We start from the raw sequence: 181,485 nt of genomic DNA on the forward strand, positions 1-181,485 counted from the left end.
GCTGAGAACAATTTTAGAGATGAAGATCATTCTTTTAAGAATAATATTCAATGTCTTTTGTCTTGATACGATTCCTGTCTCCGCACTCTATTTACGCCGCATCCAACCTTTAAGTTGGTCTTGATACCATTCAGCTTTAGCCGACTTTTCCTACAACTCCCAGCGTCCATTCACATCCCCCCAAACCTTGCATTGCAGCCCCCACGACGCTACCGTGCTCCAGTCGCGGCCAACTCCGCGACCGGGTTTGGCGACCCGAACGAAAAGGCGCATCGGCGCCCCCGACCACGATTGCAGGCGCTTTTTTTGCGTCCGCAGTTTCGTGTAATGGCGGCTGTGCGTGGGAGACCTTCGGGTCTGCCGAGTTCCTTTTCCTCGGTTCGCCAACCTGCGTACAGCTGCCACCCTAATCGTTTGGCGACGGTCAGCGTGGTGCTTCAATCGAAAAGGACCGCATGCATGCTCATCTCAAGTCCATCCAGGATCCTCGCATCCGTTCTCCTCCGCCGTTCCGCAACGGCCCTCAGCTACTTCACTCTTAGCAACCCCCGCTTCGTCTCCACCCAATCGGAGGCCCTCCATGTCTGACCAAGAACGCCTCTCGACCATCCAAAGCTACGCCTGGACCCTGGAACTGCTAGGCGAGGCCCTCGTCCAGCACGACGAAATGCTCGAGTGCGAACACAACCCGCGGCTGAGCTTTCGCAACACGGCCGGTATCCATCAGGCGATCCGGATCATCAGCCGGTTGGCCAGCGAGCAGTGTGGGAAGGTAATGGAACGAAGCGAGCAGGATCTGCAGCGTTAGGCCAGTTCGTTGCTCGAGGGTGGGGCCAGATTGGGGCTGCTGCGCAGCCCCCGTTGACTCGAGTTCAACCTATGGTGATGGCCGCGTTCAGCAGCAACACCACGATCAAGCCAACCACCGCCACGATAGACTGCACCACCGAGATGGTCTTGGTGGCTTCGCCCATGGTCATGCCAAAGGATTCTTTCACCATCCAGAAGCCTGCATGGTTCGCATAGTTGAAGAACAGCGAACCGCAGCCGATGGACAAGGCCAGCAAAGGCAGGTTGAGGCTGGGGGCTGCACCTGCCAGCGGTGCCAGCAAGCCGGCAGCACCCACGATGCCGACGGTGGCAGAGCCGGTAGACACCGAGAGCAGCATCGCGATCAGCCACCCCAGAATCAGGGGAGGGAAGGCAGATTGCTGGGTCAGGTGCACAATGGCATCGCCAACCTTGGCGCTGGTCAGCATTTCCTGAAAGGCACCGCCACCGGCAATGATCATGATGATCGAGGCGATTGGCTTGAGGCTTTTGCCCAGCGCATCGCGCAGCTGTTCGGCGTCGCCGCCGCGGGCAAGCACCAGGCTGGCGCCGGCGAACAGCACGCCCAGCAGCATGGCGATCAGCGGGTTGCCCAGGAAACTGGCCATCTCCAGCAGCGCATTGCCTTTGGGCAGCAGCATCTCGGCAACGGCATGCACCAGCATCAGGATGGCCGGCAGCAATGCGGCCAGCATGCCGACCATTACCCCGGGGCGGGGTTGGCCATTGGCTTTTTCAGCCAGTGTGAACTGGTCCAGCAAGGCCTGATCGGGCCGCGTGCTCATGCGCGGTGAAATGAACATGCCGTACAGCGGGCCGCCCAGGATCATTGCCGGAATGGCGGCCAGGAAGCCATAGAGCATGGTGGGCCCAACCGAGGTCTTGAGCACGGCGATGGCGGTCAGGGGGCCTGGGTGCGGCGGTACCATGCCGTGCATGGCGGCAAGCGCCGAAATGACCGGCACACCTACATACACATACGCCGAGCCTTTGAAGCGCGCCTTGCTTTCCAGTTTGCGCGCCACGCTGAATATCAGCGGCAGCATGATCACCAGGCCGACTTCGAAAAACATGGGGATGCCAATGACGAAGGCAACCAGCATCATGGCCCAAGGGATCATGCGGTCGGAGGTGCGCTTGAGGATGACATCCGCGACCTGTTCCGTGACGCCAGCGTCAGCCAGGATCTTGCCGAGCATCGCACCCAGCGCAATCACCACCCCCACTGCGCCCAGTGTCTTGCCGGCGCCGGTGAGCAGGTGGGAGACGATGCTGCCTGGCGCCATATGCGTCGCGAAGCCCACACCAATGGACACCACCAGCAAGGCCAACAGCGGGTGCATTTTCAGGCGCGAAACGATGAGCGCCACCAGCACCAGAACACTGGCCAGTGCTGTCAGTAATAGCTGTATATCTAAGGGAGTCATTCAAGGAGTCTCGGTTGGGCTGGCGCTCGGCTGCACTCAGGGTTTGAAGGCGTGACGGGCGTTTCCACGGGGCATGCCAGGTGGCTGCCGTTGCGGCTGCTGCTGCGGTTTCGAGGAAGGGAACGCGGCTTTGCGCTAGCTGCCGCTTACAGGCGGCCGCCTGGCAACGGAAGATGGGCAGCAGGGAGGCGCGGCGCTGAGGCCGGCGGGTGGTGGTGTGGCGACGGGGCACTCGGGCAGCATGTTCATTGTTTGATTCACCTTGTTGTATGGTCATCTATATGAATCTGGCCAAAGTATTTGCGCTGCCGTGGAATACTGTCAAGTGAAGGTAGTCGCATCATCTTGGGTGGCCATTTGGCCCCGGCAGGCAATACTTCTCTCTATACGCAGGCGTGTTCCTGGTGGCGCGCGCCGCTGGGAGGTGTCTGGTGAACAAATTAACGATTGTGGGTGCCGGCCTGGTCGGCGAGGCGGCGGCGCAGATCATCGCCCGGGATGAGTTGTGCCGTGAGCTGGTGTTGATGGACGTGCAGGGTGAACTGGCGCAGGGCAAGGCGCTGGACGTTTGGCAGGCGGCTGTGGATTCAGGGTCCGATACCCATGTTCACGGCGGGGCCAAAGCCGAGATGCTGGAGGGGTCCGAGCTGGTGGTGATCACGGCGGGCGTGCCGCGCAAGCCCGGCCAGTCGCGCCAGGATGTATTGAGTACCAACCTGCCAATCCTCGACAGCATCATGGCGGATATCAAGCACCACGCGCCGACAGCGACGGTGCTGGTGGTGTCCAACCCGGTCGATGTGCTCACCTACCGCGCCTGGAGCGTCAGCGGGCAGGGGCGCGACAAGGTGTTCGGGCAGGCGGGGGTGCTGGATACCGCGCGCATGAAGTGCTTCATCGCCGAGCAAACCGGGTTTTCTGCACGGGATATCACGGCGCTGGTGCTGGGCGGGCATGGCGACAGCATGGTGCCGCTGATGCGCTACTGCCAGATCGGCTCGGTGCCGCTGTCGCACTTCCTGTCCAGCGAGCAGATCGAACAGATTGTCGAGCGCACCCGTAAGGGCGGCGGCGAGATTCTGGGGTTGAAGAAGACGGGGAGCGCCTGCGATGCACCGGGCGTGGCCATTGCGCAGATGGTCGATGCGATCGCCAACGGGCGGAACCGTATTTTGCCGGCGGTGGCGATTCTCGAGGGCGAGTATGGGCGAACGGATATCGCCATGGGTGTGCCCTGCGTACTGGCAGAGAAGGGGCTTGCGCGGGTGATCGAGTTGCCGCTGGATGCGCAGGAACAGGCGATGTTCGACCACTCTGCCGACCAGGTGGCGCGGGATATTGCCGAGATGAAAGCCTTGTGAGCGGCAAAGCAGCTTCAGTTGACGCGCTCGATGCAGGAGCGCCCTGGTGGCGCTCCTGCACGTCGTGCCTGCATAGATGATTCTGCAAGGGCCGTGTGGCAGCCCTCAGCGCTGATAAGCCTTGCCAAAATGCCGTTCCAGGCGCGCCTGCAGCAGTTCCAGCAGTATCGACAGCACCCAGTAGATCACTGCGGCGGTGGTCAGCATTTCCAGGTAGCGATAGCTCGAACGCCCATACGACTGCGCCAGAAACATCACCTCCCAAACCCCCATCACGGAAATCAGCGACGAGTCCTTGAGCATCGAGATGAACTGGTTGGCGGTGGGCGGAATGATCACCCGCATGGCCTGGGGCAGGATGATGTGGCAGAAGATCTGCGGCGTGCGCATGCCCAGCGCCAATGCTGCTTCACGTTGCCCACGGGCCACGCCGAGGATGCCGGCGCGGAAGATCTCGCTCAGGTAGGCCCCGTAGTTCAGCGACAAGGCAATGATGCCGGCGCTGATGGCGCCGGGTACCAGGCCCACCTGCGGCAGCCCCAGGTAGATCAGCAGAATCTGGATCAGCAGCGGTGTGCCACGGAAGAACGAGGTGTAGAAGCTGGCCACACCTACCAGCACCGCGCTGTTGGATAACCGTGCCAGCGCGGCGGCAAAGCCGAGCAGCACGGATACCACCATCGAGCACAGGCACAGGAACAGGGTCAGTGCGGCGCCTTGCAGAAAACCATTGGGCCCCAGCTTGAAACCGGCCAGGTTGGGAAACTTCTCCAGAATGATGGCGAACTTCAGGTCAAAGCTGAGGAAGAAGGCGACAAACAGCCCGAACAGCGCCAGCCAGGTCAGCAGTAACCGGGTGCGAAAGCCGAACAGGCCGGTGCCCGCAGGCTTTGCCACGGGCTTGGGGGAGGGGGGGAAGGTGCTCATTTGCTGATGTCGGCGCCAATCCATTTCTGCGACAGCTTGGCCAGGGTGCCATCAGCCTTCAGCTCGGCGAACACCTGGCGTACCTTGGCATCCCACTCGGGGTCGCCTTTTTCGATGGCCACCGCGTTGGGCTCTTCATACAGCGGCGCGCCGGCCAGCTTGAAGCGCTTGTCTTGCTGCAGGCGCGGCTGCGCGGTCACCAGGTTCGTAATAATGGCGTCCAGGCGCACGCCAGTGCCCAGGCCCAAGTCCTGGAAGGCGACGTTTTCAGTGTCGTAGGGCGCAGCCTGCACGAAGTCGAACGGGTAGTCGATCTTCTGGTCTTCCTTGCCTTCAATGACCAGGTTCTTGTTCAGGTAGCTTTCGTAGCTCGATGCACTGATCGAACCCACCTTGCGGCCTTCCAGGTCTTTGGCGCCATGGATGCGCTCATCCGAGGCATTGACCACGATCACGGCGGGCGATGCGTAGTACTCCACGGGGAAGTCGAACACTTCGGCGCGCGCCTTGCTCGGGGTCATCGAGCAAATGCAGATGTCGTAGCGCCCGCTCCAGCGGCCAGCGGCAATCACGTCCCAGGACGGTGTTTCCAGACGCAGTTTGACGCCGAGCTTGTCGGCCACTGCCTTGGCCACGTCCACGTCGTAACCGTCGAGCTGGTTATGGTCATTGAGGAAGGAAAACGGCGGGTAGCTTTCCATCAGCACGTTGACCATTTCCTTGCGCGATTCAACCCGCTCCAACGTGGCGCCAGCAAAGGCTTGGGTGGCAGTTGCGAGCAGTACAAGGCCCGCACCCAGCAGAGAAGAAAATCGCATGTACATACCTGATATGTTGGGCAAATGGGTGATAGGGTATTTAATAGTTATAACCCTAATCCCCATAATGAATTTTATTCATAAGAACCTTCAGAGAAGTTATATGGCAGAGCGAACGATGGTAATTCTGGACGGTGGCATGGGCCGAGAGCTGCAGCGCAGCGGTGCACCGTTTCGCCAGCCCGAGTGGTCGGCGCTGGCGCTGAGCGAGGCGCCGGAGGCGGTCGTGGGCGTGCATGCAGCCTTCATCGATGCGGGTGCGCAGGTCATCACCAGCAACAGCTATGCAGTAGTGCCGTTCCACATCGGTGAAGAACGCTTTGCCGCCGAAGGGCGACAGCTGGCCCATATCGCAGGCCAGCTTGCGCGGCACGCGGCAGATAGCGGCGCGCACCCGGTCAGGGTGGCAGGTTCGTTGCCGCCGCTGTTCGGGTCCTACCGCCCCGACCTGTTCCAGTCCGAGCGTGTGGCAGAGGTGCTGACCCCGCTGCTCCAGGGCCTGGCCCCGCATGTTGACCTGTGGCTGGCCGAAACCCAGAGTTCCGTGGCCGAAGTGCGGGCCATTCATAGCCATTTGCCGGCAGATGGCAGGCCGTTCTGGGTGTCCTTCACCCTGCAGGACGAGGACGTCGACGAGGTTCCGCGCCTGCGTTCCGGTGAACCGGTGGCCGAAGCCATCGAGGCCGCAGTCAGCCTGGGCGTGGCTGCGGTGTTGTTCAACTGCAGCCAGCCGGAGGTGATCGGCGCCGCCATTGATGTCGCGCGCTCGGTCATCGAGCGACACAACGCCGAGATTGCCATCGGTGCCTATGCCAACGCCTTCCCGCCGCAACCCAAAGAAGCCACTGCCAACGATGGCCTGGACGAACTGCGCGAAGACCTCGATCCGCCGGGTTACCTGGCATGGGCCAAGGACTGGCGTGCGCGGGGTGCCAGCATGGTCGGCGGTTGCTGTGGCATCGGCCCGGAGCACATCGCCGAGCTGAAGCGCAACCTGGCCTAAGCGCCCACGTGACCGGGCGGCTTTTGCAGCGCCCGGTCCGCAGCCATTAAAAAAAACGCCAGTCAGACCCGGATTCCATCGTTTTTCAGGCCCCCGCCATCTCCCTATAGTCCGCTGAAGGCCGATGCTGCATCGGTGTACACAACTCAGCTGGGCGGGAAGCGGATATGAACAACAACGAAAAATTCGAGGGCAATGCTGCGGCCGGTGTGGGGACGCGGGTCGTGTGGAGCGGGGAGCAGGTACAGCACCCGTACAACGCCACGCAGACCCCGATCGTGGTCAGCGCCGCTTATGGCTACAACGATATCGATGCCTGGTACGACGTGGCGCAGGGCAAGCAGCCTGGCTTCATCTACAGCCGCATGAGCAACCCCACGGTCGCCACGCTGGAAGCAAAACTGGCCGAGCTGGAGCAAGCCGAGTCGGCAGTCGCCTTCAGCAGCGGCATGGCGGCCATCAGTGCCGTGCTGCACACCTTCCTGTCCAACGGCAAACGCGTGGTGTCGACCCGCGACAGCTATGGCGGCACCAACAAGATCTTCGAAGAGTTCCTGCCGCGCATGGGGGTGCAAGTGTGCCTGTGCGATACCTTGGACACTGAAGCGCTGGAGCGCGAGATTGCCGCCGGTTGCGACCTGCTGTACCTGGAAACCCCCACCAACCCGACGCTGAAGGTGCTGGACATTCGTCGGCTGAGCGCCGCTGCGCACAAGGTGGGGGCGCTGGTGGTGGCCGACAACACCTTTGCCACGCCACTGAACCAGAACCCGCTGGCGCTGGGCGTTGATGTAGTGGTGCACAGCGCAACCAAGTTTCTGTCCGGGCATGGTGACGTGCTGGGTGGGGTGGTGTGCGGTGCGGAGGCGTTGATGGCCCAGGTGCGGCACTACCGGGAAATCAACGGTGCGGCGCTGGACCCGTTCTCGGCCTACCTGATCATCCGCGGTATCAAGACCCTGGCAGTGCGCCTGCGCCAGCAGCAAGCCAGTGCCATGGCGTTGGCCCTTTACCTGAGCACCGAGCCGCTGGTTGAAGCGGTGAACTACCCAGGTTTGCCGGCGCATGCCGGGCATGCCATTGCCAAGGCGCAAATGCGCGGGTTTGGCGCCATTGTCAGCTTCGTGCTGAAGGGCGGCATGCCGACCGTGGCCCGTTTGCTGCCGCGGCTGAAGTATGCCCATCGGGCCGGTAACCTCGGCGCGGTAGAGACCATCTATGGCCCGGCGCGCACCACCAGCCATGTCGAGAACACTTTGGAAGAGCGCCTGGCGCTGGGCATTTCCGAAGGGCTGGTGCGCATTTCAGTGGGCATCGAGGAAACCGATGACCTGCTGGCGGACCTGGCACAGGCCTGTGCATCGGTGCGTGAGGAACTGGCCGTCGCAAAGGAATTGCACGCTGACGCAGACGCCTGCCAGAGCCCGGTGCAGGCCTGAGGCTGGCGCGTAGCACCCACCCGTGTGGTGGGTGCCACTTCATGAAGTCGAACAAAAACAATATGCAAGGCAACTCGATTCGCTCTGCCAAGACGAGGTCGTTGCTACGTCCTTGCCCGCCAACTTTCATGAGTAACCCACAATGTCCGTGCAGACAACCACAACTAGAAATGCCTCGGCGCATACCTTCAAGCAGGATATGCAAACCCGCCACATCGTCATGCTGGCACTGGGCGGTGTGATAGGCACCGGCCTGTTTCTCACGTCGGGCTACACCGTTAACCAGGCCGGCCCGTTGGGCGCGGTCATCGCCTACATACTCGGCGCAATCATGGTGTACCTGGTCATGATGTGCCTGGGTGAGCTGGCGGTACACATGCCGGAAGTCGGCTCGTTCAGCAGTTACGCCACGCGTTACCTCGGCCCGGGCACCGGTTACATGGTGGCCTGGATGTACTGGCTGACCTGGACGGTGGCCATCGGCTCCGAATTCACCGCCGCGGGCATCCTGATGGTGCGCTGGTTCCCCGACACGCCGGTATGGATGTGGAGTGCGCTGTTCGGCGCCGCGGTGTTCATCAGCAATATCATTTCGGTGCGATCGTTCGCCGAAACCGAATTCTGGTTGTCACTGGTCAAGGTGTTGGCCGTCATCGCCTTTCTGGTGGTGGGCGGCGGGGCCATTCTGGGTGGCTTCGAGATCCAGCAGGCGCACAGTGCAGGGCTGGGCAATTTCACCCGTGAAGGGTTGTTCCCCACCGGTTTCTGGTCAATTGCCATGACCCTGCTGGCAGTGGCCTTCGCGTTCTCGGGTACCGAGCTGATCGGCATCGCTGCCGGCGAAACCAAAGACCCGGAAAAGAACGTGCCCAAGGCCATTCGCACCACGGTGCTGCGCCTGGCGCTGTTCTTCATCGGCACCATCTTTGTGCTGGCCACCTTGCTGCCGCGTGAACAGGCCGGGGTTATTGAAAGCCCGTTCGTGATGGTCTTTGCGATGATTGGTATCCCGTATGCGGCCGATATCATGAACTTCGTCATCATCACCGCGCTGCTGTCTGCTGCCAACTCCGGCCTCTACGCCGCTTCGCGCATGCTCTGGACCCTCAGCGACCAAGGCAACATGCCCCGCCGTTACGCCACGCTGTCGCGCCGCGGCACACCCTTCAATGCGATTGTGCTGAGCATGGCTGGCGGCATGGCTTCGCTGTTGAGCAGTGTGTTTGCCCCCGACACCATCTACCTGGCGCTGGTGTCGATTTCAGGGTTGGCCGTGGTGGTGGTGTGGATCAGCATCGCGGCCAGCCAAATCGCATTCCGCCGTCATTACATCGCCAGCGGCGGCAAGCTCGAGGACCTCAAGTTCCGGGTGCGTGGCTACCCGTTCGTACCACTGGGGGCCATATTCTGCTGCGTACTGGCCTGCGTCGGCATTGCCTTCGACCCTGCTCAGCGTGTTGCCCTGTACTTCGGCTTGCCCTTCATTGCCTGGTGCTACCTGGCCTATTGGCTGACGTGCAAGTACCGCAGCCGCCGTACGGGCCCGGTGGAAATTGTCGCCCCAGGTTCCGAGGCCGCCTGAGCAGGTGATACTAGGCCACCGGAACCTAGCCACGAGAAGCCGCCGATGACCCAGAAAACTTTGCCCCCCCTGAACTGGCTGAGAGCCTTCGAAGTGTCGGCGCGTTACTTGAACTTCACCCATGCGGCAGAAGAGCTGCACCTTACCCAAGGGGCGGTGAGCCAACAGATTCGTCACCTGGAAAGCCAATTGGGTGTGGCGCTGTTCAAGCGCCTGCCGCGCGGGCTGGGGCTGACCGAAGAAGGGCAGTCCTACCTGCCGGTGGTGCAGGACGCCATCAGCCGCCTTGCGGTAGGCACCAATGAAATCTTCGGGCAACGCCAGCGTCGGCCCCTGAAGGTACGGGGCAGCCTGTCGTTTTTGCACTTCTGGCTGGCCCCCCGGCTGGCCGACTTTCGGCGTTCGCACCCGCAGGTGGACATCCGCTACATCAGCAACCTGTGGGTCAAGGAGCTGGATGCCGAAGATGATCTGGAAATCCGCTGGGGCAGCGGGCAGTGGGCCGGGGTGGAGGCGCAGCGCCTGACCCGCGACGTGCTGGTGCCGGTGTGCGCCCCCGCGCTGCTGGCCAGCTGCCCGCTGCGCGACCCGCGCGACCTGGCCCGTGTGCCGTTGCTGCATGTGCTGGGTTACGAGGAGGGGTGGGGCTACTGGCTGGAGCGGGTCGGCGCCGATCAGGTTGACTCTTCCAGTGGCCTGCAGTTCGACACGCTGGTGTCGACCCTGCGCATGGCGGAGCTGGGGCTGGGCGTGGCGCTGGCACGCTCGTCGCTGGTAGAGGACCTGCTGCAGGAGGGGCGGCTGGTCGCTCCTTTTGCCCAGCGTATCGAGGCAAGCGAGTCGTTTTTCCTGGTACGCGGCCTGGGTGAAGCGTTGTCCCCCGATGCCCAGGCGTTCAGCCATTGGCTGGTGGCCATGGCGCATCGTTAATTTACGTAGCTATCTGGAGCACCGATGCAGTACACATCCACGCGCGGCAACGAGACACGGGTCGATTTCCGCACGGCATTGCTTTCTGGCCTGGCCGATGATGGTGGGCTTTATGTGCCCACCTCGGTGCCGGTGTTCAGCCCACAGGAAATTGCCAGCTGGTCGTGGTTGCCCTTCGACGAACTGGCCTGGCGGGTAATGGCACCGTTTGTCGGCGATACCCTCGACGAGCCTACCCTCAGGGCGCTGGTCAGCGACAGCTATCGCGGGTTCCGCCACCGCGGTATTGCGCCGTTGCAGCAGCTTGGTCATAACGAATGGATCCTGCAGCTTTTCCATGGGCCTACCCGGTCCTCCAAGGACTTTGCCGCGCAGTTGCAGGCGCGCTTTGTCCGGCACTTTCTGGGGGCGGAGTGCGAGCGGGTCATGCTGGTCGGTGCCAGCAACGGCGATACTGCAGTAGCGGCTATCGAAGCGTTGCGGCATTGCCCTGCAGCAGGCTTGCTGGCGCTATACCCCAGCGCAGGCACGCCCGCCGACCGCGCGGCAGTGATGCGCAGCGCCGCGTCTGACAGCGTGAGCTGCGTGGCCGTGGATGGCAGCTTTGACGACTGCCAGTCGCTGGTGTCGGCGCTGCTGCGTGACTGGCCATGCCCCGGGCTGATTCCGGTCAGCTTCAACTCCACCAACTGGGTCGGTGTGCTGGCGCAGATCGTGTTCTATTTCCATGCGGCGCTGCAGTTGGGTGGCGGGATACGCCCGGTCGGGTTCAGCATCCCCACGGCCAGTTTTGCCGAGATCTACGCGGGGTTCATTGCCCAGAAAATGGGCCTGCCGATCAACCAGATCATCGTCTCCACCAACCGCAACGATGCCTTGCACCGGTTCATCCACTGCAACCGGTACAGCCGTGGCTCAACCAGCCAGACCTTGTCACCGGTCATGGACTTTTCGCTGTTCTCCAACCTGGAGCGCTTCGTCTGGGAACTGTATGACCGCGATGGTGGGGCGACCCGGGCACTGATGGAGCACTTCGAGGCGTGCGGCGAGCTGAGCATCGGCAACCGCCAGTGGTTGCATGCGCGCATGCTGTTCGACTCCTATGCCGTGGACGACGTGCTGATTCGCGAAGAAATTGTCACGCTGTTCCATGAAACGGGCAGCGCAGTAGACCCCCATGCCGCGACAGGGGTATTCGCCGGGCGCCTGCACCGGCGCAACATCGGTGCGCCCATCGTCACGCTGGGGCAGTTTGCCCCCGAAAAGTCTGCCGGGCTGCTGGCGGAGCTGGGGGCCTGGCACGGTGAGGTGCCCGCCGGCGCGGTCGGCACAGCGGGCGATGGGCCGCTGTTGGCACCTGACGACCTGGCCGGTGTTCATGCCTTGTTGGCCCGGTTGCAGGCTGGGCGATGAAGCGCATCCTCGACCCCCTGGACGAGCGCATTCTCGCCGAGCTCACCGCCAATGCGCGTATTGCCCACGCCGAGTTGGGGTTGAAGGTGAACCTGTCGCGCAATGCGGTACGCCAGCGCATCGAGCGCCTGGAGCGCGACGGCGCCATTCAGGGTTATACCCTGCGCATCGGTGAGGGCAGACGGCCGGCGTCGTTGATCAACGCGGTGATCTTCGTCTACCGCTATGACCGCATGCGCGGTGACGCGGTACTCGATGCGCTGCGCCAGATCCCCGAGGTGATCCAGTGTGAAGTGCTCAGCGGCGAGTTCGACCTGATGTTGCGCGTCGAGGCCTCCAGCCCGGAGCGGGTGCACCATGTGTGGAAGGAAATCGCTGCCATGCCCGGGGTGGAGAACACGGTGACTTCGTTCGTCCTGGCCGCGGTGGTCTGAACCGCGTCTTTGCATTGGCTAGCACAACGCCGCCTGGGTTCGCGCCCTGGCGGCGTTGTGCGTTTTGCCCTGGCGCAGGTGCGCGCTTTGCACTGGCCAGATTGGCCAATAAATACAGCGGATTGCCATATTCAACTGGCAGTGCACGGCTCTTACGCTAGTCCTCATCGACCCACTGCCTGGACAGGACAGCAAACCATGACCGAATACAAAATTGCACTCGTTGGCTTTGGTGGCGTTAACCGCGCTCTTGCCCAACTGATCGCCGAACGCAATGCGCGCTGGCAGCAAGAGTTGGGCTTTGGCCTGAAAATCGTTGGTGTCACCGACTTGTTCCTGGGGTCGGTGATCGACCGCGACGGCCTGGATGCCGCCATGCTGGCCGCGCTGCCGGCCCAGAAGGGCGCGCTGGCGCAAATCCCTCAAGGTTCGGCCGAGGCGTTCAATGAGGCGGTGATCAAGCAATCAGGCGCCGACATCATCGCCGAGGCCACATTCACCAACCCCAAGGACGGTGAGCCGGCGGCAACCTTCTGCCGCTGGGCGCTGGAGGCGGGCAAGCACGTGGTCACCACCAACAAGGGGCCGATTGCCTTGCATGCCCAGGCGCTCAAGGCCTTGGCCAAGGCCAACGATGTGTCGTTCGAATACGAAGGCGCCGTGATGAGCGGCACACCGGTGCTGCGCATGGCGCGCCAAACCCTGGCGGGCGCGGGCCTGGTAGGTTTCGAGGGCATTCTCAACGGTACCTCTAACTATGTGCTCACGCGCATGGAGGAAGGGCTGGGCTTCAACGAGGCGGTGGCCCAGGCACAAGCGCTTGGCTTTGCCGAGGCTGACCCGACCGCCGATGTGGAAGGCCATGACGTACGCCTGAAGGTGGTGATCCTCGCCAATGAGTTGCTCGGCGCCTGTCTGCAGGTGGGTGATGTGGCCTGCAGCGGTATCAGTGCCATCGACAGCGCGGCTATCGAGCGGGCACAGGCGGCGGGCGAGCGTTGGAAGCTGATCGGCAGTGCCCGCCGTGAAGCCGATGGCTCGGTGCGAGCCAGCGTCGAAGCGAAGCTGCTGCCTGGCCATCACCCCTTGGCAGGTATTTCAGGCGCCACCAATGCGCTGGCGTTCGACACCGAGTTGCTGGGGGCTGTAACCGTGTCCGGCCCGGGGGCGGGGCGCATCGAAACGGCTTTTGCCTTGCTGTCGGACATTGTCGCCATTCACGCGGCCGGCCATTCGGCCTGAGGAGCAACGTTCATGAGCCTGACTTCCGTATCCCGGGCGCTTGTTCAGCAACCCGCCTTGATCGATGTGTACAACCCCTTCGATGGCAGCCTGGTTGGCAGCGTCGACAACCTCGGCGCAGAAGCGGTGCCTGCCTTGCTCGCCCGTGCCCGTCAGGGTGTGCGTGAAAGCGCGGCGCTGCCCCGGCACCGCCGGGCGCACATTCTTGAACACGCCGCTCAACTCATTGAACGGGATGCGGCAGACTTTGCCGGCCTGATCGTCGATGAAGCGGGCAAGACCCTGCGCCAGGCCGAGAAAGAGGTCAAACGCTGCATCAACACGCTCAAGCTGTCTGCCGAAGAGGCACGGCGCAACGCCGGTGAGGTGGTGCCTTTCGATGCCTATGAAGGCTCCGAATCGCGTCAGGGCTGGTTCACCCGCGAGCCGTTGGGGTTGATCCTGGCCATTACCCCGTACAACGACCCGCTCAACCTGGTGGCGCACAAGCTGGGGCCAGCACTTGCAGGGGGCAATGCGGTCATTCTGAAACCCTCGGAACTGGCCCCTCTTTCTGCCCTGAAACTGGTGCAGTATCTGGTGGATGCAGGGTTGCCGGAGGCCGTTGTCACTGTAGCCACAGGGGGCGCCGAACTGGGCAAGGCGCTGGTGGCTGTGCGTGAGGTGCGGATGGTTTCCTTTACGGGTGGTTTCGCGACGGGCGAAAAGATTGCGCACGGGGCTGGTTTGAAAAAGCTTGCCATGGACCTTGGCGGCAATGCCCCGGTGCTGGTGCTCAAGGACTGCGACCTTGAGGCCACGGTCGAGTCGTGTGTGTCGGGCGCGTTCTGGGCGGCCGGGCAGAACTGCATCGGCACCCAGCGCATTCTCGTAGATGCCTCGATCTATGAGGCGTTCCGCGAACGCTTCGTGGCATTGACCCAGGCGATGGTCTGGGGCGATCCGGGCCGGCGCGAAACGGATATGGGGCCGATGATCACCGAAGCGGCTGCCCGACAGATCGAAGAACGCGTCAACCAGGCGCTTGAGGGCGGTGCCCGCCTGCTCTGCGGCCACCAGCGTCAGGGGGCGATCTATGCGCCGACAGTGCTCGAAAGCGTGGACCACGTCAGCCGGCTGTGGCTTGAGGAGGTTTTTGCACCGGTGGTGATGCTGGCGCCCTTCGAGACTGTCGAGCAGGCGATAGCGCTGGCCAATGCCCCGGAGTACAGCTTGCATGCCGGTGTGTTCACCCGCGACCTGTCGCTGGCGTTGAGCCTGGCCCGGCGTATCGAGGCCGGCGGTGTAATGATCAACGACTCTTCCGACTACCGCTTCGATGCCATGCCATTTGGTGGGGCCAAGTATGGGAGTCTTGGGCGTGAGGGAGTGCGGTTCGCCTACGAGGACATGACCCAACCCAAAGTCGTCTGCTTCAACCAGATGGGTTGAGGGGGAGGGTACCTCGATGATCACTCGCTACGGATCAAGCGCGCGGATGTCACTGGCGGTCAGTTACAGGGGCCTGTTTGAAACGGCAGGCATCGTGGCCGACGACCTGCAACAGGATGTGCAGGGGCAGTTACGTCAGGCGCTGAGCGTGATCGACGGCCTGATGGGGCAGGCCAACGTCGGCAAGGCGCAGCTGACGCGGGTTCAGATGTGGCTGGCCGACTACCGCCACTTCGACCTGGTCAACGAAGTGTACGACGCCTGGTTGCAAGGCTGTGCAAAACCGGTGCGGGCCTGCGTGGGCGCCGACCTGGGGGCTGGCTACCTGGTAGAGGTGCAGGTGTTTGCTGTGTGCCCCGAATAGTTTTTTTTCTATGACGAGTGCCACGGGTCAGTGCACAAACCGTGGTACCGCCCGTACATAGATCAGTTCGCTCACCAGCTCTACCAGGGTTTGCGTGATCACGGCTGCCGCCGCCAACCCGCGCATCTCTTCTGGCAACGCCAGCGCCAGCGGCAGCACCACCAGCGAGTTGCGCGTGGCTGCACTGAACGTCACCGAGCGTGCCTCGCTGGCCGGCAGGCGCAGCAGGCGCGCACAGATGAAGCCGAGCACCGGGGCCAGCAGCATGAAGCCGATGTATACCGGAACCACCGGCAGCAGACGGTCGAAATCACGCAGTACCACGACAATCTGCGAAGCGATCACCACCATCAGCACCAAGGCCATGGCCGGCACCGGCAACCACGCCCAGGCGTCGTTCCAGGTCGCGACTGCGCGCGAGCGCCGGGCACCGGCGCTGGTGAGTACCGCGAGGGCCATCGGCACCACGATCAACAGCACGAAAGCTTCCACGAACGGTGTGATGGAGATTGCCACCTGGCTGCCACCACCCAGCATCAGGGCCAGGTACACCGGCAGCAGCACCAGTTGCGCCAGCAATAACACGGGGGTTGCGGCCAGGGTCAGGCGTGAGTCGCCTTTGCCAATGTGGGTGAACACCACCACGTAGTCGATGCAGGGCGTGAGCAACACCAGCAAGGCCCCGACGAGGATCGCCGGGTGTTCCACCAGCCCACGGGTGATGGCCCAGACAAGCAGCGGAACGAGAATGAAATTGGCCAGTAGCAGGGCCGTGATGAAGCGGCGGTTACCCAGGCCCTGGCGCAGGTCGAGGAAGGGTATTTGCAGGAACATCGCGTACATCAGCACGGCGATGGCGGGGGTGATCAGGGCTTCAAGCTGGCGCGCAGTGTCGCTGGCCAGCAGGCCGAAGACGATAGCGGCCAGTACGGCGGCGAAGTAGATGGGGATCTGCCGGGTTTCGAGTTGCTCTCTGGTCAAGGTGTGGCCTGTGGTTGGTGGTGTCAAACAGGGTAATACGTGATGGCACGTGGCTGCTCGAAATCATTCCCTGTGGGAGCGGGCGTGCCCGCGAACACCGGCGCAGCCGGTGCCATCCACCGCGTAGCCTTCTTCGCGGGCACGCCCGCTCCCACAGGATGTGTATCAGGCCTGCGAACGTGTTTCATGGTCCGTTCACGAAAAAGCCCGGCACTGGGCCGGGCTTTTTCACTTCAGGCAAGCACCAATCAGTTGCCGTAAACCGGCAGCTTCTTGCAGATGGCCTTGACCTTCTCACGCACGGCGTCGATCACCGCTTCGTTGTTCAGGTCGGCCAGGATGTCGCAGATCCAGCTTGCCAGTTCCTTGCACTCGGCTTCCTTGAAACCACGGGTGGTAACGGCTGGGGTGCCGAAACGCAGGCCCGAAGTGACGAACGGCGAACGCGGGTCGTTCGGTACCGAGTTCTTGTTGACGGTGATGAAGGCTTTGCCCAGGGCGGCGTCAGCATCCTTACCGGAGATTTCCTGCTTGATCAGCGACAGCAGGAACAGGTGGTTCTGGGTGCCACCGGAAACCACGTCGAAACCGCGCTCGATGAACACGCTGGCCATGGCCTGGGCGTTCTTCACGACTTGCTGCTGGTAAGCCTTGAACTCTGGCTGCAGGGCTTCCTTGAAGCAGATGGCCTTGGCCGCGATGACGTGCTCCAGCGGGCCGCCCTGGGCGCCCGGGAAGACGGCGGAGTTCAGCTTCTTCTCGATGTCGGCGTTGGCACGGGCCAGGATCAGGCCGCCGCGCGGGCCGCGCAGGGTCTTGTGGGTGGTGGTGGTGACCACGTCGGCGAACGGAACAGGGTTCGGGTACACGCCAGCGGCAACCAGGCCGGCAACGTGGGCCATGTCGACGAACAGGTAGGCACCGACCTTGTCGGCGATGGCGCGGAAGCGGGCGAAGTCCAGAACCTGCGAGTAGGCCGAGAAGCCGGCAACGATCATCTTGGGCTTGTGCTCGACAGCCAGGCGCTCGACTTCGTCGTAGTCGATCAGGCCATTGCCGTCGATGCCGTACTGGATGGCGTTGTACAGCTTGCCCGAGGAGCTTACCGAAGCACCGTGGGTCAGGTGGCCACCGTGGGCCAGGCTCATGCCCAGGATGGTGTCACCGGCAGACAGCAGGGCCAGGTAGACGGCAGCGTTGGCCTGGGAGCCAGCGTGCGGCTGTACGTTGGCGTAGTCGGCGCCGAACAGCTCCTTGGCACGGTCGATGGCCAGTTGCTCGACGACGTCGACGTACTCGCAACCGCCGTAGTAGCGCTTGCCTGGGTAGCCTTCGGCGTACTTGTTGGTCAGGACCGAGCCCTGGGCTTCCATGACTGCCGGGCTGGTGTAGTTTTCCGAAGCGATCAGCTCGATATGCTCTTCCTGGCGCAGAGCTTCTTGCTGCATGGCTTCGAAGAGCTCGGCGTCGTACTTGGCAATGGTCAAATCACGGCTGAACATGGCGGTCCTCAAGGATCGGGGTAATTTGGGTGTGCATTCTAACCGATTGATTCGCGGCTGGCATATGAAGTGGCGTCAAGTCGCAGACCAATGGGCTTCATCTTGCATCCCGCGCCGTTTCTGGGCTGGGCGGGGGCAGGAGTTGACCTGGAAGTCCGCTTTTTATGCAGGATTGTGTCGCGACACCGTACTTGTAGGCGCGGGTTTACCCGCGAAGAAGGCGGCGCGGTGCATGGCACCGGCTTTGCCGGTGTTCGCGGGTAAACCCGCTCCTACGGGGGACCTTGCGAGCAGGCAGCGTGCGGGTCAATGGAACATGAACAAGGTCTCGTTGGAGAATTGCGCCTCGAACTGATGCGCCGGCATCGGCCGCCCGAACAGGTAGCCTTGCACCTCGTCGCAACCATGCTCGCGCAGAAACTCCAGCTGTTCGTGGGTTTCCACGCCCTCGGCGATGACTGCCAGGTTGAGGCTGTGGGCCATGGCGATGATCGCCCGGGCAATCTGCGCGTCTTGCTCGCCTTCGGGCAGGCCGTCGACGAAGGTCCGGTCGATCTTCAGGACGTCGATAGGGAACTGCTTGAGGTAGTTGAGCGACGAGTAGCCAGTGCCGAAGTCGTCTACCGCAATGCTCAGGCCGAGGTTCTTCAGGCTGGCAAGAATCTGCAGCGCCTCGTTCACCTCGCGCATCAGGATGCTTTCGGTCAACTCCAGTTCCAGGCATGCCGGCGGCAGGCCGCTTTCTTCCAGGATGTTGGCAATCCGAGTGCCTAGCTGGCCGTCGGAGAACTGCCGCGCCGAAATATTCACCGACACTTTCGGCACCCGCACCTTGGCCTTGTGCCAGGCCTTGAGCTGGCGGCTGGCCTCGCGCAGCACCCAGTCGCCCACGTCCACCACCAGGCCCAGTTCTTCGATCACCGGGATGAAGTCACCCGGCGGCACCAGGCCACGGGTCGGGTGACGCCAGCGCAGCAGCGCTTCGGCGCCGGTCAGGCGCTTGCCGTCGCCACTGAACTGCGGCTGGTAGTAGAGGATGAACTCGTTCTGCTCCATGGCATGGCGCAGGTCGCTTTCCAGCTCCAGGCGCTCCAGGGCGCTGGCGTTCATTTCGGCCTGGTAGAACTGGAAGTTGTTCTTGCCGCGCTCCTTGGCGTGGTACATGGCGGTGTCGGCGTTCTTCATCAGCTGGCTCAGCTCACTGCCATCCTGCGGGCTGAGGGCGATGCCGATGCTGGCGGTGACGAAGAACTCGCGGTTTTCCAGCACGAACGGCCGCACCAGGCTGCCGAGGATGTTCTCGGCCACGTGGATGGCGCGGTTCAGGGCCATTTCGCGGGTGGGGCGCGGTTGCAGCAGCAGGGTGAACTCGTCGCCGCCCATGCGTGCCACCGTGTCGTCGTCATCCACGCAGGCCAGCAGGCGCAGGGCCATGTCCTTGAGCATGCGGTCGCCGGCCGCATGGCCGAGGGAGTCGTTGATCGGTTTGAAGCGGTCGAGGTCGAGGAACATCAGCACCACCCAGGCCTTCTGCCGCTCGGCCTGCTGCAGGGCGTTGTACAAACGGTCCTGGAACAGTGTGCGGTTGGGCAGGTGGGTAAGGGCGTCGTAGTAGGCCAGGCGGTGAATGCGCTGTTCGCTGGCCTTGCGTTCGCTGATGTCGGTGAAGAAGCACACGTAGCTGGCCAGGTCGCCTTCGTCGTCCAGTACCGCGGTGATGCCGACCCAGGCCGGGTAATGGTCGCCGTCACGGCGCTTGAGCCACACTTCACCTTCCCAGCTGCCGCGCTGGTGCAGTTGCTTGACCACATAGCGCAGGTGGCCTTCCTGCTGTTCGTCGACAGTGAGCATGCCCGGCAATTGGTCGAGCACTTCACTGACGGCGTAACCGCTGACGCGGCTGAACGCCTCGTTGGCCTGGACGATATAGCCGGCCGGGTCGGTGATGAGGATCGCCGAGGTGGAGTGTTCGAATACGGTCGCGGCCATGCGCAGGTCTTTTTCGGCACGACGTTGCTGGCTGATGTCGCGGCCCACCCCGAGTACGCCTTCGAAGCGCTGGTCATCGTCCCACACCAGCACCAGGCGCAGCTCGATCGGGATCTTGCGGCCATCGGCACGCAGGCAGTCGAACAGGAACAGTTGGGTGGGTAACTGGCTGCACAGTTGCGCCATCTGCGCCGGATCGCCCATGGCCTTGCTGACACGCTCCATCAGGCTGTAGATGCCGGTGAGCTGGGCCGGGTTGGCGACGATCGACTGCCAGCCGTTGGCGAAGATCCAGTCGGCCTGGTAGCCCAGCACGCTCTGTACCGAGGGGCTGACATAGTTGAGCTTGAGCTGGTTGTCGGTGGAAAAGATCACGTCACTGATGCTTTCGGCGAGCATGCGGTAGCGTTGCTCGCTGTCACGTAGCGACTGGCTGGCCTCGATCTGAACGGTCACATCCTTGCCCACACCGATGATGCGCGTCACCAGGCCTTCGGCGTTGCGGCTCAGCACCTGCTCGCGGATGTCGTAGCAGCGCCAGCTTCCGTCGCGGTGGCGGAAGCGCAGCTGGCAGTGCAGCGGTTGGTCATGACCGCTGTCGCGCTGTTGCTGGCGCAGTGCCTGGTAGTGTGCGGCGTCCTCGGGGTGCAGCAGCAGTTCCCAGAAGCGGTCGCCCATCTGTGCCAGCTCGGTGCGGTCGTAGCCCAGGGTCTGGCCGAGGTGGCGGTTGCTGAAGATCATCCGCTGGCTCGGCACATCCTGCACATACAACTGGTCGGGTACTGTGCGTACCACGTCCGACCAGAAGCTTTCGCGTTCCAGTAGCGACAGCTCCACCTGTTTGCGGCTGGTGATATCGCTGATGCTGAGGATCACCGCCTGATAATCACGACGCTGCAGCGGCAGCCGGGCCATCAGCCACAGGTGCAGCTCGGTGCCCTGCGGTGTCGGCAGACGCACTTCCAGCTCCAGCAACGGGCGTTGTTCGATCAGTGCGTCGATCAGTTGCATGCCGACGCTGTCTCGGCTGTCGCCAGTGCCATCGATCAGCCGCTGCCAGGCACCTTCGTGACAGTCGATGTTCAGCAGCTGGCGCGCCACCTGGTTGACCTCGGTGATCTTCAGCTCCAGCAGCAGCGAGCGGCGCAGGTTCGGGTCCAGCGCCAGGCTGTGCTTGAGTGCGGCCCGGTTACGCAGGTGGTAGCGGTCGAGCTGGCCGGGCAGGCTGGACAGGTCGAGCACGCACAGGGCAACGCCGGTGCCTTCAAAAATTTCCTGATAGCGCCGGCGGTCTTCCTGCAACGCCCGCTGGCGGCGACGCATGTTGATCAGCGCCAGCACCGGCAGCAGGGCGCAGAACAGCACCAGCAGGCACTTGCCGATCAGCGCCGGCAATAATTTTTGCTGGGCCAGTTTGGCGTCGAACAGACCGCGTAGCTGCCAGGTGCTGTTTTCGATAAAGGCCAGCATCACGCTTTGCAGCGGTTCGTCGCTGGTGTCGGCTGCGGCATGGCGCTGCAGCACCTCGCCGCTGCGGCTGTTCTCCAGCAGCCACTGCGGGTGGCCACTGCCCTCTAGGTGGAGGGTGAGCTCGCGGTAATAGTCCGGTGACAGGCGCAGTAGCCAGTAGCCGCTACCCTGTGAGGCATCCTGGCGCAGCAACAGGTACAGGATGTGGTTGTCGGCCGAATTGGTGAAGAAGTACGGGCGTCCCTGGCTCAGCACGAGCAACTCGTCAAGCGACTGGCGGTCGGGGCTGCCGGCCAGGCTGTCGGCGCGTAGCTGCCCGGTGTTGTCCAGCCAGGCCACGCTCTGCAGGGCGGGGAGGCGCTCGCGCAGGGTGCCGAGCAGGCTAGGCAGGGCGGCAGGTGTTGGTGCATCAAGGTAGGGTTGCACCACGTTCACGGCCTGTTGCGCCTTGAGCGCCATGTTCAGGCTCAGGTGGTCGGCCAGTTCCGCGGAGGCGTCCAGGCTCTGTTTGCGCAATTCGGCCTGGGTATGGTTGAACTGGGCGAACAGCTGCCACAGCAGCAGGCCCAGCAGGATCAGGGCCAGCAGCGCCAGCGCACCCTTGATCGACCCGCGCAGGATAGTTGCGGGTGCTTGTGGGGCGGAACGCAATGACGACGGATGAGTAAGGTTGGTCAAGCGTTGATCCTGCGATTGGGCTGGCGATGGCAGGGAATGATCGTGCACGGTGCGTGCCGGCGCCGGGCTTGCGCACCGCGGTGGCGCACTATAAGGCCGGATACCCGAAACCGGCTAGCATGCCTCGGATTATGGCAAAGTGCCAGCCATGCTGACCGATGGTGGCTGCCTGGTGGTTCGGCAAGCCCCTGTAACCTGTGCGAGAATAGCGCCCGCTATACATGACAACGCATCGGAGATGTTCGGTTTTGGTTACTCACTTTTCCTCCAATGGCCTCGATTCCGCCTGCGGGCGCAGCAGTCAGACCCTTGTCAGCACTGCCGTGACCGAGGACGTATCCTGCAAGTCTTGCCAGCGCTCGCTGGGCAAACCCGAGGCGGCCGCTGCCGCAAAAAGCAAGGCCCCATCGCTGGCTGAACTGCGCAAGACCGCCAAGGTGGCAGCAGAGCCGGCTGTTGCCGTGGCGGCGGCCAAGCCGGCAGCCAAGGTGGTCAGCACTGCGCCTGCACCGGCCAAACCGGCCAAGGCGGCCGAGCAGCAACCTGCCCGCAGCGGCAGCTTCAGCGTGAAGTCCGCCTGGGCCGCGCGCCTGGCCGAGCAGGGCGACCGTTGCCGCTTGCCGCGGGGCAAGGCCAAACAGCGTCACGTCTGAGTCTCTTCGGCTGCTGTGCCGGCCCTTTCGCGGGCTCGCCCGCTCCCACAGGAATCGCGGATTCTTCAGACTCTGTGGTGACGCTGTGGGAGCGGGCATGCCCGCGAAGAGGCCGGCACAGGCAATGAATTCATCCCAGTGACCGCACTGATCACACCCCACCATCGGCCCCTCCTATGCAACGCCGCGCGTTGGCGTAGAATGGTCGACTTTGTTCAATGACACCCCGTAAACACATCCCACTGGCCACCGCGTGCCGGGGCGATCGGCGATGTCTTTACCTATCTGATTAGAGGGCTTGGTTTTGGCTCAATACGTCTACACCATGCATCGGCTGAGCAAGGTCGTGCCGCCGAAGCGGGAAATTCTCAAGAACATTTCCCTGTCGTTCTTCCCAGGCGCCAAGATTGGCGTACTTGGCCTGAACGGCGCCGGTAAATCGACCCTGCTGCGGATCATGGCGGGCGTCGACAAGGAATTCGACGGCGAAGCCCGTCCGATGCCCGACATCAACGTGGGTTACCTGCCACAGGAACCGCAACTGGACCCAACCAAGACCGTGCGTGAAGTGGTCGAGGAAGCGGTCAGCGTAATCAAGGACGCCCAGGCCCGCCTGGACGAGGTCTACGCGGCCTACGCCGAGCCGGATGCCGACTTCGACAAGCTGGCCGCCGAGCAGGCCAAGCTGGAAGCCATCCTGCAGGCCGCTGATGGCCACAACCTGGAGCGCCAGCTGGACGTCGCTGCCGACGCCTTGCGCCTGCCCGCCTGGGATGCGCGCATCGAACACCTGTCCGGTGGTGAGAAGCGCCGTGTAGCCCTGTGCCGCCTGCTGCTCTCGGCACCCGACATGCTGCTGCTCGACGAACCCACCAACCACCTGGACGCCGACTCGGTGGCCTGGCTGGAGCGCTTCCTGCACGACTTCCCGGGCACCGTGGTAGCCATTACCCACGACCGTTACTTCCTCGACAACGTCGCCGGCTGGATCCTGGAGCTGGACCGCGGCGCCGGCATCCCGTACGAAGGCAACTACTCGGGCTGGCTGGAAGCCAAGTCGGAGCGTCTGGCGCAGGAATCCAAGCAGCAGAGCGCCCACGAGAAGGCCATGAAAGAGGAACTGGAGTGGGTGCGCAAAGGCGCCAAAGCCCGCCAGTCCAAGTCCAAGGCCCGTCTGCAGCGCTTTGAAGAAATGCAGTCGCAGGAATTCCAGAAGCGCAGCGAAACCAACGAAATCTACATTCCGGCCGGTCCGCGCCTGGGTGACAAGGTTATCGAGTTCAAGAACGTCACCAAGGGCTACGGCGACCGTGTGCTGATCGACAACCTGTCGTTCTCCATGCCCAAAGGCGCCATCGTTGGCGTGATCGGTGGTAACGGTGCCGGTAAGTCGACCCTGTTCCGCATGTTGATGGGCAAGGAGCAGCCGGACTCGGGCAGCATCGAGATCGGTGAAACCGTGCAGTTGGCCTGTGTGGACCAGAGCCGCGAGGACCTGGACGGCGCCAAGACCGTGTTCCAGCAGATCTCCGACGGTTCCGACCAGATCCGCATCGGCAACTACGAGATCCCTTCGCGTACCTACGTTGGCCGCTTCAACTTCAAAGGTGGCGATCAGCAGAAGTTCGTCAAGGACCTGTCCGGTGGTGAGCGTGGCCGCCTGCACCTGGCCCTGACCCTGAAGGAAGGCGGTAACGTTCTGCTGCTCGACGAACCGTCCAACGACCTCGACGTCGAAACCTTGCGTTCGCTGGAAGAAGCCCTGCTGGACTTCCCGGGCGCCGCGATCGTGATTTCCCACGACCGTTGGTTCCTGGACCGTGTGGCTACTCACATCCTGGCGTACGAAGACGACTCGAACGTGGTGTTCTTCGAGGGTAACTACACCGAGTACGAAGCCGACCGCAAGAAGCGTCTGGGTGATGCTGCTGCCCAGCCGCACCGTGTACGGCACAAGAAACTGGCCCAGTAAGCCGGTTTTCTGATGCACAAGAATGGGGCCCAAGAGGCCCCATTTTTGTGCCTGGCGGACCGCTATAAATGGCGAAGCGTAGGTGTATTTTGTATACACTTACATAAAACGCACCAAATAATTTCAAAAAAACGACATTTCGCCCTATTCCGGTGCGATTGCTTCTTGGTACATTTCTGAAAAAAACCAATAAGTCCAATCCTCTTGGTGAGATGTCTACCATGATCGAATCTGTCGACAATTTCCTTGCACGCCTAAAGCAGCGTGACCCAGGCCAGCCGGAATTCCACCAGGCGGTGGAAGAGGTGCTGCGCACCCTGTGGCCATTCCTTGAAGCCAACCCCCACTATCTGCAGTCCGGCATCCTCGAGCGCATGGTCGAGCCCGAGCGCGCCGTACTGTTCCGCGTCTCCTGGGTCGATGACCAGGGCAAGGTGCAGGTCAACCGCGGTTACCGCATTCAGATGAGCAGTGCCATTGGCCCGTACAAGGGCGGGCTGCGCTTCCACCCGTCGGTCAACCTCAGCGTGCTGAAGTTCCTGGCGTTCGAGCAGGTGTTCAAGAACTCGCTGACCTCGCTGCCCATGGGCGGCGGCAAGGGCGGCTCGGACTTTGACCCGAAAGGCAAGAGCGACGCCGAAGTGATGCGCTTCTGCCAGGCGTTCATGAGCGAGCTGTATCGCCACATCGGCGCCGACTGCGACGTACCGGCCGGTGACATCGGCGTGGGTGCCCGCGAAATCGGCTTCATGTTCGGCCAGTACAAGCGTCTGGCCAACCAGTTCACCTCGGTGTTGACCGGCAAGGGCATGACCTATGGCGGCAGCCTGATCCGCCCGGAAGCCACCGGCTATGGCTGCGTTTACTTCGCCGAAGAAATGCTCAAGCGTCAGGACAAGCGTATCGACGGCCGCCGCGTGGCGGTGTCCGGTTCGGGCAACGTCGCCCAGTATGCTGCGCGTAAGGTCATGGACCTGGGCGGCAAGGTGATCTCGCTGTCTGACTCTGAAGGTACCTTGTATGCAGAAGCCGGCCTGACCGACGCCCAGTGGGACGCCTTGATGGAGCTGAAAAACGTCAAGCGCGGACGTATCAGCGAGCTGGCCGGGCAATTCGGCCTGGAGTTCCGCAAGGGCCAGACCCCGTGGAGCCTGCCGTGCGACATCGCCCTGCCATGCGCCACGCAGAACGAGCTGAGCGCCGAAGATGCCCGCACCTTGCTGCGTAACGGCTGTATCTGTGTGGCCGAAGGCGCCAACATGCCGACTACCCTCGAGGCTGTGGATATCTTCCTGGACGCCGGCATTCTGTATGCCCCGGGCAAAGCCTCCAATGCGGGCGGCGTAGCTGTGTCGGGCCTGGAAATGTCGCAGAATGCCATGCGCCTGCTGTGGACGGCCGGTGAAGTGGACAGCAAGCTGCACAACATCATGCAGTCGATTCACCATGCATGCGTGCACTACGGTGAAGAGGCTGATGGCCGGATCAACTACGTCAAGGGGGCGAACATCGCGGGCTTCGTGAAAGTGGCCGATGCGATGCTGGCTCAGGGCGTGGTCTGATCTGAGACGGTAATGGGCCGCTTTGCGGCCCATCGCGACGCAAGGCCGCTCCCATAGGCTCTCACAGGCTACCAAGGGTTGGATTGGTGTCCAATTTCTCGGGGGCAGTCCAGCTTGTGGGAGCGGCCTTGCGTCGCGATGGGCTGCAAAGCAGCCCCAGGGCCTCAACCCTCACCCAGAATCTCAACCACCTCTATCACCTGTTCCCCCACCGGCCGCTGCCAGACCACCTCATCACCCGGCCCAGCCCCGAGCAACGCTCGCCCCAATGGCGAACCCCAGTTGATCAAGCCCCGCCCGGCATCCGCCTCATCCTCGCCCACCAGCTGCACCAACTGCTCCTGGTCCTGCGCATCGACAAACCGCACCCGGCTACCAATCTGTACCTTGCTATGCGAAGTCGCCGCCGGTACCACCTGGGCGCTTTGCACCCGCGCGCTGAAGTAGCGCAGATCCCGCTCGGTATCGGCCAGCCGTTGTTTGTCACCCCGTTCGCCCTGCGCCTGCAATTCGCTGCGCAAGGCATTCAGCTCGGCCACCCGCGTCTGCAGCTGGCGCAGGCCGCTGGCCGTCACGTAGTTGGGCTGTTCACTGATGCGCCGCTCGACCGGCTGGTCGGCCTGGTCGGCGGCTTGGTCTTCGTTGACGAATGCTCGGCTCATGCAGGGCCTCCTTGTGCATGAGACCATCATGGCAGGCCGCCGGTTTAAAGGGATGTCCGTTTGCGACTCAATTGTGGCGATAGGCCTTGGCAGCGCCGCGGTCCTTTTCCTGCTCCCACTCGCGGTCACGCTGGTCCCAGAAGCGCTCGTGGTATTGGCGCTGTTCTGCGCTGTTCTGCATGGCATGACATTGGCGGAAGCCATCGTCCCAGCCGGTTTCGTACTGACGCTCGTGCAGGTAGCGCGGTACGTTCTTGCGGAAGTTGCCCACCATTAGCCCGGCAGCCTGGCGGCCACTGCTGCAGCCGTCCTGGAAGCCATCCGCATAGGCAGGAGGGTAACCGTGGTTGACCATCTGCTCGTGGGTGGTTTCGCAACCTGACAGCGACACCGCAATGCACACGCCGAACCAGTACCGCGACATAGCCACAAAGCCCTCCAGTTGATGGTGGAGAGTCTAGGTGGCGATTTGTCGGGTAGGTGTCAAAACAGTGTCAAAGAGTTGGTTCAGTCACACTGCTTTACTAGCCTGACTGGCCAATTCGCGGGCAAGCCCGCTCTGACAGGTACTTGCACAGGCCTCGGATCGTGTGGGGACCCTTTGGGAGCGGGCGTGCCCGCGAAAGGCTGCAAAGCGGCCTCAGTAGTGATACCACTTCAGCTCCAGCATCACCTCGTTTTGCGCCGTAGCCAAGTGGCTGAATTCCCGCGAGGCACTCAACCGAAGCCCAAGGTTCTGGCTGATCTCCCACTGCTGGTTCAGGCTTACACTGCGACGCACTTCGCCGTTGGTGAAGTAATCGCCCTTGGCCTCCAGTGTCATGTTGCCCAGCCCATTGCGCCACAGCAGCCCGCCATTGAAGCCAGCCGCCGGGGCAATGAATTGAGCGAAGTCGTTGTGATGCTCGACCCGCACCGTGCCCAAGGCAAACCCCAGCAAACCGTCGGCCAGCTGCCAGGTGCCGCCAGCGCCGCCATTCACATGGCTCACCAGCACTTCGTCATCATGCTTGCCCGGCACCCGCTCCAGCCCCCCAGCCACTTGCCATGACCAAGGCTTGAGCAGCTCGTTTCGGGGTGTCAGTGAACGGATGGTGGCCAGGTCCAGGCGCTGCACCTGCCAATCGTTGCCTTCGTACTGGCGCAGCTTCAATTGCAGGATTTCGATCTGTGCGCCCAGCGGGAAGCCATAGGCGTTGTCATTCAGGTCGTGGTAGGCCATGCGCAAGCCATATTCGGCGTAGGCGCGGTCTTCACGGGTGCCTACGCCCAACTGCCAGGTGCGCGAGTCATGGCCATCCTCGGGCAGGCCGGGGCGCTCGATCTGCAGGGGCGGCGGCGGGTTGCTGTTGATCGCCCGCAGCAACTCGAAGCTTCGTTTGGCCTGCCCTGGGTCGCGTTCCTGGCCATTGGCCCGATAGCGCTCAAGGCGATACGCGGCATCTTGCACCAACGCTTGGCGTTCGCGAGGCAGGGCCTGGAATTCTGGGCTTTGCAATTGCGCAGTGTCGGCGCTTACAGCCAGCACCTGGCGCTTTTCGTCGTGGTCGAGTGGCTCGGCCCTGGCCAGCAATTCACGTTCGCGAGAGGGGCGGTAAGTTTCGCTGGCGACCAGGCCGGAATGCTTCACGGCTTTCACCGTGTCGGTGGGAATGGCGGTCAGCGGGAACTGAGACGTCAGGTCCAGGCTCGGCCGGGCCACTTGCAGCAGCTCCAGCAGGCGATACGAGCAGTTTTCGTCGAAGAAGAAGTAGTCGAACTGGATCTGCTTCAGCTCCCAAACATGCTCGACCATACGTCCGGTTTCTTCGGGGGTCAGGTCCAGCTGGTATTCCCACAGGTCGCGGTTTTCCAGGCTGCGGTATTCGGACAGTTTTTCCTGGTAGGGCATCAGCGCAAACAGCCCCGGGTAGCCGCCCATCAGGCCTTTCCAGGCGTACAGGATGCTGTTGTCGCTGCCTTCGATATAGGCACCGAAGTTGATGGCGTAGCTCAGCAGCGTGGTGTCGTCGCTGCGAGTGTTGGACTGGTCGATGCGCAGCAGGGTGTGCCCGAACATCGACGACGGGCTGTTCAGGTAGGCTGCCGGGAAGATCAACGCGGCGCTGTGCGGGTCGATCGACTGGTACCAGGTCTTGAATTCCTGGCAGTCCGGTTGTGGCAAGTCTTGCAGGTCGAGCTGTTCGCGCAGCCAGCGGGTGCGCGCGGGGAATACGCACTGGGCGTGCTTGTCACCGAGGCTGGCCGGGGCATACAGCGCAGCGACCGTAGCCTTGAGTTCCTGGTCCGGATGGTGCGCGCCATCTTCGGCGAGGAAGAACGCATCATCATCCACATAGCTGCGCCAGCCGCCGAGCTTGGCGGTTTCGTAATGTCCAATGGCGAGCCAGTAGGGGGTATTGGCCAATTGCTGGATACGGCCTGGATCCAGCATGGGGGCGGCATGAACAGGGGCGCAGGCACACAGCGCCAGGGCAGCGAGGCGTTTGAGCATATCGGGCAACTACTTCTTGACGATGCCGAAAAAGGCGAAACCCGCCCCGGGTGGGGCGGGAGCAGCTGTGCTTAGGCCTCGGTAGCGTATTTGGCCAGGCGTGGGTCGCTCTTCAGAACGGCCAGGGTGTTGCTGTGGACAGTTTCGGCAGTGACGTCGGCGCTGCTGAAGATCTGGTTGAAGTGCTGGTGGGTGACCGAGTTGAAGTAGCTGCGGTCCTCCGGTGCTACGCCGAGAACGACGGCATAGGTGGTCAGTGCTTCGCCCTGGCCCATGGCCATGTCTTCGGAAAGCTCGTTCATCATGCCGTTCATGGCGAACCAGGACTTGCCGCCGTAGGTCAGCGAAGCCTTGGTCGAGCAGCCGTTGGTGCCGGAGGTCATGCCGAAGGTGGCGTTACCGGAGGTGCCGTTGGTGGTAGAAGCCAGGAAGTGTGCCGGCGTGCCGCGCTGGCCTTCGAACAGCATGTTGCCCCAGCCGCAGTTCGGGCCGCCTGGCGCTTCGGCCATGGCGTTCAGCGAGACCACGGTGAACAGAGTACCCAGAAGAATCCGTTTCATAGCATTTGTTCTCTTTGTCTTAACCAAGGGTCAGGGTTTCTGGCAACTCGGTTGCCAGGTCGGGAAAGCTTTTCACCCACCCGCGCAGCTTGGAGTTTAGGCACGATCTAAAGGTTGCGTTGTTGATTGCGAAAAATTTGCTGTCACAAGACTGCACCGGCTGCGACATAAAGTCCCGTGGAGCCTTGCAAGGCGCGCGCGGGCAGCGCCAGAATGCTGCGTATCTGCCCCGCCGAAGTAAGGAAACCCAATGCCCGATCCTGTCGCTGCGCGCCTGCGTCTTGCGCCTGAAGCCCTGACCCGGCGTTTCTCCCCCGAGCAGTTTGCTTTTACCCATACCGACGATCTGGAGCCGTTTCGCGGAGTTCTGGGCCAGGAACGTGCTGTCGAGGCCCTGCAGTTTGGCGTGGCCATGCCGCGTCCTGGTTACAATGTGTATGTGATGGGCGAGCCCGGCACCGGGCGCTTCTCGTTCGTCAAGCGCTACCTCAAGGCCGAGGGCAAGCGCCAGCAGACCCCGGCCGACTGGGTCTACGTCAACCACTTCGACGACACCCGTGAACCACGCGCACTGGAGCTGCCGTCCGGAAGCGCCGCCGAGTTCATCAGCGACATGGGCGGATTGATCGACAACCTGCTGTCGACGTTTCCGGCGGTGTTCGAACACCCGTCCTACCAGCAGAAGAAGGGCGCCATCGACCGCGCTTTCAACCAGCGTTATGACCGCGCTCTGGATGTGATCGAGCGCGCATCGCTGGAAAAGGACGTTGCCTTGTACCGCGATGCCAGCAACGTCGCCTTCACGCCGATGGCTGATGGCAAAGCGCTGGATGAAGCTGAGTTTGCCCAATTGCCGGAGGAGGTGCGCGAGCAGTTCCACGAGGACATTGCCCTGCTTGAGGAGCGCCTTAACGAAGAGCTGGCCAGCCTGCCGCAATGGAAGCGCGAATCGAACAACCAGCTGCGCCAGCTCAACGAAGAAACCATCACGCTGGCGCTGCAGCCGTTGTTGGCGCCGCTGTCGGAAAAGTACGCCGAAAATGCGGCCGTGTGCGCCTACCTGCAATCGGTGCAGTTGAACCTGTTGCGGACGTTGGTCGAGCAACTGGTCGATGACAGCAAGTCCGACGCCGTGGCCCGCAAGCTGCTCGAAGAGCAGTACGCGCCCAGCCTGGTCGTGGGCCATCATGCTGACGGTGGCGCGCCGGTGGTGTTCGAGCCGCACCCGACCTACGACAATCTGTTTGGCCGTATCGAATACAGCACCGACCAAGGTGCGCTGTATACCTCCTATCGCCAACTGCGCCCAGGCGCGCTGCACCGTGCCAACGGCGGCTTCCTGATTCTGGAAGCCGAGAAAATGCTGGGCGAGCCGTTCGTATGGGACGCGCTCAAGCGTGCGCTGCAGTCGCGCAAGCTGAAGATGGAGTCGCCGATCGGTGAGCTGGGCCGTGTTGCCACTGTCAGCCTGCAGCCGCAGGTGATTCCGCTGAACGTCAAGCTGGTGATCATCGGCTCGCGTCAGCTGTACTACGCACTACAGGACCACGACCCGGACTTCCAGGAGATGTTCCGCGTGCTTGTGGACTTCGATGAAGACATGCCGATGGTCGACGAGAACCTGGAGCAGTTCGCCCAGCTGTTGCGCACCCGCACCAACGAAGAGGGCATGGCGCCGCTGACCAGTGACGCGGTGGCGCGTCTGGCCACCTACAGTGCTCGTCTGGCTGAAAACCAGTCGCGCCTGTCGGCGCGTATCGGCGACCTGTTCCAGCTGGTCAGCGAGGCTGACTTCATTCGCCAGCTGGCCAGTGACGAAATGACCGACGCAGGCCACATCGAGCGTGCACTCAAGGCCAAGGCCACTCGTACCGGCCGTGTGTCGCAACGGGTGCTGGACGACATGCTCGCCGGCATCATCCTGATTGACACAGAAGGCGCGGCCATTGGCAAGTGCAACGGGTTGACCGTGCTGGAAGTGGGGGACTCGGCGTTCGGCATGCCCGCGCGTATTTCGGCCACCGTCTACCCCGGCGGCAGCGGTATTGTCGATATCGAGCGTGAGGTCAACCTTGGCCAGCCGATCCACTCCAAAGGGGTGATGATCCTCACCGGTTACCTGGGCAGCCGCTATGCCCAGGAGTTCCCGCTGGCGATCTCCGCAAGCATCGCCCTGGAGCAGTCCTACGGCTACGTGGACGGCGACAGCGCCTCGCTGGGCGAAGCCTGCACGCTGATCTCGGCCTTGTCGCGCACGCCGCTCAAGCAGTGCTTCGCCATCACAGGCTCCATCAACCAGTTTGGTGAAGTGCAGGCGGTGGGTGGGGTGAACGAGAAGATCGAGGGCTTCTTCCGCCTCTGCGAGGCGCGTGGCCTGACCGGCGAGCAGGGGGTGATCATTCCGCGTGCCAACGTCGCCACCCTGATGCTTGACGAGCGCGTGTTGCAGGCGGTGGAGAACGGCATGTTCCACGTCTACGCGGTCAGCCAGGCTGATGAGGCGCTGAGCCTGCTGGTGGGCGAGGAGGCCGGGGTACTCGACGACAAGGGGCTGTTTACCGAGGGCAGCGTCAATGCCCGGGTGGTGGAGCGCCTGCGTGAAATTGCCGAGATGATCAGCGAGGAAGACATCGAGAAGGCAGAAAAGGAACGCCTGGAAGAGGTGATTGCCCAGGCCAAACCCGCCTGAGTCAATAAACTGGCGCTAGCGGCGATGTGCTACCGTTCAGCGCCAGTTTTCCATCTTTCTGAGCGGTTCCTCTATGCTGGAACTTAAGGACGGTACAGCGTTCAGGATGGAAACAGCCTGAGGGTTTCGGGCTGAACAAGGCTCATTGGAGGGGACGCGGCCATGCGCAACCTCAGCCTCACACGCCAGTGCCTGGGCCTGGTGACCCGTATCGAATGCAGCATTCGTCCACTGGCCGGGGATAACGGCATGTGGACCCTGCTGTTCGCCGCCGGCATGGCCGGTGAACAACCCTCCGCGATCAAGGCGCAGGGCCCGTTTCATGGGCCACTGGTGGCCGAATCGGTGCTCAATGCCATCGTCGACAGCCTGACCATGCATGGTTATCAGGTGGCCGATGACCCGCAGATCTGGTGTCTGCATTTGCAGGCGCAGTTGCGGCGGATCAATGGTGAGCGGTGTCGCAACCTGGGGGATTACCAGTTTCATCCTGAGACCTGAAGAATGCCGAGGCCGCTTTGCGGCCCATCGCGACACAAGGCCGCTCCCACAGGTACAGCATCGGCTTGCTGTGGGAGTGTGGCCTTGTGTCGCGATCAGGCTGCGGAGCAGCCCCCGGGCTTTTGCTGTAACAGGTGGCTGGCTATACTCGCCGTCGCTTTTTTAGTCACCTGATGAGTCCTGAACTTCATGGAACGTATCCTCGAAAACGCGATGTATGCCTCGCGCTGGCTGCTCGCACCGATCTACTTCGGCTTGTCCCTCGGCCTGCTGGCCTTGGCGCTGAAATTTTTCCAGGAAGTGGTCCACGTCCTGCCCAATGTCTTTGCGTTGAGCGAAGCTGACCTGATCCTGGTCATCCTGTCACTGATCGACATGTCGCTGGTTGGTGGCCTGCTGGTGATGGTGATGATTTCCGGCTACGAGAACTTCGTCTCGCAACTGGACATCGATGAAAGCAAGGAAAAGCTCAACTGGCTGGGTAAGATGGACTCTTCGTCGCTGAAGATGAAGGTTGCCGCGTCGATCGTGGCGATTTCCTCCATTCACCTGCTGCGGGTGTTCATGGATGCGCAGAACATCTCCACCGATTACCTGATGTGGTACGTGATCATCCACATGACCTTCGTGGTCTCGGCGTTCTGCATGGGTTACCTGGACAAGCTGACCAAGCACTGAGTCCGCCAGGCCTCACTGCAACTCCTGTGGGAGCGGGCATGCCCGCGAACACCGGCAAAGCCGGTGCCAGCCACCGCGTGGCCTGCTTCGCGGGCACGCCCGCTCACACAGAGATCGAGGTTCAACTGACGAGTGGCGTCAGTCATGCCTTGCGCATTCTCCCTTCCTGTACAAAAAATGAGCTCTCATGCGTGGTTCCCATCGCGAGGTGCTCTCATGAACCTGCATCAGCTCAATACCGAGGCCAGGGCTGGCCATGTCGACGAACTGAACCTGATCGCCATCGAAGGCGGTGACTACCTGCTCGAGGCCCGGGTCAAAGGCCATCCTCACCCCCTGTCCGATACCCGCGGTGAACGCTTGCGCGTGCACTCGGTGGAGGATGCGCGCAAGTTGCTGCAAACCATCCCTATGGTCTCGATGAACCTGGTGCACTGGTCGGTGCAGGACGAAATGTGCGGCATGGGTACGCACCCGGAAGAAGACCTGAAGGTGCCGATTTCCCAGCGTTCGGCCTGGTAGCTGCTCGCAGCGCCCCAGTGTGCTAGGCTGCTCGCCCTTTTTATCAAGGGCGCGGCTGCATTGCGCCCTGCAGTGGAGCACGACAATGTCCGAACTCAACCTGTCTACCGACGAAACGCGCGTCAGCTACGGTATCGGCCGTCAGCTGGGCGGCCAGCTGCGCGACAACCCGCCACCAGGCGTTAGCCTGGAAGCCATCCTGGCCGGCCTGACCGACGCCTTCAACGGTGCCGACAGCCGCGTCAGCGAAGCCGACCTGTCGGCCAGCTTCAAGGTCATCCGCGAGGTGATGCAAGCCGAAGCTGCAGCCAAGGCCGAAGCCGCTGCTGCTGCTGGCAAGGAGTTCCTGGTCGAGAACGCCAAGCGTGAAGGCATCACCACGCTGGCTTCGGGCCTGCAGTTCGAAGTGCTGACCGCTGGCGAAGGCGCCAAGCCGACCCGCGAAGACAATGTGCGTACGCACTACCACGGCACCCTGATCGACGGCACCGTGTTCGACAGCTCCTACGAGCGCGGCCAGCCGGCTGAATTCCCGGTAGGCGGCGTGATCGCTGGCTGGACCGAAGCCCTGCAACTGATGAACGCTGGCAGCAAATGGCGCCTGTACGTGCCAAGCGAGCTGGCTTACGGCGCCCAAGGCGTTGGCAGCATCCCGCCGCACAGCGTTCTGGTGTTCGACGTCGAGCTGCTCGACGTTCTGTAATGCCCTGGAGGCCGGCCCTGCCGGCCTCAATTCCAGTCTGTCCCCCCAGGGCGCAACGCCCGCGCATAGCAGAACAGAAACAGATTCCGTACCAGTTCCTTGAGCACCCCCGGCTCACTCGAATTCAGCCCGCTCATGTCCAGGTCACCCTGGTCACGCAGTTCGTCGAGGGCTTCTTCTTCAAGCACCGCGCACACTTCGCCGGTTTCCCGATGAAGAATGCGCAAGTAGGGGTGAGGGCGTTCCAGCCAGGCGTCGATCAGATAAGTCATGGCTATTCTCCTTGGATAGCAAGTCCAATGAGAATAATTCTTATTAGCAGAATAGCAAGCACCAATTGGCGGTTTTTTGCCTGATCAGACTTTGCGGACGAACTCGGACTTCAGCTTCATGGCGCCGATGCCGTCGATTTTGCAGTCGATGTCGTGGTCGCCGTCGCACAGGCGGATGTTCTTGACCTTGGTGCCAACCTTGACCACCAGGGACGAACCCTTGACCTTGAGGTCCTTGATCACGGTGACGGTGTCACCGTCTTGCAGGATGTTGCCGACCGAATCTTTCTTCACCACATCGTCGCTGGCCGCCTCGGCATCGCCGCTGGCCGACCACTCATGGGCGCATTCAGGGCAGATAAGCTGAGTGCCATCCTCATAGGTGTATTCGGAGTTGCATTTTGGGCAGGGTGGCAGAGTGCTCACTTCGGTTCCTCAAACAAACAGACGGGCGGTTAAAAGCCCACATTGTAAAAGGTATTTTTCCGGAAGTGATTATGTCCGGACAAAAAGCACCACGGGCAAGCCCACTCCCCACAAATGGTGCAGGAGCGGGCTTGCCCGCGAATGAAGACGACTCGGTCTGTCAGTGCGTACGCGCGACCGCAAACTCGCTCAGTTCAACCAGCGCATCCCGGTACTCACTGGCAGGCAGCACTTCGAGGCAGGCGATGGCGCGTTTCACGTAATCGCGCGCCAGCTCGGCGGTGTATTTCAGTGCGCCCGATTCTTCGACCGCAACGCGAATCTGTTCCAGATCCTCCAGGCCACCTTTCTGGATCGCCTGGCGTACCAGCGCCGCCTGCTCGGTAGTGCCTTCGCGCATGGTGTAGATCAGCGGCAGGGTAGGCTTGCCCTCGGCCAGGTCGTCACCGACGTTCTTGCCCAAGGTCTGCGAGTCACCCTTGTAGTCCAGCAGGTCGTCGACCAGCTGGAAGGCCACGCCCAGATGGTCGCCAAAGGTACGCAGGGCTTCGCGCTGCTCGTCGGTGGCCTGGGCCAGCGCCGCAGCACTGTGGGTAGAGGCTTCGAACAGCATCGCCGTCTTGCCGCGAATGACCTCCATGTAGACTTCCTCGGTGGTGCTGGCGTCGCGTACGCGCGACAGTTGCAGCACTTCACCTTCGGCAATCACCCGGGTGGCCTTGGACAGGATCTGCATGACCGGCATCGAGCCCAGCTCGACCATCATTTCGAACGAGCGCGAATAAAGGAAGTCGCCCACCAGTACGCTCGGCGCGTTGCCCCACAGGGCATTGGCGGTAGAGCGGCCACGGCGCATGCCGGACATGTCGACCACGTCGTCGTGCAGCAGGGTGGCGGTGTGCAGGAATTCGATGGTGGCGGCCAGCAGGCGCAGGTCGTCGCCTTCGCGGCCCAGGGCCTTGCCACACAGCAGTACCAGCAGGGGACGCAGGCGCTTGCCACCGGCGGACGTGATATAGTCGCCGATCTTCGATACCAGCGGCACGCGCGAGGTCAGCTGCTTCTTGATGATCTCGTCGACGGCGCTGAAATCATCAGCCACCGCGCGGTAGAAGGTTTGGGGTTGCATCGGCTGCTCCAGTGAGGTTGCGCGGCATGCTAGGTCGCGGGTCCCGGTGTGTCAAGGCGCGGTGCCAGCTGGCCGGGGGCGGTACTTGCAAGCAAAACCGCGGTTGCGTACAATCGCGCACCCTAACTTCCTGGGCAGCACCTGCCTTACGCAATTGCGCCGGGCCGTTCCAGCCCTGTGCAGCCATGCCAGCCAATACTCATCATATAAAGCGCTGGGTGAGCAGGATTATCGGAGAAATACCATGTCTTACGCAGTAATCGTTACCGGCGGCAAGCAGTACAAAGTCGCTGAAGGTGAATTCCTCAAGATCGAAAAACTGGAAGTCGCCACTGGCGAATCCGTGACCTTCGATCGCGTTCTGCTGGTCGCCAACGGTGAAGAAGTCACCATCGGTGCTCCAGTTGTTGCTGGCGCTAAAGTAGTGGCCGAAGTCGTTTCGCAAGGCCGCCACGACAAGGTTCGCATCATCAAGTTCCGTCGTCGTAAGCACCACATGAAGCGTATGGGCCACCGCCAGTGGTTCACCGAGATCAAAATCACCGGCATCCAGGCTTAATCCCCTAGATCCCCTGAATTTATTTGGAGAATTGAACCATGGCTCACAAGAAGGCTGGTGGTAGTACTCGTAACGGTCGCGACTCAGAATCGAAACGCCTTGGCGTGAAGATGTATGGCGGCCAGGTTATCAAGCCAGGCAACATCATCGTCCGTCAGCGCGGTACCGAATTCCACGCTGGCTACGGCGTTGGCATGGGCAAGGACCACACCTTGTTCGCCAAGATCGAAGGCGTGATCAAGTTCGAGAAGAAAGGCGAGTTCATGCGCCGTTACGTGAGCATCGTCGCCGCTTAATCGCGACGTCGCTCCAGAAGCCCCGTCATGCGACGGGGCTTTTTCGTTTGTGGTGAGCCTCTTGCAAAGCTGTTTGTCTGGGTTGCCGGCGTTGGTTTCTACGGTCGTACGGGGCCGCCGCGCTCATTTTTGCAAGAGCCTCATGTTTTTGAGTCATTCAGCTCGTCTACCGACGAGAGGCGGTTTTAATGAAGTTTGTTGACGAAGTATCCATTCGGGTCAAGGCCGGTGACGGTGGCAACGGTTGCATGAGCTTCCGTCGCGAGAAGTTCATCGAGAACGGCGGCCCTAACGGCGGAGACGGCGGTGACGGTGGCTCGGTGTACATGATTGCCGACGAAAACCTGAACACCCTGGTCGACTACCGCTACACCCGTCACCATGAAGCCCAGCGTGGCTCCAACGGCGGGAGCACCGACTGCACCGGCAAGAAGGGTGAAGACCTGTTCCTGCGTGTGCCGGTCGGCACCACCGTGATCGATGCTTCCACACAGGAAGTGATCGGTGACCTGGTTACCCCCGGCCAGAAGCTGATGGTCGCGCAAGGTGGCTGGCACGGGCTGGGCAACACCCGTTTCAAGTCGAGCACCAACCGTGCGCCGCGCCAGACCACCCCAGGCAAACCGGGTGAGCAGCGTGACCTGAAGATGGAAATGAAGGTGTTGGCCGACGTCGGCCTGCTGGGCTTGCCGAACGCCGGCAAGAGTACCTTCATCCGTTCGGTCTCGGCTGCCAAGCCGAAAGTTGCCGACTACCCGTTCACTACTCTGGTGCCAAACCTGGGTGTGGTCAGCGTTGACCGCTGGAAGAGCTTTGTCATCGCCGACATCCCCGGCCTGATCGAAGGCGCCTCTGAAGGTGCCGGTCTGGGTATCCGCTTCCTCAAGCACCTGGCGCGTACGCGCGTGCTGCTGCACCTGGTGGACATCGCGCCGCTGGACGAAAGCAGCCCGGCCGATGCCGCCGAAGTCATCGTCAACGAGCTGACCCGCTTCAGCCCGTCGCTGGCCGAGCGTGAGCGCTGGCTGGTGCTGAACAAGGCCGATATGGTCATGGACGACGAGCGTGACGAGCGTGTGCAGGAAGTGATCGATCGTCTGGAGTGGGAAGGCCCGGTCTACGTGATCTCGGCTATTTCCAAGCAGGGCACCGACAAGCTCAGCCACGACCTGATGCGCTACCTCGAAGACCGCGCCGACCGCCTGGCCAACGACCCGGCCTACGCCGAAGAGCTGGCCGACCTCGACCAGCGCATCGAAGACGAAGCCCGTGCCCAGCTGCAGGCCCTGGACGACGCCCGTACCCTGCGTCGTACCGGCGTCAAGAGCGTGCATGACATCGGCGACGATGACGGTTGGGACGATGATTTCGAGGACGACGAAGACGGTCCGGAAATCATTTACGTGCGCGACTGATCGGTTGCAGTACACTAAACGCCGCTCTCTGGAGCGGCGTTTTTGTATCCACGGTATCTACAGATTCGACATAGGTTGGAAGAAGATGCGAAGCAAGGTGACGGGCGCCAAGCGCTGGGTCGTTAAGATTGGCAGTGCTCTGCTGACCGCCGATGGCAAGGGCCTCGACCGCGGTGCAATGGCCGTTTGGGTCGAGCAGATGGTCGCGCTGCGTGAGGCAGGCGTGGAGTTGGTACTGGTCTCCTCCGGGGCCGTGGCTGCCGGCATGAGCCAGCTGGGCTGGACCAAGCGACCGAGCGCGATGAACGAGCTGCAGGCGGCTGCCTCGCTCGGCCAGATGCGCCTGGTGCAGGCCTGGGAGTCGAGCTTTGGGGAGCACGGGAAGCACACCGCGCAGATCCTGCTGACCCATGACGACCTGTCCGACCGCAAGCGTTACCTGAATGCCCGCAGCACCCTGCGCACCTTGGTCGATCTGGGCGTGGTGCCGGTGATCAACGAAAACGACACCGTGGTCACCGACGAGATCCGCTTCGGCGACAATGACACCCTGGCGGCGCTGGTGGCCAACCTGGTCGAGGCCGACCTGCTGGTGATCCTCACCGACCGCGATGGTATGTTCGATGCCGACCCGCGCAACAACCCCGAAGCGCAGTTGATCTACGAAGCCCGCGCCGACGACCCTTCACTGGATGCCGTGGCCGGTGGTACCGGTGGTGCCCTGGGCCGTGGCGGCATGCAGACCAAGCTGCGTGCGGCGCGCCTGGCTGCCCGTTCCGGTGCCCACACCATCATTATCGGTGGCCGCATCGAGCGCGTGCTGGACCGCCTGAAGGCGGGTGAGCGCCTGGGCACCTTGCTGTCCCCTGAGCGCGGCATGATCGCTGCGCGCAAGCAGTGGCTGGCCGGTCACCTGCAAACCCGTGGCACCCTGGTGCTGGATGCCGGTGCCGTGCAAGCGCTGCGTCAGGCCAACAAGAGCTTGCTGCCAGTTGGCGTGAAGACAGTGCAGGGCAGCTTCCGTCGTGGCGAGATGGTGGTGTGCGTCGGCCCGGACGGTGTTGAAGTGGCTCGCGGCCTGGCCAACTACAGCGCCCTGGAGGCGCAGAAGATCATTGGTCAGTCGTCCGAAGCCATCGAGTCGATCCTTGGCTACAGCGCCGAGCCGGAACTTGTACACCGCGACAACCTGGTGCTGGTATGAGCCTGCTGAAGAACGTAATCGCTGTGGCAGCGTGCGTGCTGCCGATGTTGGCCGGCGCCGAAGAGGTCGGCCAGGTGTCCACCGTGTTCAAGTTCGTCGGGCCGAACGACCGCATTGTGGTCGAGGCCTTCGACGACCCTAAGGTAGAGGGCGTGACGTGCTACCTGTCCCGGGCCAAGACTGGCGGGGTGAAGGGGGGCTTGGGGCTGGCCGAGGACCGGGCGGAGGCATCGATTGCCTGTCGTCAGGTCGGGCCGATCAACTTCAAGGGTGAGCTCAAAGATGGCGAGGAAGTGTTCAAGGAACGCACCTCGCTGGTGTTCAAGACCATGCAGGTGGTGCGCTTTCTCGACAAGAAGCGCAATACGCTGGTGTACCTGGTGTACAGCGACCGCATGATCGAAGGCAGCCCGCAGAATGCGGTGACTGCCATTCCGATCCTGCCTTGGGCTCATTGATAGCCTGCCCGGCCTCCATTCGCGGCTTATACGGTCTTGGTAGGAGCGGTTCACCCGCGAAAGGGCCGGCCCTGCTGGCCAATCTCCACCCGCCGTTCACCGTTGCCACCACCACCGTATTCGCGGGTAAACCCGCTCCTACACGGTGGTGGACACGCCTCGGGGGTTGGACACAGGCCGCCGTAGGAGCGGGTTTACCCGCGAATGGGCCGCAAAGCGGCCCCATCTACCTCAGGCCAATTCCTCGGCCTGATCATCACGCACAACCGCCTTCACTTCATCCAGCCGGCTGATGAACTTCCAGTCCGCCTCGTCGATGTAGATGCCGTTCGGCCCGCTGCCACCTTCCAGGTCGATCGCAACGTGCGCCGATACCTGTGGTTTCACACTCGCCAGGATCGGTACGAAGCCCAGCTGCTGGCTGGTCTCCAGCAGTGCCGCCTGGTTGCGTTCGTCGATGTCTGCCGCTTCGTCCAGGTAGTACGGCAGGCGAATGCGCCCGGCCAGGTCACGGTCCATCAGGTGCAGCAACAGGTACATGTTGGTCAGCGCCTTGATGGTCATGGTGGTGCCGTTGGACGCCGCACCGTCGATGTCGGCGTGGATGATCGGCTGGCCATTGACCTTGGTGATCTCGAACGCCAGCTCGAACAGGTCCTTCAGGCCCAGCTGGTTGTGGTTGGCCGCCACCAGCCGTGCCAGGTACTCCTTGGCCTCTTCGTTCTTGTTGTCCTGATCGGCACTCTGGGTCAGGTCGAAGACCGACAGGGTTTCGCCTTCTTCGTACTGGCCGGCACTGTGGATAATCTGGTCGATGTGCTTGAGCGCTTCCTTGTTCGGCGCCAGTACCACGCGGAAGCTTTCCAGGTTGGACACCTGGCGCTTGTTGATCTCGCGGTTGAACAGGGCCAGCTGGTGCTCGAGGCTGTCGTAGTCGCTGCGGATGTTGCGCAGGGTTCGGGCGATGTCGGTGACCGCAGCGCGGCGTGCCTTGGCCAAGGTCAGGGCTTCGTCGGTACGGTGCGCGTAGGCGTTTACCAGCAGTTGCAGGCGACGTTCCATGTCGTCTTCGCTGTCGAACTTGGCAACGCCTTTGAGGCGCACCTGGGCGTACAGCGCCTCGATCTGGTTGTCCACCCGCTGCAGGCCTTGCCAGCTGTCCTGGTAGTCATTGAGCAGCGGCAGCAGGTTGTCCATCGAGTCGTCGATGGCTTCCATGTAAGGCGTGCCGTAGGGCAGGTCGGCCGGCAGCAGCTGGCGACGGCGCAGGGCGTCTTCCAGGGTGCGCTGCTTGGACTCGAGGTCGCCGAGCTGGCGGCCGACCAGTTGCAACTTGGCTGACAGCTGCTGGACGCGCTCAGTGAAGGCGTCGCTGGAGCGCTTGAGTTCGTCCTGGGCCGCTTCCAGCTGCGAGAGCTGTTCCAGCTTCTCGGGTTCTTCGGCGGCGAGGGTTTGGCTACGGCGGAAGTCTTCCAGCGCCTTCTGCGCGTCCAGCACTTCCTGGTACAGGGTTTCGGTCTGCGCTTTGGACGCGGAGCGGTCGGCGGCCACGGCCTGCTGGGTCTTGAGCTGCTTGAGTTCTTTTTCCAGGCGCTCTTTCTGGTCGCGCAGGGCGGCGCGGTCGGCCAGGGCCTGCAGGGCCGGTGGGTCGATGTGGGTCAGGTCGATGGCCAGGCCTGGGGCCTCGAAGCGCTCGCCCTTGAAGCCGTCGAGCACCGCTTCCAGCGATTTTACCCACAGGTCGCTGTCGTCCAGCTCGATGCCGCGCTCGCCCAGCGGCAGGCTGAACAGCGCACCGTTGAACAGGCGCATCAGGCGGTCGACGTCCTGCTGCGAGAACTCTTCGCGCAGGCGGGCATAGCTGTTGTTGTCAGCGTGATCCAGCTGCTGCTTGACCTGCTTCAGGCGTTTTTCCAGGTCGCGTACGCGCTCGTCGAGGTCTTCGGCACTGAACTGCCGTGACTGGGCCAGCGCGCCGGCCAGCTCGTCGTGGGCGTCTTTGGCCGCCAGCAGTTGCTGCTCCAGTACCTTGACGTCATCGACCAGCGCAAAGCGGTGCTTGAGCACCGAAAGCTCGCCTAGCCAGCGCTGGATACCGGTAATTTCACGCTCCAGGCGCATCAGCTCCTGGGTGCCGCCACGCTGGTCGTTCTGCAGGCGGTCCTGCTCGCCACGGTAATGCTCGGACTGGATGACCAGCTCTTCCTTGCGCGCCATGGCGTATTCCTGCCAGGTGCCCAGCAGGGTGTCGAGCACAGGCGAAATGCGGTGCAGCTTGCCACGCAGGATGTCGCGCTGGGCCACGCCACCAGCCAGGGCCTCGACCAGCGGGCCGGCAGCGACCAGGGCGTTGTAGTCCTGCTCCATGCGGCGTACGTCGCGGAAGGCTTCCTCGCACGCAGCGATGTAGTCGACGCTGCCCGAGCGCAGGCTGTGCTCGAAGGCGTCGAGGAACAGCTGCTTGAGCTTGGCGGCGGTGATCTCACGCATGTGCAGCAGGTTGATGAACAGCGCGCGGAAGGTTTTCAGGCTTTGCTCGCTGGTGGAGCGCAGCGGGATCATGGTCAGGTCCAGCGGCACCGAAGTGTGTCCGCCCACCAGCAGCCGGCGCAGTTCGTCCGGCTTCAGCTCGTAAGCCTTGATCCCCAGGCGCTCAAGGTTGGTGAACAGCTCTTTCTGACGCAGGCAGGTGTCGTTCTTCTGGTAGTGGGCCAGGTCCAGTTCGCCTTTGTAGGCGAAGAACTGGTGGCCGAAACCGCCACCCGGGCCGCGTCCGACCACACCGATCACGTGCGGGCCGTGGGGCAGGCTCAGTTCGCAAAGAATGTACGACGTGTCGCTGGCGAAGTAGAAGCGGCGCGACTGCTCAAGGCTGTACTTGCCGAAGCTCATGTCCGACATGCGTGCCAGGATCGGGAACTGCAGGGCGTTGATCGACGCCGATTTACCCAGGTTGTTGGCGCCGTATACCGACAGCGGGTGCTCCAGCGGGAACAGGCCAAGGCTGTAGCCGGCGGTGTTGAGCAGTGCGAAGCGGCGGATGCCGTAGCGTTCCTGGCTCATGCGTCAATCTCCTGTTGCTCTTCGCGGATGGCCCGGGCCAGGGCGTCCTCTTCGCTTTCCTCGCCCTGGAAAGGCGTGAGGTCGAGCGGGTCGTCGGTACGGTTGAGTTCTTCGGCGCTTTCTTCCTCGACCAGTACCGGGGTCGGCAGCGGCAGGGCGCTGTGCAGGGTGGCGGCCAGGTCGCGGTCCTGCTGCACCGACAGGCACACATCGAGGAAGCGGTGCATGGGTGGCAGGAAGCGGTAGATGCCACCTTCCTCATGGGCGAAGCCGAGCTGGGTCATGCGCCGCAGGATTTTTTCTTCCAGCTCGTCCACGGTCTGTACTTCGGCCTGCAGGAACAGGTCGCGGTACTTGTCCAGCAGCGAGGGCAGTTCGTCGCGGCCGATGCTGCCGCCGTCGAGCACGGCCATCGGGTCGCGGCCCTGGTCGGCAAGGTGCTCGACCAGGATGAAGGTGAACAGCGACAGGCGCTGTGCGGTCTTGTTGACCTGCGCGGCGGTCATGTCCGGGACGAAGTAGTAGAAACCACGGGTATCGCACACCAGTTCGAAGCCCAAGGCCTTGAACAGGGTGCGGTACTGGTCCTGGAAGTTCGACAGCTGGGCGTACAGCTCAGGGTCGCGCCGGCTGACGTGGAAGCCTTTGAACAGCTCGCGGAAGATCGGCGCGAGCTGGGACAGTTCGGAAAGATCAAGATGCATGGGCTGGGCTCGCGTTGGGTTCGGTAGGCGCGCTAGGGGCGTCTTCGCGGCTGGAGGTCAGGGCGAACGAATGCAGGCTGACCAAGTGTTCCTGAGTGGTGTATTCGCGGCGGTCGAGGCGTTCGCGCTTGAAGCGCTTTTCCCGCGACAGGCGCGAGAACCAGTACAACAGCTCGTCGGTGGCGCCTTCGGGCTCCTGCTCCAGCAGCCAGACCATCAAGTCGGGCAGTGGCAGGGCCTGTTCGCAGCGTTCGGCCATTTCCTTGACCGTGCGCGGGGCACGGGGCAGGGCGCCGGACTGGGTCTTGTGGGCTTTGGGGAAGCGCGCCGGTTTGGGCTCGAAGCGGGCCAGTGCGTAAACGTAGGCCTCGACCTGGCTGGCACTGCCAAGGAAGGTGCTTTGCGGGCGGGTGAACATCGGCATGGCCGCCTGCGGTACGGCATCGATGCCCTTGCGCCGGATCACCGACAGGGCCAGTGCGGCGCCGCGGGTCACGGCGTTGTGCCGGCGGGCTTCTTCGCGCAGCGGTAGCAGCAGTTCGCGGGCGTGGCGCAGGGTCAACTGGGCGCTGGTCTGCATTTCCAGAATGCGCGCGTGGGTGCGCAGCAGCATGTCGTCGTCGACCAGGTGGCCCAGGCGCGCTTGTTCGCCCAGCAGTTTCAGCAACACGGTCTCGACCTTGCGTACACCCTGCTCGAAGGCGCCGTCGGCGTTGACCAGCTGAATCATCGGCTCGACGTATTCGTCCCAGGTGGCCAGCACTTCGGCATAACGCTGGCGCAGCGGAATCTGGCGATTGCTGGTCTTGGCCCGTTCGGCCACGGCCACCAGTGCCTGCTCGTCGTTGTCGAGCTTTTTCAGCACATCGCGCACGCGCATGTCGAGCAGGCGCAACTGGCGTGCCAGGTCGTCGCTGTCGCGGTTGTCGAAGGCATCCTGGATGTGCCCGGCCAGGCGCTCCAGGTGGCGCAAGTAGGCTTCGATCTCCAGGCACAGGCCCAGCCGGTGTTCGCGGCGCAGGTAGGCGAGGAAGTCGTGGATCTGTGCGTTGAGCTCGAAACGGTTCGGGCTCTTGGCCACCGGCACCAGGATATCCAGGCGGATCCACACGTCGAGTAGCTGGGTGATGTCCTGCGGGGTGCTTTCGAGCTGCTGGCGGGCCACATGCTGGCGCAGTTCGACCAGGCTCAGGGTGCCCTGGTCGAAACGCTCGCACAGCGGCTCGATCAGGGCCCAGTGTTCGGCTAGGGCGCGCAGGACGCGCTTGGGTTCGATCATTGGCTTCGACTCGTTGCCAAGAAAAAGGGGGCGATTGTACTGCATTCGCGGGGGTGGTTTTTACCCCTTGGTCTGTAATGAGAGATAACCATGGGATGTGCAGGTGCAGGGCGTTGTTCATGTGACGGCGCTCGGTCTGATAGGCGCTGCAAAAACCACGGCGTACACGTTAGAATGCCCAATTGCGTTCACCCCCTCGGATATCCGCCCCTTGCTGACCGAACCCCGTCGCCGCGCCTACCTTTCCGCCATGCAAGTGGTGCACTGGCTGCCGCGCGCCGAGCTGCCGTTCGCCGCACCGTCACGGCCCGAGCTGCTGCTGCCGGTGGCGCCGGTCGAGGACATCGATTTCGAGGTCAGGCCGGCATCGGCAGCCAACGAAACGCCCGTCACCCCCCAGGCCCGCTCCGGCGAGCGGCCAAAAATCGAGATCCCGCGCCCGGGCAGTGTGCCTAAACCCGCCGTCAAGCCCGCCGAGGCACAAGAGCAGCTCGCTGCTCCGCGCCCGGCGCCGGTGCCGCCACCGCGCTTCTCGCTGCAGTTGTTGCGCGCCGGCAGTTGCCTGCTGCTGGTTGAGCTGGCCACCGGTCAGCCGTTCCAGAGCCGCGATCCCTCCTATCTGCTACTCAAGGACATGCTGCGCGCTGCCGGCCTGCCCGACGCCCCGCAGATCATCGGCGAGCCGGTACGCTGGCCACTGCTGGTGCGCGGCAACATGGACCAGGGGCCGGAGGCTGCGCGCGATTTCGTCCAGGGCTTCGTTCAGGCGCGCCTGGAAGACGCACCGTGTACCTGTCTGTGGCTGGTCGGCCTGCCGGCACTGCGTTTTGCCGCCAATGCCGATGCCGACGCCTATTACCAAACCCTGACGCTCGACGGCCTGGGCGACGCCTGGGCATTGCCGGGCCTTGAACTGTTGATGGACGAGCCGCAACGCAAGGCGGACGTCTGGAAAGCCATGCGCCAGCTGATGGCGCGCTGGAAGAGCGTTGAATGAGTGACTCGATCAGCTTCCGCCCGATGACCGAGGCGGATCTGGATGCCGTACTTAAGATCGAATATGCCGCATTCAGTCACCCCTGGACCCGTGGAATCTTTCAGGATGCGCTCAAGTCGTACGAAGTCTGGCTGATGTTCGATGGCCAGCAGCAAGTGGGCCATGGGGTGATCAACGTGATCATCGATGAAGCGCACCTGCTCAACATCACCGTAAAGCCGGAAAACCAAGGCTGCGGCCTGGGATTGCGGCTGCTCCAACACCTGATGGCCCGGGCCTATCAGCTCAATGGCCGCGAATGCTTTCTGGAAGTGCGCGCCAGCAACCAGTCGGCCTATCGTTTATATGAACGTTACGGTTTCAACGAAATTGGCCGCCGCCGCGACTATTATCCGATCGCCGGCGGCCGTGAAGACGCCCTGGTGATGGCCTGTACCCTGTTCGAAGACTGACTATGCAGGGGCGTACCCGGGCGCGCAGGCTTTGTTCTCGGCAGGGACGGATAAAGAATGAGAAAACTGCTTTTGGCAGCGAGCCTGTGTAGCGCAAGCGCTGCTCACGCTGACGAGCGTGACGTGTGGATGTTCGCCCAGTGGGCGGGTGATCATCAAACCCGCCCCTTCCGTGAAATGCTGGTAGATGCCCGGCTTTACGGTGTAGTGCCAATTCACCAGTTGCTGCGCTCGGCATCGGACTGGAAACTGTGCAATGCATCGCCTTTCGCCGTACCGCCCCCCGGCAATTGGGCCGCTGTGCGCTCGACCCTCGCGTTGATCAAGGCACTCGACGATCAAGGCATCCTGCGCCAGTTCGAGGTGGTTTCGGCTTACCGTGAGCCGCGCCTGAACGCCTGCGCGGGCGGGGCGGCCAACAGTGCGCATACCCGCGCGTTCGCCGTCGATATACTGCTGCCGGCCTGGGCCGACCCCAATCCGCTGTGCCGTTTCTGGCAGCAGCACGGCCAAGCCTGGAACATGGGGCTGGGCCGCTACCCATCAGGCCGTATCCATTTGGATACCGCCGGTTATCGCACCTGGGGTGGTGATGGCGGTGCGGGGGCGTCGTTCTGTATCAACCCCAAATGAGCCAGGCACTCCCGGCATTCGTCCATTATCCACCCGGCGAAGCGCTGGCGCTTGCCGCTGTCGGCCAGAGGCTGCGGGCTGAGCAGGTGGTAGGCCGAGCCATCGCGCACAAAACCGAACGGCGCCTGCAGCTGCCCGCTGTCGAGTTCGTCGCGCACCATCAGGGCTGAGGCAATGGCCAGGCCCAGTCCGGCGCTGGCGGCCTGAATCGACAGGTAGAAATGTTCGTAGTCGCTGCGTTCGCAGTGCCGCGCCTGCTGGCCGCTCAGGCGCAGCCAGGTGGGCCAGGCAGCAGGCCGGGTGGCGCTGTGCAGCAGCCGTTGGCCATCGAGTCTGGCGCTGGCGGCGGGGTGGCACACCGGGCCGATCCATTCATCGCAGATTTTCTGGCTGTACAGCTGGTTGTCCCAGTGGAAGTCGTCGCGGCGAATTGCCAGGTCGACACCGCTGCGGGCGAAGTCCAGCGGGCCGCCTGCGGCTACCAGGTGCAACTGAAGGTCGGGGTGGGTGGCATGGAAGCGCGGCAGGCGCGGTATCAGCCAGCGCATGGCAATGGTCGGCTCGCAAGACAGCACCAGCACATTGTCGCGAGCTTGTTGCTGCAGGCGCTGCACAGCGCCTTCGAGTTGTTCGAAGATCGCCTGGGTGGTGCTTTGCAGGGCACGACCGGCGGGGGTGAGGAAAATGGCCCGGTTGCGGCGCTCGAACAGTTCCACGCCAAGGCTTTCTTCCAGCAGGCGTATTTGGCGGCTGACCGCGCCGTGAGTGACGTGCAAATGTTCGGCGGCACGCACGAAGCTTTCGGTCTGGGCGGCAATGTCGAAGTAGCGGAAGGCGTTGAGTGGCGGCAGTTTCATGATATCCCTGTTCAGCTGTGCCGGCCTCTTCGCGGGTAAACCCGCTCCTACATGGCCACATATTTCCCTGTAGGAGCGGGTTTACCCGCGAAGAGGCCAAGGCAGGCTGTACATATCTGTGAGTAAAACTATCAGATTCATCTCAGCATAAATCGATTTTTCCGCATCTGTAAGCGCTTGATAATCGGCGGTCTGTGCATTTCCATCGCCTATCGAGAGCCCTCAGCATGACCGAACTCATCGCCGTCGCCCTGTTCACCCTGCTCGCCGTCATCAGCCCCGGCGCGGACTTCGCCATGGTCACCCGCAGCAGTTATGCGCAGGGGCGCAAGGCCGGGCTGGCTGCTGCTGTGGGCATCGCCCTGGGGGTGCAGGTGCATGTGTTGTACACGGTGTTGGGCATTGCCGTGATCATCAGCCAGAGCCCGACGCTGTTCTTCGTCATGAAGGTGCTGGGTGCGGGCTACCTGATCTACCTCGGGTACAAGTCATTGACCAACACCCGACGCATCAGCCTGGACGGGGTTGGCCAGTCTGCTGCCAGCGTACTGCAAGCGCTGCGCACCGGCTTTTTGACCAACGCCCTAAACCCCAAGACCATGTTGTTTGTCATCAGTGCCTTCACCCAGGTGGTGCAGCCTGGCAGCCCGCTGGCGCTGAACTTCGCCTACGGTGCGTTCATGTCCGTTGCCCATTGGCTATGGTTCAGCCTGGTGGCGGTATTTTTCTCCAGTACGGCATTGCGCAGGGCGATGATCGAGCGGCAAGTGCTGGTGGACCGGGCCATTGGTCTGGCATTGATCGGGCTTGGCCTGGCTGTGGCGGTGACCGGAATACGTTGAGGCGACGATAGCTGCGCCGAAACCTGTGATTCGGCGCCCGGCTGCTGCGGGATTGGTTGGCGCGGGCATCAGCAACTTTTTCGCAGGCAAAGAAAAAGGGCTTACCTTGCGGTAAGCCCTTTGTCTTGTTTGGTGGCTACACAGGGACTTGAACCCCGGACCCCAGCATTATGAATGCTATGCTCTAACCAACTGAGCTATGTAGCCGATGGCGCGCATTATTCTCTTGAACGCCCCCTCTGTCAACACTCATTTCAAAAAAAATTTGCACGCTTTCAAAAACTTAGCGGCCAGCCCCGGTTTCAGCGCACCACAAGCCAGTGCCCGAGCACGCCCAGCAACTGCAACTGCTGGGCTGCAGCCAAGGATTGCAGGCTTTGGCCAGGCTGGTCGAGGTTGAAGTCGCCGCTTACACGGCGATGAGCCACTTGTTCATCCATCATCCACAGACGCTGCCCTTGGTAACCGGCAAGGCGCTCCAGCACCTGCCTCAATGGCATGTCTGTGGCTTTCAGGCGGCCATTGCGCCAACTGTCAGCGGTTTTCAGATCAGCCTTACGCACCGGGTCGATGCGTGTGTCATCGAAGGTTACCCGCTCACCCGCCGAGACCATCCGCTGCTCACCCCCCTGGGTGACCATGGCCTTGCCACTGAATACCACGAGTTCGTCGCGCCCTGCATGGCGGGCTATCTGCAAGCGAGTGCCGTATACCTGGATGCGTGCGTTGCCCACTTCCACGTCCATGGCGCGCCCGTCGAGCACGACTTCCAGATGCACCTGGCCCTGCACCAGGTGCAGTTGGCGGGTGCGGCCGCGCAGGTCGACGTTCATCGCGCTGGCGCTGTCCAGGTTCAATGTCGTGCCATCCGCCAAGCGTATGCTGCGGCGCTCTCCCACATCGGTGTGCAGCTCGCTGGCCAGACGCTGCATCAGCGGCCAGTACAGGTAAGCAGCAGCACCCAACCCTAGCAAAAACGCAAGCGCCAACCATTTACCCAGGTGACTGCGACGGACAGTGACATGCCGTGGGCGAGGGCGGGCAGGTGCGGGTTGCAGCTGTTGCCAGAACGTCTCCAGCTCGGCGTAGGCGTGGGCGTTCTCTTGTACCTGACACCAGGCCGCAAATGCCTGGCGCTGGGTTTCGTCGCAACCGGGCTGGCGCAGCAACGAAAACCACGCCAGCGCTTCCTGTTGCGGATCGGGCTGCAGCTGCTTGGCGGACATCGGGCTCATGGGGGCGGTCTGCTCACGATAGGGGCCGTTTGGCCTAACGATGACGGGAGTCATTGGCAGAAGATGCTAATTATATTGAGAACCATTTTCAAGTACGCGGCGACAGGGGGATAAAAAAGGTAGCTATGTATCTATTTGATTCCTGATAATCGGATCCCAAACCAGAGGACGGAGATTTAGGCAAATGGCCACCAGTAGTGCCTCCACCGCATCCAACCCGGCAGCGGCAAGCCAAGCCTCGCCGATGGTTATGCGTATCATCGGTTTCTGCGCCTTGGCGCACTTGATCAACGACCTGATCCAGTCGGTGCTGCCGGCGATTTACCCGATGCTCAAGGCTAACTACGACCTGAGCTTCGCCCAGATCGGCATGATCACGCTCACGTTCCAGATCACCGCCTCGCTGTTGCAGCCGTGGGTTGGCTTCTTCACCGACCGCCGGCCCACGCCAAATCTGTTGCCGCTAGGCACCCTGTGCACATTGGTGGGGATTGTGATGCTGGCCTTCGTTGGCAGTTTCCCGATGATCCTGCTGGCGTCGGCGCTGGTGGGCATTGGCTCGTCGACCTTCCACCCGGAAACCTCGCGTATTGCACGGCTGGCCTCGGGCGGGCGCTTCGGCCTGGCCCAATCGACCTTCCAGGTCGGTGGCAACACCGGTTCCGCTCTGGGCCCGCTGCTGGCAGCGGCCATCGTCATACCGTTCGGTCAGACCCATGTGGCCTGGTTCGGCCTGGCCGGGCTGTTCTTCCTCGGCGTTACCCTGATGCTGCGCGGCTGGTACAAGGAACACCTCAATCAGGCCAAGGCGCGCAAGGCAGTTCAGGCCACCCACGGCATTTCGCGCAATCGGGTAATCGCGGCGCTGATCGTGCTGGGCTTGCTGGTGTTCTCCAAGTACTTCTACATGGCCAGCTTCACCAGCTACTTTACCTTCTACCTGATCGAGAAGTTCGGTGTGTCGGTGGCCAGCTCGCAGCTGCACCTGTTCCTGTTCCTCGGCGCGGTGGCGGCGGGCACCTTTTTTGGCGGGCCGATCGGTGACCGTATCGGACGCAAGGCTGTTATCTGGTTTTCGATACTGGGCGTGGCGCCGTTCACGCTGGCGCTGCCGTATGCCGACTTGTTCTGGACCACGGTGCTGAGCGTGGTGATCGGCTTTATCCTGGCTTCGGCGTTTTCCGCGATCGTTGTGTATGCGCAGGAACTGGTGCCGGGCAGCGTGGGCATGATTGCCGGGATCTTCTTCGGCCTGATGTTCGGTTTTGGCGGCATTGGCGCTGCGCTGTTGGGGTACGTAGCGGACCTGCGTGGTATCGAATATGTGTATGGGTTGTGTTCGTTCCTGCCATTGTTCGGGTTGTTGGCGGTGTTCCTGCCAAGTACAGGTAAACGCTGAACGCGCCGGGGGCCTGACAGCGGCCCCCGGGCAATTGACTAGCCCCCTGGAGGTGGCTAGAGTGCCGCCTCTTTTTTCAATCACCTGCGTAGTAGCCAAAGCAATGCGCCGTACCCAGTCCCTCCCACACGCCCGCCAGCCTGCCCTTCAGGCGCTGCGTCGTGCATGGCCGAGTGACACGGTGCTCAAGCGCCGCCGCAGCGTGCTGTTTGCCTTCACCTTCTCGCCACACCTCGCCTGAACTGATCTGCGCTTTAGCGTCGCTCGCCGTTCCGGCGTGCGCGTCTGTTTCTGCACGTCTTTTCGGTTTGCCAGGAGTGGTACATGAACATGCGTTTATTGGCGGGCCTGTTGTTCGCCGTTTCTGTCGTGGGTTTCAGTTTGGGGGCCAGCTTGCCGCTGGTGTCGTTGCGCCTGCATGAAGCGGGGGCGAGCACCCTGGAAATCGGCATCATCTCGGCCATCCCTGCCGCCGGCATGATGCTCTCGGCTTTTCTGGTCGACGTCTGCTGCCGCCATCTCACCCGGCGTACTATCTATCTGCTGTGTTTCAGCCTGTGCACGGTCAGCATCGCCTTGCTCGAGTCCGCGTTCGGCTCGTTGTGGCTGCTGGCGTTGCTGCGCCTGGGCCTGGGGCTTGGCATGGGGATCGCCATCATCCTCGGCGAGTCGTGGGTCAACGAACTGTGCCCCGAACATAACCGCGGCAAGATCATGGCCCTGTACGCCACCAGCTTTACGGGCTTTCAGGTGCTGGGCCCGGCCATGCTGGCAGTGCTGGGCGCCGATAGCCCGTGGATCACGGGTGTTGTCACGGTCTGTTATGGGCTGGCGTTGCTGTGCATTGTGCTGACTGTGCCCAACGACCATGTCGAGCACGAAGAGGGCGAAAAAAGCTTCGGCCTGGCCGGGTTCTTCCGGGTGGCACCGGCGTTGTGCATGGCGGTGCTGTTCTTCTCGTTCTTCGATGCCGTGGTGCTGTCGCTGCTGCCGGTGTACGCCACCAGCCATGGCTTTGCCGTTGGCGTGGCGGCGTTGATGGTGACGGTGGTGTTTGCCGGCGACATGCTTTTCCAGCTGCCGCTGGGCTGGTTGGCCGATCGGGTTGAGCGCACAGGGCTGCACCTGGCGTGCGGGCTGGTGGCGATGGTGATCGGCATCGGTTTGCCTTGGCTGCTGAATCTGACCTGGCTGCTGTGGCCGCTGCTGGTGGTACTGGGCGCGGTGGCGGGGGGGATCTATACCTTGGCGCTGGTGCTGATCGGGCAGCGCTTCAAGGGCCAGGACCTGGTCACTGCCAACGCCAGCGTGGGCTTGCTCTGGGGCGTAGGCAGCCTGGTCGGGCCGTTGGTCAGTGGGGCGGCCATGAATGTCGCGCCGCATGGTTTGCCCATGGCGCTGGCACTGATGGCCGGGCTGTTCGTGTGCTTTGCCAGGCAGTCATACCGGCGCCGTGGGCGGATGCGGGCTGTGGCGCAGTGATATCCTTTTACGCTGCGCCGATGCTTACCCAATAGCGCGTCCTGTACTCGACCCGCACGGGCAGGCTGCGGGTGAGCAGTTGCAGGATTTGCCCGGTGTCAGCCAACTGATAGGTGCCGGAAACCTTCAAGCCCGCCACTTCTGGAGCGCAGCGCAACAGGCCCGGTCGGTAGCGGCCGAGTTCGCTGGCAAACTCGGCAAGCGGCATCTGCTGCACGCTGAGTACACCTTCGGTCCAACCCCAGGGGTCGTTGTGCAGTGCTCTGGCCTGAATGCTGCCTTCGGCTGTGATTTGCAAGGTTTCACCGGGCAGCACCTGCCTCGCTGACGCCGAGGCAGGGAACAGCGTGACTTCACCACGCCGCACCGACAGCAGCAGGCCCTGGCTGTTTTCGCGCAGCAACAGCTGGCCATCGAAGGTGGTCAGCGGGCCGACAGGGGTGGCGACGTGGAATGGGCGGTTGTCGTTGGGGTTGCTGTCCAGGCTGACCTCGCCATGGATCAGTTTCAGCTGGCGTTGTTCCGCGCTGTAGTGCAAGTCGATGGCACTGGCAGTGTTGAGCTGCAGACGACTGCCGTCACTGCCTTGCCATTGACGCCGTTCGCCTGTGGCAGTGCTGGTGTCGGCCAGCAGTTGTGGCAGGCCCAGCGGTTCGCGCGCGGCCCAGCCCAGGCTGCCGCCGACGGCCAACAGCCCCAGCAACTTCAGGTGGTCCCTGCGGCTGGCTTTTGGGTGCTGGCTAGCGTCCAGGGTGCGCCGGCTCAGGTCCTTGGGCAGCCCGGCCAGTTCATCACCCAGATTACTGACCCGCTGCCAGGCCAGGCGGTTGTGTGGGTGGCTGGCCAGCCAGTGTTGAAACTGCTGCTCGGTGCGCGGGCTGGGGGTATCGAAACGCAGCTTCACCAGCCAGTCGATGGCCTGATCGACCTGCGCCTGTGCGGGCGTACCATCAGGCATCGGCATAGCGCAACCGGTAGCAGGCGCCCAGGGCTTTGGCCAGGTCGCGCTCAACAGTGGCCCTGGACACTCCTAGACGTTGGGCAACCTGCACGATGCTCAAACCGTCTAGCTGGGCCAGCAGGAACGCTTGGCGGACGCGCGGTTTCAACTGCTGCAAGGCGCGGTCGAGGCGTTCCAGGCTATCGAGGAGGACAAGCTTATCCTCTTCGCTGGGCACTTCTGCTTCGGGCAGGTGAGCCAGGCTCTCCTGATAGGCCCGCTCCAGCGCGCGGCGTCGGAACTGGTCGATCATCAAGCCACGGGCGATGCTGCTGAGGTAGGCACGGGGTTCTTTGAGCGGTGACACCTGGCGGGCGCGCAACAACCGCACGAAGGTATCCTGGGCCAGGTCTGCGGCATGTTCACTGCAACCGACCCGGCTGCGTAACCAGCCACGCAACCAGGCATGGTGAGACTGGTAGAGCAGAGCGACCTCGGTGGGCTTGAGCGTGTCGTTGATCTGCATCGTAGAGAAGGCCCAGTCCAGTGATGTGTGCGATTGTGAATAGTTCTCAATTCTATGCGGGGAAGATGGCGCGGAGCAATGGCATGCCAAAGATTAGCTGCGCAAGAACCGGCGTTTGCCCGATGAACGGCTGCGCTAAGCTGGAACTGCAATCGACTTGATGGAGGTGCCATGATGCTGGCCGACCTTTCGCCTGAGGCCTATCGCGAGGCCGCGCAACACCTGGCGGCACTTGACCCGGACTGGTCACGGCATATCGCAGCGATCGGGCCCTGCCTGCACCAGGCTACCCCGGGACGGGAGCCTTATGAGGCGTTGGTGCGGGCGATTGCCTATCAGCAACTGCACGCCCGTGCCGCCGAGGCGATCCTGGGGCGTTTGCTGGCACTGTTCCCGGCAGATGATTTTCCGCAGCCAGAGCAGTTGTTGGCGGTAACCCCGGAAACCCTGCGTGCCTGCGGCTTTTCGGCGAGCAAGCTGGTGACGGTCCAGGGCATTGCTCAAGCCACCTTGGAGGGCTTGGTACCGACGCGGGAGCAGGCGTTAACCATGGCTGACGAGGCGTTGATCGAACGCCTGGTGGCGCTGCGTGGGGTAGGGCGGTGGACGGTGGAGATGCTGCTGATCTATAGCCTGGGGCGTTCTGACATTCTGCCGGTGGACGATTTTGGCGTGCGCGAGGGGTATCGGCGGCTCAAAGGGCTGGAGACGGCGCCGACACCGGCGCAAATGCGTTCGCTGGGCGGCGCTTGGCGGCCGTTTCGTACCGTGGCGGCCTGGTACCTGTGGCGGGCCTGAGGTTTTTGCATCGCCCGTACAGGCAACAACATATCCGGGAATCGAAGATGAACCCCTACACCACCCCCGACCAACGCTGGCAAGCCGTAGAGTCCCGCGACACTGCCGCCACGGGCCACTTTGTCTACGCCGTACGTACCACTGGCGTCTACTGCCACCCCGGCTGCAAATCACGCCAGGCCAAGCGCATGAACGTCGAGTTCTACGACACTGCCGCGGCTGCCGAGGCTGCCGGCTACCGTGCTTGCAAACGCTGTATCAGCAAGGCCAGCGCCACCCGCCACAGCCAGCTGGTTACCCACGCCTGCCGCTTGATCGAAACCAGCGACCCCGCGCCAAGCCTCGGCCAACTCAGTGCACGGCTGGCCGTCAGCCCCTTCCACCTGCATCGGCTGTTCAAGGCCGAAACCGGGGTTACCCCCAAAGCCTACGCCATGGCCTTCCGTGCCCGGCGCCTGCGTGCGCACCTGGAAGGCGGCCAGCACTCAGTCACCGATGCTATCTACAACGCCGGCTACAACTCCAACAGCCGCTTCTACGAAAGCGCCGACCAGCGCCTGGGCATGCGCCCCCGGCAATACCGCGCCGGCGGTGCCGGGGCAACCATTCACTTCGCCCTTGGGCAGTGCTCGCTGGGTGCAATACTGGTCGCCCAGAGCGACAAGGGCATCTGCGCGATTCTGCTGGGCGACGACCCCGAGGGCTTGTTACACGAGCTGCAGGATCAGTTCCCCAAGGCCCACCTGATTGGCGGCGATACCGCCTACGAAAACATGGTTGCCGAAGTGATCGGTTTCGTCGAAGCGCCAGCCTTGGGCCTCGCCCTGCCGCTGGATGTGCAAGGCACCGCGTTTCAGGAGCGGGTGTGGCAGGCGCTGCGTGAGGTGCCGGCCGGAAGCCGGGTTAGCTACACCGACATCGCCGAGCGCATTGGCGCCCCCAAAGCCGTGCGGGCGGTAGCCATGGCCTGCGCGGCCAACCGTATTGCCGTGGCCATCCCTTGCCACCGCGTGGTGCGCCGGGATGGCGACATCAGCGGTTACCGCTGGGGCGTGGAGCGCAAACAGCAATTGCTGAAGCGAGAAACGGCACTCTCCTGACCGCCCGAAGCCGCGTAGAATCTCCCGCCAAATCGAATTGCAAAGAGGAATATTCGATGAGGCGTGTCAGCCTTGCCCGTTATTGCCCAGGTGTGATTGCCCTGCTGGCCCTGATGCTGTTGTTTGTCAGCCCGACCTGGTCGGCCCCGGCCACGCCATTGTCCAACCTGGCGGCTGCCGAGGCGCCCGCACTGGACGAAAACGCCAGCCTCGAACAGCTGAGCGACCGCTTGGACCTCATCCGGCAAGGCGTCACCAGCGAGGCCAACGACGACGTGCTGTCGCAACTGCGCCTGGGCGCGATGCAGGTTCAGCGTCAAGCTGATGCATTGAGTGCGCTGCGCACTGCCGATGTGGGAAAACTCGACGATCAGCTGAAGGTCATCGGCCCGGCCCAGCCGGACGAGGCCGCTACCCTGACGCAGCAGCGCAAAGCGCTGGAGGCCGAGAAAAAGGCGCTGGTAGCCCAGCAGGATCAGGCCACCAAGCTGACCCAGTCGGCCCGTGACCTGTCCACGCAAATCGTCAACCTGCGCCGCAGCCAGTTCAACTCGCAAATCACCAGCCGTGCAGCCTCGCCGCTGAGCCCGGCGTTCTGGCAGAGCATCATCCGCCCCACCCAGGACGACGTGGCGCGCCTGCGTGATCTGCGCGGCGAGGCGGCCGATGCCATCAGCAGCGCCTTCAGCGCCGAAAACCGCTGGCAGTTCGTTGCCAGCCTGGTGGCGGCAATTCTGGTGTGGACGTTGGTAAGGCGCGTGCTTGAACGCTTGCTGGCCAGTGCCATGATCCGTTGGTTACCGGAGGGCCGCCTGCGCCGCAGCGCCTTGGCTCTGGGCGTTAGCCTGGCAACCCTGGGCACCATCGCCGGCTCGGTGTCGTTGCTGCGCTGGGGGCTGGAAAGCAATGCAAGATTGGGTTCGGATATCGCCAGCCTGACCAATCACATTCTCACTCTGGTGGTGTTCAGTGCCTTCATCACAGGCCTGGGTCGCGCCATGCTGATGCTGCAGCGTCCGTCCTGGCGGCTGCCGGCGATCCACGACGAAGTCGCCAGTGCGCTGGGCTGGTTCCCGAAGGTGCTGGCATTGGCACTGATGGTCATGATGACCATGGAGCGCATGAACAGCGTGATCGGCGCCAGCCTGGCGCTGACGGTGGCTGTCAACGGGCTGACCGCGCTGGTGGTGGCGCTCACCTTTGCAGGCGCGCTGCTGTGTTACCGCCGCACCCTGCGCAAGCATGACCTGGAGCGCCCGACGGGCCTGGCCGGGCTCATCCCGTTCGTGATGGTCATCTGGCTGACGTTGATCCTGCTGGCCCTGCTCACCGGCTACCTGACACTCGCCTATTTCCTCACCGCCAAGCTGTTGTGGGTCAGCCTGGTGATCACCTGCGCCTACTTGCTGACCACCTTCTTCGGCGACCTGTGCGAAACCCTGCTGTCGCCCCGCCAGCCCGGTGGCCTGGCACTGGCGTCGACCCTGGGTCTGGCGCCTCGCCACCAGGCCCAGGCCAGTACCATACTGGCCGGCATCGGCCGCACTGTCGTGCTGTTCCTGGCACTGCTGCTGGTGTTGATGCCGTCGGGCACCAGCCCTAGCGAATTGCTGTTGAGTCTGGGCGACTGGGATGGGACCGGCGGCAAGGTGCTCGGCAACCTGAACATCGTGCCGCAGGACATCATGCTGGCCTTGGCGATCTTCCTCGGCGGCCTGTTCGCCATCCGTGTGGTCAAGCGCTGGCTGAGCGACCGCCTGCTGCCGGAAACCGAGATGGACGCCGGTATGCGGGCCTCGCTGGTGACCTTGGTGGGTTACCTGGGTTTCCTGTTCCTGGCCATGCTGGTGATGTCGACCTTGCGTATCAACCTCACCAGCCTGACCTGGGTGGTCAGTGCCCTGTCGGTCGGTATCGGTTTCGGTTTGCAGCAGATCGTGCAGAACTTCATTTCCGGCCTGATCCTGCTGACCGAGCGCCCGGTGAAGGTCGGCGACTGGGTCAGCCTGGCGGGTGTCGAGGGTGATATCCGCCGCATCAATGTCCGCGCCACCGAGATCCAGATGTCTGACCGCTCCACGGTGATCGTGCCCAACTCGCAGTTCATCTCGCAGAACGTGCGCAACGTGACCATGGGCAACGCGCTGGGCGTGGTCAGCATTACCCTGACACTGCCGCTGGAGACCGATGCCAACCGTGTGCGTGAGCTGCTGCTGGCGGCTTACCATGAGCATGAGGCGATTCTGGATGCGCCAGCTACCTCGGTGTCGTTCAAGGACCTGACGGCCAGCGGCATGGTGATTGGTGTGAGTGGCTATGTGGCCGGGCCGCGGCAGGTATCGGGAGCCCGCAGCGACCTGCTGTTCACCATTCTTGGCCGATTGCGTGATGAAGGCATTCCACTGTCTTCGCCGCAGAGCATGGTGCTGGTGCAGGAGGGGGCGCGGCCGGCTGACGAGTCGGTGTAGGCATCGGGTGGGCTGTCCAGCTGGCAGGAGCGGGTTTACCCGCGAAAGGGCCGGCCCTGCTGGCCAATTTCCACCCGCCGTTCACTGTTGCCGCCGCTACCGTATTCGCGGGTAAACCCGCTCCTACACAGATTGGTGGTGGACACACCTCTGGGGTTGGACACAGGCCGCCGTGTAGGAGCGGGTTTACCCGCGAAAGGGCCGGCCCTGCTGGCCAATTTCCACCCGCCGTTCACTGTTGCCGCCGCTACCGTATTCGCGGGTAAACCCGCTCCTACACAGATTGGTGGTGGACACACCTCTGGGGTTGGACACAGGCCGCCGTGTAGGAGCGGGTTTACCCGCGAAAGGGCCGGCCCTGCTGGCCAATTTCCACCCGCCGTTCACTGTTGCCGCCGCTACCGTATTTGCGGGTAAACCCGCTCCTACGCAGATTGGTGGTGGACACACCTCTGGGGTTGGACACAGGCCGTCGTGTAGGAGCGGGTTTACCCGCGAAAGGGCCGGCCCTGCTGGCCAATTTCCACCCGCCGTTCACCGTTGCCGCCACCACCGTATTCGCGGGTAAACCCGCTCCTACGCAGATTGGTGGTGGACACACGTCGAGGGTTGGACACAGGCCGTCGTGTAGGAGCGGGTTTACCCGCGAACACCGGCAGGGCCGGTGCCATAACGCGGCTCCTTGCGATATCAGCCCAGGCAGCGGGTTACATGCTTGACCGACTGATAGGCTGACAACCCCCAAGGCCCCAGCTCACGGCCGATCCCGCTGCCCTTGGTGCCCCCCCATGACGTTTCGACGAACACCGCCTGCACCGAGTTGATCCACACATGACCAACCTCCAGCGCATCGGCCACGCGCTCGGCGCGCTCCAAGTCGGCGGAGCACACCGTGGCTACCAACCCGAAGCGGCTGTCATTGGCTTCGGCAATGGCCTGTTCCTCGCTGGCAAAGCGCCGTGCACAGAGCACCGGGCCAAAGATTTCCTCGGTCCACAGGCGGCTGTCCTTCGGCACATCGGTATACAGCGTCGGGCTGACGAACCAGCCTTCACGGTCCAGTGCATGGCCGCCAGCCAGGCACTGCAAACCTTCTTCCCGCGCCGTGGCAAAGTAGCTGGCTACTTTCAGCCATTGTGCCTGGCTGGTCAGCGGACCCATGTCGACCTCTTCGGTCAAAGGATTACCCACCCGCAGGTTTTCCAGTGCCGCCTGCAAGCGCGGCAGCAGTGCATCGGCAATGCCGTCCTGCACCAGCAGCCGCGATGTGGCCGAACACATCTGGCCGGCGTTCCAGGTGATGCCGGCAACAATCCATTCCACCGCTTGGTCGACATCGCAATCATCGAACACCACGATGGCCGACTTGCCGCCCAGTTCCAGTGTCACCGGCCGGCACTGCGCCGACGCGCTGCGCATCACTTGGCTGCCGACGCTGTTGCTACCGGTGAAGGACAGCTTGTCCAGGCCGTTGTGATTGCTCAGCGCGGCGCCGGTCTCGGCCTTGCCGTTGACGATGTTCAGCACCCCGGCGGGTAGGCCCAGGGCGTCGGCGATCTGGCCGTAGGCCTGTTCGATCAGCGGGGTGACCTCTGAAGGCTTGAGCACCACGGTGCAACCGGCGGCCAGGGCCGGGGCAAGTTTCCAGGCGCTGGTCACCAACGGGAAGTTCCACGGCACGATCAGGCCGACCACGCCCACCGGTTCAAGGCGGGTGCGGGCGGTGAAACCCGGCGCGGCCAGCGGCACAGTGCGGTTTTTCGATGGCAGCTGCTCGGCCAGCTCGGCGTAATAGCCAAAGGTGGCGATGGCGTCATCCAGGTCAATTTCCGCTTCGTGACGCGGTTTGCCGTTATTGCGCATCTGCAGGGTGACAAGCGCTTCACGGCGTTGCCCGAGCTGTTCGGCAAAACCACGCAGGAAGGCGGCACGTTCACTGGCGCAGGTGCTTTTCCAGGCGGGCAGGGCGCTGCGGGCAGCGGCGACGGCCTGGTCGACCTGGCTCACGCTTGCGGCCATCAGCTCGGCGAACGGTTGCCCCAGCGCAGGGTCGGTGACACTGATGCAGTCGCTGCCTTGGCCTTCGACCCAATGGCCGGCGATATAGTGGGAAGTGGTCATGGTCGGTTTCCAGTCAGGCCATTTCGGCGGTGGTCACAGGCGTATGCGCGGTGCTTTTGCAACGCACCCATCGCGGGCCCAGGGGGCCATAAACGCCAGCAGGTTCAGGGAACAGGTTGAGCAACAGCAGGTACAGCACGCCAGCCAGCCCCAGCGTGACCGGCAGGCTCAGGTCGATGCCGCCCGCCAGGTCGCCCAGTGGGCCGACGAACTGCCCCGGCAGGTTGACGAAGCACAGGCCAACCGCCGCGCTGGGGATCCACGCCCCCATGCCGCGCCAGTTCCAGCCGTGCAGGAACCAGTAGTGGCCACCACGCTGGCCGCGGGTGAATACCTGCAGGTCGTCGGCGTGGTAGAAGCCGCGGCGGGTAATCAGGCCAAGGATCATGATCACCATCCACGGGCTAGTGCAGGTAATGATCAGCACGGCAAAGGTCGATACGCTCTGCACGAGGTTGAAGGTGAAGCGGCCAATGAAGATGAAGCCGATCGCCAACACGCCGATCAGCAGGGTGGCGCCGGCTCGGCTTAGCAAGCGTGGGAACACGCTGGACATGTCCAGGCCGGTGCCATACAGCGCGGTGGTGCCGGTGGACATGCCGCCGATCACCGCAATCAGGCACACCGGCAGGAAGAACCAGCTTGGCGCTACCGCCAGCAGGCCGCCGACATAGTTGTTGGCGGCAATGTAGTCCGGCGCCTGGGTGGCGACCAGGGTGGCCGTACACAGGCCGAACAGGAACGGAATCAGCGTCGCCCCCTGTGCCGCGATCACTGCCAGCATGATGCGTGCCTTGGGGGTTTCGCGTGGAATGTAGCGTGACCAGTCACCCAGGAAGGCGCCAAACGACACCGGGTTGCTCATGGCAAGGATCGCCGCGCCGACGAACGCAGCCCAAAAGCCTGCCTGGCCGAGGTTGACGCTGCCTGCGTAGCCGGCATCGAAGGGCCCGGCAAAGGCGACGATGCCCAGCAGGAACAGCAGGCTCGAGGCCCAAACGGCAATCTTGTTGACCCACAGCATGAAGCGGAAGCCAAAGATGCATACCACCAGGACCAGCACCGCGAACACACCGTAGGCCAGGCCCAGGGTCAGGTCGGTCTCTGGCAGGCCGGCCAGGCGCTTGGCACCACCGACCAATGCATCGCCCGAGCTCCATACCGAAAGCGAGAAAAACGCCACCGCCGTGAGCAGCGACAGGAACGAGCCGACGATGCGCCCGTGTACGCCAAAGTGCGCGCCCGAGGAAACGGCGTTGTTGGTGCCGTTAAGCGCGCCGAACAGCCCCATCGGTGCAAGGATCAGCGCGCCGATGCCAACGCCAAGCAGAATCGCCCACACACCCGCCTGGAAAGACAACCCGAAAAGCACCGGGAAGCTGCCCAGTACGGCGGTAGCGAAGGTATTGGCACCGCCGAAGATCAGGCGGAACAGGTCTAGCGGGGAGGCGTCGCGTTGATCGGCGGGGATCTGTTCGACGCCGTTGGTCTCGATACCGGTCGAGTGGCTCATGGTGGTGCTCCAGCGCGGTTGTTGTAGCCAGCGCAGTGCGCGGGCCTTTTTGTGGGTGCGATGGCAGGGCGGCAGTGCCGCGTAAAGGGTGATCAGGCCGGTGTTACGACCGACAGGTGCTCGTGGCAGGCCAGCCACTGGTCACCATGGCGACGGAAGACGATGGTCTCGCGCTCGCTCAACGGGTGCTCTTCACCGCCGATGCGGATACGCGTGGCCACATCGTGCATGAACACAGCCACGTCGCCTTGCAGGCTTACATGGGCGTTGCCCGATTCGCAGGCAAGCACGGTAAAGCCCTCGGCCTGCCACTGGGCCCAGAGCTCTTCATAGGCGCGACGCGACAACAGCGGATACGGCAAGGTGTGGAACAGAAAGGTGGCGTCTTCGCTGAAGCAAGCGAAATAGCGGGCGGTGTCGTTGCTGGCGAACGCCGCGACGAGGTCGGCGGCGGCTTGCCGCACTTGAAGTGTCTGGTCCACGGGAGTGGCCTCACGGTTTATTGTGATTGTGGTGAAGCGATTCTGGTGGCGGTGGGCGAGGGGAAAAATCGCTGGCGGCAAATAATCAGTTCAGGAATTTGTGAAGTGATGGGGGACGCCAGAACAGGCAAGCCGACTGACGGTCTCTCCCACCCCCCATCCTTGCCTACGCTGATACTCCCAACCCGCTGAAGCAAGGAGATCCACCGTGGCCTTCCAATACAAGCGTCTGGACAAGAACAACGCAGCCGTACTGCTGGTCGACCATCAGACCGGTTTGCTCTCGCTGGTAAGGGACATCGACCCCGACCGCTTCAAGAACAACGTGTTGGCCCTATCCGACCTGGCCAAATACTTCAAGCTGCCGACCATCCTCACCACCAGTTTCGAGACGGGGCCCAACGGCCCGCTGGTGCCGGAACTGAAAGAGCAGTTCCCTGATGCCCCCTACATTGCACGTCCGGGCAACATCAACGCCTGGGACAACGAAGATTTCGTCAAAGCGGTAAAAGCCACCGGCAAGAAGCAGCTGCTGATTGCTGGTGTGGTCACTGAAGTATGCGTGGCCTTCCCGGCCCTGTCGGCATTGGAGGAGGGCTTCGAGGTATTCGTCGTCACCGACGCCTCTGGCACGTTCAACGAACTGACCCGTGATTCGGCCTGGCGACGCATGGAGGCTGCCGGGGCGCAGCTGATGACCTGGTTCGGCGTGGCCTGCGAACTGCACCGTGACTGGCGCAACGACATCGAAGGGCTGGGTACCCTGTTCTCCAACCATATCCCGGACTACCGCAACCTGATGACCAGTTACAACAAGCTGGCCAAATAGTGCCTCCCGGGGGCTGCACGACAGCCCCCACATCAATCTGCAAGCGAAGCGGCAAACTGGCATTAATCGACCATACTCACTCTTCATTCGCCTTCAGGAGCGTGTCATGTCGAAGCCGTCCAGCAAGCCCCCCCTAAAACAGCCAGAAAAGCTGGGCGGCAAGGCCTACGAAAAAGCGCTCAAGAACCTGCATGTAGAGCTGGTGAAGCTACAGGAGTGGGTGGTCGCCAAGGGCCTGAAGGTATGCATTGTCTTCGAAGGCCGCGATGGCGCCGGCAAGGGCGGCACCATCAAGGCCATTACCGAGCGTGTCAGCCCACGGGTGTTCCGTGTGGTGGCGCTGCCCGCACCGACCGAGCGGGAAAAGACCCAAATGTACCTGCAGCGCTACCTGGGCCATCTGCCAGCGGCGGGCGAAGTGGTGATCTTTGATCGCAGTTGGTACAACCGAGCGGGCGTTGAGCGGGTAATGGGCTTTTGCTCTGGTGAGCAAGTGGACAAGTTTCTGGCCGGTGTACCTGTGTTCGAAAGGGTCATGGTCGATTCGGGGATCATCCTCATCAAGTACTGGCTTGAAGTCAGCGCCGATGAGCAGACCCGGCGCCTGCAGGACCGCATCAACGACGGCCGCAAGCTGTGGAAGTTATCGCCGATGGACCTCAAGTCGTATACCCGCTGGGATGACTACACCCAAGCGCGTGACGACATGTTCCAGGCGTCGGATACCGCCTGGGCACCGTGGTTCATGGCCAATTCCAACGACAAACGTCGCGCGCGACTGAATATCATCAGCCACCTGCTCAGCCGTATTCCCTACAAGGACATAACCCGCGACCAGCAGGTGAAGCTGCCCAAACGCGGCAAGATCGGCAAGTACAAGGCGGTCGCCTACCCGTTCAAGTTCGTCGAAGAACGTTTCTGAATCCCTCCCAGCAGGGAGCTGCGAAGGTACGAGCTCATGCCACATGACGGCAGCCTGTTGCAGGCGACGGTGGTATTCCTTTTGGCGGTGGTACTTCTGGTACCGCTGGCGCAGCGTTTGAAAATGGGCGCAGTACCGGGATACCTGTTGGCGGGTATCCTGATTGGTCCGTCGGTGTTTGGCCTGCTCGGCAACCCGGACAACGTGGCGCGGCTGTCGGAAATGGGCGTGGTCATGCTGTTGTTCGTGATTGGCCTGGAGCTGTCCCCAAAGCGTCTGTGGACCATGCGCCGGGCGCTATTTGGCGTCGGCAGCTTGCAAGTGGGGCTGACCGCTGTGCTGCTTGGGCTACTGGCATTCTGGCTGTTCGACCAATCGAAACCTGCCGCCATCGTGCTGGGCCTGGGCCTGGCGCTGTCGTCCACCGCCTTTGGCCTGCAGGTACTGGCCGAGCGCAAGGACCTGGGCAAACCTCATGGCCGCCTGGCCGTGGCCATCCTGCTGTTCCAGGACATTGCCGCCATTCCCTTGATTGCCGTGGTGCCGCTGCTCGGTGGCGATGTCAGCACTGCTGACGAAGGTGCCTGGCCCTTGCTGGCTGTGGTTGTCGGCATTGGTGTGCTGATTGTTTTTGGCCGTTATCTGCTGACCCCGATATTCAAGTGGACGGTGGGTTCGGGCCTGCCTGAACTGTCGACCGCCACGGCCTTGCTGGTCGTGCTGGGCACCGCTTGGTTGATGGAGCATGTGGGTGTGTCGATGGCGCTGGGGGCCTTCCTGGCCGGTGTGCTGATGGCCGAGTCGCCGTTTCGCCACGAACTGGAAACCCAGATCGAACCGATCAAAGGCCTGCTGCTGGGACTGTTCTTCGTTGGCGTAGGTATGAGTGCCGACCTGCGCCTGCTGTTCGGCATGCCGCTGATGGTGCTGGGCCTGACTGTGCTGCTGGTGGTGATCAAGCTGCCCTTGCTGTATGGCCTGGGGCATACGGTCGGTGGGCTCAACCAGGCCCAGGCGCTATGCCTGGGCGTGGTGCTGGCTTCGGGTGGCGAGTTCGCCTTCGTGGTGTTCAAGCTGGCGCTGGAGCACCAGGTACTCACCCAGCAGGTACACGACCTGCTGGTGCTGGCCATCACCTTGTCGATGGCGGTGGTGCCCTTGGTCATGATGGCCTTGGCGCGGCAGCTGCGCGATGACAGCCCTGTGCAGGCATCCCCTTAAACGGGGCAGTGAGTTGCGCCGTGCTGGTGCATTGAATATCGGGAGATGAATCATGCAGTCGAGTTTCAAGTTGGACAGCGCCCTTTCGCGGGGCTTGCTCGATGTGCTCATCAAGGCCGGTCTGGTGGCAGCCTTGGTGATCTTCGCCTTCCAGGTGTTCCAGCCGTTCCTGGAGTTGATGCTGTGGGCGGTGATTCTGGCGGTCACCTTGTACCCATTGCATTGCCGCATCCAGCGCCGCACCGGGCTCAAGCAAGGCTATGCGGCGACGCTGGTGGTGCTATTGGTTCTGGTGCTGCTGCTGGTGCCTATCTACCTGGTGGTGATGTCCATCGGCGAATCGGTGGACAGCCTGGTGACGCTACTCAAGAGCGGCGCCTGGAGCGTGCCGGTCCCGCCTGATTCCGTGGCGGCCTGGCCACTGATCGGGCCGAAGGTGTACGCGCTGTGGTTGGCGGCCTCCGAAAACATGGCCAGTGTACTGAATCAGTGGATGCCCCAGATCAAGGGGGCCGGGCTAACGGTGCTGGGCGCTGCGGCCAGCGCCGGCGGGGCCTTCCTTCTGTTCATCGGCGCAATCATCATTTCCGGGGTCATCATGGCCTTCGGTGAACGAGGTGAAATCGCTACCCAACGCATCGCCATGCGGGTTTCAGGCGCAGAGCGCGGTAAACCCTTGGCCACGCTGTGCACGGCCACCATTCGCGCGGTGGCACAAGGGGTGATCGGCATTGCCTTCATCCAGATGCTGCTGATCGGTGTCGGTTTTGTCGTCAAAGGGGTTCCCGGTGCCGGGATGCTGGCCATCGTCATCCTCATGCTGGGCATTGCCCAGGCCCCGGCGACGCTGGTGACCTTGCCGGTGATCATTTATGTGTTCAACGCCGAAGGCTTCACGGTGGCGACCATCATTTTTGCCATCTACACCTTCGTCGCCGGCCTTGCCGACAACGTGCTCAAGCCGCTGCTGCTGGGGCGCGGAGTTGATGTACCGATGCCGGTGGTACTGATCGGGGCATTGGGCGGCATGGTGGTCAAAGGCATCATCGGTTTGTTCATCGGCCCGGTAATCCTCGGCGTGACGTACGTGCTGTTCTGGCAATGGGTTGCGCTGCAGGTGCCGGAGCAACCGGCACCACCTGCCGCCTGAGCCATGCCCAAGCGCTGCTATGGCCTGGGGCTGCTGATGGTGCTGGCCGGTTGCACTCAGGTTGGTCCGGATTTCGAGAAGCCCCAAGTGCCGTGGCTGGACGGCTGGAGCACGCCAATGCTGGAGCAGGCCGGGCGCAGCGCGGCTGCGCCCGGCCTGCGCCAGTGGTGGGCGGTGTTTGCCGACCCGACGCTGGACGCGCTGATAGCCGAGGCCGACGCCAACAACACCAACCTGCGCGTGGCTGGCCTGCGTATCGCTGAAGCCCGTGCCCAGTTGGCCATCGTGCAGACCGGGCGTTATCCGCAGCTGCAGCAACTGAGTGCGCAAAGCCTGTACCTGAAGCAGGATCAGTCTGGTACGCCTTCGGCCCGTGATTCGGTGTTCTGGCAATCCAGCGTGGGCTTCGACATCGGCTGGGAAATTGACTTCTGGGGCCGCTTCAGTCGTGCCATCGAAAGCGCCGATGCCGTCTACTTCGCCTCCCAGGCCAACTACGCCGATGCCATGCTGCTGCTGCGTGCGCAAGTGGCCGACACCTACTTTGCCCTGCGTACCGCCGAGGCGCGGCTGGCGATCGCACAAGAGAACGCCAAGCGCCAGGCGCGTAGCCTGGAGATTACCGAGCGGTTGTTCCGCCACGGCGAAAATGACGAGCTCGACTGGCAGCAGGCGCGTACTCAATATCTGGCGACCCTGGCCACCATTCCCGAATTCGAGAACCAGCTCAATGCCCTGCGCAACGTACTGTGCTCGCTGCTCGGCCGCCCACCCGGGCCGCTGCCGCAGTTGGAGGCCGGGCATGGCCAACTGCCCTTGCCCAACCGGGCAGTGTTGCAGGATGTACCTGCCAGCCTGCTGCAGCGCCGCCCGGACATCCGCGCCGCCGAGCAGGCAGTGGCGGCGCAGTCGGCGCTGGTCGGGGTGGCCGAGGCCGATCTTTATCCACAGCTGAGCTTGCTCGGCAGTATCGGCTGGACCTTCCTATCGGCCAATCATCTGCCCGACACCTTCGACCTGGCGGCTGGCCCAAGCCTGATCTGGAACCCGTTCGACTATGGCCGGCGCAAGAACACCGTACGCGTGGAAGATGCCCGGTTGCAGCAACTGATCGAGTTGTACCAGCAGGGCGTGCGCGAAGCCGCCCGTGAGGCCGACGATGCTGCCAGCGGGCTGGTGCGCTCGCTGCAGAGTGCAACCATTCGCGACCAGGCCTCTCAGGCTGCACAGCGCTCGCTGAATCTGGCCAGCTCGCAGTACCGTGAAGGCTTCGCCGATTTTCAGCGGGTGCTCGATGCTCAGCAACTGCTGTTGCAGCAACAGGACGGTTACCTGGTCAGCCGTGGCAACGCGGTCAGCAGCCTGGTGACGTTGTACAAGGCCATGGGTGGTGGTTGGGACGCCAGCCGCGCGCCGATCGACCCGGCCACCCGCCAGCAAATGCAGCAACGCACCGACTGGGGCGAGTTGCTCGACGAGCCAGCCCCCACCGCGCATGCACAAGGTGAAACCGAATGAGCGACGCCACGCCAACGCCGCCCCCGTCAGCCCCGGATCGCGGCATGCGCTGGGTGCTGCTGCTGATTGCCGTCAGCCTGCTCTGGTACTTGCTGGCTGACCGCTATACGCCGTACACCCAGCAAGCGCGCCTGCAGGCTTACGTGGTCCCGGTGGCCGCCGAAGTGGCCGGGCAGATCAAGCGTGTGGCCGTAGGCAACAACCAGGAGGTGCGCCAGGGCGATGTGCTGTTCGAACTCGATCAGGAGCAGTACCGCATTGCCCTGGCCCGCGCCGAAGCCGACCTTGATACCGTGCGCCGGCAGATCGGCGCCAGTACCGCCGGCATCGATTCGGCGCAGGCAGCGCTGGTGGCAGCCCAGGCCAACGAACGCAAGGCGCGGCAGGACGCCGAGCGCCTCAAACGGCTGATTGACGAAGACCCTGGTACGGTGTCGGTGCGCCGCCTGGAAGGCGCCCAGGCCACTCGTGACCAGGCCATCAGCCAAGTGGCGGCAGCCCGCGCCGAAGTGGAGCGCGCCCGTGAGCAGCAGGGCGGGGCACAGGAAGACAACGCCCAACTGCGCAGTGCTGCGGCCAATGTGGAAAAGGCCCGCCTGGACCTTGCCCGCACCGTGGTGCGTGCCGACGCGAACGGGCTGATCACCGACCTGCGCACAGACGTTGGCCACTATGTCGGGGCAGGTAGCCCGATGATGACCCTGATCAGTATCCATGACGTGTGGATAAGTGCCGACATGACCGAGAACAACCTCGGTCGTTTGCGCCCTGAAACCCCGGTGCTGGTGGTGCTCGATGCGCTACCGGGCACCGTGTTGAAAGGGCGTATACGCAGCATTGGCTATGGCGTGAGCGTGGGCCAGAGCACGCCGCCGGGTACGCTGCCGACCGTGCAGAATAGCCGCGAGTGGCTGCGTTCAGCGCAGCGCTTTCCGGTGATTGTCGAGCTGGAGCGCGACCAGCTTCAGGACAAGACCGTGCTGCGGGTCGGTGGCCAGGCCGAGGTCATGGCCCTGCCCAGCGAAGGCAACCCACTGAACCTGCTGGGCCGGTTGTTCATGTGGCTGATGGGCTGGCTGTCGTATGCCTATTGAATTGCGCCGCCTGCGCGCACTGCGCCTGGCCTGGGGCGGGGCGCTGTGCCTGGCAGTGAGCTTCGGTCTAGGCTTGCCGGTGCCGATTCTGGCGCCGGTGTTTGCGGTGCTGTTGCTGGCCATGCGCAGTCAGCCATTGCCCCTGCGTGCAGCACCGGTCCTGGCGCTACTGGTGCTGCTCGCTTGCGGCAGCGGTTTGCTGCTGATTCCGCTGTTGCGCCATGCTCCGTTGGCTGGGGTGTTACTGGTCGGGGTGGGTGTTTTCCTGACCTTGCGCTATGCGCTGAAGGGCGGCAACGGCTTGCTGGCCAACCTGCTGGTGATCGGCCTGACCATGATCGCCGCTGCCGGCACCAGTGACTTCACCCTGGCATTGTCGGTGGTCGAAGCGCTGGCCAAAGGCATGCTGCTGGCAGTGCTGGGCACGTCGGTGGCGCATACGTTGTTCCCCGAACCTGCCAATGCGCCAGCACAGCCGGTGCCGCCGCTGTTGGGCAGCGAGCATGTCAGTTGGGTGGCGCTGCGTGCCACGTTGATCGTGATGCCGGCCTTTCTGCTGGCATTGATCGCTCCTGACCAGTACATGCCATTGATCATGAAGGCTGTGAGCGTGGGGCAACAAGCAGGCGAAACCCGCGCGCGGCACGCCAGCCGCGAGCTGATCGGTTCAACCTTGCTTGCCGGGGTGTTGGCGATAGTGCTGTGGGTAGCGCTGAGCCTGTTCGTTCACCTGTGGATGTTCTTCTTGTGGGTCCTGCTGTTCGCCCTCTGGCAGGCTCGGCGCCTGTATCAGGCGGTGCCGAGCCGGCACAGCCCGGCGTACTGGGTCAGTTGCCTGACGACCATGCTGATCTTGCTGGGGCAGTCGGTGCAGGACAGTGCAGGTGGGCAGGATGTGTACAAGGCGTTTGCGGTGCGTATGGCGCTGTTTCTGGCGGTATCGGTGTATGCCAGCGCCATGTTGATCTGGATTGACCGGCTTCGGAGTCGGCGCGGGCTTCTTCGCGGTTAAGCCCGCTCCCCCAGGCCATTCAGGGCTGCCAATCAATCCCACTCTCTTCCAGGTACGCATCCACCGCTGCGCCCACCGTCGGATGAAAGGCCTTCTCCCCCATGTGTTCGAACAACTCGAACTGGCGCATCTTGTCCTTCACCGGGTCCTTCATTTCGGCGAACTGCAACTCCACCCCCCGCGCCTCCAGTGCCCGGTCCAGCTCGGCCAGCATGTCCGCCGAAGTGATATCGATACTGGTCACAGGCTCAGCGGCAATCACCACCCGCTGCACAGGCGTTGGCGACGCGTCCACCGCCGCCATCACTGTGTTCTGGAACTGCTCGGCGTTGGCAAAGAACAACGGCGCGTCCCAGCGCAGCAGCACCAGCCCTGGAATACGCCGGGCCTGTGGATAACGCTGTATGTCATGGTAGCCGCGCAGCCCATCGGCCCGGCCGAGCACTGCGTAATGCGGCCGCCAGCCGTCCCACAGGAACTCGATCACCGACACCGCCACTGCAATGCAGATACCGGGAATGGCGCCGAACACCGCCACGCCGACAAAGCAGGTGAACGACAGCCAGAACTCCCACTGCTGCATGCGGAAGATACGCTTGAGGTCGGCAAATTCGAACAGCCCCAGTGCAGCGGCAATCACCACCGCAGCCAAAGCGCTGTTAGGCAGGTGCTGCATCAGATTGGGCGCTACCAGCAGCAACAGGGTCACCGCCAGGGCGCCGATGATGCCGGTGAGCTGGGTCTGCGAGCCGGCAGCTTCGGCCACTGGGGTGCGTGACGAACTGCTGCTGATCGGGATGCCCTGGAACAGCCCCGAGGCCACGTTGGCCACGCCCAGGCCGAACATTTCCTGGTTGGGGTTTACCCGCATCTTGAGGCGCGCGGCATAGGAGCGTGACAGCACACTGGTGTCGGCGAACGACACCAGCGCCACTGCAATCCCGCCCAGTAGCACCTCGACCAGGTCAATGTCGCTGACCCAGGGGAAGACGAAGCCGGGCAGGCCCTGAGGCAATTGCCCGAGTACCTTGACGCCTATCTGATCGAGGTTGAACACGCTCACTGCCAGCGTCGCCAGTACCACGGCGATCAGGATGCCCGGCAGGCGCTTGAACGGTTTGAGCAGCAGAATCAGCGCCAGGCTACCGACACCCACGACAAAGCTTGGCCAGTGCCCTTGGCCGGCGTATAGCGCCTGGCCCAAGTACCAAAGGTCGCGCAAGGGGCCTTCGCTGTCGACTTTGATGCCGAACAGCTTGGGCAACTGGCTGATCAATACGGTCAGGGCGATGCCGTTCATGTACCCATAGCGGATGGGCTTGGACAGCAACTCGGTGATGAAGCCCAGGCGCAGCAGCCCGGCAATCACACAGAACGCCCCGGCGACCAGCGCCATCATGCTGGCGATGGCGATCGCCCGCTGCGGGTCGCTGGCGGCGTATTGCACCACCACAGCCAGGATAGGCGCGGCCAGCGCCGAGTCCGGGCCCAATACCAGGATACGGCTGGGACCGAACAGGGCATAGGCCAGCAGGGGGATGATGGTGGCGTACAGGCCATAGATGCCGGGGACGCCGGAAGCCTCGGCGTAGGCGATGCCCACAGGCACCAGCATGGTGGTGAGCACAAGGCCGGCGGCGATGTCCTTGGGTAGCCAGGCTGCCTTGTAGTGGAGCAGGGTGACCAGGCCGGGTAACCAGCGTTGCCAGTCGAAACGAGTGGGTTGGGGCATGGTGTCGGCTCTGGCGAGAAGGGCGCTGAACCTCAGCTTAGATGCTGGGATCGAGTGCCGCTTTGCGGCCCGTTGTCATCAAAGAATCGATCAATGCCCTGCTGGCCCCCGACAGCTGGCGATGTGGCGGATAGATGACCGAGAAGGGCCGTCGGGCCCCCTCGTAATCCTCCAGCAAGCGCACCAACCGTCCCCGCTGCAGGCGTTCTGCGACTATGAACTCGTAGGTCTGGCAGATCCCGACACCTTGCTCGGCCAGTGAGATGCACCCCAGCACATCGTCCGCCACCACCGGATTTCCCTGCGGAACGAAGAGCAGTTCCTCCTCTCCTTGACGGAACTGCCAAACGCCTGGCCTGCCATTGCTGGGCATGATGAAAGGCAGGCAGTTGTGTCCGGCCAGCTCCGCCAGTGATTGCGGCCTGCCGGCACGCGCGAGGTAAGCTGGCGCGGCCACCAGGCATAGTCGAGCCTCCTCTAGCCGACGCGCCACCAAGCTACTGTCCGGCAGGTCGCCAAGGCGAATAGCCAGGTCATACCCTTCGGCCACCAGGTCGACATTACGATTGGTGATGTTCAACTCGACCTGCACTTTCGGATAGCGCAGGGTGAAGGCTGCCAGCATGGCCGGCAACCGGTGATGCCCATAAGTGGTCGGCGCGCTCAGGCGCACACGGCCCTGTACTTCGCCATGGCCGCTCAGGGCTTGCTCTGCACTGGCGATCTGCTGGAACGCAGCGCGCGCCTGCTCGACGTATTCCAAGCCACTGTCGGTGAGACTCAAACGACGCGTGGTGCGGCGTAGTAACTGCACCCCCAGGTGCGACTCAAGCCGCGAAATGGCCCGACTAACGACCGACGGGGTGGTCGCCAAGGCCACCGCTGCCGCACTGAGCGAGCCACGTTCGACCACTTCCAGCAGCGTCTCGACATCCCCCAGGTGACCAAACCGTCGCGCCATTTTGTTCTCCAAAGCAAAAATGCTTTTCCACAGGCCCAATTTATCGCTTGTCTGATCGCCAATAAAGTGTCGGTCAGTGCACGGCATCCCGCCTGTGCCTGAATGGAGGGAATGCTATGCGTACTTACCAACGACTGGCCCTGGCTGCTGTCATAGGCAGCGCGAGTCTGGGCGCTCATGCGGCGAACGTCCTTGTGGTACTGTCTGACGAGAGCCACCTGGAGCTTCGCGACGGCAAGGCATTTGCAACCGGTTTCTACCTCAACGAACTGTTGGAGCCGACCAAAACGCTGCTGGACGCAGGCCATCAAGTTACCTTCGCTACTCCCCTCGGTCGCGCGCCGACGTTGGACCGCAGCTCGGCCGCGGCCCAGTACTTCGGCAACGATCCGAAGCAACTGGAGCAATATCAGGCGCTGCTGGATCAGCTGCAGCTTACTTCTGCGAAGCATTCGCCGGTGATCAGCCTGTCCCGCGTGGAGCAGATTGGTTATGGCAACTTCGATGCAGTCTATGTGCCGGGCGGCCACGCCCCGATGCAAGACCTGCTCGCCGACCCGGCGATGGGGCGTCTGCTTCGCGCTTTCCACGCCGAGGGTAAAACCACCGCGCTGGTTTGCCACGGTCCCATTGCTCTGCTCTCGGCGCTGGAGCGGCCGCAGAAGCTGATCCAGGCACTGGAGAACGGGGACCGGACAGCAACGCCCGAAGACTGGATTTATGCCGGCTATCGCATGACAGTCATCAGCAATCAGGAAGAAGAACAGGCCAAGGGCCTGCTCGGCGGAGGGCAGATGAAGTTCTATCCGCAGACCGCCCTGGAGCGCGCCGGCGGGCAGTATCAGAGCAACCCATCGCCGTGGGCGCCTAATGTTGTCATCGACCGCGAATTGATCACTGGGCAGAACCCGGCGTCAGCGGCCCTGGTGGGCCAAGCCATATTGCATCGTCTGCAGAAACACTAACGGTAGAGACACGCCATGACGCAACGTACTTTTCTTGTTACAGGAGCCAGCAAAGGCATCGGCCGGGCAATCTCCGAGCAACTGGTGGAGGAGGGCCATCAAGTCGTTGGTATCGCCCGCCAGGCTGCGGATGCCAGCTTCCCCGGCGAACTGATCGCCACCGACTTGAGCGACTCAGAGCGTTTGATTGCGACACTGGCCGACTTGACCAAACGCTATGCATTCGACGGCCTGGTAAACAATGTGGGCCTGGTCCGTCCCCAGCCACTGGGCGAAATTGACCTGGCAAGCTTCGACGAAGTAATGCGGGTCAACCTGCATCCCGCGCTGCAGGCGACCCAAGCGCTGCTGCCAGGGATGCGCGAGCGCTGCTGGGGCCGCGTGGTGAATATCTCCAGCCTGACCGTGCTCGGCATTCGCCAGCGCACTTCTTACGCCGCTGCAAAGGCAGCGCTGGTCAGCTTCACTCGCAGTTGGGCGCTGGAACTGGCCCAGACAGGAATCACGGTTAATGCAGTTGCTCCAGGGCCGATCGAGACCGAACTGTTCCGCAGTGGTAACCCGGTAGGCAGTGCTGGCGAAGCCGCCTATATCGACGGCGTGCCGATGGGGCGGCTCGGGCAGCCACACGAGGTCGCTTCGGCAGTGACCTTCCTGCTCGGGGATCGCAGCGCTTTCATTACCGGGCAGACAATCTACGTGGATGGTGGCGCATCTATCGGTCGCAGCGGTCTGTGATGACAGGGGGGCAGGCGGCTACCCATGGAAATACGGTAGAACGAATGTTCCCACCCTGCATCCCAGAAAAACAAAACCCCTGAGGTGCAGGCCTCAAGGGTTTGTAGTTACAGCAGGCTACCGCTTAGACGTTGAAGCGGAAGTGCATCACGTCGCCGTCTTTGACGATGTAATCCTTGCCTTCCAGACGCCACTTACCGGCCTCCTTGGCACCGGCTTCACCCTTGAACTGGATGAAGTCGTCATAGGCCACCACTTCAGCACGGATGAAGCCTTTTTCGAAGTCGGTGTGGATAACGCCGGCTGCCTGCGGGGCAGTGGCTCCGACGCGAACGGTCCAGGCGCGTACTTCCTGCACGCCGGCAGTGAAGTAGGTCTGCAGGTTCAGCAGCTCGTAACCGGCGCGGATCACGCGGTTCAGGCCAGGCTCTTCCAGGCCCAGGGCCTCGAGGAACATGTCCTTCTCTTCACCGTCTTCCAGCTCGGCGATTTCCGCTTCGATCTTGTTGCACACCGGCACCACTACCGCGCCTTCTTCCTCGGCAATGGCCTTGACCACGTCCAGGTGCGGGTTGTTGTCGAAGCCGTCTTCGGCCACGTTGGCGATGTACATCACCGGTTTGCTGGTCAGCAAGTGGAAGCCACGGATGACGGCCTTTTCGTCGTCAGCCATGTGCTTCATCAGGCTGCGCGCAGGCTTGCCTTCGGTAAAGTGCGGGATCAGCTTTTCCAGAATGGCCTTTTGCGCCAAGGCATCCTTGTCGCCGCCCTTGGCGTTGCGGGCTACCTTCTGCAGTTGCTTTTCGCAGCTGTCGAGGTCGGCGAAGATCAGTTCGAGGTCGATGATCTCGATGTCACGCTTGGGGTCGACGCTGTTGGAAACGTGGATCACGTTCTCGTCTTCGAAGCAGCGCACCACGTGGGCAATGGCGTCGGTCTCGCGGATGTTGGCGAGGAACTTGTTGCCCAGGCCTTCGCCTTTCGAGGCACCGGCAACCAGGCCGGCGATGTCGACGAATTCCATGGTGGTTGGCAGGATGCGGTTTGGCTTGACGATTTCAGCCAGCGCAGCCAGGCGAGCGTCGGGCATAGGCACGATGCCGCTGTTCGGCTCGATGGTGCAGAAAGGGAAATTCTCCGCCGCGATGCCAGACTTGGTCAGGGCGTTGAACAGGGTGGACTTGCCGACGTTGGGCAGGCCGACGATGCCGCAATTGAAACCCATGGGTATTCCCCTCTCTAAAGGAAATCAGGCCTTCTGGCTGTGCAGCTCGCGCATCGCCTTGGCGAAATCGCCGGCAAGCACGTCCGGCAGCACGCCGAGGGCAAAATCGATGCTGGCGTCGAGCTTCTCCTGCTCGGCGCGCGGCGCGCGGCCCAGGACGAAGTTGGATACCAGTTTGGCGTCACCCGGGTGGCCGATGCCAAGCCGCAGGCGGTGGAAGTCGTTCTGGTTACCGAGCTGCGCGATGATGTCGCGCAGGCCGTTGTGCCCACCATGGCCGCCGCCGCGCTTGAGCTTGGCAACGCCCGGGGGCAGATCGAGTTCGTCGTGTGCCACCAGTATCGCTTCCGGCTTTATGCGGAAGAAATTGGCCAAGGCCGCTACGGACTGGCCGCTGCGGTTCATGTAGGTGGTGGGGATCAACAAACGAACGTCGTTGCCCTGATGGCTGAATTTAGCCGTCAGGCCGAAATACTTTTTGTCAGCGGTCAGCGAAACACGCTGGGCGCTGGCAAGGCGTTCAACGAAAAGAGCCCCTGCGTTATGCCGGGTCTGTTCGTATTCGGGGCCGGGGTTACCCAGGCCAACGATCAACTGGATGGCGGTCACGTCAGGGGCTCTTCCTTGGAGTTGGTGGGTTACAGTGCGCGCGGCACTGTAACCCGATCAACGCCGGCGTGCGAGTGGATTACTCGGCAGCGCCTTCTGCTTCTGGAGCAACGCGTGGAGCGTGAACGTTGGCAACAGCTTTGTCATCACCGTGGGCCAGAGCGACGAACTCTACGCCTTTCGGAGCTTTCAGGTCCGACAGGTGGATGATGGTGCCGATTTCGGCGTTGCCCAGGTCAACTTCGATGAACTCAGGCAGGTCTTTGGCTTCGCAGGAAACTTCGATCTCGGACTCAACGTGGGAGATCTCGCCGCCTTTCTTGACCGGGGCTTCTTCGTTGATGAAGTGAACCGGAACCTTGGCGGTCAGCTTCTGGCCAGCAACGACGCGAACGAAGTCAGCGTGCATGATGAACTGCTTGGCTGGGTGGCGCTGCATGGCCTTGATGATGACGTTCTGTTTAACACCGTCAACGTTCAGTTCGATAACGTGGCTGAAGGCAGCTTCGTTTTCGAACAGCTTGGTGATTTCCTTGGCCAGGATGGTCAGGGATTGAGCTTCTTTATCACCACCGTAGACAACGGCTGGGATGCTCAGCGAGTGACGCAGGCGGCGGCTCGCACCTTTCCCCAGGTCAGTACGCGCTTGGGCGTTCAGAATAAAATCAGTCATTTTGTTTCTCCAAAATAGCCCCCCGAGGGCGTTTGCGACCAGCGCCAACGGGGATGGCAAAAAAGCCCCGCCCCAACACAGGTTGGGGCGGGGCGCTTCACATCAACACGTGTCCCGCTTAGCGGAACATCGCGCTGATCGATTCTTCGTTGCTGATGCGGCGTACCGCTTCAGCGACAACCGGTGCGATATCCAGCTGGCGGATACGATCACAGGCTTGAGCAGCGGCGGACAGCGGAACGGTGTTGGTCACCACCAGCTCGTCCAGTACCGACTTCTCGATGTTCTCGATTGCGCGGCCCGACAGGACAGGGTGCGTGCAATAGGCGTAAACCTTGGCAGCGCCGTGCTCTTTCAGGGCCTTGGCCGCGTGGCACAGGGTGCCGGCGGTGTCGACCATGTCGTCTACCAGGATGCAGGTGCGCCCTTCGACGTCGCCGATGATGTGCATAACCTCGGAGTGGTTAGCCTTTTCGCGGCGTTTGTCGATGATACCCAGATCGACGCCCAGGGACTTGGCGACAGCGCGTGCGCGCACGACACCACCGATGTCCGGGGAGACGATCATCAGGTTCTCGAAACGCTGGTCTTCGATATCGTCAACCAGTACGGGCGAGCCGTAGATGTTATCGACGGGGATATCGAAGAAGCCTTGAATCTGGTCAGCGTGCAGGTCGACGGTGAGTACACGGTCGATACCTACGACAGTGAGCATGTCAGCAACGACTTTGGCGCTGATGGCTACACGTGCCGAACGCGGACGGCGGTCCTGGCGGGCATATCCGAAGTAGGGAATCACGGCGGTGATTCGGGATGCTGAGGAGCGGCGGAAGGCGTCGGCCATCACTACCAGTTCCATCAGGTTATCGTTGGTCGGGGCGCAGGTCGGCTGAATAATGAAAACGTCTTTACCGCGAACATTTTCATTGATCTCAGTACTGATCTCGCCGTCGGAGAATTTACCGACAGAGACGTCACCGAGAGGGATATGCAGCTGACGTACGACACGCCGAGCCAGATCGGGGTTAGCGTTCCCCGTAAAGACCATCATCTTGGACACGCGCAGTACCTGAAGGCTGAGGGTATACCTGGATGAGTATAAGGAAAATGGCAGGGGCGGCTGGATTCGAACCAACGCATGGCAGGATCAAAACCTGCTGCCTTACCGCTTGGCGACGCCCCTGTATCTGTTGCTGCGAACGCTCATGCGCTCGACTTCTTGACCAGACTTTGCAGCTTGCGATGCAACATCGAAATATTGCTTCCTTTCGCCACAAACCCTGTTTGGGTCGCTGAAAGAAGGGCCAGAACTTTATCAGCTTCGGCTTTGCTTGGGAAGGCCCCAAACACACAACTTCCAGTGCCGGTTAGTCGAGCCTCAGTGAATTTTCCCAGTGAATTCAACGCATTGCGAACTTCAGGGTAATTCTGCTCTACCACCGGTTGGCAGTCATTTCGACTGTTTCCCTCGGGAACGGGGCGCATCTTAAGGGGGAGAGAATCACGTGTCAACTGTGGATGTGAAAAAATTTCTACTGTGCTGACAGACACTTGCGGCACCAGCACGACATACCAGGGTTCGATCGGGTCGACCGGTGTCAGTTGTTCGCCTACACCTTGCGCGAACGCTGCGTGGCCGCGTACGAACACCGGCACATCGGCGCCCAGGCTAAGCCCCAGTGCGGCCAGGCGGTCTTCGTCCCAGTCCAGTTGCCACAGGTGGGCGAGGGCCAGCAGGGTGGTCGCGGCGTCCGAGCTGCCGCCGCCGATGCCACCGCCCATGGGCAGAACCTTGGTCAGCCAGATGTCGGCGCCAAGCGTGGTGCCCGATTGAGCTTGTAGCATGCGTGCGGCCCGTACGATCAGGTTGCTGTCGTGGGGGACTGTCTCGATTTCGGTGTGCAAGCGGATCACGCCATCGTCACGCAGGGCGAAGCTCAGTTCGTCGCCGTGGTCGAGAAACTGGAACACCGTTTCCAGCTCGTGGTAACCGTCCGCGCGGCGGCCGATGATGTGCAGCCACAGGTTGAGCTTGGCCGGGGCGGGCAGGGTGAGCTTTTGCATGTGATCAATGCCCCAGCTGGCGCGGCTGCCAGTCCTTGACCACCAGGGTCACGTCCAGGTCCTTGCCGTGCAGCTTCAGGCGCTCGGGCAACCAGTAGCCGTTCTGTTCGGTGTAGCTCAGGTACTGCACCTGCCAGCCATCCTGGTCGAGGCTGGCCAGGCGGCTGTCGCCATCGAGGGTCAGCTTGCTCTTGCTGTCGGGGGCGGGCAGGCCGCGCACCCACCAGACCAGGTGCGAAACCGGCAGTTGCCAGCCCAGTTGTTCTTCCAGCAGGGCTTCCGGGCTGGTGGCTTCGTAGCGGCCCTGGTTGGCCACTTCCAGCACCACGCCACCCGGGCGGCCGGTAAGGCGTGCGGCGCCTCGGCCCAGCGGGCCGGCCAGGCGAATGTCGTAATAATCCTGGCGTTGCAGCCAGAACAGCGTACCGCTGCCGGAATCGCGCGGGGCGCGGATGCCGACCTTGCCGTTGATCTGCCAGCCATCGAGGCTGCTCAGCTGCGCTTTGTGGGCGCGCCACTGCTGCGGGTCGCCGTGGCCCTGCAGGGCCTCACGGCTACCGAAGCCGGCGCAGCCGACCAGCAGGGCGATCATGGTAAAGGTGATGCAATGGCGCAGGAACATGGCGTTAAAGAGTCTCGGATCCGGTCAGGCGCAAAAGGGTCTTGCGCAGGATAGGGCTGTCGGCCTGGGCCTCGAAGCCCTTGGCCCATACATGGCGAGCTTCGCGGCGCTTGCCGTTGGCCCACAGTACTTCGCCCAGGTGGGCGGCCACTTCGTGGTCGGGGAAGTTGGCAAAGGCCTGGCGCAGGTAGGTTTCAGCGACGTCGAGGTTGCCCAGGCGATAGTTGACCCAACCCAGGCTGTCGAGCACTGCCGGGTCATCGGGGGTCAATTGGTGGGCCTTGTCGATCAGTGCCTTGGCTTCGGCATAGCGGGTGGTGCGGTCGGCCAGGGTGTAGCCCAGGGCGTTCAGCGCCATGGCGTTTTCTGGCTCGCGGGCGATGATGGCGCGCAGGTCTTTTTCCATCTGCGTCAAATCGTTGCGCTTCTCGGCCAGCATGGCGCGGGTGTAAAGCAGGTTGAGGTCGTCCGGGTAGCGCTGGATGGCTTGCTGCAGCACCTGATTGGCCTGGGCGTCCTTGTTGTTGTTGCTGTAGCTTTCCGATTCGATCAGGAATAGCTGGATGGCGTAGTCTGGCTGGGCTTCGCGCGCTTCGGCGAGCAGGCGCGAGGCATCGCTGCCGCGACCGTTGGCGATCAGGATGTCGGCCTGGCGCAGCTGTGCCGGCAGGTAGTCTGGGCCTGGGCCGACCAGGGCGTATTCATCCAGAGCGCCAGCAGGGTCGTGGCGCTCCTCGTGGATGCGGCCCAGGTTCAGGTGCGCGGCGTCAACGTAGCTGTCGCGCTCGATCAGCTCCTGCAAGTAGCCTTCGGCTTCATCCCAGTCTTTGTTCTCCAGGCACACCAGCGCCAGCGAGTAGCGCAATTCGTCATCATCGGGGTATTGCTGGACCAGACTGATGAACTCGCCTTTGGCATCGGCGATACGGTCCTGTTCGACCAGGGTGCGAGCGTAGGTGAGGCGCAGGCGTTTGTCGTCCGGGTTGTCGCGAATCGCCCCGCGCAGCAGTGGCAGGGCCTCTGGACCACGGTCCAGGGCCTGCAGCAGACGGGCGCGCAGCAGGATCGGGGCGATTTCGCCGTTTTGTGCCGGGTGCGACTCGAGCAGTTCCAGGGCTTCTTCGGTCTTGCCGTCCTGGTTCAGCAGCAGGGCCTTGCCGAATATCAGCTGGCCGTTGTCGGGGTATTTCACCAGCAGGCGTTCGAAACTGTGTAGCAGGCCGTCGCGGGTGCTCTGGTCGGTTTCGGCTGCGGACAGGGCGAGGAAGTCGAAGTGGGTGTCGCCCTGGCCCTGCAGTACCTTTTCCATGTAGGTCATGGACTCGTCATAGCGACCGGCGCGGGCCAGCTGGATGGCGGCGGCGCGCTGGGCGTCGAGGTTCTGCGGGTCGTTGCGCGCCCAGACCAGTGCATTCTCCAGTGACGGCTCGTCGGCGCCGAGGTACTCGGCAATGCGGTAGGCGCGCTCGGAAACTGCTGGGTCCTGGGTTTTTGCCGCCTGATCGGTGTAGTTGGCCAGGGCGATGTCGAAACGGTTGCGCTGGCCGGCCAGCTCTGCCACCAACAGGCTATAGAGTGTGTCCTGCTTGAACGAACCATACACCACGGGCTTTTCCGCCTCTGCCTTGCCAGCTTCGGCGACGGGAGGCTCGGCCTTTTGCGGGGCCAGGCTTTGGCAGCCCTGTAGCAGGGCGAAGGCAAGCAGCAATGCGTATGGTTTGTTCATAGAAAGGCTTATAGGAGGACTCACCGGCGGTCGGAGCATGATGACACAAGCGCGGGGGCAAACCCACCTGCGAAGGTCGTGGTTTACAGGCTGGGTGGTGCTGAGTAGGACAGCGGGGTGGGGGAGAGGTTCGCTGGGGGCTTCTGACGCAATGACCCAGCCCCTGCCTGTATATTTTACGTCCCTGGAAGCAGGAAATGGGAGAGCACAAGCGCCATGAGAAGCGTAATGTGCGGAGTTAGGGGCTGTTCCCGGTTCACATGGGTAGCCAAAGAAAGGCGCAGGCCATGGCCACTGCGCTTTCATAATTCCGCTTGAGCTTGTCGAAGCGCGATGCGGCCGCCCGCTAGTGTTTCAACCGGGCGAAGGCGTTTTCAACCAGGTGCAGCCTGAAAAACCTTGAGCCATTTACCCGCCGCGATCCTCGAATCTACCGTCAGGGTTAGTCGCACCGACAATTTTGTCGAGATCACCGGTCAGGATAGATCCGCTCATATAGTGCCACGTCGCTGGGGCAGTCAATTTCTCCCCAGGGAGCGTGCGTCGCCACGCCGGCGACTGGAAAACCTTCGCTGACTAGTGTCCCTAAAAGCGATGTCATGTCAGTTTGGTCGCGTGCCTGAGGCGTGAGCCCTTGCAATTGTTTTTTCAATGCCTGCCAACCCGCTGGCGTGACTTTGAACAAGCCCATGTACTGGCCCTGAATGACTTCAAGACTGGTAGCGGTCTGTCCAATAGCGCTCACCCATCCATCGACTAAGCGGAAGTTCTCCAGATCTGGTAGCGGATCGTTGAAGCGTTGCTGCCAGAGACGCACTGCGGCGGGATCGTAGCCCAGAACAATATCGGCTGGATGGTTAATTAGCTCGGATACTAGGGTGCTGTCGTAGAAGATGTCACCGTAGCTAACAAGGCAAGGCTCTGCGCTCAACCAATCGCTGGCGCAATTTAGAGAGCTGAAAATACCGGAGCTGTGCCAGCGATGGTTGTGAAACAAAGTGTCGGCGAATGGCGCAAGCATTTCGCTTCGATAGCCTGCAACGATGCCAACCTCGCTGACATCGCATCGACGGAGCGTTTCAATCGCGCGCTGTAGCAATGGCACACCGTTAAAGGGTACCAAGGCCTTGGGGCGTTCATCGGTCAGGGCTTGTAAGCGGCTCCCGCGACCAGCAGCAAGAATGATGGCTTTCATGAAAAAGCTCCAAAGGCATGTCGCACGCGTTGAATATCCAATGGATCTGCAGGTAGTTCACGCTCGGGGTGCCACATGATCCCGGTATGCCGACGGTGGTCGTCATACACAGCCTCGATCACGCCGTCGTCGGCCAGGGCTAGTACGTGGTAGCCGTCGGGCGCCTCGCGAAAGCCGTATTCATGATAGGAATTCACTCGCCGCCGTTGTTCTTGCATGTTGATCATGTGCTCACCTACATGGCCGGCCAAGCGTTCCAAAGTGCCGCCAGCTCGCGTCAACATTACCTGCATGCCGCGGCATACACCGAGCACCGGAAGCCTTAGATTTTCCGCAAGATCAAGCAAGACCCTCTCAGTGACGTCGCGTGTGTCGGCTGACCCACTCAGGGCCTGGCAACTCCCTCCACCAGTAAGCAGGAGGCCCTGAGGGCGCAATGATTGGACTAACGCCATGCTGACTCTCGGATCGTTTGGAAGGTACAGCGGGGTCAGCCCACATTGGCCTAAGAATTCAACCCAGCGCTGGTCAAGCGCGTCCCGCCATTCCTGGCGTTCGGCGTTGAACTGCCTGAGCATGGTCAGCCCAACCAAAATCATGCCAGCACCTGTATACGCCGCTCGGCGCAGTCGAGCAGCAGGCTTGTCGCCGCCAATAGGGTTTTGAATCGAGTATCGCCCACGCCGATAGCTGCGGGAATGGCGAACTCTCGGGCTCGGATCGACATATGCGAGTTCTCGCCTCCGTAGGCGGTGATGAAACCAGCAATGCGGTGGGTAAAAATCCAATCAAAACCCGGATCAGCGTTTTCGATTAAGACAATGCAACCCTCTATGTCCGGTGCCAATTGCCCTGGAAGCACATGGGCCACCCGCGCATGAGTGGCACTTCGAGTGATGAAGTTGGGATTGCACCAGTGCACTCGATGGCCGAATAGATCTTGCGGCTGACAGATGATGCTTGGCGTACGGACTAACTGCGTTTCATACCAGCGGCTGCGGTTGTGAGCAATCGCTTGGTGCAAACGTTTGCGATCGATGTCGGCGTAACCGCTGGTAAAGTCGGTGATTTGCGCAAAGCTGAGTTGGTCGCGGTCAAGACCATGTACCTCACCCCAATCGCATAGTGAGCGCAAAACATCCGAAACAAACGCTGCATAGAGGTATTTGAGCTTCTCGCGCGATGCAATAGCGGCCTGAGCAAATTGGAGGAACTGCTCGGCGGAAACGTTAAGACCGCACTGGTCGAAAGCTTGCTGCATGGCGTTGACCTGGGCCCGAGATACAGTTGGCCCGTTCGTAGATTTTGGGGGGCGTTGTAATGGGCGCTGCCAGTCAAAATAACTCTCCGGAGTCTCGTCGTAGCGCGCCACACGTATATCGTAGGTACCGGGCCGGACATGACCGTGGAGCTTTAGGAAATCGTCCTTATGCAACGTCTGGAAATCGCTGGCCATCTCGCGACCGATACTATTGACCCCTCCGGTCACATGATCGATGAAACCGGCAGATACTACCCCCGCTGTTTCCAGCGATTTAATTATTGCGGTACCTACGAACGCTGCACGGGCAGCGCCAGCGAATACTTCAGCGACTACGTTGGCCGCCGATAGAGCATTCCTCATACGTTGCAAGGACTCGCCCCGAGGTTGCCTCGCCATTAAACTCTGCACCTTGTCAGTAATACTCGGTAGACGTGTCAGGTCGGAGAAGAACGGGCCGCTGGGGGAAATAATGTGCTCGGTCAACTGGCGTAGCTCGTTCAAGTAGCATTCGTGCTGCTCGGTACTAAGAGTCCGGAGCGCCGGCAGCGCGGCAGCGGCATCGGGGCTAGTAAGCTCTGGCGTGAAGCAAGTAGGAATGATCGCGAACTCGATCTTGTCATGCAGATGAGGATGCATGGCCAAGTACTCGCCGCACTGTTCGACTACGCGCTCGGCAACATCTTGAGGTACCGAGGCAGGGATGAATGACTCGATGCTGTGGGCAATGCAGATGTAAGGAGAGCCACCCACCTGGTACATCAGCGGTTTGCGCCGCAGATCCCGGTAGCCGTATCGGAATCTGGCAGAGGCCCAATTAAGGTCAGTGATCAGCTCCTTATATAGCGAGTAGGCTAGCGCCCGCGGCTTGGTACCGATCATTTCCGCTGGGTTCCAGTCCGGCATAAGGCCAAGGAAGGCGGTCGACGTAGGACGCAGATGGTGTTGCTTGCAGATCAGCTCTTCGAACTGGGAAACCTCGTGCTCCAAAACTTTGCGTAGTTGGGCGTCGGCAAGTGCGTTGGCATTACGGGGCCCATCTGCGGTCATGGGACGCACTTGGAATAGCAGAGGGCCATCGACAGTGATCGCGAACTCTATGTCCAAGGCATCGCGCCCGGTTAGAACTTGTACCTCTTCGAGCAACGCAAACAGCCCTAGTAATTCCGCAGGCTCGCTTGCCGCCTCGCTGCCAAGTGAGACGAAAGAGTGCACAGTCTCGTTGCCGGTAGTGACACCGTCAGTACTGGCACCTGGTACATAGTCAACTACGTAATATGGCAAACCCGTCTCTGGATCACGGGTCATCGCCACTCCGCTGGCCAATACTCCTCTCGCCATCTGCTGCACCAGCACCTCATCGCGCTCGCGAGCTAGGCCGTAGGAGGCGATCACCGTCTTGATGGCTTCGCCGAGTGCCTGGCCGCCACACACATCTAGAACTGACGCGTACATTCCTGCACCGGAATGGCCGTCGCGGTCTTCGGCTAGGCAGCTGGATCGTACAATCAGCGGCTCATCGCCAAAGAACGCCTGACAGTGCGCGATCACTGCCTGCCAGTCCTCCCGCCACTGTGCCACGGTGAATCGATGAAGGGGCAACACTTGACCGGTGCTCAGAAGTGGTGCCAGTTGCTGCAGGGTATCGGCCTTGCCGGAAAAAGCGAACACGGGAGAAGGATTTAATGAGTGCATATGTCTTCCCTAATCAGTCGAATCAGTCCGTTGCAGGGGGCTGTCAGTTCATGTCAGGTTTAAGCCAACTCGGCGCCGGTATAAGTCGCGAGTTCAAGGCCGTAAAGTGAGGACAGCTCGCGCAGGAAGCGATTGCCCTTTTTCGCCGCAGAGTGGGGGCAGTCGTCCTCAACGATGACGTGGCCAATTGTGCCGATGTTGCCGCTATAGACGTTTACCGCCTGGCCAGGCGCAACGTGGGCGGTGCAAAACCGGATGGCGTACTTGTCCAGTAATGGCTGTAGGGTGTCGGGGTCATAGTCGTGGGCGATATGACCGCCATTGCGGGAGGCGACAGTTACGACGCTACCTGCGCGCTGAAGCACTGAGTCGTCAATTAGAATGGGCTCGCCCAGGTGCAGACGGACTAGCAGTTCGAACGGGTCGATGCCGGTCAGCATCCGGTACATCTGCGGCGCTACGCTACCCATCATGCGTGCGTTGATCTCCACTAGACAGGGCCCTTTGGCATCGCGCAACAGTTCAACATGATAAAGGCCAACATCCAGCCCCAGAGCGCTGAACACTGCCTGCACATATGCTTTGATCTCGTCGCGCTGTGCTGCGTCAAGGCCTGACGGCATGGTCGCGGTCATTTCTAATATTTCGCTATAGTCGGCGCGGAAACGGATGGTGGTCGCAAAGCAGGAGACCTTGGTGTCCTGGACGATGACTTCCGCTGAATGCAATGTACCGTCGATGTATTGCTCGACCAGATAGTCGCGGCTTACCAAGTGGTCGATCATAGGATCAGCACCCTTGCGACTCTGGCGCAACTCGGCGAGAAAGGCGTCAAAGTCGGTCTGGCTATGGCAAATGGCGGAAAACTGCTTGGCGAATCCTCGGGTCGGCTTGACAACGAATGGCAGCGACAAACTCGGAACGACCCCATTGATCAGTTGCTCCTCGCTTAGTACTTCAAAATCAGGAGAGCGTAGTCCGTGTGCCCGCAGCGTTTCGCGCAGTCGACTCTTGTATACCGCCCCGCACAGAGCTTCGTACCTCGGGTAGAGGGTGCCGAGGCGCTGGGCCTCACGCGCCACCGGTACTATGGCTGCTTCAGAGGTAGAGATCAGGGCGTCAATAGGGCGCTCTGCGTGCAGGTTTGCCAACAACCGGCTGAATTCGCCGCCTTCCAGATTATCGATACGCAAATAAGCATCCACATATCGCAGGTAAGGCTCGAGACGGGAGGTGTCGTCCTTGATCGAGATCGTCAGGAACGAGGCGTCGCGCTGATGAATGAAGGTGACGTGGCAGCCAAGCCGTTTGGCTGCCTCAAAAGCCAGCAGGCCGCTTACGGTGCTGTCGACGAAAACCACGTGTTTCATTGGAACCTCGGATTACCAGGGATGAAAGTAAATAGTGCTGAGCCCGAACAGCATTGCGAAGCAAGCGACCGTCGAAGGTGCGCCATACTTGGGAATTCTCAAGCTGGTGACCTGGAGGATGCCGACCAGCGCCATTAGGCCGACGATCACACCGGCACCGTAATGCCCGGCCGATAACCCCATCAGCGCCAGCGCAAAGACAAATCCTGAATATGTGGTGGGTAGCCCCTGATATCCCCCGCCAGCCGATGTGCCGGGCATGCCAAACAGCGATAGCCGCAAAATGGCCGTGAAAACCAGAGTTACTGCGGCCAGCGTGGCCGAAAGAGACTGGTCGAGGATCAGGATGACAAGGGCTGGCGTGACGCTGAAATTGAGCAAGTCGGCAAAACTGTCTAGATGCTTGCCGAAGGCCCGTTGCGCGCTGTTCGCAGCCAGGTAGCGCCGCGCTATGTGGCCGTCAAGGAAATCGAGCATCGCGGCCAGGCAAATCACCGTCGCCGCCAGAACAAACCGTCTTTGCAACGCAAAATAAACAGTACCGAAGGCCAGGCCGATATTGAATATTGTTAATATGTTCGCCAAATCCAAAAGACGGACGAACGGAAATACACGCGCCAATGTGGGCATATTGTTCTCCTTGAAGAAATTATTTAGACAGATTGTTTTCCCTTGATCGCAACTGTCGTTCGCAGGGCGTTGGATGCGACGAAATAGAAAACAATGAAGATAATGCTCGTGCTGAACAGGCCAACATACTTAACCAGTATTGAGCCGGCGAAGATGGTGATTATCATGCCTAAGTAGACCCCCGCATACTGGACAGATGCCATCAACGGCATGGCGCTGGTAGGTGTGCTCCTGACAAGATCGGCTTGCAACTTGAAAAATGCCAGTTCGAAAAAGAATATGTAGAGAAAATACGCGATGTAACTGGACTGAATATCATGGCCGAACGCTGCGAGCATCATGAACAGGCCGCTGACTACAGCCATCGGCATAGGTAGCGGTTGCACATTACACTTGCCCAAACGATAGAACAGTACTGCGCCCACCAAAGCTGCCACACTATTGACGGCCTGCAACAAACCGACATACACCTCTCCCAAGCCCAGCACATGGGCCGGTAACAGCACCCTGGACACATTGAAGAAGCCCTGAAAAAGGCTGACGAAGACGATGAACTGATAGAGGCTGAGGCGTAGCGCGGGATACTCCTGCAAAAGCGAACCAAGGGCAGTCAATAGTCTTGGTGCGACCTGCACGGTGATCGGAGGCTTTGTTGGCGCAGGTAGTAGATAGGCCGCCAAAGCCGCGATGGAAAAAAGACTGACAGTAATGAGCAGGGCTAACCCAGGCGTCATGTTGGCTTTGAACAGTAGCAGACTGATGCCTGCCAGGCCGCCGGCAATGAATTGTGCGGTGAGTGTCAGAGGCACTGAGCTGGCGATTTGCGCACCCGGGAAATAACACTTGATGGCAACAATACGCCCTACCCGTTGCAGCGCATCCAGGGTGCCAATGACTACCGCGCCTAACACGGCGACTTCCACATGATGTGGCAGGATCTTGTAGGTGACCGCCGCGCAGCCCAGCGACGCCAAGTTGGCACTCCACAGCAAGGTGCGTGGCGCTAGATAGTCAGCCAGTCGGTAGATTGGAGCGACAAAAATTACCGGCAGAACCATTGGTGCAAACAGCACCACTTGGGAAAGTATTAGACTAGCAGTATGAGCATAAATATAGTAGGAAAAATAAATATAGCTCAGCGTAGAGGCCGAAATAGCACACAAGTTAACGCCCCAAAGAAGCACTGAGTGCCTACGAGATGCTGCAAATTCTTCCATTGCTCGCGCCTATTATATAGCTTCCTGCCATGCACGAAGCATACCCTGCATTGGAAATCGTTTTAAGATAAGCTTAACAAAACTGAAATATAAAAATGCTTGTTGTTGGTGTGTCAGCAAGTAAGTGTGCATCATTTCAGTTCATCATTACCGCTGCTGATCCTCATCAACAAAACTTCTAATAATCGGCAAAATTAATAGCTACAAATAAACCGACGGACTGATAGCTCGATGCTATCCAACTCGTATCGCTGTCTCAGTGAGGAATATCGATGTAGCGGCGTCAAGACTAGGTCCGGAAGGAGGGTAGGGCAACAGCTGGGTATGTATTTGGGAAATGGACTACAAGACTGTGGATAAATCTTTTGGAAATATGTCAAAAGTCTTCTCGACCCGGTCGGCGTAGTTGGCTAGGGCGATGTCGAGCCGATGGCTCTGGCTTTTGCTCTTACTGTCGCTTCTAAGCGCGCGGTTGATCAGGCGCTGCAGATTGCGACTTCAGGAGGCCGAGCGTAGGGCTTGCTCCCGGGAGGACCGCGCTGCAGGCCCCATCCTGGGGCACAGCGCTTGACGGGCATCCATGCCCGTCACCTCCCTGCGCAAGGCCTGCGTTCGGCCTCCTGAAGTCGCGAAGATCAAGGTCAGGATCAAAAGCCAGATCAAAAGCCGGCAAGACCTGAAAACACCGCTAGGGCAGGCTACGAAAAGGCGATAGCCGCAGGACTATCAGCACAATAGCGAACGGTGGTTGTCCAAAAACCTGCGAAAGAGGACAATTATCGGCTTCCCGTCACAACCAGCGACCTTGCATGGCCTTTCTTGCACTTGGTATCAACCATAAGACTGCCTCGGTAGACGTACGCGAGCGCGTGGCGTTTACCCCAGAGCAGCTGGTAGACGCCCTGCAGCAGCTCTGCAGACTGACGTCCAGCCGCGAGGCGGCGATCCTGTCGACCTGTAACCGCAGTGAGCTCTATATAGAGCAGGACCACCTGTCCGCCGACGCCGTGCTGCAGTGGCTGGCCGACTATCACCGCCTCAGCATCGACGAGCTGCGTGCCAGCGCCTACGTGCATGAAGAGCACGACGCCGTGAAGCACATGATGCGCGTGGCCTCAGGCCTGGACTCGCTGGTTCTGGGCGAGCCTCAGATCCTGGGCCAGATGAAGTCCGCCTACGCCGTGGCCCGCGAAGCCGGTACCGTCGGGCCGTTGCTCGGGCGCCTGTTCCAGGCCACCTTCAGCGCCGCCAAGCAGGTGCGTACCGATACGGCCATCGGTGAAAACCCGGTTTCGGTTGCGTTCGCCGCGGTCAGCCTGGCCAAACAGATTTTCGCCGACCTGGGCCGCAGCCAGGCCCTGCTGATCGGTGCCGGCGAAACCATCACCCTGGTCGCCCGCCACCTGCACGAGCAGGGCGTACGCCGTATCGTGGTGGCCAACCGCACCCTGGAGCGTGCCAGCATCCTGGCCGAGCAGTTCGGTGCGCATGCCGTGCTGCTGGCAGACATCCCACAGGAACTGGCCAACAGTGACATCGTGATCAGTTCCACCGCCAGTCAGTTGCCGATCCTGGGCAAAGGCGCGGTCGAGAGTGCTCTGAAACAGCGCCGACACAAGCCGATTTTCATGGTCGACATCGCTGTACCTCGCGATATCGAAACCGAAGTAGGCGAGCTGGACGATGTCTACCTGTACACCGTCGACGACCTGCACGATGTAGTGGCAGAAAACCTCAAGAGCCGCCAGGGTGCGGCTCAGGCGGCCGAAGAGCTGGTATCCGTGGGCGCCGAAGACTTCATGCTGCGCCTGCGCGAACTGGCTGCAGTGGACGTGCTCAGGGCCTATCGCCAGCAAAGTGAGCGCCTTCGCGACGAAGAACTGCAAAAGGCCCTGCGCCTGCTGGCCAATGGCGGCAACCCCGAAGACGTGCTGGCCCAGCTGGCCCGGGGCCTGACCAATAAACTCCTGCATGCGCCCAGCGTGCAGCTGAAAAAGCTCTCGGCCGAGGGCCGCCTCGATGCGCTGGCCATGGCCCAGGAACTCTTTGCCCTCAATGAGGGCTCCACGGACAAATCCCCGCAATGAAAGCGTCGCTGCTGAACAAACTGGAAATCCTCCAGGACCGTTTCGAAGAACTCACCGCCCTGCTCGGTGACGCCGAGGTTATTTCCGACCAGACGCGTTTTCGCGCCTACTCCCGCGAGTATGCCGAGGTAGAGCCGGTCTACGCTGCTTATAAAGAGTGGCGCAAAGTCCAGGACGACCTCGAAGGCGCCCAGGCGCTGCTCAAGGACAGTGACCCGGACCTGCGTGAAATGGCCGTGGAAGAGGTGCGTGAAGCCAAGGAGCAACTGTTGACCCTGGAGGCGCAGCTGCAACGCATGCTGCTGCCTAAAGACCCCAACGACGGTCGTAACGTGTTTCTCGAAATCCGCGCCGGTACGGGTGGCGACGAGGCAGCCATCTTCTCTGGTGACCTGTTCCGCATGTATTCGCGCTACGCCGAAAAGCGCGGCTGGCGCCTGGAGATCTTGTCCGAGAACGAAGGCGAGCACGGCGGCTACAAGGAAATCATTGCCCGCGTCGAGGGCGAGAATGTCTACGGCAAGCTCAAGTTCGAGTCCGGTGCACACCGGGTTCAGCGTGTGCCCGAGACCGAGTCCCAAGGCCGTGTCCACACTTCCGCGTGCACGGTGGCGGTGCTCCCCGAGCCGGACGAGCAGGCCGCCATCGAAATCAACCCGGCCGACTTGCGCGTGGATACCTACCGTGCCTCCGGTGCCGGCGGCCAGCACGTCAACAAGACCGATTCGGCGATCCGTATCACTCACTTGCCCACCGGTATCGTGGTCGAATGCCAGGAGGAGCGCTCGCAGCACAAGAACCGTGCTCGCGCCATGTCCTGGCTGTCGGCCAAGCTGAACGACATGCAGACCAGTGCCGCGCAGAACGCCATTGCCAGTGAGCGCAAGCTGTTGGTGGGTTCCGGTGACCGCTCCGAGCGCATCCGCACCTACAATTATCCACAGGGGCGGGTGACCGATCACCGCATCAACCTGACCTTGTACTCGCTGGACGACATCCTCAGCGGTGGCGTAGACGCGGTGATCGAACCGCTGCTGGCCGAATACCAGGCCGATCAACTGGCCGCCTTGGGGGACTGATGACTGTCATCGCCAGCCTGTTGCGCAACGCGCAGTTGCCTGAATCGCCCACTGAGCGCCTGGATGCCGAACTGCTGCTGGCTGCGGCCATCGGTAAATCGCGCAGCTACCTGCATACCTGGCCCGAGCGTATCGTCAGCAGCGAAGATGCCGAGACCTATGCCGGCTACCTGAAGCGCCGCCGTGGCGGCGAGCCAGTGGCCTATATCCTTGGGCTGCAGGGCTTCTGGAAGATCGACCTGGAGGTCGCGCCGCATACCCTGATCCCGCGGCCGGATACCGAACTGCTGGTCGAGACGGCGCTTGAACTGCAACCCGCTTCGCCAGCCAAGGTCCTCGACCTGGGTACCGGTACGGGTGCCATCGCTCTGGCGCTGGCCAGCGAGCGCCCGGCGTGGCAGGTGACAGCGGTTGACCGGGTGGAGGAGGCTGCTGCCCTCGCCGAGCGCAACCGCCAGCGGTTGGGCCTGGCCAACGCTCGGGTACGGCTAAGCCACTGGTTCGACAGCCTGGCCGGGGAGCGTTTCGACCTCATTGTCAGCAACCCTCCCTACATTGCCGCTGAAGACCCGCACCTGGTGGCCGGCGACGTGCGTTTCGAACCCAGCAGTGCCCTGGTGGCCGGTGCCGATGGCCTGGACGACCTTCGCGTGATCGCCGCCCAGGCCCCCGCGCACTTGTTGCCAGGTGGTTGGCTACTGCTGGAACATGGCTACGATCAGGCGGCAGCGGTACGCGCTCTGCTGGCTGAACATGGCTTTATCGAGGTGGCCAGCCGCACGGACCTGGGCGGCCATGAACGCATTACCCTGGGGCGACTGCCATGCTGAGTGATCAGGAACTGCTGCGTTACAGCCGCCAAGTGCTGCTGGCCCAGATCGACATCGATGGCCAGCTGCGGCTCAAGCAGAGCAAAGCGCTGATCATCGGGCTGGGTGGCCTGGGCTCGCCAGTCGCCCTGTACCTGGCCGCCGCTGGCGTGGGTGAGCTGCACCTGGCCGACTTCGACACCGTTGACCTGACCAACCTGCAACGCCAGGTCATCCACGACAGTGCCAGCGTTGGCATGAGCAAGGTCGACTCGGCCTTGCAGCGCTTGCAGGCAATCAACCCGGAAGTCAGCCTGGTTGCTCACCGCCAGGCACTGGACGAGGACTCGCTGGTGGCTGCGGTGGCGGCGGTCGACCTGGTGCTGGACTGCTCCGACAATTTCTCTACCCGCGAGGCGGTCAACGCTGCCTGTGTCGCCGCCGGCAAGCCGCTGGTCAGCGGAGCAGCAATCCGTCTGGAAGGTCAGCTGTCGGTGTTCGACCCGCGGCGTGACTACAGCCCGTGCTATCACTGCCTGTACGGGCATGGTAGCGAAGCTGAACTGACCTGCAGCGAAGCAGGCGTCATTGGCCCGCTGGTGGGGCTGGTGGGAAGCCTGCAGGCGCTGGAGGCGATGAAACTGCTGGCTGGCTTCGGTGAGCCGTTGGTCGGCCGCTTGCTGTTGATCGATGCCCTCGGCACCCGTATCCGCGAGCTTCGTGTCAAGCGCGACCCGGCTTGCACGGTCTGTGGTAAGCGCGATGGCTGAGCGCTCGGCGCCGATCGGCGTCATGGACTCGGGGGTTGGCGGTTTGTCGGTGCTGGCCGAGATCCAGCGCCTGCTGCCCAACGAAACGTTGCTGTATGTGGGCGATTGCGGGCATATACCCTACGGTGAGAAGTCGCCGGACTATATCCGCGAGCGCTGCCGGCACATTGCCGGGTTCTTCCATGAGCAAGGCGCAAAGGCCATGGTGTTGGCCTGCAACACCGCCACGGTGGCGGCAGTGGCCGACCTGCGTGAGTTGTATCCGGCCTGGCCGTTGGTGGGCATGGAACCGGCCGTCAAGCCTGCAGCGGCAGCCACCCGCTCGGGCGTGGTCGGTGTGCTGGCCACCACCGGTACCCTGCAGAGTGCCAAGTTCGCAGCCTTGCTCGACCGCTTCGCCAACGACGTACAGGTTATTACCCAGCCTTGCCCGGGGCTGGTCGAACTGATCGAAACCGGTGACCTTGCAAGTCCGGCGTTGCGCCAGATGCTGCAAGGTTACGTGCAGCCGCTGCTGGCAGCAGGTTGCGACACGCTGATCCTCGGCTGCACCCATTACCCTTTCCTTCGCCCATTGCTGGCCGGCATGGTGCCGGATGACGTGGCCATCATCGACACCGGCGCGGCCGTGGCGCGTCAGTTGCAACGGCTGCTGGGTGCCAATGATCTGTTGGCCGAAGGCCCGGCCGGCGCCGCACGCTTCTGGACAAGCGCTGACCCAGAAGCCTTAAGAAAAATCCTACCTGTGCTGTGGCATAAGTCTGACGATGTGCAAAGCTTTGCGTTGTGAAAAAAACGTGAAAAAAGGCTGAACTATCGTTCCACTTCTGCTTTCTATCGCTTTGCCTGAGATGAGGCGGACAAACAACAGCATCAGAAAGAAGGATGTTTCTTATGAGGAAACTGCTCGGCTTGGCAGCGGCTGCTGCCTTTATTTTGGGGCAAGCGATGTCGGCACAGGCTGCCGATGTTTCGTTTTCGGTGGGGCAGACTGGCGATTCGACAATGGTCTACCGGCTAGGGCTGCAATCGAATTGGGACGCGAGTTGGTGGCAGACCAGCGTTGGTCGGCTGACCGGCTATTGGGATGGGGCCTACACCTACTGGGATGGCGACGAGACCGCAAGCAATCACAGCCTGTCCTTCGCGCCCGTGTTCGTCTATGAATTTGCCGGGGAGTCGGTGAAGCCTTACATCGAAGCCGGCATCGGGGTGGCGGCGTTCTCCAGCACCGAACTGGAAAGCAATGAGCTGGGTTCGGCGTTCCAGTTCGAGGACCGCATTGGTTTTGGTTTGCGCTTTGCCGGCGGGCATGAGATTGGGGTGCGGGCGATTCACTATTCCAACGCCGGCATCAAAGAGCCCAACGATGGTGTAGAAAGCTACAGCCTGCATTACAGAATGGCGCTCTGAGTTCACCTGCATTCGCGGGCAATGCCCGCTCCTGCCGGAATACCACAGCATAAAGGTCTGGGTAATCTGCGGGAGCGGGCTTGCCCGCGAAGAAGGTAATGCTGATTTCAGCGGTCAACGCGCCAGCGGCCACAGGCTACTGAGGTCCAGCGTCTCCAGGACCAGTTCGGGTTCTCTCTGAGGCCACCGGCGCAGCAACTCCTCTGCGGCACTGCCGGGCGTCCACGCCTCCGGTATCGCCTGTGTCGACGTTACCGTAACCTTCAACGATTGTGGCCCTACGATGGTCAGTGCTATCCCTTGGTCCTCAAGGGCCTTGCGCTGCTCACGCAGCCATTGCGGCAAGTTGTTCCAGCCCGCAGTCACCTGTGTCGGTGCAAACAGCTGCAACGCCGAATAGCGGTTGAAAAGCCCCATCACCTGGGGCGACTGCCCCTTTGCCAGCAATGGCAGCGCTTTGCTCAGGCAATGCTCTGCGGCCAGCTGGTTGGTGGTGACGATTGCTTCGATCAGCTCACTGTCACTGACATTGTCTGGCAGGTAATCGGTGGTGCCGGTGTTGAGGATCAGCCCGTCCAGCGAACACCAGGCATGGCAGATTTGTTGGCACGCATGGGTGACGTGTTGTTCTTCCTGCAACTGCCACGGCAAACGCAACAATTGGCTGCCGTAGCGTGTCCCCAAATCATCCAGTGCATCGCTATCCTTGCCACTCGCGGCAACGCGATGTCCTTCATCGAGCATCCGCTCCACCAAAGCCAAGCCAAGTCCGTTGCTTGCGCCTGTAACCCAGAAACTACGCGAGTTAATCAAGACGTTATCCCCTGATTCTGCCGGCGTGGCAGCCCTTTGAACGCTTCCAGGGCCCGCTGGCGACTGCTGCTGAGATCTACGATTGGACTTAGGTACGAAGTATTACCGAAAAGGTCCGTCGGTTTAATGGGTTGATGGATGGCTTTTTCATCGAGCTCCTGTAGTTCCGGTACCCAGTGGCGAATGAACTGACCCTGTGGATCGAAGCGCTGCGACTGTGAAACCGGGTTGAAGATACGGAAATAGGGCACTGCGTCGGTGCCGGTGGACGCACTCCACTGCCAACCCCCGTTGTTGGCGGCCAGGTCGCCGTCTATCAGGTGGCGCATGAAGTGCCGCTCGCCCTTGCGCCAGTCAATCAGCAGGTTCTTGCTGAGGAACATGGCCACGACCATGCGCAAGCGGTTGTGCATCCACCCGGTGTGCAGCAGCTGGCGCATGGCGGCATCGATGATCGGGAAGCCGGTGCGGCCCTGCTCCCAGGCCTCTAGGTCTGCCGGGGCGTCACGCCAGGGCAGGGCTTCGGTCTGGGCGCGGAAGGCGCGGTGGCGCGAGACCTGTGGATAACCGCTGAGGATGTGCTTGTAGAACTCACGCCAGAGTAGCTCATTGATCCAGGTCTGCACGCCTGTGCTGCCACTGTCGAACTCGCCCCGGTTGCCGGCCAGTGCACCGTGCAAGCATTGGCGGGGCGAAATCACGCCGGCGGCCAGGTAGGGGGAAAGCTGGCTGGTACCGGGCTTGGCAGGCAAGTCGCGCAGGTGGTGGTAGTCGTCGATGGTGTCGTCCAGGAAGCGTGACAGGCGGGACTGTGCCTCGGCTTCACCGGCTGGCCAGTGGTCGCGCAGTGCGTGCGTGGTTTTTCCGAAGCCCTCGACATGTTGCGGGATCGGGTCGCTGCCGATGTTCAGCGGGGCCTGGCGCTTCACCCGCCGTGCCGGGGACGGCAGGCTGCGGTGCAGATGCTCCAGGCAGGTTTTCTTGAACTGGCTGAACACCTGGAAGTAATCGCCACTGCGAGTCAGTACGGTGCCCGGACGGAAGAATAGTTGGTCGAGGTAGCTGTGCGCCTGGATGGCCGACTTTTCCAGCAGTGCCCGGGTGGCATCATCCCGGCGCTGCTCATTGATGCCGTACTCCTCGTTCCAGTGCACGCTTTGCACCTGATGTTGGCGGCAGATATCGAGCACCGCCTGTGGCGCCTGGTCCCAGGTATCGATTGTGCGGATCAGCAGGGGGATGTTCAGCTTTTCCAGTGATTGGCGCAGGTCATGCAGGTTACGCAGCCAGAAGTCGACTTTGCAGTCGGCATCGTCATGGGCTTGCCATTGTCCGGGGCTGACCAGCCACAGGGCGATGGTCGGGCCGCGTTCGGTAGAGGCGCTGAGTGCAGTGTTGTCATCGATACGCAGGTCGCTGCGCAGCCAGGTCAGGTGCATGGGGGATTTATCTCTACAGGCTGTCGATCATGGGCTTGAAGCACGCGCAATGCCGCCTGCGGGGTGTCGAACAGGAAAAGGTCGGGTAGCTCAAAAGCCTTCAAGCGGGCTTCATGCAGCGCCAGCGTGGCACCGCCCAGCAGCTTGGGGATCGGCAAGCCTTGCAGGGTGCGCAGCAACGCCTTGTCGTCGATGCGTGGCCCCAGGTGCAGGAGTAAGGCGCGTGGTTTGAGCGCGTTGACGGCGCTTAGCAATTGCGGGCCTGCGACAGGCTGCTCAAGCACCTCGACCGGGAAGCCATTGCTGGTGAGTAGCCAGGCGCACAACCATAAGTCCGGGCTGAAGGTGCGTTCGCAGTCTTCGGCCAGCAACACGGCAGGCCCTTGCAGCAGCTGGTTGTCGTGGTACACGCGGGCACCGAGCTTGCTGCGCAGCCAGCTGTGAAAAAACACCTGCTCCAGCCGAGCGTTGAAGTAATTGCGCCAGCGCAGGTCGAGCATGTCGAGTAGCGGCAGCAGCAATTGCTCGCACAGGGTGACTGCCGGGTACAGCGCCATGGCCTGGTTGAGTTGCTGGTCGAGGGCGCGCTGTGAAAGGCCGGCGATGGCTTCGATCAGCTGGAGTTGCCGGGCTTGCCAGTCACCCTTCGGTAGGGTGCTGGCGGGTTTGTCGAGCAACTCGCGGACTTGGCCGACCGACGCGCCACGCTGCAGCCAGGCCAGGACGGACTCGACGCGTTCGACCTGCTCAAGTGGGTACAGGCGATGCCCCTTGGCGGTGCGCTGTGGCTTGAGCAACCCATACCGGCGCTCCCAGGCGCGCAGGGTGACCGGGTTGACGCCAGTGCGACGGGCAAGTTCGCCAATGGGCAGCAAGTCCTCAGACCGCATTGCGCAAGCCCAGGCTCTCGGGGTGAGGCTGCAGGTAGGCTTGTTGCTGCAGGTAGGGGTCTGGGTGCTTGCGCAAATGATGTTTGAGCAGGGTCAGTGGCACTACCAGAGGTACCACGCCTTGTTGGTACTGGCCGATGACTGCCTGCAACTCGGCCTTGTCCTGCTGTGTCAGGGCATCCTTGAAGTAGCCGCTCAGGTGCTGCAGCACGTTACTGTGGGTGCCGCGGCTGGCGCAGCGGCGCAGGGCCTGCATCAGCTGGCTGAAATAGCGCGGGCCGATGGTCTGTGGTTCATCAGCCTTGCTCATGCTGCCAAGCAGGCGGCCGAGCGTGCGATAGGCCTGGGGGTTGTTGGCCATCAGCAAATACTTGTAGCGCGAATGAAAGCGCACCAGCGCGCCACGGTTCAGGCCCTCGGCCAGCAGGCGCTGCCAGTCGGCGTAGGCGTAAACGCGGCTTATGAAGTTCTCGCGCAGCACGGGGTCATGCAGGCGGCCTTCTTCTTCTACTGGCAGGTCCGGGCGCAATGCGCAGAAAGCCTGGGCATAGACGCCACGGCCGCCATGCACGGCCGGGTGGCCGTTGTCCTGATAAACCTTTACCCTTTCCAGGCCGCATGAAGGTGACTTCTGCATGAAGATGTAGCCGCAGATGTCGTCAAGCTCGTTGGCCATCTGCTCGCCATAGGTGCGCAGCGGGTCTGTAAGGTCCTTGCCAGGGTCGCGGGTGCCGACCACTTCGGGTTGCTCGGGGTTGCCGACCAGGCGAATCGGGTCGCGGGGGACACCCAGGCCGATTGCCACTTCCGGACACACGGGTAGCCAGTCGAAGTGCTGTTCCAGCTGTTTACGGCACAGGTCGGAGGCCTTGTGGCCGCCGTTGTAGCGCACGCTGTGCCCGGTCAGGCAGGCGCTGATGGCGATACGCGGCTTGCTGTGGGCGGAAGGGTCGTGCATGGCTGCCTCCGAAAATAAACCTGTACGTGACTCGAAACTTGTACAGGTTTATTTCAGCACAGCGCTGAAGTTATGCAAACTAGTATTTTTGTATAGTTCGGCATCACTCAAGGTGTTCGAGCAAGCGCCGCGCTGCTTCCTGGCCACTGAGCCATGCGCCCTCGACGCGGCCGGACAGGCACCAGTCCCCACAGGCGTACAAGCCCTGGTCAGCATCGGCCAGTGCGCCCCACTCATGGTTGCTACTGGGGCGGGCATAGAGCCAGCGGTGGGCCAGGGCGAAGGTGGGCGGTGGTACCACGCAGCCGACCAGTTCGGCGAATTCGCCCCACAGCTGTTCGATCACTTCGTCCTTGGGCAGGTCGATGTGTTGCCGGCTCCAGTCTGACGTTGCGTGCAGTACCCAGGTGTCCAGGTGCTCGTCGCGGCCAGGTTTGCTGCGATTGCGGGCCAGCCAGTCCAGCGGGTTGTCCTGCACGAAGCAGCCTTGCATTGGTGTATCCAGCGGTGTCTCGAAGGCAAGGGCGACGGCCCAGGTAGGTTCCATTTGCACGCCAGCGGCCACGGCTGCCAGCTTCGGTGTGGCGGCCAGAAGTGGCGTGGCCTGCGGTGCCGGGACGGCAATGACCACACGGCTGTAGGGGCCGTGGCTGCAACCTTCGGTGTCTTGCAGGTGCCAGTACTGCTTGCCGCGAAACACTTCCGCTATGCGGCAGCCGAAATTGACGGTGACGTCCTTGAGCAAGCCGCGGGTAATGGCGCTCATGCGTGGCACGCCCACCCAGCGCGTCTGCTCGTCGGGGGAGGGGGTAAGTTCGCCATCACGGTAGTTGTACAGTTGAGGCTTCCACTGCTCGGCCCAGCCGGCGGCGACCCATTGCTGCACCTGATCGACGAAGCGTCGGTCACGGGCAGTGAAGTACTGTGCCCCCAGGTCGAGCGCGCCGGCTTCGCTGCGCTTGCTGGCCATGCGCCCGCCACTGCCGTGGCCTTTGTCGAACAAGTGCACGGATTGCCCGGCCTTCTGCAAGGCCTGGGCGGCTGACAAACCGGCGATGCCGGCCCCGATGATGGCGATAGGTACTGTCATGATGGCCTCTTCAAACCTTGCTGTGAGCAGACTACGCTGTCAGGCAAACCTGTACAATGCCAAAATTATGTATAAGGTTATTCCGTGTTGGCGGCAGGTTGGCCTATGTTTATCCGAGAGCGTCGGGTCAAAAAAGTGCCTTGCTGTTAAAAATAGACCACCGACGCATTCTGCGAGGACACAGCCATGCATATATTGCTGACAGGTGGCACCGGTTTGATTGGCAAGCATCTGTGCCAGTACTGGCTGGGCCAAGGGCATCGGCTTACGGTTTGGAGCAGGCGTCCTGAACAGGTGGCGAAAATCTGTGGTAGCGGGGTGCGTGGTATCGCGCGCCTGGAGCAGCTGGAGGCCGACGATCATCTTGATGCGGTGGTCAACCTTGCCGGTGCGCCGATTGCCGACAGGCCCTGGACGGCCGCCCGGCGCAGCGTGCTGTGGGCCAGCCGTGTCACCCTTACCGAGCAATTGCTGGCTTGGTTGGGCACCCGTGAGCAGCGCCCGGACGTGTTGATCTCCGGCTCTGCGGTAGGTTGGTACGGAGACGGTGGCGAACGCGAACTGACCGAGGCTTCACCCCCGGTGCGTGAAGATTTCGCCAGCCAGTTGTGTATTGCCTGGGAAGAGACCGCCCAGCGTTCGCAAGCGCAGGGGATACGCGTGGTACTGGTCCGTACCGGCCTGGTGCTGGCCAGCGATGGCGGCTTTTTGTCGCGCCTGCGCATGCCCTTCAAGCTGGGGCTGGGCGGGCCTTTGGGCAATGGGCGGCAGTGGATGCCCTGGGTTCATATAGACGACCAGGTCGCCCTGATTGATTTTCTCTTGCAGCACAAGGATGCCAGCGGTCCTTATAATGCCTGCGCGCCGGAGCCTGTGCGTAACCGTGAGTTTGCCAGGCGACTGGGCCGCGCCCTGCATCGGCCGGCGCTGTTGCCAGTGCCGGCATTGCTGCTCAAGGCCGGGCTTGGCGAGATGTCCACCTTGCTGCTGGGAGGCCAGCGGGCGCGCCCAGTACGCTTGCTGGAAGCCGGCTTCACCTTCCGCTTCAACGATCTGCAATCGGCGCTGGACAACCTGTCCAGTCGCCTCTGACATAGGACGCTGCATGACCGATCACGCCCTGCTGCTGGTCAACCTGGGTTCCCCGGCCTCCACCTCGGTGGCCGATGTGCGCCGCTACCTCAACCAGTTCCTCATGGACCCGTACGTGATCGACCTGCCGTGGCCGGTGCGGCGCTTGCTGGTGTCGCTGGTCCTGATCAAGCGCCCGGAGCAGTCGGCACATGCCTACGCTTCGATCTGGTGGGAGGAGGGCTCGCCTCTGGTTGTGCTGACCCGTCGCCTGCAGGCAGCGATGGCCGAGCACTGGCCCCATGGCCCGGTGGAAATCGCCATGCGCTACGGCCAGCCGGCCTTGCCTGATGTGTTGGCGCGGCTGGCCGCCCAAGGTGTGCGCAAGGTGACTTTGGCACCGCTTTATCCACAGTTCGCCGACAGCACGGTGACCACTGTGATCGAGCAGGCAAAACAGACGGTCAGCGAGCGCCAGTTACCGTTGCAGATGCGCGTGCTGCAGCCGTTCTACGAGCACCCGGCTTACATCGAGGCGCTGGCAGCCAGCGCCCGGCCATACCTGGAGCAGGGTTACGACCACCTGCTGCTGAGCTTCCATGGTTTGCCGGAACGGCACCTGAAGAAACTGTTTCCGAAGGGGGTCAAGCACGACCTGCGCGCTGCCGATTGCTGCCACGGTGCAACCGCCGAAGTACGTTCGGTTTGCTATCGCGGGCAATGCCTGGCTACTGCCAAAGCCTTTGCGCAGAGCATGGGCATACCGGATGGCAAATGGTCGGTATCGTTCCAGTCGCGGCTGGGCCGGGACAAGTGGATCGAACCCTACACCGAGACGCGGCTGGATGAGTTGGCCAAGGCTGGTGTGAAGAAGCTGCTGGTGATGTGCCCGGCGTTTGTGGCGGATTGCATCGAGACGCTGGAAGAGATAGGGATGCGTGGCAGCGAGCAGTTTGTCGAGGCGGGCGGCCAGGAGCTGGTGCTGGTGCCGTGCCTGAATGATCACCCGGAGTGGGTGAGGGTGTTGGCTGATATGTGTGAGAAGGCCTGAATCGAAGGGGCCGCTTTGCGGCCCCGTCCGACCGGTCATACATCCAGCTTCTTGTGCTTCCAGCTGTCATTACCCGGCAGAATCAGGTTCAGCGCAATAGCCACAATGGCGCACAGGGCGATGCCCTTCAGGCCCCAGTCATCCGGGCCGTCACCGCTGCCGATCAGCACGCCGCCGATACCGAACACCAGTGTCACCGAGACGATCACCAGGTTGCGTGCCTCACCCAGGTCAATCTTGTGGCGGATCATGGTGTTCATGCCCACCGCTGCGATCGAGCCGAACAGCAGGCACAGAATGCCGCCCATCACCGGCACCGGGATGCTCTGCAGCAGCGCGCCGAACTTGCCGATGAATGCCAGGGTAATGGCAAAGACCGCCGCCCAGGTCATGATCTTCGGGTTGTAGTTCTTGGTCAGCATCACCGCGCCGGTCACTTCGGCGTAGGTGGTGTTGGGCGGGCCGCCGAACAGGCCGGCTGCAGTGGTAGCCAGGCCGTCGCCCAGCAACGTCCGGTGCAGGCCAGGCTTTTTCAGGTAGTCACGGCCGGTCACGCTGCCCACTGCGATCACCCCGCCGATATGCTCGATCGCCGGCGCCAGCGCAACCGGGACGATGAACAGAATGGCCTGCCAGTTGAACGCAGGGGCGGTGAAATTGGGAATTTCCAGCCACGGTGCAGCAGCGATCCTGGCGGTATCGACCACCCCAAAAGCGAACGACAGGGCAAAGCCCACCAGCACGCCGGAGATGATGGGTACCAGGCGGAAAATGCCCTTGCCGAATACGGCAACGATCAAGGTTGTCAGCAGCGCTGGCATCGAGATCAGCATGGCCGTCTTGTAAGGCATCAGTGCCGTACCGTCCCCACCTTTGCCCATTGCCATGTTGGCGGCGATCGGTGCCATGGCCAGGCCGATGGAGATGATCACCGGGCCGATCACCACCGGCGGCAGCATGCGGTCGATGAAACCGGTGCCTTTGATTTTTACCATCAGCCCCATGAAGGTGTACACGAAGCCGGCAGCCATTACGCCACCCATGGTCTCGGCAAGGCCGAACTGGCCTTTGGCAAGAATGATCGGCGTGATGAAGGCAAAGCTCGAGGCCAGGAACACCGGTACCTGACGACCGGTGACCAGCTGGAATAGCAGGGTGCCGATGCCGGCGGTGAACAGCGCGACGTTCGGGTCGAGGCCGGTGATCAGGGGCATCAGCACCAGCGCGCCGAATGCCACGAAGAGCATCTGCGCGCCCGAAACGACCTGGCGCCAGAGCGGGTCGTTGAAGCCGTCCTGCATGGTCAGGCGTCCTTTTGCTTGGTGCCGAAGATCTTGTCACCGGCATCACCCAGGCCTGGCACGATGTAGCCGTGCTCGTTCAGGCGCTGGTCGATCGAGGCGGTGTAGATCTTCACGTCCGGGTGGGCTTTTTCCACCACCTCGATGCCTTCTGGTGCGGCGACCAGCACCATGGCGCGAATCTCTTTGCAGCCGGCCTTTTTCAGCAGGTCGATGGTGGCAACCATCGAGCCGCCGGTGGCCAGCATCGGGTCGATGATCAGGGCCAGGCGCTGGTTGATGTCCGGCGCGAGCTTTTCCAGATAGGTGTGGGCTTCGAGGGTTTCTTCGTTTCGGGCAACGCCGACGGCGCTGACCTTGGCACCCGGGATCAGGCTGAGCACGCCGTCGAGCATGCCGATGCCGGCGCGCAGGATCGGTACTACGGTGATCTTCTTGCCGGCGATTTTTTCAACCGAGACCTTGCCACACCAGCCGTCGATCTCGTAGGTTTCGAGGGGCAGGTCCTGGGTGGCTTCATACGTCAGGAGCGCGCCGACTTCCTGGGCGAGTTCGCGAAAATTTTTGGTGCTGATATCGGCACGGCGCATCAGGCCAAGCTTGTGGCGGATCAGCGGATGGCGGATCTCACGAGTGGGCATAGGGGAGGGCTCCGAAAGGCGGGCAAAAAAACCGCGCTAGATTAATCTATTCAGCCTGTGCTGTCGTCTGGTCATTCTGGACGTTAGTCCATAAATGCTTGATCTGTGACGAGCGGATGCGTACCTTTGCCCGCTTTTCCAAAATGCCCCCCGGAGCGCGCCATGTCCGCCGATCTCGAGCATATCCGTCAAGTCATGCATGAAGCTGACTGCCTGTACACCGAAGCCGAAGTCGAAGCGGCCATCGCCAAAGTCGGCGAGCAGATCTGCAAGGACCTGCACGACAAGAACCCGGTTGTGTTCTGCGTGATGAATGGTGGCCTGATCTTCTCCGGCAAACTGCTGACCCACCTGCAGTTCCCGCTGGAAGCCTCGTACCTGCACGCTACCCGCTACCGCAACCAGACCAGCGGCGGCGAGCTTTTCTGGAAGGCCAAGCCGGAAGTGTCGTTCATCGACCGTGACGTGTTGATCGTTGACGATATCCTCGACGAAGGCCACACCCTCAGCGCCATCATCGAGTTTTGCAAGCATGCCGGCGCCCGCTCGGTGTACACCGCTGTGCTGATCGACAAGGACCACGACCGCAAGGCAAGCCCTGACCTCAAGGCCAACTATGTGGGCCTGCCTTGTGTCGATCGCTATATCTTCGGTTACGGCATGGACTACAAAGGATACTGGCGCAACGCTAACGGCATCTTCGCCGTAAAGGGGCTGTAACCGTGCGCCAGCCTGCGTTCATCGACCAATCGCTGTTCGCCGGGCTGGCCGAAAAGGCCGCTGCCAACCCGCGCGGGCGGCAGCACCATAACTTTCACGATATGGAAGAGCCCTGCCACCGCATGGCTGTCGGGCTGCAACCGAGCACCTACATTCCGCCGCATCGCCATTTGAGCGCCGACAAGGCTGAAACCTTGATAGCGCTCAAGGGGCGTTTTGGCCTGTTGATCTTCGATGAACAAGGCGCGGTGACTGACAAGCGGGTGCTGCAGGCCGGTGGCGACTGTCTGGGTGTGGATCTTGCGCCTGGTACCTACCATGGCTTGGTGGTGCTGGAGCCGGACAGTATTCTGTTCGAGTGCAAGGCTGGGCCATACCGACCAGTGGGCGAGGGCGAGCACGCACACTGGGCGCCGCGCGAGGGTGAAGCCGGCGTGGCCGATTACCAGGCTTGGATGCGCGCGCAGTTCGATTGATATCGCCTGTACCCGGCGTGCTAGAGTGCTCCTTCATACAAGGAGCCTCACATGCGTGCGATTCTTCCCCTCCTGCTGGTGGTTAGCCTGCCGCTCGCTGCCGCACCGCTGCACAGTCAGTTCCTGCCTCCTGATGACCAGTCCCTGCGCCAGGAAGCACCGACCAGCCAGCAATTGCTGCAAGTGACTGACTATTCGGTGGTTGTAGGGGCCCAGCGCCAGTCCGATCAGCAGCCGATCCCGATCACATCGTCGTTGCAGGTGCGCCTGAAGGGCAAGCCGCTGAGCAAGGGTGCGACCATTGCCCAGGTGCTGCTGACGTTCGATGGTGAAGCGGCCAAAAGCCTGAAAAAGCCTGTGTATGACGCTAAAAACCGCACCTTGAGCCTGAACTACCCGGTGAGCAACTACCGGGTGGTGATGGACCTGCTGCGTAACGAAACCCTGTACGTGCAGTTTCTGACTTACGGCAACGGCCACATCTGGGCCGACTTGCACACCGGGACGGTACGTACGCGTTGAGGCGCGAAGCCTGCGGGGGGTAAACTGCCGGCCTTCGAAATTCCGTGATGGTCCAGTTGGAGTCGGCAATGCGTAAAGACAAGAAACAGGTAATCGGTGACGAAATCAGCGACGACTACATCAAGTCGTTCCTTCAGTTCGAGCCGGCCGATGGTGTGACTTCGCCGTCGCTGCACAAGCTGGTCAAGGCTTACCGTGGCCTGCGCGTGGACGACTTCGAGCGCTTTGTAGGCTTCTTCGTCGAAGCTGGCCTGGACCTGGATGGCAAGGACGAGCACGGCAAGACCTTCGTCGAGCAGATTGCCGACCAGCGCAATGCCCCTGAGTACATCGAGATCATCGATAAAGCCCGCGGCTGATCTGTAGCCAGTGCCGGCCTCTTCGCGGGCGCGCCCGCTCCCACAGGAGTCGCGTCGCACCTGCGGGCATTACCGAACCTGTGGGAGCGGGCATGCCCGCGAAGAGGCCGGTACAGGCTGATCAAGCGCCAGGCACAAAAAAACGCCCCGAGGGGCGTTTTTTCGTTAGCGGGCGGTTCAGGCGTAATGCTTGGCCGCCGGGCTGCTCTCTGCCAGATCCAGCGCCGCGTCGTTATCGGCACTGATCTTGTGGTACAGCGCAGCATCGGTTGCCAGGGTCTTCTCGCGAGCCGGGAAGATTTCCTTGAGCTTGGCAGCCCAGGCGCCCTTGGCCTGCTCGGGGAAGCAGCGCTCGATCAGTTCCAGCATGATCGATACGGTTACCGAGGCACCTGGCGATGCGCCGAGCAGTGCTGCCAGGCTGCCGTCCTGGGCCGAGACCAGCTCGGTACCGAACTGCAGCACGCCGCCTTTTTTCGGGTCTTTCTTGATGATCTGCACGCGCTGACCCGCCACTTCCAGGCGCCAGTCCTCGGCCTTGGCCTGCGGATAGAAACGACGCAGGGCTTCCAGGCGCTGCTCCATCGACTGCATCACTTCGCTGACCAGGTACTTGGTCAGGTCCATGTTGTCGCGGGCCACGGCCAGCATCGGGCCGATGTTGCCCATGCGCACCGACAGCGGCAGGTCCATCAGCGAGCCGTGCTTGAGGAACTTGGTAGTGAAACCGGCATACGGGCCGAACAGCAGCGAAGTCTTGCCGTCCACGACGCGGGTGTCCAGGTGCGGCACCGACATCGGCGGGGCGCCGACAGCGGCCTGGCTGTAGACCTTGGCCTGATGCTGCTTGACGATCTCCGGGTTGTCGCAACGTAGCCACTGGCCGCTGACAGGGAAGCCGCCGAAGCCTTTGCTTTCCGGGATGCCGGACAACTGCAGCAGCGGCAGGGCCGCGCCGCCGGCGCCGAGGAAGACGAAGCGGGCGTCGACTTCACGGCTACCGCCGCTGTTGACGTCCTTGATGCTCACGGTCCAGCCGCTGCCGTTACGGCGCAGGCCGACCACCTTCTTGCTGTACTTGACCTGCGCGTCCGGCGAGTCGCCCAGCAGCTTGAGCAGCTTGTTGGTCAGTGCGCCGAAGTTGACGTCGGTGCCTTTGGCCACGCGGGTAGCGGCGATGTGCTGGTCGGCCGGGCGGCCAGGCATCATCAGCGGCATCCAGTCGTTCATCACGGCCTTGTCTTCGGTGTATTCCATCTCGGCGAAGGCGTGGTGCTGCTTGAGCAGCTCGAAGCGCTTCTTGAGGAAGGAAACACCCTTGTCACCCTCGACGTAACTCAGGTGCGGGACAGGGTTGATGAAGGCACGCGCCGAGCCGAAGTTGCCCTTCTTGGTCAGGTAGGCCCAGAACTGGCGCGAAACCTCGAACTGGGTGTTGATGTGCACGGCCTTCTTGATGTCGATGCTGCCATCGGCGGCCTGCGGCGTGTAGTTCAGCTCGCACAGGCCGGCGTGGCCGGTGCCTGCGTTGTTCCAGGGGTTGGAGCTTTCCGCGGCCCCGGAGTCCATCGCCTCGACGACCTCAAGCTTCAGGGTCGGGTCAAGCTCCTTGAGCAGTACGGCCAGGGTGGCACTCATGATGCCCGCGCCTACCAGTACCACATCAACCGATTCGTTCTGCGCCATTTAACGCGTCTCCACAATCTACAGCTACCTAATTGACAGCATAGGACCTGGGTTTGCCAGGGTCGCCATGTCCGACTTTTCGCAGTTCTTGCAACTTCCGCGGACACCGCCAATCAGTCTTCGGGTTCGTGTATTGAACGCCGTTTGCCACAGGTGCGGCAATTCGACTTATGGTCAAGGTGTCGTGCGTGCGTTATGGAACGGTTCAGACACTCATACGGGATGAGCGCATCTGCCGCCTGTTCAGGGCTGTTCGGGACACATCTGCCGCTTTTGCACATGCCAGACTGTTCATTTGCTCGCCACACTCTTGTGAAGTTGTGAAAACCGTTTTTTCACGCTCTTTTGGAGACGTGAACCTCAAAAGGGGACTGCGCGATGGCAACCCGCAGGTTCATGCAGTGTGAAGGGCCGGAAAAAGCAGGCACGACAGCCGATGCAAGACCTGAGTGGAAGGCTCTCTGTGGGCGAAGCGGTGAAGTTGCCGGGGTCAATCGGCGAATGCGGGGCCCGATCAGGAGACGTCCTTATAATCGGGGGGAGATTATAGCGATGTCGCGGGCAGAAATGTCGCCATTCGTGGTTTTTATTGCAGCGTTTGTCAGGCAGCGAGGAGGCGCTGGTGCCAACGGCGGTTTGCGCGGGCGCAAACCCGGGCTTCGATGGGCAGCTCGCGCCCCAGCCAGGCCAGCTGAATTTCGCTGATCTGCACCCAGTCGATGCCGCTTGGTGCCTGGCTGCATTGCTTGAACGCCAGGCATTTGCCATCAGCGTCAAGGCGGGCATAAGCGTTGTAGCGCGGCCGTTGGAAGAGTTGAGTCCAGAGCGAGGTCATGGCGGCGAGTCCTTTGCGTTAGGGCTTGGCGCAAGGATAAGGGTGTGGCGATGAAACGATTGTGACAAGCGGGCCGGGCCGATGACTGGTCTGTGCCTGGCTAGGTATACTGTGGGCCTTTGCCGCATTTTCTGGAGAAACGCGCATGTTGCAACGTCTGTTGTTCGGTTTGATCGCCGTGGCCAGCCTTAGCCTGGTCGGTTGTGCCCACAGTCCGCAACAACTCAACCCGCAACCCACGCTCAAAGCCCAGCTGGCCCCGGTCGGTCATGGCCAGCCGGTGGTGGTCCGGGTAGTTGATGGCCGGCCTTCGCAGTCCCTGGGTACCCGCGGTGGCATGTACCCCGAGACCAGCACCATCAGCGTCAGCGGTAATGACGTGGTGCCCAAGCTGCAGGCTCAGGCTGAAGCTGCTGTGCGCCTGCTCGGCTTCACCCCGACCCCGAACGCCGGCAATGCACCGCAGCTGACCGTGACCCTGGCCGAGCTGAAGTACCAGTCGCCGAAAGACAACCTTTACGTGACCGAGGCCACCATCGGCGCCACCTTCCGCGCTGATGTGACCAATGGCGGCCGCCGTTACAGCGGCCGTTATGGCGCTTCGCTGGACCAGCGTTTCGGCATGGCGCCGAATCAGGACACCAACACCCAGCTGGTGGGTGATGTGCTGAGCGATGCCCTGACCCGCCTGTTCAAGGACCCGAGCATTGGGCAGGTGCTGGGTCAGTAAGCTTCAGGTTGTGCAAGAAAACCCGCTGCCAGAGTGACAGGCAGCGGGTTTTTTGTTGTCTGGCCGGCACAGATTTATGCAGCTTCTATGTGGAAATCCAGCAAGCTGAACCCGGTGCCGGCATCCACTTCAGGCAAGTCCTCATGCACATGTCCGCCAAGCGCACAGTAGACCAGCCACTGGCGGTCCTGCACATTGATGGCAAAACCATCGATCAGCGCCTGTTGTTCATCGCTCTGGGCAACGAGGTAGAGGCGGTCCTGGTTTTCGGCGTGCAACATGAAAAAGCTCCGGGTCATCAAAAGGTCGACAGGGTCGCCTGTATGGATGACGAGCGGATGACAGATGAAATTTAATGACAGTTTGTCGCCAAGGCCGGGCGCCACGGTGCGACTTGGGTAGAATGCTGGCCTTTGCCACTGCTCACACCGAGGTTGCGTGATGTCCTTGCAAGTGCTCTGGGGGTTCCTGGCCGCCCATCCCACCAAGCTGATCAACCTGCTGGCGCTGCTGCTGACCTGCCCGGGCGGTTTGCTGCTGCACAGTGCGCGGCGGCGCGAGGCCGAAACCCGCGAGTACATGGCCGTAGACGAGGGGGTAGTGGACGCTTTCGAACTTCGGGTGCCGAAATACTTCTACATCCTGGGCTTTTCGTGCCTGGCGATGGCGCTGCTGCTGTCCTGGTTCAGCACCTGGATCTGAGCACCATCGGGGCTGCAACGCAGCCCCAAACCTGATCAGGCTACAGGTGCCTGCTGCCTGACCTGATACTGGTTGCGCACTGGCGTCGCATACTGCAACACCAGGTACGGCCGCTGCTCTTGCGGGCAGGCATCCAGACGCCGTTGCCATTCTTCCTTGGCCTTGGCCAGCTCATCCGCCGGGAACACCTTCTCGGCGCTTGGCACCTGCAGGGCTTCGTCCTTGCCCTCCCACATCGCATACGCCAGGTAATGCACCGGGAACAGTCGGTAGCCCCCCAGAATCTGCCGGTCGATCTCTGCCGCCAGCTGTTTTGTGTCTTCGTGGTACTCGGTTACCGGCGGCGCGAAGTTGATGTGGACTCGGCCCTTGTAGCCGGTAATGCCTTTGGCAATGCTGTTGTCATCTTCGCCCGGCGCCTTCTTGTAGGTGCCGGTTGTGGCGCGGATGTACAGCTCGCGGGCCTTGGCCTGGTCGCACGGGTCGTATTCGTAGCTGATCGACACCGGGGTCAGGTTCAGGCTCTGGATCACTGCACCGAACGGTTCGTCCTTGCGGCTCATGTGGAACATCTTGAGGATCGCCGAGTCGGTACGGTCGTCACCGTCCTTGGCCCGACCTTCGGCCTGGGCGATCCAGATCGAGGTGGCATCGTTGCGGATCGAGTGGTTGATGTAAGCCGACAGCAGTTGGTAAGCAGCCAGTTTTTCGCGCCGCCCGCTGATCGAACGGTGCACGATGAAGCTTTTGTTCAGGCGCATCATGTCGCTGACAAAGGGCTTTTGCAGCAAGTTGTCGCCAATGGCGATGCGCGGCGTGGGCAGGCCGGCGTGGTACACGGCATAGTTGACGAAGGCCGGGTCCATGACGATATCACGGTGGTTGGCCAGGAACAGGTAGGCGGTGCCGGCCTTGAGCTGTTCCACACCCGAGTAGGTGACGCCGTCGGTGGCGCGATCGATGGTCTGGTCGACGTAGTACTCGACTTTGTCCTGCAGGGTCGAGACACAGGTAACGCCGGCGAATTCCTTGCGCAGGCGGCGTGCGATCAAGGGCTTGAGCAACCAGCCGAGAGCACCGGCCGCACGCGGAAAGCGGAAGTGAGTGAGGATATCGAGGAATGCCGGGTCGCTGAGCAGGCGTGCCAGAACGGCAGGGACCTCAGCGTCGTCGTACGGTCGGATGGCATCGAATTCGCCCATCATGCTCTCTTGTTGGAAACGGCTAGGGTAATAAGGTAGGGACGGGCTCCGAAAAACGGCTCGGACGCACACAGACCCTGTAAACAGACCGGCAATTATACGCATAAGTCACTGCGGAGGCCGCGATGCTGGAAACCGACTTCTATGATTGCCCTTATTGTGGCGAACGTGTGGAAACTACCGTCGATCTGTCTGCGGGCGACCAGGTTTATACCGAGGATTGCCAGGTGTGCTGCCAGCCTGTGGTGTGCATTCTGCAGGTGCATGGTGACGAATGGATGCTTGAAGTCCGCCGCGAGGACGACACCTGATGCAGCGCATCTACGAACCGGAAAGCCTGCTCGAGGCGCAAATGCTGGTGGGCATGCTTGCCAGTGAGGGGATCGATGTACACGTGGTAGGCCGCGACCTGCTCGGTGCCGCCGGCGAGCTGCCCTTGCAGGGCCTGCTGGGGCTCGTCGCGGCTGATGAGCAGGCCGAATGCGCACGGCTGCTGATCGATGCGTACAATGATGCCCAGCCACTGGTTGGCGACGAACCGGAGAATGTCCCCGGTACCTTGATCTGCTAGGTTCTGAATTCGCCCATGTGTGGACGTTATGCCCTGTTTCGCTGGCCCCAGGCCCTTGCCAGTCTGCCGGGCTTTCCCGTCGGCCAGCCGGCCCAATGGAATATATCGCCTGGGGCGTCGGTGCTGATCCAGCGTCAGCTTGATGGCCAGCAGCAACTGGCCAAGGCGCGCTGGGGGTTGACCCCGGCCTGGCTCACCGACCTGTCCCGCACCCCTGCCCATGCCCGCGCCGAAACGCTGGCCGAACAGCCGATGTTTCGCGATGCATTTCGTCAGCGCCGCTGCCTGATGCCGGCCAACGGCTTTTACGAATGGCGTGGCAGCGTGCGCAAACGCCCGTTCTGGTTGACCCCGGGGGAGGGCGCGTCGCTGTACTTTGCGGCGGTGTGGGAGGCCTACCCGGTGCAGGACCAGGTTTGGCTGAGTTGCGCGGTGGTGACTCAGGCGGCCATGAATCAGCGTCGGCCGCTCATCCTCGACGAAGCGGGGCAGGCGGCCTGGCTTGACCCGGACACGCCGATTACCCGCTTGCACGAGCTGCTGGCCAGCCCACCTGCGACGTTGCGTGAGCGGGCCTTGGCCAATTTCGTCAATGACCCGAAGCTGGATGCGCCGGAGTGTCTTACCCCGGCTTGATGGGGTGCCTGTACCGGCCCTTTCGCGGGCAAGCCCGCTCCTACCCACGATCGTGTTACCCCTGTAGGAGCGGGCTTGCGCGCGAAGAGGCCGGTACAGGCGACGAAAATCTTCCCTGCGGCTATGGCAGCCATTGGCGACTCGGCCTAGGATACGGCGCATGTGGATAGGGAGTGTTTTCATGCGTAAGTCTTTTGTCATCAGCCTGCTGAGTGCTGGCATCCTGCTGGCCGGCTGCCAGGCGGTGAATACCACCAGCGGCGGTGCTGTTGGCGTCGAGCGCCAGCAGTACATGTTCAGCATGCTCTCGACCGATGAGGTCAACCAGATGTACGCGCAGTCGTATCAGCAGACCCTGGGTGAAGCGTCGAGCAAGGGTGTGCTCGACAAGTCCAGCGCCGATGCCAAGCGTGTGCAGGCCATTGCCAACCGCCTGATCGCCCAGGCACCCAAATTCCGCCCGGATGCCGCGCAGTGGGACTGGCAAGTCAACGTGATCAAGAGTGACGAACTGAACGCCAACTGCGGCCCGGGCGGCAAGATCATCGTCTACACCGGGCTGATCGATCAGCTCAAGCTCACCGATGCGGAAATTGCCGCAGTGGTTGGGCACGAAATTGCCCACGCTTTGCGCGAGCATAGTCGCGAGGCAATGTCCAAGGCATACGGTGTGGAAATGGCTCGCCAGGGTGCCGGTGCCATCTTTGGCCTCGGCCAGAGCAGCATGGCCATGGCCGACACGGTGGTGAACTACGCCATGACCTTGCCCAACAGCCGGGCCAACGAGAACGAGGCCGACCTGATTGGCCTGGAGCTGTCGGCCCGTGCCGGCTACGACCCGAATGCCGCGATCACCCTGTGGAACAAGATGAGCAAGGCTTCCGAAGGTGCACCGCCTGAGTTCATGAGTACTCACCCGGCGTCCGCGAGCCGTATTGCTTCGCTGCAGGCGGCGATTCCGAAGGTGATGCCGCTTTATCAGGCTGCCGCCAAGCAGTAAATGCCTGAATCCTGGGGCTGCATGGCAGCCCCGGTTTTCCCTTTACCCAATCCAGCCACTGGCCTTCATTGCCGAATAGACGGCCACGATCGCCAGCACGAAGAACGCCGTAGCCGCCAGGCGGCGAATCAACGTCAACGGCAGTTTGTCAGCCGCGAAGTTACCCGCCAGTACCACCGGCACGTTGGCAATCAGCATACCCAGGGTAGTGCCGATAATGACCATGATCAGGTGTGGATACTGCGCAGCCAGCATTACGGTGGCGACCTGGGTCTTGTCACCGATTTCGGCCAGGAAGAACGCAATCAGTGTTGTCAGGAATGGCCCGAAACGGCGAGCCGGGTTCTCGTCGTCATCCATCTTGTCCGGTACCAGGGTCCACAGTGCGGTGGCGGTAAAGCTCGCGGCCAGGATCCAGTGCAGTGCCGAATCGCTGAAGAAGCTGCCGACCCACGCCCCCACGGCACCGGCTGCGGCATGGTTGGCCAGGGTGGCGGCGATGATGCCGGCGATGATCGGCCAGGGTTTGCGGAAGCGAGCAGCGAGAATGAGTGCGAGCAGTTGCGTCTTGTCGCCGATCTCGGCCAGGGCAACGATAGCGGTGGGGACCAGCAGTGATTCCAGCATCAGGATTCCTACGGGGGCGGGTCGACACGGCTATGACACGTACAGCCTCCCCGCCCCGGGTAAGGTGTGCGTGTCATAGGTCTTGTCAAACCCTCGATCCGTCTATGCGGATCTCGCCATGCAGGCGTGCATGGTGGGTCGCACGCGCCATGGTCTGTGGACCAAGTATGTTGACGCGTACCGGGCGAGCTGGGTGCTCGCGGGAGACTACTCCCCTAGGACGGTGCGGATTCTGCCTAGGCAAAACGTTTTCGGCAAGCGCTGTTTTTTATCCGCGAGTTGCCTGGTAGATGCGGAAACCGTCGGCCTCGTCACGTACCTGGCAGTTGCCCAACGCCCCTTCGATCAGTGGCTGGTAGCGCAGGAAACTGTTGGCGACCAAGCGCATTTCGCCACCTTTTCGAAGATGAACGGCCGATTTTTTCAGCAAGTTTTCTGAAGCCTGATAGTTGGTATGAACGCCGGTGTGGAATGGCGGGTTGCTCAGGATAAGGCTCAGTTCGGTAGGGGCGGCGTCGATGCCATCGCCGCTGATCACTTCGCCTTCCAGGCCGTTGGCAGCCAGCGTCAGGCGGCTGGCTGCCACGGCGAAGGCATCCACGTCCAGCAAGGTTACCCGGCTTTTTGGGTAACGGCGTTTGAGCGTGGCACCCAGCACCCCGGCACCGCAGCCAAAGTCCAGCATGTGGCCACCGGGCAGGCCGTCAAGATGCTTCAGGAGCAGGGCGGTACCTCGGTCGAGTCGGCCATGGCTGAATACCCCGGGCAGGCTGACCACCTGCAACGGGCCGTCTTCGAGGGCCAGCTCGAAGCGCTCGGCCAGGCTTTCCAGCGGTTTTGCCTGCGGTGCCTGGTCGATGGTCACTTGCCACAGCTGGCAGTGCCGGGCGCTATCGAGTTTGCGTGGCTTGCCAAAGGCCTGCAGCTGCTTGGCCGCGCCCTCGATGCCGCCGCGCTTCTCGCCGACCAGGTACAGCTCGCGGCCAGCCAGGCGCGATGCCAGGGCGTTGAGCAGATAGGCGGCCAGATCGCGGGATTTGGGCAGGAACAGCACGGCGCTGTCGAATGCTGCTTCAGGAGCCTCGACGCCGTAATGGCTGCGGCCTGCGAAGCGGCTTTCGAGCATGGCCTGATCGCCGGCATGCCAGGTCCAGGCCTGGGCCTGAGGCAACTGGCCGAGCAGGTCGTCGGCGGGGGCGCCGGCGATCAGCAGCGGCCCCTGAAACAGCTCTGCCTGACGGAGCAATACTTCACTGCGCGGGTCCATGGACGACGTCTCCTGGAAAAAAGTGGCGCAGTGTAGCAGAGGCGGGCGCCTGGCTCAGCTGACCACGCGGCGTGGCTGCCCGGCGAAGAAGGCCTGGGCGTTCTCGCTGAGCTGGCCGACGATGCGCTGGCGCGACTCCACGGCACCCCAGGCGCTGTGCGGGGTGATGATCAGGCGCGGGATGCCGGGCTCCAGCAGCGGGTTGCCGTTGACCGGCGGCTCCACGCTCAGCACGTCGGTGGCCGCGCCGCCCAAGTGACCCCCGCGCAGGGCATCGGCCAACGCCTGTTCGTCGATCAGGCCGCCACGGGCGGTGTTGACCACCAGCGCGTTGGGCTTGAGCAGGGCCAGTTCGCGGGCACCGAGCATATGCCGGGTGTGCTCGTTCAGCGGGCAGTGCAGGGTCAGTGCATCGACTTGCGGCAGCAGCTCGTCCAGCGGCAGCCGATCGGCGCGCTCCGGGCGGCCAGGGATCTGCCCGCTCAGTACACGCATACCGAAGGCTTCGGCCAGCCTCGCCACTGCGCCGCCCAGTTCGCCGTGGCCGAGCAGGCCGAGGGTTTTGCCCTCCAGTTCGACGATAGGAAAGTCCAGCAGGCAGAACTGGCTGGCCTTGGCCCACTGGCCATCGGCCACCGCCTGGTTGTAGTCGCACAGCCGAGTGGCCAGGGCCAACAGCAGGGCCAGGGTATGCTGGGCGACAGACGGCGTGCCGTAGCCCTGGCAGTTGCACACGGTGATGCCCTGGGCGCGGGCGGCGGCCAGGTCGACATTGTTGGTGCCGGTGGCGGCCACCAGGATCAGCTTCAATTGCGGGTTGGCGGCCAGGGCTGCGGCGTCGAGCATGACCTTGTTGCTGACCACTGCCACGGCGCCCTGCAAGCGTTCCGCGACCTGTTCCGGGCGGGTGGTGGCGAACAGTTCGAACTGGTCGAACTGCTGCTTCAGGGGCGAAAGGTCGAGGTCGCCAAGGTCCAGGGACTGGTGATCGAGAAACACGGCGCGACGCGGGCTGGGCATGAAGATCTCCGGTGGCAGGGAGGGATAAGGGCGTTGTGGCCATTTGCGGGCATGCTCGCCCCCACAAACCTTGCAGGAGCGGGCTTGCCGGCGAAGAGGCCCTCGGCTTCGGCGCAAACCTGAAGCCGCCGCCGCAGTGTCTAGCTCAACCTTGCTGCCCGTCAACGCCCGCCACTCATACCTTTGCCGCGCAAATCATTCCTTCGGCTGATTTGGCCGTCACATTGGCGAACTACAGTAAACCCAGACTTGTCCGGCCCGCTTTTCAGAAAAGGGATCCCCATGTTGCAGACACGCATCATCAAGCCCGCCGAGGGCGCCTATGCCTATCCATTGCTGATCAAGCGCCTGCTGATGTCCGGCAGCCGCTATGAAAAGACCCGGGAAATCGTCTACCGCGACCAGATGCGGCTGACGTATCCACAGCTCAACGAGCGCATTGCCCGCCTGGCCAATGTGCTGACGGAGGCCGGGGTCAAGGCCGGTGACACCGTGGCGGTGATGGACTGGGACAGCCATCGCTACCTGGAATGCATGTTTGCCATCCCGATGATCGGCGCTGTAGTGCACACCATCAACGTGCGCCTGTCGCCCGAGCAGATCCTCTACACCATGAACCATGCCGAAGACCGCGTGGTGCTGGTCAACAGCGACTTCGTCGGCCTGTACCAGGCCATCGCCGGGCAGCTGACCACTGTCGACAAGACCCTGCTGCTGACCGATGGCCCGGACAAGACTGCCGAACTGCCCGGTCTGGTCGGCGAGTATGAGCAGCTGCTGGCTGCTGCCAGCCCGCGCTACGACTTCCCGGATTTCGACGAGAACTCGGTGGCCACTACCTTCTACACCACTGGCACCACCGGTAACCCCAAGGGCGTGTATTTCAGTCACCGCCAGCTGGTGCTGCACACCCTGGCCGAGGCCTCGGTCACCGGCAGTATCGACAGCGTGCGCCTGCTGGGCAGCAACGACGTGTACATGCCCATCACCCCGATGTTTCACGTACATGCCTGGGGCATCCCCTACGCTGCCACCATGCTCGGCATGAAGCAGGTGTACCCGGGGCGCTACGAGCCGGACATGCTGGTCAAGCTTTGGCGTGAAGAGAAGGTCACCTTCTCCCACTGCGTACCGACCATCCTGCAGATGCTGCTCAACTGCCCGAACGCCCAGGGGCAGGACTTCGGCGGCTGGAAGATCATCATCGGCGGCAGCTCGCTCAACCGTTCGCTGTACCAGGCCGCCCTGGCGCGCGGCATCCAGCTGACCGCCGCGTATGGCATGTCGGAAACCTGCCCGCTTATCTCCGCGGCACACCTGAACGATGAACTGCAGGTCGGCAGCGAGGATGAGCGCGTCACTTACCGTATCAAGGCCGGTGTGCCGGTGCCGTTGGTCGAAGCGGCCATCGTCGACGGCGAAGGCAACTTCCTGCCCGCTGATGGTGAAACCCAGGGCGAGCTGGTACTGCGTGCGCCGTGGCTGACCATGGGCTACTTCAAGGAACCGGAGAAGAGCGAGGAGCTGTGGCAGGGCGGCTGGCTGCACACCGGTGACGTCGCCACCCTCGACGGCATGGGCTACATCGACATCCGCGACCGCATCAAGGATGTGATCAAGACCGGTGGCGAGTGGGTTTCCTCGCTCGACCTGGAAGACCTGATCAGCCGCCACCCGGCTGTGCGCGAAGTGGCGGTGGTGGGGGTGGCCGACCCGCAGTGGGGTGAGCGCCCGTTTGCCCTGCTGGTGGTACGTGACGGCCACGATATCGACGCCAAGGCGCTGAAGGAACACCTCAAGCCATTCGTCGAGCAAGGTCATATCAACAAGTGGGCGATTCCTAGCCAGATCGCCGTTGTTACTGAAATTCCCAAGACCAGTGTCGGCAAGCTCGACAAGAAACGCATCCGCCAGGACATCGTCCAGTGGCAGGCCAGCAACAGCGCGTTCCTTTCCACGTTGTAACCATTGTGCGGGTCGCGCACGTCAGAGCGTGACCCGCATGCTAGAGAGCCCGCCGCCTTGCCAAACGACAGAAATGCGCCATCCTTGAGCACTACCAGCCCGCAACCGAAGCAAAACTGCAGCGAGTTGGTGGCATGGAGCGCAAATCACACTTTAGAGGGATCAAGCGCCTGTGCCTGCTGGCTATAGTCGGGGCCAGGGGATTTTCAGGAATGGGGGAGGGCGACATGCGCAAGCTGTGTCGCCGCAGGTGCAAGCCTGCAATCCGGTCGCTCGGGCCGTTCTTGAAAGGACTCACTGCCATAACAAAAAAGTACATGGAGTAGCGTCGATGAAATCTGCAAACCTGTTCTGGCGCCGGGCCAAGCTGCCCTTGGCCGTCAGCCTTGCTTCCACGCTCGCAAGTCCTGCTTTCGCTGTCAGTTTCAACATTGGTGAAATCGAAGGCCAGTTCGACTCGTCGCTCTCCATCGGCGCCAGCTGGTCGACGGCCAACCCCAACAAGAACCTGATAGGGGTGAACAACGGCGGCAAGGGCCTGTCACAGACATCCGACGATGGCCACCTGAACTTCAAGAAGGGCGAAACCTTCTCCAAGATCTTCAAGGGCATTCATGACCTGGAGCTCAAGTACGGCGACACCGGTGTGTTCGTGCGCGGCAAGTACTGGTACGACTTCGAACTGAAGGACGAAAACCGCGAGTTCAAGGACATCAGCGACTCCAACCGCAAGGAAGGCGCCAAGTCGTCCGGCGCCGAGCTGCTCGACGCCTTTGTCTACCACAACTACTCCATCGGCGATCAGCCTGGCTCGGTGCGTTTTGGCAAGCAGGTAGTGAGCTGGGGCGAAAGTACCTTCATCGGCGGCGGCATCAACTCGATCAACCCCATCGACGTGTCGGCGTTCCGCCGTCCCGGGGCCGAGATCAAGGAAGGCCTGATTCCGGTCAACATGTTCTACATCTCGCAGAGCCTGACCGACAACCTGTCGGCCGAGGCCTTCTACCAGCTCGAATGGGACCAGACGGTCGTCGACAACTGCGGCACCTTCTTCTCCCAGCCGGACATCATTGCCGACGGCTGTACCGACAACTTGCGCGTGCTCAATAGCAGCCGCACGGTGCCGGGCGCTGCGCAGCAGTTCCTTGCCACGCGGGGCGTGAACATCAACGAAGAGGGTGTGATGGTGCGCCGTGGTGCCGACCGCGATGCGCGTGACAGCGGCCAGTTCGGTGTGGCCATGCGCTATATGTTCGAGCCGTTGGACACGGAGTTCGGCGCCTACTTCATGAATTACCATAGCCGTGCACCCATCTTCAGTGCCACAGGGGCCCCGCCGTCCGTGTTCGCCGGGCTGAGTGCCCTGCCTGCGCAGCTGCGTGCATTGGCGCCTCTGATCGTGGCGGGTAATTCCGAGTACTTTGTGGAATACCCCGAGGACATCCGCCTTTATGGCTTGAGTTTCTCCACCACGTTACCCACTGGCACCGCCTGGAGCGGCGAAGTCAGCTACCGCCCCAATGCGCCAGTGCAGCTCAATACCACGGATATCCTGTTCGCCGGTGTCCGTCCCATTGGCGGCGCGTTGAGCAACGCATCGTTGCTGACCGGTACTCCGGGGCAAGACCTGCATGGGTATCGCCGTAAGGAGATCACCCAGTTCCAGACCACCCTGACCCATTTCTTCGACCAGGTGATGGGTGCCAGCCGGATGACTGTAGTCGGTGAAGTGGGTGTTACCCATGTCGGCGGCCTGGAGAATGCCCACGATACCCGCTACGGTCGCGACCCGGTGTTCGGCCCAGGTCCGTTGCCATCCACCGGTGGCGCCGATACCTGCCAGGCGCTCAACGGCAGCACCATCGCTGGCGCTGGTGCGGGGGCATCCACCACCAACCTGAACCGTAAATGCGAGAACGACGGCTACACCACCAGCACTTCCTGGGGTTACCGCGGCCGTGTCATCTGGGACTACAACGACGTTTTCGCGGGTATCAACCTGAAGCCGAGCGTGGCCTGGTCGCATGATGTGTCCGGCTATTCGCCTGGCCCTGGCGCCAACTTCGAGGAAGGCCGCAAGGCTGTCAGCCTGGGCCTGGACGCCGAGTACCAGAACACCTATACGGCGAGCCTGTCGTATACCAACTTCTTCGACGGCAAGTACAGCACCGTGGATGACCGCGACTTCGTCGCCCTCAGCTTCGGCGTGAACTTCTAAGCATACAGATCCAGGACGACACGACATGAACAAGACCAGAAGTCTGCTGCAAGCCGGTGTACTGGGCCTGTCCCTGCTGGCGACCAGCGTCATGGCTGCGGTATCCGCCGATGAGGCGGCCAAGCTGGGCAGCACCCTGACCCCGATGGGTGCCGAGAAGGCCGGCAACGCCGACGGCTCCATCGGCCCGTGGGAGCCGCTTTCGAAGACCGCAGGCAGCGTCGACGGCAAGGGCTTCCTGTCCGACCCGTACGGCAGTGAAAAACCGCTGTTCACCATCACGGCGCAGAATGCCGACCAGTACAAGGACAAGCTCTCGCCCGGCCAATTGGCCATGTTCAAACGCTACCCGAACACCTACAAGATCCCGGTGTTCAAGACCCATCGCGGCGCAACCGTCCCGGCCGATGTGTTTGCTGCCATCAAGGAAAACGCCACCAAAACCACCCTGGTGGAAGGCGGCAACGGCCTGAGCAACTTCCGCACGGCGGTGCCGTTCCCTATCCCGAAAAGCGGCCTTGAGGTGATCTGGAACCACATCACCCGCTACCGCGGCGGCAGTGTCAGCCGCCTGGTGACCCAGGCCACGCCGCAGCAGAATGGCTCGTTCAACCCCGTATACTTCTCCGACCAGTTCGTCTTCCGCGACAAGATGAAGGACTACGACCCGAACAACCCAGGCAACATCCTGTTCTACTTCAAGCAGGAAGTGACCGCGCCAGCGCGCTTGGCCGGGACCGTGCTGCTGGTGCACGAAACCCTCGACCAGGTGAAGGAGCCGCGCAAGGCGTGGATCTACAACGCCGGCCAACGCCGTGTGCGCCAGGCACCGCAAGTGTCGTACGACGGCCCGGGTACCGCCGCCGACGGCCTGCGTACGTCGGACAACCTGGACATGTTCAACGGTGCGCCAGACCGCTACGACTGGAAGCTGGAAGGCAAGAAGGAACTGTACATCGCCTCCAACGCCTTCAAGCTGGATGACCCCAAGCTGAAGTACGCCGACATCATCAAGGCCGGGCACATCAACCAGGACCTGTCCCGTTACGAGCTGCGCCGTGTCTGGCACGTGGTTGCAACCCTGAAGCCAGGCCAGCGGCACATCTACGCCAAGCGTGATTTCTACATCGACGAAGACACTTGGCAGGCCGCAGTGATCGACCAGTACGACGGCCGCGGCCAACTGTGGCGCGTGTCCGAGGCCCATGCTCAGCCTTATTACAACATGGAAGTGCCTTGGTACACCCTGGAAGCCATCTACGACCTGCAGTCCGGTCGGTACCTGGCCCTTGGGATGAAGAACGAAGAGAAACGCGCCTACGACTTCGGCTTCAGTGCCAGCAAGGCCGATTTCCAGCCAGCGGCGCTGCGTCAGTCGGGTATTCGCTAAGCTGAAATCACTGAACGCCGTGTGATTCCCAGAACGCCCCGGCTCGCCGGGGCGTTTCTATTTCCTGAGGCGGCCTCTTCGCGGGTGAACCCGCTCCTACAGGTTCCGCGCAGCTCTGTAGGAGCGGGTTCACCCGCGAAGAGGCCGGACAAGGCAATAAACCTCCTGAATACCTCCCCAAACCCCCGCCCCAGCCCCTGTCCATCAGCCATGTTGCTTTTTGTCGCAGTCTTTTCCATGCCTATTGCGCCCATCATCTTCAAATGCGCAGCGTTAACGGCTAGTCTCGCAAACATCCATACCGCCGTTGTCTTCCAACCAGAACGAGCCGGCCATGACAGATCTGTCCCGCACCCATGGATTCGCAAGTCAGGCCCTTGGCCTGCGGGACGGGCGTTTCTTCCGGCCGCCGCTGCCGGACGGCCATGTGCCGCGCCTGCGTTTGTGCCAGCGGCTGGAAGCCGGTTTGGGCGGGCGGCTGCTGCTGGTCAATGCGCCGGCGGGTTTCGGCAAAAGCTCCCTGGCCATCGAGTTTTGCGAAACACTGCCCGAGCACTGGCGCAGCCTGTGGCTTGGCCTGAGCCAGCGGGACGCCGACCCTGGCCGCTTCCTTGAGCGCTTGCTTGAAGGCCTGCAGCAATACTGCCCGGCACTGGGCGGCCAGGCCATGGGCCTGCTGAAAATGCGACAGCGCCACCAGCCGTTTGCCTTTGAAGAGTGGCTTGACGGCCTGCTCGACGAGCTGGCGCTGTACCTGCAAGCTGATACGCCGCTGCTGCTGGTGCTTGACGACTATCACCTGGCCCAGGGGCCGGTGCTCGACCGTTGCCTGCAGTTCTTCCTCAATCATCTGCCACCCGGTCTGGTATTGCTGGTGACCAGCCGCCAGCGGCCAGACTGGCACCTGGCGCGCCTGCGCCTGTCCCGGCAGTTGGTCGAGCTTAACGAACAGGACCTGCGCCTCACCGCGGATGAGTCGCTGGCGGTGATCGGTCGCCAGCCTACCGGCCTGCGCGGCCAGGCACTGGACAACCTGATCCAGCGCAGCGACGGCTGGGTGGCCGGCTTGCGTTTCTGGCAGTTGGCGGCCAGCGACAGCGCTGACGAGCAAGCCTTGCCCCAGGCGCTGCATGGTGGCGAGGGCCTGATCCGCGACTACCTGCTTGAAGAAGTCATCGACAGGCTACCTGCGGACGTGCAGGCCTTCTTGGACGAAACCGCCTGCCAGGAGCGATTCTGCGCTCCGCTTTGCGATGCGATGCGTGGACGCCACGACAGTGCCGCCGTCCTGAGCTTCCTGCAGGCGCATCAGGTGTTCCTTGTGCCGCTGGACGAGCATGGCCACTGGTTCCGCTATCACCATTTGTTCTCCGACCTGCTGCGCAGCCGCCAGGCGAGCGAATCTCAGGTCGCTCTGCATTTGCGGGCCTGCCGCTGGTTTGAAGCTCAAGACCTGCTGGACGAGGCGGTGGAGCAGGCTTTGCGTGCCGGCCACCTCGATGTTGCCGCCGACCTGGTGCAAAGTCTGTCCGAGGAGCAACTGCTGGCCGAGCAGAATGTCGGCATGTTGCTGCGCTGGAAGATGGACCTGCCCGACAGTCTGTTGATCAGTACGCCGCGGCTGATCGTGCTGTACAGCTGGGCGTTGGGGCTGGCTTGCCAGCTGGATGCTGCCGAGGAACTGGCTGGCTACCTCAGTCGCTTTCTGCCCGCGCCTTCGGCGACCGCGCAAAAGTCGATGCTGGCCCAATGGCTGGCTCTCAGTGGGGTCATTGCCCGTGGCCGTGGCGACCGCGAGCGCACCCTGGCCTATTGCGGCGAAGCGCTGCAGAGCCTGCCGAGCAAGCGCTATGGCCAGCGGCTGGTGTGTTTGTCGACGCTGTCCAACCTGGCCATTGCCGATGGTGACTTCTGGCGGGCCCGAGGCTGGAACCGCGAGGCCCTGGAGCTAGCCCAGCGGGTCGGAAACCCCTTGTTCGAGGCGCTGGCGCATTACGACCGGGCGCGGGTGCTGCATGCCCGTGGCGAGGTGCTGCGCGCGCTGGACGAAGTGCGACAGGGGCTGCAACGTCTGCAAGGGCTTTCGGCGCAGCGGCTGTATGCCGTGCGTGCGCGGCTGACGCTTTACGAAGGTTACCTGCTGGTCTCGCGTCTGCAGCCAGCTCAGGGCCGCGCGCGTTTGCGCGCAGGGCTGGGCGAGGCGCGAGCGTGCCGGGACATCAGTGTGCTCATCGGCCATTGCGTGATTGCCACGCTCGATGGCCGGGAAGGCCACTTTGCCGAGGCCTTTGCCGAACTGGCCGAGGCCGAGCGCTTGATGCACATCTGGGATGTGCCCCCGGTCTACTACCTGGCCATGATTACCCTGGTCAAATGCGAACTGTGGCTGGCCCAGGGGCGTACCGACCTGGCGGAGTCCTGGCTGCAGCGCCTGGGCCAGACCTATGGCGGCGAGCAGCCGGCGGCGGCACCGGAGTTCCATCCGCTGCTGCCATTGCACATTGCGTTGCAGCAGGCATCGCTCGATCGCATCCAGTTGCGTAGCGACGATGCCGTGCAACGCCTGGCATGCCTGGTAAAGCGCGGCCAGGCCAATGGCGGCATGATGCTCACCGTCAGCGCCCTGAGCCAATGGCTTTCCCTGCTGTTGGACGAAGGCAAGGAAGGGCAGGCCGCGCAGTTGCTGCCAAGCTTGCTGGAAGCGGCGCATGGCGGCGTGATGCAGCCGATGCAGCCCCTGCTGGAAAAACACCCGCAATGGCTTCATGAACAACTGCAGGCAGGTGCCGCTTGCCCGGTTCAGGCTGAACTGCTCAAGCACCTGCCGCCAGTGCCAGTCGCCAGTACGGGCAACGGCGAAGCGCTGAGTGGCCGCGAAATGGCTGTGCTCGAACTGATTGCCCAAGGCTGTTCCAATCAACAGATCAGCGAGCGGCTGTTCATTTCCCTGCACACGGTGAAGACCCACGCCAGCCATATCAACAGCAAGTTGGGCGTGGAGCGGCGCACCCAGGCGGTGGCCAAGGCCAAATTCCTGGGGTTGCTGGCGTGATACTGGCCCTGTAAGTCATTGCTCGTTAAAGTGATGGCCTGGCGCCATAATTTCTGGCCGACAATGCTCTACCCTCATCTTTCCCGACCAGCTGCCGATACAGCTATCGGTGGCATCGCCTCGCGCGATTTTTCAATCATTCCAAGGCAGGTCGTGTTGATGCTGCAGTACGGGCAAAAGAGCTTTCTGATCGTCGACGACTTTACCGACTTTCGTACGTCGACCCGTTCCATGCTGCGCGAGTTGGGCGTGCGCGACGTGGACACCGCTGACAGCGGCGAGCAGGCGCTGCGCATGTGCGCGCAGAAGCGCTATGACTTCATCCTGCAGGACTTCCATCTGGGTGATGGCAAGAAGAACGGGCAGCAGGTGCTTGAAGACCTGATCATCGACAAGCACATCAGCCATGAGTGCGTGTTCATCATGGTCACTGCCGAGAGCAGTCAGGCGATTGTCCTTAGCGCCATCGAGCACGAGCCCGATGCCTACCTGACCAAACCGTTCAACCGGGTTGGCCTTGCCCAGCGCGTCGAGAAACTGTTCCAGCGCAAGACGTTGCTAAAGCCGATCCTGCAGGCGCTGGACCGCAACCGTCCGGCCGAAGTACTGGCGGCCTGCGCCGAGCTGTGCAAGAAGGATCCGCGCCTGGCACCCTTGTGCTTGCGCTACCGGGCCGATGCCCTGCGCAACCTCAACCGTTTCGAGGAACTGGAAAAATTCCTCAAGGCCATCCTGGCCAGCCGTCCGCAGCCGTGGGTATATGCCGCATTGGGCGCATTGATGCACAAGCGTGGTCAGAATGCCCAGGCCCAGGGAGTATACGAGCAGGCGCTCAAGGCGTTCCCGATCATGCCAGGCCTTTACGATGGCATGGCCGAGGTGCTGGTGGCTCAGGGGGATACCCGGCGCGCGCAGAACTTGCTTGAAGAAGCCGTGCGCCTGTCGCCTTTGTCGGTGCGTCGGCAGTCGACGCTGGGCAAGCTGGCGCTGGAGAACGAAGACTTCGAGAGCGCATCGAAGGCGTTCCGTCATGCGGTGAACCAGGGGCAGAGTTCGCGCTACAAAGATGCCGAAAACAACCTTGGCCTGGTGCAGGCGTTGATGAGCAAGAATGCAGGCTTCGGCCTGGACGCCCGTACCCGGGTCGAGATCAACACCACGCTCAGCGAAGTGGCCAAGGAAAACCCCGAGGACCAAGGCCTGCAGGTGCGTGCGCGGATGATGAAGGCTGCCAGCCTGCAGCAGGCCGGCGACCCGGAAACGGCCGGCAAGCTGACAGAACAGGCGATTCAGCGTCTGGACAAGATGAACCAGTTCTTCTCTGTCGATTCGGCCCTGACGGTCGCTGCGCAATTGCAGGCGATGGGGCAGGAAGCCGCCGCCATCGGCGTGCTGAAGAACTGTGTGGAAAGTTATGGCGATGACCCCAAGGTCATGGAGAAAGTGGGCAAGCTGACGGATGACCCCAGCGTGCTCAACGCCATTACCGAAGCGGTCACCCTCAATCGGCAGGGGGTGCGCAGTTACCAGGGAGGGCAGCTTGGCGAGGCGTTGCAACTGTTCCGAAAGGCATTGGGTTTACAGCCGAAGAACATCAGCATCGCCCTCAACACCGCCCAGGCGCTGCTGCGCATCGGCGGTGACAACCCTCAGCCTGCGATCATGCAGGAGTGCCGCGACGCCTTGACCAGCGTGGCCGGTATCCCTGCCAGCGACAATCGCTATGACCGTTACCGCAAACTGCACATCCGAGTGTTCGGCGCATGAATCAAGACAATCAGGGGCTGGATTTTTCCACGGTGATCGCCTCCACCGTGCACGACCTCAAAAGTTCGTTGTCGGCGCTGATCCAGTCCCACAGCCAGTGGGTGGAGCGCTTGCCCGAGGAACTGCGCGGCGGTGCCGAACAGGGGATCATGGAGCATGAATTTCGTCACCTCAACGGCATGCTGGTGCAGTTGCTGGGCTTGTACAAACTGGGTGTGAACCAGTTGCCGGTATGCCCGGACTACCATGAGCTGGATGATTTCATCGAAGCCCAACTGGCGGCGCACGAGGAAGTACTCAAGCACAACGACATTCTCGCCACCTGGCGCATCGACACCGACAACCCGCTGGGTTTCTTCGACCGCGAACTGGTGGCCTCGGTGATCGCCAACGTCATCACCAACGCCACCCGCTTTGCCGGGCACGCCTTGCTGATCACCATCGAAGAGGCCGACAACCAGTTGGCCATTTGCGTCAACGATGACGGCCCGGGTTATCCAAAGCACATGCTCGAGCGCCAGGAGGACTACATCCAGGGCATCGACTCGACCAGTGGCAGTACCGGCCTTGGGTTGTATTTTGCGGCGCGGATCGCCGCGTTGCATGAAAGCGGCGGGGTGCGCGGGCGGATCGAGATCTCCAACGGCGGGGCGCTTGGGGGGGGGTTGTTCAGGTTGTTTTTACCTTGAGGCCCGGCTGAATCTACGTTTGAAATTTTTGCAGTTGGAGGGTGGCTTCCCAAGGTGATGTAGGGCATTTCCATCTTGAGGTTGCAGGGCTTTTGTCCGGTCAGGGCAGATGACAGTGTAGATACGACGTTTCTACATTTCGCTTGCAATCATTTGGAGGGTTTCTACTATGTATCTACCTTGGGAGATACTCATGCAGATCAAGATTCAACAGTGGGGCAACAGCGCCGCGATCCGCTTGCCCGCCGCAGTACTCAAGCAGATGCGCCTCGGTGTCGGCTCCACCCTGAGCCTTGACACAACGGGTGAGACAATGGTGCTCAAACCGGTCAGGTCGAAACCCAAGTACACCCTTGAGGAACTGATGGCCCAGTGTGACCTGAGTGCACCGGAGCCAGAGGACATGGCCGACTGGAATGCCATGCGTCCAGTGGGACGTGAAGTGTGAAACGGTTGAAATTCGCCAGGGGTGATATTGTTCGCGTCAACCTGGACCCAACAGTCGGGCGGGAACAGCAGGGCTCCGGCCGACCTGCACTGGTACTTACTCCGGCTGCGTTCAATGCTTCAGGCCTGGCTGTAATCATCCCGATCACTCAAGGTGAGGATTTCGCGAGGCATGCGGGTTTCGCTGTCACGCTCAGCGGTGCGGGCACGCAGACTCAGGGGGTGATGCTTTGCAACCAGGTGCGCACAGTCGACCTTGAAGCACGATTTGCCAAGCGCATTGAGTCGGTGCCTGAAGTTGTCATCCTGGATGCACTGGCGCGTGTGCAAACCCTATTCGATTAACCGGTTCCGGTATTCACAATGCATATCCCATCGTCAGCTCTCATCCGCGAAACCTTCCCCGTCGGCCCCTTGCAGTGCAACTGCACGCTGATCGGCGACCCCCTGACCAAGAAAGCCATTGTCGTGGACCCGGGTGGTGATGTGGACAAGATCCTTGCTCGCCTGCAGGTCCACGGCCTGACGCTGGTGAGCATCATCCACACCCATGCGCACTTCGACCACTTCCTCGCGTCAGGCAAGCTCAAGGAGCTGACGGGTGCCACGCTGCACCTGCACAAGGACGACCAGGTGTTGTGGGACAACCTTGAGATGCAGTGTCAGATGTTCGGCGTACCTTACACCCCGGTACCGGCACCGGACCGCTGGCTGGGCGATGACGAAGAACTGGCCTGCGGCTGCGGTGTGGCGTTGCATACGCCAGGCCATACCCCGGGCTCGATGAGCTTCTGGTTCGCCGACGCCAAGTTGTTGATTGCCGGTGACACCCTGTTCCGCCGTGGGATTGGCCGCACCGATTTGTGGGGTGGCGACCAGCGGGCAATCGTGCGTTCCATCAAGGAGCGGCTGTACCGGCTGGACGAAGAGGCCATCGTGGTAACCGGCCACGGGCCCGACACCCGTTTGGGCGACGAGATGCGTGAAAACCCATTCGTGCGTGCCTGATGGCACATGAAGGCACTTTCATGGAATTTTTCGTTGCCGATGCGATCCAAGGCTGGCATAGAACCCCTTGGGATCTGCCGCATTTATGAATTTCAGTAGGAGCTTGTCCATGTTCACCATGCGTCGTCTGATTATCGTCGCAACCGCCGCTGCACTGATGACCGGCTGTGCCGGCCAGAACCCCTACGACAACCAGGGTCAGGCGCAGGGCTCCACAGGGATGAGCAAGACTGCCAAGTATGGCGGTTTGGGCGCGCTGGCCGGTGCCATCGCGGGTGCCGCCATCGACCACAACAACCGTGGCAAGGGGGCCCTGATCGGTGCCGCAGCAGTGGGTGCTGCCGCTGCAGGTTACGGCTACTACGCCGACAAGCAGGAAGCCGAGCTGCGCGCACAGATGGCCAACACGGGTGTGGAAGTGCAGCGTCAGGGTGACCAGATCAAGCTGATCATGCCGGGCAACATCACCTTCGCCACCGACTCTGCCAACATCGCCCCAAGCTTCTACTCGCCGCTGAACAACCTGGCTGGCTCGTTCAAGCAGTTCAACCAGAACACCATCGAAGTGGTTGGCTTTACCGACAGCACGGGCAGCCGCCAGCACAACATGGACCTGTCCCAGCGCCGTGCGCAGGCGGTCAGCACCTACCTGACTTCGCAGGGTGTGGATGCCTCGCGTATCTCTGTACGTGGCATGGGCCCGGACCAGCCGATCGCCAGCAACGCTGACGCCAATGGTCGTGCGCAGAACCGCCGTGTGGAAGTGAACCTGAAGCCGATTCCGGGTCAGCAGTATGAGCAGCAAGGTCAGGTTCAGCAGTATCCCTGATTGAATTTCAGGGCCGCTTTGCGGCTCTGAGGGAGCGGGCAGTCCCGCTCCCTCACGCTTGCAAAGAAGCCTCTGCTTTTAGCGCGCCACGCTGGCCTGAATCGCCGTCAGGGCAATGGTATGCACGATATCGTCAACCTGCGCCCCTCGAGGCAAGTCGTTCACCGGCTTGCGCAAACCCTGCAGCATCGGCCCCAGGCTGACCCCGTCGGCACTGCGCTGCACCGCCTTGTGCGTGGTATTGCCGGTATTCAGGTCGGGGAACACGAACACCGTGGCCCGCCCGGCCACCGGGCTAGCCGGCGCCAGCTCTCGGGCGATCGCCGGGTTGGCCGCTGCGTCATACTGCAACGGCCCATCGATCAGTAGCTCCTGCGCCGCGTCCTGTGCCAGGCGTGTCGCTTCGCGCACTTTCTCGACTTCTTCATCGCTGGCCGAATCGCTTGAATAACTGATCATCGCCACCCGTGGCGCGATGCCGAAGGCCTGCGCCGAGGCAGCACTCTGTTGGGCAATCTCCGCCAGCTCGGCAGCGCTTGGGTGCGGGTTCATCACGCAGTCGCCGTACACCAGCACCTGCTCGGGGAACAGCATGAAGAACACCGATGAGACCAGGCTCGAGCCGGGTGCGGTCTTGATCAGCTGCAGGGCCGGGCGGATGGTGTTGGCCGTGGAGTGCACCAGGCCCGAGACCAGGCCGTCCACTTCGTCCAGGGCCAGCATCATGGTGCCGATCACCACCGGGTCTTCCAGTTGCTGCTCGGCCATCGGTGCGTTGAGGTTCTTGCTTTTGCGCAGCTCGACCATGGGTTCCACGTAGCGCCCGCGAATCAGTTCGGGATCGAGAATCTCCAGCCCCGGCGGCAATGTGATGCCCTGGGCACGGGCCACGGCGTCGACGTCTTCGGGTTTGGCCAGCAGCACGCAGCGGGCGATGCCGCGGGCCTGGCAGATGGCTGCAGCCTGCACCAGCAGTGGCTCGGCGCCTTCTGGCAGGACGATGCGCTTGTTGGCCTGCTGCGCACGCTGGATCAGCTGGTAGCGGAACACTGCCGGCGACAGGCGCAGTTCGCGTGGCGTGCCGCAGCGTTGGTGCAGCCAGGCCGCGTCGAGGTGGCTGGCGACGAAGTCGGTGATGAACTCGGCACGCTCGCGGTCGTCCACCGGGATTTCGCGGTTCAGCGAGTTGAGCTGGTTGGCGGTGTCGTACGAGCCGGTGCTGACCGAAAGGATCGGCAGGCCGGCCTGCAGGGCACCGCGGCACAGGCCGAGGATACGCACGTCAGGCTTGCTGTCGCTGGTCAGCAGCAAGCCGGCCAGGGGTACGCCATTGATCGCTGCCAGGCTGACAGCGAGGATGATGTCGTCGCGGTCGCCCGGGGTTACCACCAGGGTGCCCGAGGTCAGTAGCGGGACCGTGTTGGCCACCGTGCGTGCACAGATGATGATCTTGCTCATGCGCCGCTGCTCGTAATCGCCGGCATTGAGCACCTGGGCGCCGAGCAGCTCGGCCACATCGCGGGTCCGCGGGGCGTTCAGCTCTGGCTGGTAGGGGATGCAGCCAAGCAGGCGGAAGTCACTACCGCGCAGCAATGGCGAGTGCTCGCGCAGGCGGGTGGCGAAGTCCTCCATGCTCTCGTCGGTACGCACCTTGTTGAGGATCACCCCGAGCACTTTCGGGTCGCGTGGGCCGCCAAACAGTTGGGCCTGCAGTTCGACCCGCCCAGACAGCTCGCTGAGCACTTCGTTTTCCGGGGCCGATACCAGGATTACTTCGGCATCCAGGCTCTTGGCCAGGTGCAGGTTGACCCGCGCCGCGTAGCTGGCGTGGCGCGTGGGCACCATTCCCTCGACCACAACCACGTCATTGCCGACGCAGGCTTGCTGGTAGAGGCGGATGATTTCTTCAAGCAGCTCGTCCAGCTGGCCATCGCCGAGCATGCGCTCGACGTGGGCCAGGCTCAGTGGGACCGGTGGCTTGATGCCGTGGGTGCGGGCGACCAGTTCGGTGGAGCGCTCGGGGCCGGTGTCACCCGGGTGGGGCTGGGCGATAGGCTTGAAGAAGCCGACCTTCAGGCCGGCACGCTCCAAGGTGCGCACCAGGCCCAGGCTGATCGAAGTCAGGCCGACACCAAAGTCGGTCGGCGCAATGAAAAATGTCTGCATGCGTGCTTCTCGAAATAAGCGGTGCAAGAAATTAACGGTCAAGGGTAGCGCTATCGGCCCCTTGTGCGCACCAGCCGCAAGCGAAAGGTTGGCCGATGTGTTGCGCACGTTGTGCCGGGTCGAGCACCCAGGGGCGTTCCTGCCACGGCGGCTGGTGGCGCAGGTGCTGGGTATGGCCGCACGAAAGTTCCGCCACCCAGTGGCCTTCTTCGTCCTGATGAAAGCCGTTGATCCGACTGATGGGCCGTTGCTCGTCTGCACCGCGTTCGCAATCGGACGATGGCAAGGTTACACTTGTCCGCTCTACATTCTTTTGCAAAAGGTCTTGCCCCATGCTGATCGCCGCCAACAAGGCTGTCTCCATCGACTATACCCTGACCAACGACGCCGGGGAGACCATCGACAGCTCCGCCGGTGGCGCGCCGCTGGTTTACCTGCACGGTGCCGGCAACATCATCCCGGGCCTGGAAAAAGCCCTGGAAGGCAAACAGGCTGGCGACGAACTGAACGTTTCCATTGAACCTGAAGAGGCCTACGGCGAGTACCTGGCCGAACTGGTCAGCACCCTGAACCGTAGCCTGTTCGAAGGTGTCGACGAGCTGGAAGTAGGCATGCAGTTCCACGCTTCGGCGCCGGACGGCCAGATGCAGATCGTCACCATCCGCGACATCGACGGCGACGACGTCACCGTTGATGGCAACCACCCGCTGGCCGGTCAGCGTCTGACCTTCCAGGTCAAGGTTGTCAACGTGCGTGACGCCAGCGACGAAGAAATCGCTCACCGTCACATCCACGGTGAAGGTGGCCATCACCACTGATTTTCTGCGCTAAGCTCAGAAAGTCGCCAGGCGCTCGGGCAAGCCGATTTGCCTTCCTACGGGAGGTGAACGGTTTGGACGAGCGCCTTTTTAGTGGGCGGAATTCGCCTGCACGGCAACCGGGAACCTGAGAGGGGATTTCATCATGAGTGCATTTCACGACCTGAAACTGGAAGCGCTGAACGGCGGAGAGCTGCCCCTCGCACCCTTCAAGGGCCAAGTGGTGCTGGTGGTCAACGTTGCCTCCAAATGTGGCCTGACGCCGCAATACAAGGCCCTGGAGAACCTCTACCAGATCTACAAGGACAAGGGCTTCAATGTGCTTGGCCTGCCGTGCAACCAGTTTGCCGGGCAGGAACCGGGTAGCGAAAAGGAAATCCAGGACTTCTGCAGCCTCAACTACGGGGTCAGCTTCCCGCTGGGGGGCAAGCTGGAGGTCAACGGGCCGCAGCGCCATTCGTTGTACCGCCTGCTGGCAGGTGAGGGGGCCGAGTTCCCCGGTGACATTACCTGGAATTTCGAGAAGTTTCTGGTGGGCAAGGATGGCCGGGTGCTGGCGCGTTTCTCGCCGCGCACGGCGCCGGATGACCCGGCGGTGGTGCAGGCCATCGAAAAAGCCCTGGCCTGAAGAGTGCCTGACGCGATGTTTTGGCACCTGTGAGATCGAGTGCCGCGCGGGCGGCGCTCGATCTCACAGGCGCTGCAAACATTGCGCAGAACGCCCAGCCGTAGCACCAGGTTGCCGGCATGCGCTGTTCAGATACCCCTCGAACTGTTCGACAATCGCCGGCCAGCCCTGACGGCTGGCATGCTGTCGCGCATTCAGGCGCACCCTGCGCAAGGTCTCCACTTCTTCCAGCAACCAGCACGCTGCATCGACAAACGCCGCCTGGTCCCCCGGCATGGCCAGCGCGCCACTGTGGCCATGGCGAATATGCTGCGCTGCGGCCGCCTCGTCATAAGCAACTACCGCCAACCCTGAGGCCATGGCTTCGAGCACCACATTGCCGAAGGTCTCGGTCAGGCTCGGGAACAGGAACAGGTCGCCGCTGGCATAGTGCTCGGCCAGTCGTTCACCGCGCTGGGCGCCGCAAAACACGGCGTCCGGTATCTCTTGTTCAAGCCTGGCGCGCTGAGGCCCGTCGCCGACCATGATCAGGCGCAGGCGCTTTTGTGGATACGTCTTGCGTAATGCCTCGAAGCAAGGCCGTAGCAAGCCAAGGTTCTTTTCCGCCGCCAGTCGCCCGACATGCAGTACGGCGATGTCCTCCGGGCCTAGCCCCCAGCTTTCGCGCAGGGCCTGGCTGCGCCGGGCCGGATTGAACAGGCAGGCATCGACTCCTCGGGCCAGCAGCTCCAGGCGTTCGAAACCGCGACGCTCCAGCTCCAGGCGCTGGCTGGCACTTGGCACCAAGGTGATTGCCGTGCGCCGATGGAACCAGCGCAAGTAGTGGGTGAGCAGGCGCGCCAGCAGGCCAAGGCCGTACTGGCCGGAATACTGCGGGAAGTTGGTGTGGAAGCCACTGACCACCGCCACCCCCAGGCGTCGGGCCGCGCGTAGTGCGCTGAGCCCCAGCGGCCCCTCGGTGGCGATGTACAGTACATCCGGGCGATGCCGGCGCCAGCGGCGCAACAGCTTGTGCATCGACACCTCGCCCCACTGCAAACCCGGGTAGCCCGGCAGCGCCCAGCCACGGCACAGCATCAGCTGCGGATCGTTGTGCACGTGCCCTTCGCCGGCCTGGCGCGGGCGCACCACCTCGACCTCGTGCCCGCGTTGGCGCAACCCATCACTGAGGCGGCCAAGGGTGTTGGCCACGCCATTGATCTCGGGTGGGAAGGTTTCGCTGACCAGGGTAATGCGTAGGGCGGGTGTATTCATGACAAAAAGTTTCCGCCTGCCGGGTTGCGCTAATGTGACCGCCTTGTGACGTAAAGATGACGCCTGACTGCCGGCACTTTTGCCTTCATGAATATTTCCTCGCACAGCACTCAAGAAGGTGTCCCCGGCAGCCGATGAAGATGCATTCGACTACGTGATGCGCTCCAGGAGAGCGGTGATGTTCAACAACAAGCTCAAGCAAGAAATCCGGCAACTGCGCGAAGACCTGATGTCCATCGAACAGGTCAAGAGTAGTCTCGACAGCGAGATGCTGGTGCTGCAGCTCGACCCTCAGGGACGGATCGAGATGGTCAACGGCAACTTCGAGAGCGAGATGCTCTACCGTGCCGAACAATTGCTTGGACGCAATATCGAGGACATCGTCCCCGCCCACGTAAAGTCGCTGGACTTCTACCAGCGCATGAAAAGTGCGATCAGCCGTGGCGAACACCTGAACGGTGCGTTCCGTCTTCTGCGGGGCAATGGTCAGGAAGCCTGGCTACGCTCGATCCTGCAGCCGGTGAAGAACAGCGAGGGGCGCATCAAGTACTTCACCCTGCATTCCAGCGACCTCACGCGAACCATCGAGACCTCACGCGAGCACGAAAGCCTGATCAAGGCCCTGATGCGCTCTACTGCGGTGATTGAGTTCGACCTCGACGGCATCATTCTCACTGCCAACGATCGTTTCCTGGCCACCGTCGGCTATCGCCTGGAGCAGATTCGCGGTAAGCACCACCGCATGTTCTGCGAACCGCAGGAGGTCAACTCGGCTGGCTACCAAGCGTTCTGGGACAGGCTGCGCCGTGGCGAATATGTTGCCGAGCGCTTCAAGCGCATCGATGCCCATGGCCGGGTGATCTGGCTGGAGGCCTCGTACAACCCGATCTTCGATGCCCACGATGTGCTGTACAAGGTGGTCAAGTTCGCCACCGTGATCACCGATCAGGTCAATCAGGAGCTGGCAGTGGCTGAGGCGGCAGATGTCGCCTACAACACCTCGCTGGGTACCGATGTCAGTGCTCGCAAGGCCACCGAAGTGGTCACCCAGACTGTCACCGTGATGCGTGGACTGGAGGCTTCGATGCAAGAGGCGGCCGACGGGATCCAGGCGCTGGATACCCAGTCGCGGGTGATCGGTTCGATCATCAAGACCATCAGCGACATTGCCGGGCAGACCAACCTGTTGGCCCTTAACGCGGCCATCGAAGCCGCCCGTGCCGGTGAGCAAGGGCGGGGCTTTGCCGTCGTTGCCGACGAAGTGCGCCAACTGGCCTCTCGCACCAGCACCGCCACCGAAGAAATCGCCCGGGTGGTACAGCAGAACGAACAACTGGCGCAGGCAGCAGTGTCGATCATCGACACCAGCAAGCGCCAGGCCGAACAGGGGCTGGCGCTGGCGGATGAGACGGGCAGCGTGATTGTCGAGATCCAGGACGGGGCGAAGCGGGTAGTGGACGTAGTGGGGCAGTTTTCCAGCCGGTTGAGTCTTTGATTTGGCTTGGGGTTTGTAATGGCCATGGGATCGAGCTTCGCCTGCGCGGCGCTCGATCTCAAGAACGATAAAAATTTCCAGCCTTACCCACGGTAACGACTGAACAGCTGAACTTCGCCGAGCATGCCGGAAACGAAGTTGCATTTTCCTACAACTGGCTCAGAAACCTCCGATCCGAATCCATGATGGGATTTCCCCCTGCACACGTTGTCAGGGAGACACCTCATGTACCTGGATTACCTCGTGCCCTCCTGGCACGAGATCGAGTCACGTGTCATCGCCATGGTGGGCTACCCAAGCGGTGGCCAGTTCCGCACCAGCCTCAATGAAGAGGTCGCCTCACTGGGCCTTAACCTGCGCCGGATCGAAGCTGTCCGCACAGCCTTCTATTACGCCGAATGGCAGGCGGCGTAGATGCTACGCCAGCGCTTCGCCGACCTTGACATCAACAGCATCGTCGACGAACTGCTGAGGGTCGTGCAGCAGATGGCGATGATCGTCGTCGGCAGCACCATTACCGGTGGCCTGCTTGGCGCAGGGGTCGGCGCATTCGCCGGCGGCGCCGGAACCATTCCGTTCGCTGGCGCAGGCGCGGCCATGGGCCTCAAGGTCAGTGGTTGGATCCTTGGCGCGCTGGGGCTGGCTTCCATTGCCGAGTTCTTCATCGAGGGCTTGCCGCGGATCGGCGAGTACTACGTCGATGGCATCCGCTTCGCCTGGGAAGGCACCTGCGGCAATGAAGGCACCGGCCCGTTCTGCCGGGACGACCCCTATGCGATACCTCGGGCCACGCATCAGATTGCTCAAGGCCATGTGGAAGTCGTGGTGCTGTTGTTGGGGGCGATCGTGTCGTACCTCACCCGCGGACGCGGCGATGCCCGAGTGCTGGCCCAGGAGATGGCGGCCAGCCGCAAAGGCGCGCGGCTGGGGCAATGGATGCTCAAGCATGAGGAAGGGTTGAAGAAACGGCCGGATCTGCAAGTGCCGGAGCGGCGCAAGGGGGCGATGGGTGATCCGCAGCCAGTTCAGCCGAATCGGCGGGCAGAAAAAGACAAGGAGCCGTCAACAGGTAAGCCCGGTAGCATGTCTTTGCATACGGTGGCATGTTTCAAGGCGGATAAATTGCCAGCATCGAAGCATGGCGAGTTTGAACGGCAGCTGAAGGGACAGCAGGATGGGTTGAATCGGCTAACGGTTGAAGAGTTTCTCGAAAATATCGCTAATCCGGCGAAGCGAGATCCGCGCATTGCAAAAATAGCGAGAAAGGAACTTTATGATAAGTTACAGGAGAGAATTCAGAGGGATCTGATGAAAACTATGAATGCCATTGAAGCTAGAAAGCTCTCGGTGAAGCAGGCAAAGGAAACCCTGTCATCTCTCGCAGCTTTGCATAATCCTGACTTGATCGCCGGTGGACGGGATACTATTTCTGATTTTGGCGACAGGCAAGTTAACTCGAGCATAGGCCCACGATGGAAAAGCAGAGTTGAGGGCTTGAAAGCTGCTGCCGAGAAAGCTTCAAAATCGGGCGTGGGATCAGGCTTGTTGAACGTAAAACTGCATAAATGCTAGTCGCTTGAGGGTTTCGCCGTGGATGAGGTTTTTTCCCTGTTTGTAGAGCAAGTTGGTGAGCCGTTTTTTCGACAGGAGGTTCCTCCCTCAAGTCTGGATCGATACAGAGGGATCTTGCCGAACAAATTGTTAGCGTATTGGAGTGAGCACGGTTGGTGCGGGTATGGTGACGGGATATTTTGGACTGTCAATCCCCAGGAATATGAAGGGGTAACTGCCTCGCTTATCGAAGGCACAATATTGGAGAAGCGGGATAGATACCACCTGATCGCTCGCGGCGCATTTGGTGACCTGTATCTCTTTGGAGAGCAAACGGGTTTCTCAGTAAAGATTTTGGCTCATATTTCACGATACAGGGGCAGTGAATATGAGTTGACGGCGGCGGATATGGACAGGGAAGTGCAAGGTTTCTTCCTTGGCAAAGAGAAGGCGTCTGTTGACTTTGATGGTATGTTCGAGCCCGCAAAGAAGAAATTGGGCATGCTAAAGCATGATGAAATGTATGGGTTCGTTCCAGCCTTGGCGTTCGGCGGGTCAAGCGACCTTGCTAACCTCGAGAAGGTTAAGGCAGTGGAACATCTAATACTGCTTTCTCAGATTGCCACCCTCGAACCCTACAGTTTCTCCGACTTCTAAAAAGCAATCCGCAAAAAGGGGCTGCCCTGCAGCCCCTCGCTCCTTCAGCTCCGCTCCCGCACCCAGAACAACGTAGCCCCGGCCACTGCCGCCGGCATCATCAGCACGTTCACCACGGGAATCATCAGCGCCAGGTAGGTGATGCCGCCAAAGCCCAGGCTTTGCCAGCGCTTCTGCCGCAGCCAGGCGAGCATGTCCTGCCAGCTCATCTTGTTGTTGTCCGCCGGGTAGTCGATGTACTGGATGGCCATCATCCACACGCCAAAGATCAGCCACAGCGGCGCAGCCACCACGTTGACCACCGGGATCAGCGACAGGATGAACAGGCCGATGGCGCGTGGCAGGAAGTAGCCCAGCTTGCGCATTTCGCGGCTGAAGGTGCGCGGTACCATGGCTGCCAGCTCGCCCCAGCTGAAGGCTGGGAAGGTGTCTTCGCCACGCACTACCACCTCGACCTTTTCCGCCAGAAAACCGTTGAACGGCGCGGCAATGATGTTGGCCACCAAGGTGAAGGTGAAGAACACCATCAGCACCAGCAAGGCAACAAACAGCGGCCAGAGGATGTAGCTGAGGAAGCTCAGCCAGTCAGGCAGTGTGGGCATCAGGGCATCGAGCCACAGGCCGAACTGGTGGCCGGCGAAGTAGATCAGGCCACCGAACAGCAACAGGTTGACCGCCAGGGGCAGCAGCACGAACAACCGCAGGTTGGGGCTCAGCACCAGTTTCAGGCCTTCGCGCAGGTATTGGGGGCCAGAGAGGACAGGGGCTTGCATCTAGATACTCCGCAGAGAAGGAAAACGCGCTGACCTTACCGAGTTTGCCGCGCCGACGAAAGGCACGCAGTCGGCGGGAAACGGGATGTAACAAAAGCGCCCGGAGGGTGTTTATCGATGAAATCGCAGCATAGGCGATGCCTATGAGGTGGATTGTCTAAGGATATTTCCTTAATCTTTGCGACCTCGCTACAGTGCGCTCAACTTTTCGCTTTGCGGGCCTGCGCGTTTTAGCCTTCCCCAAGTGCTGCGTGGGTCCTTTTTAATTTCTTGGCTGGCGCAGCCGGTACACCGATGCCGGCCCTGCGGCCCGCTCGACAGGAGTTCGACATGTCTGAAGTACGTCATTCGCGCGTCATCATTCTCGGTTCCGGCCCTGCCGGTTACAGCGCTGCGGTGTATGCCGCCCGTGCCAACCTCAAGCCGCTGCTGATCACCGGCATGCAGGCTGGTGGCCAGCTGACCACCACCACCGAAGTCGACAACTGGCCGGGCGACCCCCACGGCCTGACCGGCCCGGCCCTGATGCAGCGTATGCAAGAGCACGCCGAGCGTTTTGAAACCGAGATCGTCTTCGACCACATCAACGCTGTCGACCTGGCCAACAAGCCGTTCACCCTGCAGGGTGACAGCGGCAAGTACACCTGTGATGCGCTGATCATCGCCACTGGCGCCAGCGCTCGCTACCTGGGCCTGCCGTCGGAAGAAACCTTCATGGGCAAGGGTGTTTCGGCCTGTGCCACCTGTGACGGTTTCTTCTACCGCAACAAGCCGGTCGCCGTGGTCGGTGGTGGTAACACTGCCGTGGAAGAGGCACTGTACCTGGCCAACATCGCCAGCAAAGTGACCCTGGTACACCGTCGCGAAACCTTCCGCGCCGAGAAGATCCTGGTCGACAAGCTGAACGCCCGTGTGGCCGAAGGCAAGATCGAGCTCAAGCTCAACGCCACCCTGGACGAAGTGCTGGGTGACAACATGGGTGTAACCGGTGCGCGCCTGAAGAACAACGACGGCAGCAGCGACGAAATCAAGGTCGACGGCGTGTTCATCGCCATTGGCCACACCCCGAACACTTCGCTGTTCGAAGGCCAGCTGACCCTGAAAGACGGCTACCTGGTAGTCAACGGCGGCCGCGAAGGCAACGCCACCGCTACCAACGTCGAGGGTGTGTTTGCCGCTGGCGACGTGGCTGACCATGTTTACCGCCAGGCCATCACTTCGGCCGGTGCTGGCTGCATGGCGGCGCTGGATGTCGAGCGCTACCTGGACGGTTTGGCCAACGCCTCGTTCTGATCTGAGAAAAAGGGGGGCAAAGCGCCCCCAATAAAAAACCGGCCAAGCGCCGGTTTTTTATTGCCTGCAATCAGCTCACAGGCTCAGTCGCATCGACAGGTCCACCGCTTTCACATCCTTGGTCATGGCACCAATCGAGATGTAGTCCACCCCTGTTTCGGCGATCACCCGCAGGGTCGTTTCGTTGACCCCGCCGCTGGCTTCAAGTTTGGCTTTGCCCGCGGTAATGCGCACGGCTTCGCGCATTTCGTCCAGGTTCAGCTCGTCGAGCATGATGATGTCCGCGCCAGCGGCCAGCGCCTGGCGCAGTTCGTCCAGGCTTTCGACCTCGATTTCCACCGGCTTGCCCGGCGCAATGCGGTGCGCTGCGGCCACAGCCTCGGCTACGCCGCCGCTGGCGGCGATGTGGTTTTCCTTGATCAGGAAGGCGTCGTACAGGCCTATGCGGTGGTTGTCGCACCCTCCGCAGGTCACCGCGTATTTTTGCGCCAGGCGCAGGCCCGGCAGGGTTTTGCGGGTGTCCAGCAGGCGCACCTGGGTGCCTGCTACCAAGTCGGCGAGGAAGCGCGCACGGGTGGCGACCCCCGACAGCATCTGCAGGAAGTTCAGTGCGCTGCGCTCACCACTGAGCAGCGAACGGGCCGGGCCTTCCAGGTGGAACAACGGCTGATTGGCACTGGCCTGCTCACCGTCGGCCACCTGCCAGTGCACTGCAACGCGCGGGTCGAGCTGGCGGAATACGGCATCGACCCAAGCGGTACCGGCGACCACACAGTTTTCACGGGTGATGATGGTCGCCTTGGCCAGGCGCTCGGCCGGGATCAGTTGCGCGGTGATATCGCCACTGCCGATGTCCTCCAACAGCGCGCGGCGCACGTTGGCTTCAATTTCAGCGGTCAGGTCGGCAAGGCGTAGGTTCGGCATGGTCGGCTCCACAAGCTAGGTGCCCGCGATTATAGGGCAGGGGGCCAGTGTGTACAGCCGCCTTGGCGCTGACCTTTGGTCGGACGTCGTGAGTAATCGGAGCAGATCAGGGTCTTTAGCCAGCCAGCGAAACGACGCTGGTAGCTATGCGATTTTTTACCGATAATGGCGACTAGTATTTGGCGCCATGGCTTTGACGATTTTCCAGCCCTTTCGGGCAAGACACCCTGCAAGGAGTCCAGGATGCAAAAAGAAGGCAAGGTGGTGCCCTTGGCGGCAGCCATCGACCGAGGGGGGCGTACGCCTCATCCTTGCCTTCCGGTCTTGTTGCTGCAGGTGCGCGACAAGGCCGCGTTGCAGTTGCGTCAGGGCCTGCAGGACTTGTTCGACAATGCCGATGACACGCTCTTCGAAATGGCCGACAAGGCCTTGGACCGCAGTGACCAGAACCTGTACTTCGAGGCCATGCGTGACCTGCGCCTGAAGCGCAAGAGCATCGAGCGTGGTTTTCTGGATACGTTCCATGATGCTTTCCTCCGAGCCGGCCAGGTGGACTTGCTGGCAAACCTGGCCCAGCCGGGTAACCCACGCAGCAAGGCTCAAATGGAGCGGGCCGCCGCTATCGAGAGCATGGTAGCGCGGGTGCTGTCACGCGATGGCATCGCCCTGCAGCAACTGGGTCTGCGCCTGCAGGCATTGCTCGACCGCCCCCTGTACGAGCAGTACAACCCATTGGGGCCAGCCGCGCTGTGTCGTTACTTTCTCGACGCCGGGCGTAATCTGGGCGTTGGCCTGCGGGTCAAGCTGGTGCTGCTGAAGCTGTTCGAGCGTTATGTGCTGCGCGATGTCGATGTGATCTATGGCGAAGCCAACCAGTTGCTGGCCGCTGCCGGCGTGCTGCCCGAGCTGCAACCGGCGCCGCGCCGGCGTGCCGAAGACCGGCGCATGCGTGCGCGACCCGGGCCGGCGAACCTTGGCCAGGAGGAGGGGGCGGACGCCGCAGGGCAGACGTTGTTTGCCTCGTTGCAGGCACTGCTGGCGCCGGTGCGCGGGCAGTTCGCTCCGCGCTTGCAAGCGGTGGCTGCCGCCCAGCCGATCAGTACCGCCGACCTGCTCCGGCTACTTTCGCATTTGCAGCGCTATGTGCCCGCCACGTACGAGGCCGATGACTTCGAGCTCGGCCAGCAGCTTGAGCAGCTGCTGTTGCGGGTCAGTGTGCGCAGCGGTACGCGTCGGCGCCTTCAGGTGGCTGACGAAGACATGATCAACCTGGTTGGCCTGCTGTTCGCGTTCATCCACAACGATGACAACCTGCCGGCCAGCCTGCGGGCGCTGATTGCGCGCCTTCATATTCCCTTGCTCAAGGTGGCATTACTGGACAAGGGGCTGTTCAGCCGGAGTAACCACCCGGCGCGCCGTTTGCTCAACGAAATCGCCGGCGCCGCGATTGGCTGGGAGTGCGGCAGCGAGTGCCAGCGTGACAGCTTGCACATGCGGGTAGAGCGTATCGTCCAGCGCTTGCTCAATGATTTTGCCGACGATGCCAGCTTGTTCGCCGAGTTGCTCGACGACTTCCTGGCATTCAATCAGGACGAACGGCGACGTAACGAGTTGCTGGAGCAACGCACTCGCGACGCCGAAGAAGGCCGTGCCCGGGCAATGCAGGCCAGGCAGCAGGTGCAGCACGTGCTCAACCAGCGCCTGCGCGGCCGGGTATTGCCGCAGGTGGTGGTGCAAATGCTGGTGCAGGCCTGGAGCCAGGTACTGCTGTTGGCTTGGCTGAAACAGGGTGAGGCCTCACAGGCCTGGCGCGACGCAGTGCAGACGATGGACATGCTGCTGGCCAGCATCACGCCGCCACATGAGCCACAAGCCTTGCTGCAGCAGGTGCCAGGCCTGCTCAAGGCGCTGCGCGATGGCCTGGCCAGCGTAGCCCTGGACGCGGTGGCGACCCGCGAGTTCTTCCTGCAACTGGAACAGTTGCACTTGCGCGCCTGCGCAGGTAATGAGGCGCTGCCGGGAGGGGAGGGCCAATCCTTGGGCGATGTGCGGGTGGCCCAAGAGATTGTGCTGGCGATTGCCGAAGAGCCCGCCTGCGTGCCCCTGCACGCTGCCGACGGGCAGGCTGCAGTGCTGCGCCAGGCGCAACGCCTGCGCATCGGCACTTGGGTCGAGGTTCTCGACGAAGATGAGCCACTGCGCTGCAAGCTGGTCGCGCGTATCGACAGCAGTGACAGGCTGGTGTTCGCCAACCGCACCGGCATGAAAGTGCGCGAGTGGAGCAGCGCCAGCCTGGCCCAGGCACTGCAGCGGCACGAAGTGCGCGTGCTGGATGATCGCCTGTTGTTCGAACGGGCGCTGGAGGCGGTACTTGAAAGCTTGCGGCAAGGGCAGGCGCAATAGGCCGACGCATTACAATCATTCACATGCACACGGCGTTGGCCGCAGGGCATACTGTGGGCATGTTCACGGCGTTTTTCAGGATCTGCCCATGCAATTGGACCGTGCCACTGGCTGGTTCCACGGAATCGGAATCACCCACTGCCCCTCGCCGAACTTCAATGCGCGCCCCGAAGGCGAATCGATTTCCCTGCTGGTGATCCACAACATCAGCCTGCCCCCGGCCTGTTTCGGCACGGGCAAGGTGCAGCAATTCTTCCAGAACCGCCTGGCCCTTGATGAACACCCGTATTTTGCCAGCATCAACCACCTGACCGTGTCGGCGCACCTGTTCGTCGAGCGTGACGGCGCGGTGACGCAGTTCGTGTCGTTGCATGATCGTGCCTGGCATGCGGGTGTGTCGAGCTTTGACGGGCGCGAAGGCTGTAACGACTTTTCCATCGGCATCGAACTGGAAGGCACCGACGACCTGCCCTATACCGATGCCCAGTATGCGGTGCTGGAACAACTCACCCGGCACATCCGCGCTGCCTGGCCGGCCATCGACCTGAGCCGCATTCAGGGCCACAGTGACATTGCCCCGCAGCGCAAGACCGACCCCGGCCCGGCCTTCGACTGGTCGCGCTACCGCCAGGCGCTGCAGCACAACGAGGACAAGGCATGAGTTTTCTGGTGTTGTTGCTTGCGCTGTGGGTCGAGAAGTTTTCGGCCCTGCGCCATCAGGTGCAGCGCGATGGGTTCTTTCTTGGCGAACTGGTGCGTCTGGAACGCAACGGCAAGGTCCACCCCTGGTGGACGTTGGCCATCCTGGTGTTGGCACCGGTAGCGCTGCTGGTGTTGCTGCTGCATGTGCTGGAGCCGGTGGCCTATGGTTTGCTGGCGTTGCCGGTGCACTTGCTGGTGCTGATCTACAGCCTGGGCCGCGGCGATGCCAAGGCATCGCTGGGGGCGTTTCGTGATGCCTGGCGGCGGGGGGATGATCAGGCGGCGCTGCACGCGGCCGAGCGCGACCTGGGCCTGGTGGCCGATGAACCGCACAGCTTGCTGGTGCGGGTGCAGGGTAACTTGCTGTGGCAGGTGTACCAGGGCTTTTTTGCGGTGATCTTCTGGTATTTCGTACTGGGCCCTGGCGCTGCGCTGGCTTATCGATTGTTGGCGCTGTGTAGTGAGCACAGCAAGCAGCCAGCTTTGAAGGCGCGTGCCGAGCAGTTGCGGCACATCATGGACTGGTTGCCGGTGCGGGCGCTGGCATTGAGCTTTGCCCTGGTGGGCAACTTCCTCGCGGTGACACGGGTGATGCTGCACGAAGTGCTCAACTGGCACATCAGCGCCGGGCACCTGGTGGCTCGGGTAGGGCGGATTGCCGATGACATTCCCGAGGAAGAGGACAGCCAGCGCGGGTTGGGGCGGCTGGACAGTTTGTGGGAATTGCTGTTGCGCTGTGCAGTGCTGTGGTATGCCGGGTTCGCGCTGTGGACCGTGCTGGTCTGATTCGGGGCCGATCGCATCCCACGGGAATCCCGGTCACCCGAGTTTCACCAGCCGAACAACGTGCAAGCATTGCGGGTGCTGGCCTGTGCCAGCACCTCCACATCCAGCCCCATTACGTGCGCCAGCGCCGCTGCAATTTCCGGCAGGTGCTCCGGGCTGTTGCGAACCCCCGGGTACATCGCCGGTGCCATGTCCGGTGCATCAGTCTCCAGCACCACACTGTCCAGTGGCAGCCGCGCCAAGGTCTTGCGCAGCCGCAGCGCCTGCGGCCAGGTACCCGCACCGCCCAACCCCAGCAGGAACCCCAGCTTGATGTACTCGCGGGCCTCTTCGTAGCTGCCGGCAAACGCATGAATCACCCCCGCCCGCGCTGGCTTGTAGCGCTTGAGTGTGGCAAGCACCTGGGCATGGCTGCGGCGCACGTGCAGCAGGGCCGGTAGTTCGAAGTCGCAAGCCATCTGCAGTTGCGCTTCGAACAGCGCCTGCTGGCGGGTCTTGTCAATGTCTGCGAGGTAATAGTCCAGGCCAAACTCACCTACGGCACATAGCCGCGGGTTGTCGCGCAGGCGCTCCAGCCACTCGCGCAGTTGCACCAGGTGCTCAGGGCGATGCTGGTCGAGGTAGACCGGGTGCAGGCCAAGCGCGGCGAACAGGCGCGGCTCGGCGCAGGCCAGTTCCCACACCCGCTGGAAATTCGCCTGGTACACCCCCAGCACCACCATTCGCTCCAGCCCACGCGCCGCCGCGTTGGCCAGCAGGCGCGGTCGGTCGGCGTCGAAGTCGGGGAAGTCCAGGTGGGTGTGGGTGTCGATCAGGCGCATGTTCAGGCCGCTGAGATGCGTTGCTTGAAGGTGCGGCCAACAGCGTGCACGCCGGGTTCATAGCGTTTTTCCTCGATGGCGGCCAGTGCCAGTTCAAGCGCGGTGGCCGCAATCTGGCCATGCTGCTGGGCCATGGCATTGACCGGCAGCGGCAGGAAGTCGAGCAACTGGTTGTCGCCAAAGGTACCCAACTGCAGTTGGCGCGAGTCGACCGGGCGCGCCTGGAGGGTGTCGAACACGCCCTGCAACAGCACGTACGAAGTAGTCACCAGAGCATCCGGCAGGCCACCCAGGTCGTCGATCAGTTGCTGCATCAGGCGTTGGCCGCACTCACGGCTGAAGGCTTCGCCCTGATAGCGGCGTACTTCGCCGGTATAGCCTTGCAGGGCTTCGTCGAATCCGCCGGCACGTGCCTGGCTAACCGACAGCTCGGGGCGTGCGCCTATCAGGGCGATGCTGCGTGGGGCCGAGCTGAGCAGGCTGGCGGCCAGCTGGCGGCTGGCATCGCGGTCGTCGCTGATCACCGAGCAGAAGTGTGCGGGGTCCAGACGGCGGTCGATGGCAATCACCGGCAGGCCTTTGTCCTGCAGCTCGCGGTAGCTGTCATCTTCTGGCGGCAGGCAACTGGCAACGAACAGCGCATCACATCGGCGCGCACGGAACAGTTGCTGCAGTTGGCGCTCGCTGTCTGGCTGGTCATCGCTGCTGGCGATCAGCAGCTGGTAGCCGCGGGCGCGTGCGCCTTGCTCCAGTTGCTTGGCAATGCGGGCGTAGCTGGGGTTCTCCAGATCCGGGAGAATGAAGCCCAGGGTGCGGGTATGCCGGCTGCGCAGCCCAGCAGCCTGCGGGTTGGGGGTGAAGCCGTGGGCTTCGACCACCGCGCGTACCCGCTCGACAGTACTGTTACTGATGCGCTGCTGTTCAGCCTTGCCATTGATGACGTAGCTGGCAGTGGTCACGGACACACCGGCCAGACGGGCGATATCGCTGAGTTTCACCGAATTTTCCTTGTTATTACCGGGGCTGGCTGTAAGGCCGGACCGGGTAGTTTGACCCGGTACAGGCATCACGCGCAGACGACCATTGTCGCAATTGTCCGACAGGATGGGGCTTTTTACTGGGCAGATTATCGAGTAACGTGGCCGCCTGGTCAGATTAAACGTTTCAGCTGCCGAATTTTCTGCCTCGGCTGCCACCCGCGCAAGGCTGCTGAACTGGCCCTTTATGTGAATTTCACAACAATACTCCAGTACCCGAACGGGAACTGCAAAAGGAGAAGGTCATGCTCGAGCTCGCCAATGAGCAGATAGCCATGGGCCAGAAGGCCGCCGACAAGGCCGAGGCGTTACGCCTTCTGGCGGATCGGCTGGTTGCGGACGGTCTGGTCGCCGAGGGTTACCTGCAAGGGCTGCAGGCCCGGGAAGCACAAGGCTCCACGTTCCTTGGCCAGGGCATCGCCATTCCCCATGGTACGCCGCAAACACGTGACCTGGTGTATGCCACCGGCGTACGCCTGCTGCAGTTCCCCGAGGGGGTAGACTGGGGTGACGGGCAAATGGTCTACCTGGCCATTGGTATTGCCGCCCGCTCCGACGAACACCTGCGCCTGCTGCAGCTGTTGACCCGGGCGTTGGGCGAGACCGACCTGGCCGAAGCCTTGCGCCGGGCCAGCTCTGCCGAAGCGCTGCTCAAGCTGCTGCAGGGCGCGCCCCAGGCGCTGGCGCTGGATGCGCAGCTGGTCGGGCTGAACGTGCCGGCAGAAGACTTCGACGAACTGGCCTGGCGCGGTGCCCGCCTGCTGCAACGTGCCGACTGTGTCGACAGTGGCTTTGCCGCCGTGCTGCAGCAGGCCGAGCCGCTGCCGCTGGGTGAGGGCCTGTGGTGGCTGCACAGCGAGCGCCAGGTTCGTCAGCCGGGCCTCGCCTTCATCACCCCGCAGCAGCCGCTGCGTTACCGCGACCAGCCGCTCAACGGTCTGTTCTGCCTGGCCAGCCTTGGCGCCGCTCACGAGGCCCTGCTTGAGCGGCTGTGCGAAGTGCTGATCGAAGGCCGTGGGCAGATGCTCTACCAAGCCACCAGCAGCCGTGCGGTGCTGGAAGTGCTGGGCGGCGAAGTGCCGGCGGACTGGCCTAGCGCACGTGTCGTGCTGGCCAATCCACATGGTTTGCATGCGCGACCGGCCAAGGTGCTTGCACAACTGGCCAAAGGCTTTGAAGGGGAAATCCGTGTGCGCCTGGTCGATAGCGCGCAGCCAGCCGTATCGGTGAAGAGCCTGAGCAAGCTGCTCAGCCTCGGCGCACGCCGTGGTCAGGCACTGGAACTGGTCGCCGAACCGAGCATCGCTGCCGATGCCTTGCCGGTGCTGCTGGCTGCTATCGAACAAGGCTTGGGTGAAGAGGTAGAACCGCTACCGCAGAGCGTCGCGCCCATTGCCGATGACGTACCCGAAGTACTGCAAGCGCCAGCGGCCGGCAGCCGTATCCAGGGTGTGGGCGCCGCCCCCGGCATTGCCAGCGGCCCGGCGCATGTCTGTGTCGAGCGTGAGTTCGACTATCCCTTGCGGGGTGAATCGTGCGCCTTGGAGCGGCAGAAACTGCGCGAAGCCTTGGCTACCGTCAACGGCGAACTGCAGGCTTTGGTCCTGCGCAGCGACAAAGCCATTGGCGAAATTTTCGTCACCCACCAGGAAATGCTTGCCGACCCGGCCCTGACCGACGATGTCGAACAGCGCCTGGCCCAGGGCGAAAGCGCTGCGGCCGCATGGATGGCCGTGATCGAAGCTGCGGCCCGTCAGCAAGAGGCGTTGCACGATGCGCTGCTCGCCGAGCGCGCCGCCGACCTGCGCGATATTGGCCGCCGCGTGCTGGCGCAGTTGTGTGGTGTGCAGGCGCAGGTTGAACCCGAGCAACCCTATGTGCTGGTGATGACCGAAGTCGGTCCATCCGATGTCGCTCGCCTGGACCCCAACCGGGTTGCCGGCATTGTCACCGCCCAGGGCGGCGCCACGGCCCACAGTGCCATCGTCGCCCGGGCGTTGGGCATACCAGCAGTGGTCGGCGCGGGTGCATCGATACTGCTGTTGGAGAGTGGTACGCCGCTGCTGCTCGATGGCCAGCGTGGTGTGGTCAGCGTCGCACCGCCAGCGGATGAGCTGCAGCGGGCGCTGGCCGAGCGTGACCTGCGCGAGCAACGCCTGCAGGCCGCCTGGGCCAACCGCTTCGAGCCGGCTATCACCCGTGATGGGCATGCCGTTGAGGTGTTTGCCAACATCGGCGATAGCAACGGCATCGCCAAGGTGGTGGAGCAGGGCGCCGAAGGTGTCGGCCTGCTGCGCACCGAACTGATTTTCATGGCCCACCCTCAAGCGCCGGATGTGGCTACCCAGGAAGCCGAGTACCGCCGCGTGCTCGATGGCCTCGATGGGCGCCCGCTGGTGGTGCGAACCCTTGACGTTGGCGGCGACAAACCGTTGCCTTACTGGCCGATCGCTGCCGAGGAAAATCCCTTCCTCGGCGTGCGCGGCGTGCGTTTGACCCTGCAGCGCCCGCAAGTGATGGAAGACCAGTTGCGCGCGTTGCTGCGGGCCGCCGACCAGCGCCCGTTGCGTATCATGTTTCCCATGGTTGGCCAGGTGCACGAGTGGCGTGAGGCTCGGGCCATGGTGGAGCGCCTGCGTGCAGAAATCCCGGTAGCCGACCTGCAACTGGGCATTATGGTCGAGGTCCCTTCAGCGGCCCTGCTGGCAGCGCAATTGGCGCGCGAAGTGGACTTCTTCAGCATCGGCACCAACGACCTGACTCAATACACCTTGGCCATCGACCGTGGCCACCCCAGCCTCTCGGCACAGGCCGATGGCCTGCACCCGGCGGTATTGAGCCTGATCGACATGACCGTGCGCGCCGCCCATGCCCACGGCAAGTGGGTGGGCGTGTGTGGCGAGCTGGCGGCCGACCCGCAGGCGGTGGCCGTGCTGCTGGGGCTGGACGTGGACGAACTCAGCGTCTCCGCGCGCAGCATCGCCGAAGTCAAGGCACTGGTTCGCCAGGCCGATCATCAGGCAGCCCGCGCCCTGGCGCGCGAGGCCCTGCAACAGGACAGCGCCGCAGCAGTTCGCGCGCTGGTGGAGCGTTACTGAATGGCCAAGATCCTCACTCTTACCCTGAACCCTGCGCTGGATATCACCATCGGCCTGGACACTCTGCGCCCAGGGCAGGTCAACCGTAGCCAGGCGCAGCACAGTCACGCCGCAGGCAAGGGGCTGAACGTTGCCCAGGTACTGGCCGACCTGGGGCACAGCGTAACCGTGGGCGGTTTCCTCGGGCGCGACAATCTGCAGCCCTTCGAGGCGCTGATCGACGGCCGCGGTTTTACCGACTGCTTTGTCCGTGTGCCGGGCGAAACCCGCAGCAATATCAAGCTGGTCGAGGCCGATGGCCGCGTGACCGACATCAACGGGCAGGGCCCGGAGGTCGACGAGGCGGCACGCAGCGCCTTGCTGCACAGGCTGGAACAGATTGCCCCCGGTCACGATGCCGTGGTGGTGGCCGGTAGCCTGCCGCGTGGAATCAGTGCCGACTGGTTCCGCCAGTTGCTCGAACGGTTGAAGGCCCAAGGCCTCAAGGTAGTCCTGGACAGCAGTGGTGAAGCCCTGCGTGTCGGCTTGCAAAGCGCGCCCTGGTTGGTCAAGCCCAATACCGAAGAACTGGGCGAAGTGTTGGGCCTGGCTGTGGATAACCTGGCGCAACAGCGCGCCGCCGCCAAGCGCCTGCTGGACAGTGGCGTTGAACACGTGGTGGTGTCTGCGGGCGAGCAGGGCGTCAGTTGGTTCAGTCGCGATCTGGCCCTGCAGGCCCGCCCACCCAAGGTGCGGGTTGCCAGCACGGTGGGGGCGGGGGATTCGCTGGTGGCCGGCATGGTCCACGGCCTGCTGCTGGCCGAGGCGCCTGCGCAGACGTTGACCCGGGCCACTGCCATCGCCGCCCAGGCCGTTACCCAGGTTGGCTTCGGCATCCATGACCGCGAGCACCTGGCGCAGTTGGAGGCGGCCGTGCAACTTACAGAACAACAAGAGGGTTGCCGATGAACATTGCCATAGTCACCGCCTGCCCCAATGGCCAGGTATCGAGTGTACTGAGTGCACGCTTGCTGTCCGCCGCTGCCCAGCGTCGCGGCTGGAGCACCAGCGTCGAAGTGCAGAATACTGAACACCCCGAGCGGCAACTGAGCGCCGCACAGATCGCCGAGGCTGACTGGGTGCTTGTGGTCAGCCCCGGGCCGGTGGATCTGGCCCGCTTCGTCGGCAAGCGCCTGTACCAAAGCACGCCGTCCCAGGCGCTGGCTGATCGCGAAGGCTTTCTCGACGAAGCAGCGGCCAACGCCGAGCTGCTGGCCGCAGTGACAGACACCCCTGCCGCAACTGGCAGTGCTGGCGCTCGCATCGTTGCCGTCACTGCATGCCCGACCGGCGTAGCCCATACCTTCATGGCCGCAGAGGCCTTGCAGCAAGCCGCACAACAACTGGGCTACCAGCTTACCGTCGAGACCCAGGGCTCGGTCGGTGCGCGCAACCCCTTGTCCGCTGACGCCATCGCTGCGGCCGACGTGGTGCTGCTGGCCGCCGACATTGAAGTACCCACTGCACGTTTCGCCGGCAAACGTATTTACCGTTGTGGTACCGGCATTGCCCTCAAGCAGGCCCGCGCTACCCTGGACAAAGCCCTGGCGCAAGCCACGGTGGAAAACGCTGCCGACGCCGCAGCGGCGACCACACCGACCAAGGGCGAGAAAACCGGCGTGTACAAGCACTTGCTGACCGGCGTGTCGTTCATGCTGCCGATGGTGGTGGCCGGCGGCCTGCTGATTGCCCTGTCGTTCGTGTTCGGTATCGAGGCCTACAAAGAGGCGGGTACCTTGCCGGCGGCGTTGATGCAGATTGGCGGTGAAGCCGCCTTCAAACTGATGGTTCCGCTACTGGCGGGCTATATCGCCTGGTCCATCGCCGACCGCCCCGGGCTGGCCCCGGGCATGATCGGCGGCCTGTTGGCCAGCACCTTGGGGGCCGGCTTCATCGGTGGCATCGTCGCCGGTTTCCTCGCCGGTTACAGCGCCAAGGCCATTGCCCGATGGGCGCGCTTGCCCAGCAGCCTGGAGGCGCTCAAGCCGATCCTGATCATTCCATTGCTGGCCAGTCTGTTCACCGGGCTGGTGATGATCTACGTGGTCGGCCAGCCGGTAGCGGCGATGCTCGAAGGCCTGACGCACTTCCTCGACAGCATGGGCACCACCAATGCGATCCTGCTGGGGCTGTTGCTGGGCGGCATGATGTGCGTCGACCTTGGCGGGCCGATCAACAAGGCCGCCTATGCGTTCTCGGTGGGGCTGCTGGCATCGTCGAGCTACGCGCCAATGGCGGCCACCATGGCCGCCGGCATGGTGCCGCCGATTGGCCTGGGGATTGCCACCTTCCTGGCCCGGCGCAAGTTCGCCCAGAGCGAGCGCGAGGCGGGCAAGGCGGCGCTGGCGCTGGGGCTGTGCTTCATCTCCGAGGGGGCGATTCCGTTTGCCGCCAAGGACCCGTTACGGGTGATCCCGGCCAGTATCGCCGGTGGTGCGTTGACCGGGGCATTGTCGATGTATTTTGGCTGCAAGCTGATGGCGCCGCATGGCGGCTTGTTCGTGTTGTTGATCCCCAACGCGATCAACCATGCGTTGCTGTATTTGCTGGCGATTGTGGCGGGTAGCCTGGTGACAGCGGTGGTGTATGCGGTTATCAAGAAGAGCGAGCGTGTGGAGTTGGCCGTGGCGCCTGCTAAAAGTGTATGAGCAGACCTCGTTCTGTGGGAGCGGCCTTGTGTGGCGAAAGGGCCGCAAAGCGGCCCCGGCAATCTAAGTTGCGAAGCTGAAAATCTGGGGCTGCTTCGCAGCCCTTTCGCGATACAAGGCCGCTCCCACAGAGCCCGCGTTGGCCTTTCAACGGCGATGTTTCTGCCGCAACGGCACCAGTAGATCACCCAGCCCGTTGTGATCGATCTCATGCATCAACGCCAGCATCCCGCCCAGTTCTCCTGCCGGGAAGCCCTTGCGCGCAAACCATGCCAGGTAGTCACCGGGCAGGTCGGCAATGATCCTTCCCTGGTACTTGCCGAACGGCATGCTGCGGGTCACCAGTAGTTCGAGAGTTTCCGGCTTCATCTTCGCGCACCTGGCTGTGGAAAGGCGCCGACCATACTGCAATCTGCACGAAGCCCCAAGCGGCAATCATGCAGAACGCCGTAACCATCAGTCGCCAATCAAGCTGTAAGTTATTGAATAGTAAGGGTTTTACGTTTTTTGAAAGCGTGGCACGAACACTGCAACTCTCTAGAGGACTATCACCTGCCAAGGAGTTCGACCATGAGCAACCCCAACAAAGACGTGATCGATGTACTCAACGACCTGATCGAGTACAGCAAGGATGGCGAGAAAGGTTTCAAGGCCTCGGCCGATGATGTGAAGAACCCCGAACTGAAAGCGTTCTTCGTCCAGCGTGCGGGCGAGTGCGCCAACGCTGCCAGTGAGCTGCAGAGCGAAGTGCGCCGTCTGGGCGGCGATCCTGAAACCTCTACCAGCATCAGTGGCGACCTGCACCGCGGCTGGGTCAACCTCAAGTCGATGGTCACCGGCAAGGACGAGGAAGCAGTGCTGAACGAGGTGGAGCGGGGCGAGGACCACGCCCTCAAGGCCTACAAGGAAGCCCGCGAAAAGCTGGTGAAACTGGGCCGCACTGCCAGCGACATGACCTACAGCCTGGTGGAAAAGCAGCTGCAAGGCGTGCAGCGCAACCATGACCAGGTCAAGGCCCTGCGCAACGCCGCTCGCGCCCGCTCCTAATCGAGCGGGCCCTCTACCCGATTGCGGCCATTGGCCTTGGCGCGGTAGAGCGCTTCGTCCGCAGCACCCAGCAGCCTGCCAAGGTCCTGCTGGGTGCCGGACAGACCGATACCGATGCTCACGGTCACGGCGTGGGCATCATCCGCAAACGGCGCCAGCGCCTCGACGCTGGCGCGGATGCGTTCAGCCAGTAGCTGGGCACCGGCCAGATCGGTTTCCGGCAACACTACCTGAAACTCCTCCCCACCATAGCGCGCAGCCAGGTCCGCGGGGCGACGAATGCATGTCTCGATGGCCTTGGCCACCTCGCGCAAGGCATGGTCGCCACCGGCATGGCCATGGCGCTGGTTGAATGCCTTGAAGTGGTCCACGTCCACCATCAGTACCGCCAGCGGCTTACGGCTACGTTGAGCACGGGCCCATTCTTGACGCAGCACATGGTCCAGCCTGCGGCGGTTAGCCAGGCCAGTCAGGCTATCGGTGGAAGCGAGCATGGCCAGGTCTTCTTCGGCTTCGTGGCGGCGGCGCAGTTCGCGGCCCAGCAGCAAAGTCAGCCAGAGAATGCCCACGCACAGACCGCCGGTGGCGACGCTGACCAGAATGGCCGTGCGGCGCCAGGACTCGAACACCTCGTCGGCCGAGTGCGCCACCAGCACGATCAGTGGCAACTGCGCGACCCGGGCGAAGGTGAACATGCGCAGCTTGCCGCTGCTGTGGGAGCGGGCGGTGAAGCTACCGCTCTGTTCACTGAGGATGCGTTTGAAATTGGGCCGTTCGGTGTAGTAGGTGCCAATCAGCGGGTCCTGCCCGCGGTAGGGCTGGCGGACGAGCAACTGCCCATCGGTATTGAACAGGTTGATGCTGCTGTCGTGGCCAATGTCCAGGCGCTGGAACAACTCATTGAAGTACGACAGGCGCAGCGCACCCGCTGCCAACCCGGCGAACTCGCCATTGGGGCCGGAGATACGTCGGCTGAAACTGATACACCAGTCCAGGTCGCCAAGCTTGGCCTTGAAAGGGGGGCCCACCAGCAAGCCGAGGTTGGCATTGTGCTGGTGGGCCTTGAATACCCCGGTGTCGCCGAAGTTGGCCTTGCGCGGCACGCTGCTGGTGGAGTCGCCAACGATATTGCCTTGCTTGTCCAGCCACAGCACGTCACCGCGCTTGCGGTCGACGAAGGCTTCATTGAACAGCAGGCGCTGGCGTATCGGGCCGGGGACTTCCGGCAGTTCCTTGCGGCCGACGGCCCAGATCAGGCCTTGCAGTGATTGGTCGTAGAGTTCGACGTTGCGCAGAATGTCGCTTTCGATCAGCTGCACGATGTTGTTCGACGAGCGCACCGCCGACTGCTCGATACTTTCGCGCTCGCGGGCAAGCAAGTAGCTGACGATGGCCACGATGGCGAGCACGGCAAGGCAACTGCCCAGGTTGAGGATCAGCTCGGGGTGCGACCTGTAGACTGCGAAACGCGGGGATTGGGTGGGCATGCTCGCTACTGCGTGGGCAGGGCCATTCGCGGCGGCGATATTCTAGGGAAGCGGGCATTGTCGGACAAGATTTGTCCGACGGAAGCACGGTGTACCGTACTTTTCGATTTGCCGTCGCCTGTAGGAGCGGGTTTACCCGCGAACATCGGCGCAGCCGGTGCCCAACACCGCGGTGCCTTCTTCGCGGTTGAAGCCGCTCCCACAGGGTTATTTGCGATGCTTGCAGCGCAAGATCAGAACACGTTCAGTGGGTAATCGACGATTACCCGCAGTTCATCGTTGTCGCTGTTGCTGTCGATCGACGCATAACCCTGGCTGCCGCGGTGAGTGGCATAGCGTACCAGCACCGACAGGTCCTTGAGGTCACCCTCCTGGAACACGTATTTCACGTCCAGGTCGCGCTCCCAGTGCATGGCGTTCTTGCCATCCTCACGGTAGTAGTCGTAGTGAGTGGTGTCCTGAGTGGCCTTGGTCAGGTCAGCCTCGCCGCGCGAGTAGGACAGCGAAGTGGACAAACCAGGCACGCCGACACCGGCGAAGTCATAGCCGTACTGCAGTTTCCACGAACGCTCGTTCGGCGCGTTGAAGTCCGAGTACATGCGCGAGTTGTCCAGGTACACGCTGTCGCCCAGGTTGATGTAGTCGAATGGCGTGTTGCCGTTCACTCGCTGGTAGGCAGCGGTGACGCTGTGGAAGCCTGCGTTGACGGTGAAGTGCACGCTGTAGGTGTTGTTGTCGATCTTGCCTAGCAGGGCCTGGCCGGTGTCCTGGGTGTGATAGAAGTGCACGCCCGGGTTCAGGCTGACCAGGTCATTGACCACATAGGTGTAGTCGAAGTCCGCGTAGTACTGGTTCCAGATGTCCTTCAGCTCGGCGGCGTACAGGTTGGCGGTGATGTGCTCGGTACCGCTCCACGACGCGCCGGCCCAGTTCAGGTGCTTGCTCTTGTCGTGCTCATCCAGTGACCCGTAGTAGGTGTCGATGCGGCGGTGGCCGCTCTGGTTGTACGGGTGGGTGAAACTGACCTGGCCACCTTCGAGCAACAGGCCGTCGATGCTGGTGTTGGTCAGGCTTACACCGCGGAAGGTTTGCGGCAGCATGCGCGTTTCGCCGCCGGCGATCACCGGGTTGGTGAGGAACAGGTCACCGGCTTTCAGCTCGGTGTCGAAGGCTTTCAGCCTGACCGCAGCACCGGCAGTGGAGAACGAATGCGGGGCAGCGCCCAGTTCGCCGTCGTCCTTGATGTGTTCGGGCAGGATGCTGGTGCCGGCATGGCCGCCACCGCCGTCGAGCTTCAGGCCCAGCATGGCATGAGCATCCAGGCCAAAGCCGACTACACCCGGGGTGTAGCCCGACTCGAAACGCGCTACCGCGCCCTGGCCCCACTCGCGGGTGTCGCGCACGCCGGCGTTGTGGTTGTCGCGGTTGAAGTAGGCATTACGAAAATGCAGGTTGAAGGACGAACCTTCGATGAAGCCATCAGCCTTGTCTTCATCTGCCTGGGCGGCGAAAGGGATCGTTGCAGACAACGCAATGAAAAGCGGGGTAAAACGAAACGCGGAAGGCACCGGTACTAGCTCCTTGGGTCTGACGGTGGGGCAGTGTTTATATTTGAATGTGCGTCTTTTTTATAGGTACACGTTACAGCCGGGCTGAGCGTTAAAGCACATAAAAAAAGCCGCTGATCGGCAGCGGCTTTAAAAGGCTAACATATCGGCACCGGGGGTGCCCATGGCGTAGCCAAGGGAAAACGGGAGCAGCGACAGCGCGTGATCAGCTGTCGGCATTGGCATCGACGCTGACTTTGGAAGCTGTCTGTTTCGCGTCTTTTACGGTTTCGGCCTTGTTTGCGGCTACAGCGTCACGGGCCTCTTGATGGACAGCCGCGAACTCTGCATTACGGGCAACGAATGCCGGGGATTCTTCGGCCATGGCCAGGGGCGACAACAACAGGGAAGACAGGACGAAGACGCTGGCAATACCCATACTGTTGGACATTTGAAACTACCTTCTTGCGGTGCAAGTGCTAATGAGGACAGGGGTAAAGTTAGTCCTTTCAGTGCACTCGAAACAGAGCGAAGTGCGATAAGCACTGTTGCGCAAAAGGTAACGATCCTTGGAGGAAACAACGGGGCTTTCGGCGAAAGTCCCGTGCCAGGGCGCCTGCACAGTGCGCCGCCTTGGGCAAAATGGCCAGGCTAGAAACCGATAAAGGCGTAATAAACCGGGGTTTCATGGGTTGTGCGCAAACCCAGTGCCTGCAAGCTTGCCGTCAGCGCTTCATCCTGCACATGCAAGGTCCACTGCGCCCCTTCATTCCCCTGTACCTGCGCCAGCGCCGCAGCAAACGCCCCCATATCCGGCAAGTAGGCGGTAAAACCGTTACCCTTGAGCGCACTGGTCGTCATGCCCAACGCCTGGCACACCGCCACCTTGGCGGCAATGTCATCGCGATCGGCCCGGCGCGAAGCCTGTACCAGCGCCTGCAGTTCCACGTCGACCAGTTGCGTGCCGTGAATCAGCTCCGGCCCCTGTTGCCAGGCCTCCGGTGGGCAGTCCTTGCTGTCTGGCCGCAGTGGAATATGCGGGTTGATTTCTACCGGATAGATGCGACAGACCAGTGGGCGCTGCTCATAGATGGTGCAGAGGTCGTTGGCGTCGAGGTTACGGCAACGTCCTGGGTTGAATGCAGCAAAGGTCACCGAGACGCGTGCCTCGCCTTCGCCGCAATGCACCGGATGGGAGCGTCGCAGCACATGGTCACGTTGATCCAGCGGCATGCCGGGGCCGTCCACGACGAAGGCCTCGATCAGTACCACCACCTGGCCGGCATCGTCCGCCCAGCGACGCGCTTCGGCCAGCGTCAGGGGCACATGGTGGCCGGTGCAGCATTTGCCGCAGCCGGTACAGCCGAAACGTAAGCGGTCGGTCACTTGGCTTCCGGGCTCCATTCACTGACGAAAGCACGCTGGTGCTGGCGGTCGTACAGGCACAGTTCGGTGCCGGTGCGCTGCTGCATGTGCTTCTGTGGGTAGACGCCTTCGATCAGCAGGGCACTCATGCCTGCCTGGTCATCGAACTCGGCGGGCTTGCCGCGGGCATGGGCGTCCTTGAACTGGCTGGCGGTCAGGCAAGCCTTGAGCATCTGCTGGCGCTGCTCGTTCCAGGCCTGGCTACTGGAGGCCTGGGCAATACCGCTGAAGAGGGCGCAGCTGATCAAGATAGAGCTAAGAAGCTTCATACGCGATTCCGGCAATTTTCTTGCGAGGGGCGCGAATTATGCCCGAGTCACCCCCGGCGGCAAGCCGGGGAGTTTGTCGCTGAATATATCAGTGCTCGGCGAACACCACGGTACGCGCAGCCACCACCAGACAATCGGTCAGCTCTGGCGAGGAGAACTTGGTAAGGATGGCATTGGCCCCGGCCTGGGTCGCCTTTTCACTGCTCATGGCACTGTCCAGCGAGGTGTGCAGCAGCACGTACAGGTGCTGGAAGTCAGGAGTTTCACGCAGCGTGCGGGTGAAGGCGTAGCCGTCCATTTCGCTCATTTCGATGTCGGAGACGATGATGTTGATCTCCTGCGCGGTGCCTTGCAGCTCCAGCAGCACATTGATGGCGTCTTTGGCGCTGCGCGCGGTGTGGCATTCGATACCGAGGTTGCGCAGGGTGTGCACCGACTGCTGCAAGGCCACCTGGCTGTCGTCCACCACCAGGATATTGGCGGCGGCCAGCAGGCTGGCATCTTCTTCGTTCAAGGTGCTGTGCACTGGCTCGGCGACGGGCGGGGCGATGGCGTGTATGACTTTTTCGATGTCCAGCACCTGCACCAGGGTGTTGTCGACGCGCGTCACACCGGTGATGAACGAGCGGGTGCCCGAGGCGTAAGGCGGCGGTTTGATGTCGGTGCTCAGGCAATGCACGATACGACTGACCGCCTGTACATGCAGGCCTTGGCGCGAGCGGCTGATCTCGGTAACGATCAGGCAGCCACCCTGCGGGTCGACCAGTGGCTGTTCGCCAATGGCGCGAGACAAGTCGATGACCGACAGCGAGTGGCCGCGCAGGGTTGCCACACCTTTTACGTGGGGGTGCGACTCAGGCAGCTTGGTCAGCGGCGGGCAGGGGATGATCTCGCTGACCTTGAGCAGGTTGATTGCCATCAGCTTGCCGCTGCGCAGGGTGAACAGCAGCAGGGATAGCGAATCCGCGCGGGCATTTTGCGTGGCCATGGTGACCTTCGGTGGGGAGCAGGGGATAACCGGTTATCGGCCTGTTTGGGTCAGGCTTTAGGCAATTTGCACAGAACCCAGGAGTACCTGGGCCCCTGCGGGTGCGGGCATGCCCGCGCCCACAGGGGAGGTGTGTAAACGCTTGGATCAGCGTTCACGCAGGGCCTCCTTGGCCCGGTTCAGCGGTTTGATCAGGTAATCAAGGATGGTTTTCTCGCCCGTTCGGATATCCACCGTGGCAATCATCCCTGGCACGATCGCAAAACGCTTGCCGGCCTTGTTCTGCAAGCTGTCCTGTTCGGTGCGGATGAACACGCGGTAGTAGTAGATTTCCGGTTTGACCTCGTCCTGCAGGGTATCCGGCGAGATGCCCACCACCTTGCCGTCCAGCCCGCCATAGACCGAGTAGTCATAGGCACTGATCTTGACCTTGGCCGCCTGGTCGGGGTGAATGAAGGCGATGTCCCGTGGCGCGATGCGGGTTTCGATCAGCAGGCGTTCGTCCATCGGCACGATCTTCATCACCTGGCCACCGGGCTGCACCACGCCACCCAGGGTGTTGACCTCGATGTCCTTCACGATGCCGCGCACCGGCGAGCGCAGGGTCAGGCGGGTGAGCGAGTCGCTGCGCCCGCGGATCACTTCCGACAGGGCGTCCGCTTCGGCGCTGGCCTTGGCCAGTTCTTCCCGGGCGCGCACCAGATAGTCCGAGCGTGCCTCGTTGGCCTTGAGTTCCAGCTCGGAACGCTGGCGGTTCAGGCGGATCACTTCAACCCGGCTGGAGGCACCCATCTTTGCCAGGTTCTCGGTGATCTTCAGCTCGCTGCGCACCAGCTGCAACGAGTCCTGAATACCCGCCAGGGTCTGTTCCAGGCCGCGGCGGCGGGTCTGGTACAACGCGGTTTCGGCATCGATCAGGTCAGGAGAGTCGCGCAGGCTCTCCGGGAAGGTCAGTGGCTTGCCGGTTACCTCTGCTTGCAGGCGGGCCTGACTGGCCCTGGCAGCGCGGTATTTGGCTTCGCTTTCACCAACACTGGAAGCCGTCTTGGTCGGGTCGAGCTGGGCCAGCACCTGGCCGCGCTCGACCAGGTCGCCTTCGGCCACGCTCATCTGCGCGACGATACCGCCCTCGAACGACTGGATGACCTGCTCTCGCGAACTTGGAATGACCTTGCCTGTGCCGGTGGATACCTCGGTCACCTCGAACCAGGCGGCCCAGGCCAGGAACGCCGCCAGCATCAGCGCGCAGAGGGTGATGATGCGGCCGGCGCGGAATACCGCCTGGTCGTCCTGCCCGTCCAGGTAGGAGGCCGGGAGTTCATGGTTGCTCATGCCTGGGCTCCTTGCAGTTTGGCCAGGGCGGCATCGCGCGCGTCATCGATGACGATGCGCCCGGCGTCCAGCACCAGGATGCGGTCGACCCGCTGCAGAACACTCAGTCGATGGGTTGCGATCACCAATGTACGGCCCTGACAGAAGCGCTCCAGGTTATCCAGCAGCTTGCGCTCGGTCATGTCGTCCAGCGACGCGGTCGGTTCGTCCAGCAGCAGCACCTGCGGCTGGCGTACCAGCAGGCGCGACAGCACCAGGGCTTGGCGCTGGCCGCCAGACAAGCCCACGCCCCCTTCGAGGATCAAGTGGTCCATGCCCTTGGGCAGGCGGCGGACGAAGTCCAGTGCGCCAGTGGCGGCCAGCGCGGCCACCAGTTCCTGGTCGCTGGCCTGGCCGGCGCCGAGGGTGAGGTTTTCCCGCAGGGTGCCGTGGAACAGCCTCGCGTACTGCGGCAGCAGGCCGACGTCACGGCGCAGGTCAGCAGGGTCAAGGTGGGCCATGGCGATGCCGTCCAGGCTGATCTCGCCCTGCACCAGGTCCATGGCCCCACCCAGCGCCTGCAGCAATGTTGATTTGCCGGCGCCGTTGCGGCCCAGCACGGCAATGCGCTCGCCCGGCTGGATGTCCAGCCGGCCAATGTTCAGCACTGGCGGGTAGTCTTCGCTGTAGCGGAAGTTGGCCTGGCGCAGGCGGTACTCGCCGTGAATGGCCGGCAGGTGCACGCGGGCTTCGCCTTCGGGGTGGTCGACCGGCGACTGCATCAGCTTGTCCAGGCCTTGCAGCGCGACCTTGGCCTGCTGCCAGCGGGTCAGCACATGGGTCAGCTGGGCCAGCGGCGCCATCATCCGCGATGAAAGCATGGATGCCGCCACCAGGCTACCCGTGGTGAGGTCGCCGGCGATGACCATGGGGGCGCCGATCACGATGACCACGGCAAACACGGCACCCTGCACGTTCTGCGTCCAGGTCACCAGGCCGTTGGTGAGGGTGCGCAGGCGCAGGTTGGTGTGCGCGCAGGCCGCGTTGTACTGGTTCCACTGTCGTTCGAAGCGTGCCTCTGCCTGCAGTGCCTTGATCTCGTCCAGGCCCTGGATACTTTCCACCAGCATGGCGTTGCGCAGTGCCGACTCACGCATCGAGGCATTGGCCAACCGTGCCAGGCGCCGTTGTGCAAGCAACCCGGGTAACACCATGGCCAGCAGCGCGACCAGCGGGATGAACACCAGTACGCCGCCGATCAGCCAGAACACGAACAGGAACAGCAGGAAGAACGGCAGGTCGGCCAGTACCGTGGCGGTGCTGGACGTGATCAGGTCGCGGATCGACTCCAGCTCGCGCAACTGCGAGATGAATGAGCCGGTGGACTTCGGCCGCACCGAGTTGCGCAGGCGCAGGGCATGGCCGTAGACCAGGTCGCTCACCCGCAGGTCGGCGCGCTTGCCGAGCAGGTCGGTCACCTTTAGCCGCAGCAGGCGCATGCTGAAGTCGAACACCAGTGCCAACACCACACCGCCGAACAGGACGTAGAGGGTGGGCAGGGATTCAGCCGGTATCACTCGGTCGTACACCTGCATCGAGAACAGCACGCCGGCAAGCGCCAGCACGTTGGCCACCAGTGACGCGACCATCACCTGCCCATAGGGACGCAGGTCGCGCAGTACGATGCGGGCGAACCAGTGGCGGTCGTAAGGCGCGGTGTAGTCGTCGGTGCGCACATCGCGCAGTGGCCGGGCCGGGCGCAGCAGGGCCACGCGGTTGATACGGCCTTTCAGGGTGTTGCGGGGCAGGCGCGAAGTCAGGCCCTGGTCACCGGCGAACACCACTGCCAGGTCGTCCTCTTCGGTCACCGACTCGACCACCGCCAGCTGCCCATCGTCCAGCTCCAGCACCAGCGGCGTGCGCCATTGCCGCAGGCCCTTGGCATCGAAGTGCACGAAGCGCAATACAAGCCCCGCCTGACGTGCCATGTGGCGGAGGATTTCATTCAACGGGCGGGCATCCTCCGCAGCGGCCAGGCGAATACGCTGGGGTGATACGTCCAGGCGGTAGTGGTGTGCCACCTGCAACATCACCTCAAGCCAGGGGCCAAGGTCTGGCCGGTGGGCGGCGGCCTGCTCCGGCGCGGGCGCCTGGTTGGGCAGGGTCACATCGATCGAATCACTCATGGCTGGATCTCCACACCTTGCAGGTTGCGCCCCTCAAGGCCAAAGGCCGTGCGCAGGGCGCCGGTGTTGTACAGGCAGTCGACATCCAGGCGCAGCAGATCGGAGCGGGTGCCGGCAAGTTCGAAGCGTGACTGGTAGATCTCCTGCTCGGCGTTGAGCAGGTCGAGCAGTGGCCGTGTGCCCAGGTCCAGGTACTGACGCCCGTAGAGCATGCGTGCCTCCTGAATGCTGACCTGGCGGGCTTCCAGCGAGGTCAGCCTGCGGCCCAGCCCGGAGGTTTGCGCCTTGGCCTCGGCCAGGCCCCGACGCGCTTGCAGGCGTGCGGCGTCTTCGGCGGAATCGGCGGCGGTCAGCGCGTGGCCGGCAGCGCGGGTGCGGGCGCTGATGGAGCCCCCTTGGTAGATGGGAACTTCGACGTTCAGGTAGATGCCCGCCTGGGTGCGGTCCAGCCGTGCGTTATCGCGGTTGTAGTCGTCGTCCAGGTAATGATTGACCTGCGGTTGCAACGACAGGGTAGGGTAGGCCTCCGCCTTGGCCTGGGCCAGCTCGGCCTGGCCCTGTGCGCGCTGGGCCAGGGCCATCAGCACGGCGGGCAGGCGGTCATCACCCTGTGCAGGGCGCTTGCAGGCCTGGTCCAGCTCGGTGGGTGAGCCCTCGGCCAGTGCCGGAGGGGTAACGCGGCCCATCAGCGCCGCCAGGGTCGAGCGCCAGCGCTCGTACTGCGACTGGTACTCCTCCAGGGTGGCACGGGCGCTTTCCACGCGGGACTCGGCCTGTACCACGTCGGAACGGGTGCTGGCGCCCATGTCGCTGCGCTGGCGCGCCATCCCGGCAATGTCGCACACGCCGCGAATCTGGTCGCGGGCAATCGTCATCAGTTGCTCGTAGCGGCGGGTTTCGATCCAGGCATAGGCTGTGTCGCGGGCCAGATCGTCGACCACCAGCAGGATATTGGCCTGTGCCCGGGCGGCGGCAGCCTGGGCCGCGTTGACGGCGCTGTCGACCTTGCCGAAGTCATAGAGCATTTGTTTGAGCGACAGGTTCAGGGCCTGGCTATTGCGGTCGCCGCCATAGCCGGTGTCATAACCGGTGCGGATACCGCCGGAAATCTGTGGGTAATACCCCGCACGGGCGACGTTGATGCCTTCGCCCTGCTTGTAAAGGTTGCCGATGGCCTCTGCGATGCTCGGGTGCCATTGCGCTGCCTGCAGCACTGCGTCGGTAAGGCTCAGCCGTTCGCCACTAGCGACCGGGGCCATGCCGATGGGAGGGCGGGCGGGCACCGCTTCGGGCGCATCGCGTAGCAACGACGGCCCGATCTGGCGCAGGTGGGGGTCTATATCATCGGCTGCCTGGGCAACCGGGTGGAAGTTCAGGGCCAGGAGCCCGAAGGCTCCCAGCAACAGCGGTGACAGCGGACTGCTTCGCTTCACATAGTTCCCTTACTGCTGGTCGTCCATGCCGCCGGGCATTCACCCGGCGGGTTTGCAGCGGCCTCAAACCACATGGATACCGTTTTGTACCCACAGGTGATGGCTTGGATCCTCCTGGGCCGTGTACTGGTTATAGTCGATGCCGTCGGCAGTTTGGTTCCCGACCAGCGTCCAGTTGTCCGTCATGTGAACCGAGTCTTTGTCGTCCCCCTTGATGATCAGTGTGTCGGTAGCGGTTTCGGTGATGGCCACCACATCCGCCAGGTTGAGGGTGAGCGCCACCGAACTGGTGTCGTTGAGGTCGAGGATTTCGATGTCGTGTACGCGCCCGGCCAGGTTGCCCAGGTCGATGCTGGCATCACCGCCGCCCCAAAGCAGGGTGTCGGTTCCTGCGCCACCGTCGACGCTGGCGAAGTTCTGGTCGACCACCACCAGCGTGTCGTCACCCGCACCACCCTGCAAGGTGATGTGGCCACCCTGGCTGCCATCGAGCTGGTCGTTACCGTCGGTGCCGGCGATCACATCGGAGGCCGCTGCCTGGCTGGCGAGTGCCTCTGATTCGTCGCCGGTATCGGCCAGTAGCGATGTGGTCGTGGTGAGGCCGGCAGCATCGTCCACGTTGATGGTCAGGGTTGCGGTGTCGGTGGTGCCGTTCGGGTGGCTTAGCTCGTAGGTGAAGGTGTCTTGCTGGCCGACCACCGCCGAGGTGAGCCCCGCGTTGAGGGTGTAGGTGTAGCTGCCGTCGGCATGCACCAGCAACGTGCCGTAGGTGCCGGCCACGCTCACCCCGTTGTAGCCTGGGATGGTGTAGGTATTGGCCGCTGTCAGCACGCTCAGCACGGTCAAGGCCGAACCAATGTTGTCGTCAGTCAGCAGGTTGCCGGTGGCTGCTGTCGCGCCACTGACCACGAACTCGGTCAGGTACGTTGTGGTGGTGTTCAGGCTGGTGGTGATGGAGCTGAGCAAGCCAATGCCGCCGGCGGTGACACGGACTTGGTAGGTACCGGCGCCCTGGTTCTCGAAGGTATACCCGGCGCCACCCCCCAGCACGCTGATCAGCGAACCACCCGGTACCGACTGCACCAGAACGTACTGGCCGGTGGCCGGGTTGAGCTTGAGCAGCTCGATGGTGGTGCCGTTGAGCAGGCTCAACAGGTTGGCGGAGTTGACCACCACCTGCAGGTCGGCCGTGGTGTCGGCGGCAACCGTGGTGGTGTAGGTGGCCTGACGGGTACCGATCAGTGGCAGGTTCAGCGAGCCCAGCGTACTGCTGCTGGTGTCCACGCGGTTGTCCAGGGTGACCTGGCTGCTACCAACGTCGTTGACTGCGTCGACCACCGTGGCCGGTGCACCGTAGTTGCTGTCGCTCCAGATTTCCGTGGCTTGCGGGCTGTCGATGCGCACGTACAGGTTGGCGGTATCGGACAGGCCGTTCGGGTGCACCAACTGGTAGCTGAACACATCTACCTTGCCCACACTGTTCGGGCTGCCGTTGGGCGTGTAGGTGTAGCTGCCGTCCGCACTGATCACCAGGGTGCCGTACTGGCCCTGAACCGTCGTGGCGGTCCCGGCCGAGACGTAGCTGCCGTCTTTCAGCACTTGCAACACGGCGGCGCTGTCCGGGCCACGTGCATCCACCGCGCCATCGGTGCCCACGTCGGTAATGACGTTGCCGGAGGTGGCAATGCCGGTGCCGGTGAATTGGGTCAGGCTGGTGGAGACGATGTCCAGCGTGGTGCTCACTTCGGTGATCAGGCCGATGCCGCCACTGCCCACGGTCAGTCGGTAATCACCGGCTTGCAGCACGCCGATGTCCACCTGCAAGCCGATTGGCAGCACGATCAGGTCGAGCAGGCCTTGGGTGTTGCCGGTGGCGATGGTCACCCAGGCGCCGCTGGCGTCTTTCACCTGCAGGGTGAAGCTGGTGTTGTTGAGCAGTGCCAGCACGCTGTTGGTGGTCAGTGTGAGGGTAGGGTCGGCCGTGGTGCCTGCTGCCACCGTCCAGGTGTAGGTCTTGGAGAACCCCGACAGCAGCGTGGTGAAGCTGTCGGTGTAGGTCTCCGTGGCGCTGACCGCTGCCAGGTTGACCGTGGCCGTGGCCAGGTTGTCGCTGGCGATGACCGGTGCGTTGGCATCGACATCCGGTGCCGTGACGTTGACGTTACCCGACACGTTGCCGCGCGGGTCGCTGAGGGTCACAGACAGGATCTGGCCGTTGTCCTGAGGCGGGCTCAGGGTCACGGTGAAGGTGCCGTCCGCCTGCACCGTTGCGGTTTGCAGCACGGTACCGCCGGCGCTGCGTACGGTTACGGTGGCACCCACTTCTCCCGTACCGGTGAGGGTACTGCCGTCGGCACTGAACAGTAGGTTGCCGGCAGCCGCAGGCGGGGTCAGGTCCGGTGCGGTCAGCGCAGTGCCTGTGGACACGTTACCGGCGCTGTCGGTGAGGGTGACGCTGAGCGCCTGGTTGTCGATCTGCGCCGCAGTCAGGCTGACCACGAACAGGCCGTTGCTACCCACCGTTGCGGTACCCAGTACGGTACCGGCGCTGTTGCGCACGGTGACCGTGCTGCCGATCTGGCCAGAACCACTGACCGAGGTGCCGTTGGCGTTGATGGTGGCCAGCGGGGCGGCTGGCGGGGTGGTGTCCGGCGCAGTCAGGCTGGTGCTGGCGGACAAGTTGCCGGCAGCATCGGCCTGGCGTACCACCAGCAGTTGCCCGTCGTTCTGTGGCGAGGTCAAGGTAATGCTGAAGGTGCCGTTGGCTTGCACCACACCCGTACCGACCTGGCCGTTCGGGCCTTGGACGGTAATGGTAGCGCCCGCTTCACCGCTACCGGTAAGCACGGTGCCCGAGCCATCGATGGCGACGTTGGTGGGGGCTGCAGGTGGCTGCAGGTCTGCGGCAGTGTAGCTCGTGCTGCCGGACACATTGCCTGCAGCGTCAGCCTGGCTCACGCCCAGGACCTGGCCGTTGAGCTGCGCGGCGTTCAGGTTGACGGTGAACACGCCACCGCCATTCACCACCGCCGTGCCGAGCACATTGTCGCTGGCATCACGCACTGTCACCGTTGCACCGGCTTCACCCGTGCCGCTCAGCACCAGGCCATTGACAGAGAGGCTGGTCACCACCGGGTTGGCCGGTGGCGTGATGTCAGCCGCTTGCAGGAAGGTCGGCTGCGATTCGCCGCCGACCAGTGCCACCGCTGTCACCGAAATGTGCTCGCCGTTGAGCTGGGCTGCGTCCAGTGTCAGAGTGAAGGTGCCGCTCAGGTTTGTGCTGCCTGTACCGATCAGGTTGCCTGCGGCATCGTACACGCGAATGTCCACACCGCTTGGTGCACTGCCTGTCAGGGTCAGGCCGTCGCTGCCCAAGGTCACGTCGGTTGGCGGCACGGGTGGTGCGATCAACGGTGTGAGGTAGGTCGCGACCGCAGACGTATTGATGCCGTCGGACTGTGTCACTTCCAGGGTGGCGAGCGAGCCCACCGCTGGCACCAGTGTTATCTGGAAGTTGCCAGCGCCATCCACCACGCCGGTACCGATCACGTCTCCGTCGAAGCTGACGGTGACCGTGGCATTGGCTTCGCCCTTGCCGGTCAGCACGTTGAAGGTGTTGTTGATCGCCAGGTTGGTCACCAGGTCGGGTGGCGAGGTGTCGTTGGTCTGGTAAGGGACAGCCACCGAAGCGTTGCCAGCATCATCGGTGGACACCACCGTCAGCAACTGGCCGTTGTTCTGTGCCGGGCTGATCGGCACAGTGAACTGGCCGTTCGCATCCACTTCCACCGTGCCCACGATGTTGTTGTCCGGGCCGCGTACCGTGATGGTGCTGCCGGCTTCGGCCGTCCCCGTCATCGACGTACCGGCTGCGTTGAGCAGCAGGTCGGTCGGCTGCACCGGTGGCGTCAGGTCTGGCGCAGTCACTGCCAGCGGTACCGACGGGTTGCCAGTGGCGTCCTGGGCGATGATGGTCAGCGTTTCGCCGTTGATTTGCGGGAGGTTCAGGTCAAGGACGAAGGTGCCGTCCGGTTCCACCGTTACCTGGCCCAGCAGGTCGCCATTGTTGTTGACCACAGTGACGCGGGTGCCGGCTTCGGCAGAACCGGTCACCTGAGTACCGCTGTCGTTGATGGTGGCGACCACGGTGGCCGGTGGTGTGGTGTCCACGGCCGTGACCGAACTGATTGGCGAGATGTTGCCGGTTGCATCGGTCAGGGTAACCTGCAGCACCTGGCCATCGAGCTGTGCTGCATCCAGCTCGACGATGAACGTCCCGTTGGCGCCTACTGTGCCGGTACCGACCTGCGTGGTACCGACGTACACGCGCACGGTGGCGCCCACTTCGCCGACACCGCCCAGCTCGTCACCTGCCGCATTGAGCCGCAGCTCGGTTGCTGCCGCTGGCGGCGTGAGGTCCGGCGCTTGCACGTTCACCGGCAGGCTGACGTTGCCGGGTGGATCGGCCTGCAGTACCGACAGTGTCTGGTTGTTGATTTGTGCGGGTGACAGTTCGACGCTGAAGCTGCCATCAGCCAGTACGATACCCGTGCCCAGTACGGTACCGGCCGCGTTACTGACGATTACTGTGGCGCCGGCCTCGCCCAGGCCGCTGACCACGCTGCCGTCGGCGTTGATCACCACTTGGGTGAGTGGGTCGGGCGGGGTGAAGTCCGGGGTTTGCAGGGTTGCCACTGCCGACACGTTGCCGGCCGCATCGGCCTGGGTGAAGCTGAGTAGCTCGGCGTTGCCCAGCGCCGGGTTCAGCGTGATGGTGAAGTGGCCACTGGCATCGACCGTGGCGCTGCCGATTTCCTCGCCTGCCGGGTTGGTCACGGTCACTAGCGCGCCCACTTCGCCGCGGCCGGTGAGGGTGACACCATCACCGGAAACGGCCAGTTCGCCGGGTGCCGATGGCGGTGTGGTATCGGGTGCGGTGATGGCGCTGGCGGCAGACTGGTTGCCAGCCGCATCGGCCAGTACCACTTGCACCTGTTGGCCGTTGGCCTGCGGCGATGCGAGGTTGACCTGGAAGGTACCGTCGGCGCGCACCGTTGCACTGCCCAGCACCGAACCATCGGCGGCGAGCACACGTACGGCGGCACCCGCTTCGCCGGTACCGTTCAGCAAGCTGCCACCCCCGGCGAAGGCCAGGTTGCCGGCAGCATCCGGCGCGACGCGGTCAGGGGCTGTCAGGCTGACGCTGTTGGACTCGTTGCCGGCCACATCGGACTGGCTGGCGCTGAGCTGTTCGCCGTTGATTTGAGCGACGCTCAGGTCGACGTTGAAGTCGCCATTGGCATCGACCACGGCAGTGCCCAGTTCGATACCGCCTTCGCCAAGCACGGTAACGGTGGCACCTGCTTCACCGCGGCCACTGAGTACCAGGCCGTCGTTGGACAACACCAGGTTGGTCAGTGGTTGCGGTGCCGTGGTGTCCGGTGCCTGTAGGGTAGCGGGCAGCGATACGGTGCCATCGGGGCCCGTTGCGCTGACCTGCAACACTTCGCCATTGGCCTGTGCACTGCCGAGATTGACAGTGAACGTGCCGTCGTTGGTGACCGGGCTGCTGCCCAGCAATACGCCGTTGGGGCCGTACACCTTGATTGTGCTGCCCGCCTCGGCGGTGCCGCTCACCGACAGGCCGTCGGCGGCCAGTATCAGGTTGTCCGGCGTGGCCGGTGCCAGCACGCCCGGCGCCGTCACGTTTTGCGCAGGGGAGACATTCTGTGCGGCATCGGCCTGGACCACGCTCAGGCTTTCACCCGTGATCGCTGCCGGCGACAGGGATACGCTGAAGTGACCGTCGGCGGCCACTGTAGCGTTGCCCAGCACGGTACCGTCCGGTGCTCGTACGGTCACGGTTGCGCCTGCTTCGCCATCGCCTGTCAGGGTGGCGCCATTGGCGGAGACAGCCAGGTTGGTCACGGCGGCCGGCGGCGTGGTGTCGGCTGCGGTGTAAGGTGCGGCCGGCGACACGTTGCCGGCTGCGTCGGTGGCGGTCACCTGCAGCGTCTGGCCATTGGTCTGGGCACTGTTCAAGGTGACCTGGAAGGAGCCGTTGCTGCCGGCTACCGCTGTGCCCAGCACGTTGCCGCTGGCATCGCGCACGGTCACGGTGCTGCCGGCTTCGGCGTTACCGGTCAGTTGCAGCCCGGTACCGGACAGCACGAGTGCTGTCGGTGCCGCAGGCGGGGTGAAGTCCGGCGCGGTGACCGCCACGGCGGTGGAGGTGTTGTTGCCCGCGTCGGTCTGCGTAACGCTCAGGAGCTGGGCGTTGAGCTGGGCGCTGTTCAGGGTGAGGGTAAAGCTGCCATTGGCCGCCACCAGGCCGGTGCCGATGATGGTCCCGTCCGGGCCGTGAACGGTGACCGTGGCACCGGCTTCGCCCAGGCCGGTCAGGGTCAGGCCGTTGTTGTTCAGCACCACGTTGGTCAGCGGTGCGGGTGGGGTCAGGTCCGGGGTTGTCACATTGATTGCCGGCGAGGTGTTGCTGGCGGCATCCACTTGCGTCACGCCGATGACCTGGCCGTTGGCTTGCGGCGTGTCGAAGGTCACCGTGAAGCGACCGTCGGCGCCCACCGTGGCGGTGCCGAGCAAGGCACCGGCGGCGTTGCGTACCTGTACCGTGGCGCCCGCTTCACCGCTGCCGGAAAGCTGCCGGCCGTCCTGGCTCAACACCGGATTACTGATGGCCGCTGGCGGCGTGTGGTCTGGCGTGGCCAGGCTGGCCGGGCCGGACACATTGCCTGCGGCATCACTGAGGGTGACCTGTAGCGGGCTACCGGTCACCTGCGCGCTGGGCAGGGTGATCTGGAACTGGCCGCTCTGGTTGACGGTGCCGGTGGCCAGGATGGCGCCGCTGGCGTCGCGCACGGTGACGCTGGCACCGGCTTCGCCCTGGCCGCTGAGCACGGTGGCTGCGCTGTTGAGGCTGAGGTTGCTGGCCGCCAGCGGTGCCTGCAGGTCAGGCGCTTGCAGGGTGGCCGCGAGCGAAACATTACCTGCAGCATCAGCCTGGGTGACGATCAGGTTTTGCCCATTGGCCACGGCCGGCGAGAAGCTGACGCTGAACAGGCCATTGCTGTCGACGGTTGCAGTCCCCAGCAAGGTGCCCTGTACGTCTGTCACGCGCACGGTTGCGCCCGCCTCGCCTTGGCCGGTCAGCGTACTGCCGGTGGCGTTGAGGTTTACCTGAGTCGGCGCGTCCGGTGCCGTGGTGTCATTGGCCACGATAATGGCTGGCACCGAAGGCTGGCCGTCGACGGTAGCCTTGGCACTGACCTGCAAGACCTGGGCGTTGAGCTGGGCGTTCTGGAAGAACACACGGAAGGTGCCGTCGCTGCCGACCGTGGCGCTGCCCAGCGTGGTGCCACCGGAGGTTACGGTAATCAGCGAGCCGACCGTACCCTGGCCGGTCAGCAGGAAACCATCGGCGCTGATGGCAAGGGCCGAAGGCGTGGCCACTTCGGTACCGGTCGGGCCAGCCACTGGTATTTCAGGCGATTCGTTGCCGGCAGGGTCGATCACCACCACATCGACGGTTTCGCCTGATGCCAGCGGTGGGTCGACCGGTATCACGAAGGTGCCGTCCGGCCCTGCGGTTACCGTGCCGCGCACGGTGTCATCCGGGTTGCGGACTTCCACTGTGCTGCCAGGCTCGGCTGTGCCGCCGACCGAGCTGCCGTCCGGGCTTACGGTAAGCCCGGTCGCCGGTTCTGGGATGGTCGTGTCCGGAGCGGTGACAGAGACCGGCGCCGAGTCGTTGCCGGCTGCGTCGGTCACTACCACGGTTACGGTCTGGCCGTTGTTCTGCGGTGTATCCAGCGGCACGCTGAAACTGCCATCCGGGTTGACCGCAACGGTGATCACATTGCCGGCCCCATCGCTCACGGTCACCGAACTGGCGCCAGGTGCGTTACCGGTCACAGCCGTGCCATCGCTGCTGACTGCAACGTCGGTGGGCAGTGCCGGTGGCGTGATGTCAGGCGCAAGGATCTGGCTGGGCTGCGAAATGTTGCCGGCCGCATCGGTCAGCGTCACATCCAGGGCCTGGCCGTCCAACTGGGCGGGCGATAGTGGGACCGTGAAGTTGCCGCCTGCTGGCACGACGACGGTGCCTACCAACGTGCCGTCGGCAAGCTTCACTTCCACCGTGGAGCCAGCTTCACCGGTACCCTGGATGGCACTGCCGCCCGGGGTGATCGTGAGGCCGGCAGGCGCAGCTGGCGCGGTGCTGTCGTCAGCGGTGAACGTGGCCGACGGCGAGGCATTGCCGCCGCCATCGATCAGCACCACCGACAGCACTTCACCGTTGGTCTGGGCCGGGGAGAGTGCCACTTCGAACGTCCCGTCTGCATTCACCGGGCTGGTGCCTAGCAGGTTGCCCGCAGCATCGCGTACCTCTACGGTGCTGCCTGCCTCGCCCTGCCCGCTGAGCAGTGTGCCGGCAGGATCAAGGCCCAGCCCTTGCGCCGGCAGCGGTGCCTCGAAGTCAGGTGCGATCACAGTGCCAGCGGGCGAGCCGTTGCCGCTATTGTCCGCCTGAGTGACAGACAGCGTCTGGCCATTGAGCTGTGGCGGGTCGATGGCCACCTGGAAGGTGCCATCGGGCTGGACCGTTGCGGTGCCCAGTACTGTGCCGCCAGTGCCGGTCACGGTCACCTGCGCACCCGGCTCACCGCTGCCGCTCAGGCTGCTGCCGTCGCCGGCCAGGACCAGCCCGGTGGGGCTATCGGGTGCCTGGGTATCCGGTGCCGACAAATCGACCGCCGCCGACAGGTTGCCGGCAGCGTCGCGTTGCTCCACGGTCAGTGCCTGGCCGTTGGTTTGCGGCTCGTCGAGGGTAATTTCGAAAGCGCCACCCGCGCCGACCACGGTGCTGCCCAGCACGCTGCCATCCGGCCCGCGCACGGTTACGGTGGCGCCCGGTTCGCCGTTGCCGGTGATCGTGGTACCGGTGCCGTCGATGGCCGGGTTGGTGACCACTTGCGGCGGGGTAGAGTCGGGGGCAGTGAAGTCCACGGGCCCTGCGCTGTTGCCCAGGTTGTCGGTCGCTTCGACGGTCAGGCTTTCGCCATTGCGCTGTGGCGCGTTGAGGGTGACGTCGAAACGGCCGTCGCCGCCCACGGTGGCAGTGCCCAGCACAGTGCCGTCGGCGTCACGCACGGTGACGATGGAGCCGCTTTGACCCTGGCCGGTAAGGTGGATGCCAGCGGTATCGATGGCCAGCCCGGAGGGTTGCAGCGGGCCGTCGGTATCTGGCGCCACGATGGTGGCGGTCGAGGTGTTGCCTGCGGGGTCGCGCAGGACCACGTCCAGTTCCTGGCCGTCGGTCTGCGCTGGGTTCAGGACCACGCTGATCACACCGTCGGCACCGACCTGGGCGTTGCCCAGCACAGTCCCGCCGGCGCTGATGACCTGCACGGTGGTGCCCGGTTCGCCGCGACCGGTGAGCAGGCTGCCATCGGCACTCAGTTGCAGTTCGCTGGCTTCATTGGGCGGGGTGATATCGGGGGCGGTGATCTGGGTAGGCAGCGAACTGTTGCCAGCGCCGTCAACCGCCACGACATCCAGGGTCTCGCCGTTGGCCTGGGCCGGGGTCAGGCCGACGGTGAAGCTGCCATCCGGACCGGCCTGGGCGCTGCCCAGGACATTGCCCTGTGCGTCACGCACTTCCACCTGCGTATCTGCCGGTGCGGTACCGGAAACGCTGGATCCGTCACCGGCCACCACCACGCCGCTCGGGCTTTCGGGCAGCGGTGTATCGGCAACGGTCACGCTGACCCCTGCCGAGGTATTGCCGGCGGCATCGGTCTGCACCAGCACGAGGTTCTCACCTGCGGCCAGCGGTGCCTCCAGGTCAATCACGAAGGTGCCATTTGGCGCCACGGTGCCAGTACCGATGACTGCACCCTGGGCATCACGCACTTCCACTGTGGCACCGGGCTCGCCACGGCCAGACACGGCCAGGCTGCCATCGCTTGCCACCACGTCGGCGACGATCGCTGGCGCGGTGATGTCCGGGGCCACGTAGCTCAGCGGCACCGAAGTGTTACCTGCCGCATCGGTCACGGTGATGGACAAGGTTTCGCCATTGGCCTGTGGCGGGTCGAGGGTCAGGCTGAAACTGCCATCCGGCTCGGCAATGGCGCTGCCGATCAGGTTGCCTGAGGCATCTTTGACCTCTACTCGTGCGCCCCCTTCTGCAGTACCGGCCAGGCTGTCGCCATTGCTCAGCACCAGGTCGGTTGGTTGCAGCGGTGCTACCTGGTCGGGCGCCGTCAGCGGGCTGGGTGTAGAGACGTTGCCGGCGGCATCGGTCAGGGTCACTTGCAGGGACGAGCCATCCACCACCGGAGTTGGCAGTTGCACATTGAAGCTGCCATCGGGCTGAACGGTGCCGCTCACCAGCACTTGCCCCTGATCGTTGCGCACCTCCACGGTGGCACCCGCTTCGCCGCGCCCGGAGACTGTGCGGCCATCGTTACTGATGGCCAGCTCGGTAGCGGGTTCCGGCGGTGTGGTGTCACCCCCATTGTCCACGATCGGTGCGGTGACGCTGCCGGCCGTGGAGGTGTTGCCTGCGACATCGGTGGCCGTCACCTGCAACTGCTCGCCTGCCACTTGTGGCGGGGTGAGGCCGATGCTGAAGGCGCCGCTGGCCCCCACCACGACACTGCCCAGTACAGTGGTGCCGTCGGCGGCCAGCACGCGGACGGTGCTGCCTGCTTCGGCGCGGCCGCTGACAACGGTACCGTCGCCACTGATTGCCAGATCGCTTGGCGCCGCAGGCGCGGTGATGTCTGGTGCGGCGACCTGCACCGGCAACGACGAGGTGCCGTTGTTGTCGATCGCCACAACGTCCAGCAACTCGCCATTGGCCTGGGCCGGTGTAAGCACCACGGTGAAGGTGCCCTCGGCACCCACCACGATGCTACCGACCAGCGTGCCGTTGGCATCATGCACTTCCACGCGGCTACCAGCAGGAGCAGAACCGCTGATGCTGCTGCCATCGGCGGCGACGACCAGTTCGCTCGGGCTGGTCGGGGTGACCACCAGTGGCACGTCGTAGGTCAGCACTTCAGAGGCGTTGCCGCTCTGGTCGGTCTGTACCAGGCTCAGGCGTTCACCCGGCAGTGCAGCCGGATCGAGGTCTATCAGGAAAGTACCGTTCGCGGTCACTGTGCCGGTGCCGATCAGCGTGCCATTGGCATCGCGCACCTCGACGGTAGCACCGGCTTCGCCGCGACCGCCCAAGGTCAGGCCGTCGGCGCCGACGACAATGTTGCTGACTACGGCAGGCACGGTGATGTCCGGAGCCTCGAACTGCAGGGGTGAAGAGACATTGCCGGCGGCATCGATCAGACGGATGTCGAGGATTTCGCCATTGGCCTGGGCCGGCGACAGGGTGATGCTGAAACTGCCGGTTTCAGTGACCAGGCCAGTGCCGAGCAAGTTGCCCAAGGCATCGCGTACCTGCACGGTCGCGCCTGGCTCGCCGTTGCCGCTCAGGGTCACGCCGTCGGCCAAGGCTACACCGGTCGGTTGAGCCGGGGCCTGCAAGTCCGGGGTAACCACCGACGCCGGGGCAGAAGCATTGCCGCTGGCATCGGTCAGCACCACTTGCAGGTTACTGCCATCTTTCACCGGTGGGTCGAGGGTGATCTGGAAGGTGCCGTCCGGGTTGACCGAGCCGTTGGCCAGTACATTGCCCTGGGCATCGCGCACCTGCACGCTGGCCCCGGCTTCGCCGCGGCCATTGAGCTGGGCGCCGGCCAGGCCGACTACCAGGTTGGTTGCGGCATCCGGCGGTGTGGTGTCGCCACCGTCGATGTCCGGCGCGGTGATGTCGCCGGCCGTGGAGATGTTGCCAGCGGCGTCGGTGGCGGTGACTTGCAGTTCCTCGCCGTTTACCTGTGGCGGGTCGAGGGTGATGCTGAAACTGCCAGTGGCGTCGACCACCACACTACCCAGCACGGTGGTGCCATCGGCGGCCACCACACGCACGGTGCTGCCCACTTCGGCGCGGCCGGTGACCTCGCTGCCGTTGGCACTGATCGCCAGCTCGCCTGGGGTGACCGGTGGGGTGATATCCGGTGCGGTGACCTGCGCGGGTAGCGAAGTAGCACCGCTGCCGTCGATAGCCACCACGTCCAGCAGTTCGCCATTGGCCTGGGCCGGGTTGAGGATGACGGTGAAGGTGCCATCGGCACCTACCACCACACTGCCGACCAGTGTGCCGTTGGCATCGTGTACTTCCACACGGCTGCCCGTCGGGGCTGTACCGGTGATGCTGGCGCCGTTCGCAGCCACCACCAGGTCGCTGGGGCTGGCGGGCGCGGAGGTTACCGGAACTTCATATTGCAGGACCTCGGAGGCGTTGCCGCTCGCATCGGTTTGCACCAGGCTCAACTCAGCACCCGGTTGGGCAGCCGGGTCCAGGTCGACCACGAAGGTGCCGTTGGCGCCGACGGTGCCGGTACCGATGACAATGCCGTTGGCATCACGTACCTGTACGGTAGCACCCGCTTCGCCACGGCCACTGAGCACTAGGCCATCGGCGCCGACCACGATGTTGCTGACAGTAGCTGGCGGCGTGATGTCCGGTGCAGTGAACGCTAGCGGCGTCGAACTGTTGCCGGCGGTGTCCACCACGCGAATGTCCAGGGCCTCACCATTGGCCTGGGCGGGGAACAGCGTGACGCTGAAGGTGCCGTCTTCGTTGACCAGCCCAGTGCCGATCAGGCTGCCGGTGGCATTACGCACTTGTACGGTGGCACCGGGCTCGCCGCGGCCGGTGAAGGTCACACCATCGACCAAGGCCAGCTCGGTTGGCTGCGCTGGGGCCAGCAGGTCTGGCGCGGCGACCGAACCGGGTTGCGAGACATTACCGGCAGCGTCGGTCAGGGTTACTTGCAGGGTACTGCCATCGGTGATGGCCGGGTTCAACGTGATGGCGAAGGTGCCATCCGGATTGACCGTGCCCGTGGCAACTACGGTGCCTGCGCCATCGCGCACCTGAAGGCCGGCACCGGCTTCACCGCGACCGGTCAGCTGGCTGCCGGCAGGGTTGATCACCAGATTGGTCGGGGCCTCCGGTGGCGTTGTGTCGCCGCCGTCGATGTCCGGCGCGGTAAGGTTATTGGCGGTGGAGGCGTTGCCTGCCGCATCGGTGGCCGTCACTTGCAGCACTTCGCCGTCTACCTGTGGCGGGTCGAGGGTGATGCTGAAGCTGCCGGTAGCGCCAACTACCACGCTACCCAGCACAGTGGTGCCGTCGGCGGCCAGCACGCGTACGGTGCTGCCCGGTTCGGCGCGGCCGGTGACCACGCTGCCGTCGGCATTGATCACCAGTTCGCTCGGTGCGGCAGGGGCGGTGATGTCGGGCGCGGTGATCTGTGCGGGCAGCGAGGAAACGCCGCCGTCATCGATGGCGACCACGTCCAGCAGTTCGCCGTTGGCCTGGGCCGGGTCGAGGGTGACGGTGAAGCTGCCGTCGGGGCCAGCCACCACAGTGCCAATCAGTGTGCCGTTGGCGTCATGCACTTCCACACGGGTGCCTGCAGGTGCGGTACCGCTGATGCTGCTGCCGTCTTCGGCGAACACCAGGTCGCTGGGGCTGGCAGGCGCAGTGGTGACCGGGACNGCGGTACCGCTGATGCTGCTGCCGTCTTCGGCGAACACCAGGTCGCTGGGGCTGGCAGGCGCAGTGGTGACCGGGACTTCGAATTGCAGTGCCGAGGAAGCGTTGCCGCTTGGGTCGGTCTGTACCAGGCTCAATTGCTCGCCCGGCTGTGCGGCTGGGGCGAGGTCGATCAGGAAGGTGCCGTTGGCACCGACCACACCTGTGCCGATCACGGTGCCACTGGCATCGCGCACTTCGACAGTGGCACCCGGTTCGCCGCGACCGCTCAGGGCCAGGCCGTCAGCGCCAACTGTAATATTGGTTACTGCCTCAGGTGGGGTGATGTCCGGTGCATCGAATTGCAATGGGGCAGAGCTGTTACCGGCGGCATCCACCAGACGCACATCGAGTGCTTCACCATTGGCCTGGGCAGGCGACAGGGTGAGGCTGAACAGGCCATCGGCACCGACGACACCGGTGCCGATCAGGTTGGCGGCAGCATCGCGCACCTGCACGGTAGCACCGGGCTCGCCGCGGCCGGTGAAGGTGACGCCATCGGCCANCAGGTTGGCGGCAGCATCGCGCACCTGCACGGTAGCACCGGGCTCGCCGCGGCCGGTGAAGGTGACGCCATCGGCCAGGGCCAAGTCAGTCGGTTGTGCGGGCGGCAGCAAGTCGGCCGAAGTGACCGAGCCCGGCTGGGATACGTTGCCGGCGGCATCGGCGAGGGTGACCTGCAAGGTGCTGCCGTCATTCACGGCAGGGTCCAGGGCGATGACGAAGGTGCCATCTGCAGCGACGGTGCCGGTCGCGAGGATGTTGCCGGCCGCGTCACGCACCTGCACGGTGGTGCCCACTTCGCCACGACCACTGAGTTGGCTGCCGGCAAGGCCGATCACCAGATTGGTCGGTGCTTCAGGCGGGGTGGTATCGCCGCCATCGATGTCCGGGGCGGTGACCGAGCTGGTTGGCGATGTGTTGCCAGCGGCATCGGTCGCGGTGGCCTGTAGCACTTCGCCGTCAACTTGTGGCGGGTCGAGGGTGATGCTGAAGCTGCCGGTAGCGCCAACTACCACGCTACCCAGCACAGTGGTGCCGTCGGCGGCCAGCACGCGTACGGTGCTGCCCGGTTCGGCGCGGCCGGTGACCACGCTGCCGTCGGCATTGATCACCAGCTCGGTCGGTGCGGCAGGGGCGGTGATGTCGGGCGCGGTGATCTGTGCGGGCAGCGAGGAAACGCCGCCGTCATCGATGGCGACCACGTCCAGCAGTTCGCCGTTGGCCTGAGGCGGGTCGAGGGTGACGGTGAAGCTGCCGTCGGGGCCTGCCACCACACTGCCAATCAGCGTGCCGTTGGCGTCATGCACTTCAACACGACTGCCAGCCGGCGCGGTACCGGTGAGGGTGGTGCCATCAGGATCGATGGCCAGATTGCTCGGGCTGTCGGGCGCGGTGGTCAATGGTACGTCGTACTCGGTAGCCACCGAAGCATTACCGCTTGGGTCGGTCTGCACCAGGCTCAACTGCTCGCCTGGCTGAGCGGCCGGGGCGAGATCGATCAGGAAGGTGCCGTTGGCACCGACCACACCCGTGCCGATCACGGTGCCACTGGCATCGCGCACTTCGACAGTGGCACCTGGCTCGCCGCGACCGCTCAGGGCTGTGCCACCTGGGCCGACCAGGATGTCGGTGACCGCATCGGGCGGTGTGATATCCGGGGCTGTGAACTCCCGCGGTATCGAACTGTTGCCGGCGGCATCCACCAGACGCACATCGAGTGCTTCACCATTGGCCTGGGCAGGCGACAGGGTGAGGCTGAACAGGCCGTCGGCCCCTACGACACCAGTACCGATGACAGTACCGCCGGCATCGCGCACCTGCACGGTAGCGCCGGGCTCGCCGCGACCGGTGAAGGTGACGCCATCGGCCAGGGCCAAGTCAGTCGGTTGCGTTGGCGGCAGCAAGTCGGCCGAGGTGACCGAGCCCGGTTGCGATACGTTGCCGGCGGCGTCGGTGAGGGTGACTTGCAAGGTGCTGCCGTCGTT

The 181,485-nt window shown here is 62.6% G+C and carries 153 protein-coding genes, 2 tRNA genes, 2 pseudogenes and 1 riboswitch; of the genes and pseudogenes, 84 read left to right on the plus strand and 73 right to left on the minus strand.

Annotated elements, in window-relative coordinates; translation table 11 throughout:
* Positions 1-580: 580 nt before the first annotated feature.
* Positions 581-808 carry a hypothetical protein gene (locus FQ668_RS02685; protein WP_014755271.1) on the plus strand — a complete coding sequence of 76 codons (228 nt, stop codon included), beginning with the start codon at positions 581-583 and terminating at the stop codon, positions 806-808.
* 64 nt (positions 809-872) lie between these two features.
* Here FQ668_RS02685 and FQ668_RS02690 read toward each other — a convergent pair whose 3' ends face one another.
* Entirely contained in the window at positions 873-2,258 is a 1,386-nt protein-coding gene (locus tag FQ668_RS02690; RefSeq protein ID WP_023389898.1) for a GntP family permease, read from the minus strand.
* 431 nt (positions 2,259-2,689) lie between these two features.
* Between FQ668_RS02690 and FQ668_RS02700 the strand changes: the two genes are divergently transcribed.
* Positions 2,690-3,619 (plus strand): malate dehydrogenase, encoded by a 930-nt coding sequence (locus tag FQ668_RS02700; RefSeq protein WP_014589614.1) that lies wholly within the window; start codon positions 2,690-2,692, stop codon positions 3,617-3,619.
* Positions 3,620-3,724: 105 nt separating this feature from the next.
* Here the strand turns inward: FQ668_RS02700 and FQ668_RS02705 are convergent, their stop codons facing one another.
* Together FQ668_RS02705 and FQ668_RS02710 are read right to left on the minus strand one after the other, a co-directional pair.
* Positions 3,725-4,546, minus strand: a complete 822-nt coding sequence (locus FQ668_RS02705; RefSeq protein WP_019437930.1) for an amino acid ABC transporter permease — start codon at positions 4,544-4,546, stop codon at positions 3,725-3,727.
* A complete protein-coding gene (locus FQ668_RS02710) occupies positions 4,543-5,364 on the minus strand; it encodes an ABC transporter substrate-binding protein (RefSeq protein ID WP_003247511.1) in 822 nt (273 codons plus the stop codon). Before FQ668_RS02710 ends, FQ668_RS02705 begins: the two co-directional genes overlap by 4 nt.
* Positions 5,365-5,482: 118 nt before the next feature.
* Between FQ668_RS02710 and FQ668_RS02715 the strand changes: the two genes are divergently transcribed.
* The 9 genes from FQ668_RS02715 to FQ668_RS02755 all read left to right on the plus strand — a co-directional run bounded on the left by FQ668_RS02715 (position 5,483) and on the right by FQ668_RS02755 (position 15,202).
* Complete coding sequence (locus FQ668_RS02715; protein WP_014589616.1) at positions 5,483-6,367, plus strand: homocysteine S-methyltransferase family protein; 885 nt, start codon at positions 5,483-5,485, stop codon at positions 6,365-6,367.
* Between the two features lie 167 nt (positions 6,368-6,534).
* On the plus strand, positions 6,535-7,806 hold the full coding sequence (locus FQ668_RS02720; RefSeq protein ID WP_019437931.1) for a cystathionine gamma-synthase family protein: 1,272 nt from the start codon (positions 6,535-6,537) through the stop codon (positions 7,804-7,806).
* 142 nt (positions 7,807-7,948) lie between these two features.
* Positions 7,949-9,388: an amino acid permease gene (locus FQ668_RS02725; RefSeq protein WP_014589617.1), complete on the plus strand. Its 1,440-nt coding sequence runs from the start codon at positions 7,949-7,951 to the stop codon at positions 9,386-9,388.
* Between the two features lie 45 nt (positions 9,389-9,433).
* A complete protein-coding gene (locus FQ668_RS02730; RefSeq protein ID WP_014589618.1) occupies positions 9,434-10,318 on the plus strand; it encodes a LysR substrate-binding domain-containing protein in 885 nt (294 codons plus the stop codon).
* Positions 10,319-10,342: 24 nt separating this feature from the next.
* Entirely contained in the window at positions 10,343-11,731 is a 1,389-nt protein-coding gene (locus FQ668_RS02735) for a threonine synthase (RefSeq protein ID WP_014859426.1), read from the plus strand.
* On the plus strand, positions 11,728-12,165 hold the full coding sequence (locus FQ668_RS02740; protein WP_014589620.1) for an Lrp/AsnC family transcriptional regulator: 438 nt from the start codon (positions 11,728-11,730) through the stop codon (positions 12,163-12,165). Before FQ668_RS02735 ends, FQ668_RS02740 begins: the two co-directional genes overlap by 4 nt.
* Positions 12,166-12,363: 198 nt before the next feature.
* A complete protein-coding gene (locus FQ668_RS02745) occupies positions 12,364-13,407 on the plus strand; it encodes a homoserine dehydrogenase (protein ID WP_014589621.1) in 1,044 nt (347 codons plus the stop codon).
* A gap of 12 nt (positions 13,408-13,419) precedes the next feature.
* Positions 13,420-14,838 (plus strand): aldehyde dehydrogenase family protein, encoded by a 1,419-nt coding sequence (locus tag FQ668_RS02750; protein ID WP_019437933.1) that lies wholly within the window; start codon positions 13,420-13,422, stop codon positions 14,836-14,838.
* A 16-nt stretch (positions 14,839-14,854) separates the two neighbouring features.
* Positions 14,855-15,202: a RidA family protein gene (locus FQ668_RS02755; protein WP_026031895.1), complete on the plus strand. Its 348-nt coding sequence runs from the start codon at positions 14,855-14,857 to the stop codon at positions 15,200-15,202.
* Positions 15,203-15,229: 27 nt separating this feature from the next.
* Here FQ668_RS02755 and FQ668_RS02760 read toward each other — a convergent pair whose 3' ends face one another.
* The 3 genes from FQ668_RS02760 to FQ668_RS02775 form a co-directional block, all read right to left on the minus strand.
* Positions 15,230-16,183, minus strand: coding sequence for an arsenic resistance protein (locus FQ668_RS02760; protein WP_019437934.1), 954 nt, complete (start codon positions 16,181-16,183; stop codon positions 15,230-15,232).
* Between the two features lie 248 nt (positions 16,184-16,431).
* Positions 16,432-17,685, minus strand: coding sequence for a serine hydroxymethyltransferase (gene glyA, locus FQ668_RS02770; RefSeq protein ID WP_014589625.1), 1,254 nt, complete (start codon positions 17,683-17,685; stop codon positions 16,432-16,434).
* Between the two features lie 306 nt (positions 17,686-17,991).
* Entirely contained in the window at positions 17,992-21,822 is a 3,831-nt protein-coding gene (locus FQ668_RS02775; protein ID WP_019438160.1) for an EAL domain-containing protein, read from the minus strand.
* Positions 21,823-22,070: 248 nt separating this feature from the next.
* Here FQ668_RS02775 and FQ668_RS02780 point away from each other — a divergent pair, with 248 nt between their 5' ends.
* From FQ668_RS02780 to gdhA, 3 genes are all read left to right on the plus strand, one after another.
* Positions 22,071-22,475: a hypothetical protein gene (locus FQ668_RS02780; protein ID WP_014589627.1), complete on the plus strand. Its 405-nt coding sequence runs from the start codon at positions 22,071-22,073 to the stop codon at positions 22,473-22,475.
* 304 nt (positions 22,476-22,779) lie between these two features.
* The gene (gene ettA / locus FQ668_RS02790) at positions 22,780-24,447 is read left to right on the plus strand and encodes an energy-dependent translational throttle protein EttA (RefSeq protein ID WP_010951931.1); all 1,668 of its coding nucleotides are present in this window, start codon (positions 22,780-22,782) and stop codon (positions 24,445-24,447) included.
* A 221-nt stretch (positions 24,448-24,668) separates the two neighbouring features.
* Positions 24,669-26,009 carry an NADP-specific glutamate dehydrogenase gene (gene gdhA, locus FQ668_RS02795; RefSeq protein ID WP_014589628.1) on the plus strand — a complete coding sequence of 447 codons (1,341 nt, stop codon included), beginning with the start codon at positions 24,669-24,671 and terminating at the stop codon, positions 26,007-26,009.
* Between the two features lie 164 nt (positions 26,010-26,173).
* Here gdhA and FQ668_RS02800 read toward each other — a convergent pair whose 3' ends face one another.
* From FQ668_RS02800 to FQ668_RS02815, 4 genes are all read right to left on the minus strand, one after another.
* On the minus strand, positions 26,174-26,671 hold the full coding sequence (locus tag FQ668_RS02800; protein ID WP_014589629.1) for a GreA/GreB family elongation factor: 498 nt from the start codon (positions 26,669-26,671) through the stop codon (positions 26,174-26,176).
* A 67-nt stretch (positions 26,672-26,738) separates the two neighbouring features.
* Complete coding sequence (locus tag FQ668_RS02805; RefSeq protein ID WP_019438161.1) at positions 26,739-27,095, minus strand: hypothetical protein; 357 nt, start codon at positions 27,093-27,095, stop codon at positions 26,739-26,741.
* Between the two features lie 216 nt (positions 27,096-27,311).
* On the minus strand, positions 27,312-29,165 hold the full coding sequence (locus tag FQ668_RS02810; protein ID WP_019438162.1) for a DUF4105 domain-containing protein: 1,854 nt from the start codon (positions 29,163-29,165) through the stop codon (positions 27,312-27,314).
* 71 nt (positions 29,166-29,236) lie between these two features.
* Positions 29,237-29,725: a DUF3015 domain-containing protein gene (locus tag FQ668_RS02815; protein ID WP_003247492.1), complete on the minus strand. Its 489-nt coding sequence runs from the start codon at positions 29,723-29,725 to the stop codon at positions 29,237-29,239.
* Between the two features lie 250 nt (positions 29,726-29,975).
* On the opposite strand from FQ668_RS02815, the gene FQ668_RS02820 reads away from it, so the two are divergent.
* The 5 genes from FQ668_RS02820 to FQ668_RS02840 all read left to right on the plus strand — a co-directional run bounded on the left by FQ668_RS02820 (position 29,976) and on the right by FQ668_RS02840 (position 34,818).
* On the plus strand, positions 29,976-32,414 hold the full coding sequence (locus FQ668_RS02820) for a Lon protease family protein (protein WP_004575710.1): 2,439 nt from the start codon (positions 29,976-29,978) through the stop codon (positions 32,412-32,414).
* A 162-nt stretch (positions 32,415-32,576) separates the two neighbouring features.
* Positions 32,577-32,915 (plus strand): hypothetical protein, encoded by a 339-nt coding sequence (locus FQ668_RS02825; protein WP_010951936.1) that lies wholly within the window; start codon positions 32,577-32,579, stop codon positions 32,913-32,915.
* Positions 32,916-33,104: 189 nt separating this feature from the next.
* Positions 33,105-33,593: a TIGR00645 family protein gene (locus FQ668_RS02830; protein ID WP_003247486.1), complete on the plus strand. Its 489-nt coding sequence runs from the start codon at positions 33,105-33,107 to the stop codon at positions 33,591-33,593.
* A gap of 216 nt (positions 33,594-33,809) precedes the next feature.
* Positions 33,810-34,115 carry a DUF6482 family protein gene (locus FQ668_RS02835; protein WP_014589631.1) on the plus strand — a complete coding sequence of 102 codons (306 nt, stop codon included), beginning with the start codon at positions 33,810-33,812 and terminating at the stop codon, positions 34,113-34,115.
* Between the two features lie 85 nt (positions 34,116-34,200).
* On the plus strand, positions 34,201-34,818 hold the full coding sequence (locus tag FQ668_RS02840) for an FKBP-type peptidyl-prolyl cis-trans isomerase (RefSeq protein WP_003247482.1): 618 nt from the start codon (positions 34,201-34,203) through the stop codon (positions 34,816-34,818).
* Between the two features lie 26 nt (positions 34,819-34,844).
* On the opposite strand, the gene FQ668_RS02845 is transcribed toward FQ668_RS02840, so the two are convergent.
* From FQ668_RS02845 to FQ668_RS02855, 3 genes are all read right to left on the minus strand, one after another.
* Positions 34,845-35,090, minus strand: a complete 246-nt coding sequence (locus FQ668_RS02845) for a hypothetical protein (protein ID WP_010951938.1) — start codon at positions 35,088-35,090, stop codon at positions 34,845-34,847.
* Positions 35,091-35,174: 84 nt separating this feature from the next.
* Entirely contained in the window at positions 35,175-35,516 is a 342-nt protein-coding gene (locus FQ668_RS02850; protein WP_010951939.1) for a zinc ribbon domain-containing protein YjdM, read from the minus strand.
* A 160-nt stretch (positions 35,517-35,676) separates the two neighbouring features.
* The gene (locus tag FQ668_RS02855) at positions 35,677-36,645 is read right to left on the minus strand and encodes a polyprenyl synthetase family protein (RefSeq protein ID WP_014589632.1); all 969 of its coding nucleotides are present in this window, start codon (positions 36,643-36,645) and stop codon (positions 35,677-35,679) included.
* Between the two features lie 244 nt (positions 36,646-36,889).
* Here FQ668_RS02855 and rplU point away from each other — a divergent pair, with 244 nt between their 5' ends.
* The 5 genes from rplU to FQ668_RS02880 all read left to right on the plus strand — a co-directional run bounded on the left by rplU (position 36,890) and on the right by FQ668_RS02880 (position 40,577).
* Positions 36,890-37,204 (plus strand): 50S ribosomal protein L21, encoded by a 315-nt coding sequence (rplU, locus tag FQ668_RS02860; protein ID WP_003247466.1) that lies wholly within the window; start codon positions 36,890-36,892, stop codon positions 37,202-37,204.
* 38 nt (positions 37,205-37,242) lie between these two features.
* Positions 37,243-37,500 carry a 50S ribosomal protein L27 gene (gene rpmA / locus FQ668_RS02865; RefSeq protein ID WP_003247464.1) on the plus strand — a complete coding sequence of 86 codons (258 nt, stop codon included), beginning with the start codon at positions 37,243-37,245 and terminating at the stop codon, positions 37,498-37,500.
* 188 nt (positions 37,501-37,688) lie between these two features.
* On the plus strand, positions 37,689-38,915 hold the full coding sequence (gene cgtA / locus FQ668_RS02870; protein WP_003247460.1) for an Obg family GTPase CgtA: 1,227 nt from the start codon (positions 37,689-37,691) through the stop codon (positions 38,913-38,915).
* A gap of 85 nt (positions 38,916-39,000) precedes the next feature.
* Complete coding sequence (gene proB / locus FQ668_RS02875; protein WP_014589633.1) at positions 39,001-40,119, plus strand: glutamate 5-kinase; 1,119 nt, start codon at positions 39,001-39,003, stop codon at positions 40,117-40,119.
* The gene (locus FQ668_RS02880) at positions 40,116-40,577 is read left to right on the plus strand and encodes a CreA family protein (protein WP_010951941.1); all 462 of its coding nucleotides are present in this window, start codon (positions 40,116-40,118) and stop codon (positions 40,575-40,577) included. Before proB ends, FQ668_RS02880 begins: the two co-directional genes overlap by 4 nt.
* Before the next feature lie 231 nt (positions 40,578-40,808).
* On the opposite strand, the gene mksF is transcribed toward FQ668_RS02880, so the two are convergent.
* From mksF to mksB, 3 genes are read right to left on the minus strand one after another with little or no spacing between them, the layout of a single operon-like run.
* The gene (gene mksF / locus FQ668_RS02885) at positions 40,809-43,640 is read right to left on the minus strand and encodes an Mks condensin complex protein MksF (RefSeq protein WP_019437368.1); all 2,832 of its coding nucleotides are present in this window, start codon (positions 43,638-43,640) and stop codon (positions 40,809-40,811) included.
* Positions 43,637-44,344, minus strand: a complete 708-nt coding sequence (gene mksE / locus FQ668_RS02890) for an Mks condensin complex protein MksE (RefSeq protein WP_003247452.1) — start codon at positions 44,342-44,344, stop codon at positions 43,637-43,639. Before mksE ends, mksF begins: the two co-directional genes overlap by 4 nt.
* Entirely contained in the window at positions 44,334-45,623 is a 1,290-nt protein-coding gene (gene mksB, locus FQ668_RS02895) for an Mks condensin complex protein MksB (RefSeq protein WP_003247449.1), read from the minus strand. The genes mksE and mksB overlap by 11 nt, the downstream gene beginning before the upstream one ends.
* Positions 45,624-45,834: 211 nt before the next feature.
* On the opposite strand from mksB, the gene FQ668_RS02900 reads away from it, so the two are divergent.
* The 3 genes from FQ668_RS02900 to FQ668_RS02910 are packed head-to-tail and all read left to right on the plus strand — an operon-like array spanning position 45,835 to position 47,705.
* Entirely contained in the window at positions 45,835-46,620 is a 786-nt protein-coding gene (locus FQ668_RS02900; RefSeq protein ID WP_026031859.1) for a hypothetical protein, read from the plus strand.
* On the plus strand, positions 46,617-47,072 hold the full coding sequence (gene rimI / locus FQ668_RS02905; RefSeq protein WP_014589636.1) for a ribosomal protein S18-alanine N-acetyltransferase: 456 nt from the start codon (positions 46,617-46,619) through the stop codon (positions 47,070-47,072). Before FQ668_RS02900 ends, rimI begins: the two co-directional genes overlap by 4 nt.
* Positions 47,073-47,129: 57 nt before the next feature.
* Positions 47,130-47,705, plus strand: a complete 576-nt coding sequence (locus FQ668_RS02910) for a D-Ala-D-Ala carboxypeptidase family metallohydrolase (RefSeq protein WP_026031858.1) — start codon at positions 47,130-47,132, stop codon at positions 47,703-47,705.
* Here the strand turns inward: FQ668_RS02910 and FQ668_RS02915 are convergent.
* Complete coding sequence (locus tag FQ668_RS02915; protein ID WP_019437366.1) at positions 47,645-48,562, minus strand: LysR substrate-binding domain-containing protein; 918 nt, start codon at positions 48,560-48,562, stop codon at positions 47,645-47,647. The genes FQ668_RS02910 and FQ668_RS02915 overlap by 61 nt on opposite strands.
* Before the next feature lie 227 nt (positions 48,563-48,789).
* Between FQ668_RS02915 and FQ668_RS02925 the strand changes: the two genes are divergently transcribed.
* Entirely contained in the window at positions 48,790-49,404 is a 615-nt protein-coding gene (locus FQ668_RS02925; RefSeq protein WP_014589638.1) for a LysE family translocator, read from the plus strand.
* A 130-nt stretch (positions 49,405-49,534) separates the two neighbouring features.
* Here the strand turns inward: FQ668_RS02925 and FQ668_RS02930 are convergent.
* Both FQ668_RS02930 and FQ668_RS02935 read right to left on the minus strand, forming a co-directional pair.
* A tRNA-Met gene (locus tag FQ668_RS02930) sits at positions 49,535-49,611 on the minus strand.
* 95 nt (positions 49,612-49,706) lie between these two features.
* A complete protein-coding gene (locus FQ668_RS02935) occupies positions 49,707-50,630 on the minus strand; it encodes a FecR domain-containing protein (RefSeq protein WP_014589639.1) in 924 nt (307 codons plus the stop codon).
* Between the two features lie 193 nt (positions 50,631-50,823).
* Here FQ668_RS02935 and FQ668_RS02940 point away from each other — a divergent pair, with 193 nt between their 5' ends.
* The 3 genes from FQ668_RS02940 (at position 50,824) to FQ668_RS02945 (ending at position 53,520) form a co-directional block, all read left to right on the plus strand.
* Positions 50,824-52,038, plus strand: coding sequence for an MFS transporter (locus FQ668_RS02940; RefSeq protein WP_014589640.1), 1,215 nt, complete (start codon positions 50,824-50,826; stop codon positions 52,036-52,038).
* A gap of 103 nt (positions 52,039-52,141) precedes the next feature.
* Positions 52,142-52,279 (plus strand): hypothetical protein, encoded by a 138-nt coding sequence (locus tag FQ668_RS28485; protein WP_019437911.1) that lies wholly within the window; start codon positions 52,142-52,144, stop codon positions 52,277-52,279.
* An 83-nt stretch (positions 52,280-52,362) separates the two neighbouring features.
* Positions 52,363-53,520, plus strand: coding sequence for an MFS transporter (locus FQ668_RS02945; protein WP_014589641.1), 1,158 nt, complete (start codon positions 52,363-52,365; stop codon positions 53,518-53,520).
* A gap of 7 nt (positions 53,521-53,527) precedes the next feature.
* Here the strand turns inward: FQ668_RS02945 and FQ668_RS02950 are convergent, their stop codons facing one another.
* Positions 53,528-54,484, minus strand: a complete 957-nt coding sequence (locus FQ668_RS02950) for a FecR domain-containing protein (protein ID WP_019437910.1) — start codon at positions 54,482-54,484, stop codon at positions 53,528-53,530.
* Positions 54,471-54,986: a sigma-70 family RNA polymerase sigma factor gene (locus FQ668_RS02955; RefSeq protein WP_019437909.1), complete on the minus strand. Its 516-nt coding sequence runs from the start codon at positions 54,984-54,986 to the stop codon at positions 54,471-54,473. The genes FQ668_RS02950 and FQ668_RS02955 overlap by 14 nt, the downstream gene beginning before the upstream one ends.
* 171 nt (positions 54,987-55,157) lie before the next feature.
* Between FQ668_RS02955 and FQ668_RS02960 the strand changes: the two genes are divergently transcribed.
* The 3 genes from FQ668_RS02960 to FQ668_RS02970 are packed head-to-tail and all read left to right on the plus strand — an operon-like array spanning position 55,158 to position 59,352.
* Entirely contained in the window at positions 55,158-55,784 is a 627-nt protein-coding gene (locus FQ668_RS02960) for a DNA-3-methyladenine glycosylase (RefSeq protein ID WP_019437908.1), read from the plus strand.
* 47 nt (positions 55,785-55,831) lie between these two features.
* Positions 55,832-56,884 (plus strand): bifunctional DNA-binding transcriptional regulator/O6-methylguanine-DNA methyltransferase Ada, encoded by a 1,053-nt coding sequence (gene ada, locus FQ668_RS02965; RefSeq protein ID WP_144179883.1) that lies wholly within the window; start codon positions 55,832-55,834, stop codon positions 56,882-56,884.
* 56 nt (positions 56,885-56,940) lie between these two features.
* Positions 56,941-59,352, plus strand: a complete 2,412-nt coding sequence (locus tag FQ668_RS02970; RefSeq protein WP_019437906.1) for a DUF3772 domain-containing protein — start codon at positions 56,941-56,943, stop codon at positions 59,350-59,352.
* Positions 59,353-60,042: 690 nt separating this feature from the next.
* Here the strand turns inward: FQ668_RS02970 and FQ668_RS02990 are convergent.
* The 3 genes from FQ668_RS02990 to FQ668_RS03000 all read right to left on the minus strand — a co-directional run bounded on the left by FQ668_RS02990 (position 60,043) and on the right by FQ668_RS03000 (position 63,468).
* Positions 60,043-61,473: an aldehyde dehydrogenase family protein gene (locus FQ668_RS02990; protein WP_019437905.1), complete on the minus strand. Its 1,431-nt coding sequence runs from the start codon at positions 61,471-61,473 to the stop codon at positions 60,043-60,045.
* Positions 61,474-61,486: 13 nt separating this feature from the next.
* Complete coding sequence (locus tag FQ668_RS02995) at positions 61,487-62,986, minus strand: cytosine permease (protein ID WP_004575698.1); 1,500 nt, start codon at positions 62,984-62,986, stop codon at positions 61,487-61,489.
* Positions 62,987-63,078: 92 nt separating this feature from the next.
* Positions 63,079-63,468: a nuclear transport factor 2 family protein gene (locus FQ668_RS03000; protein ID WP_004575697.1), complete on the minus strand. Its 390-nt coding sequence runs from the start codon at positions 63,466-63,468 to the stop codon at positions 63,079-63,081.
* A gap of 208 nt (positions 63,469-63,676) precedes the next feature.
* Here FQ668_RS03000 and ycaC point away from each other — a divergent pair, with 208 nt between their 5' ends.
* The 7 genes from ycaC (at position 63,677) to FQ668_RS03035 (ending at position 71,214) form a co-directional block, all read left to right on the plus strand.
* Positions 63,677-64,297: an isochorismate family cysteine hydrolase YcaC gene (ycaC, locus tag FQ668_RS03005; RefSeq protein ID WP_010951959.1), complete on the plus strand. Its 621-nt coding sequence runs from the start codon at positions 63,677-63,679 to the stop codon at positions 64,295-64,297.
* Positions 64,298-64,403: 106 nt separating this feature from the next.
* Entirely contained in the window at positions 64,404-65,219 is an 816-nt protein-coding gene (gene ppk2 / locus FQ668_RS03010) for a polyphosphate kinase 2 (protein ID WP_019437904.1), read from the plus strand.
* A 36-nt stretch (positions 65,220-65,255) separates the two neighbouring features.
* Positions 65,256-66,440, plus strand: coding sequence for a monovalent cation:proton antiporter-2 (CPA2) family protein (locus tag FQ668_RS03015; RefSeq protein ID WP_023390125.1), 1,185 nt, complete (start codon positions 65,256-65,258; stop codon positions 66,438-66,440).
* Positions 66,441-66,492: 52 nt separating this feature from the next.
* Positions 66,493-67,590, plus strand: coding sequence for an AI-2E family transporter (locus FQ668_RS03020; RefSeq protein WP_014589652.1), 1,098 nt, complete (start codon positions 66,493-66,495; stop codon positions 67,588-67,590).
* Positions 67,591-67,593: 3 nt separating this feature from the next.
* Positions 67,594-69,108 carry an efflux transporter outer membrane subunit gene (locus FQ668_RS03025; RefSeq protein WP_019437903.1) on the plus strand — a complete coding sequence of 505 codons (1,515 nt, stop codon included), beginning with the start codon at positions 67,594-67,596 and terminating at the stop codon, positions 69,106-69,108.
* The gene (locus tag FQ668_RS03030; protein ID WP_014589654.1) at positions 69,105-70,202 is read left to right on the plus strand and encodes an HlyD family secretion protein; all 1,098 of its coding nucleotides are present in this window, start codon (positions 69,105-69,107) and stop codon (positions 70,200-70,202) included. The genes FQ668_RS03025 and FQ668_RS03030 overlap by 4 nt, the downstream gene beginning before the upstream one ends.
* Complete coding sequence (locus FQ668_RS03035; RefSeq protein WP_014589655.1) at positions 70,192-71,214, plus strand: DUF2955 domain-containing protein; 1,023 nt, start codon at positions 70,192-70,194, stop codon at positions 71,212-71,214. The genes FQ668_RS03030 and FQ668_RS03035 overlap by 11 nt, the downstream gene beginning before the upstream one ends.
* A gap of 19 nt (positions 71,215-71,233) precedes the next feature.
* On the opposite strand, the gene FQ668_RS03040 is transcribed toward FQ668_RS03035, so the two are convergent.
* Both FQ668_RS03040 and FQ668_RS03045 read right to left on the minus strand, forming a co-directional pair.
* Positions 71,234-72,946: a SulP family inorganic anion transporter gene (locus tag FQ668_RS03040; protein WP_019437902.1), complete on the minus strand. Its 1,713-nt coding sequence runs from the start codon at positions 72,944-72,946 to the stop codon at positions 71,234-71,236.
* A gap of 37 nt (positions 72,947-72,983) precedes the next feature.
* On the minus strand, positions 72,984-73,907 hold the full coding sequence (locus FQ668_RS03045) for a LysR family transcriptional regulator (protein WP_014589657.1): 924 nt from the start codon (positions 73,905-73,907) through the stop codon (positions 72,984-72,986).
* A 116-nt stretch (positions 73,908-74,023) separates the two neighbouring features.
* Between FQ668_RS03045 and FQ668_RS03050 the strand changes: the two genes are divergently transcribed.
* Complete coding sequence (locus FQ668_RS03050) at positions 74,024-74,872, plus strand: type 1 glutamine amidotransferase domain-containing protein (RefSeq protein WP_019437901.1); 849 nt, start codon at positions 74,024-74,026, stop codon at positions 74,870-74,872.
* 15 nt (positions 74,873-74,887) lie between these two features.
* Positions 74,888-75,610 (plus strand): SDR family oxidoreductase, encoded by a 723-nt coding sequence (locus tag FQ668_RS03055; RefSeq protein WP_014589659.1) that lies wholly within the window; start codon positions 74,888-74,890, stop codon positions 75,608-75,610.
* A 124-nt stretch (positions 75,611-75,734) separates the two neighbouring features.
* On the opposite strand, the gene ychF is transcribed toward FQ668_RS03055, so the two are convergent.
* From ychF to FQ668_RS03130, 15 genes and pseudogenes are all read right to left on the minus strand, one after another.
* Positions 75,735-76,835, minus strand: coding sequence for a redox-regulated ATPase YchF (gene ychF / locus FQ668_RS03060; protein ID WP_003247414.1), 1,101 nt, complete (start codon positions 76,833-76,835; stop codon positions 75,735-75,737).
* Positions 76,836-76,859: 24 nt separating this feature from the next.
* Complete coding sequence (gene pth / locus FQ668_RS03065) at positions 76,860-77,444, minus strand: aminoacyl-tRNA hydrolase (RefSeq protein WP_003247413.1); 585 nt, start codon at positions 77,442-77,444, stop codon at positions 76,860-76,862.
* 79 nt (positions 77,445-77,523) lie between these two features.
* On the minus strand, positions 77,524-78,117 hold the full coding sequence (locus FQ668_RS03070; RefSeq protein WP_003247411.1) for a 50S ribosomal protein L25/general stress protein Ctc: 594 nt from the start codon (positions 78,115-78,117) through the stop codon (positions 77,524-77,526).
* 118 nt (positions 78,118-78,235) lie between these two features.
* On the minus strand, positions 78,236-79,177 hold the full coding sequence (locus FQ668_RS03075) for a ribose-phosphate pyrophosphokinase (RefSeq protein WP_003247410.1): 942 nt from the start codon (positions 79,175-79,177) through the stop codon (positions 78,236-78,238).
* 48 nt (positions 79,178-79,225) lie between these two features.
* A tRNA-Gln gene (locus FQ668_RS03080) sits at positions 79,226-79,300 on the minus strand.
* A 20-nt stretch (positions 79,301-79,320) separates the two neighbouring features.
* A complete protein-coding gene (gene ispE / locus FQ668_RS03085) occupies positions 79,321-80,181 on the minus strand; it encodes a 4-(cytidine 5'-diphospho)-2-C-methyl-D-erythritol kinase (RefSeq protein WP_019437900.1) in 861 nt (286 codons plus the stop codon).
* A gap of 4 nt (positions 80,182-80,185) precedes the next feature.
* Positions 80,186-80,803, minus strand: a complete 618-nt coding sequence (gene lolB / locus FQ668_RS03090) for a lipoprotein insertase outer membrane protein LolB (RefSeq protein WP_019437899.1) — start codon at positions 80,801-80,803, stop codon at positions 80,186-80,188.
* A gap of 4 nt (positions 80,804-80,807) precedes the next feature.
* On the minus strand, positions 80,808-82,529 hold the full coding sequence (locus FQ668_RS03095; RefSeq protein ID WP_014589661.1) for a tetratricopeptide repeat protein: 1,722 nt from the start codon (positions 82,527-82,529) through the stop codon (positions 80,808-80,810).
* A 256-nt stretch (positions 82,530-82,785) separates the two neighbouring features.
* Positions 82,786-82,914 (minus strand): annotated as a pseudogene (locus FQ668_RS03100) (IS5/IS1182 family transposase); the annotation flags it as partial.
* Between the two features lie 84 nt (positions 82,915-82,998).
* Positions 82,999-83,724 (minus strand): phosphocholine cytidylyltransferase family protein, encoded by a 726-nt coding sequence (locus FQ668_RS03105; protein WP_019437898.1) that lies wholly within the window; start codon positions 83,722-83,724, stop codon positions 82,999-83,001.
* Complete coding sequence (locus FQ668_RS03110; RefSeq protein WP_019437897.1) at positions 83,721-84,323, minus strand: type 1 glutamine amidotransferase; 603 nt, start codon at positions 84,321-84,323, stop codon at positions 83,721-83,723. The genes FQ668_RS03105 and FQ668_RS03110 overlap by 4 nt, the downstream gene beginning before the upstream one ends.
* The gene (locus FQ668_RS03115) at positions 84,320-86,680 is read right to left on the minus strand and encodes a PEP/pyruvate-binding domain-containing protein (RefSeq protein ID WP_014589664.1); all 2,361 of its coding nucleotides are present in this window, start codon (positions 86,678-86,680) and stop codon (positions 84,320-84,322) included. The genes FQ668_RS03110 and FQ668_RS03115 overlap by 4 nt, the downstream gene beginning before the upstream one ends.
* 59 nt (positions 86,681-86,739) lie before the next feature.
* On the minus strand, positions 86,740-88,050 hold the full coding sequence (locus FQ668_RS03120) for an ATP-grasp domain-containing protein (protein WP_019437896.1): 1,311 nt from the start codon (positions 88,048-88,050) through the stop codon (positions 86,740-86,742).
* 12 nt (positions 88,051-88,062) lie between these two features.
* Complete coding sequence (locus tag FQ668_RS03125; RefSeq protein WP_019437895.1) at positions 88,063-88,680, minus strand: phosphatidylcholine/phosphatidylserine synthase; 618 nt, start codon at positions 88,678-88,680, stop codon at positions 88,063-88,065.
* 23 nt (positions 88,681-88,703) lie between these two features.
* On the minus strand, positions 88,704-89,897 hold the full coding sequence (locus tag FQ668_RS03130) for a hypothetical protein (RefSeq protein WP_019437894.1): 1,194 nt from the start codon (positions 89,895-89,897) through the stop codon (positions 88,704-88,706).
* Between the two features lie 809 nt (positions 89,898-90,706).
* Here FQ668_RS03130 and hemA point away from each other — a divergent pair.
* The 6 genes from hemA (at position 90,707) to FQ668_RS03160 (ending at position 96,055) form a co-directional block, all read left to right on the plus strand.
* Positions 90,707-91,984, plus strand: coding sequence for a glutamyl-tRNA reductase (hemA, locus tag FQ668_RS03135; RefSeq protein WP_010951977.1), 1,278 nt, complete (start codon positions 90,707-90,709; stop codon positions 91,982-91,984).
* Positions 91,981-93,063 carry a peptide chain release factor 1 gene (gene prfA, locus FQ668_RS03140; protein WP_003247392.1) on the plus strand — a complete coding sequence of 361 codons (1,083 nt, stop codon included), beginning with the start codon at positions 91,981-91,983 and terminating at the stop codon, positions 93,061-93,063. Before hemA ends, prfA begins: the two co-directional genes overlap by 4 nt.
* The gene (prmC, locus tag FQ668_RS03145; protein WP_014589668.1) at positions 93,063-93,893 is read left to right on the plus strand and encodes a peptide chain release factor N(5)-glutamine methyltransferase; all 831 of its coding nucleotides are present in this window, start codon (positions 93,063-93,065) and stop codon (positions 93,891-93,893) included. Before prfA ends, prmC begins: the two co-directional genes overlap by 1 nt.
* Positions 93,887-94,642 (plus strand): molybdopterin-synthase adenylyltransferase MoeB, encoded by a 756-nt coding sequence (locus tag FQ668_RS03150; RefSeq protein ID WP_014589669.1) that lies wholly within the window; start codon positions 93,887-93,889, stop codon positions 94,640-94,642. Before prmC ends, FQ668_RS03150 begins: the two co-directional genes overlap by 7 nt.
* On the plus strand, positions 94,635-95,432 hold the full coding sequence (gene murI, locus FQ668_RS03155; RefSeq protein ID WP_019437893.1) for a glutamate racemase: 798 nt from the start codon (positions 94,635-94,637) through the stop codon (positions 95,430-95,432). Before FQ668_RS03150 ends, murI begins: the two co-directional genes overlap by 8 nt.
* A gap of 104 nt (positions 95,433-95,536) precedes the next feature.
* Positions 95,537-96,055: an acyloxyacyl hydrolase gene (locus FQ668_RS03160; RefSeq protein WP_026031891.1), complete on the plus strand. Its 519-nt coding sequence runs from the start codon at positions 95,537-95,539 to the stop codon at positions 96,053-96,055.
* A gap of 114 nt (positions 96,056-96,169) precedes the next feature.
* On the opposite strand, the gene FQ668_RS03165 is transcribed toward FQ668_RS03160, so the two are convergent.
* From FQ668_RS03165 to FQ668_RS03185, 5 genes are all read right to left on the minus strand, one after another.
* Positions 96,170-96,868 carry an SDR family oxidoreductase gene (locus FQ668_RS03165; RefSeq protein ID WP_019437891.1) on the minus strand — a complete coding sequence of 233 codons (699 nt, stop codon included), beginning with the start codon at positions 96,866-96,868 and terminating at the stop codon, positions 96,170-96,172.
* Complete coding sequence (gene phrB, locus FQ668_RS03170; RefSeq protein ID WP_019437890.1) at positions 96,865-98,307, minus strand: deoxyribodipyrimidine photo-lyase; 1,443 nt, start codon at positions 98,305-98,307, stop codon at positions 96,865-96,867. Before phrB ends, FQ668_RS03165 begins: the two co-directional genes overlap by 4 nt.
* Positions 98,298-99,197, minus strand: coding sequence for a MerR family transcriptional regulator (locus FQ668_RS03175; protein WP_019437889.1), 900 nt, complete (start codon positions 99,195-99,197; stop codon positions 98,298-98,300). The genes phrB and FQ668_RS03175 overlap by 10 nt, the downstream gene beginning before the upstream one ends.
* Positions 99,187-100,155: a DUF523 and DUF1722 domain-containing protein gene (locus FQ668_RS03180; protein WP_014589675.1), complete on the minus strand. Its 969-nt coding sequence runs from the start codon at positions 100,153-100,155 to the stop codon at positions 99,187-99,189. Before FQ668_RS03180 ends, FQ668_RS03175 begins: the two co-directional genes overlap by 11 nt.
* 103 nt (positions 100,156-100,258) lie before the next feature.
* Entirely contained in the window at positions 100,259-101,245 is a 987-nt protein-coding gene (locus FQ668_RS03185; protein WP_010951987.1) for an NAD(P)/FAD-dependent oxidoreductase, read from the minus strand.
* A gap of 186 nt (positions 101,246-101,431) precedes the next feature.
* Here FQ668_RS03185 and FQ668_RS03190 point away from each other — a divergent pair, with 186 nt between their 5' ends.
* Together FQ668_RS03190 and hemH are read left to right on the plus strand one after the other, a co-directional pair.
* Positions 101,432-102,337, plus strand: a complete 906-nt coding sequence (locus tag FQ668_RS03190) for a TIGR01777 family oxidoreductase (RefSeq protein WP_019437888.1) — start codon at positions 101,432-101,434, stop codon at positions 102,335-102,337.
* 13 nt (positions 102,338-102,350) lie between these two features.
* Positions 102,351-103,367, plus strand: a complete 1,017-nt coding sequence (hemH, locus tag FQ668_RS03195; protein WP_019437887.1) for a ferrochelatase — start codon at positions 102,351-102,353, stop codon at positions 103,365-103,367.
* Positions 103,368-103,402: 35 nt separating this feature from the next.
* Here the strand turns inward: hemH and FQ668_RS03200 are convergent, their stop codons facing one another.
* Positions 103,403-104,668: a uracil-xanthine permease family protein gene (locus FQ668_RS03200; protein ID WP_003247369.1), complete on the minus strand. Its 1,266-nt coding sequence runs from the start codon at positions 104,666-104,668 to the stop codon at positions 103,403-103,405.
* 2 nt (positions 104,669-104,670) lie between these two features.
* Positions 104,671-105,309, minus strand: a complete 639-nt coding sequence (gene upp, locus FQ668_RS03205; RefSeq protein WP_003247366.1) for a uracil phosphoribosyltransferase — start codon at positions 105,307-105,309, stop codon at positions 104,671-104,673.
* 162 nt (positions 105,310-105,471) lie between these two features.
* Between upp and FQ668_RS03210 the strand changes: the two genes are divergently transcribed.
* The 4 genes from FQ668_RS03210 (at position 105,472) to FQ668_RS03225 (ending at position 107,386) form a co-directional block, all read left to right on the plus strand.
* Positions 105,472-106,029: a hypoxanthine-guanine phosphoribosyltransferase gene (locus tag FQ668_RS03210; RefSeq protein ID WP_010951990.1), complete on the plus strand. Its 558-nt coding sequence runs from the start codon at positions 105,472-105,474 to the stop codon at positions 106,027-106,029.
* A 2-nt stretch (positions 106,030-106,031) separates the two neighbouring features.
* Positions 106,032-106,505, plus strand: coding sequence for a WbuC family cupin fold metalloprotein (locus FQ668_RS03215; RefSeq protein ID WP_014589678.1), 474 nt, complete (start codon positions 106,032-106,034; stop codon positions 106,503-106,505).
* Positions 106,506-106,556: 51 nt separating this feature from the next.
* On the plus strand, positions 106,557-107,027 hold the full coding sequence (locus FQ668_RS03220) for a hypothetical protein (protein WP_014589679.1): 471 nt from the start codon (positions 106,557-106,559) through the stop codon (positions 107,025-107,027).
* A 68-nt stretch (positions 107,028-107,095) separates the two neighbouring features.
* Complete coding sequence (locus tag FQ668_RS03225) at positions 107,096-107,386, plus strand: PA4642 family protein (protein WP_003247360.1); 291 nt, start codon at positions 107,096-107,098, stop codon at positions 107,384-107,386.
* A 177-nt stretch (positions 107,387-107,563) separates the two neighbouring features.
* Here FQ668_RS03225 and mqo read toward each other — a convergent pair whose 3' ends face one another.
* Together mqo and FQ668_RS03240 are read right to left on the minus strand one after the other, a co-directional pair.
* Complete coding sequence (gene mqo, locus FQ668_RS03235) at positions 107,564-109,072, minus strand: malate dehydrogenase (quinone) (RefSeq protein ID WP_010951993.1); 1,509 nt, start codon at positions 109,070-109,072, stop codon at positions 107,564-107,566.
* Between the two features lie 601 nt (positions 109,073-109,673).
* Positions 109,674-109,907: a hypothetical protein gene (locus FQ668_RS03240; RefSeq protein WP_014589680.1), complete on the minus strand. Its 234-nt coding sequence runs from the start codon at positions 109,905-109,907 to the stop codon at positions 109,674-109,676.
* Between the two features lie 145 nt (positions 109,908-110,052).
* On the opposite strand from FQ668_RS03240, the gene FQ668_RS03245 reads away from it, so the two are divergent.
* Positions 110,053-110,637, plus strand: a complete 585-nt coding sequence (locus FQ668_RS03245) for a YajG family lipoprotein (protein ID WP_010951995.1) — start codon at positions 110,053-110,055, stop codon at positions 110,635-110,637.
* Positions 110,638-110,711: 74 nt separating this feature from the next.
* Here the strand turns inward: FQ668_RS03245 and FQ668_RS03250 are convergent, their stop codons facing one another.
* Positions 110,712-110,918 carry a hypothetical protein gene (locus FQ668_RS03250; RefSeq protein WP_003247353.1) on the minus strand — a complete coding sequence of 69 codons (207 nt, stop codon included), beginning with the start codon at positions 110,916-110,918 and terminating at the stop codon, positions 110,712-110,714.
* Positions 110,919-111,078: 160 nt separating this feature from the next.
* Between FQ668_RS03250 and FQ668_RS03255 the strand changes: the two genes are divergently transcribed.
* The gene (locus tag FQ668_RS03255) at positions 111,079-111,339 is read left to right on the plus strand and encodes a hypothetical protein (RefSeq protein ID WP_014589681.1); all 261 of its coding nucleotides are present in this window, start codon (positions 111,079-111,081) and stop codon (positions 111,337-111,339) included.
* Between the two features lie 35 nt (positions 111,340-111,374).
* Here FQ668_RS03255 and FQ668_RS03260 read toward each other — a convergent pair whose 3' ends face one another.
* Positions 111,375-112,544, minus strand: coding sequence for a 1-acyl-sn-glycerol-3-phosphate acyltransferase (locus tag FQ668_RS03260; protein ID WP_014589682.1), 1,170 nt, complete (start codon positions 112,542-112,544; stop codon positions 111,375-111,377).
* Between the two features lie 122 nt (positions 112,545-112,666).
* On the opposite strand from FQ668_RS03260, the gene FQ668_RS03265 reads away from it, so the two are divergent.
* The 4 genes from FQ668_RS03265 to FQ668_RS03280 all read left to right on the plus strand — a co-directional run bounded on the left by FQ668_RS03265 (position 112,667) and on the right by FQ668_RS03280 (position 114,748).
* Entirely contained in the window at positions 112,667-112,852 is a 186-nt protein-coding gene (locus tag FQ668_RS03265; RefSeq protein WP_010951999.1) for a CPXCG motif-containing cysteine-rich protein, read from the plus strand.
* Positions 112,852-113,112 (plus strand): DUF2007 domain-containing protein, encoded by a 261-nt coding sequence (locus FQ668_RS03270; RefSeq protein ID WP_014589683.1) that lies wholly within the window; start codon positions 112,852-112,854, stop codon positions 113,110-113,112. The genes FQ668_RS03265 and FQ668_RS03270 overlap by 1 nt, the downstream gene beginning before the upstream one ends.
* A gap of 15 nt (positions 113,113-113,127) precedes the next feature.
* Positions 113,128-113,748: an SOS response-associated peptidase gene (locus FQ668_RS03275; protein ID WP_010952000.1), complete on the plus strand. Its 621-nt coding sequence runs from the start codon at positions 113,128-113,130 to the stop codon at positions 113,746-113,748.
* 181 nt (positions 113,749-113,929) lie between these two features.
* Complete coding sequence (locus FQ668_RS03280) at positions 113,930-114,748, plus strand: M48 family metallopeptidase (RefSeq protein WP_014589684.1); 819 nt, start codon at positions 113,930-113,932, stop codon at positions 114,746-114,748.
* Between the two features lie 42 nt (positions 114,749-114,790).
* Here the strand turns inward: FQ668_RS03280 and FQ668_RS03285 are convergent, their stop codons facing one another.
* The 3 genes from FQ668_RS03285 to FQ668_RS03295 form a co-directional block, all read right to left on the minus strand.
* Positions 114,791-115,375, minus strand: coding sequence for a TMEM165/GDT1 family protein (locus FQ668_RS03285; protein WP_003247342.1), 585 nt, complete (start codon positions 115,373-115,375; stop codon positions 114,791-114,793).
* A gap of 88 nt (positions 115,376-115,463) precedes the next feature.
* Positions 115,464-115,603, minus strand: a riboswitch (yybP-ykoY riboswitch).
* Positions 115,604-115,643: 40 nt separating this feature from the next.
* Complete coding sequence (locus tag FQ668_RS03290; protein WP_019437885.1) at positions 115,644-116,642, minus strand: class I SAM-dependent methyltransferase; 999 nt, start codon at positions 116,640-116,642, stop codon at positions 115,644-115,646.
* A 54-nt stretch (positions 116,643-116,696) separates the two neighbouring features.
* Complete coding sequence (locus FQ668_RS03295) at positions 116,697-117,662, minus strand: 2-hydroxyacid dehydrogenase (protein ID WP_014589687.1); 966 nt, start codon at positions 117,660-117,662, stop codon at positions 116,697-116,699.
* Positions 117,663-117,944: 282 nt separating this feature from the next.
* Here FQ668_RS03295 and FQ668_RS03305 point away from each other — a divergent pair, with 282 nt between their 5' ends.
* The 10 genes from FQ668_RS03305 to FQ668_RS03360 all read left to right on the plus strand — a co-directional run bounded on the left by FQ668_RS03305 (position 117,945) and on the right by FQ668_RS03360 (position 131,027).
* Positions 117,945-119,627, plus strand: coding sequence for a fatty acid--CoA ligase (locus tag FQ668_RS03305; protein WP_014589688.1), 1,683 nt, complete (start codon positions 117,945-117,947; stop codon positions 119,625-119,627).
* A 331-nt stretch (positions 119,628-119,958) separates the two neighbouring features.
* Entirely contained in the window at positions 119,959-121,845 is a 1,887-nt protein-coding gene (locus tag FQ668_RS03315; protein ID WP_014589689.1) for a DUF1302 domain-containing protein, read from the plus strand.
* Positions 121,846-121,870: 25 nt separating this feature from the next.
* Complete coding sequence (locus FQ668_RS03320; RefSeq protein ID WP_014589690.1) at positions 121,871-123,235, plus strand: DUF1329 domain-containing protein; 1,365 nt, start codon at positions 121,871-121,873, stop codon at positions 123,233-123,235.
* A gap of 334 nt (positions 123,236-123,569) precedes the next feature.
* The gene (locus tag FQ668_RS03330; RefSeq protein WP_014589691.1) at positions 123,570-126,287 is read left to right on the plus strand and encodes a LuxR C-terminal-related transcriptional regulator; all 2,718 of its coding nucleotides are present in this window, start codon (positions 123,570-123,572) and stop codon (positions 126,285-126,287) included.
* Between the two features lie 159 nt (positions 126,288-126,446).
* A complete protein-coding gene (locus FQ668_RS03335) occupies positions 126,447-128,054 on the plus strand; it encodes a tetratricopeptide repeat-containing response regulator (RefSeq protein ID WP_003247330.1) in 1,608 nt (535 codons plus the stop codon).
* Positions 128,051-128,743 (plus strand): sensor histidine kinase KdpD, encoded by a 693-nt coding sequence (locus FQ668_RS03340; RefSeq protein ID WP_010952009.1) that lies wholly within the window; start codon positions 128,051-128,053, stop codon positions 128,741-128,743. The genes FQ668_RS03335 and FQ668_RS03340 overlap by 4 nt, the downstream gene beginning before the upstream one ends.
* Before the next feature lie 169 nt (positions 128,744-128,912).
* Positions 128,913-129,191: an AbrB/MazE/SpoVT family DNA-binding domain-containing protein gene (locus FQ668_RS03345; protein ID WP_019436943.1), complete on the plus strand. Its 279-nt coding sequence runs from the start codon at positions 128,913-128,915 to the stop codon at positions 129,189-129,191.
* Positions 129,188-129,535, plus strand: a complete 348-nt coding sequence (locus tag FQ668_RS03350) for a type II toxin-antitoxin system ChpB family toxin (protein ID WP_014589693.1) — start codon at positions 129,188-129,190, stop codon at positions 129,533-129,535. The genes FQ668_RS03345 and FQ668_RS03350 overlap by 4 nt, the downstream gene beginning before the upstream one ends.
* A gap of 18 nt (positions 129,536-129,553) precedes the next feature.
* Positions 129,554-130,198, plus strand: a complete 645-nt coding sequence (locus FQ668_RS03355) for an MBL fold metallo-hydrolase (protein ID WP_014589694.1) — start codon at positions 129,554-129,556, stop codon at positions 130,196-130,198.
* A 109-nt stretch (positions 130,199-130,307) separates the two neighbouring features.
* Entirely contained in the window at positions 130,308-131,027 is a 720-nt protein-coding gene (locus FQ668_RS03360) for an OmpA family protein (RefSeq protein ID WP_003247328.1), read from the plus strand.
* Between the two features lie 78 nt (positions 131,028-131,105).
* Here FQ668_RS03360 and pta read toward each other — a convergent pair whose 3' ends face one another.
* Together pta and FQ668_RS03370 are read right to left on the minus strand one after the other, a co-directional pair.
* Entirely contained in the window at positions 131,106-133,193 is a 2,088-nt protein-coding gene (gene pta, locus FQ668_RS03365) for a phosphate acetyltransferase (RefSeq protein WP_019436944.1), read from the minus strand.
* Between the two features lie 31 nt (positions 133,194-133,224).
* Positions 133,225-133,527 (minus strand): DUF3565 domain-containing protein, encoded by a 303-nt coding sequence (locus FQ668_RS03370; RefSeq protein ID WP_019436945.1) that lies wholly within the window; start codon positions 133,525-133,527, stop codon positions 133,225-133,227.
* Between FQ668_RS03370 and FQ668_RS03375 the strand changes: the two genes are divergently transcribed.
* Together FQ668_RS03375 and FQ668_RS03380 are read left to right on the plus strand one after the other, a co-directional pair.
* Positions 133,526-134,011 carry a peptidylprolyl isomerase gene (locus FQ668_RS03375; RefSeq protein ID WP_003247325.1) on the plus strand — a complete coding sequence of 162 codons (486 nt, stop codon included), beginning with the start codon at positions 133,526-133,528 and terminating at the stop codon, positions 134,009-134,011. The two genes, FQ668_RS03370 and FQ668_RS03375, sit on opposite strands and share 2 nt — an antisense overlap.
* Positions 134,012-134,156: 145 nt before the next feature.
* A complete protein-coding gene (locus FQ668_RS03380; protein WP_014589696.1) occupies positions 134,157-134,639 on the plus strand; it encodes a glutathione peroxidase in 483 nt (160 codons plus the stop codon).
* Positions 134,640-134,702: 63 nt separating this feature from the next.
* Here FQ668_RS03380 and FQ668_RS03385 read toward each other — a convergent pair whose 3' ends face one another.
* Complete coding sequence (locus FQ668_RS03385) at positions 134,703-135,893, minus strand: glycosyltransferase family 1 protein (protein WP_019436946.1); 1,191 nt, start codon at positions 135,891-135,893, stop codon at positions 134,703-134,705.
* A gap of 178 nt (positions 135,894-136,071) precedes the next feature.
* Here FQ668_RS03385 and FQ668_RS03390 point away from each other — a divergent pair, with 178 nt between their 5' ends.
* The 3 genes and pseudogenes from FQ668_RS03390 (at position 136,072) to FQ668_RS03400 (ending at position 139,596) form a co-directional block, all read left to right on the plus strand.
* Positions 136,072-137,388 carry a PAS domain-containing methyl-accepting chemotaxis protein gene (locus tag FQ668_RS03390; RefSeq protein ID WP_003247322.1) on the plus strand — a complete coding sequence of 439 codons (1,317 nt, stop codon included), beginning with the start codon at positions 136,072-136,074 and terminating at the stop codon, positions 137,386-137,388.
* Positions 137,389-137,613: 225 nt separating this feature from the next.
* Positions 137,614-138,960 (plus strand): annotated as a pseudogene (locus FQ668_RS03395) (DUF6861 domain-containing protein).
* A gap of 18 nt (positions 138,961-138,978) precedes the next feature.
* On the plus strand, positions 138,979-139,596 hold the full coding sequence (locus FQ668_RS03400; protein WP_003247320.1) for a GAD-like domain-containing protein: 618 nt from the start codon (positions 138,979-138,981) through the stop codon (positions 139,594-139,596).
* 44 nt (positions 139,597-139,640) lie between these two features.
* Here FQ668_RS03400 and cysZ read toward each other — a convergent pair whose 3' ends face one another.
* Positions 139,641-140,369, minus strand: a complete 729-nt coding sequence (cysZ, locus tag FQ668_RS03405) for a sulfate transporter CysZ (RefSeq protein WP_019436949.1) — start codon at positions 140,367-140,369, stop codon at positions 139,641-139,643.
* Between the two features lie 330 nt (positions 140,370-140,699).
* On the opposite strand from cysZ, the gene trxB reads away from it, so the two are divergent.
* Entirely contained in the window at positions 140,700-141,662 is a 963-nt protein-coding gene (gene trxB, locus FQ668_RS03410; protein WP_003247318.1) for a thioredoxin-disulfide reductase, read from the plus strand.
* Positions 141,663-141,737: 75 nt separating this feature from the next.
* On the opposite strand, the gene nadC is transcribed toward trxB, so the two are convergent.
* Positions 141,738-142,586 carry a carboxylating nicotinate-nucleotide diphosphorylase gene (gene nadC, locus FQ668_RS03415; protein ID WP_014589702.1) on the minus strand — a complete coding sequence of 283 codons (849 nt, stop codon included), beginning with the start codon at positions 142,584-142,586 and terminating at the stop codon, positions 141,738-141,740.
* A 243-nt stretch (positions 142,587-142,829) separates the two neighbouring features.
* Between nadC and FQ668_RS03420 the strand changes: the two genes are divergently transcribed.
* The 3 genes from FQ668_RS03420 (at position 142,830) to ampE (ending at position 146,477) form a co-directional block, all read left to right on the plus strand.
* Positions 142,830-144,989: a DUF1631 domain-containing protein gene (locus FQ668_RS03420; RefSeq protein ID WP_019436950.1), complete on the plus strand. Its 2,160-nt coding sequence runs from the start codon at positions 142,830-142,832 to the stop codon at positions 144,987-144,989.
* A gap of 88 nt (positions 144,990-145,077) precedes the next feature.
* Entirely contained in the window at positions 145,078-145,650 is a 573-nt protein-coding gene (ampD, locus tag FQ668_RS03425) for a 1,6-anhydro-N-acetylmuramyl-L-alanine amidase AmpD (protein ID WP_014589704.1), read from the plus strand.
* Positions 145,647-146,477 (plus strand): regulatory signaling modulator protein AmpE, encoded by an 831-nt coding sequence (gene ampE / locus FQ668_RS03430; RefSeq protein WP_014589705.1) that lies wholly within the window; start codon positions 145,647-145,649, stop codon positions 146,475-146,477. Before ampD ends, ampE begins: the two co-directional genes overlap by 4 nt.
* Positions 146,478-146,521: 44 nt before the next feature.
* Here the strand turns inward: ampE and FQ668_RS03435 are convergent, their stop codons facing one another.
* Together FQ668_RS03435 and cra are read right to left on the minus strand one after the other, a co-directional pair.
* On the minus strand, positions 146,522-147,298 hold the full coding sequence (locus FQ668_RS03435) for a TatD family hydrolase (protein WP_019436951.1): 777 nt from the start codon (positions 147,296-147,298) through the stop codon (positions 146,522-146,524).
* Positions 147,299-147,300: 2 nt separating this feature from the next.
* Positions 147,301-148,296: a catabolite repressor/activator gene (gene cra / locus FQ668_RS03440; RefSeq protein WP_003247312.1), complete on the minus strand. Its 996-nt coding sequence runs from the start codon at positions 148,294-148,296 to the stop codon at positions 147,301-147,303.
* Positions 148,297-148,580: 284 nt separating this feature from the next.
* Here cra and ptsP point away from each other — a divergent pair, with 284 nt between their 5' ends.
* From ptsP to FQ668_RS03455, 3 genes are read left to right on the plus strand one after another with little or no spacing between them, the layout of a single operon-like run.
* Positions 148,581-151,433, plus strand: a complete 2,853-nt coding sequence (gene ptsP / locus FQ668_RS03445) for a phosphoenolpyruvate--protein phosphotransferase (protein WP_014589709.1) — start codon at positions 148,581-148,583, stop codon at positions 151,431-151,433.
* The gene (pfkB, locus tag FQ668_RS03450; protein WP_014589710.1) at positions 151,434-152,381 is read left to right on the plus strand and encodes a 1-phosphofructokinase; all 948 of its coding nucleotides are present in this window, start codon (positions 151,434-151,436) and stop codon (positions 152,379-152,381) included.
* Positions 152,378-154,120: a PTS fructose-like transporter subunit IIB gene (locus tag FQ668_RS03455; protein ID WP_019436952.1), complete on the plus strand. Its 1,743-nt coding sequence runs from the start codon at positions 152,378-152,380 to the stop codon at positions 154,118-154,120. The genes pfkB and FQ668_RS03455 overlap by 4 nt, the downstream gene beginning before the upstream one ends.
* A gap of 147 nt (positions 154,121-154,267) precedes the next feature.
* Here the strand turns inward: FQ668_RS03455 and FQ668_RS03460 are convergent, their stop codons facing one another.
* Positions 154,268-154,489, minus strand: coding sequence for a DUF3820 family protein (locus tag FQ668_RS03460; RefSeq protein WP_014589712.1), 222 nt, complete (start codon positions 154,487-154,489; stop codon positions 154,268-154,270).
* A gap of 201 nt (positions 154,490-154,690) precedes the next feature.
* Here FQ668_RS03460 and FQ668_RS03465 point away from each other — a divergent pair, with 201 nt between their 5' ends.
* Positions 154,691-155,167 (plus strand): PA2169 family four-helix-bundle protein, encoded by a 477-nt coding sequence (locus FQ668_RS03465; RefSeq protein WP_014589713.1) that lies wholly within the window; start codon positions 154,691-154,693, stop codon positions 155,165-155,167.
* Here the strand turns inward: FQ668_RS03465 and FQ668_RS03470 are convergent.
* From FQ668_RS03470 to FQ668_RS03520, 10 genes are all read right to left on the minus strand, one after another.
* Positions 155,164-156,654 (minus strand): sensor domain-containing diguanylate cyclase, encoded by a 1,491-nt coding sequence (locus FQ668_RS03470; RefSeq protein ID WP_019436953.1) that lies wholly within the window; start codon positions 156,652-156,654, stop codon positions 155,164-155,166. The genes FQ668_RS03465 and FQ668_RS03470 overlap by 4 nt on opposite strands.
* Positions 156,655-156,887: 233 nt before the next feature.
* Positions 156,888-158,222 carry an OprD family porin gene (locus tag FQ668_RS03480; protein ID WP_019436954.1) on the minus strand — a complete coding sequence of 445 codons (1,335 nt, stop codon included), beginning with the start codon at positions 158,220-158,222 and terminating at the stop codon, positions 156,888-156,890.
* A 205-nt stretch (positions 158,223-158,427) separates the two neighbouring features.
* On the minus strand, positions 158,428-158,652 hold the full coding sequence (locus FQ668_RS03485) for a hypothetical protein (RefSeq protein WP_019436955.1): 225 nt from the start codon (positions 158,650-158,652) through the stop codon (positions 158,428-158,430).
* A gap of 200 nt (positions 158,653-158,852) precedes the next feature.
* Positions 158,853-159,587 carry a YkgJ family cysteine cluster protein gene (locus FQ668_RS03490; RefSeq protein ID WP_019436956.1) on the minus strand — a complete coding sequence of 245 codons (735 nt, stop codon included), beginning with the start codon at positions 159,585-159,587 and terminating at the stop codon, positions 158,853-158,855.
* Positions 159,584-159,895: a hypothetical protein gene (locus FQ668_RS03495; RefSeq protein WP_014589718.1), complete on the minus strand. Its 312-nt coding sequence runs from the start codon at positions 159,893-159,895 to the stop codon at positions 159,584-159,586. Before FQ668_RS03495 ends, FQ668_RS03490 begins: the two co-directional genes overlap by 4 nt.
* A gap of 88 nt (positions 159,896-159,983) precedes the next feature.
* On the minus strand, positions 159,984-160,883 hold the full coding sequence (locus tag FQ668_RS03500; protein WP_014589719.1) for a chemotaxis protein: 900 nt from the start codon (positions 160,881-160,883) through the stop codon (positions 159,984-159,986).
* 147 nt (positions 160,884-161,030) lie between these two features.
* Complete coding sequence (locus FQ668_RS03505) at positions 161,031-162,215, minus strand: HlyD family type I secretion periplasmic adaptor subunit (protein ID WP_010952039.1); 1,185 nt, start codon at positions 162,213-162,215, stop codon at positions 161,031-161,033.
* Positions 162,212-164,380 (minus strand): type I secretion system permease/ATPase, encoded by a 2,169-nt coding sequence (locus FQ668_RS03510; RefSeq protein WP_019436957.1) that lies wholly within the window; start codon positions 164,378-164,380, stop codon positions 162,212-162,214. The genes FQ668_RS03505 and FQ668_RS03510 overlap by 4 nt, the downstream gene beginning before the upstream one ends.
* Positions 164,377-165,813 (minus strand): TolC family outer membrane protein, encoded by a 1,437-nt coding sequence (locus FQ668_RS03515; protein ID WP_019436958.1) that lies wholly within the window; start codon positions 165,811-165,813, stop codon positions 164,377-164,379. Before FQ668_RS03515 ends, FQ668_RS03510 begins: the two co-directional genes overlap by 4 nt.
* A 63-nt stretch (positions 165,814-165,876) precedes the next feature.
* Positions 165,877-181,485 (minus strand): BapA/Bap/LapF family large adhesin (locus tag FQ668_RS03520; protein WP_144179887.1); only part of this gene is annotated, 15,609 nt, incomplete at its 5' end.

The sequence above is a fragment of the Pseudomonas sp. Kh14 genome, from assembly GCF_900291005.1.
In the GTDB taxonomy this organism is placed as follows: Bacteria; Pseudomonadota; Gammaproteobacteria; order Pseudomonadales; family Pseudomonadaceae; genus Aquipseudomonas; species Aquipseudomonas alloputida.

Excerpts from the sequence above, each read along its gene's own strand:
- FQ668_RS02685 (WP_014755271.1), top strand. The coding sequence starts at position 581 with ATGTCTGACCAAGAACGCCTCTCGACCATCCAAAGCTACGCCTGGACC.
- FQ668_RS02690 (WP_023389898.1), bottom strand. The coding sequence starts at position 2,258 with ATGACTCCCTTAGATATACAGCTATTACTGACAGCACTGGCCAGTGTT.
- FQ668_RS02705 (WP_019437930.1), bottom strand. The coding sequence starts at position 4,546 with ATGAGCACCTTCCCCCCCTCCCCCAAGCCCGTGGCAAAGCCTGCGGGC.
- FQ668_RS02710 (WP_003247511.1), bottom strand. The coding sequence starts at position 5,364 with ATGCGATTTTCTTCTCTGCTGGGTGCGGGCCTTGTACTGCTCGCAACT.
- FQ668_RS02715 (WP_014589616.1), top strand. The coding sequence starts at position 5,483 with ATGGTAATTCTGGACGGTGGCATGGGCCGAGAGCTGCAGCGCAGCGGT.
- FQ668_RS02720 (WP_019437931.1), top strand. The coding sequence starts at position 6,535 with ATGAACAACAACGAAAAATTCGAGGGCAATGCTGCGGCCGGTGTGGGG.
- FQ668_RS02725 (WP_014589617.1), top strand. The coding sequence starts at position 7,949 with ATGTCCGTGCAGACAACCACAACTAGAAATGCCTCGGCGCATACCTTC.
- FQ668_RS02730 (WP_014589618.1), top strand. The coding sequence starts at position 9,434 with ATGACCCAGAAAACTTTGCCCCCCCTGAACTGGCTGAGAGCCTTCGAA.
- FQ668_RS02735 (WP_014859426.1), top strand. The coding sequence starts at position 10,343 with ATGCAGTACACATCCACGCGCGGCAACGAGACACGGGTCGATTTCCGC.
- FQ668_RS02740 (WP_014589620.1), top strand. The coding sequence starts at position 11,728 with ATGAAGCGCATCCTCGACCCCCTGGACGAGCGCATTCTCGCCGAGCTC.
- FQ668_RS02745 (WP_014589621.1), top strand. The coding sequence starts at position 12,364 with ATGACCGAATACAAAATTGCACTCGTTGGCTTTGGTGGCGTTAACCGC.
- FQ668_RS02750 (WP_019437933.1), top strand. The coding sequence starts at position 13,420 with ATGAGCCTGACTTCCGTATCCCGGGCGCTTGTTCAGCAACCCGCCTTG.
- FQ668_RS02755 (WP_026031895.1), top strand. The coding sequence starts at position 14,855 with ATGATCACTCGCTACGGATCAAGCGCGCGGATGTCACTGGCGGTCAGT.
- glyA (WP_014589625.1), bottom strand. The coding sequence starts at position 17,685 with ATGTTCAGCCGTGATTTGACCATTGCCAAGTACGACGCCGAGCTCTTC.
- gdhA (WP_014589628.1), top strand. The coding sequence starts at position 24,669 with ATGATCGAATCTGTCGACAATTTCCTTGCACGCCTAAAGCAGCGTGAC.
- FQ668_RS02800 (WP_014589629.1), bottom strand. The coding sequence starts at position 26,671 with ATGAGCCGAGCATTCGTCAACGAAGACCAAGCCGCCGACCAGGCCGAC.
- FQ668_RS02805 (WP_019438161.1), bottom strand. The coding sequence starts at position 27,095 with ATGTCGCGGTACTGGTTCGGCGTGTGCATTGCGGTGTCGCTGTCAGGT.
- FQ668_RS02810 (WP_019438162.1), bottom strand. The coding sequence starts at position 29,165 with ATGCTCAAACGCCTCGCTGCCCTGGCGCTGTGTGCCTGCGCCCCTGTT.
- FQ668_RS02815 (WP_003247492.1), bottom strand. The coding sequence starts at position 29,725 with ATGAAACGGATTCTTCTGGGTACTCTGTTCACCGTGGTCTCGCTGAAC.
- FQ668_RS02820 (WP_004575710.1), top strand. The coding sequence starts at position 29,976 with ATGCCCGATCCTGTCGCTGCGCGCCTGCGTCTTGCGCCTGAAGCCCTG.
- FQ668_RS02825 (WP_010951936.1), top strand. The coding sequence starts at position 32,577 with ATGCGCAACCTCAGCCTCACACGCCAGTGCCTGGGCCTGGTGACCCGT.
- FQ668_RS02830 (WP_003247486.1), top strand. The coding sequence starts at position 33,105 with ATGGAACGTATCCTCGAAAACGCGATGTATGCCTCGCGCTGGCTGCTC.
- FQ668_RS02835 (WP_014589631.1), top strand. The coding sequence starts at position 33,810 with ATGAACCTGCATCAGCTCAATACCGAGGCCAGGGCTGGCCATGTCGAC.
- FQ668_RS02840 (WP_003247482.1), top strand. The coding sequence starts at position 34,201 with ATGTCCGAACTCAACCTGTCTACCGACGAAACGCGCGTCAGCTACGGT.
- FQ668_RS02845 (WP_010951938.1), bottom strand. The coding sequence starts at position 35,090 with ATGACTTATCTGATCGACGCCTGGCTGGAACGCCCTCACCCCTACTTG.
- FQ668_RS02855 (WP_014589632.1), bottom strand. The coding sequence starts at position 36,645 with ATGCAACCCCAAACCTTCTACCGCGCGGTGGCTGATGATTTCAGCGCC.
- rplU (WP_003247466.1), top strand. The coding sequence starts at position 36,890 with ATGTCTTACGCAGTAATCGTTACCGGCGGCAAGCAGTACAAAGTCGCT.
- rpmA (WP_003247464.1), top strand. The coding sequence starts at position 37,243 with ATGGCTCACAAGAAGGCTGGTGGTAGTACTCGTAACGGTCGCGACTCA.
- cgtA (WP_003247460.1), top strand. The coding sequence starts at position 37,689 with ATGAAGTTTGTTGACGAAGTATCCATTCGGGTCAAGGCCGGTGACGGT.
- proB (WP_014589633.1), top strand. The coding sequence starts at position 39,001 with ATGCGAAGCAAGGTGACGGGCGCCAAGCGCTGGGTCGTTAAGATTGGC.
- FQ668_RS02880 (WP_010951941.1), top strand. The coding sequence starts at position 40,116 with ATGAGCCTGCTGAAGAACGTAATCGCTGTGGCAGCGTGCGTGCTGCCG.
- mksF (WP_019437368.1), bottom strand. The coding sequence starts at position 43,640 with ATGAGCCAGGAACGCTACGGCATCCGCCGCTTCGCACTGCTCAACACC.
- mksE (WP_003247452.1), bottom strand. The coding sequence starts at position 44,344 with ATGCATCTTGATCTTTCCGAACTGTCCCAGCTCGCGCCGATCTTCCGC.
- mksB (WP_003247449.1), bottom strand. The coding sequence starts at position 45,623 with ATGATCGAACCCAAGCGCGTCCTGCGCGCCCTAGCCGAACACTGGGCC.
- rimI (WP_014589636.1), top strand. The coding sequence starts at position 46,617 with ATGAGTGACTCGATCAGCTTCCGCCCGATGACCGAGGCGGATCTGGAT.
- FQ668_RS02910 (WP_026031858.1), top strand. The coding sequence starts at position 47,130 with ATGAGAAAACTGCTTTTGGCAGCGAGCCTGTGTAGCGCAAGCGCTGCT.
- FQ668_RS02915 (WP_019437366.1), bottom strand. The coding sequence starts at position 48,562 with ATGAAACTGCCGCCACTCAACGCCTTCCGCTACTTCGACATTGCCGCC.
- FQ668_RS02925 (WP_014589638.1), top strand. The coding sequence starts at position 48,790 with ATGACCGAACTCATCGCCGTCGCCCTGTTCACCCTGCTCGCCGTCATC.
- FQ668_RS02935 (WP_014589639.1), bottom strand. The coding sequence starts at position 50,630 with ATGTCCGCCAAGCAGCTGCAGCCCGATCCGCAACAGGAAGCGCTGGCG.
- FQ668_RS02940 (WP_014589640.1), top strand. The coding sequence starts at position 50,824 with ATGGCCACCAGTAGTGCCTCCACCGCATCCAACCCGGCAGCGGCAAGC.
- FQ668_RS28485 (WP_019437911.1), top strand. The coding sequence starts at position 52,142 with ATGCGCCGTACCCAGTCCCTCCCACACGCCCGCCAGCCTGCCCTTCAG.
- FQ668_RS02945 (WP_014589641.1), top strand. The coding sequence starts at position 52,363 with ATGAACATGCGTTTATTGGCGGGCCTGTTGTTCGCCGTTTCTGTCGTG.
- FQ668_RS02950 (WP_019437910.1), bottom strand. The coding sequence starts at position 54,484 with ATGCCGATGCCTGATGGTACGCCCGCACAGGCGCAGGTCGATCAGGCC.
- FQ668_RS02955 (WP_019437909.1), bottom strand. The coding sequence starts at position 54,986 with ATGCAGATCAACGACACGCTCAAGCCCACCGAGGTCGCTCTGCTCTAC.
- FQ668_RS02960 (WP_019437908.1), top strand. The coding sequence starts at position 55,158 with ATGATGCTGGCCGACCTTTCGCCTGAGGCCTATCGCGAGGCCGCGCAA.
- ada (WP_144179883.1), top strand. The coding sequence starts at position 55,832 with ATGAACCCCTACACCACCCCCGACCAACGCTGGCAAGCCGTAGAGTCC.
- FQ668_RS02970 (WP_019437906.1), top strand. The coding sequence starts at position 56,941 with ATGAGGCGTGTCAGCCTTGCCCGTTATTGCCCAGGTGTGATTGCCCTG.
- FQ668_RS02990 (WP_019437905.1), bottom strand. The coding sequence starts at position 61,473 with ATGACCACTTCCCACTATATCGCCGGCCATTGGGTCGAAGGCCAAGGC.
- FQ668_RS02995 (WP_004575698.1), bottom strand. The coding sequence starts at position 62,986 with ATGAGCCACTCGACCGGTATCGAGACCAACGGCGTCGAACAGATCCCC.
- ppk2 (WP_019437904.1), top strand. The coding sequence starts at position 64,404 with ATGTCGAAGCCGTCCAGCAAGCCCCCCCTAAAACAGCCAGAAAAGCTG.
- FQ668_RS03015 (WP_023390125.1), top strand. The coding sequence starts at position 65,256 with ATGCCACATGACGGCAGCCTGTTGCAGGCGACGGTGGTATTCCTTTTG.
- FQ668_RS03020 (WP_014589652.1), top strand. The coding sequence starts at position 66,493 with ATGCAGTCGAGTTTCAAGTTGGACAGCGCCCTTTCGCGGGGCTTGCTC.
- FQ668_RS03025 (WP_019437903.1), top strand. The coding sequence starts at position 67,594 with ATGCCCAAGCGCTGCTATGGCCTGGGGCTGCTGATGGTGCTGGCCGGT.
- FQ668_RS03030 (WP_014589654.1), top strand. The coding sequence starts at position 69,105 with ATGAGCGACGCCACGCCAACGCCGCCCCCGTCAGCCCCGGATCGCGGC.
- FQ668_RS03035 (WP_014589655.1), top strand. The coding sequence starts at position 70,192 with ATGCCTATTGAATTGCGCCGCCTGCGCGCACTGCGCCTGGCCTGGGGC.
- FQ668_RS03040 (WP_019437902.1), bottom strand. The coding sequence starts at position 72,946 with ATGCCCCAACCCACTCGTTTCGACTGGCAACGCTGGTTACCCGGCCTG.
- FQ668_RS03045 (WP_014589657.1), bottom strand. The coding sequence starts at position 73,907 with ATGGCGCGACGGTTTGGTCACCTGGGGGATGTCGAGACGCTGCTGGAA.
- FQ668_RS03050 (WP_019437901.1), top strand. The coding sequence starts at position 74,024 with ATGCGTACTTACCAACGACTGGCCCTGGCTGCTGTCATAGGCAGCGCG.
- FQ668_RS03055 (WP_014589659.1), top strand. The coding sequence starts at position 74,888 with ATGACGCAACGTACTTTTCTTGTTACAGGAGCCAGCAAAGGCATCGGC.
- ychF (WP_003247414.1), bottom strand. The coding sequence starts at position 76,835 with ATGGGTTTCAATTGCGGCATCGTCGGCCTGCCCAACGTCGGCAAGTCC.
- FQ668_RS03070 (WP_003247411.1), bottom strand. The coding sequence starts at position 78,117 with ATGACTGATTTTATTCTGAACGCCCAAGCGCGTACTGACCTGGGGAAA.
- ispE (WP_019437900.1), bottom strand. The coding sequence starts at position 80,181 with ATGCAAAAGCTCACCCTGCCCGCCCCGGCCAAGCTCAACCTGTGGCTG.
- lolB (WP_019437899.1), bottom strand. The coding sequence starts at position 80,803 with ATGTTCCTGCGCCATTGCATCACCTTTACCATGATCGCCCTGCTGGTC.
- FQ668_RS03095 (WP_014589661.1), bottom strand. The coding sequence starts at position 82,529 with ATGAACAAACCATACGCATTGCTGCTTGCCTTCGCCCTGCTACAGGGC.
- FQ668_RS03105 (WP_019437898.1), bottom strand. The coding sequence starts at position 83,724 with ATGAAAGCCATCATTCTTGCTGCTGGTCGCGGGAGCCGCTTACAAGCC.
- FQ668_RS03110 (WP_019437897.1), bottom strand. The coding sequence starts at position 84,323 with ATGATTTTGGTTGGGCTGACCATGCTCAGGCAGTTCAACGCCGAACGC.
- FQ668_RS03115 (WP_014589664.1), bottom strand. The coding sequence starts at position 86,680 with ATGCACTCATTAAATCCTTCTCCCGTGTTCGCTTTTTCCGGCAAGGCC.
- FQ668_RS03120 (WP_019437896.1), bottom strand. The coding sequence starts at position 88,050 with ATGAAACACGTGGTTTTCGTCGACAGCACCGTAAGCGGCCTGCTGGCT.
- FQ668_RS03125 (WP_019437895.1), bottom strand. The coding sequence starts at position 88,680 with ATGCCCACATTGGCGCGTGTATTTCCGTTCGTCCGTCTTTTGGATTTG.
- FQ668_RS03130 (WP_019437894.1), bottom strand. The coding sequence starts at position 89,897 with ATGGAAGAATTTGCAGCATCTCGTAGGCACTCAGTGCTTCTTTGGGGC.
- hemA (WP_010951977.1), top strand. The coding sequence starts at position 90,707 with ATGGCCTTTCTTGCACTTGGTATCAACCATAAGACTGCCTCGGTAGAC.
- prfA (WP_003247392.1), top strand. The coding sequence starts at position 91,981 with ATGAAAGCGTCGCTGCTGAACAAACTGGAAATCCTCCAGGACCGTTTC.
- prmC (WP_014589668.1), top strand. The coding sequence starts at position 93,063 with ATGACTGTCATCGCCAGCCTGTTGCGCAACGCGCAGTTGCCTGAATCG.
- FQ668_RS03150 (WP_014589669.1), top strand. The coding sequence starts at position 93,887 with ATGCTGAGTGATCAGGAACTGCTGCGTTACAGCCGCCAAGTGCTGCTG.
- murI (WP_019437893.1), top strand. The coding sequence starts at position 94,635 with ATGGCTGAGCGCTCGGCGCCGATCGGCGTCATGGACTCGGGGGTTGGC.
- FQ668_RS03160 (WP_026031891.1), top strand. The coding sequence starts at position 95,537 with ATGAGGAAACTGCTCGGCTTGGCAGCGGCTGCTGCCTTTATTTTGGGG.
- phrB (WP_019437890.1), bottom strand. The coding sequence starts at position 98,307 with ATGCACCTGACCTGGCTGCGCAGCGACCTGCGTATCGATGACAACACT.
- FQ668_RS03175 (WP_019437889.1), bottom strand. The coding sequence starts at position 99,197 with ATGCGGTCTGAGGACTTGCTGCCCATTGGCGAACTTGCCCGTCGCACT.
- FQ668_RS03180 (WP_014589675.1), bottom strand. The coding sequence starts at position 100,155 with ATGCACGACCCTTCCGCCCACAGCAAGCCGCGTATCGCCATCAGCGCC.
- FQ668_RS03185 (WP_010951987.1), bottom strand. The coding sequence starts at position 101,245 with ATGACAGTACCTATCGCCATCATCGGGGCCGGCATCGCCGGTTTGTCA.
- FQ668_RS03190 (WP_019437888.1), top strand. The coding sequence starts at position 101,432 with ATGCATATATTGCTGACAGGTGGCACCGGTTTGATTGGCAAGCATCTG.
- hemH (WP_019437887.1), top strand. The coding sequence starts at position 102,351 with ATGACCGATCACGCCCTGCTGCTGGTCAACCTGGGTTCCCCGGCCTCC.
- FQ668_RS03200 (WP_003247369.1), bottom strand. The coding sequence starts at position 104,668 with ATGCAGGACGGCTTCAACGACCCGCTCTGGCGCCAGGTCGTTTCGGGC.
- upp (WP_003247366.1), bottom strand. The coding sequence starts at position 105,309 with ATGCCCACTCGTGAGATCCGCCATCCGCTGATCCGCCACAAGCTTGGC.
- FQ668_RS03210 (WP_010951990.1), top strand. The coding sequence starts at position 105,472 with ATGTCCGCCGATCTCGAGCATATCCGTCAAGTCATGCATGAAGCTGAC.
- FQ668_RS03220 (WP_014589679.1), top strand. The coding sequence starts at position 106,557 with ATGCGTGCGATTCTTCCCCTCCTGCTGGTGGTTAGCCTGCCGCTCGCT.
- FQ668_RS03225 (WP_003247360.1), top strand. The coding sequence starts at position 107,096 with ATGCGTAAAGACAAGAAACAGGTAATCGGTGACGAAATCAGCGACGAC.
- mqo (WP_010951993.1), bottom strand. The coding sequence starts at position 109,072 with ATGGCGCAGAACGAATCGGTTGATGTGGTACTGGTAGGCGCGGGCATC.
- FQ668_RS03240 (WP_014589680.1), bottom strand. The coding sequence starts at position 109,907 with ATGACCTCGCTCTGGACTCAACTCTTCCAACGGCCGCGCTACAACGCT.
- FQ668_RS03245 (WP_010951995.1), top strand. The coding sequence starts at position 110,053 with ATGTTGCAACGTCTGTTGTTCGGTTTGATCGCCGTGGCCAGCCTTAGC.
- FQ668_RS03250 (WP_003247353.1), bottom strand. The coding sequence starts at position 110,918 with ATGTTGCACGCCGAAAACCAGGACCGCCTCTACCTCGTTGCCCAGAGC.
- FQ668_RS03255 (WP_014589681.1), top strand. The coding sequence starts at position 111,079 with ATGTCCTTGCAAGTGCTCTGGGGGTTCCTGGCCGCCCATCCCACCAAG.
- FQ668_RS03260 (WP_014589682.1), bottom strand. The coding sequence starts at position 112,544 with ATGATGGGCGAATTCGATGCCATCCGACCGTACGACGACGCTGAGGTC.
- FQ668_RS03265 (WP_010951999.1), top strand. The coding sequence starts at position 112,667 with ATGCTGGAAACCGACTTCTATGATTGCCCTTATTGTGGCGAACGTGTG.
- FQ668_RS03270 (WP_014589683.1), top strand. The coding sequence starts at position 112,852 with ATGCAGCGCATCTACGAACCGGAAAGCCTGCTCGAGGCGCAAATGCTG.
- FQ668_RS03275 (WP_010952000.1), top strand. The coding sequence starts at position 113,128 with ATGTGTGGACGTTATGCCCTGTTTCGCTGGCCCCAGGCCCTTGCCAGT.
- FQ668_RS03280 (WP_014589684.1), top strand. The coding sequence starts at position 113,930 with ATGCGTAAGTCTTTTGTCATCAGCCTGCTGAGTGCTGGCATCCTGCTG.
- FQ668_RS03285 (WP_003247342.1), bottom strand. The coding sequence starts at position 115,375 with ATGCTGGAATCACTGCTGGTCCCCACCGCTATCGTTGCCCTGGCCGAG.
- FQ668_RS03290 (WP_019437885.1), bottom strand. The coding sequence starts at position 116,642 with ATGGACCCGCGCAGTGAAGTATTGCTCCGTCAGGCAGAGCTGTTTCAG.
- FQ668_RS03295 (WP_014589687.1), bottom strand. The coding sequence starts at position 117,662 with ATGCCCAGCCCGCGTCGCGCCGTGTTTCTCGATCACCAGTCCCTGGAC.
- FQ668_RS03305 (WP_014589688.1), top strand. The coding sequence starts at position 117,945 with ATGTTGCAGACACGCATCATCAAGCCCGCCGAGGGCGCCTATGCCTAT.
- FQ668_RS03315 (WP_014589689.1), top strand. The coding sequence starts at position 119,959 with ATGAAATCTGCAAACCTGTTCTGGCGCCGGGCCAAGCTGCCCTTGGCC.
- FQ668_RS03320 (WP_014589690.1), top strand. The coding sequence starts at position 121,871 with ATGAACAAGACCAGAAGTCTGCTGCAAGCCGGTGTACTGGGCCTGTCC.
- FQ668_RS03330 (WP_014589691.1), top strand. The coding sequence starts at position 123,570 with ATGACAGATCTGTCCCGCACCCATGGATTCGCAAGTCAGGCCCTTGGC.
- FQ668_RS03335 (WP_003247330.1), top strand. The coding sequence starts at position 126,447 with ATGCTGCAGTACGGGCAAAAGAGCTTTCTGATCGTCGACGACTTTACC.
- FQ668_RS03340 (WP_010952009.1), top strand. The coding sequence starts at position 128,051 with ATGAATCAAGACAATCAGGGGCTGGATTTTTCCACGGTGATCGCCTCC.
- FQ668_RS03345 (WP_019436943.1), top strand. The coding sequence starts at position 128,913 with ATGTATCTACCTTGGGAGATACTCATGCAGATCAAGATTCAACAGTGG.
- FQ668_RS03355 (WP_014589694.1), top strand. The coding sequence starts at position 129,554 with ATGCATATCCCATCGTCAGCTCTCATCCGCGAAACCTTCCCCGTCGGC.
- FQ668_RS03360 (WP_003247328.1), top strand. The coding sequence starts at position 130,308 with ATGTTCACCATGCGTCGTCTGATTATCGTCGCAACCGCCGCTGCACTG.
- pta (WP_019436944.1), bottom strand. The coding sequence starts at position 133,193 with ATGCAGACATTTTTCATTGCGCCGACCGACTTTGGTGTCGGCCTGACT.
- FQ668_RS03375 (WP_003247325.1), top strand. The coding sequence starts at position 133,526 with ATGCTGATCGCCGCCAACAAGGCTGTCTCCATCGACTATACCCTGACC.
- FQ668_RS03370 (WP_019436945.1), bottom strand. The coding sequence starts at position 133,527 with ATGGGGCAAGACCTTTTGCAAAAGAATGTAGAGCGGACAAGTGTAACC.
- FQ668_RS03380 (WP_014589696.1), top strand. The coding sequence starts at position 134,157 with ATGAGTGCATTTCACGACCTGAAACTGGAAGCGCTGAACGGCGGAGAG.
- FQ668_RS03385 (WP_019436946.1), bottom strand. The coding sequence starts at position 135,893 with ATGAATACACCCGCCCTACGCATTACCCTGGTCAGCGAAACCTTCCCA.
- FQ668_RS03390 (WP_003247322.1), top strand. The coding sequence starts at position 136,072 with ATGTTCAACAACAAGCTCAAGCAAGAAATCCGGCAACTGCGCGAAGAC.
- cysZ (WP_019436949.1), bottom strand. The coding sequence starts at position 140,369 with ATGCAAGCCCCTGTCCTCTCTGGCCCCCAATACCTGCGCGAAGGCCTG.
- trxB (WP_003247318.1), top strand. The coding sequence starts at position 140,700 with ATGTCTGAAGTACGTCATTCGCGCGTCATCATTCTCGGTTCCGGCCCT.
- nadC (WP_014589702.1), bottom strand. The coding sequence starts at position 142,586 with ATGCCGAACCTACGCCTTGCCGACCTGACCGCTGAAATTGAAGCCAAC.
- FQ668_RS03420 (WP_019436950.1), top strand. The coding sequence starts at position 142,830 with ATGCAAAAAGAAGGCAAGGTGGTGCCCTTGGCGGCAGCCATCGACCGA.
- ampD (WP_014589704.1), top strand. The coding sequence starts at position 145,078 with ATGCAATTGGACCGTGCCACTGGCTGGTTCCACGGAATCGGAATCACC.
- ampE (WP_014589705.1), top strand. The coding sequence starts at position 145,647 with ATGAGTTTTCTGGTGTTGTTGCTTGCGCTGTGGGTCGAGAAGTTTTCG.
- FQ668_RS03435 (WP_019436951.1), bottom strand. The coding sequence starts at position 147,298 with ATGCGCCTGATCGACACCCACACCCACCTGGACTTCCCCGACTTCGAC.
- ptsP (WP_014589709.1), top strand. The coding sequence starts at position 148,581 with ATGCTCGAGCTCGCCAATGAGCAGATAGCCATGGGCCAGAAGGCCGCC.
- pfkB (WP_014589710.1), top strand. The coding sequence starts at position 151,434 with ATGGCCAAGATCCTCACTCTTACCCTGAACCCTGCGCTGGATATCACC.
- FQ668_RS03455 (WP_019436952.1), top strand. The coding sequence starts at position 152,378 with ATGAACATTGCCATAGTCACCGCCTGCCCCAATGGCCAGGTATCGAGT.
- FQ668_RS03460 (WP_014589712.1), bottom strand. The coding sequence starts at position 154,489 with ATGAAGCCGGAAACTCTCGAACTACTGGTGACCCGCAGCATGCCGTTC.
- FQ668_RS03465 (WP_014589713.1), top strand. The coding sequence starts at position 154,691 with ATGAGCAACCCCAACAAAGACGTGATCGATGTACTCAACGACCTGATC.
- FQ668_RS03470 (WP_019436953.1), bottom strand. The coding sequence starts at position 156,654 with ATGCCCACCCAATCCCCGCGTTTCGCAGTCTACAGGTCGCACCCCGAG.
- FQ668_RS03485 (WP_019436955.1), bottom strand. The coding sequence starts at position 158,652 with ATGTCCAACAGTATGGGTATTGCCAGCGTCTTCGTCCTGTCTTCCCTG.
- FQ668_RS03495 (WP_014589718.1), bottom strand. The coding sequence starts at position 159,895 with ATGAAGCTTCTTAGCTCTATCTTGATCAGCTGCGCCCTCTTCAGCGGT.
- FQ668_RS03500 (WP_014589719.1), bottom strand. The coding sequence starts at position 160,883 with ATGGCCACGCAAAATGCCCGCGCGGATTCGCTATCCCTGCTGCTGTTC.
- FQ668_RS03505 (WP_010952039.1), bottom strand. The coding sequence starts at position 162,215 with ATGAGCAACCATGAACTCCCGGCCTCCTACCTGGACGGGCAGGACGAC.
- FQ668_RS03510 (WP_019436957.1), bottom strand. The coding sequence starts at position 164,380 with ATGAGTGATTCGATCGATGTGACCCTGCCCAACCAGGCGCCCGCGCCG.